The sequence below is a fragment of the Streptomyces sp. NPDC090741 genome (genome assembly GCF_044769045.1).
In the GTDB taxonomy this organism is placed as follows: domain Bacteria; phylum Actinomycetota; class Actinomycetes; order Streptomycetales; family Streptomycetaceae; genus Streptomyces.
The window spans coordinates 1-228097 of sequence record NZ_JBIVXF010000008.1; the positions used below are offsets into that span (position 1 = coordinate 1).

Annotated in this window: 204 protein-coding genes, 2 tRNA genes and 2 pseudogenes (1 of these 208 cut by a window edge); 82 read left to right on the forward strand and 126 right to left on the reverse strand. The window is 72.1% G+C overall.

The annotated features are described in order from the left end of the window. Positions 1–671: 671 nt before the first annotated feature. A complete protein-coding gene (gene trpS, locus ACIQU4_RS21775; protein ID WP_403733166.1) occupies positions 672–1670 on the forward strand; it encodes a tryptophan--tRNA ligase in 999 nt (332 codons plus the stop codon). A 72-nt stretch (positions 1671–1742) separates the two neighbouring features. On the opposite strand, the gene proC is transcribed toward trpS, so the two are convergent. The 5 genes from proC to ACIQU4_RS21800 form a co-directional block, all read right to left on the reverse strand. Continuing rightward, complete coding sequence (proC, locus tag ACIQU4_RS21780; RefSeq protein ID WP_134072388.1) at positions 1743–2552, reverse strand: pyrroline-5-carboxylate reductase; 810 nt, start codon at positions 2550–2552, stop codon at positions 1743–1745. A gap of 122 nt (positions 2553–2674) precedes the next feature. After that, complete coding sequence (locus ACIQU4_RS21785) at positions 2675–3412, reverse strand: ABC transporter permease (protein WP_403733169.1); 738 nt, start codon at positions 3410–3412, stop codon at positions 2675–2677. Beyond that, positions 3409–4227, reverse strand: coding sequence for an ABC transporter ATP-binding protein (locus ACIQU4_RS21790; protein ID WP_403733172.1), 819 nt, complete (start codon positions 4225–4227; stop codon positions 3409–3411). Before ACIQU4_RS21790 ends, ACIQU4_RS21785 begins: the two co-directional genes overlap by 4 nt. Positions 4228–4285: 58 nt before the next feature. Further along, positions 4286–4822 carry a hypothetical protein gene (locus tag ACIQU4_RS21795; RefSeq protein ID WP_403733173.1) on the reverse strand — a complete coding sequence of 179 codons (537 nt, stop codon included), beginning with the start codon at positions 4820–4822 and terminating at the stop codon, positions 4286–4288. Between the two features lie 93 nt (positions 4823–4915). After that, positions 4916–5218 (reverse strand): SH3 domain-containing protein, encoded by a 303-nt coding sequence (locus tag ACIQU4_RS21800; RefSeq protein WP_403733176.1) that lies wholly within the window; start codon positions 5216–5218, stop codon positions 4916–4918. 108 nt (positions 5219–5326) lie between these two features. On the opposite strand from ACIQU4_RS21800, the gene ACIQU4_RS21805 reads away from it, so the two are divergent. After that, a complete protein-coding gene (locus tag ACIQU4_RS21805) occupies positions 5327–7486 on the forward strand; it encodes a serine/threonine-protein kinase (RefSeq protein ID WP_403733178.1) in 2160 nt (719 codons plus the stop codon). Between the two features lie 97 nt (positions 7487–7583). Here the strand turns inward: ACIQU4_RS21805 and ilvD are convergent, their stop codons facing one another. The 5 genes from ilvD to ACIQU4_RS21830 all read right to left on the reverse strand — a co-directional run bounded on the left by ilvD (position 7584) and on the right by ACIQU4_RS21830 (position 12708). After that, positions 7584–9437 (reverse strand): dihydroxy-acid dehydratase, encoded by a 1854-nt coding sequence (gene ilvD / locus ACIQU4_RS21810; protein WP_403733181.1) that lies wholly within the window; start codon positions 9435–9437, stop codon positions 7584–7586. 169 nt (positions 9438–9606) lie between these two features. Beyond that, entirely contained in the window at positions 9607–10224 is a 618-nt protein-coding gene (locus ACIQU4_RS21815; protein WP_403733184.1) for a TetR family transcriptional regulator, read from the reverse strand. Next, positions 10221–11051, reverse strand: a complete 831-nt coding sequence (locus tag ACIQU4_RS21820; protein WP_403733186.1) for a sugar phosphate isomerase/epimerase family protein — start codon at positions 11049–11051, stop codon at positions 10221–10223. The genes ACIQU4_RS21815 and ACIQU4_RS21820 overlap by 4 nt, the downstream gene beginning before the upstream one ends. A gap of 148 nt (positions 11052–11199) precedes the next feature. Continuing rightward, positions 11200–11514: a 4a-hydroxytetrahydrobiopterin dehydratase gene (locus ACIQU4_RS21825; protein WP_403733189.1), complete on the reverse strand. Its 315-nt coding sequence runs from the start codon at positions 11512–11514 to the stop codon at positions 11200–11202. A 15-nt stretch (positions 11515–11529) separates the two neighbouring features. Continuing rightward, on the reverse strand, positions 11530–12708 hold the full coding sequence (locus ACIQU4_RS21830) for a Twin-arginine translocation pathway signal (protein ID WP_403733191.1): 1179 nt from the start codon (positions 12706–12708) through the stop codon (positions 11530–11532). A 317-nt stretch (positions 12709–13025) separates the two neighbouring features. Here ACIQU4_RS21830 and ACIQU4_RS21835 point away from each other — a divergent pair, with 317 nt between their 5' ends. Then, complete coding sequence (locus tag ACIQU4_RS21835) at positions 13026–13346, forward strand: hypothetical protein (RefSeq protein ID WP_403733193.1); 321 nt, start codon at positions 13026–13028, stop codon at positions 13344–13346. A 623-nt stretch (positions 13347–13969) separates the two neighbouring features. On the opposite strand, the gene ACIQU4_RS21840 is transcribed toward ACIQU4_RS21835, so the two are convergent. Further along, on the reverse strand, positions 13970–14899 hold the full coding sequence (locus ACIQU4_RS21840; protein WP_385591194.1) for a Ppx/GppA family phosphatase: 930 nt from the start codon (positions 14897–14899) through the stop codon (positions 13970–13972). Between the two features lie 63 nt (positions 14900–14962). On the opposite strand from ACIQU4_RS21840, the gene ACIQU4_RS21845 reads away from it, so the two are divergent. After that, on the forward strand, positions 14963–15796 hold the full coding sequence (locus ACIQU4_RS21845; protein ID WP_403733196.1) for a hypothetical protein: 834 nt from the start codon (positions 14963–14965) through the stop codon (positions 15794–15796). A gap of 4 nt (positions 15797–15800) precedes the next feature. Here the strand turns inward: ACIQU4_RS21845 and ACIQU4_RS21850 are convergent, their stop codons facing one another. Further along, positions 15801–17684: a hypothetical protein gene (locus ACIQU4_RS21850; protein WP_403733199.1), complete on the reverse strand. Its 1884-nt coding sequence runs from the start codon at positions 17682–17684 to the stop codon at positions 15801–15803. A gap of 196 nt (positions 17685–17880) precedes the next feature. On the opposite strand from ACIQU4_RS21850, the gene radA reads away from it, so the two are divergent. Next, entirely contained in the window at positions 17881–19284 is a 1404-nt protein-coding gene (gene radA / locus ACIQU4_RS21855; protein WP_403733202.1) for a DNA repair protein RadA, read from the forward strand. A 205-nt stretch (positions 19285–19489) separates the two neighbouring features. After that, entirely contained in the window at positions 19490–20614 is a 1125-nt protein-coding gene (gene disA, locus ACIQU4_RS21860) for a DNA integrity scanning diadenylate cyclase DisA (protein ID WP_403733206.1), read from the forward strand. 82 nt (positions 20615–20696) lie between these two features. Here the strand turns inward: disA and ACIQU4_RS21865 are convergent, their stop codons facing one another. Beyond that, positions 20697–21476, reverse strand: a complete 780-nt coding sequence (locus ACIQU4_RS21865; RefSeq protein WP_403734019.1) for a hypothetical protein — start codon at positions 21474–21476, stop codon at positions 20697–20699. A 169-nt stretch (positions 21477–21645) separates the two neighbouring features. On the opposite strand from ACIQU4_RS21865, the gene ACIQU4_RS21870 reads away from it, so the two are divergent. From ACIQU4_RS21870 to ACIQU4_RS21900, 7 genes and pseudogenes are all read left to right on the forward strand, one after another. Next, positions 21646–22281, forward strand: a complete 636-nt coding sequence (locus ACIQU4_RS21870; RefSeq protein ID WP_403733208.1) for a phosphatase PAP2 family protein — start codon at positions 21646–21648, stop codon at positions 22279–22281. Positions 22282–22303: 22 nt separating this feature from the next. Continuing rightward, positions 22304–23212 (forward strand): annotated as a pseudogene (locus ACIQU4_RS21875) (A/G-specific adenine glycosylase); the annotation flags it as partial. Positions 23213–23497: 285 nt separating this feature from the next. Then, the gene (locus tag ACIQU4_RS21880; RefSeq protein ID WP_403733211.1) at positions 23498–24070 is read left to right on the forward strand and encodes a SigE family RNA polymerase sigma factor; all 573 of its coding nucleotides are present in this window, start codon (positions 23498–23500) and stop codon (positions 24068–24070) included. A 38-nt stretch (positions 24071–24108) separates the two neighbouring features. Continuing rightward, positions 24109–24747, forward strand: a complete 639-nt coding sequence (locus ACIQU4_RS21885) for a hypothetical protein (protein WP_403734022.1) — start codon at positions 24109–24111, stop codon at positions 24745–24747. Positions 24748–24777: 30 nt separating this feature from the next. Next, the gene (gene cseB, locus ACIQU4_RS21890) at positions 24778–25491 is read left to right on the forward strand and encodes a two-component system response regulator CseB (RefSeq protein WP_403733214.1); all 714 of its coding nucleotides are present in this window, start codon (positions 24778–24780) and stop codon (positions 25489–25491) included. Then, on the forward strand, positions 25488–26801 hold the full coding sequence (cseC, locus tag ACIQU4_RS21895) for a two-component system sensor histidine kinase CseC (RefSeq protein ID WP_403733216.1): 1314 nt from the start codon (positions 25488–25490) through the stop codon (positions 26799–26801). Before cseB ends, cseC begins: the two co-directional genes overlap by 4 nt. A 134-nt stretch (positions 26802–26935) precedes the next feature. Further along, positions 26936–28114: a LamG-like jellyroll fold domain-containing protein gene (locus tag ACIQU4_RS21900; RefSeq protein WP_403733218.1), complete on the forward strand. Its 1179-nt coding sequence runs from the start codon at positions 26936–26938 to the stop codon at positions 28112–28114. A gap of 15 nt (positions 28115–28129) precedes the next feature. Here the strand turns inward: ACIQU4_RS21900 and ACIQU4_RS21905 are convergent, their stop codons facing one another. After that, complete coding sequence (locus ACIQU4_RS21905) at positions 28130–28780, reverse strand: M23 family metallopeptidase (RefSeq protein WP_403733221.1); 651 nt, start codon at positions 28778–28780, stop codon at positions 28130–28132. A 389-nt stretch (positions 28781–29169) separates the two neighbouring features. Next, entirely contained in the window at positions 29170–31695 is a 2526-nt protein-coding gene (locus ACIQU4_RS21910) for an ATP-dependent Clp protease ATP-binding subunit (RefSeq protein WP_365951337.1), read from the reverse strand. Between the two features lie 450 nt (positions 31696–32145). On the opposite strand from ACIQU4_RS21910, the gene ACIQU4_RS21915 reads away from it, so the two are divergent. Then, positions 32146–32793 (forward strand): SCO3374 family protein, encoded by a 648-nt coding sequence (locus ACIQU4_RS21915; RefSeq protein ID WP_403733224.1) that lies wholly within the window; start codon positions 32146–32148, stop codon positions 32791–32793. On the opposite strand, the gene ACIQU4_RS21920 is transcribed toward ACIQU4_RS21915, so the two are convergent. From ACIQU4_RS21920 to ACIQU4_RS21950, 7 genes are all read right to left on the reverse strand, one after another. Further along, a complete protein-coding gene (locus tag ACIQU4_RS21920) occupies positions 32772–33110 on the reverse strand; it encodes an Lsr2 family protein (protein WP_030867899.1) in 339 nt (112 codons plus the stop codon). The genes ACIQU4_RS21915 and ACIQU4_RS21920 overlap by 22 nt on opposite strands. Positions 33111–33275: 165 nt before the next feature. Further along, complete coding sequence (locus ACIQU4_RS21925; protein WP_403733229.1) at positions 33276–33806, reverse strand: amino-acid N-acetyltransferase; 531 nt, start codon at positions 33804–33806, stop codon at positions 33276–33278. A 9-nt stretch (positions 33807–33815) separates the two neighbouring features. Continuing rightward, positions 33816–34337, reverse strand: coding sequence for a BlaI/MecI/CopY family transcriptional regulator (locus ACIQU4_RS21930; RefSeq protein ID WP_403733232.1), 522 nt, complete (start codon positions 34335–34337; stop codon positions 33816–33818). A gap of 76 nt (positions 34338–34413) precedes the next feature. Next, a complete protein-coding gene (locus tag ACIQU4_RS21935; protein WP_403733235.1) occupies positions 34414–34587 on the reverse strand; it encodes a hypothetical protein in 174 nt (57 codons plus the stop codon). A gap of 13 nt (positions 34588–34600) precedes the next feature. Continuing rightward, the gene (locus tag ACIQU4_RS21940; protein WP_403734025.1) at positions 34601–35239 is read right to left on the reverse strand and encodes a hypothetical protein; all 639 of its coding nucleotides are present in this window, start codon (positions 35237–35239) and stop codon (positions 34601–34603) included. Positions 35240–35334: 95 nt separating this feature from the next. Further along, the gene (locus ACIQU4_RS21945) at positions 35335–35520 is read right to left on the reverse strand and encodes a DUF397 domain-containing protein (protein WP_030158488.1); all 186 of its coding nucleotides are present in this window, start codon (positions 35518–35520) and stop codon (positions 35335–35337) included. A 142-nt stretch (positions 35521–35662) separates the two neighbouring features. After that, complete coding sequence (locus ACIQU4_RS21950; protein ID WP_403733238.1) at positions 35663–36778, reverse strand: threonine aldolase family protein; 1116 nt, start codon at positions 36776–36778, stop codon at positions 35663–35665. Between the two features lie 98 nt (positions 36779–36876). Between ACIQU4_RS21950 and ACIQU4_RS21955 the strand changes: the two genes are divergently transcribed. The 6 genes from ACIQU4_RS21955 to ACIQU4_RS21980 all read left to right on the forward strand — a co-directional run bounded on the left by ACIQU4_RS21955 (position 36877) and on the right by ACIQU4_RS21980 (position 43208). Then, the gene (locus tag ACIQU4_RS21955) at positions 36877–37782 is read left to right on the forward strand and encodes a Rossmann-like and DUF2520 domain-containing protein (RefSeq protein ID WP_385573498.1); all 906 of its coding nucleotides are present in this window, start codon (positions 36877–36879) and stop codon (positions 37780–37782) included. Next, positions 37779–38780 (forward strand): pantoate--beta-alanine ligase, encoded by a 1002-nt coding sequence (gene panC, locus ACIQU4_RS21960; protein WP_403733241.1) that lies wholly within the window; start codon positions 37779–37781, stop codon positions 38778–38780. The genes ACIQU4_RS21955 and panC overlap by 4 nt, the downstream gene beginning before the upstream one ends. Beyond that, positions 38777–40510 carry an L-aspartate oxidase gene (locus ACIQU4_RS21965; protein WP_403733243.1) on the forward strand — a complete coding sequence of 578 codons (1734 nt, stop codon included), beginning with the start codon at positions 38777–38779 and terminating at the stop codon, positions 40508–40510. The genes panC and ACIQU4_RS21965 overlap by 4 nt, the downstream gene beginning before the upstream one ends. Before the next feature lie 41 nt (positions 40511–40551). Then, the gene (gene nadC / locus ACIQU4_RS21970; RefSeq protein ID WP_403734027.1) at positions 40552–41508 is read left to right on the forward strand and encodes a carboxylating nicotinate-nucleotide diphosphorylase; all 957 of its coding nucleotides are present in this window, start codon (positions 40552–40554) and stop codon (positions 41506–41508) included. After that, positions 41508–42317: a type III pantothenate kinase gene (locus tag ACIQU4_RS21975; RefSeq protein WP_403733246.1), complete on the forward strand. Its 810-nt coding sequence runs from the start codon at positions 41508–41510 to the stop codon at positions 42315–42317. Before nadC ends, ACIQU4_RS21975 begins: the two co-directional genes overlap by 1 nt. Before the next feature lie 153 nt (positions 42318–42470). Then, positions 42471–43208 carry a GntR family transcriptional regulator gene (locus tag ACIQU4_RS21980; protein ID WP_403733249.1) on the forward strand — a complete coding sequence of 246 codons (738 nt, stop codon included), beginning with the start codon at positions 42471–42473 and terminating at the stop codon, positions 43206–43208. Between the two features lie 46 nt (positions 43209–43254). Here ACIQU4_RS21980 and ACIQU4_RS21985 read toward each other — a convergent pair whose 3' ends face one another. Next, positions 43255–43464 (reverse strand): hypothetical protein, encoded by a 210-nt coding sequence (locus ACIQU4_RS21985; RefSeq protein ID WP_403733252.1) that lies wholly within the window; start codon positions 43462–43464, stop codon positions 43255–43257. 108 nt (positions 43465–43572) lie between these two features. Between ACIQU4_RS21985 and ACIQU4_RS21990 the strand changes: the two genes are divergently transcribed. Both ACIQU4_RS21990 and ACIQU4_RS21995 read left to right on the forward strand, forming a co-directional pair. Then, positions 43573–44694 (forward strand): DUF5937 family protein, encoded by a 1122-nt coding sequence (locus tag ACIQU4_RS21990; RefSeq protein WP_403733254.1) that lies wholly within the window; start codon positions 43573–43575, stop codon positions 44692–44694. Positions 44695–44863: 169 nt separating this feature from the next. After that, positions 44864–46420, forward strand: coding sequence for a M28 family metallopeptidase (locus ACIQU4_RS21995; protein ID WP_403733257.1), 1557 nt, complete (start codon positions 44864–44866; stop codon positions 46418–46420). A 47-nt stretch (positions 46421–46467) separates the two neighbouring features. Here the strand turns inward: ACIQU4_RS21995 and ACIQU4_RS22000 are convergent, their stop codons facing one another. Next, a complete protein-coding gene (locus ACIQU4_RS22000) occupies positions 46468–47451 on the reverse strand; it encodes an SAM-dependent methyltransferase (RefSeq protein WP_403733260.1) in 984 nt (327 codons plus the stop codon). A 107-nt stretch (positions 47452–47558) separates the two neighbouring features. Here ACIQU4_RS22000 and ACIQU4_RS22005 point away from each other — a divergent pair, with 107 nt between their 5' ends. Then, a complete protein-coding gene (locus tag ACIQU4_RS22005) occupies positions 47559–48761 on the forward strand; it encodes a sensor histidine kinase (protein WP_403733262.1) in 1203 nt (400 codons plus the stop codon). Positions 48762–48778: 17 nt separating this feature from the next. Next, positions 48779–49447 (forward strand): response regulator, encoded by a 669-nt coding sequence (locus ACIQU4_RS22010; protein WP_403733265.1) that lies wholly within the window; start codon positions 48779–48781, stop codon positions 49445–49447. 13 nt (positions 49448–49460) lie between these two features. Here ACIQU4_RS22010 and ACIQU4_RS22015 read toward each other — a convergent pair whose 3' ends face one another. Further along, entirely contained in the window at positions 49461–50801 is a 1341-nt protein-coding gene (locus ACIQU4_RS22015; protein ID WP_403733269.1) for a PH domain-containing protein, read from the reverse strand. Then, entirely contained in the window at positions 50798–51289 is a 492-nt protein-coding gene (locus ACIQU4_RS22020) for a PH domain-containing protein (RefSeq protein ID WP_403733271.1), read from the reverse strand. The genes ACIQU4_RS22015 and ACIQU4_RS22020 overlap by 4 nt, the downstream gene beginning before the upstream one ends. A gap of 54 nt (positions 51290–51343) precedes the next feature. Between ACIQU4_RS22020 and ACIQU4_RS22025 the strand changes: the two genes are divergently transcribed. From ACIQU4_RS22025 to ACIQU4_RS22035, 3 genes are read left to right on the forward strand one after another with little or no spacing between them, the layout of a single operon-like run. After that, positions 51344–52486 (forward strand): NADH-quinone oxidoreductase subunit D, encoded by a 1143-nt coding sequence (locus ACIQU4_RS22025; protein WP_030158514.1) that lies wholly within the window; start codon positions 51344–51346, stop codon positions 52484–52486. 53 nt (positions 52487–52539) lie between these two features. Further along, positions 52540–53385, forward strand: coding sequence for an arylamine N-acetyltransferase (locus ACIQU4_RS22030; protein ID WP_403733273.1), 846 nt, complete (start codon positions 52540–52542; stop codon positions 53383–53385). Between the two features lie 28 nt (positions 53386–53413). After that, entirely contained in the window at positions 53414–53629 is a 216-nt protein-coding gene (locus tag ACIQU4_RS22035; RefSeq protein ID WP_403733276.1) for a hypothetical protein, read from the forward strand. Between the two features lie 32 nt (positions 53630–53661). Here ACIQU4_RS22035 and ACIQU4_RS22040 read toward each other — a convergent pair whose 3' ends face one another. The 4 genes from ACIQU4_RS22040 to ACIQU4_RS22055 form a co-directional block, all read right to left on the reverse strand. Next, complete coding sequence (locus tag ACIQU4_RS22040; RefSeq protein WP_403733279.1) at positions 53662–54693, reverse strand: hypothetical protein; 1032 nt, start codon at positions 54691–54693, stop codon at positions 53662–53664. A gap of 101 nt (positions 54694–54794) precedes the next feature. Beyond that, positions 54795–55787 carry an ABC transporter substrate-binding protein gene (locus ACIQU4_RS22045; RefSeq protein WP_403733281.1) on the reverse strand — a complete coding sequence of 331 codons (993 nt, stop codon included), beginning with the start codon at positions 55785–55787 and terminating at the stop codon, positions 54795–54797. A gap of 80 nt (positions 55788–55867) precedes the next feature. Next, positions 55868–56533 carry an ABC transporter permease gene (locus ACIQU4_RS22050; protein WP_403733284.1) on the reverse strand — a complete coding sequence of 222 codons (666 nt, stop codon included), beginning with the start codon at positions 56531–56533 and terminating at the stop codon, positions 55868–55870. Between the two features lie 4 nt (positions 56534–56537). Further along, positions 56538–57305 (reverse strand): ABC transporter permease, encoded by a 768-nt coding sequence (locus ACIQU4_RS22055; protein ID WP_403733287.1) that lies wholly within the window; start codon positions 57303–57305, stop codon positions 56538–56540. A gap of 153 nt (positions 57306–57458) precedes the next feature. Here ACIQU4_RS22055 and ACIQU4_RS22060 point away from each other — a divergent pair, with 153 nt between their 5' ends. After that, positions 57459–58421, forward strand: a complete 963-nt coding sequence (locus ACIQU4_RS22060) for an ABC transporter ATP-binding protein (protein ID WP_403733290.1) — start codon at positions 57459–57461, stop codon at positions 58419–58421. A gap of 70 nt (positions 58422–58491) precedes the next feature. Here ACIQU4_RS22060 and ACIQU4_RS22065 read toward each other — a convergent pair whose 3' ends face one another. Further along, the gene (locus tag ACIQU4_RS22065; RefSeq protein WP_403733293.1) at positions 58492–59601 is read right to left on the reverse strand and encodes an alpha/beta hydrolase; all 1110 of its coding nucleotides are present in this window, start codon (positions 59599–59601) and stop codon (positions 58492–58494) included. Between the two features lie 153 nt (positions 59602–59754). On the opposite strand from ACIQU4_RS22065, the gene ACIQU4_RS22070 reads away from it, so the two are divergent. The 6 genes from ACIQU4_RS22070 to ACIQU4_RS22095 all read left to right on the forward strand — a co-directional run bounded on the left by ACIQU4_RS22070 (position 59755) and on the right by ACIQU4_RS22095 (position 64891). Beyond that, positions 59755–61614 carry a phosphatidylglycerol lysyltransferase domain-containing protein gene (locus tag ACIQU4_RS22070; RefSeq protein ID WP_403733295.1) on the forward strand — a complete coding sequence of 620 codons (1860 nt, stop codon included), beginning with the start codon at positions 59755–59757 and terminating at the stop codon, positions 61612–61614. Between the two features lie 257 nt (positions 61615–61871). Continuing rightward, the gene (gene folP, locus ACIQU4_RS22075) at positions 61872–62744 is read left to right on the forward strand and encodes a dihydropteroate synthase (protein WP_385573541.1); all 873 of its coding nucleotides are present in this window, start codon (positions 61872–61874) and stop codon (positions 62742–62744) included. A gap of 52 nt (positions 62745–62796) precedes the next feature. Continuing rightward, a complete protein-coding gene (locus ACIQU4_RS22080; protein ID WP_403733298.1) occupies positions 62797–63240 on the forward strand; it encodes a nuclear transport factor 2 family protein in 444 nt (147 codons plus the stop codon). Positions 63241–63369: 129 nt separating this feature from the next. Beyond that, entirely contained in the window at positions 63370–63729 is a 360-nt protein-coding gene (gene folB, locus ACIQU4_RS22085) for a dihydroneopterin aldolase (RefSeq protein WP_030158540.1), read from the forward strand. Then, entirely contained in the window at positions 63726–64334 is a 609-nt protein-coding gene (folK, locus tag ACIQU4_RS22090; RefSeq protein ID WP_403733301.1) for a 2-amino-4-hydroxy-6-hydroxymethyldihydropteridine diphosphokinase, read from the forward strand. Before folB ends, folK begins: the two co-directional genes overlap by 4 nt. Before the next feature lie 68 nt (positions 64335–64402). After that, positions 64403–64891, forward strand: coding sequence for a DUF3180 domain-containing protein (locus ACIQU4_RS22095; protein ID WP_403733303.1), 489 nt, complete (start codon positions 64403–64405; stop codon positions 64889–64891). Between the two features lie 50 nt (positions 64892–64941). On the opposite strand, the gene folE is transcribed toward ACIQU4_RS22095, so the two are convergent. From folE to dacB, 6 genes are all read right to left on the reverse strand, one after another. After that, positions 64942–65550, reverse strand: coding sequence for a GTP cyclohydrolase I FolE (folE, locus tag ACIQU4_RS22100; protein WP_403733306.1), 609 nt, complete (start codon positions 65548–65550; stop codon positions 64942–64944). Positions 65551–65663: 113 nt separating this feature from the next. Further along, on the reverse strand, positions 65664–67685 hold the full coding sequence (gene ftsH / locus ACIQU4_RS22105; RefSeq protein WP_403733309.1) for an ATP-dependent zinc metalloprotease FtsH: 2022 nt from the start codon (positions 67683–67685) through the stop codon (positions 65664–65666). 207 nt (positions 67686–67892) lie between these two features. Beyond that, positions 67893–68453, reverse strand: coding sequence for a hypoxanthine phosphoribosyltransferase (gene hpt / locus ACIQU4_RS22110; protein ID WP_030158549.1), 561 nt, complete (start codon positions 68451–68453; stop codon positions 67893–67895). 65 nt (positions 68454–68518) lie between these two features. Then, positions 68519–69589 (reverse strand): tRNA lysidine(34) synthetase TilS, encoded by a 1071-nt coding sequence (gene tilS / locus ACIQU4_RS22115; RefSeq protein ID WP_403733313.1) that lies wholly within the window; start codon positions 69587–69589, stop codon positions 68519–68521. 292 nt (positions 69590–69881) lie between these two features. Then, positions 69882–71009, reverse strand: coding sequence for a zinc-dependent metalloprotease (locus ACIQU4_RS22120; protein WP_403733316.1), 1128 nt, complete (start codon positions 71007–71009; stop codon positions 69882–69884). Between the two features lie 48 nt (positions 71010–71057). Beyond that, positions 71058–72506, reverse strand: a complete 1449-nt coding sequence (dacB, locus tag ACIQU4_RS22125; RefSeq protein WP_403733320.1) for a D-alanyl-D-alanine carboxypeptidase/D-alanyl-D-alanine-endopeptidase — start codon at positions 72504–72506, stop codon at positions 71058–71060. 193 nt (positions 72507–72699) lie between these two features. Between dacB and ACIQU4_RS22130 the strand changes: the two genes are divergently transcribed. After that, the gene (locus tag ACIQU4_RS22130; RefSeq protein WP_266672831.1) at positions 72700–73194 is read left to right on the forward strand and encodes an inorganic diphosphatase; all 495 of its coding nucleotides are present in this window, start codon (positions 72700–72702) and stop codon (positions 73192–73194) included. A gap of 161 nt (positions 73195–73355) precedes the next feature. Then, on the forward strand, positions 73356–75011 hold the full coding sequence (locus tag ACIQU4_RS22135) for a threonine/serine exporter ThrE family protein (protein WP_403733323.1): 1656 nt from the start codon (positions 73356–73358) through the stop codon (positions 75009–75011). Positions 75012–75133: 122 nt separating this feature from the next. On the opposite strand, the pseudogene ACIQU4_RS22140 reads toward ACIQU4_RS22135, so the two are convergent. From ACIQU4_RS22140 to ACIQU4_RS22165, 6 genes and pseudogenes are all read right to left on the reverse strand, one after another. Beyond that, positions 75134–75802: pseudogene (locus tag ACIQU4_RS22140) on the reverse strand (DedA family protein); the annotation flags it as partial. Between the two features lie 158 nt (positions 75803–75960). Next, positions 75961–76719: a MerR family transcriptional regulator gene (locus tag ACIQU4_RS22145; protein ID WP_403733325.1), complete on the reverse strand. Its 759-nt coding sequence runs from the start codon at positions 76717–76719 to the stop codon at positions 75961–75963. A 92-nt stretch (positions 76720–76811) separates the two neighbouring features. Beyond that, complete coding sequence (locus tag ACIQU4_RS22150) at positions 76812–77324, reverse strand: DinB family protein (protein WP_403733327.1); 513 nt, start codon at positions 77322–77324, stop codon at positions 76812–76814. A gap of 95 nt (positions 77325–77419) precedes the next feature. Next, positions 77420–79501 carry a penicillin-binding protein 2 gene (gene mrdA, locus ACIQU4_RS22155; protein ID WP_403733330.1) on the reverse strand — a complete coding sequence of 694 codons (2082 nt, stop codon included), beginning with the start codon at positions 79499–79501 and terminating at the stop codon, positions 77420–77422. A gap of 151 nt (positions 79502–79652) precedes the next feature. Continuing rightward, a complete protein-coding gene (locus ACIQU4_RS22160; RefSeq protein WP_403733333.1) occupies positions 79653–81110 on the reverse strand; it encodes an aldehyde dehydrogenase family protein in 1458 nt (485 codons plus the stop codon). Positions 81111–81199: 89 nt separating this feature from the next. Next, the gene (locus ACIQU4_RS22165) at positions 81200–82078 is read right to left on the reverse strand and encodes a helix-turn-helix domain-containing protein (RefSeq protein ID WP_403734030.1); all 879 of its coding nucleotides are present in this window, start codon (positions 82076–82078) and stop codon (positions 81200–81202) included. 367 nt (positions 82079–82445) lie between these two features. Here ACIQU4_RS22165 and ACIQU4_RS22170 point away from each other — a divergent pair, with 367 nt between their 5' ends. Then, positions 82446–82964 carry an ATP-binding protein gene (locus tag ACIQU4_RS22170; RefSeq protein ID WP_403733335.1) on the forward strand — a complete coding sequence of 173 codons (519 nt, stop codon included), beginning with the start codon at positions 82446–82448 and terminating at the stop codon, positions 82962–82964. Between the two features lie 140 nt (positions 82965–83104). Here the strand turns inward: ACIQU4_RS22170 and ACIQU4_RS22175 are convergent, their stop codons facing one another. Next, positions 83105–83341, reverse strand: a complete 237-nt coding sequence (locus ACIQU4_RS22175; protein WP_030158576.1) for a DUF397 domain-containing protein — start codon at positions 83339–83341, stop codon at positions 83105–83107. Between the two features lie 290 nt (positions 83342–83631). Between ACIQU4_RS22175 and tatA the strand changes: the two genes are divergently transcribed. Beyond that, on the forward strand, positions 83632–83799 hold the full coding sequence (tatA, locus tag ACIQU4_RS22180; RefSeq protein ID WP_403733338.1) for a Sec-independent protein translocase subunit TatA: 168 nt from the start codon (positions 83632–83634) through the stop codon (positions 83797–83799). Here the strand turns inward: tatA and ACIQU4_RS22185 are convergent. After that, the gene (locus tag ACIQU4_RS22185; protein WP_403733341.1) at positions 83796–84965 is read right to left on the reverse strand and encodes a DUF2786 domain-containing protein; all 1170 of its coding nucleotides are present in this window, start codon (positions 84963–84965) and stop codon (positions 83796–83798) included. The genes tatA and ACIQU4_RS22185 overlap by 4 nt on opposite strands. A gap of 350 nt (positions 84966–85315) precedes the next feature. Between ACIQU4_RS22185 and ACIQU4_RS22190 the strand changes: the two genes are divergently transcribed. Beyond that, on the forward strand, positions 85316–86956 hold the full coding sequence (locus ACIQU4_RS22190; protein ID WP_403734033.1) for a bifunctional 3'-5' exonuclease/DNA polymerase: 1641 nt from the start codon (positions 85316–85318) through the stop codon (positions 86954–86956). Positions 86957–86971: 15 nt separating this feature from the next. Here the strand turns inward: ACIQU4_RS22190 and ACIQU4_RS22195 are convergent, their stop codons facing one another. The 14 genes from ACIQU4_RS22195 to bldG form a co-directional block, all read right to left on the reverse strand. After that, a complete protein-coding gene (locus ACIQU4_RS22195) occupies positions 86972–87448 on the reverse strand; it encodes a GNAT family N-acetyltransferase (protein WP_403733344.1) in 477 nt (158 codons plus the stop codon). A 4-nt stretch (positions 87449–87452) separates the two neighbouring features. Then, complete coding sequence (locus tag ACIQU4_RS22200; protein ID WP_403733347.1) at positions 87453–88670, reverse strand: serine hydrolase domain-containing protein; 1218 nt, start codon at positions 88668–88670, stop codon at positions 87453–87455. Positions 88671–88995: 325 nt separating this feature from the next. Then, complete coding sequence (locus ACIQU4_RS22205; protein WP_403733349.1) at positions 88996–89667, reverse strand: histone deacetylase; 672 nt, start codon at positions 89665–89667, stop codon at positions 88996–88998. Positions 89668–90037: 370 nt separating this feature from the next. Beyond that, positions 90038–90111, reverse strand: a tRNA-Thr gene (locus ACIQU4_RS22210). 137 nt (positions 90112–90248) lie between these two features. Continuing rightward, positions 90249–91817, reverse strand: a complete 1569-nt coding sequence (locus tag ACIQU4_RS22215; RefSeq protein ID WP_403733352.1) for an alpha/beta hydrolase — start codon at positions 91815–91817, stop codon at positions 90249–90251. A 171-nt stretch (positions 91818–91988) separates the two neighbouring features. Next, positions 91989–93200: a DNA polymerase III subunit delta' gene (locus tag ACIQU4_RS22220; RefSeq protein ID WP_403733355.1), complete on the reverse strand. Its 1212-nt coding sequence runs from the start codon at positions 93198–93200 to the stop codon at positions 91989–91991. Between the two features lie 111 nt (positions 93201–93311). After that, positions 93312–96584, reverse strand: a complete 3273-nt coding sequence (gene tmk, locus ACIQU4_RS22225; RefSeq protein ID WP_403733358.1) for a dTMP kinase — start codon at positions 96582–96584, stop codon at positions 93312–93314. 146 nt (positions 96585–96730) lie between these two features. After that, positions 96731–99553: a type I DNA topoisomerase gene (gene topA, locus ACIQU4_RS22230; protein WP_403733361.1), complete on the reverse strand. Its 2823-nt coding sequence runs from the start codon at positions 99551–99553 to the stop codon at positions 96731–96733. A gap of 337 nt (positions 99554–99890) precedes the next feature. Beyond that, positions 99891–100088 carry a hypothetical protein gene (locus ACIQU4_RS22235; RefSeq protein WP_403733364.1) on the reverse strand — a complete coding sequence of 66 codons (198 nt, stop codon included), beginning with the start codon at positions 100086–100088 and terminating at the stop codon, positions 99891–99893. A 257-nt stretch (positions 100089–100345) separates the two neighbouring features. After that, positions 100346–101851, reverse strand: coding sequence for a methyltransferase (locus ACIQU4_RS22240; protein ID WP_403733367.1), 1506 nt, complete (start codon positions 101849–101851; stop codon positions 100346–100348). 155 nt (positions 101852–102006) lie between these two features. Next, the gene (locus tag ACIQU4_RS22245) at positions 102007–102573 is read right to left on the reverse strand and encodes a small secreted protein (RefSeq protein ID WP_403733370.1); all 567 of its coding nucleotides are present in this window, start codon (positions 102571–102573) and stop codon (positions 102007–102009) included. Positions 102574–102745: 172 nt separating this feature from the next. Further along, positions 102746–105160: a sodium-translocating pyrophosphatase gene (locus ACIQU4_RS22250; RefSeq protein WP_403733373.1), complete on the reverse strand. Its 2415-nt coding sequence runs from the start codon at positions 105158–105160 to the stop codon at positions 102746–102748. 262 nt (positions 105161–105422) lie between these two features. Further along, positions 105423–105863 (reverse strand): ATP-binding protein, encoded by a 441-nt coding sequence (locus ACIQU4_RS22255; RefSeq protein ID WP_403733376.1) that lies wholly within the window; start codon positions 105861–105863, stop codon positions 105423–105425. 119 nt (positions 105864–105982) lie between these two features. Next, positions 105983–106324 carry an anti-sigma factor antagonist BldG gene (gene bldG, locus ACIQU4_RS22260; RefSeq protein ID WP_030152678.1) on the reverse strand — a complete coding sequence of 114 codons (342 nt, stop codon included), beginning with the start codon at positions 106322–106324 and terminating at the stop codon, positions 105983–105985. A gap of 81 nt (positions 106325–106405) precedes the next feature. On the opposite strand from bldG, the gene ACIQU4_RS22265 reads away from it, so the two are divergent. Then, complete coding sequence (locus ACIQU4_RS22265; RefSeq protein ID WP_403733379.1) at positions 106406–108859, forward strand: DEAD/DEAH box helicase; 2454 nt, start codon at positions 106406–106408, stop codon at positions 108857–108859. Here ACIQU4_RS22265 and ACIQU4_RS22270 read toward each other — a convergent pair. The 7 genes from ACIQU4_RS22270 to ssd all read right to left on the reverse strand — a co-directional run bounded on the left by ACIQU4_RS22270 (position 108825) and on the right by ssd (position 113905). Beyond that, positions 108825–109253: an Rv3654c family TadE-like protein gene (locus ACIQU4_RS22270; RefSeq protein WP_403733382.1), complete on the reverse strand. Its 429-nt coding sequence runs from the start codon at positions 109251–109253 to the stop codon at positions 108825–108827. The genes ACIQU4_RS22265 and ACIQU4_RS22270 overlap by 35 nt on opposite strands. Then, positions 109250–109627 (reverse strand): TadE family type IV pilus minor pilin, encoded by a 378-nt coding sequence (locus ACIQU4_RS22275; RefSeq protein ID WP_403733385.1) that lies wholly within the window; start codon positions 109625–109627, stop codon positions 109250–109252. Before ACIQU4_RS22275 ends, ACIQU4_RS22270 begins: the two co-directional genes overlap by 4 nt. Then, positions 109614–109811 carry a DUF4244 domain-containing protein gene (locus ACIQU4_RS22280; protein ID WP_403733388.1) on the reverse strand — a complete coding sequence of 66 codons (198 nt, stop codon included), beginning with the start codon at positions 109809–109811 and terminating at the stop codon, positions 109614–109616. The genes ACIQU4_RS22275 and ACIQU4_RS22280 overlap by 14 nt, the downstream gene beginning before the upstream one ends. 119 nt (positions 109812–109930) lie before the next feature. Further along, complete coding sequence (locus ACIQU4_RS22285) at positions 109931–110707, reverse strand: type II secretion system F family protein (protein ID WP_403733390.1); 777 nt, start codon at positions 110705–110707, stop codon at positions 109931–109933. Further along, a complete protein-coding gene (locus ACIQU4_RS22290) occupies positions 110707–111582 on the reverse strand; it encodes a type II secretion system F family protein (protein ID WP_403734035.1) in 876 nt (291 codons plus the stop codon). The genes ACIQU4_RS22285 and ACIQU4_RS22290 overlap by 1 nt, the downstream gene beginning before the upstream one ends. A gap of 5 nt (positions 111583–111587) precedes the next feature. Then, positions 111588–112736, reverse strand: a complete 1149-nt coding sequence (locus tag ACIQU4_RS22295; RefSeq protein WP_403733393.1) for a TadA family conjugal transfer-associated ATPase — start codon at positions 112734–112736, stop codon at positions 111588–111590. Then, a complete protein-coding gene (gene ssd / locus ACIQU4_RS22300) occupies positions 112733–113905 on the reverse strand; it encodes a septum site-determining protein Ssd (RefSeq protein WP_403734039.1) in 1173 nt (390 codons plus the stop codon). Before ssd ends, ACIQU4_RS22295 begins: the two co-directional genes overlap by 4 nt. Before the next feature lie 542 nt (positions 113906–114447). On the opposite strand from ssd, the gene ACIQU4_RS22305 reads away from it, so the two are divergent. Continuing rightward, positions 114448–115284: an HAD family hydrolase gene (locus ACIQU4_RS22305; protein ID WP_403734041.1), complete on the forward strand. Its 837-nt coding sequence runs from the start codon at positions 114448–114450 to the stop codon at positions 115282–115284. Positions 115285–115736: 452 nt separating this feature from the next. Here the strand turns inward: ACIQU4_RS22305 and ACIQU4_RS22310 are convergent, their stop codons facing one another. Next, complete coding sequence (locus tag ACIQU4_RS22310; RefSeq protein WP_403733396.1) at positions 115737–116558, reverse strand: oxidoreductase; 822 nt, start codon at positions 116556–116558, stop codon at positions 115737–115739. A gap of 109 nt (positions 116559–116667) precedes the next feature. Between ACIQU4_RS22310 and ACIQU4_RS22315 the strand changes: the two genes are divergently transcribed. Then, positions 116668–117732 (forward strand): ATP-binding protein, encoded by a 1065-nt coding sequence (locus tag ACIQU4_RS22315; protein WP_403733399.1) that lies wholly within the window; start codon positions 116668–116670, stop codon positions 117730–117732. On the opposite strand, the gene ACIQU4_RS22320 is transcribed toward ACIQU4_RS22315, so the two are convergent. Then, positions 117686–118993: a hypothetical protein gene (locus ACIQU4_RS22320; RefSeq protein WP_403733402.1), complete on the reverse strand. Its 1308-nt coding sequence runs from the start codon at positions 118991–118993 to the stop codon at positions 117686–117688. The genes ACIQU4_RS22315 and ACIQU4_RS22320 overlap by 47 nt on opposite strands. A gap of 232 nt (positions 118994–119225) precedes the next feature. Between ACIQU4_RS22320 and ACIQU4_RS22325 the strand changes: the two genes are divergently transcribed. The 5 genes from ACIQU4_RS22325 to ACIQU4_RS22345 all read left to right on the forward strand — a co-directional run bounded on the left by ACIQU4_RS22325 (position 119226) and on the right by ACIQU4_RS22345 (position 127079). Further along, positions 119226–121715 carry a SulP family inorganic anion transporter gene (locus tag ACIQU4_RS22325; protein ID WP_403733404.1) on the forward strand — a complete coding sequence of 830 codons (2490 nt, stop codon included), beginning with the start codon at positions 119226–119228 and terminating at the stop codon, positions 121713–121715. A gap of 212 nt (positions 121716–121927) precedes the next feature. Continuing rightward, positions 121928–123925, forward strand: a complete 1998-nt coding sequence (gene acs / locus ACIQU4_RS22330; RefSeq protein ID WP_403733406.1) for an acetate--CoA ligase — start codon at positions 121928–121930, stop codon at positions 123923–123925. 219 nt (positions 123926–124144) lie between these two features. Continuing rightward, on the forward strand, positions 124145–125578 hold the full coding sequence (nhaA, locus tag ACIQU4_RS22335; RefSeq protein WP_403733409.1) for a Na+/H+ antiporter NhaA: 1434 nt from the start codon (positions 124145–124147) through the stop codon (positions 125576–125578). A gap of 86 nt (positions 125579–125664) precedes the next feature. Continuing rightward, entirely contained in the window at positions 125665–126123 is a 459-nt protein-coding gene (locus tag ACIQU4_RS22340) for a phage holin family protein (RefSeq protein ID WP_030152702.1), read from the forward strand. Then, the gene (locus tag ACIQU4_RS22345) at positions 126120–127079 is read left to right on the forward strand and encodes an alpha/beta fold hydrolase (protein ID WP_403733411.1); all 960 of its coding nucleotides are present in this window, start codon (positions 126120–126122) and stop codon (positions 127077–127079) included. The genes ACIQU4_RS22340 and ACIQU4_RS22345 overlap by 4 nt, the downstream gene beginning before the upstream one ends. Positions 127080–127462: 383 nt before the next feature. Here the strand turns inward: ACIQU4_RS22345 and ACIQU4_RS22350 are convergent, their stop codons facing one another. The 3 genes from ACIQU4_RS22350 to nth form a co-directional block, all read right to left on the reverse strand. Further along, a complete protein-coding gene (locus tag ACIQU4_RS22350) occupies positions 127463–128665 on the reverse strand; it encodes a MarP family serine protease (RefSeq protein WP_403733414.1) in 1203 nt (400 codons plus the stop codon). A 13-nt stretch (positions 128666–128678) separates the two neighbouring features. Then, complete coding sequence (locus ACIQU4_RS22355; protein ID WP_403733417.1) at positions 128679–129443, reverse strand: NUDIX hydrolase; 765 nt, start codon at positions 129441–129443, stop codon at positions 128679–128681. Between the two features lie 150 nt (positions 129444–129593). Beyond that, positions 129594–130508: an endonuclease III gene (gene nth / locus ACIQU4_RS22360; protein ID WP_403734043.1), complete on the reverse strand. Its 915-nt coding sequence runs from the start codon at positions 130506–130508 to the stop codon at positions 129594–129596. Between the two features lie 256 nt (positions 130509–130764). Here nth and ACIQU4_RS22365 point away from each other — a divergent pair, with 256 nt between their 5' ends. Continuing rightward, positions 130765–131439: a Crp/Fnr family transcriptional regulator gene (locus ACIQU4_RS22365; protein WP_403733420.1), complete on the forward strand. Its 675-nt coding sequence runs from the start codon at positions 130765–130767 to the stop codon at positions 131437–131439. Between the two features lie 171 nt (positions 131440–131610). Here ACIQU4_RS22365 and ACIQU4_RS22370 read toward each other — a convergent pair whose 3' ends face one another. From ACIQU4_RS22370 to ACIQU4_RS22390, 5 genes are all read right to left on the reverse strand, one after another. Beyond that, positions 131611–131901, reverse strand: coding sequence for a hypothetical protein (locus ACIQU4_RS22370; RefSeq protein WP_385573674.1), 291 nt, complete (start codon positions 131899–131901; stop codon positions 131611–131613). Next, the gene (locus ACIQU4_RS22375; protein ID WP_403733423.1) at positions 131898–132743 is read right to left on the reverse strand and encodes an MBL fold metallo-hydrolase; all 846 of its coding nucleotides are present in this window, start codon (positions 132741–132743) and stop codon (positions 131898–131900) included. The genes ACIQU4_RS22370 and ACIQU4_RS22375 overlap by 4 nt, the downstream gene beginning before the upstream one ends. Beyond that, on the reverse strand, positions 132740–133639 hold the full coding sequence (locus ACIQU4_RS22380; RefSeq protein WP_403733426.1) for an NUDIX hydrolase: 900 nt from the start codon (positions 133637–133639) through the stop codon (positions 132740–132742). The genes ACIQU4_RS22375 and ACIQU4_RS22380 overlap by 4 nt, the downstream gene beginning before the upstream one ends. A gap of 326 nt (positions 133640–133965) precedes the next feature. Next, the gene (locus ACIQU4_RS22385) at positions 133966–134436 is read right to left on the reverse strand and encodes a RidA family protein (RefSeq protein WP_053690985.1); all 471 of its coding nucleotides are present in this window, start codon (positions 134434–134436) and stop codon (positions 133966–133968) included. Beyond that, positions 134433–134594, reverse strand: a complete 162-nt coding sequence (locus ACIQU4_RS22390) for a DUF4177 domain-containing protein (protein WP_007264966.1) — start codon at positions 134592–134594, stop codon at positions 134433–134435. The genes ACIQU4_RS22385 and ACIQU4_RS22390 overlap by 4 nt, the downstream gene beginning before the upstream one ends. Positions 134595–134666: 72 nt before the next feature. On the opposite strand from ACIQU4_RS22390, the gene ACIQU4_RS22395 reads away from it, so the two are divergent. Beyond that, on the forward strand, positions 134667–135647 hold the full coding sequence (locus ACIQU4_RS22395; protein WP_403733429.1) for an ArsA family ATPase: 981 nt from the start codon (positions 134667–134669) through the stop codon (positions 135645–135647). After that, complete coding sequence (locus ACIQU4_RS22400) at positions 135644–136942, forward strand: ArsA family ATPase (protein ID WP_403733432.1); 1299 nt, start codon at positions 135644–135646, stop codon at positions 136940–136942. The genes ACIQU4_RS22395 and ACIQU4_RS22400 overlap by 4 nt, the downstream gene beginning before the upstream one ends. 126 nt (positions 136943–137068) lie before the next feature. On the opposite strand, the gene ACIQU4_RS22405 is transcribed toward ACIQU4_RS22400, so the two are convergent. Further along, complete coding sequence (locus ACIQU4_RS22405) at positions 137069–137437, reverse strand: WhiB family transcriptional regulator (RefSeq protein WP_385573688.1); 369 nt, start codon at positions 137435–137437, stop codon at positions 137069–137071. A gap of 397 nt (positions 137438–137834) precedes the next feature. Between ACIQU4_RS22405 and ACIQU4_RS22410 the strand changes: the two genes are divergently transcribed. Continuing rightward, a complete protein-coding gene (locus tag ACIQU4_RS22410) occupies positions 137835–140123 on the forward strand; it encodes a transglycosylase domain-containing protein (protein WP_403733435.1) in 2289 nt (762 codons plus the stop codon). 84 nt (positions 140124–140207) lie between these two features. On the opposite strand, the gene ACIQU4_RS22415 is transcribed toward ACIQU4_RS22410, so the two are convergent. Beyond that, positions 140208–140669, reverse strand: coding sequence for a GatB/YqeY domain-containing protein (locus ACIQU4_RS22415; RefSeq protein ID WP_403733437.1), 462 nt, complete (start codon positions 140667–140669; stop codon positions 140208–140210). A 67-nt stretch (positions 140670–140736) separates the two neighbouring features. Here ACIQU4_RS22415 and ACIQU4_RS22420 point away from each other — a divergent pair, with 67 nt between their 5' ends. The 11 genes from ACIQU4_RS22420 (at position 140737) to ACIQU4_RS22470 (ending at position 152557) form a co-directional block, all read left to right on the forward strand. Further along, the gene (locus tag ACIQU4_RS22420) at positions 140737–141675 is read left to right on the forward strand and encodes a metallophosphoesterase (RefSeq protein WP_403733439.1); all 939 of its coding nucleotides are present in this window, start codon (positions 140737–140739) and stop codon (positions 141673–141675) included. A gap of 102 nt (positions 141676–141777) precedes the next feature. Next, positions 141778–141851: transfer RNA gene (locus tag ACIQU4_RS22425), tRNA-Pro, on the forward strand. A gap of 355 nt (positions 141852–142206) precedes the next feature. Further along, complete coding sequence (gene asnB, locus ACIQU4_RS22430; RefSeq protein WP_403733441.1) at positions 142207–144390, forward strand: asparagine synthase (glutamine-hydrolyzing); 2184 nt, start codon at positions 142207–142209, stop codon at positions 144388–144390. A 26-nt stretch (positions 144391–144416) separates the two neighbouring features. Continuing rightward, on the forward strand, positions 144417–145118 hold the full coding sequence (locus ACIQU4_RS22435; protein WP_403733443.1) for a class I SAM-dependent methyltransferase: 702 nt from the start codon (positions 144417–144419) through the stop codon (positions 145116–145118). Then, complete coding sequence (locus tag ACIQU4_RS22440; RefSeq protein ID WP_385573704.1) at positions 145118–145972, forward strand: isocitrate lyase/phosphoenolpyruvate mutase family protein; 855 nt, start codon at positions 145118–145120, stop codon at positions 145970–145972. Before ACIQU4_RS22435 ends, ACIQU4_RS22440 begins: the two co-directional genes overlap by 1 nt. Continuing rightward, on the forward strand, positions 145969–147081 hold the full coding sequence (gene aepY, locus ACIQU4_RS22445; RefSeq protein WP_403733447.1) for a phosphonopyruvate decarboxylase: 1113 nt from the start codon (positions 145969–145971) through the stop codon (positions 147079–147081). Before ACIQU4_RS22440 ends, aepY begins: the two co-directional genes overlap by 4 nt. Continuing rightward, complete coding sequence (locus tag ACIQU4_RS22450) at positions 147078–147839, forward strand: metallophosphoesterase (RefSeq protein WP_403733450.1); 762 nt, start codon at positions 147078–147080, stop codon at positions 147837–147839. The genes aepY and ACIQU4_RS22450 overlap by 4 nt, the downstream gene beginning before the upstream one ends. Before the next feature lie 53 nt (positions 147840–147892). Continuing rightward, positions 147893–149263, forward strand: a complete 1371-nt coding sequence (locus tag ACIQU4_RS22455; protein ID WP_403733452.1) for a biotin carboxylase N-terminal domain-containing protein — start codon at positions 147893–147895, stop codon at positions 149261–149263. Positions 149264–149269: 6 nt separating this feature from the next. After that, positions 149270–150229, forward strand: coding sequence for a TauD/TfdA family dioxygenase (locus ACIQU4_RS22460; RefSeq protein ID WP_403733455.1), 960 nt, complete (start codon positions 149270–149272; stop codon positions 150227–150229). Next, positions 150226–151275, forward strand: a complete 1050-nt coding sequence (locus ACIQU4_RS22465; RefSeq protein WP_403733458.1) for a methyltransferase domain-containing protein — start codon at positions 150226–150228, stop codon at positions 151273–151275. Before ACIQU4_RS22460 ends, ACIQU4_RS22465 begins: the two co-directional genes overlap by 4 nt. Before the next feature lie 52 nt (positions 151276–151327). Continuing rightward, positions 151328–152557: a GNAT family N-acetyltransferase gene (locus ACIQU4_RS22470; protein WP_403733461.1), complete on the forward strand. Its 1230-nt coding sequence runs from the start codon at positions 151328–151330 to the stop codon at positions 152555–152557. 34 nt (positions 152558–152591) lie between these two features. On the opposite strand, the gene ACIQU4_RS22475 is transcribed toward ACIQU4_RS22470, so the two are convergent. The 15 genes from ACIQU4_RS22475 to ACIQU4_RS22545 all read right to left on the reverse strand — a co-directional run bounded on the left by ACIQU4_RS22475 (position 152592) and on the right by ACIQU4_RS22545 (position 170553). Continuing rightward, positions 152592–153827, reverse strand: a complete 1236-nt coding sequence (locus ACIQU4_RS22475) for an MFS transporter (protein ID WP_403733464.1) — start codon at positions 153825–153827, stop codon at positions 152592–152594. Further along, positions 153827–154510, reverse strand: coding sequence for a thymidylate kinase (locus ACIQU4_RS22480; protein WP_403733467.1), 684 nt, complete (start codon positions 154508–154510; stop codon positions 153827–153829). Before ACIQU4_RS22480 ends, ACIQU4_RS22475 begins: the two co-directional genes overlap by 1 nt. A 61-nt stretch (positions 154511–154571) precedes the next feature. Continuing rightward, on the reverse strand, positions 154572–156011 hold the full coding sequence (locus tag ACIQU4_RS22485; RefSeq protein ID WP_403733470.1) for a lyase family protein: 1440 nt from the start codon (positions 156009–156011) through the stop codon (positions 154572–154574). Further along, positions 156011–157978, reverse strand: coding sequence for an FAD/NAD(P)-binding protein (locus ACIQU4_RS22490; RefSeq protein WP_403733473.1), 1968 nt, complete (start codon positions 157976–157978; stop codon positions 156011–156013). The genes ACIQU4_RS22485 and ACIQU4_RS22490 overlap by 1 nt, the downstream gene beginning before the upstream one ends. Then, on the reverse strand, positions 157956–159518 hold the full coding sequence (locus tag ACIQU4_RS22495) for a glutamine synthetase family protein (RefSeq protein ID WP_403733476.1): 1563 nt from the start codon (positions 159516–159518) through the stop codon (positions 157956–157958). Before ACIQU4_RS22495 ends, ACIQU4_RS22490 begins: the two co-directional genes overlap by 23 nt. Further along, the gene (locus ACIQU4_RS22500; protein ID WP_403733478.1) at positions 159515–161071 is read right to left on the reverse strand and encodes an amidase family protein; all 1557 of its coding nucleotides are present in this window, start codon (positions 161069–161071) and stop codon (positions 159515–159517) included. The genes ACIQU4_RS22495 and ACIQU4_RS22500 overlap by 4 nt, the downstream gene beginning before the upstream one ends. Beyond that, positions 161061–162797, reverse strand: a complete 1737-nt coding sequence (locus ACIQU4_RS22505) for a hypothetical protein (protein WP_403733480.1) — start codon at positions 162795–162797, stop codon at positions 161061–161063. The genes ACIQU4_RS22500 and ACIQU4_RS22505 overlap by 11 nt, the downstream gene beginning before the upstream one ends. 66 nt (positions 162798–162863) lie before the next feature. Further along, positions 162864–163268 carry a GNAT family N-acetyltransferase gene (locus ACIQU4_RS22510; protein ID WP_403733484.1) on the reverse strand — a complete coding sequence of 135 codons (405 nt, stop codon included), beginning with the start codon at positions 163266–163268 and terminating at the stop codon, positions 162864–162866. Next, entirely contained in the window at positions 163255–164562 is a 1308-nt protein-coding gene (gene purB, locus ACIQU4_RS22515; RefSeq protein WP_403733487.1) for an adenylosuccinate lyase, read from the reverse strand. Before purB ends, ACIQU4_RS22510 begins: the two co-directional genes overlap by 14 nt. A 73-nt stretch (positions 164563–164635) precedes the next feature. Continuing rightward, on the reverse strand, positions 164636–166636 hold the full coding sequence (locus ACIQU4_RS22520) for a BTAD domain-containing putative transcriptional regulator (RefSeq protein WP_403733490.1): 2001 nt from the start codon (positions 166634–166636) through the stop codon (positions 164636–164638). Between the two features lie 64 nt (positions 166637–166700). After that, a complete protein-coding gene (locus tag ACIQU4_RS22525) occupies positions 166701–167024 on the reverse strand; it encodes a PqqD family protein (protein WP_403733493.1) in 324 nt (107 codons plus the stop codon). Beyond that, positions 167024–167806, reverse strand: a complete 783-nt coding sequence (locus tag ACIQU4_RS22530) for a hypothetical protein (protein WP_403733495.1) — start codon at positions 167804–167806, stop codon at positions 167024–167026. Before ACIQU4_RS22530 ends, ACIQU4_RS22525 begins: the two co-directional genes overlap by 1 nt. Before the next feature lie 581 nt (positions 167807–168387). Continuing rightward, complete coding sequence (locus tag ACIQU4_RS22535) at positions 168388–168945, reverse strand: DUF5956 family protein (protein WP_403733498.1); 558 nt, start codon at positions 168943–168945, stop codon at positions 168388–168390. A 32-nt stretch (positions 168946–168977) separates the two neighbouring features. After that, positions 168978–170273 (reverse strand): cytosine deaminase, encoded by a 1296-nt coding sequence (gene codA / locus ACIQU4_RS22540; protein ID WP_403733501.1) that lies wholly within the window; start codon positions 170271–170273, stop codon positions 168978–168980. A 112-nt stretch (positions 170274–170385) separates the two neighbouring features. After that, positions 170386–170553, reverse strand: coding sequence for a hypothetical protein (locus ACIQU4_RS22545; RefSeq protein ID WP_403733503.1), 168 nt, complete (start codon positions 170551–170553; stop codon positions 170386–170388). Between the two features lie 99 nt (positions 170554–170652). Between ACIQU4_RS22545 and ACIQU4_RS22550 the strand changes: the two genes are divergently transcribed. Further along, a complete protein-coding gene (locus ACIQU4_RS22550) occupies positions 170653–172458 on the forward strand; it encodes a prolyl oligopeptidase family serine peptidase (RefSeq protein ID WP_403733506.1) in 1806 nt (601 codons plus the stop codon). Positions 172459–172514: 56 nt separating this feature from the next. Further along, on the forward strand, positions 172515–173345 hold the full coding sequence (locus ACIQU4_RS22555) for an SURF1 family protein (RefSeq protein ID WP_403733509.1): 831 nt from the start codon (positions 172515–172517) through the stop codon (positions 173343–173345). On the opposite strand, the gene ACIQU4_RS22560 is transcribed toward ACIQU4_RS22555, so the two are convergent. From ACIQU4_RS22560 to ACIQU4_RS22590, 7 genes are all read right to left on the reverse strand, one after another. Next, positions 173317–174414, reverse strand: coding sequence for a hypothetical protein (locus ACIQU4_RS22560; protein WP_403733511.1), 1098 nt, complete (start codon positions 174412–174414; stop codon positions 173317–173319). The two genes, ACIQU4_RS22555 and ACIQU4_RS22560, sit on opposite strands and share 29 nt — an antisense overlap. Further along, positions 174411–175145 carry a SigE family RNA polymerase sigma factor gene (locus tag ACIQU4_RS22565; RefSeq protein ID WP_403734046.1) on the reverse strand — a complete coding sequence of 245 codons (735 nt, stop codon included), beginning with the start codon at positions 175143–175145 and terminating at the stop codon, positions 174411–174413. The genes ACIQU4_RS22560 and ACIQU4_RS22565 overlap by 4 nt, the downstream gene beginning before the upstream one ends. Positions 175146–175389: 244 nt before the next feature. Continuing rightward, positions 175390–176466, reverse strand: a complete 1077-nt coding sequence (locus ACIQU4_RS22570; RefSeq protein WP_403733513.1) for an aspartate-semialdehyde dehydrogenase — start codon at positions 176464–176466, stop codon at positions 175390–175392. Further along, positions 176463–177737: an aspartate kinase gene (locus tag ACIQU4_RS22575; RefSeq protein ID WP_030152812.1), complete on the reverse strand. Its 1275-nt coding sequence runs from the start codon at positions 177735–177737 to the stop codon at positions 176463–176465. Before ACIQU4_RS22575 ends, ACIQU4_RS22570 begins: the two co-directional genes overlap by 4 nt. Positions 177738–177876: 139 nt before the next feature. After that, a complete protein-coding gene (locus ACIQU4_RS22580; RefSeq protein ID WP_385573774.1) occupies positions 177877–178533 on the reverse strand; it encodes a DUF5063 domain-containing protein in 657 nt (218 codons plus the stop codon). Next, positions 178526–179125 (reverse strand): recombination mediator RecR, encoded by a 600-nt coding sequence (recR, locus tag ACIQU4_RS22585; protein WP_365951215.1) that lies wholly within the window; start codon positions 179123–179125, stop codon positions 178526–178528. Before recR ends, ACIQU4_RS22580 begins: the two co-directional genes overlap by 8 nt. A 39-nt stretch (positions 179126–179164) precedes the next feature. Then, positions 179165–179530, reverse strand: coding sequence for a YbaB/EbfC family nucleoid-associated protein (locus tag ACIQU4_RS22590; protein ID WP_403733519.1), 366 nt, complete (start codon positions 179528–179530; stop codon positions 179165–179167). A gap of 267 nt (positions 179531–179797) precedes the next feature. Here ACIQU4_RS22590 and ACIQU4_RS22595 point away from each other — a divergent pair, with 267 nt between their 5' ends. Continuing rightward, complete coding sequence (locus ACIQU4_RS22595) at positions 179798–180562, forward strand: SLATT domain-containing protein (RefSeq protein WP_403733522.1); 765 nt, start codon at positions 179798–179800, stop codon at positions 180560–180562. Between the two features lie 52 nt (positions 180563–180614). Here ACIQU4_RS22595 and ACIQU4_RS22600 read toward each other — a convergent pair whose 3' ends face one another. The 4 genes from ACIQU4_RS22600 to ACIQU4_RS22615 all read right to left on the reverse strand — a co-directional run bounded on the left by ACIQU4_RS22600 (position 180615) and on the right by ACIQU4_RS22615 (position 186057). After that, a complete protein-coding gene (locus ACIQU4_RS22600; protein WP_030152821.1) occupies positions 180615–181265 on the reverse strand; it encodes a hypothetical protein in 651 nt (216 codons plus the stop codon). 176 nt (positions 181266–181441) lie between these two features. Further along, positions 181442–183898, reverse strand: a complete 2457-nt coding sequence (locus tag ACIQU4_RS22605; protein ID WP_403733526.1) for a glycosyltransferase — start codon at positions 183896–183898, stop codon at positions 181442–181444. After that, a complete protein-coding gene (locus ACIQU4_RS22610) occupies positions 183895–184575 on the reverse strand; it encodes a GntR family transcriptional regulator (RefSeq protein WP_403733529.1) in 681 nt (226 codons plus the stop codon). The genes ACIQU4_RS22605 and ACIQU4_RS22610 overlap by 4 nt, the downstream gene beginning before the upstream one ends. A gap of 99 nt (positions 184576–184674) precedes the next feature. Then, positions 184675–186057 (reverse strand): aspartate aminotransferase family protein, encoded by a 1383-nt coding sequence (locus ACIQU4_RS22615; RefSeq protein WP_053692712.1) that lies wholly within the window; start codon positions 186055–186057, stop codon positions 184675–184677. Positions 186058–186245: 188 nt separating this feature from the next. On the opposite strand from ACIQU4_RS22615, the gene ACIQU4_RS22620 reads away from it, so the two are divergent. Continuing rightward, entirely contained in the window at positions 186246–186881 is a 636-nt protein-coding gene (locus tag ACIQU4_RS22620; RefSeq protein WP_403734048.1) for a DJ-1/PfpI family protein, read from the forward strand. Further along, positions 186874–187365, forward strand: coding sequence for a MarR family winged helix-turn-helix transcriptional regulator (locus ACIQU4_RS22625; RefSeq protein WP_403733532.1), 492 nt, complete (start codon positions 186874–186876; stop codon positions 187363–187365). The genes ACIQU4_RS22620 and ACIQU4_RS22625 overlap by 8 nt, the downstream gene beginning before the upstream one ends. Before the next feature lie 10 nt (positions 187366–187375). Here the strand turns inward: ACIQU4_RS22625 and ACIQU4_RS22630 are convergent, their stop codons facing one another. Next, positions 187376–187864: an HIT family protein gene (locus ACIQU4_RS22630; RefSeq protein ID WP_403733535.1), complete on the reverse strand. Its 489-nt coding sequence runs from the start codon at positions 187862–187864 to the stop codon at positions 187376–187378. 214 nt (positions 187865–188078) lie between these two features. Between ACIQU4_RS22630 and ACIQU4_RS22635 the strand changes: the two genes are divergently transcribed. From ACIQU4_RS22635 to ACIQU4_RS22660, 6 genes are all read left to right on the forward strand, one after another. Next, complete coding sequence (locus tag ACIQU4_RS22635; RefSeq protein WP_403733538.1) at positions 188079–189119, forward strand: alpha/beta hydrolase; 1041 nt, start codon at positions 188079–188081, stop codon at positions 189117–189119. Beyond that, entirely contained in the window at positions 189112–190335 is a 1224-nt protein-coding gene (locus tag ACIQU4_RS22640; protein ID WP_403733541.1) for an acyltransferase, read from the forward strand. The genes ACIQU4_RS22635 and ACIQU4_RS22640 overlap by 8 nt, the downstream gene beginning before the upstream one ends. Positions 190336–190345: 10 nt before the next feature. After that, positions 190346–191671: a sensor histidine kinase gene (locus ACIQU4_RS22645; RefSeq protein WP_403733544.1), complete on the forward strand. Its 1326-nt coding sequence runs from the start codon at positions 190346–190348 to the stop codon at positions 191669–191671. Positions 191672–191680: 9 nt separating this feature from the next. Then, entirely contained in the window at positions 191681–192361 is a 681-nt protein-coding gene (locus ACIQU4_RS22650) for a response regulator (protein ID WP_403733547.1), read from the forward strand. A gap of 88 nt (positions 192362–192449) precedes the next feature. Then, a complete protein-coding gene (locus ACIQU4_RS22655) occupies positions 192450–193802 on the forward strand; it encodes a sensor histidine kinase (RefSeq protein ID WP_403733550.1) in 1353 nt (450 codons plus the stop codon). Further along, a complete protein-coding gene (locus ACIQU4_RS22660) occupies positions 193799–194458 on the forward strand; it encodes a response regulator transcription factor (RefSeq protein ID WP_030152841.1) in 660 nt (219 codons plus the stop codon). The genes ACIQU4_RS22655 and ACIQU4_RS22660 overlap by 4 nt, the downstream gene beginning before the upstream one ends. Positions 194459–194483: 25 nt before the next feature. On the opposite strand, the gene ACIQU4_RS22665 is transcribed toward ACIQU4_RS22660, so the two are convergent. After that, positions 194484–195941: a hypothetical protein gene (locus ACIQU4_RS22665; RefSeq protein ID WP_403733556.1), complete on the reverse strand. Its 1458-nt coding sequence runs from the start codon at positions 195939–195941 to the stop codon at positions 194484–194486. Between the two features lie 137 nt (positions 195942–196078). On the opposite strand from ACIQU4_RS22665, the gene ACIQU4_RS22670 reads away from it, so the two are divergent. Further along, entirely contained in the window at positions 196079–197275 is a 1197-nt protein-coding gene (locus ACIQU4_RS22670) for a cytochrome P450 (RefSeq protein ID WP_403733558.1), read from the forward strand. Positions 197276–197291: 16 nt separating this feature from the next. On the opposite strand, the gene ACIQU4_RS22675 is transcribed toward ACIQU4_RS22670, so the two are convergent. Next, positions 197292–198875: an ABC transporter permease gene (locus ACIQU4_RS22675; RefSeq protein ID WP_403733560.1), complete on the reverse strand. Its 1584-nt coding sequence runs from the start codon at positions 198873–198875 to the stop codon at positions 197292–197294. Then, complete coding sequence (locus ACIQU4_RS22680) at positions 198872–199858, reverse strand: ATP-binding cassette domain-containing protein (RefSeq protein WP_403733562.1); 987 nt, start codon at positions 199856–199858, stop codon at positions 198872–198874. Before ACIQU4_RS22680 ends, ACIQU4_RS22675 begins: the two co-directional genes overlap by 4 nt. Before the next feature lie 75 nt (positions 199859–199933). Between ACIQU4_RS22680 and ACIQU4_RS22685 the strand changes: the two genes are divergently transcribed. After that, complete coding sequence (locus ACIQU4_RS22685) at positions 199934–200437, forward strand: GbsR/MarR family transcriptional regulator (protein ID WP_403734051.1); 504 nt, start codon at positions 199934–199936, stop codon at positions 200435–200437. 30 nt (positions 200438–200467) lie between these two features. On the opposite strand, the gene ACIQU4_RS22690 is transcribed toward ACIQU4_RS22685, so the two are convergent. Continuing rightward, positions 200468–201283 carry a diacylglycerol kinase gene (locus ACIQU4_RS22690; protein WP_403734054.1) on the reverse strand — a complete coding sequence of 272 codons (816 nt, stop codon included), beginning with the start codon at positions 201281–201283 and terminating at the stop codon, positions 200468–200470. Between the two features lie 184 nt (positions 201284–201467). On the opposite strand from ACIQU4_RS22690, the gene ACIQU4_RS22695 reads away from it, so the two are divergent. Together ACIQU4_RS22695 and ACIQU4_RS22700 are read left to right on the forward strand one after the other, a co-directional pair. Then, entirely contained in the window at positions 201468–202751 is a 1284-nt protein-coding gene (locus tag ACIQU4_RS22695) for an adenylosuccinate synthase (protein ID WP_403733564.1), read from the forward strand. Between the two features lie 303 nt (positions 202752–203054). Continuing rightward, complete coding sequence (locus ACIQU4_RS22700) at positions 203055–203552, forward strand: DUF4232 domain-containing protein (RefSeq protein ID WP_403733566.1); 498 nt, start codon at positions 203055–203057, stop codon at positions 203550–203552. Between the two features lie 19 nt (positions 203553–203571). Here ACIQU4_RS22700 and ACIQU4_RS22705 read toward each other — a convergent pair whose 3' ends face one another. From ACIQU4_RS22705 to ACIQU4_RS22720, 4 genes are all read right to left on the reverse strand, one after another. After that, positions 203572–205266: a hypothetical protein gene (locus tag ACIQU4_RS22705; protein ID WP_403733568.1), complete on the reverse strand. Its 1695-nt coding sequence runs from the start codon at positions 205264–205266 to the stop codon at positions 203572–203574. 244 nt (positions 205267–205510) lie between these two features. Beyond that, positions 205511–208282: a PKD domain-containing protein gene (locus ACIQU4_RS22710; RefSeq protein WP_403733571.1), complete on the reverse strand. Its 2772-nt coding sequence runs from the start codon at positions 208280–208282 to the stop codon at positions 205511–205513. Between the two features lie 80 nt (positions 208283–208362). After that, entirely contained in the window at positions 208363–208608 is a 246-nt protein-coding gene (locus ACIQU4_RS22715; RefSeq protein ID WP_403733577.1) for a DUF397 domain-containing protein, read from the reverse strand. Further along, entirely contained in the window at positions 208605–209456 is an 852-nt protein-coding gene (locus ACIQU4_RS22720; RefSeq protein WP_403733579.1) for a Scr1 family TA system antitoxin-like transcriptional regulator, read from the reverse strand. The genes ACIQU4_RS22715 and ACIQU4_RS22720 overlap by 4 nt, the downstream gene beginning before the upstream one ends. A 125-nt stretch (positions 209457–209581) precedes the next feature. Here ACIQU4_RS22720 and ACIQU4_RS22725 point away from each other — a divergent pair, with 125 nt between their 5' ends. Beyond that, complete coding sequence (locus ACIQU4_RS22725; RefSeq protein ID WP_385573844.1) at positions 209582–210058, forward strand: hypothetical protein; 477 nt, start codon at positions 209582–209584, stop codon at positions 210056–210058. Here ACIQU4_RS22725 and ACIQU4_RS22730 read toward each other — a convergent pair. The 10 genes from ACIQU4_RS22730 to ACIQU4_RS22775 all read right to left on the reverse strand — a co-directional run bounded on the left by ACIQU4_RS22730 (position 209983) and on the right by ACIQU4_RS22775 (position 219839). Next, positions 209983–210867, reverse strand: coding sequence for an alpha/beta hydrolase family protein (locus tag ACIQU4_RS22730; RefSeq protein ID WP_403733583.1), 885 nt, complete (start codon positions 210865–210867; stop codon positions 209983–209985). The genes ACIQU4_RS22725 and ACIQU4_RS22730 overlap by 76 nt on opposite strands. Positions 210868–211032: 165 nt before the next feature. Further along, complete coding sequence (kynU, locus tag ACIQU4_RS22735; protein WP_403733586.1) at positions 211033–212244, reverse strand: kynureninase; 1212 nt, start codon at positions 212242–212244, stop codon at positions 211033–211035. Further along, complete coding sequence (locus tag ACIQU4_RS22740) at positions 212237–213082, reverse strand: tryptophan 2,3-dioxygenase family protein (RefSeq protein ID WP_053692731.1); 846 nt, start codon at positions 213080–213082, stop codon at positions 212237–212239. The genes kynU and ACIQU4_RS22740 overlap by 8 nt, the downstream gene beginning before the upstream one ends. A gap of 195 nt (positions 213083–213277) precedes the next feature. After that, positions 213278–213691, reverse strand: coding sequence for a DUF3151 domain-containing protein (locus ACIQU4_RS22745; RefSeq protein WP_403733589.1), 414 nt, complete (start codon positions 213689–213691; stop codon positions 213278–213280). A gap of 113 nt (positions 213692–213804) precedes the next feature. Further along, positions 213805–214827 carry a class II fructose-bisphosphate aldolase gene (gene fbaA, locus ACIQU4_RS22750; protein ID WP_351775021.1) on the reverse strand — a complete coding sequence of 341 codons (1023 nt, stop codon included), beginning with the start codon at positions 214825–214827 and terminating at the stop codon, positions 213805–213807. A 271-nt stretch (positions 214828–215098) separates the two neighbouring features. Then, entirely contained in the window at positions 215099–215638 is a 540-nt protein-coding gene (gene pyrE / locus ACIQU4_RS22755; protein ID WP_030152877.1) for an orotate phosphoribosyltransferase, read from the reverse strand. Between the two features lie 29 nt (positions 215639–215667). Beyond that, positions 215668–216453, reverse strand: coding sequence for an aldose 1-epimerase (locus ACIQU4_RS22760; RefSeq protein ID WP_403733593.1), 786 nt, complete (start codon positions 216451–216453; stop codon positions 215668–215670). Positions 216454–216482: 29 nt separating this feature from the next. Further along, positions 216483–217367, reverse strand: coding sequence for an SRPBCC domain-containing protein (locus ACIQU4_RS22765; protein WP_403733596.1), 885 nt, complete (start codon positions 217365–217367; stop codon positions 216483–216485). Positions 217368–217516: 149 nt separating this feature from the next. Continuing rightward, the gene (locus tag ACIQU4_RS22770) at positions 217517–219157 is read right to left on the reverse strand and encodes a polyamine aminopropyltransferase (protein WP_403733598.1); all 1641 of its coding nucleotides are present in this window, start codon (positions 219155–219157) and stop codon (positions 217517–217519) included. 139 nt (positions 219158–219296) lie between these two features. After that, on the reverse strand, positions 219297–219839 hold the full coding sequence (locus tag ACIQU4_RS22775) for a DUF2617 family protein (RefSeq protein WP_403733601.1): 543 nt from the start codon (positions 219837–219839) through the stop codon (positions 219297–219299). Positions 219840–220464: 625 nt separating this feature from the next. Here ACIQU4_RS22775 and ACIQU4_RS22780 point away from each other — a divergent pair. Together ACIQU4_RS22780 and ACIQU4_RS22785 are read left to right on the forward strand one after the other, a co-directional pair. Beyond that, on the forward strand, positions 220465–221655 hold the full coding sequence (locus ACIQU4_RS22780; RefSeq protein WP_403733603.1) for a pyridoxal phosphate-dependent aminotransferase: 1191 nt from the start codon (positions 220465–220467) through the stop codon (positions 221653–221655). Positions 221656–221933: 278 nt separating this feature from the next. Continuing rightward, complete coding sequence (locus ACIQU4_RS22785; RefSeq protein WP_403733605.1) at positions 221934–223064, forward strand: hypothetical protein; 1131 nt, start codon at positions 221934–221936, stop codon at positions 223062–223064. Positions 223065–223074: 10 nt separating this feature from the next. Here the strand turns inward: ACIQU4_RS22785 and ACIQU4_RS22790 are convergent, their stop codons facing one another. Together ACIQU4_RS22790 and clpB are read right to left on the reverse strand one after the other, a co-directional pair. Further along, complete coding sequence (locus ACIQU4_RS22790) at positions 223075–223620, reverse strand: YbjN domain-containing protein (RefSeq protein ID WP_030152889.1); 546 nt, start codon at positions 223618–223620, stop codon at positions 223075–223077. Between the two features lie 134 nt (positions 223621–223754). Beyond that, positions 223755–226355, reverse strand: a complete 2601-nt coding sequence (gene clpB / locus ACIQU4_RS22795) for an ATP-dependent chaperone ClpB (RefSeq protein ID WP_403733608.1) — start codon at positions 226353–226355, stop codon at positions 223755–223757. A 132-nt stretch (positions 226356–226487) separates the two neighbouring features. Between clpB and ACIQU4_RS22800 the strand changes: the two genes are divergently transcribed. Further along, positions 226488–226901 carry a pyridoxamine 5'-phosphate oxidase family protein gene (locus ACIQU4_RS22800; protein WP_099890365.1) on the forward strand — a complete coding sequence of 138 codons (414 nt, stop codon included), beginning with the start codon at positions 226488–226490 and terminating at the stop codon, positions 226899–226901. A 177-nt stretch (positions 226902–227078) separates the two neighbouring features. Here the strand turns inward: ACIQU4_RS22800 and ACIQU4_RS22805 are convergent, their stop codons facing one another. Next, on the reverse strand, positions 227079–227393 hold the full coding sequence (locus ACIQU4_RS22805; protein ID WP_266996063.1) for a (2Fe-2S)-binding protein: 315 nt from the start codon (positions 227391–227393) through the stop codon (positions 227079–227081). A 326-nt stretch (positions 227394–227719) separates the two neighbouring features. Here ACIQU4_RS22805 and ACIQU4_RS22810 point away from each other — a divergent pair, with 326 nt between their 5' ends. Beyond that, positions 227720–228097 carry the 5' end (the start) of a helix-turn-helix transcriptional regulator gene (locus ACIQU4_RS22810; protein WP_385573883.1) on the forward strand. The gene runs 636 nt beyond the window's last position, so the window shows 378 of its 1014 coding nt (coding positions 1–378); it begins with the start codon at positions 227720–227722; its stop codon lies beyond the right edge, outside the window.

The window sequence follows — 228097 nt, forward strand, 5'->3', positions numbered from 1 at the left end:
ACGGACGCTTCCTTTGTACTCACCCTCTCGGGCTTTCCTCCGGGCTTTCGTTCTTCGTTCTTGCGTTTCCGACTCTATCAGAGTCAGTTCCGCTTGCTTTCCGGGGTCTTCGCTTTCGCGTTTTCCCTTTCCGGCGATTCCGACTCTATCAGATCCTTTCGGGCCTGACTCCCAGTCAGCGGGTTCCGCCGCTTGGGCTGTTGGGCCCTTGCGGCGAGTGAGACAGTAGCGGATTCCTTGCCCCCGAACCTAATCGGCGGCCGCGTCCTTGGCTGTGTCCTTGGACGTGGATTCCTCATTCGCAAATACGCATGAAAACGAGACGACACAGTGCATCGTTCGTTCGAATGTGTAGTGCGGGATGGCTGTCCGGGGACCGACCGGGGTCGGCGCTCACGTCGGACAACTCGAAGAACCTTACGGACCTCGGACAGGTGTGTCAACCCCGGGACAGGGGCCACCTGAAGGGCTAGCCTGATCCCCATGACTACGCATGCGCTCACGTCCAGCCTTCGCTGGTGGGCCGCCTGACGGCGGCCGACCTTCCACGCGAGCACGCATGCGCTCACGGCCGCCGCTTACGGCGGCCGTTTCTGTTTCTCCCCTCCCGGGAGTGGCTCGGTCGCCCGACGCGGCGGTCCCGACACCAGCCACGAACAGGGAGACAGGACATGACGAGGATCTTCAGCGGGATCAAACCGACCGGGCACCTGACGCTGGGGAACTACCTGGGGGCCGTCCGGCAGTGGGTCGCCGCCGACCAGGAGCCGGACGAGGCGCTGTTCTGCGTCGTGGACCTGCACGCACTGACCGTCGAGCACGATCCCGCGCGGGTGCGCCGGCTCAGCAGGCAGGCGGCGACCCTGTTCCTCGCCTCCGGGCTGGACCCGGAGAAGTGCACCCTGTTCATGCAGAGCCACGTGGACGAGCACACCCGGCTCTCGTACGTGCTGGAGTGCACCGCCACCGACGGAGAGATGCGCCGGATGATCCAGTACAAGGAGAAGTCCGCGCAGGCGCAGGCGTCCGGGGAGGGCGTACGGCTGTCGCTGCTGACGTATCCCGTGCTGATGGCCGCCGACATCCTGGCGTACGCGACCGAGGAGGTCCCGGTCGGTGAGGACCAGCGGCAGCACGTGGAGCTGGCCCGGGATCTGGCGGTGCGGTTCAACCAGCGGTACGGGCAGACCTTCGCGGTGCCGAAGGCGACGCTGCCGCAGGTGGCCGCGCGGGTGATGGACCTCCAGGAGCCGACGTCGAAGATGGGGAAGTCCGGCGGGGCGGGGCCCGGGGTCGTGTTCATGCTGGACGAGCCCGGGGTGATCCGGAAGAAGTTCATGCGGGCCGTGACCGACAGCGGGGACGGCGGGATGGTCTACGACCGGGAGGCGCGGCCGGGGGTCGCAAACCTGCTGGACGTGCTGGCCGCCTGCACCGGCGGGGATCCGGCCGCCCTCGCGGAGGAGTACAGCGGGTACGGGGCGCTGAAGCGGGATGTCGCCGACGCGGTGGTGGAGCTGCTGCGGCCGGTGCAGGAGCGGCACGCCGAGCTGGCGGCCGATCCGGCGGCGGTGGAGAAGGTGCTGCGGGACGGGGCCGGGCGGGCGCGGGCGCTGGCGCGGCCGATCGTGGACCGGGCGTACCGGGCCATCGGGCTGCTGGAGCCCTGAAGGGCACCGGGTCGTACGGGCCCCCCCGCGAGTACGGGCCCCCGCGCGTGCGGGGGCCCGTACCGCCGTCCTCTAGCTGTTGCCGGAGGCGAGTTCGCGGCTGCGGTCGCGGGCCGCTTCCAGGGCTGCGATCAGGGCGGCCCGTACGCCGTGCCGTTCGAGCTCGACGATCGCGTTGATGGTGGTGCCGGCCGGGGAGGTGACGGCCTCGCGGAGCTTGACCGGGTGCTCGCCGCTGTCGCGGAGCATCACGGCGGCGCCGATGGCGGCCTGGACGATGAGGTCGTGCGCCTGGGCGCGGGGCAGGCCGAGGAGGATGCCGGCGTCGGTCATCGCCTCGACGAGGAAGTAGAAGTACGCCGGTCCGGAGCCGGAGAGGGCGGTGGCGGCGTCCTGCTGGGACTCGGGGACGCGCAGGGTCTTGCCGACGCCGCCGAAGATCTCCTCGGTGTGGGCGAGGTGTTCGGCGGTGGCGTGGCTGCCGGCCGAGATGACGGACATGGCCTCGTCGACGAGGGCGGGGGTGTTCGTCATGACGCGGACGACGGGGGTGCCGGGGGCGAGCCGCTCCTCGAAGAAGGAGGTGGGGATGCCGGCGGCGCCGCTGATGACCAGGCGGTCGGCCGGGATGTGCGGGGCGAGCTCTTCGAGGAGCTTGCCCATGTCCTGCGGCTTGACGGTGAGGATGAGGGTGTCGGCGCGCTTGGCGGCTTCGGCGTTGCTGACCGCCTCGACGCCGTAGCGGGCGCGGAGCTCCTCGGCGCGTTCGGGGCGGCGGGCGGTGACGAGGAGCTTGGAGGCGGGCCGGCCGCCACGGATCATTCCGCTGAGCAGGGCCTCGCCGATCTTGCCGGTACCGAGGACTGCGACTGTCTGGGTCATGCCCGATTCACCTCGCCGAACGTTTCTCTCACGCGTGATGCGTTTGCCTCCTCATCCTTTCACCCGTGAGACACGCGACGAGGGGCTGTCCGCAGTGCGGTCAGGGCCCGGTCAGGGCCCGGTCAGGGCGTACGGCGACGGAGGGTGGCCGCGCCGAGGGCGAGGACGAGCAGCCCGCAGGCGGCGACGATCACGGCGTCGCGGACGAAGTCGGCGGTCATGTCGGTGTGGGCGAGGACCTGGGTCATGCCGTCCACGGCGTACGACATGGGCAGCACGTCCGAGAGGCCTTCGAGGACGGGGTGCATGGTGTCGCGCGCGGCGAACAGGCCGCACAGCAGGAGCTGCGGGAAGATCACGGCCGGCATGAACTGGACGGCCTGGAACTCGCTGGCGGCGAAGGCGGAGACGAACAGGCCGAGGGCGGTGCCGAGGAGCGCGTCGAGCAGGGCGACGAGCAGGAGCAGCCAGGGCGAGCCGACGACGTCGAGGCCGAGGATCCAGAGGGCGAGGCCGGTGGCGAGGAGGGACTGGACGACGGCGACGGCGCCGAAGGCGAGGGCGTAGCCGGCGATGAGGTCGCCCTTGCCCAGCGGCATGGCGAGGAGGCGTTCGAGGGTGCCGGAGGTGCGCTCGCGCAGGGTGGCGATCGAGGTCACCAGGAACATGGTGATGAGCGGGAAGATCCCGAGGAGGGACGCCCCGATGCCGTCGAAGGTGCGGGCGTCGCCGTCGAAGACGAAGCGCAGCAGCGTCAGCATCAGTACGGGGACCAGCAGCATCAGCGCGATGGAGCGCGGGTCGTGGCGCAGCTGGCGCAGGACGCGGGCGGCGGTGGCGGCGGTGCGGGCGGCGCTCATCGGATGACCTCGGGCTTCGCTTCGGCGTCGGCCTCGTCGACGAGGCGCAGGAAGCCCTCCTCGACGGTGGTGGAGTGCGTACGGGTGCGCAGTGCGTCGGGGGTGTCCCGGGCGAGGATGCGGCCCTCGCGCATGAGGAGCAGTTCGTGGCAGCGCTCGGCCTCGTCCATGACGTGGGAGGAGACGAGGATCGTGGCGCCGCGGGTGGCGGCGATGTCGTGGAAGAGGTTCCACAGGTCGCGGCGCAGGACGGGGTCGAGGCCGACGGTGGGCTCGTCGAGTACGAGGAGCTCGGGGGTGCCGAGGAGCGCGACGGCGAGGGAGACGCGGCTGCGCTGGCCGCCGGAGAGGTTGCCGGCGAGGGCGTCGGCGTGGGTGGTGAGGTCGACGTCGGCGATGGCGCGGGTGACGGTGGAGCGGCGGCGGTCGGCGGCGGCGCGGCCCGGGTCGAGGACGGCGGCGAAGTAGTCGAGGTTCTGGCGGACGGTGAGGTCGTCGTAGACGGAGGGGGCCTGGGTGACGTAGCCGATGCGGGAGCGGAGCTCGGGGGAGCCGGCGGGGCGGCCGAGGACGTCGAGGGTGCCGGTGACGTGGGCCTGGGTGCCGACGATGGAGCGCATGAGGGTGGATTTGCCGCAGCCGGAGGGGCCGAGGAGGCCGGTGATGCGGCCGCGGGGGACGTCGAAGGCGATGGAGTCGATGACCGTGCGCGGGGTGCGGCCGGTGCCGCGGCGGACGGTGAGCCCGCGGGCGTGGACGGCGGGCGGGGCAGGCGGGGCGGGCTCGCTGGGCGGCGCCTGCGGGTTATTCATCATGCGATGAATAATGCTCCCGGCTGTGCCGGGGCGTCAACAGGCCGGGGCCGGGGCGGGGCTACTTCTTCCGCTTGGGGCGGCGCGCGGCCGGGTTGCCCGTACGGGTGCTGCGGCGGCGGGCGAACTCGGCGGTGGCGCGCTCGTACTCGGCGCGGCGCAGCTTCTCGCCGGGGGCCTCGAAGAAGCAGCGCAGGAAGTACGCGATGAGGGAGCCGATGAAACCGATCGTCTTCAGGCCCTTGAGGGCGGCCTCGTCGGAGGACGGGGCGGGACGGCGGCTGAAGGAGTCCCAGGTCTTGACGAAGGCGATGGAGCTGGCGATCGCGAAGAGGACGACGACGGAGATGCTGAGGAACGGGCCGACGTTGCCGATCTCCAGGCCCTCGTAGGAGAGGCGGAGCAGCACGGCCGCGGCGACGGCGGTGACGAGCGAACCCACGGCGATGGCGACGCGGCGCAGGGCGTAGCCGCCGTCGTGGTTCACCCAGGTGGTGCCGAAGAACCGGATCGGCTCGGGCTCGGGCCCGGCGGAGGCCGCGGGGGCCTGCGCGGCCGGCTCGGCGGGGGTCTGGTCTCGCTGGTCGTCGTCGCTCACACCGGCGATTATCCCTCGCCGCGCCGGCCCTGCCGGGGTCGTCTCACGTGGCAGACGGGCGGCAGGCGGCAGGCGGCCCGGGGCCTCAGAGCCTCAGCCGCAGCGGTTCGCGACGTAGCCGTCGGCGCCGGTCTTGACGTACGCGTCGGAGACGAAGCGGCCGTTGCCGATGCAGTCCCAGATGTCCGACGTGCCGTACGGGCCCGAGACGGTCGTGCCGTCGCACTGGCAGCGGATCGCGACGCTCGCGCCGTACGGCAGGGTGTCGATGACCGAGTAGTTCGTCCCCGGACCGCTGCGGACGTTCACGCGGTACCCCGGAGCGACCGGAAACGTCTGGAATCCCGAGTCTGCGGCGAGGCTCTGGACTTGGCTGGAATCATTCTCCACGGACATGTGAAATCTCCCCCCACGGGTGTTGCCGTGCGCAACTCGCGCAGGGTAGCAGGACCCTTGGAGATTCGTACGGCCCATCGACTAGGCTCCGGCGGGGGTGGTTGAGCGGTGCATTCTCTGCGCGCGGACTACGTGGGCTTTCCTGAGTACGCCGGCCAGTACCGGCTGGAATCGGTGCTCGGTTCCGGCGGGATGGGCGTCGTCCATCTGGCCACCTCCGGTTCGGGGCTGAAACTCGCCGTCAAGATCGTGCACGCCGAGCACGCGGTCGATCCGGAGTTCCGGGCCCGCTTCCGGCAGGAGGTCGCCGCCGCGCGGCGGGTGAGCGGGGCCTTCACCGCGCCCGTCGTGGACGCCGATCCGGATGCCGAACGGCCGTGGATGGCCACCCTGTTCATCGACGCCCCGACGCTGGCCGAGCGCGTACGGGAGCGGGTGCTGGACCCCGTCGAGCTGGCCCGGCTCGCCGCGGGGCTGGCGGAGGCGCTGCGGGACATCCACCGGGCGGGGGTCGTCCACCGGGACCTCAAGCCCAGCAACGTACTGATGGCCCCGGACGGGGTGCGGGTCATCGACTTCGGCATCTCGCGGCCGGCGGACAGCGATCTGCGGACCGAGACGGGGAAGCTGATCGGGACGCCGCCGTACATGGCGCCGGAGCAGTTCCAGCGCCCGCGGGAGGTGGGCTCGGCCGCGGACGTCTTCGCGCTGGGCGCCGTACTCGTCCACGCGGCGACGGGGCACGGGCCGTTCGACTCCGACAGCCACTACCTGGTGGCGTACCAGGTCGTGCATGCCGAGCCCGACCTGACCGGGCTGCCGGAGCAGCTCGTACCGCTCGTGGCGCGGTGCCTGGCGAAGGAGCCGGCGGACCGGCCCACCGCGGAGGAGCTGATCGCGGAGATGCGGGCGGTGGCGTACCCGACCTCCGAGGACACGCAGGTGTTCGTTCCGCAGCCGCGGCGGCCGGTCGAGGCGGGGTCGGCAGCCGAAGCCACCCACCGGCGGGAGCGGATCGCCGTCGAGGCCGGTCGGACCGGTCAGGCCGATCACGCGGGTCACGCCGGTCGGGGGCGGCGCAGGGCGCGGGCGGTGGTCGCGGCGGCGGTCGGGCTGCTGCTGACGGGCGGGGCCGTGGGCGGGTACCTGCACTTCGGGGCGGGGGCCGGACCGCTGGGGCAGATCGCCTCGAAGACCGGTCCGGCGCCGGCGAAGCCGTTCGTACCGTGGGCGGTCGCGCTGGGCGAGCCGAGGGCGGGCAATCGGACCGGGGCCTGTTCCTGGGGGGAGGGGGAGGCGGCGGCCCTGTACTGCGCCGGGCCGGGGGTGGCGGCGGCCCGGCTCAATCCCGCCGACGGGTCGGTGGTGTGGTCGGTGAAGGCGGCTGCCCCGGCGACCCGGACGGCGGCGGACGGTGCACCGATGCACGGGGGCGGGCTGGTGCTCGTGGCCGCGCCGGGCGGCGGGACGCTGCAGGCGCTGGATCCGGGTACGGGCGCCGAGCGCTGGCAGCGCAAGCTGCCGGACGGCGCGCGGGCGGTGGCGGCGGGCGGGCAGGTGCTGCTCGTAGCGCCGAGCGGGAGCGTGACGGCCCTCGACGCGGCGAGCGGGTCCGTGCGATGGACGAAGCAGCTCGGCGGGGTGGGTTCCGTGTGGTGGGGCGACGGCGCGGCGGTGTACGTGTCGACGCCGGACAGCGGTGGCGGGAGTTCGCAGCTGCTGGCGGTGGATCCGGCGAACGGAGCGGTGCGCCGGCAGCTGCGGACGGCGGGGCGGCTGCGGCCGGTCGGGGCCGCGCGGGGCGGGCTGTACCTGCTGGAGGTCGATACGGAGGGCAAGACCGGCGCGGTGGTCCGGGTGGATGCGGCGACACAGGCGGTACGGCGGGTCCGGCTGTCGGTGCCGCTGTTCGACGCGGAGGCGGCGGTGGGCGCGGACGGCGTCGTGTACGCGGTCGGGGTCTCGGGTGCGCTGATCGCGGTGGGCGCCGAGCGGGAGCAGTGGCGGCTGGAGACGGGCCTGGCCGTGGCGTCCCGTCCGGTGGCGGCCGACGGCCGGATCCACCTGACGGCGCCGGACGGCCGGCTGCTGGCGGTCGATGCCGGGACCGGGCGGCTGGTGGGCCAGACGCGGCCGCGCCCGGGCGACGGCCGCGACGGCTTCACGGCCACCCTGCCGGCCCCGGTCTCCGCTGCCGGCCGGGTCTACGGAACGGCCCCGGACGGCACGGTCTTCGCGGTCGACGCCGCCGGCCCCACGGGGTGGTGACCCGGCCCCGGCGCAGCCCCCGGAAGCGGCGAACCCCGCCGGGGGTTCCCGACGGGGTTCGCAGTGGCTCCGGTGCGCAGTGGGGGCGCGGGGGGCGTCAGACGCCCAGCTTGCTCACGTCGCGGACCGCGCCCTTGTCGGCGCTCGTCGCCATCGCCGCGTACGCGCGCAGCGCCGCCGAGACCTTGCGTTCGCGGTTCTTCGGGGCGTAGACGCCGCCGAGGGCCGCGTGGCGGGCGGCCAGCGTGGCCTCGTCCACCAGCAGCTCGATCGAGCGGTTCGGGATGTCGATCCGGATGCGGTCGCCGTCCTCGACGACGGCGATGTCGCCGCCCGAGGCCGCCTCCGGGGAGGCGTGGCCGATGGACAGGCCCGAGGTGCCTCCGGAGAAGCGGCCGTCCGTCACCAGCGCGCAGACCTTGCCGAGCCCGCGCCCCTTCAGGAACGACGTCGGGTAGAGCATCTCCTGCATGCCGGGGCCGCCGCGCGGGCCCTCGTACCGGATGACGACGACGTCGCCCGCCTTGATCTCCTTGCGGAGGATCTTGTCGACCGCCTCGTCCTGCGATTCGCAGACGACCGCCGGGCCCTCGAAGGTCCAGATCGACTCGTCGACGCCCGCCGTCTTCACGACGCACCCGTCGACCGCGATGTTGCCGCGCAGGACCGCCAGCCCGCCGTCCTTGGAGTACGCGTGCTGCACCGACCGGATGCAGCCGCCCTCGGCGTCCAGGTCGAGGTTGTCCCAGCGCTCGGACTGCGAGAAGGCGGTGGCGGAGCGCACGCAGCCGGGGGCCGCGTGCCACAGCTCCATGGCCTCCTCCGAGGCCGTGCCGCTGCGCGCGTCCCACTTCGCCAGCCAGTCCTCCAGGTTCTCCGAGTGGACCGTCGTGACGTCCTTGTTCAGGAGCCCGCCGCGGTGCAGCTCGCCGAGGATGGCGGGGATGCCGCCGGCGCGGTGGATGTCCTCCATGTAGTACGTACCGCCGGGCGCCACGTTCGGCGCGACCTTCGCCAGGCACGGGACCCGCCTCGACACCTCGTCGATGTCGGTGAGGTCGTACTCCAGGCCCGCCTCCTGCGCGGCGGCCAGCAGGTGCAGGATCGTGTTGGTCGAGCCGCCCATGGCGATGTCGAGGGCCATGGCGTTCTCGAAGGCCTGGCGGGTCGCGATGGAGCGCGGCAGGACCGAGTGGTCGTCCTGCTCGTAGTACCGCTTGGTGATCTCGACGACCGTCCAGCCGGCGTCCTCGTACAGGGCGCGGCGGGCGGTGTGCGTGGCGAGGACGGAGCCGTTGCCGGGGAGCGCGAGACCCATGGCCTCGGCGAGGCAGTTCATGGAGTTGGCGGTGAACATGCCGCTGCACGACCCGCAGGTCGGACAGGCGTTCTCCTCGATGCGCAGTACGTCCTCGTCGGAGACGTTCTCGTTGGAGGCGTCGACCATGGCGTCGATCAGGTCGAGCTTGCGGACGGTGCCGTCGACGAGGACGGCCTGGCCGGCCTCCATCGGGCCGCCCGACACGAACACGACCGGGATGTTGAGGCGCATGGCGGCCATCAGCATGCCGGGGGTGATCTTGTCGCAGTTGGAGATGCAGATGAGCGCGTCGGCGCAGTGCGCCTCGACCATGTACTCCACGCTGTCCGCGATCAGGTCGCGGGAGGGCAGGGAGTAGAGCATGCCGCCGTGCCCCATGGCGATGCCGTCGTCGACCGCGATGGTGTTGAACTCGCGCGGGATCGCACCGGCGGCGCGGATGGCGTCGGAGACGATCCGGCCGACCGGGGCCAGGTGGGTGTGGCCGGGGACGAACTCGGTGAAGGAGTTGGCGACCGCGATGATCGGCTTCCCGATGTCCGCACTCGCTACGCCCGACGCACGCATAAGGGCGCGTGCGCCCGCCATGTTGCGGCCGTGGGTGACGGTACGGGACCTCAGCTCGGGCATCGGGTTCACTCCCCATGAGTGCGGTGGCGTTCGCACGCCCGCCGCGACTGTGCATGACTGTGGATATGGCTCGGTTACGAGGCTACGCTCCCGGCCCGCGATGCGGACAGGCGGTCCGCATGTCGATACGGGCGGCTCATTCCTCGGTCATTCCTCGGTCATTCCTCGGTCATTCCTCGGTCAGGTAACGCTGAAGGGTGGGCGCAACCAGGGTGACGATGTCCTCCGGGTCGGCGGACGCGAGCGGCTCGACCTGGACCACGTACCGCAGGAGCGCGATGCCGATCATGTGGGAGGCGGCGAGCTCGGCGCGGAAGGTGGGGTCGGGGACGTCGAGGTCGGCCGCGACCCGTTCCAGGACCCGGCGCAGGATCAGCCGGCGCAGCACCGCCGCCGCGGCCTCGTGGGTGAGGGCGGAGCGGATGACGGCGAGCAGGGGCGCCCGGGTGACCGGGTTCTCCCAGATGCCCAGGAAATAGCGGGCCAGCCGCTCCCCGATGCCCTCGGGGCCCTCCCCCACGATGGCGGGGACGACGAGGGCGGGTTCCATCGTGACCTCGATGGCGGCGGCGAAGAGGTCGTCCTTGCTGCCGAAGTAGTGGTGGACCAGCGCCGGGTCCACGCCGGCGACCTTCGCGATGCCGCGTACGGAGGTCTTGTCGTACCCGCGCTCCGCGAACACCTCGCGGGCGGCGAGCCGGATCCGCTCCTGGGTGCCGGGGCCCTCGTCGGCCTCGTCCTGGCGGGGCCGGCCGGGCCCGCGGCGCGGCTTGACGGGTTCCGTCATGGCCGGCGGGTACTGGTCGGGGCGGCGCTGGAGGCCAGGTGCAGCCGGGTGAAGGCCAGCGCCTCGGCGAGGTCGGCCTCGCGCTCGGCGGAGGACATCGCGCGGCGGGTGTTGACCTCGATGACGACGTGCCCGTCGAAGGAGACCCGGGCGAGCCGCTCCAGCAACTCGGCACACGGCTGCGTCCCCCTACCCGGAACCAGGTGCTCGTCCTTCGCCGAACCGTTTCCGTCGGCGAGGTGCACGTGCGCGAGCCGGTCCCCCATCCGGTCGATCATCTCGGTGGCGTCGGTCCGGGCGGTCGCGGTGTGTGACAGATCAACGGTGAAATGCCGGTAGTCGTCCTTGGTGACGTCCCACTCGGGGGCATAGGCCAGCATCTCGCGGTCCCGATACCGCCACGGGTACATGTTCTCGACGGCGAACCGCACATCGGTCTCGTCGGCCATCCGCCAGATCCCGCCGACGAAGTCCCGCGCGTACTGCCGCTGCCAGCGGAACGGCGGGTGCACGACGACGGTGGACGCCCCCAGCCGCTCGGCCGCGGCCCGCGCCCGCTGGAGCTTGGTCCACGGATCGGTGGACCACACCCTCTGCGTAATGAGCAGACAGGGCGCGTGCACGGCGAGGATCGGCATCTGGTACTGGTCCGACAGCCGCCGCAGGGCACCGACGTCCTGGCTGACCGGATCCGTCCAGACCATCACCTCGACGCCGTCGTACCCGAGGCGCGCGGCGATCTCGAAGGCGGTAGCCGTCGACTCCGGATAAACGGAGGCAGTGGAAAGCGCGACTTTCGCACTCGGGATCCGAACAGGTTCTGCCACGGAGACAGAGTACGGTCCCACCCCCGTCCCCCGCCGTGACGATCACCACCCACACACCGCCACCGGACCGGTCAACGCCTCAGCAACCACGGGAACCGCGAGCACCCCTCCCCCTTACCGACGGGAAGGGACAGACCCGAAGCGGGGGTCAATCCAGCGGGAGGGCCTGGTGCGCGGCGACGATCATGTCGATCCGGTGCGCAAGGTCGAAGTCTGCGGCGGTGAGCCGGTACCCAGCGTCGTGTGTCGTGATGGACGCCCGAAGGTGGTCGATGCGCAGATCGAGGTCGGCATGATGGTGGATCCGCCGGGACCGGTCCGCGATGGTCACGATCGCCGCCACCGCAGCGTGGTAGCGGATCTCGTACACACGGGTGATCTCGTCACCCTTCCGCTCCCAGCCTGGCAGGCCTGCCAGGCGCTCCGCAATCTCCTCGTCGGACAGCGGCTTCGGTACGGCCATGTCAGCCCCCCTCGTTCACAGGCGCGCCAGGACCTCGGCCAGGTCCCGGCCTACCGGGGCATCGTGCCACGGACGCATCACCCGCTCCAGAGTGGCGAGTTCACGGCACATACGCGCGGACCGGGTCTCGACGGCGATCTCCACTGCCTGGCGAGCGATCTCGACGGCATGGTCAGGATCCCTCGCCGCGGCCGCCGCCGTGGCCTGTCGGGCGAGGTACACGCCACGGTCCCGGCGAGCGGTGGCGGGTACTCCGTCCAGAACCTGCGCCCAGAGCGAGCCTGCTTCCCGACCAAGACCGAGTCGTCCGTAACACGTGGCGCGCTGCACTTCCAGGTACCCCGGAGTCCTGCGACAGGCATTGCCCCAGGGCAAGTCATCGTCGACACGGGAGAGAAGTCCCCCGGCCGCATCGATGAGCCGATCGACGGCGGTCCGGTCACCCATGAGGCTGGCGCCGTGTGCTTGCTGCTGCATGGCCATGATCCTCACCTTGGGAAAGAGTCCGTCCGGTTCGTCGAGGACGGCCTCGCACAGGTCGATGGCCCCGCAGCCATCGCCCAGATCCGTACGGACCTGAGCCTGGTTCACCAGGCTGTACCCGATGAGGTGCGGGTCGCGGGACCTGACCGCGATCTCCTGGGTGACACCCCTCCAGAACGCGGCAGCGCCGAGATCGCCCGCGTCCTGGTAAAGCCAGCCGACGAGCGCGGCATAGGCGGCCCCGGCGCGCAGGAGACCACGCCGTACCTCGCCCTTCGCTGAACGGATGAGCTTGTCGATCAGTTGGTACTGCGCGCTGACGGTACCGATCAGATCGTGAGGGCCGAGGTACATGTCGGCCCGGTAGTGCCCTTCGAGCTGCTGCTGGAAGTAGTCGACGAGGGCGGGGTCGACGTGCTGGGGCGCGGTCGGCCCGGCTAGGAGAGCCGCGGCGGTAACGGACACGAACTGCCGTCGGTTCACGTCGTCCTCTTGGTGTGTCTCGGGACGGATCCAGCCGTCGGGCGTCGTGAATCCCAGATCCTCGGGCCACTGGCCGAACACGTCGTGCAACACGACAGCGGTCTCCGCAGGCGGCCAGCCCGGGCGCTCGCCCTCCCACCGCCGCCACGTGCGCGGCGACACGTCGAAGTGCCGATCGTCGAGGAGCTGCCGCCCATGTACCGATAAACCCTTCGCGGCCTGGTCCATGGTGCGCCAGCCGACGCGGAGTCGCGCTGCCCGGAGAGCGTCATTGCGGTGGCCCATGGCCCCAGCTTGAGGTGTCATCGCATCTGTCCCCGGCCATGGCCGCCACGTGGCCACCGATGGCCGCACGATGGCCTATCTGCCCCTCTTCGTGCCAGCCCATCATCGGCCCATGAACACGAACATCGCAGACGAACGCCCCAAGCCAAGGCACACCGCTACCACTTGGCCCGCCCCGCCAGCAGGCCCCAGCCCCCAGCTGGTGGCCCGTGCCAATGCCGGCTGGCAGCGGTTCCTGCGCAGCGCAGGTGAGCGGTCCGATGTCTGAGGCCTACGAGTACCAACCGCACCCCTTGCTGCGCCGTCGGGTGCGCGATGTTGCTTCCGGTGCGGAGGGCGAGCTGATGGCAGTGATCAACGAGAACGTCTCGACCGTGGCCGCCCGGGAGTACTGGATGGATCTGGCCTACATCCGGGCCGCATCGGGCCGTGAATTCTCCACGTCGGTCGACAACGTCGAACCTGCCACAGGACCGAGCGCCAGCCAGACGGAGCCCAACACTCTCAATCCGGGGCCCGCCCCCAACCCTCATGAGCGCGCCCAGACGGCCGCCGGACGCCATGCCGACCGAAGCGCGTAGCGATCTGTCGCGTGGTGCCCGCCTGCCCGACGCCGATGGGGGGTGGTCGCTGTCCGGCTACGGCTGGGCCGCCCCGCCCCGGAACGGGCCTGCTCACAGGGCCCGGCCGGGCAGCCGGCACCCCCCGGACCGGGCCTTGGCGGCGCTGATGCCGCCCTGCTCAAGGCCTGTGCCCAGGTGACCGTCCTTTTGGGGGCTTCCCGGCAGTCCTTGTCTTTCCGGGGCGGGGCGGGCGGTCAAGGGCGGCCGAAGGCCGTCGCGGAGCGACGCGACCGCAGGGAGCGCCCTTGAGGGCCCGGCCCGGCACGGAGAGACGATGGGACTGGCGGGAAACCCCAAACCCTCCCCTGATGCCGATCAGTGGGCTACCGGCCCCGAAGCCCTGGTCTTGCAGGCGGCGCTTGCCTGAGCGAAATGCTGCCTGTGCCGACCCGACGGGGGCTACCGGCCGTCGGCCTCACCCCGGAGGCGGGTGGGCAGCCACCGCCGCGCGGTGGTGGAGCCAGGGGGGTGAAGGCCCCGCCCCAGCGAAGCCCCCGAAGCCCCGGCCGCGCCGACAGCACCCGCCCGCGCAGGCGCCGTACCCGCCCCGCCCCGCCCCCGCACGCCCCGTACCGCGGCCGTCAGGACGGGAGGTGGTCCAGGCGGCGGAGGATTACGCCTTCGCGGAGGGCCCAGGGGCAGATTTCCAGTTCGTCCACGCCGAAGAGGTCCATCGCGCCCTCCGCGACCAGGGCTCCCGCCAGAAGCTGGGACGCGCGGCCCTCCGAGACGCCCGGGAGGGCGGAGCGCTGGGCGGTGGTCATCGCCGCGAGCCGCGGGACCCACTCCTCCAGGGACTTGCGGGTCAGGTCCCGCTGGACGTACAGGCCGTCCGCCGAGCGGGCCGCGCCCGCGATGCGGGCCAGCTGACGGAAGGTCTTCGACGTCGCCACCACGTGGTCCGGCGCCCCGAAGCGGCTGAATTCCCCGACCGTACGGGCGATCTGGGCCCGCGCGTGCCGCCGCAGGGCCCGTACGTCCGCCGGGTCCGGCGGGTCGCCCGGCAGCCAGCCCGTGGTGAGGCGGCCCGCGCCCAGCGGCAGCGAGACCGCCGCGTCGGGGTCCTCGTCGATGCCGTACGCGATCTCCAGCGAGCCGCCGCCGATGTCGAGGACCAGCAGCTTGCCCGCGGACCAGCCGAACCAGCGCCGGGCGGCCAGGAACGTGAGGCGCGCCTCGTCCTCACCGCTCAGGATGGGCAGGTCGACGCCGGTCTCGGCCAGCACCCTGGCCAGGACCTCGTCCGCGTTCGTGGCCTCGCGCACGGCGCTGGTCGCGAAGGGGACGACGTCCTCGCAGCCCTTGTCCTCGGCGGCCTGCGCCGCCTCGCCGATCACCGAGACGAGGCGCTCGACGCCCTCCGGGGTGACCGCTCCGCGCTCGTCGAGCAGCTCCGCCAGCCGCAATTCCACCTTGTGCGAGTGCGCCGGCTGCGGGCGCGCGCCGGGGTGCGCGTCCACCACCAGCAGATGGATCGTGTTCGAACCCACATCAAGGACACCGAGTCTCATACGAGGAAACGCTACTGTGCGGCTGGAGTATGGGTGACGTAAGGGGCCCTTAGGCTTGGGTTTGTGCCAAATACGAAGAAGGCCAACAAGTCCAAAGCAGGCAAGAAGGCCAAGGCCTCCGCCACCACCGCCGCCGCCGCCGCTCGTGACGATGAGAAGGGGCTCGACTTCCCCCGCGCCTGGGTGGAGTTCCCCGACCCCGCCGACACCGAGCAGGTCTTCCGCTGCGACCTGACCTGGCTCACCTCCCGCTGGACGTGCATCTTCGGCAGCGGCTGCCAGGGCATCCAGGCCGGCCGGGCCGACGACGGCTGCTGCACCCTCGGTGCGCACTTCTCGGACGAGGACGACGAGAAACGGGTCGCCGAGCACGTGGCGCGGCTGACCCCCGAGCTGTGGCAGTTCCACGACGTCGGCAGCGAGACCGGGTGGACGCAGCACGACGACGACGGGGAGAAGCAGACCCGCCGCTGGGACGGCGCGTGCATCTTCCTCAACCGGCCGGGCTTCCCCGCCGGGGCGGGCTGCTCGCTGCACATCCTGGCGCTCAGGAGCGGCCAGGAGCCGCTGGAGACCAAGCCGGACGTGTGCTGGCAGCTGCCGATCCGCCGGACGTACGAGTGGATCGACCGGCCCGACGACACCCGCGTGCTCCAGGTGTCGATCGGCGAGTACGACCGGCGCGGCTGGGGTCCGGGCGGGCACGACCTGCACTGGTGGTGCACGTCGGCGACGTCGGCGCACGGCGCCGGCGATCCGGTGTACGTGTCGTACCGCGCCGAGCTGACCGAGCTGATGGGCAAGGAGGGGTACGAGGCCCTCGTGAAGCTGTGCGAGGCACGGCTGTCCTCGCTGCTGCCGATGGCACCGCACCCCGCCGACCCCGCCGTCTCCTAGCCCTTCAGGACGGCCCCGGCCCGCTCGGGTCCGCCGGCGGGCCAACCGTTCCTCCTGCCGAGGCGCTCGCCGTCGGAGTCGGGGTCGGCGTCGGAGTCGGCGTGGGGGTCGGCGTGGGGGTCGGCGTCGGCGTCGGGGTTTCCGTCGGCTTCGGCGTGGGCGGCGGCGTCGGGCTCGGTGTCGGCGCCGGCGTCGGGTCCGCGGGCTCCGGCGGGGGCGTGGGCGCCGGGCGGCCGCGGCCCTGGATGGAGATCACGACGCCGCCCGGCTCCACCCCGATCCGGGCGGACCAGGCGCCCACCGGCTGGGCCGCGGTGTCGACGGTGATCCACACCGTGAACGATTCACCGGGATCCAGCGTGCCCGCGGAGCGGCTCGCCCGCAGCCAGGGCGCGTCGGACCAGAGCTGCCAGTCCACCGGGGCCCCGCCGGACGCGGTCAGCGTGAGCATGGTGGTGCCCCCGTGCGAGGAGGCGGCGACGGAGAGCCGCCCGGGGGGCCCCGCCCGGTCGTCGGGGGCGGCGCTCGCCCCGGTGCTGATCACCTCGACGGAGACGTCCGAGCCGTCCGGGTCCGCGCCGCCCGGGGCGAAGCCGGGCTCGCCGGTGGTGTGGGCGGTGTTGCCGGCGTTCTCGTACGCGCGCAGCGGACGGCCGTCCTGCCGCAGGGCCGGAAAACCGGACTCGCTCGCGGAGATCCGGGTGGAGTCCGTACCGACGGGCTCGCCGGTCTTTGGGGCGCCGCGGTACGCCGCCCACAGCGCGAGGACCGGGGCGGCGACGACGGTGGCCACGACGGTGGCGGTCACGGCCCGCGCGCGCAGCCGGTCGCGGCGGGCCGCGCGGTCCCGGGGGTCCATCGGGAAGCCGGTGCGGTCGAAGCGCGGGCCGGGCCGGCGCCCGCGGCGGCGGCCGCCGGAGCGGACCATGGCCGCGCGGACGGCGGTGCGCGGGGCGGGGACCAGCGGGAGGGCGGCGTCGATGCCGCCGGTGCCGGGCCAGGGGGACGCGGCGTCGGCGCGTTCGGCGACGCGGCGGCAGCGCGGGCAGTCGTCGACGTGGCGGACCAGCTCGGCGCGCAGGGTGGTGGACAGCAGCACCTGCCCGTCGCCGTCGCCGGTGAGCCGGGATACGGAGGGGCAGCCGCCGGTCTCGACGACGGCGAGGGCGGCGCGGGTCCGCTCCACCTCGCAGGCGGCGCCGGCCAGCAGCTCCCGGGCGAGGGCGGGGGGCGTGCCGAGGACGGCGGCGAGTTCGGGGACGCCGAGGCGGTGGCGGACGGCGAGTTCGAGGGCCTCGCGCTGCGCGGGCGTGGTCCCGGCTGCCTCGGGCCAGGCGAGCCGGGCCAGCTCGGTGCGCCGGTACGCGCTCACGTCGAGGGAGCCGGAACGGTACGCCTCCGGCGCGTGCTCGGAGTGCTCGGCATGCTCGGAGTTCCTGCGCTCCGGCGTGCGCCGGGCGGAATGCGCTCCCTGCCGGGTCCGCCGGTACTCGGCCAGCCGCCGCAGGCAGGCCCAGCGGGCGAGGGCGTACAGCCAGGCCCGCCGGTCGCCCTCGTCGGGACAGCGGCCGGGGTACCGCTCGGCGACGGCGAGGACCTCGGCGAGGACCTCCGTGGCGGCGTCGTGGTCGCAGAGGACCGACAGGCAGTAGGTGAACAGGCCGTCCAGGTACGGCTCGTGCCGGAGCGGGGACGGCGCCTGAGGTACCTGGGACGGCTGGGACGACTGGGACGGCTGGTGTGCCCGGGACGGCTGTTCTCGATCGAGGCCCTCGCGGTTTTCTTCGAGGCCCTCGAGGCGTTCAGGGGGGCCCGCGGGGGGCGTGCGCCCGTGCGCCCGGTGTGCGCCGGTGCGCTGGGCGGGGCTTTCCTGATTGCTGCTGTTCACCCTGGCGAAGGTAGGCCGCACGCCGGTGACGGCCGTGAAGCCTTCAGCTGTTTTAGCCCTTACGGGTGAACAGATCGAACGTGTGCTGACTGCGGCCCTGACGCCGTACCGTCCGCCGTGCCGTCCGCCGTACCGTCCGCCGCGCTGCCCGGCCGAGCGGTCGGCGCTGTCACAGGCTCCGGATACCGTGGGCCGCATGGCTGCCCGTACATCTCGTTCATCCGCCAAGGACCGGCCGTCCTACCGCTGCTCCGAGTGCGGCTGGACGACCGCGAAATGGCTCGGGCGGTGCCCCGAATGCCAGGCGTGGGGCACCGTCGAGGAGATGGGCGGCGCGCCCGCCGTACGGACCACCGCCGCCGGCCGGGTCTCGGCGCCCGCCCTCCCGATCGCGCAGGTCGACGGCCGGACGGCGACCGCCCGCAGCACGGGCGTGGACGAGCTGGACCGGGTCCTCGGCGGCGGGCTCGTGCCCGGCGCCGTGGTACTGCTGGCCGGGGAGCCGGGCGTCGGGAAGTCGACGCTGCTGCTCGACGTCGCGGCGAAGGCGGCCGGCGAAGCGCACCGCACCCTCTACGTCACGGGCGAGGAGTCGGCGAGCCAGGTGCGGCTGCGGGCCGACCGGATCAACGCGCTCAACGACCACCTCTTCCTCGCCGCCGAGACCGATCTCTCCGCCGTACTGGGCCACCTCGACGCCGTACAGCCCTCGTTGCTGGTCCTGGACTCCGTACAGACCGTCGCCTCGCCCGAGATCGACGGCGCGCCCGGCGGCATGGCCCAGGTCCGCGAGGTGGCCGGGGCCCTGATCCGCGCCTCCAAGGAGCGCGGGATGGCCACCCTGCTGGTCGGGCACGTCACCAAGGACGGGGCGATCGCCGGCCCCCGGCTGCTGGAGCACCTCGTCGATGTGGTCCTCAGCTTCGAGGGCGACCGGCACGCGCGGCTGCGCCTCGTACGCGGCGTGAAGAACCGGTACGGCGCCACCGACGAGGTCGGCTGCTTCGAACTGCACGACGAGGGGATCACCGGGCTCGCCGACCCGAGCGGGCTGTTCCTGACCCGGCGCGCGGAGGCCGTCCCCGGGACCTGCCTGACGGTGACCCTGGAGGGCAAGCGTCCGCTCGTCGCCGAGGTGCAGGCGCTGACCGTGGACTCGCAGATCCCCTCGCCCCGGCGGACCACCTCGGGTCTGGAGACCTCGCGCGTCTCGATGATGCTGGCGGTGCTGGAGCAGCGCGGCCGGATCACCGCGCTCGGCAAGCGCGACATCTACTCCGCCACCGTGGGCGGGGTGAAGCTGACCGAGCCGGCCGCCGACCTGGCGATCGCCCTCGCACTGGCCTCGGCGGCGAGCGACGTACCGCTGCCGAAGAACCTCGTGGCGATCGGCGAGGTCGGGCTCGCGGGCGAGGTGCGGCGGGTGACGGGCGTACAGCGGCGGCTCGCCGAGGCGCACCGGCTCGGCTTCACGCACGCGCTGGTGCCCGGTGATCCGGGGAAGGTGCCGGCCGGGATGAAGGTGATCGAGGTCGCGGACATCGGCGACGCCCTGCGCGTCCTGCCGCGCGGGCGTTCGCGGGCGGCGGCCAAGGAGTAGCCGCCAAGGAGTAGCCGCCAAGGAGCAAAGGAGTAGCTGCCGAGGAGTAGCGGCCGACGAGTAGCCGCTGGTGAGGGGGCCCGTACGGGGTCCCGCGGGAGCGCACCTCGCCAAGCCACGGCGGGCGCGCAGCGCGCGCCGGTAGACTTTGTGCTGGTCCGCCCGGCCGTACGCAGGCGGCGCAACCCGCAACCGGAGGAGTGCAGTGGCAGCCAAGGACGGGGCAGCAGCATCCGGGAAGTCGGGCGCGAGCTCCAAGCAGGAGGCCATGATGCGCGCCTCGCTGAGCGCGGTCGCACCTGGTCAGCCCCTGCGTGACGGTCTGGAACGGATCGTCCGCGGCAACACCGGCGGCCTGATCGTCCTCGGGATGGACAAGTCCGTCGAGGCGATGTGCACGGGCGGTTTCGTCCTGGACGTGGAGTTCACCGCGACCCGGCTGCGCGAGCTGTGCAAGCTCGACGGCGCGCTGATCCTGGACAAGGACCTCACCAAGATCCTGCGGGCGGGCGTCCAGCTGGTGCCGGACGCTTCGATCCCGACGGAGGAAACGGGGACGCGGCACCGGACCGCGGACCGGGTCTCCAAGCAGTGCGGCTTCCCGGTGGTGTCGGTGTCGCAGTCGATGCGGCTGATCGCGCTGTACGTGGACGGGGAGCGGCGGGTCCTGGAGGAGTCCGGGGCGATCCTGTCGCGGGCGAACCAGGCGCTGGCCACGCTGGAGCGGTACAAGCTCCGCCTGGACGAGGTCGCCGGGACGCTGTCCGCGCTGGAGATCGAGGACCTGGTCACGGTGCGCGACGTGACGGCGGTCGCGCAGCGGCTGGAAATGGTTCGCCGCATTGCCACGGAAATCGCTGAATACGTGGTCGAGCTGGGCACGGACGGACGACTGCTGTCGCTCCAGCTGGACGAGCTGACGGTCGGCATCGAGCAGGAGCGGGAGCTGGTGATCCGGGACTACGTGCCGGAGCCGACGGCGAAGCGCTCCCGCACGGTGGAGGAGGCGCTGCCGGCGCTCGACGCGCTGACGCATCCGGAACTGCTGGAGCTGGCGATCGTGGCGCGGGCGCTGGGGTACACCGGCTCGCCCGAGACCCTGGACTCGGCGGTGTCCCCGCGGGGGTACCGACTGCTGGCGAAGATTCCGCGGCTGCCGGGGGCCATCATCGAGCGGCTGGTCGAGCACTTCGGGGGCCTGCAGAAGTTGCTGGCCGCGTCGGTGGACGACCTCCAGGCCGTGGACGGAGTGGGCGAGGCCCGTGCGCGCAGCGTGCGCGAGGGGCTGTCCCGGCTGGCGGAGTCCTCGATCCTCGAACGGTACGTCTGACCGCCGTTTCCCGGGGGCTCAGCCCCCGGGCTCCCCTCAGTCTCAGTCCCGCTCGGTCCTGCTCGGTCCTGCTCAGTCCTGCTCAGTCCTGCTTCAGGACGAACGAAGTCCGGGCCACCGGCATGCCCGGGGACTTGACCTCCACCACGTACGTGTCCGGGGCCGCGGCGCCCGCCGGAGGCGTCTGGCACTGGTCGGGGGCGCTGAACTTCCTGTCCCACTCCAGCGACTGCTTCGTCTCGCCCTGCGCCGGTACCCGGAAGAACGCGTTGCCCGCGCCCGACGGGCAGTCCGCCGAGGACCAGACCGCCTTGCTCGTGCTCGCCTGAAGGATGGTCAGGACCGCCTGCCTCGGGCCGAGATCGACCTTGCAGGTCGTGCCGGAGACATTGCGCGCGACCAGTTCGAGGCGGGGCTTCTCGCTCGTCTCGTACTCGTTCTTCACGCTCTTGACCTCCCACTGGAGCCCGCCCGGGGCGCATGTGGGGAGGGGTGAGTCCGCAGGGACCTGGGGCGGGGTGCCACCCGTACCGCCGCTGCCGCCGGAACCGGTGCCACCGTCCGACGCGGAACCCGTGCCCGGAGTGCCGCCCGGTTCACCGTTCTTGCCCGCGCCGCCGCCCGACTCCACACGCCCGCCCGGTGCCTGACTGATCGCCGGCCCCGTCCCCGCCGGCCCGGGGGTGATCGACGTGACGGGCTTCGGCCCCTTGTCACCGCCCTTGCCGTTCGTACTCGACCTGCCCCCACCGGAACTGACGGTCCATACGGCAAGGAGCGCGAGCAGGGCGACGACGGACGCCAGCACAGCCCTCCGTCGCCAGTAGATGGAGGAGGGGAGCGGCCCGACCGGATTGCGCATAGATCCCACGGACGGAACTTTACGAGAGTCCACGGCCCGATCCGCGCCCCACATGCCGCGCAACCGGCTTGTTTTGCCGATGATCATCCTGCGTGCCGACCTCTGACCGTCGAGAATCGGCCAAGAGTCCGATGCCGGACTTGATCGGCTTTCGGTACGGTCGGTGAGCATGGACTCCTCCGGCCTCTACCGCGACATCACCGACTCCGCCCGCTCCGCACCCGGCTGGGTGCAGTCGGCGTTCGAGGTCTGGACGGAGTACGGGCTGCTGCTCCTCGGCCTCCTCTTCATAGCCGTGTGGTGGCGTGCGCGTGCCAAAGCGGGCCCGCGGGCCGTCGCCCTCGCCGTCGCCGCGCCGCTCGCCACCGCCGTCGCGTACGTCGCCTCCGAGCTCGTGAAGTCCGCCGTGGACGAGGAACGGCCCTGCCGGGCGGTCGCCGGGGCGGCCGCCCCGCTCGTCGCCTGCCCGGCGCCCGGCGACTGGTCGTTCCCCAGCAACCACTCGGCCATCCCCAGCAACCACTCGGCCATCGCCGGCGCCGCCGCCGTCGCGCTGGCCCTCGCCGTGCGCCGCCTCGCGCTGCTGACCGTTCCGCTCGCGGTGCTGATGGCCTTCTCCCGCGTCTTCGTCGGCGTCCACTACCCCCACGACGTACTGGCCGGCCTGCTGCTCGGCGGGGCGCTGGCCGCGCTCGCCGTCCCCGCCCTGACCGGTCCGATCAGTACGATCACCACCGCCATGCGGGCGAGCGGAGGCCGCGCCGCTTTCTGGTTCACCGGCCCGGGCCCCGCGCGACAGCCGTGAAACGTGCCAGGATGCCGTTGCCATGACTGCATCCACCAGCCCTTCCCCCGAGACGTCCTCCGACGCGTCCCACGCGCTGCACTCCCCGGTCATCGCCTGGTTCGAGGAGCACGCCCGCGACCTGCCCTGGCGCCGCCCCGAGGCCGGCCCCTGGGGGGTCATGGTCAGCGAGTTCATGCTCCAGCAGACCCCCGTCAGCCGGGTCCTGCCCGTATACGAGCAGTGGCTCGCCCGGTGGCCCCGCCCCGCCGACCTTGCCGCCGAGGCCCCCGGCGAGGCCGTACGGGCCTGGGGGCGGCTCGGCTACCCGCGGCGGGCCCTGCGCCTGCACGGCGCGGCCGTCGCGATAACGGAGCGGCACGGGGGCGACGTACCGCGGGAGCACGCGCAGCTGCTCGCGCTGCCCGGGATCGGCGAGTACACGGCGGCGGCCGTGGCCTCCTTCGCGTACGGGCAGCGGCACGCCGTGCTCGACACCAACGTGCGCCGGGTCTTCGCCCGCACCACGACCGGAGTCGAGTACCCGCCGAACGCCACCACCGCGGCCGAGCGGCGCCTGGCCCGGACCCTGCTGCCCGAGGACGAGGACACCGCGGCCCGCTGGGCGGCGGCATCGATGGAGCTCGGCGCCCTGGTGTGCACCGCCAAGTCCCCGGACTGCGCCCGCTGCCCGGTGGCCGGGCTGTGCGCGTGGCGGCTGGCCGGGAAGCCGGCCCACGACGGGCCGCCGCGGCGCGGGCAGACGTACGCGGGGACCGACCGGCAGGTGCGCGGGAAGCTCCTCGCGGTGCTGCGGGACGCGGTCGGGCCGATTCCGCAGGCCGTCCTCGACACCGTCTGGGACGAGCCCGTGCAGCGGGCCCGGGCGCTGGACGGGCTGGTGTCGGACGGGCTGGTCGAACCGCTCGCGGCGGGGATGTACCGGCTGCCGCAAGGCACCCCCGCGACGACCACCTCAAGCGCCCCTGTGACGACCACCGCGACCACCCCCACGAGCCCCGCCGCGAGCACCCCCGCGAGTCCCGCCACAAGCTGAGCCAGAGGTTCCGTTTATCTCGGCGAAACCCCAGCTCACGGCACTGTTACACAACCTATGGGTGTCCGTGCGCCCACCGAAGGCTGGCCCGCACAGGCCCGTGACAACCCGTCCGTACCTTCAAATCCGTAGGGCGAGAGGCAACGGACGAGCGGTTGCACGGGACGGAGGCGGTCTGAGATGGCGCACGGCGAGGTACTCGGATTCGAAGAGTACGTACGCACTCGGCAGGACGCGCTCCTGCGCAGTGCCCGGCGCCTGGTTCCGGACCCCACGGACGCGCAGGACCTCCTGCAGACCGCCCTGGTGCGCACGTACGGCCGCTGGGACGGCATCGCCGACAAGTCCCTGGCCGACGCCTACATGCGCCGCGTCATGATCAACACCCGTACCGAGTGGTGGCGCGCCCGCAAGCTCGAAGAGGTCCCCACCGAGCAGCTCCCGGACGCCTCCGTCGAGGACGGCTCCGACCAGCGCGCCGACCGCGCCCTGCTGATGGACATCCTCAAGGTGCTCGCGCCCAAGCAGCGCAGCGTCGTCGTGCTGCGACACTGGGAGCAGATGAGCACCGAGGAGACCGCCACCGCGCTCGGAATGTCTGCGGGTACTGTGAAGAGCACCCTGCACCGCGCACTGGCCCGTCTCCGGCAGGAACTGGAGAGCCGGGATCTGGACATGCGCGCGCTGGAGCGCGGTGACCACCGCGGTGACCACACCATCAGGTACGAGGGGCGTGAGCGGTGCGCGGCCTGAACGGCCAATGCCCGAGGGGCAGGAGTTCGCTGGTGCTGATGTCGGCGGGGACGGTCGTCCTCGCCGGCACTGTACTGTTCGCGGCCGGATGCAGCGCGGGCGGGACCGGCCTGCGCGACGGCGGGCCCGCCCACACCGACCCGGTGTCCAAGAGCGGCTCGCCGACGGCCACCCCGCCCGACCACGTCCCGGCCACGACCGGCGCGTCGGGCAGGCCCGCCAAGAAGGTCGATCCCGTCGCGCTGCTCCAGGCGGACCCCAAGGTCAGCGCCGAGGTCAAGCGGGACCTCAAGCCCTGCACGGGCAAGGAGTACCCGATCGACGTGAGCTACGGGAAAGTCACCGGGAACTCGGTCGTCGACATCGTCGTCAACGTGCTGTCCTGCGCCGACGCGCTGGGGCGGGGCTCCTACGTGTACAGGTCGCAGGGCGGGACGTACGAGAATGTGTTCTCGGACGAGCAGTCGCCCGTCTACGCGGAGATCGACCGGGGCGACCTGGTGGTCACCAGGCCGGTGTACGGCAAGAGCGACCCGCTCGCGTACCCGTCCGGCGAGGACGTGATCACGTACCGCTGGGACGGGGACAAGTTCGGCGAGCAGGACCGGGTGCACAGCGACTACAGCAACATCGACGGCGGGGCCCAGCCCGCTCCCGCCGTCACCCAGAAGAACTGACGTACCGAAGAACCGAGGCGAGGCTTCCGCATGGCCGAGACCCATGTCCTGTTCGTGGAGGACGACGACGTCATCCGTGAGGCCACGACCCTGGCGCTGGAACGCGACGGGTTCGTGGTCACGGCCATGCCCGACGGCCTGTCCGGTCTGGAGTCCTTCCGGGCCAACCGACCGGACATCGCCCTCCTCGACGTGATGGTGCCCGGTATGGACGGCGTGAGCCTGTGCCGCCGGATCCGCGACGAGTCCACCGTCCCGGTGATCATGCTGTCGGCGCGCGCCGACTCCATCGACGTCGTCCTGGGCCTGGAGGCCGGCGCCGACGACTACGTCACCAAGCCCTTCGACGGCTCGGTCCTCGTCGCCCGCATCCGCGCGGTGCTGCGCCGCTTCGGCCACGCCGGCGGCCCGCAGAACGGCCGGCCGGGCACGAACGGCGAGGACGACTCCGAGGAGCGCGGGGTCCTGGCCTTCGGCGACCTGGAGGTCGACACCGAGGGCATGGAGGTCCGCAAGGCCGGGGCCCCGGTGGCGCTGACGCCGACCGAGATGCGGCTGCTGCTGGAATTCTCCTCCGCGCCCGGCACCGTTCTCTCGCGCGACCGCCTGCTGGAGCGGGTCTGGGACTACGACTGGGGCGGTGACACCCGCGTCGTGGACGTCCACGTCCAGCGACTGCGCACCAAGATCGGGCAGGACCGCATCGAAACGGTCCGAGGATTCGGATACAAGCTGAAAGCATGAGGCGCTTCACCCTCCGTACGGGGATCCGCTGGAAGATCACGCTCGCCATCGCCGCCGTCGGAGCGCTCGTCGCCGTGGCGCTGAGCCTGGTCGTGCACAGTGCTGCCCGCGTGTCGATGCTGGAGAGCGCCCGCGAGGCCCAGCTGGCCAACGTGAACGTCATCGCCCGCTTCGTCGAAGCCGGGCGCAAGCCTGTCCTGGGCGCCAAGATCAACGACCCCGAACTGCCCGTCGCGCTGCGCGAGAAGGCGCGGTCGGGGCGGCGCGGGACGTACATCCAGGAGTCCCGCAAGGGCGTGCCGGAGGTGTGGGCCGCGGTGCCGCTCGGGAACGGGCAGGTGCTGTCGCTGCACAACCAGTTCAAGGAGAGCGCCAACATGGTGCGCGACCTGGACCGGGCCCTGGTCGTCGGGTCGATCTCCGTCGTGGTCGCGGGAGCGGCGCTCGGCGTGCTCATCGGCGGGCAGATCTCGCGCCGGCTGCGCAAGGCCGCCGCCGCCGCGCAGCGGGTGGCGCACGGGGATCCCGACGTACGGGTGCGGGACGCGGTCGGGGGCGTCGTACGGGACGAGACCGACGACCTCGCACGGGCCGTGGACGCCATGGCCGACGCGCTCCAGCAGCGTCTGGAGGCCGAGCGGCGGGTGACCGCGGACATCGCGCACGAGCTGCGGACCCCGGTGACGGGCCTGCTCACGGCGGCGGAACTGCTGCCTCCGGGGCGGCCGACCGAGCTGGTGCGGGACCGGGCGCAGGCGATGCGGGCGCTGGTCGAGGACGTACTGGAGGTGGCCCGGCTGGACAGCGCGTCCGAGCGGGCGGAGCTGCAGGACGTGGCGCTGGGCGAGTTCGTGAGCCGGCGGGTGACCGCGCTGATGCCGGAGGCGTCGGTACGGGTGGTCGCGGACGAGATCGTCAGCACCGACCCGCGGCGGCTGGAGCGGATCCTGGGCAACCTGCTGGCCAATGCCGCGCGGTACGGGCAGCCCCCGGTCCAGGTCGACATCGAGGGCCGGGTCGTACGGGTCCGGGACTACGGGCCGGGCTTCCCGGAGGCGCTGCTGCGCGAGGGGCCGAGCCGGTTCCGGACCGGGTCGACGGACCGGGCGGGCGTCGGGCACGGGCTGGGGCTGACCATCGCGGAGGGACAGGCGCGGGTGCTGGGCGCCCGGCTGACGTTCCGCAACGTGGCGGCCCCGGGCGGCGTGGACCGCGAAGGGGCGGCGGCGGGCGCGGTCGCGGTGCTGTGGCTGCCGGAGCACGCGCCGACGGCGACGGGGAGCTTCCCGATCATCAAGCTGTCGGGGTAGGGGAGTTGGGGCGGTCCGGGCCCGGAGGGCCGGGCCGGGCCGAGCGTGGTCCGCGATGAGACCGGTTCCCGGAGCCGGACCGGACCGGGACCGGGTCGTACGGACGTGCGGGCCGGTGTTTTAGCATCCCCTGCATGACCGACGGTACGAATCCCCCCAGCAACCCGCAGCCCCAGCCCGCCCCCGGGGACGGGGGCTACGGGTTCCCGCCGGTCCCGCCGGCCCCCGCGAACGGCTACGGCTACCCGCCCGGTCCGCCGGCACAGGGCGGCGGTGGTGGTTTCGGCCCGGCCCCGCAGCAGTGGGCCCAGGGGCTCCCGGACATGGGCGCGCCGGTGCCGCCCGGTGCCCCGGGCGGTCCCGGAATCCCCGGGCCCCCCGGCCCGTTCGCTCCGCAGTCGGACCAGCCCGACTGGGAGGCCATGGCGGACCGCTCGGCGGCCGAGAGGCGCAAGAAGCGGCTGTGGATGATCGGCGGCACGGTGACCGTACTGGCGCTGCTCGCCGGCGGAGGAGCGTTCCTGCTGCTGGGCGGCGACAAGGGAGGGAACGAGCCGCAGGACGACAAGCAGTCCCCGCCCGCGTCCGAGTCGGCCTCCCCCTCCCCCAGCGGGTCGAAGAGCAAGGCGCCGGTCGACAACACCCCGACCGTCAAGGACGACCCGACGCAGATCCGGGACCGCAGCGGAAAGGCCCCGCTGAAGATGGGCCCCGACGCCGGGATCTTCCCGATCGAGAAGCGCTTCGAGATCCGTACGAAGGGCAACGAGAACTCGTACGCCGAGTCCGAGAAGCGCGTGGTGGACACGGCCAAGAGCTTCACCGTCTCGGCCCACGTCTGGAACCGGGCCCCGAAGGGGCGCCAGATCGCCGTCAGCCAGGGCAACGAGAAGTCCTTCTCGTTCGAGCTGGGCCTGGACCAGGTGAACGGCAAGCCGACCTGGGTCTTCCGTGTCCAGACGGGCGACCAGGGCGCGGAGGCGACCGCGGTGACCGTCACCGGCGAAAGCCCGAAGATGGAGAAGAGCTTCTCCACCCTGACCGGGACCTACGACGCCGAACGCAAGCAGATCGCGCTCTACGTCAACGGGAAGAAGACCGGCGAGGCCCCCGTCCCCGGGATCTTCCAGGCGCAGGGGCCGCTGGAGCTGGCGCGCTCCCGCCACGAGGACAAGTGGACCGCGCCGTGGAGCGGGGCCATGGAGACCGTGCAGACCTACGCCTCGGTGCTCTCACCCGCCCAGATCGACACGCTCAAGCCGGGCCGGGTCGACGCGAAGACGAAGCCGACGGGTTCCTGGCTCCTCTACTGACTCGGTTCGCCCCGGTCAGACGGTGACGCCGGCGTTGCGCAGGAACGAGACCGGGTTCACGGCCGAGCCGTAGTTCGGGGTGGTCCGGATCTCGAAGTGGAGGTGCGGGCCGCTGGAGTTTCCGGTGTTGCCGGACAGCGCGATCTGCGAGCCCTTGGTGATCTTCTGGCCGATCCGGACCTGGATCTTCGAGAGGTGCGCGTACTGCGAGTACGTGTTGTTCGCGTGCTTGATCACGATGGCGTTGCCGTACGCCGGACCGTCGCCGCCGCCGTTCGGGCCGGCCTTGACGATGGTGCCGGCGGACGCGGCCTTGACCGGGGTGCCGACGGGGCAGGCGAAGTCCTGGCCCGAGTGCTTGTGGGACCACATGGTGCCGCCCTTGCCGAAGGTGGCGGAGAGCGTGTAGCTCGACACCGGCTTCTGCCAGGCGACGACGGCCTTGGCGGCGGCGGCCTTGGCGGCCTGGGCCTTGGCGGCCTGCGCCTTGGCGGCCTGCGCCTTGGCCTGGGCCGCCACCAGGGCTGCGGTGCCGGTCAGGGTGGTCTCCGGAGCCGTGTCGGCGAAGGCGGCGGTCGTCCCGGCCCCGAGTGCCAGGGCCGCACCGAGAGCGGTGGCGCCGATGGCGATACGGGTACGACGGATGCTGCTGCGCTTCGCGGACATAAGGAGACCTCCGGGCCGGGGACAAGGACGGTTCGGGCAAGAAGCCACCCGGCACGCTGGAGAGCGGATGCCGGGCTTGCCCATCCTTGGTAACCCGCGTCCCGCCGTATCCCCAAACCTCCCGATTACTACCGGGGCTCGTAGGGCCGGGAGGTGTGACGCAGCCGGTTGACCGCGCCCCAACTGGCCCGAGGCCCCGGCCCGACAGGGGCAAAACGGACATCGAGCCTACGAGACGCCCTAGTAGGTCCGTTTTGCCCTGTGCGGCTTGTCACCGACGCAGGACCTCTGCCGCCCCCTGCGGGACCAAAGCCCTGCAACCCGAAAAGGGGCGGCCCCGGAACCTTTCGGTTCCGGGGCCGCCCCTCGGTACGGCTACCGCTGACGCGTTACGCGCCCTTCGACAGGTCCGGGCCCGAGCCCGTGGCCTCGATCGGGGGAAGGTCCGGCAGAGCCGACTTCTCCTCGCCGCGGAAGGTGAACTTGGCCTCTTCGCCGTCGCCCTCCTTGCCGACGACCACGATGTGGCCGGGGCGCAGCTCGCCGAAGAGGATCTTCTCCGACAGGATGTCCTCGATCTCGCGCTGGATGGTGCGACGCAGCGGGCGGGCGCCCAGGATCGGGTCGTAGCCCCGCTTGGCGAGCAGGAGCTTCGCGTCGCCGCTCAGCTCGATGCCCATGTCGCGGTCCTTCAGGCGCTCGTCCACCTTGGCGATCATCAGGTCGACGATCTGGATGATGTCTTCCTCGGTGAGCTGGTGGAAGACGACCGTGTCGTCGACACGGTTCAGGAACTCGGGCCGGAAGTGCTGCTTGAGCTCTTCGTTGACCTTCGCCTTCATCCGGTCGTAGCCGGTCTTGGTGTCGCCGACAGCGGCGAAACCGAGGTTGAAGCCCTTCGAGATGTCCCGCGTACCCAGGTTGGTCGTCATGATGATGACCGTGTTCTTGAAGTCCACGACCCGGCCCTGGGAGTCGGTCAGGCGACCGTCCTCCAGGATCTGGAGAAGGGAATTGAAGATATCCGGGTGAGCCTTCTCGACCTCGTCGAAGAGGACGACGGAGAACGGCTTGCGGCGCACCTTCTCGGTGAGCTGGCCGCCCTCTTCGTAGCCCACGTAGCCGGGGGGCGAACCGAAGAGGCGCGAAACCGTGTGCTTCTCGCTGAACTCCGACATGTCGAGGGAGATCAGCGCGTCCTCGTCGCCGAAGAGGAATTCGGCGAGCGTCTTGGAGAGCTCGGTCTTACCGACACCGGACGGGCCGGCGAAGATGAACGAGCCACCCGGGCGCTTCGGGTCCTTCAGACCCGCACGGGTCCGGCGGATCGCCTGGGAGAGCGCCTTGATGGCGTCCTTCTGGCCGATGACCCGACGGTGGAGCTCGTCTTCCATGCGGAGCAGTCGCGAGGACTCCTCCTCGGTGAGCTTGAAGACGGGAATGCCGGTCGCGGTCGCGAGGACCTCGGCGATGAGCTCGCCGTCGACCTCGGCGACGACGTCCATGTCGCCGGCCTTCCATTCCTTCTCGCGCTTGGCCTTCGCCGCCAGCAGCTGCTTCTCCTTGTCGCGGAGAGAAGCCGCCTTCTCGAAGTCCTGGGAGTCGATGGCCGACTCCTTGTCGCGGCGCACGCCCGCGATCTTCTCGTCGAACTCGCGGAGGTCCGGCGGCGCGGTCATCCGGCGGATGCGCATCCGGGAGCCGGCCTCGTCGATCAGGTCGATCGCCTTGTCCGGCAGGAAGCGGTCCGAGATGTACCGGTCGGCCAGCGTCGCCGCCTGGACCAGGGCCTCGTCCGTGATGGAGACGCGGTGGTGGGCCTCGTAGCGGTCGCGCAGGCCCTTGAGGATCTCGATCGTGTGGGGGAGGGAAGGCTCCGCCACCTGGATCGGCTGGAAGCGGCGCTCAAGGGCCGCGTCCTTCTCGAGGTGCTTGCGGTACTCGTCCAGCGTCGTGGCACCGATGGTCTGGAGCTCACCACGGGCCAGCATGGGCTTGAGGATGCTGGCGGCGTCGATCGCGCCCTCGGCGGCACCCGCACCCACGAGGGTGTGGAGCTCGTCGATGAACAGGATGATGTCGCCGCGGGTGCGGATCTCCTTGAGCACCTTCTTCAGGCGCTCCTCGAAGTCACCGCGGTAGCGGGAGCCCGCGACCAGGGCGCCGAGGTCCAGGGTGTAGAGGTGCTTGTCCTTGAGGGTCTCGGGCACCTCGCCCTTGACGATCGCCTGGGCCAGGCCCTCGACGACGGCGGTCTTGCCGACGCCGGGCTCGCCGATGAGGACCGGGTTGTTCTTGGTACGGCGGGACAGGACCTGCATGACCCGCTCGATCTCCTTCTCGCGCCCGATGACCGGGTCGAGCTTGGATTCGCGGGCGGCCTGCGTGAGATTGCGGCCGAACTGGTCCAGGACGAGGGAGGTCGAGGGGGTGCCCTCGGCCGGGCCGCCGGCCGTGGCCGACTCCTTGCCTCCGCCGGAGTAGCCGGAGAGCAGCTGGATGACCTGCTGCCGGACTCGGTTGAGATCGGCGCCCAGCTTCACCAGGACCTGGGCGGCGACGCCCTCGCCCTCGCGAATGAGGCCGAGCAGGATGTGCTCGGTGCCGATGTAGTTGTGGCCGAGCTGGAGGGCCTCTCGGAGCGAAAGCTCCAGGACCTTCTTCGCCCGCGGGGTGAAGGGGATGTGGCCGGACGGGGCCTGCTGCCCCTGACCGATGATCTCCTCAACCTGCTGGCGAACAGCCTCGAGCGAAATCCCGAGGCTCTCCAGGGCCTTAGCGGCGACACCCTCACCCTCGTGGATCAGACCCAGGAGGATGTGCTCGGTGCCGATGTAGTTGTGGTTGAGCATCCGGGCTTCTTCCTGAGCCAGGACGACAACCCGCCGCGCGCGGTCGGTGAACCTCTCGAACATCGTTTATCGCTCCTCAGAGCGGTCGGGCAGTTCGGGGTCGGTCCCCGCCCTGTCCTTCCGCATGCTAGTCCCGCGGGGCGGGACAGCTCATTCCAACTGCCGACATCCGTCCGCGATCACCCCCACGTCAGTGGGGAAAACCGGCTTCATCAGCCGACAACTGCTCCAACCCGATGGTGCGAGACGATGTTCCCGCAGGCCAGGCAGATACCCGTCACACGTGTACGCCGATGGCGAACGGAAGCCGCCCAAATCAGCGTGTCGCCCCGATCCACTAGGAATGTCTTACCCGTAAGGACTGGCACTCCATGCCGGTGGCACCGGTTCCCTCCGCTACGGGCGAACACGATTGCGTCCCGAATGTGGGACTCCGCCTCGACGGATGTTTACGTTCCGCATTGAGCCCGGCGCGCTGCGTAACTCCCGGGCACCTGCGGAGTTGCTCCGGGCATGGCCGTCACCGTTCCACCGCCCCGCGTCGCGCCCGAGGATTCACCCGCGGATTCGCCCCGGGACGCGTACGCGTCCTGGTACGGGGAGGCGCTCGGCTGGCCCGTCGCGGACGGACCGCCCGCCCGGCTGGTCACCGGGGTGCGGTTCGACGTGCTGGAGCTGCCGGCCGATGCCGGGGAGCGGTTGCTGCGCAGACCGGTCGCCACGGGTCCGGTGGCCCTCGCGGGGCGCAGGATGCGGTTCCTGGTGGCCGCGGGGAGCGCGGACGAGCTGGACGGGCTGCTCGACTGGCTGGAGTGGGGCGGGGTCGCCCTGGACCTCACCGCGCTGGGCGCCGGCGGCCGGATCTCGGCCCCGGTCCCGCCGGGACACCCCCAGGGAAGTCCCCGGGGGGCCGCCGTGTGGCTGCGACCCCCCGAGCAGGGGTGTGAGGCACTGCTGCCGTCCCTGCCCGGTCCGGGGCAGGGCGCCGGTCCCCGGCACGGTGGTGCCGGGCCCGACCTCGTACGCCTGGTCGCGGCGGCGGCGACGGAATGCCACCGGGCGCGCCTGTGGCGGCGTACGCCCCTGAGGGCCCCTTCCCTCGCAGGACCGCAGGCCCTGTGGGAACGAGAGGCCGAGGGTCAGCCCTTGGCGTTCTCGTAGGCCTCGCGGATCTCCTGCGGGACGCGCCCGCGGTCGTTGACGCTCATCCCCTGGGCCTTGGCCCACGCGCGGATCTCGGCGGTGTCCGGGTTGCCGGACGTCGCGGCCGTACGCGTCTTGGCACGACCGCCGGAGGCACGGCCACCGGTGCGGCGGGCGCCCTTGACGTAGTCGGCGAGCGCGGAGCGAAGCTTCTCCGCGTTGGCGGTGGTGAGGTCGATCTCGTAGGTCTTGCCATCCAGAGCGAACGTCACGGTCTCGTCCGCCTCGCCACCGTCGAGGTCGTCGACAAGAAGGACCTGAACCTTCTGTGCCACCGGGATTTCCTTTCATCGAAAAGCAGTACGCGGAAAGGAAACCGCTTTTCCCTGGAAAACACAAACCCCCGGGGAGAGGTTCGAGACCGCAACGCGGCGGGAAACGTGCGCGATTCGGACATAGGCCACAGGTGCGCGGAGCACCGGAAAAGCCGCCGTGATCGTTCAGAGGTGCAGAAGCATCCGACTGTTGCCCAAGGTGTTCGGCTTCACTCGTTCGAGACCGAGGAACTCGGCGACGCCCTCGTCATAGGAACGCAGGAGCTCCATGTAGACATCCGTCTCGACCGGGGTCTCGCCGATCTCGACGAAGCCGTGCTTCGCGAAGAAGTCCACTTCGAAGGTCAGGCAGAAAACCTTGGCGACACCGAGGGCCCGCGCGGTGTCCAACAACTGTCGCAGCAGCTGATGGCCGACTCCGGCGCCCTTCAACTCGCGGTCGACCGCGAGTGTGCGTACTTCGGCCAGGTCTTCCCACATGACGTGGAGAGCGCCACAGCCGACCACCCGGCCGTCGGAGTCGCGTTCCCCGACCCAGAACTCCTGGATGTCCTCGTAAAGGACGACGGGGGCTTTGTCGAGGAGGATCCGCTGCTGCACGTACTGGTCGAGGAGGCGGCGCAGCGCGGGAACATCGCCGGTGCGGGCACGGCGGATCGTCACTGTTTTTGCGTGTTCAGCGGAAAACTCACCCATGCCCGGACGCTATCGCCCGGGCTCGGCCCCGCGCCCGGCGGAGTCCCCTTCGGCGGGAGGGGTTTCGGAGGGCGTCGCGGCGGGGGGCTGCGCGGCGGACTCTGCGGACTCTGCGGACCCGGCGGGCGGCTCGGCGCGCGGCTCTACCGCCGGCTCCGCGGCCGACCCGTCGTCGTACCCCACGATGCGGAAGGCGTCCCGCAGGGCGTCGCGCTGTTCCGCGGACATCATGCCGAAGAAGGCCACGAGGGCGGCCGCGGGGTTGTCGCTCGTCGACCAGGCTTCGTTCATCAGTGCGGCCGAGTAGGCGGCGCGGGTGGAGACCGCGGTATATCGATAGGCGCGGCCTTCGGCTTCCCGGCGGACCCAGCCCTTCTGATGGAGATTGTCCATAACCGTCATGACCGTGGTGTACGCGATGGACCGTTCCTGCTGGAGGTCTTCCAGTACTTCACGAACAGTGACCGGGCGGTTCCACTGCCACACCCGCGTCATGACCGCGTCTTCGAGTTCTCCCAAGGGGCGAGGCACAACAGCACGATAGTGCGGAATGTGCGGAATTGCCCGGCTATTCGGAAGGCAACGCGCCGCAAAAATGCCGGGCGGGCTACTTGCCGGGCTGGGTCTGCTTCGCGGCCTCGGCGCGGGCGATCACGGCGTCGACGGCCGCGTCTTCCTTGGCTTTGTTGGCGCCGCCCTGGCTCTTCACGATCGTCACGACGAGCGCGATGAAGAAGCCGGCCATCACTACGGGGGGCACGAGCGCGGAAACGTAGTCCATGCCCCCAGCGTAGCTACCCGGCCGCGAGCCCGGCCGCCGGGGGCGGGGTGGGCTTGCGGCGCGGCGGGAACACCTCGCCGGGGGTCGGGATGGGCCGCTCGGACGGGCGCTCGGACGGGCGTTCGGGGTGCGGAGGCTCCTTGGGGGCCGGCGCGGGCCGGGCCGGCTCCTCCTTGCCGTCCTTCGCGCCCCAGGCCTCCCTGGCCTCCCCGGCACCCCTGATGCCCTTGCCCCCGGACAGCGCCAGCAGGCGGGTGCGGGGCTGCGGAGTCATGGAGAGCCGCCGGCGTACGGAGCGCTCGGCGATGCCCTGGCAGCGCTCCAGCAGCGCCGCCGCGACCGGGTTGGCCCGCAGGGCGCGCAGGGCGGCCAGGTCGTCGGGCGCGGGCTCGTACCCCGCGGCCAGGGCGTCCTGGAGCAGCTCCAGGTAGCCGGAGAGGCTGCCGGGCAGGGCGTCGCGGTAGCGGGCCAGGTCGGCGAGGAGGAACTCTCTGAGCCGCCCCGCCTCCTGGACCGCGTCGTCCACCGACTGCGCGAGGCGCAGACAGTCCTGGACCTCGGTGGTCGTCAGGGGTGCGGGGGCCGTGGAGGACTGGAGGGCGTGGGCGAGCGTTCGCCTGAGCACGTGCAGCTCGGCGGCGCTGAACGCCATGCCGCCGCGGGATCCGTAGGGCGTGGGCATGGGCCGAAGATACGCGCTAATCGGACAAAATCCCCTGAGCGGCATGATTCCGGGCGCGCCGACGGCTACCCGTCCGCCTTGACGGCGTCAAGGAAGTCGGCCCAGGCGGACTGGGTCGTGGCCAGAACCAGATGCGCCGGGTCGGCCCGGTCGGCCACGCGGACGAGGTGGCCGGGGGCCGCGGAGACGTAGACGCAGTTGTCTCCTTCGCCGCAGTACGTGGACTTCTGCCAGGCGGGGTGAGCGGTCATTGTGTCTCCTCCGGGGGACGGCTCCGTTGCTTTCCCGTGGAGGGAAGGTAACCGGGAGGCGGCGCCGGACCGATGACTTCGGCGGAAATCGGTGCGTCGCTGTTGCACTGGCGGGACCGTTCGCACATCTGCGGCGCCCCCGTCAGAGGCGGGCCGTGAAGGCCTGGGCCGCCTCGTGGACCTCCTCGGGGGTCCAGCCGAGTCCCGGAGCAGTGACCGTCACTTCCGTCACCGAGACGCCCGGGACCGGCGTCGCGGACCACCTGCGGAAGAGGACCGTGCCCGTCTCCTCCGCCAGGCGGACCCCCGCCTCGGTCAGGCGGTCCGCCTCGTACGGCAGCCAGACCTGGAACTGGTGCGTGTGCGGGGTCTCCGGGTTGATCCGGAACCACGGGACCGGGCCGCCGGCCAGCGCCTCGGCCAGTGCCGAGGCCACCATGCGGGCCTGGACCACGTACGACGGCAGGCGCGGGAGCTCCCCGTCCAGGCCGGCCAGCGCCGACAGGGCCTGCGGGAACTGGCGGAAGATCTGGCCCCCGTACCGGTGGCGCCAGATGCGCGCCTCCTCGATCAGGGCGGAGGAGCCCGCCAGGGCCGCGCCGCTGAGGCCGCCGAGCGACTTGTAGAACGAGACGTACACCGAGTCCGCGAGAGCGGCGATCTCCTGGAGCGGCCGCCCGAAGTGCACGGTCGACTCCCACAGCCGGGCCCCGTCGAAATGGACCACCGCATCCCGTTCGCGGGCCGCGTCGACCAGCGCCCGAAGCTCCTCCCAGGTGGGGAGGAGGAAGCCCGAGTCGCGCAGCGGGAGCTCCAGCATCAGCGTGCCGAAGGGCTCCGCCAGCTCCTCGACCTCCTCCGCCGTCGGCTGGCGCGGGTCCGTCGTCGGGTGCACCGTCCGCAGGCCCGAGACCAGCGACAGCGCACCGCCCTCCCACAGCTCCGGATGGCTCATCGGGTGCAGTGCGACCACCGGGTTCCCGGTCCGCCCCGCCCAGCAGCGCAGCGCGATCTGCTGGGCCATCGTCCCCGACGGGAAGAAGGCCGCGTCCTCGGTGCCCAGGAGCTCCGCCACCCGCCGCTCCAGCCGGGTCACCACCCCGTCCCCGTACACGTCGGCCGGCTCGTCGGGATCCGGCGCCGCCAGCCCCGCCAGCAGCTCCCCGACGGTCGCCTCCCGCGCGCCGGGCGAGAGCATGCGGTCCGCCGCACGCCCCGCCGCCAGCAGCCGCTTCGTCAGATCATCGTCATCCGTCATGCCCCCGATCATCGCCGACCGGCCAACACGCCCAGGGGCTAGCATGGCGGCGTATCGTCCGGTACCCCCCGCGGACTGGAACGGAAGGCCTTCCCCGCGTGAATTCATCCCAGCAACCGCGCCCCGCCCGGCTCACCGTCGGCGTCGTCGGCGCAGGCCGGGTCGGCCCCGCGCTGGCCCGCGCGCTCCAGCAGGCCGGGCACCGGCCGGTCGCCGTCTCCGGCGTCTCCGACGCCTCCCGCCGGCGCGCCGCGCGGATGCTGCCCGACGTGCCGCTCGTACCGCCCGCGCAGGTGCTGGAGCTGGCCGACCTGGTGCTGCTGACCGTGCCCGACGACGCGCTGCCGGCCCTCGTCGAGGGGCTCGCGGAGACCGGCGCGGTCCGGCCCGGCCAGCTCCTCGTCCACACCTCCGGGCGGTACGGGACCGCCGTGCTGGACCCGGCCCGGCGCGCGGGCGCGCTCCCGCTGGCCCTGCACCCCGCGATGACCTTCACCGGCACCGAGGTGGACGTGCAGCGGCTCGCCGGCTGCTCGTTCGGCGTCACGGCCCCCGAGGAGCTGCGGCTCGCGGCCGAGGCCCTCGTGATCGAGATGGGCGGGGAGCCCGAGTGGATCGCGGAGGAGAACCGTCCGCTCTACCACGCGGCCCTCGCCCTCGGCGCGAACCACCTGGTCACCCTGGTCGCCCAGGCCATGGAGCTGTTGCGCAAGGCCGGGGTCGAGCACCCCGACCGGATGCTCGGCCCGCTGCTCGGCGCGGCCCTCGACAACGCCCTGCGCTCGGGTGACGCCGCGCTGACCGGCCCGGTGGCCCGCGGCGACGCCGGTACGGTCGCCGCGCACATCACGGAGCTGCGCAAGCACGCCCCGGCGTCGGTCGCCGGATACCTGGCGATGGCCCGCACCACCGCCGACCGGGCCCTCGCCCACGGCCTCCTCAAGCCCGAACTCGCCGAGGACCTCCTGGGCGTACTCGCCGATCCCGAGGGTGGGGACCAGTGACCGACCTGCTGCTGATCGACACCGCCGAGGAGCTGCACAAGCTCCCGCGGACCGCCGAGGGCCCCCGCGCCGTCGTCATGACCATGGGCGCCCTCCACGAAGGCCACGCCACCTTGATCCGTACGGCCCGCGAGCGGGCCGGGGAGAGCGGCCAGGTCGTGGTCACCGTCTTCGTGAACCCCCTCCAGTTCGGCGCGAACGAGGACCTCGACCGCTATCCCCGCACCCTCGACGCCGACCTGGAGATCGCCCGGGCGGCCGGAGCCGACGCCGTGTTCGCCCCGGCCGCGGACGAGGTCTACCCCGGCGGCGCCCCCCAGGTGCGGGTCAGCGCCGGCCCGATGGGCGAGCGCCTCGAAGGGGCCACCCGGCCCGGCCACTTCGACGGCATGCTGACCGTGGTCGCCAAGCTGCTCCACCTCACCCGTCCCGACCTGGCCCTGTACGGCCAGAAGGACGCGCAGCAACTGGCCCTGATCCGGCGGATGGTGACCGACCTGAACTTCCCCGTCGAGGTGCTCGGCGTACCGACCGTCCGCGAGGAGGACGGGCTCGCCCTGTCGTCCCGCAACCGGTACCTCTCCGCCCAGGAGCGCCGCACCGCCCTGGCCCTCTCGCGCGCCCTGTTCGCCGGGCAGGACCGGCTCGCCGCGCAGGCCGCGCTGCGCGCCCGCGCCGAGGCATCCCCGGCCAGCGACGAGCGGGCCACCGCCCTGGCCCGGCTCGGCGAGATCCGCTCCGCCGCCGACGCGCACGCCGTGTCCGCCGCGGGCACCGGGCTGCCGGACGCCGTACGGGCCGCCGCCCGGCACCTCCTGGAGGAGGCGGGCCGGCACGATCCGCCGCTGGTGCTGGACTACCTGGCGCTGGTGGATCCGCAGGACTTCACCGACGTCCGCCCCGACTTCACCGGGCAGGCCGTCCTGGCCGTCGCCGCCAAGGTGGGGACGACCCGGCTGATCGACAACATCCCATTGGAGTTCGGAGCACACACGTGAGCACCCCAGGCACAGGCACCGCCGGCACCGGCATACGGCTGCACGCCAACGCCCCCGGCTGGGCCGTCGACGCCGACGTCGTGGTCGTCGGCTCCGGCGTCGCCGGCCTGACCGCCGCACTGCGCTGCGCCGCCGCGGGCCGCCGCACGGTCGTGGTCACCAAGGCCCGGCTCGACGACGGTTCCACCCGCTGGGCGCAGGGCGGGATCGCCGCGGCCCTCGGGGAGGGCGACACCCCCGAGCAGCACCTGGACGACACGCTGGTAGCGGGCGCCGGGCTGTGCGACGAGGCCGCCGTACGGCTCCTGGTGACCGAGGGGCCGGACGCCGTGCGCCGGCTCATGGCCACCGGCGCCGTCTTCGACACCTCCGCCGAGACCGGCGAGATAGAGCTGACCCGTGAGGGCGGACACCACCGCCGCCGGATCGCGCACGCGGGCGGCGACGCCACCGGCGCGGAGATCTCCCGCGCGCTGGTCGAAGCCGTCCATCGGGCGGGCATCCGTACGGTCGAGAACGCGCTCGTACTGGACCTCCTGCAGGACGCCCGGGGCCGTACGGCCGGGGTCACCCTGCACGTCATGGGCGAGGGCCAGCACGACGGCGTCGGCGCCGTCCACGCGCCCGCCGTGATCCTGGCGACCGGCGGCATGGGCCAGGTCTTCTCGGCCACCACCAACCCGTCGGTCTCCACCGGCGACGGGGTCGCGCTCGCCCTGCGGGCCGGGGCCGAGGTCTCCGACCTGGAGTTCGTGCAGTTCCACCCGACCGTGCTCTTCCTCGGTCCGGACGCCGAGGGCCAGCAGCCGCTGGTGTCGGAGGCGGTCCGCGGCGAGGGCGCGTACCTGGTCGACGCCGACGGCGTCCGCTTCATGCAGGGGCAGCACGAGCTGGCCGAGCTGGCGCCGCGCGACATCGTCGCCAAGGGCATCATGCGCCGCATGCAGGAGCAGGGCGCGCAGCACATGTACCTGGACGCCCGGCACTTCGGCGCGCGGATGTGGGAGCAGCGCTTCCCGACCATCCTGGCCGCCTGCCGCACCCACGGCATCGACCCGGTCACCGAGCCCATCCCGGTCGCGCCCGCCGCGCACTACGCCTCCGGCGGCGTACGGACCGACCTGCACGGCCGGACCACCGTCCCCGGCCTGTACGCGTGCGGCGAGGTGGCCTGCACGGGCGTGCACGGCGCGAACCGGCTCGCCTCCAACTCCCTGCTGGAGGGGCTCGTCTTCGCCGAGCGGATCGCCGCCGACATCGCCGGCGGCGCGCCCGCCGGCAGCGGCCCCGGCATCCCGGTCCCCGCGACCGGCCCGCTCCAGCCCGCCGAGGCGCGGTACGAGGTGCAGCGCATCATGACGGACGGCGCGGGCGTGCTCCGCTCCGCCGAGTCCCTGAGCAGGGCGGCCGCCGCCCTGGAGAACCTCTACACGACGGCCCTCACGGCGCTGGAGACGGACGGCAAGACCGCCGTGCCCGGCACCGAGACCTGGGAGGCCACGAACCTGCTGTGCGTGGCCCGCGTGCTGGTCGCCGCCGCCCTGCGCCGCGAGGAGACCCGCGGCTGCCACTGGCGCGAGGACCACCCCGACCGGGACGACGCCGCCTGGCGCCGCCACCTCGTCGTCCGGCTGTCCGCCACCGAGAGGCGGGCCCTGGTCGTCACCCCCACCGACTCCGCGGGCTTTCCGTCCGTACAGCACCCCCTGAGCCAGGAGCAGTCATCGTGAGCACCCCCGAACAGCACGAGCACGACCACGAGCACGCGGAGCTGCCGCTCCTCGACCAGTCCGCGGGCGGCGGCTGCGGCGACGACTGCGCGTGCGGCGACGGCGAGGAGAGCGGCCTGGACCCGGCGCTCGCCCAGCTGCTCGCCGACGCGGGCCTGGACCCGATCGAGGTCGAGGACATCGCCCACATGGCGATCTCCGAGGACCTGGACGGCGGGGTCGACGTGACGACCGTGGCCACCGTCCCCGAGGACGCCGTCGCGCACGCCGACTTCACGGCGCGCGAGGCGGGCACGGTCGCCGGCCTGCGCGTCGCCGAGGCCGTCCTCTCGGTCGTCTGCGAGGACGAGTTCGAGGTCGAGCGGCACGTCGAGGACGGCGACCGCGTGCAGCCCGGCCAGGTGCTGCTGACGGTCAAGGCCCGCACCCGGGACCTGCTGACCGGCGAGCGCAGCGCGCTGAACCTGCTCTGCCTGATGTCGGGCATCGCGACGGCGACCCGCGCGTGGGCCGACGAGCTGGAGGGCACCAAGGCGAAGGTCCGTGACACCCGCAAGACCACGCCGGGCCTGCGCTCCCTGGAGAAGTACGCGGTGCGCTGCGGCGGCGGCGTCAACCACCGCATGTCGCTGTCGGACGCGGCGCTGGTCAAGGACAACCACGTGATCGCGGCGGGCGGTGTCGCGGAGGCGTTCAAGGCCGTCCGCGAGCAGTTCCCCGACCTGCCGATCGAGGTCGAGGTGGACACCCTCCAGCAGGTGCGCGAGGCCCTGGACGCGGGCGCGGACCTGATCCTGCTCGACAACTTCACGCCGATCGAGACCGAGGAGGCCGTCGCGCTCGTCCACGGCCGCGCGGTACTGGAGTCCTCGGGCCGCCTGACCATGGCCAACGCCCGCGCGTACGCGGAGACGGGCGTGGACTACCTCGCGGTCGGCGGGCTCACGCACTCCTCCCCGATCCTGGACATCGGCCTGGACCTGCGCGAGGAGCGGTAATGCTGCTGACCATCGACGTCGGCAACACCCATACCGTGCTCGGCCTGTTCGACGGTGAGGAGATCGTCGAGCACTGGCGCATCTCCACCGACCCGCGCCGGACGGCCGACGAGATGGCCGTCCTGATGCAGGGCCTGATGGGCATGCACCCGATGCTCGGCAGCGAGCTCGGCGACGGCATCCACGGCATCGCGATCTGCTCGACCGTCCCGTCGGTCCTGCACGAGCTGCGCGAGGTGACCCGCCGCTACTACGGCGACGTCCCCGCGGTGCTGGTCGAGCCCGGGATCAAGACGGGCGTGCCGATCCTGATGGACAACCCGAAGGAGGTCGGGGCGGACCGCATCATCAACGCGGTCGCCGCCGTCGAGCTCTACGGCGGCCCGGCGATCGTGGTCGACTTCGGTACGGCGACCACCTTCGACGCGGTGTCCGCGAAGGGCGAGTACGTGGGTGGGGTGATCTCCCCGGGCATCGAGATCTCGATGGAGGCCCTCGGCGTACGGGGCGCCCAGCTGCGCAAGATCGAGCTGGCGCGGCCGCGCAACGTCATCGGCAAGTCCACGGTCGAGGCGATGCAGTCGGGCGTGGTCTACGGCTTCGCCGGGCAGGTCGACGGGGTCGTCGCGCGGATGGCCAAGGAGCTGGCCGGCCCGCAGGGCGACCCGGGCGACGTCCGGGTGATCGCCACCGGCGGCCTGGCGCCCATGGTCCTCGGCGAGTCCTCGGTCATCGACGACCACGAGCCGTGGCTGACGCTGATCGGACTGCGCCTGGTCTACGAGCGCAACGCGCCGAACTTCGACTGAGGCCGCACGCGCGCCGCACGCGCGCCGCTTGTCCGCGACCGGCGGGCAGGCGGCGGTGTGGCGCTCGTCTCACTCCTCGCCGTTCTGAAGACTCGGGTTCGACCTGATGAATTAGCTTGAGCCCAACTCGTCGACAGGTACAGGACGGCTCATATGGCCCGTGATACGGCGTACTTGAAGGTGGCCGACTCGCTGCGGGCGCGGATCAGGGCCGAGGAGTGGCCCGTCGGCGCCAAGTTACCGTCGCGGTCCCGGTTCGCCCGGGAGTACGGGGTCGGGCAGAGCGTCACGCAGCGCGCGCTGGAGCTGCTGATCATCGAGGGGCTCCTGGAGGGCCGCGCGGGCTCGGGCACCTACCTGTGCGCGCCGCGCGAGCGGCTGCGGATAGTCCGCTCCCGGCGGCGCCGCCGGGCCGGGCTCGGCGGTGGCGGCCTGACGTGGGAATCGCATTCCGCGGCCCGTACGCCGGCGCCCGAGCGGATCGCGCAGCGGCTGGCCGTCGCGCCGGGAGACCCGTGCGTGCACACCACGTACGAGTTCCTGGCCGAGGGCAGGCCGGTGGAGATCTGCGAGTCCTGGGAGCCGATGGCGGTCACGGACGGCACTCCGGTCGTCCTGCCGGAGGCGGGCCCGTTCAAGGGCGCCGGGGTCATCGTGCGGATGCGCTCGATCGGCGTTCTGGTCGCCTCGGCGCTGGAGGTCCCGCGCCCCGCGCGCGCGAACCAGACGCAGGCCAATCTGCTCGGCATCAGCGTCGGCGAGCTGATCACCGAGATCGAGCGGACGTACTACGCGGTGGACGGCCGGGCCGTGGAGACCGCCGACATCGTGGTCGCGGACCGGCGCTCGGAGATCGCGTACGAGATCGACTTCCACCCCGGGGACCGCTGACCGGGCCGCGCCACCGGCGGCACCACCGGCCGCGTTGCCGGCCGCGTCACCGGGCTCCGTGCGCGTGGGTCAGCCGGCGCAGGGCGGCCCACCAGGGGTGCCGGGCCTCCCGGCCGTCGAGGACGGCCCGGAACTGGGCGTACGTACGGGCCGAGCGCAGGACGGCGACGTCGCCCCGGCCCGGCGGCGGGGGCATCGGCTCGCCCAGCTGGGACGCCCGGTAGGTGTCGATGAGGTACTGCTCGATCGCTGTCATGCCTCCACCCTGAACCTGGTCGGGCCACCCCGCACGACGATTGACGCTCCCCGTCAATCGATCCGTGTCCGTCCAGGTCACGGGCCCGGGACAGGTCAGAATGGCCCGATGAGCGTCACCATCGACATCGCCGGGCTCCCCGCGGAGCGGATCCGTTTCACGCCTTCTGCGCTCTCCGAGCTCTGCATGACGCTGCACGCCCTCTCGCAGCCCGCCCACCACCCCGGCCTGGCCTCCTGGACCACCGCCACCGCCGCCGCGCTGGACCCCTGCCTCGCGGACCGGCTGCTGGAGGGCGATTTCATGTGGCGCAGCTCCTTCTCCGACATCTTCATGGCCTTCGCGGGGATCCCCGGCGGCAGCGGCCTGCCCGCCGCGACCCTGGCCGAGGAGCTCGACGTACTCGACCGGATGGACGACGAGCGGTTCGTGATGGCCGCCCTGGAGCACTGCTGGCTGGCGCTGTACAACGAGGGCGGCGGGCCCTCCCCGCTGAAGAACCCGCAGGCCAGGGCCAAGGCGCTGGAGACGGCCGCCGCGCGCGGCCCGCGCCAGCTGGACTTCTCGCTGCGGCTGCTGGACGACACGGCCTCGGTACGGGTGTGGCTGCGGCGGCTCCTGGAGGACTGCGACGAGGCGTTCTTCGCGGAGACCTGGCGGCGGATCGAGCCGCAGCAGAGCGCCGACGCCCGGCACAAGACCGAGGTCCTGCGCCGCAAGGGGCTGGCGGCGACGCTGCACGAGGTGTCGAGCGCGCTGAGCGTCGACGAGGCCGCGACCACCATCACCGCCGACAAGATGGTCCACGGCTCGGCCACCGCGACGGACCCGGAGATAGGCCCCGGGCTGGTCTTCGTGCCGACGAACTTCGGGTGGCCGCACCTGCTGGTGCTGCACGCGCCCGGCTGGGTGCCGGTGGTCCACTATCCGATCCGCTCCCCCGAACTGCCCGAGCCGGGCTCGGTGGAGCTGCTCCAGCGGCGGATGGAGGCGCTGGCGCATCCGATGCGGATGATGCTGTGCCGGAGCCTGGCACGCGCCCCGTACACGACGAGCGAGCTGGCGACGGTCCACGGGATCACGGCGCCGGAGGTGTCGCGGCACCTGTCGGCCCTGAAGAAGGCGGGCCTGCTGCACACCTGGCGCCAAGGTCGGTACGTCCAGCACCAGTTGGACCTGGGTGTCGTCGCCCGGATCGGCTCGGAGTTCATCGAGGGCATCCTGCGCTGACGGGTGGCCGGATATCGACGGCAGCTTTCACCGGTATGCGGAGGTCAGCACCCGGAATCAGCGAAACCTCTGGCGAGATCGGCCCCATGGTCTATACCGTGCGTCCACCGCGCACCACTGACGCCCGACCGTCCGCCTGTCTGCCCGTACTTGTCGTGGAAGGACCTTCATGCCCTCACGCCGTATAGCCGCAGCAACCGCCGCCCTGGCCGCCGCGGCCCTCGTCTCCCCGCTGATGCTCGCCGGGCCGGCCGGTGCCACCGGCAGCCCGCAGAGCGATGCCGCGCGGGGTGAGGCACTGGCCCGGAAACTGGTCAAGGACGCGACCGGCAAAGGCGCCGACAACCACCTGAAGGTCTTTCAGGCCATCGCCGACTACAACAAGGGCACGCGCGTGGCCGGTTCGAAGGGGCACGTGCAGTCCGCGCAGTACGTCGAGGCCGTGATGCGGGCGGCCGGCTACAAGGTCTCGAAGAACGAGTTCGACTTCGTGTACGTCGAGACGATCGCCGAGAAGCTGAAGGTCAACGGCGCGGGGCACGAGCGCGACATCCCGATCAAGCTGATGACGTACACGGCGAGCGGCCCCGAGGACGGGGTGACCGCGCAGATCGCCGTCGCGCCGGTGGACGCGGACGGTACGAACGGCTGCGAGCCCGGCGACTTCGCCGCGGGCGCCTTCACCGGCAGGATCGCACTGGTCAAGCGCGGCGGCTGCACCTTCGCGGTCAAGCAGGCCAACGCGGCGGCGGCCGGGGCGGTCGGCGCGATCATCTACAACAACACCGAGGGCGCCCTCAACGGCACCCTGGGCGACGCGAACGCGGGCAAGGTCCCGACCGGCGGCCTCTCCCGGGCAGAGGGCGAGCGGCTGGCCGCCGAGGCGACGGCCGGGCCGGTGGAGGTGACCCTCGACATCCGCGAGTTCCGGGAGAACCGCAAGACGTACAACGTGATCGCGGAGACCCGGGGCGGCGACGAGAACAACACCGTCTTCCTCGGCGCGCACCTCGACTCGGTCGCGGCGGGCCCGGGCATCAACGACAACGGATCGGGCTCGGCCGGCATCCTCCAGGTCGCGCAGCGCCTCGCGAGCAGCCAGAACAAGATCAAGAACAAGGTCAAGTTCGCGTGGTGGTCGGCGGAGGAGTTCGGCCTGCTGGGCTCCGAGGCGTATGTCGGCGGGCTGAGCGACGCGCAGAAGAAGCAGATCAGGCTGTACCTGAACTTCGACATGATCGCCTCGCCGAACGCCGCGTACTTCGTCTACGACGGCGACGACTCGGACAAGGTCGGCTCGGGCCCGGGGCCGGAGGGCTCGGCGCAGCTGGAGAAGGGCATCACCGACTTCCTCGACGCGCAGAAGATCCCGCACGAGGGGTCCGACTTCACGGGCCGCTCGGACTACGGTCCGTTCATCGAGGCGGGCATCCCGTCCGGCGGTACGGACACGGGCGCCGAGGGCATCAAGACGGCGGCGCAGGCGGCGAAGTTCGGGGGCCGGGCGGGGATCGCGTACGACGTGAACTACCACGGCAAGGGCGACGACATCACGAACATCGACCAGAAGGCGCTGGACATCAACGTGGACGTGATCGCGAACGCGGTCGGCCACTACGCGTTCGACCTGGCCCCGCTGTCGAAGCCGGTCCCCTCGACCCCGACCACGGGCGGCGCCGCGGGCGGCGGCCTGCGCCCGGGCCACGACCACGAAGCCACGCAGTAGTCCGCGGGTCGGGTCCGCTGCGCGGGGCCCCCGCGCGGCGGGACCGGTCAGACCGGCCAGGAACGCACGCCGACCGGCTGGACCAGCCAGGCGAAGTCGCCCAGGCCGCCGCGGGCGGTGAGTTCCGCCGCCTCGCCGGCGCGGGCGAGGGCGCGGACGTACCCGGCGGGGTCCGTGGACGCCAGGGCCAGCGGGGGGCGGGCCCCCGAGACCCCGAGAAGGCCCAGCGCCTCGCGCTGCGAAACCAGCACGGCGCCCGGCCCCGCGCACGCGTCCAGCGCCACGTGAGCCGTCACGTCGCAGGTGCCGTCCGGCACGGGCTCGACCTCCCGCCCCCCGCGGAAACCCGTCAGGGTGCCGTAGGGGGGGCGGGCGTCCCGGGTGTGGGCGTAGTCCACCGCCACCGCCAGGCCGCGCGACACCGAGCGCACGGCCCCCGCCCACGCCTCGTCCCGCCCCCGCCCGATCTCGGCCCGGCCGGGCCCCGGCCACCACCGCTCCAGCCACGCCCGGTCCGCGCCGTCCACCACCGGCCCGCGGGTCTGCGCACCCTCCGCGTCGACCAGTACGTAGTGCCCGTCCTCCGCCACGTCCAGCGGTACGTTGTCCAGCCACTCGTTCGCGAACAGCAGCCCCCGCGCACCCTGCGGCGGCTCCGGCACCCACCGGATCCGCGGATCGAGCGCGGCCGGCCGCTGCGCCCGCTCCACCGCCCACGCCCGTACCCGCCCCGCGACCTCCGCCGGCAGCGCGCCCAGCACCCCGGTCAGCAGCTCCCCGCGCCCGGCCCCGACGTCGACCAGGTCCAGCTCCCGCGGATGCCCGAGCTCCGAATCCACCCACCGCAGCAGCCGTGCCACGGCCCCCGCGTACAACGGCGAGGCGTGCACGGACGTACGGAAGTGCCCGGCCGGCCCCGGCCCGCCCGGCCGTACGTAGAACCCGCCCGGCCCGTACAGCGCGGCCTCCATCGCGGTCCGCCACCGGACCGGAACCGGAACCGCGTCCTTGACTTCTCCCTCGGTCCTCATCCCCGAAAGGTTAAGCTCGGCCTCCACCTTGGGGAGTACACCTCCGTCACACGGATCGCACCTGTGGTTGACTCCAGCACCTATCTCCTTTGCCTACTCTGGGTTACGTGCAGCGCCTCTACGACTTCCTCCGCAGACACCCGACGGGCGTCGACAGCTTCTGGGCTGTCCTCCTGTGCGGGATCGCGATGCTGGAGGTCGCCGACAACGGCGTCAACAGCGCCACCACGAAGCTGATCGCCGTCCCTTCCGTGATCGCGATGGGCCTCGTCGTGGCCCTGCGCCGCAAATGGACCCGGCCGATGTTCTGGCTTGCCGTCGGCGTCGGGGTCTACAAGCTCCTCACCCACACCGACACGAACATGGCCGACTTCGGGATGCTGATCATCCTGTACACGGTCGCCGCCTCGGCCGAGATCTCGCGCCGGATGTCCCGTGCCGCGCTCGCCATCGGGTTCACCGCCGCCCCGCTCTACGCCCTGCGCTTCCACGTGGACAAGGGCGACACCTCGTCCAACGTCTTCTTCACCCTGTTCGCCATCGTCCCGTTCGTCCTCGCCTGGGTGCTCGGCGACTCCCTGCGCACCCGCCGGGCCTACTACGCCCAGCTCGTCGAGCGGAACCAGCGCCTGGAGAAGGAGCGCGAGGCCCAGGCCAAGGTGGCCGTCGCCGCCGAGCGCGCCCGGATCGCCCGCGAACTGCACGACGTCGTCGCGCACAACGTCTCGGTGATGGTGGTCCAGGCCGACGGCGCCGCGTACGTCATGGACGTGGCCCCGGAGCAGGCCAAGGAGGCCCTCCAGACCATCTCCGGCACGGGCCGCCAGGCCCTGGCCGAGATGCGCCGGCTGCTCGGCGTCCTGCGCACCGGGGAGCCCCAGGAGTCCGAGGACTACGTGCCCCAGCCCGACGTGGAGCAGATCGAGGTCCTCGTCGAGCAGGTACGGGCGGCCGGGCTCACGGTGGACTTCGAGGTCGAGGGCGCACCGCGCCGGCTGCCCACGGGCGTCGAGCTCACCGCGTACCGGATCGTGCAGGAGGCGCTGACGAACACCCGCAAGCACGGCGGCCCCGACGCCAGGGCGAGCGTCCGGCTGGTCTACTTCGACGACGGGCTCGGTCTGCTGGTCGAGGACGACGGCCGGGGGGCGGCCCACGAGCTGTACGAGGACGGCGGCGCCGACGGCGCCGGGCACGGGCTGATCGGCATGCGCGAGCGGATCGGCATGGTCGGAGGAACCCTGGACGCGGGCCCGCGTCCCGGCGGCGGCTTCCGGATCAGCGCGCTTCTCCCGCTCAAGAAGAAATGACGAGGTCGAGGTAACTGATGTCCATCCGAGTGATGCTGGTCGACGACCAGGTACTGCTGCGCACGGGCTTCCGCATGGTGCTCGCCGCCCAGCCGGACATGGAGGTCGTCGCCGAGGCCGGCGACGGCCTGGAGGCGCTGGAGGTGCTGCGGTCCACGAAGGTGGACGTGGTGCTGATGGACGTCCGGATGCCGAAGCTCGACGGGGTCGAGGCCACGCGCCGGATCTGCGAGCGGGACGAGCACCCCGATGTGATCATCCTGACCACCTTCGACCTGGACGAGTACGCCTTCTCGGGGCTGAAGGCGGGCGCGAGCGGGTTCATGCTGAAGGACGTGCCGCCGGCGGAGCTGCTGGCCGCGATCCGCTCGGTGCACAGCGGTGACGCGGTGGTGGCCCCGTCCACGACCCGGCGCCTGCTGGACCGCTTCGCGCCGATGCTGCCGACGAACACGCAGGAGCCGCAGAACAAGGAGATCGAGCGGCTGACGGAGCGCGAGCGCGAGGTCATGCTGCTGGTGGCCCAGGGCATGTCGAACGGCGAGATCGCCGCCCGCCTGGTCCTCTCCGAGGCCACCGTCAAGACGCACGTGGGCCGCATCCTGACCAAGCTGAACCTGCGCGACCGCGTGCAGGTGGTCGTCCTCGCCTACGAAACGGGGCTGGTCCGCGCCGGCGGCGCCTAGGGGTCACCGCCGGTCAGGTCATCCAGCGGTCCGGGCGGGCGTCCGCGCGGGAGGTGCGGGAGCGGGCCGCCTGGGCGTCCAGCAGCTCGGCGGCCCCGGCCGCCGGGCGCAGACGGGCCGTGACCGTGCCGTTGGCGCCGGTGTCCACATGGACGTCGGCGAGCCCCTGCACCCGTTCCCACGGGCCCTGGGTGAGCCGGACGCTCTGCACCTTGGCGTGCGGGACGATCTCCGTACGGCGGCACAGCAGCCCCTTGCGGGCGGCGAACACGTCCGCGGAGACGGCCAGGGCGTACCCCCTCCACCACACCGGGACCACCCACCGCGACCCGGTCTTCGGGGACCGGCCGAAGGCGAGGGCGGCCAGGTCCACGCCCGGCAGCACCCGGGCGACGACCGCCTGGGCGGCGGCCCGCGAGGCCACCGGGACCAGGACCCCGTTCTTCGAGCCGGCCACCGCCAGCTCCACCCGTACCCAGTCCAGGCGCCGCCACAGCAGCGGCTCCACGATCCGTACGGTCTGCACCCGCCCCGGCGGCACGGTCTCGTGGGCCCGGTCCAGCAGCCCGTGGTCGAGGCGCAGCCCGTCGGGGGACTCGGCGACCCGCCAGTCGAACTCGGTGAGGAAACGGCCCGCCGTGCCCGACCAGAGCCCGCCCAGCATGGGCAGCATGGTCCCGATCGTCGCCCAGGGGTTCCCGCTGAACCACCACACGGCGACGGGCACGCCCAGCCCTGCGATCAGCGCACCCCACGCCGAGAGCGTGAGCAGCAGCGACACCACCAGGTCCCGGGGGCGGACGCGCAGCAGCTCCTGCTGCGGGGCCTCGCCGAGCAGGGCCGCCTCCGCGGGCGCGAAGCCGGCCGCCCGGGCCAGCAGCTCGGCGCGCAGCGCGACGGCCTCGCGCTCGTCGAGGAAGGCGAGCTCGTCCTTGTCCTCGGTGCCGATCACGTCGAGGCGCAGCTTGGCGACGCCGGCGACCCGGGCCAGCAGCGGCCGGGTCACGTCGATCGCCTGGATGCGGTCGAGGCGGATGTGCGCGGTGCGCCGGAAGAGCAGTCCGCTGCGGATGCGCAGCTCGGTGTCGGTGACCGCGTAGTGGGTGAACCACCAGCTCAGGAACCCGTACACGCCGAACACCACGACCAGGGCGGCCAGGGCGAGGGCGCGCAGGGTCACGGAGAGCCCGCTCGCCCACCGCTCGACCTGGTCGGCCTGCTGGACGACGACGCCGACGGTCGCGGCGATCGGCACCCACGCCCGGCGCAGCGGCGTGAGCAGGTGCAGCCGGCGCTCGACGGCGGACGCGGCTTCGGGCACGGTGGCCGCTTCAGCGGCCGATTCGGCGGTCACAGGCCCGCCGACCTTGCCTCGCCGAGCTCCGTCAGCCGGTCGCGCAGCCGCTGCGCCTCGGCCGGGACCAGCCCCGGAATCTTGGCGTCAGTGGCCGCGGCCGCCGTGTGCAGCTGTACGGAGGCCAGCCCGAAGCGCCGCTCCAGCGGCCCCGAGGTCACCTCGACCAGCTGCATGCGCCCGTACGGGACCACGGTCTGCGCCCGCCACAGCACCCCGCGGCTGATCAGCAGGTCGTCGGCGCGCTCGGCGTACCGCCAGGACCGCCAGTTGCGGCCGAGCAGCACCCAGCCCCAGACCAGGGCGACCAGCCACACCGCCCCCGCGGCCGCCCACCCCGGACCGGCCGTCAACCCCAGCAGCACCGCGGTCCCCGCGGCGAGCGGCACCGCCCAGATCACCAGCAGCAGCCGCCGCAGCCTGAGCAGCCCGCCCGGGAGCCCCACCCACTCGGGCCGGCTCGTCTCACCCGAAGTCCCCGTTTCCATGGCCCCAGCGTAGGGGGGCGGCGCGTCGGCCCCTGCGGCTGCGAGAATGCGGCCATGACGGAGACCACGGTCGGCATCGGCGGAGCGGCGGAGAGCACCGACATGGTGCTCAACATCGGACCCCAGCACCCTTCCACGCACGGCGTGCTGCGCCTGCGCCTCGTCCTGGACGGCGAGCGGATCGTCAGCGCCGAGCCGGTCGTCGGCTATATGCACCGCGGCGCCGAGAAACTCTTCGAGGCGCGCGACTACCGGCAGATCGTGATGCTCGCGAACCGCCACGACTGGCTGTCCGCGTTCTCCAACGAGCTCGGCGTCGTGATGGCCGTCGAGCGGATGCTCGGCATGGAGGTCCCCGAGCGGGCCGTGTGGATGCGGACCCTGCTCGCCGAGCTGAACCGGGTGCTGAACCACCTGATGTTCCTCGGGTCGTACCCCCTCGAACTGGGCGGAATCACCCCGATCTTCCACGCGTTCCGCGAGCGCGAGGAGCTCCAGGCCGTCATGGAGGAGATCTCCGGCGGCCGCATGCACTACATGTTCAACCGGGTCGGCGGCCTCAAGGAGGACCTCCCGGCCGGCTGGCTCGGGCGGGCCCGCGCCGCGATCGCCGACGTCCGCACCCGCATGGACGTGTACGACAAGCTGGTGCACGGCAACGAGATCTTCCGCGGCCGCACGCGCGGGGTGGGCGTGCTGTCCGCCGAGGCCGTGCACGCGTACGGGGTCTCCGGCCCGATCGCCCGCGCCTCCGGCGTCGACTTCGACCTGCGCCGCGACGAGCCGTACCTGGCGTACGGGGAGCTCCAGGACGTCCTGAAGGTGGTCACCCGCACCGAGGGCGACTGCCTGGCCCGCTTCGAGTGCCTGCTGGACCAGACGCACAACGCGCTCGACCTCGCCGTGGCCTGCCTGGACCGGATGGCCGAGCTGCCCCCCGGGCCGATCAACCAGCGCCTCCCGAAGGTGCTGAAGGCGCCCGAGGGGGCCACGTACGCCTGGACCGAGAACCCCCTCGGCATCAACGGCTACTACCTCGTCTCCAAGGGCGAGAAGACCCCGTACCGGCTGAAGCTGCGCTCCGCCTCGTACAACAACATCCAGGCGCTCGCGGTGCTGCTGCCGGGGCAGCTGGTCGCGGACATGGTGGCGATCCTGGGCTCGCTGTTCTTCGTCGTGGGAGACATCGACAAGTGATGAGTCGCGGGAACTCCCGCGACCGCACGGGAGTTCCCGCTTAGGGTGCCCGCATGACCCCTGGCGTGTACGACGGCTACCTGCGGCGGCTCGGCTTCGCGCGGCCGCCCCGGCCCACGGCGCAGGCGCTGTTCGCGCTCCAGCGCGCCCACGTCGAGCGCATCCCGTACGAGAACCTCGACATCCAGCTCGGCCGGCCGCCCGGCATCGACCCCGAGCTGTCCGTACGCCGCTTCGCGGCCGGTCGCGGCGGGTACTGCTTCCACCTCAACGGCGCCTTCGCGCTGCTCCTGGAGGGCCTCGGCTTCGCCGTGACCCGGCACCTGGCGGGCGTACTCGGCCCGGCGGACCGCGAGCGCCTCGACGTCAACGGCGATCATCTGGCGCTGACGGTCCGGGCCGACGGCGAGGAGTACTTCGTCGACGCCGGGCTCGGCGACGGCCCGTACGAGCCGCTGCCGCTGCGCGCCGGAACGCACCGGCAGGGGGAGTTCACGTACGGGCTGGGCCGGCTGGACGGGGACCGGCCCGGCTGGAGGTACGTCAACGACGCGGGCCCCTTCCCGGTGGTCAACGTGCTCTCGGCTCCGGCGGTGACCGCCGACTTCGAGGCCACGCACGTGCGGCTGTCGACCGCGCCGGACTCGGGCTTCGTACGGACCCTCGCGCTGCTGCGGCGCGACGCCCACGGCATCGACGCGCTGCGGGGCCGGGTGCTGAGCCGGACCGAACCGGCGAAGGGGACGACCGAGCGGATCCTGGACACCCCGGGTGAGTTCTGGGCGGTGGTGGGCGGCCTCTTCGAGCGGAAGCTCGACGACCTGACTCCGGCGGACCGGAAGGCGCTGTGGGACCGCGTCTGCGCGGCCCACGAGACGTGGCTGGCCGCCCGGCGCTGATGTCGGTACGGGGGTGCAGACTTGGGGCATGTCCCACTCCCCCCGACGGGCCTGCCCCGCATGCGGGCGCGACTGCGCCGTGACCGCCGGCCGGATCGCCCGCCACGACCCTCCCGCCGGCCGCGCCCGCGCCGACCTGATCTCCTGCCCGGGCTCCCGGGCCCGCGTGGTGCTCGGCGCCTGCGCCCCCACCCTGGACGGCTTCGCCCTCGCGCCCCTTCCGGGTCAACTCCCGCTGTTCTGACCGCGGGACCGGCCCGGGTCGTGCCGGACCGGCTACGAGATCGCGGTGCGCAGGCGGACCACGTCGATCGGCTCCGTCTCGTCGTGGGCCGTCAGGTCGATGACCTGGCCCACCGCCCGCTGTTCGGGGGTGGGCTGCTTGAAGCCCTGCTCCTTGACCGGCTGCTCGGCGGCGGCCAGGTCCGCCTGGGCCGACTCCGCCTTGTGGACCGCGAGGGCCTCCGCGCCCACCACGTCGGCCAGGTCCTCGTTCTGGACCGATTCGATCACCGCACGGGCCTGGGCCGCGGTCTTGGTGCCGAAGAAGTCGAAGCCGCCCTCGACCCGGGACGCCGAGCGGCGCGCGGCCGAGTACGGGGCCACCGCCGCGGACGGCCGGCGCGCCGGGAGCGCGCCCGTACGGGTATGCCCCGTTTCCAGCGCCATCGGCTCGGCGCCCTTGGCCTGCAGCATCTTCGGCCGGGCCGGCTTCGCCTCCGCCTTGCGCACGAGGGCCGCCATGGCGGCATTGGCCCGGGCGTAGCCGACGCTGGTGGGCGCGCCGCTCGACGTCCGCTCCTCGGTCACCGGCGGGAGCTCCTTCGGCGCCGCCGGGGACTCAGGGGCGGCCGAGGCCTCGATGGCGAGCAGCCGGCGGCCCTCCAGGGCGCTGGCCCGCTCGGTCTCGGCGGTCGCGTACCGCCGCAGCAGCGCCGCGTGCTCGCCGCGCAGCCCCGCGAGTTCGACCCGCTTGGCCCGCAGCTTCGCGTCCAGCTTGGCGCGCAGCACCCGGGCCTCTTCGAGGTCGGACTCGAGCTCGGCTATCCGCTCCTCGGTCTTCCACTCGTCCTTGACCCGCTCGCGCGAGAGTTCGGCCACGCGGCGCCCGGCCGCACGGTCCCAGGCGCGCATGACGACGGCGCCGGACACTCCGGCCGCCGCCGAGAGGGCCACGAGCAGGCGTAGGGGCAGAGGTTCCGCGAGCAGCCAGGCCGCGGCCGCACTGGCGACGGAGACTCCGGCCACGGTCGTCGGCGTGAGCAGCCGGTGCAGGGGTTCGGGATTGCGGTGGCGTCCACGGGGCATGGCCTGAAATTTACAGGGCGTGGAGGTCGAGTGGGGTAACTGCCCGGCAATCTGTGGCCGGGCAGTTACCCGTCATTTCTCCACCAAACCCGCAACTACTCCTACTTCGTGAGGCCCTTTGCCTTCAGATAGGCCTTCGCGGCATCCGCCGGCTTCTCGCGCTGGGCGTCCACCTGCCTGTTCAACTCGACGAGGTCGGTGGTCGTGAGGACCTTGGTCAGCTTGTCGAGGGCGGCCGCGATCTCCGGGGATCCCGCGTCCTTGGCGTTGACCACCGGCAGGACGTTGTCGGCGTTCTGGAGCTTCTTGTCGTCCTCCAGCAGGACCAGGCCGAAGGTGTCGAGGGTGGCGTCCGTGGTCGTGGTGAGCGCCAGCTGGTCCACACCGTCCTTGACCGCCTGCTTGGCCTGCGGGGTGCCGACGCCCTTCGGGTCAATACCGGAGACGTCGATTCCGTACGCCTTCTTCAACCCCGGCGCGCAGAAGGGCCGTACGGCGCATTCGTCGCCCGCCGCGATCTTCACCTTCAGCCCCGACTTACCAAGATCGGAAAGGGTCTTCAGGTTGTTCTTCTGGGCGAATTCCTTCGACACCGCGAACGCGTTCTGGTCGACCGCCGAGCCCGCCGGCAGCACCTTCAGGCCGAGCGGGGCCGCGAGCTTCTCCAGCCCCGCGACCGTCGCCGCGACGTCGCTGGACGCGACCGGCTTCTCCTCCGGCGCCTTCGGCCCGTTCACCTTGGCGTTGAGGAACTCCGCGAGGGTGGCCGCGTACTCCGGGACGACGTCGATCTCGCCCTTCTCCAGGGAGGGCTCGTACAGCTCGCGGTTGTTGACCGTGGTGATCGACGTGCTGTAGCTCGCGTCCTTGAGCACCTGCGCGTACAGCTCCGCCAGCACGTTGGACTCGGTGAACCCGGCCGCGCCGATCACGACCTTGCCCTTGGCGGAACCGGAGCCGGAGTCCGAGGGGGCGGAGGCGCCCGACCCGGTGTCCTTGCTCTTCTCCAGGCTGTCGCCGCCGCACGCGGCGAGGGAGGCGGTCAGGGCCGCCGCCCCCAGTACGGCGCCGAGGACGCGCGTGGACTTGCTCATCTTGTGCTCCTCCAAGGGAGTGGGAACGACCAACGAAAGAGGGGTGGGGGGGGGTGGGGCGGACGGGTGCGGGCGACCGGTCAGCGCGCCGCCGGGCGCGGGAAGAGCCGGTCCGCCGCCACCAGGACGCCCTCGACCAGCAGGGCCAGCGCCGCCACCAGCAGCGCCCCCGCGAAGACCTGCGGCGTGTTGTACGTGTTGAAGCCGGCGGTGATGATCCGGCCGAGGCCACCCTGGCCGACCATGGCCGCGATCGTGGCCGTAGCGATCACCTGGACGGCTCCCGAGCGCAGCCCGGTCATCACCAGCTCGCGCGCGAGCGGCAGTTCCACCCGCCAGAACAGCTGGCCCGCGGACATGCCCATGCCCCGGGCGGCCTCCACCACCGAGCGGTCCACCTCGCGCATGCCGACGTACGCATTGGTCAGCAGCGGCGGTACGGCGAAGAGCACGAGCGCGGCGATGGTGGGCACATAGCCCGCGCTGCGCAGCGGCGAGACCATGAACAGGGCCAGCACCGCGAAGACGGGGACGGCCCGCCCGATGTTGGAGACGTTGACGGCGAGCGCCCCGCCCTTGCCGATGTGGCCGAGCCACAGGCCGATCGGGAGGGCCACCGCGCAGGCGATGGCGAGGGAGATCCCGCTGACGTAGACGTGCTCGCCGAGCCGGTGCCACACCCCGTTCTCCCCGGACCAGTTGGCTCCGTTCGCCAGCCAGTCCCAGGCCTCTCCGAGCACGCCCATCGCCTCAGGCCCCCTTCGTCGCAGTCGTCGGAGCCGTTGCCGGAGCCGTTGCCGGAGCCGGCGTCTCGGGAGTCGTCGCCACCGGCCTCGTCCGGCGCGGCCCGCGCGGCGCCCGCGTCCACGGCGTGAGCAGCCGCTGCACGCCGAGCAGCAGCAGGTCCGCCACCAGGGCGAGCAGGACGCACAGCACGGAGGCCGTGAGCACCTGGGCCTTGAAGGAGCTGTTGACCGCCGGGGCGATGAGGTTGCCGAGGCCGCCCTTGCCGACGATGGAGCCGACGGTGGTCAGCGCCACCGTGGACACCGTGGCGATCCGCACCCCGGCGAGCAGCGCGGGCAGCGCCAGCGGCAGTTCGACCTGCCACAGCAGCCGCGCCGGCCCGTACCCCATCCCGCGCGCGGCCTCCCGTACCTCCTCGGGGACGGCTTCCAGACCGGCCATCGCGTTGCGGACCAGGATGGTCAGTGAGTACAGCACCAGCCCGGTCACCACGAGTGACGCCGACAGCCCGAACAGCGGCAGCAGCAGGGAGAACATGGCGAGCGAGGGGACCGTGTAGAGCAGGGTGGTCAGGCCCAGCACGGGCGCGGCCCAGCGCCTGCCGCGGCGGGCCAGCAGGGCCAGCGGGAGGGACAGGGCGAGGCCGATAAGGACCGACACCCCCGTGATCCACACATGTTGGACCGTGGCGTCGGTGAGCTCCTGGGAGCGGGACGTGACGTAGTCCCAGCAGATCCAGTCGTTCGCCACCAGGCAGTTCTGCCCGGCCATGCCCTCACCCCCTGCCGCCATTCCGTACACCCGTCCGAATGGGCCCGGTCAACAGCGACCATAACCCCCGTCGCCGACAATGGCCGGAAACCTTCGCACCGGGGTAATACTCCCGTCACAAATAACCCGCAGTGTGTGGGGGAGGATGGGCATGTGATCCGATTCGAGCATGTGACCAAGCGCTACCCCGACGGGACCACGGCCGTCGAGGACCTGTCCTTCGAGGTGGCGGAGGGTGAGCTGGTCACGCTCGTGGGCCCGTCCGGCTGCGGCAAGACGACCACGATGAAGATGGTCAACCGGCTCATCGAGCCGACCTCCGGACGGATCCTGCTCGGCGGCGAGGACATCGCGAGCGCCGATCCCGTGGAGCTGCGCCGGCACATCGGGTACGTCATCCAGCAGGTCGGGCTGTTCCCGCACAAGACGGTGCTGGAGAACACCGCGACCGTCCCGCAGCTGATCGGCACCCCCAAGGCCAAGGCCCGCGCCCGGGCGGCCGAGCTCCTCGAACTGGTGGGGCTGGACCCGGCCGTGTACGGGGGCCGGTACCCGCAGCAGCTGTCCGGCGGGCAGCGCCAGCGCGTCGGCGTCGCCCGGGCGCTGGCCGCCGATCCGCCGGTGCTGCTGATGGACGAGCCGTTCGGTGCGGTGGACCCGGTGGTCCGCGAACGCCTCCAGAACGAGTTCCTGGCGCTCCAGCGGACGGTGCGCAAGACGATCCTGCTGGTCACGCACGACCTGGAGGAGGCGGTCCGGCTCGGCGACCGCATCGCCGTCTACGGCTCGGGCACCATCGAGCAGTTCGCCCGCCCGGCCGCGGTGCTGGGGGCGCCGGCCACCGAGTACGTGGCCTCCTTCGTCGGCGCGGACCGGGGCCTGAAGCGGCTCGCGGTCACCCCGGTGGAGCAGGCCGACCTGGCGCGGGCGGACGGGAAAGCCCCCACCGCCGATGTGGCGCTGGGGGCGAGTCTGCGCGAGGCGCTCGCGCTGCTGCTGCAGGAGGACTCCGGCCGGATCGGGGTCACGGATCCGCACTCCGGTGCGCTGGTCGGCGTACTGACCCCGGAGGGGGTCCACCGGGCGCTGCGCCGGGCCCAACTGCAAGAGGCCTAGCAGGCCCGGAGGCCTGGGCCCGGGAGGCCTGGGCCTGGGCCTGCGCCCGGCCTCGGACCGAGGCCGGGGCTCAGGCCTGGATGCGGTTGCTCATCCACACCAGCATCGGCGGGATCTCGCGGCGCCAGGTGTTGAAGTTGTGGCCGCCGCTGTCGAGGATGATCGAGGAGACCCGGTCCGGGCCCTTGACCAGCTTGATGAACTTCTTGGTGTCGCCGAGGTTGGGCTCGCCCGTCTCGCTGCTCGTGACCAGGAACGACGTACCGGTCGGCTTCTTGTGCTCGATGCTGTGCAGGACGTCCGCGCGCTTCTTCAGCTTGTCGTCGCCCTGGAACAGGTTGCCGGTCGTCGCGTCGTTCGCCGCTTCGTAGTACGCGGACAGACCCGCGGCGGCGCCGAAGGTCTGCGGGTAGTGAGCGGCGATCTTCAGGGCGCAGTAGCCGCCGGTCGAGTTCCCGATGAAGCCCATGTTCTGCGGCTTCTTGCCGACCCGGAAGGTGTCCTGGATGGCCTGCGGCAGGTCCTCGGCGAAGAAGGTCTCGGTCTGCGGTCCGCCGGGTATGTCCACGCACTCGGTGTCACGCGGCGGTGCGATGGTCGGGCGCAGCATCACCAGGATCATCGGCTTCATCTTGCCCGCCTTGGCCTGCTTGAAGGCCGTCATCGGGTAGTTCAGCCCTTTGATCAGGTTCTCGGCGGTGCCCGGGTAGCCCGTCAGCACGATGGAGGCCGGAAAGTTCTGCTCCTTGTGCTGCGGCTGGAAGTACTCCGGCGGCAGCCACACGTACCCGGGGCTCGTTATTTTCGACTTCTGCCCGGTTATGGCAACCTTCAGGATCTGTCCGCCGACCTGGGGCTGGGCGCCGCCCGGCACGTCGAGCTTCTGCTTGTCGACGACCTTGATGTCCTTGCTGCTCATGGAGTGGTCCACGACCTTGCCGACAGATGTCTGCTGGCCGAACAGGTCCGCCCACGAGCCGTAGAAGGAGAAGGACTTGTTCGCCGCCAGGCCCACGGCCGAGAACAGCGCCAGCTGGGTCGCGAGCAGGAGCCCGATCCGGCCGAGCAGCGCACGCCAGGTGCGGCCCGAGAGCCGGGGCCAGAACCACACCGTTGCTGCGAAGAGCAGCACACCGGCGATGATGGCCAGCGCCAGAACCGTATTACTGGTGAGACCCATGAGCAGTCAGTCGACTTTCTGATGGCAGGACTAGTTTTTTCTCGGTGGAAGAGTGAACCCGCTCGACCCCGATGTCGTCCTAGTGGACGCACCACACTCCGGAGGCTGTCGCGGCCTTCGGCCACATGATCTCTCGCGGAGCAACGGGAAGCGATGTCTAGCAGGATAGATGGCGATAAGTCGGGACAGGTTCCGAAGCGGGTCCGCCGAATCTTCCGCGGCCCACGACCGGAGTCGGTGCCCGGGCTGGTAGGTACGGCCGTCATGATCGTCGGCCTCCTGGACATCGCGGCGGGAGTGTTCCCGCGGTTCCGGCACAGCCGGATCCACGCGGTCACCGAGGTGCTGCCCGGTTCGCTGGGCCCCTTCGCAGCCGCCCTCGCCATCAGCGCGGGCGTCCTGCTTCTCCTCCTCGCCCACGGCCTCAAGCGCCGCAAGCGCCGCGCCTGGCGGGCCGCCGTCATCCTGCTCCCGGCCGGGGCCGCGGCGCAGTTCATGTACCGGCACTCCGTCATCAGCGTCGTCATCGCGGCGGTGCTCCTGGGGCTCATCGTGCGCCACCAGGGTGAATTCAAGGCGCTGCCGGACCCGCGCAGCCGCTGGAAGGCGCTGGCCAACTTCGTGCTGATGAGCGCCGGCTCCATCGGCCTGGGTCTGGTCATCGTCAACTCCCACCCGGGCCGCGTCGTCGGCCATCCGGGTATTTACGAGCAGATCAGCCACGTCGTGTACGGGCTCTTCGGCTTCGAGGGACCCGTCGACTACGCCGGCCGCGTCTCCTGGACCGTGGGCTACTCGCTCGGCGCCCTCGGCATGCTGACCGCGCTCACGACCATCTACCTGGCCTTCCGCCCCGAGCACCCGGCCGCCCGGCTCACCGCCGACGACGAGACCAAGCTGCGCGAGCTGCTCGCCAAGCACGGCGGCCGCGACTCCCTCGGCCACTTCGCGCTCCGCCGCGACAAGGCCGTCGTCTTCTCCCCCAGCGGCAAGGCCGCCGTCACCTACCGCGTCGTCTCCGGTGTCATGCTCGCCTCCGGCGACCCCATCGGCGACGTCGAGGCCTGGCCCGGCGCCATCGAGCGGTTCATGGAGGAGGCCAAGGCCCACTCCTGGACCCCGGCCGTCGTGGGCTGCAGCGAGACCGGCGGCGAGGTCTGGACCCGCGAGACCGGGCTGGACGCCCTGGAGCTCGGCGACGAGGCGATCGTCGACGTCAAAGACTTCTCCCTCTCCGGCCGTCCCATGCGCAACGTCCGCCAGATGGTGAAGCGCATCGAGCGCAACGGCTACACCACCAAGGTCCGCCGCGTCAGCGAGCTGACCGAGGAGGAGCTGGAGCGGGTACGGGGCGCCGCCGAGGCCTGGCGCGGCACCGACACCGAGCGCGGCTTCTCCATGGCACTGGGCCGGGTCGGCGAGGAGGGCGACGGCGACTGCTTCATCGCCACCGCCCACCGGGTCGAGGAGGGCGACACCAGCCCGTTCCGCGACCTCAAGGCCGTCCTGCACTTCGTCCCGTGGGGCAAGGACGGCATGTCGCTGGAGCTGATGCGCCGCGACCGCGCGGCCGACCCCGGCATGAACGAGCTGCTGATCGTGGCCTCCCTGGTGGAGGCGCCTTCCCTGGGCATCGAGAAGGTCTCGCTGAACTTCGCGATGTTCCGCGCGGCCCTCGCCCGCGGCGAGAAGATCGGCGCCGGGCCGGTGCTGCGGATGTGGCGCGGCCTGCTGGTCTTCCTGTCGCGCTGGTTCCAGATCGAGTCGCTGTACAAGTTCAACGAGAAGTTCCGCCCCCGCTGGGAGCCGCGCTTCATGGTCTACCGCGCCAGCAGCGACCTGCCCCGCATCGGCTTCGCCGTGATGCAGGCCGAGGGCTTCGTGACGGTGGCCCTGCCCCGGCTGTTCGCCAGCCGGCGCCGTCCCAAGCCGGTCCGCGCCTGCGCCCACACGCACCACACCGCCCAGGTCCCGGCCCAGGCCAAGCAGGAGCGCGAGGTCCAGGTCGCCTGATCCCAGGCCCCCGGCCCCGGAGCCCGGCCCCGCCGCACGTGTGGCGGGGCCGGGCTTCGCCGTCACCGGACCGGAACCCGGGGCGGGAACGGAGACCGGGGCCGGGCCGGAACGGGCACCGGGGCCGGAACGGGGACCGGGCCGTCGGTCCGCTCTCCGGCCCCCGCCCGGCCGGGGCAGCGCTCCGTTCCCCGCCTCCCGCCCGGCCAGGGCAGCCGCATACGGCCCGGCCAGGACGGCGGCCCTACCCTGGAGCCATGAACATCGAGCGCGGGGCCACCGGCAGGGGCCGGGTCGCAGGCCTGCCGGAATGGGACCGCTGCGGGGTCATGGGCGTCGTCAACGTCACCCCCGACTCCTTCTCCGACGGCGGGCGCTGGTTCGACACCACCGCCGCCGTCAAGCGCGGCCTCGACCTCGTCGCCCAGGGCGCCGACCTCGTCGACGTCGGCGGCGAGTCCACCCGCCCCGGCGCCTCGCGCGTCGACGAGGAGGAGGAGCTGCGCCGCGTCGTCCCCGTGGTGCGCGGCCTGGCCTCCGAGGGGGTCACCGTCTCCGTCGACACCATGCGCGCCTCCGTCGCGGCCCGGGCCGTCGCCGCCGGCGCGACGCTGGTCAACGACGTCAGCGGCGGCCTCGCCGACCCCGGGATGATCCCGGCCGTCGCCGCCGCCGAGGTGCCGTTCGTGGTGATGCACTGGCGCGGCTTCAGCGACGGCATGAACCGCCTCGCCGTCTACGAGGACGTCGTCGCCGAGGTCACCGCCGAGCTCCGGATCCGCATCGACGCCGTCGTGGCCGGCGGGATCGCCCCCGAGCGGCTCCTCGTCGACCCCGGCCTCGGCTTCGCGAAGATGGCCGAGCACGACCTGGCCCTGGTCGCCCACCTCCCCGAGCTGCGCGCCCTCGGCTTCCCTCTGCTGGTCGCCGCGTCGCGCAAACGATTCCTCGGCCGGATCCTGGCCGGCGCCGCCGACGCCGCCCCGCCGCCCGCCCGCGAGCGCGACGCCGCCACCGCCGCCGTCTCCGCCATCGCCGCCCACCAGGGCGCCTGGGCCGTACGGGTCCACGAGGTACGGGCCACCGCCGACGCGGTTCGGGTGGCCCGTGCGGTGGAAGGGGCTCTGTGATCCGCCCCGCCGGTGGTGGGATCCGTACCGCAGCAGCCAGGAGAGGGGAACGGTGAGCCGTACCGACATCGAAGCCGTCGACGAGGTCAACACGGCCTTCTACGAGGCCATGGAGCGGGGGGACTTCGACGCACTGTCGGCACTCTGGCTGGAGGACGAGATCTCCTGCGTGCACCCGGGCTGGCCGGTGCTCTCCGGCCGCGGCGAGGTGCTGCGCTCGTACGCGCTGATCATGTCCCACACCGACTACATCCAGTTCTTCCTCACCGACACGAAGGTCGCCGTCATAGGTGACACCGCGCTGGTGACGTGCACGGAGAACATCCTCAGCGGCGGGCCCGCCGAGGACGGCGGAGAACTCGGCCCGCTCGTCGGCCAGCTGGTCGTCGCCACGAATGTGTTCCGACGCACATCGGAGGGCTGGCGGCTCTGGTCCCACCACGGTTCTCCCGTGCTGACGGACTCCGACGAGGACGAGGAAGAGGACTCCGCCTGACCCCTCCGGCGGGGCCCGAGGTCTTTCGCAGGTAAATTCGAAGACGGACGACGCCGACCGCACTCGGCGTAGGCCCATGGATCCGGGAGTCCCGGACCGGAAGCACCTACGAAAGCAGGAGTGATTCGCGTGGATCGTGTCGCGCTGCGCGGCCTCAAGGCTCGCGGGCACCACGGCGTCTTCCCCCGGGAACGCGAGGAAGGCCAGACCTTCATCGTCGACCTCGTGCTGCACATCGACACCCGCCCCGCGGCGGCCGACGACGACCTGGCGAAGACCGTGCACTACGGGGTCGTCGCCGAAGAGGTCGTCGATGTGGTCCAGGGAGAGCCCGTCGACCTGATCGAGACCCTCGCCGAGCGGATCGCCCAGCAGTGCCTCAAGCACGAAGCGGTGGCACAGGTGGAGGTCGTCGTCCACAAACCGGACGCCCCCATCACCGTCCCCTTCGACGACGTGACCATCACGATCACCCGGAGCCGCGTGTGAACAACGGACTGAACGCCCAGAGCGACCCCACCGTCCAGCCGGTGCCCGCATCCGTCGTCGAGACCGTGGACGCGGCCGACACCACCCTGTCCAACCCCAAGTGGGCCGTCATCGCGCTCGGCTCGAACCTCGGCAACCGCCTGGAGACCCTCCAGGGCGCCATCGACGCCCTGGAGGACACCCCCGGCCTGCGGGTCAAGGCCGTCTCCCCCGTCTACGAGACCGAGCCGTGGGGCGTCGCGCCCGGCTCGCAGCCCTCGTACCTCAACGCGGTCGTCGCGCTGAAGACGACCCTGCCGCCGTCCTCCCTGCTGGAGCGCGGTCAGGCCATCGAGGAGGCCTTCGACCGCGTTCGCGAGGAGCGCTGGGGCCCGCGCACGATCGACGTCGACATCGTCGCGTACGCCGACGTGGTCTCGGACGACCCGGTGCTCACCCTCCCGCACCCGCGGGCCCACCAGCGGGCCTTCGTGCTGGCCCCGTGGAACGACATCGACCCCGAGGCGCAGATCCCGGGGCACGGCCCGGTCGCGTCGCTGCTGGCCGGAATCGGCCTGGCGGGCGTCACGCCGCGACCGGACCTGGAACTCCGCCTGCCCGAGTAGTCGTTAACCTGTGGCGGAGGCCGAGGAACGTCGACGAGTCTGCGGCGCGGAAAGCGGGGAACGGGCACGTGAAGCAACTGAGGCCGGCGGTCCTGGCGGGGATCTTCGCCGTCGCCGGTGTGCTGTCCTGGGCGGGCGCCCGGCTGTGGAACGCGTACGGGACCCTGCCGGGCGTCCCGCTGGCCGCGCCCATCGTGCTGGGCGCCATCGCGGTCGTCCTGCTGGCCACGGCCCTCTCGCTCCGCTCCCGCCTCAAGGCGCAGCGCGAGCGCCGGCCGGGCGCCAAGGGCGTGGAGCCGCTGATGGCGGCCCGCGCGGTCGTTTTCGGACAGGCCAGCGCCCTCGTCGCGGCCCTCGTGGCGGGCATGTACGGCGGCGTGGGCGTCTTCCTGCTGATGGACTCCCTCGACGTCCCAGCCCGCCGCGACCAGACCTGGTACGCCGGCTTCTCGGTCCTGGCGGGCGCGGCCGTCATCGCCGCCGCCCTCTTCCTGGAGCACGTCCTCAAACTCCCGGAAGACGACGACACCACCCCCCACGCCCCCTCCCGCGCCTGACCGGCCGGCCCGCCGCCTGAGCCGGCCCGGCCGGGGCCCGGGCGGCCCGGTCAGCGCGCCATGATCAGGCTCATGGCCTCGTTGCGGGTGGCGGGGTCGCGGAGCTGGCCGCGGACCGCCGAGGTGATCGTCTTCGCGCCGGGCTTACGGACCCCGCGCATGGTCATGCACATGTGCTCGCACTCGATGACCACGATGACCCCGCGCGGCTCCAGGATCTCCATCAGGGAGTCCGCTATCTGCGTGGTCAGCCGCTCCTGCACCTGCGGGCGGCGGGCGAACACGTCCACGAGGCGGGCCAGCTTCGACAGCCCGGTGATCTTGCCGTCGGTGGACGGGATGTAGCCGACGTGCGCGACACCGTGGAACGGCACCAGGTGGTGCTCACAGTTGCTCATGACCTCGATGTCCTTGACCAGGACCATCTCGTCGTGGCCGAGGTCGAAGGTGGTCGTCAGGACCTCTTCGGGCTTCTGGTAGAGGCCGGCGAATATCTCCTTGTACGCGCGGGCCACGCGGGCCGGGGTTTCCAGGAGGCCTTCGCGGTCCGGGTCCTCGCCGACCGCGATCAGGAGTTCACGGACCGCCGCCTGGGCGCGCTTCTCGTCGAACTCGCCGATCGTGCCCTCGTCACCGGTCAGGGTCACTGGGTCGGTCATGTCTTCCTCGTTCCTGTGTGCACTGGCGCCTCCACGGGCACGCAAAAGTGCCGCGCCCCCCAGGCTAGAACCTGGGGGGCGCGGCATCCATTCCGGGACGGTCCGGCCGAGGGCTACTCGGCGCGGTCCTCCGGCGCGGGGTCCTTCTCCACGGACACGGCCGGCGTGCCCGCCGAGGTGCCGTTCGCCGAGTTCGTCAGCTGGAGCTCCTTGGGAGAGAGCACCGGCGGGCGGGTCGACGGGGTGCGGTGCGAGGAGCCGGTCCACGCCGGGCGGGCCGGGCGCTTCACGATCGTCGAGAAGACCTCGGCGATCTCCTCCTTGCCCAGCGTCTCCTTCTCGAGGAGCGCGAGGACCAGGTTGTCGAGGACGTCGCGGTTCTCGACCAGGATCTCCCAGGCCTCGTTGTGCGCCGTCTCGATGAGCTTCTTGACCTCTTCGTCGACGAGCGCCGCGACCTCTTCCGAGTAGTCCCGCGGGTGCGACATCTCGCGGCCCAGGAACGGCTCGGTGTTGTCCCCGCCGAACTTGATCGCGCCGAGGCGCTCGGTCATGCCGTACTGGGTCACCATCGCGCGGGCCGTCGCCGTGGCCTTCTCGATGTCGTTCGCAGCGCCGGTCGTCGGGTCGTGGAAGACCAGCTCCTCGGCCGCGCGCCCGCCCAGCATGTACGCCAGCTGGTCGAGCATCTCGTTGCGCGTGGTCGAGTACCTGTCCTCGTCGGGCAGGACCATGGTGTAACCCAGGGCCCGGCCGCGGGACAGGATCGTGATCTTGTGGACCGGGTCGGAGTTCGGGGAAGCCGCCGCGACCAGGGCGTGGCCGCCCTCGTGGTACGCGGTGATCTTCTTTTCCCGGTCCGACATGATCCGGGTCCGCTTCTGCGGGCCCGCCACGACGCGGTCGATGGCCTCGTCCAGCATGTGGTTGTCGATCAGCTTGCGGTTCGAGCGGGCGGTGAGCAGCGCCGCCTCGTTCAGGACGTTGGACAGATCGGCACCGGTGAAGCCGGGGGTGCGGCGGGCGACGGCCGAGAGGTCGACGTCCGGAGCGATCGGCTTGCCCTTCTGGTGGACCTTGAGGATCTCCAGACGGCCCTGCATGTCCGGACGGTCGACCGCGATCTGCCGGTCGAAGCGGCCCGGGCGCAGCAGCGCCGGGTCGAGGATGTCCGGGCGGTTCGTGGCGGCGATCAGGATGACGCCGCCCTTCACGTCGAAGCCGTCCATCTCGACGAGCAGCTGGTTCAGGGTCTGCTCGCGCTCGTCGTGGCCGCCGCCGAGGCCCGCACCGCGGTGCCGGCCGACGGCGTCGATCTCGTCGACGAAGACGATCGCCGGGGCGTTGGCCTTGGCCTGCTCGAACAGGTCGCGGACACGCGAGGCACCGACACCGACGAACATCTCGACGAAGTCGGAACCGGAGATCGAGTAGAACGGGACGCCGGCCTCGCCCGCGACGGCGCGCGCCAGCAGGGTCTTGCCGGTGCCGGGCGGCCCGTACAGCAGCACACCCTTGGGAATCTTGGCCCCGACGGCCTGGAACTTGGCCGGCTCCTGCAGGAACTCCTTGATCTCGTGGAGTTCCTCGACGGCCTCGTCCGAGCCCGCGACGTCGGCGAACGTCGTCTTCGGGGTGTCCTTGGTGATGAGCTTGGCCTTGGACTTCCCGAAGTTCATCACCCGGGAGCCGCCGCCCTGCATCTGATTCATCAGGAACAGGAAGACGACGACGATGAGGACGAAGGGCAGCAGGGAGAGCAGCACGCTGAGGAACGGGCTGGTCTTGTCCGGAGAGACGGTGTACCCGTCCGGAATCTGACCGGCTTCGAACTTGGTCTGGAGGTTCTGGGCGAGCTGGACGCCCTGGTCCCCGATGTAGTTGGCCTGGAACTTGGTGCCGTCGTTGTCGCCGAGCTTCTGGTCCTTCTTCAGCTCGATCTTGATCATCTGGCTGTCACCGGTGGTGAGCTTGGCGCTCTCCACCTGGCCACTGTTGATCGCCTTGATGACCTCGCTGGTCTCCACCGACTTGTAGCCGCCGCCGGAGCCGACGACGTTCATCAACACGACCACGGCGAGGACGGCCAGCACGATCCACATGACCGGCCCACGGAAGTATCGCTTCACGTCCATCCATACGGGGCGCCAGGCGCCCCGTCCCTCCTGCCCGTAGGTAAATGCTGCTGTGAGTAAAGACTGTTCTTCGGAATGTACCCCTGTATTGTCACCCGCGGCCTCGTGGGACGGCTGACAGAACTGCTTTCCCCTGCTCCAACGGCAGGAATCGTTCCAGGGTTCCCCTGAGCGGGCCCCGTCCGGGGCCCGGTCCCGTCCGGGGCGTCAGCCGCCGTAGACGTGCGGGGCGAGGGTGCCGACGAACGGCAGGTTGCGGTACTTCTCCGCGTAGTCGAGGCCGTAGCCGACGACGAACTCGTTCGGGATGTCGAACCCGACCCACTTCACGTCGATCGCGACCTTCGCGGCGTCGGGCTTGCGCAGGAGCGTGACGACCTCCAGCGAGGCCGGCTGGCGCGAGCCCAGGTTCGACAGCAGCCAGGACAGGGTCAGGCCCGAGTCGATGATGTCCTCGACGATCAGGACGTGCTTGTCCTTGATGTCGGTGTCCAGGTCCTTGAGGATCCGGACCACACCGGAGGACTGGGTCCCGGCGCCGTACGAGGACACCGCCATCCAGTCCATGGTGAGCGGGGTGGACAAGGCACGCGCCAGGTCCGCCATCACCATCACCGCGCCCTTGAGGACGCCGACGATGAGCAGGTCCTTGCCCGCGTACTCCGCGTCGATCTTCGCGGCCAGCTCGGCCAGCTTCGCGTCGATCTCTTCCTTGGTGATGAGCACCGACTGGAGGTCGCTGCCCATGTCCTTCTCGTCCACCCGCATCACTTTCGTTTGCGGCCGGGGCTCCGGGGGTGCCCCCGGAGGACTCAGCCGTGTTTCAGCACCAATCAGCCCTGCCGGATGACAAGTCTGCCACCCTGCCGCTGGGCCTCGACCCGGCCGGGCAGGTTGATGGCGCCCTGGCCCCGCCATCCGGTGATGAGCCGGTCCACTTCCTCGATGTGGCGGGCGAAGAGTGAGCCTGCGGGGGAACCGGCCGCGACCACGGCCCTGCGCAGCACGCGGCGGCGGACGGCCGGGGGCAGGGCGTACAGCTTGGCGCACTCCAGCCGGCCGTCCTCGTCCCGTACGCCGGCCTCGGCATCGGCGGCCCAGGAGTCGAGGGCGTCGGCGTCGTCGCGGGACAGCTGGGCGGTGCGGGCCAGCGCCTCGACCACTCCCTTGCCCAGCGCCTTCTCGAGGGCGGGCAGTCCCTCGTGGCGGAGCCGGGAGCGGGTGTAGGCGGGGTCGATGTTGTGCGGGTCGTCCCAGACCGGCAGCGACTGGACCATGCAGGCCTTGCGGGCGGTCTGCCGGTCGATCTGGAGGAAGGGGCGGCGGTAGCGGTGGCTGCGGCCCGGGCCGCCGGGACCCCGCGAGACCTCCGGCATGCCGGACAGCGAGCGGATGCCGGAGCCGCGGGCGAGGCCCAGCAGGACGGTTTCGGCTTGATCGTCCCGGGTGTGGCCGAGCAGCACGGCGGCGGCGCCCAGGCGGTCCGCGGCCTCGTCCAGGGCGGCGTAGCGGGCGTCCCGGGCGGCTGCCTCGGGTCCGCCGTCACGGCCGACGCGCACGGAGACGGACTCCACCGGGTCGAGGCGGAGCACGGTCATGCGGGTGACGACCTCGGCGGCGCGCAGGTCGGAGCCGGCCTGGAGGCCGTGGTCGACGGTGATGCCGCCGGCCCGGATGCCCAGCTTGGGCGCCTCGAAGGCCAGGGCGGAGGCGAGGGCCATGGAGTCGGCGCCGCCGGAGCAGGCGACGAGTACGAGTGGCAGGGTGCCGGCCGCCTCGGCGGGCGTCCCCCCGGACGGGGTCGGGGAGTGGCCGGCGGAACGGTCGGTGAGGTCGGTGAGGACGTCGTGGAGTACGCGGCGGACCGCCAGGCGTATCGCCGCGACCGCAGGATGGGGACCCATGTCCGGTGCCCTTCGGTGGAGTTCGGATGCCTCGAAGGCTGGGGGTGTGGTGCTGGAACGGCTTCTGTTCGGTGCTGTTCGACGCTGCCCGGTGCCCCGGCCCCCGTGAGGAGCCCCTCGCTGGGAGCCCCCCGCGAGATGAGGGTTGTCACTCAGAGTGCGTCGATGGTGACAGAGCCGAGCCGTTCCCTGAGCATCGCACGCCCTTCCACGCCTCACGGTCCCTCGGACGGGTGACGCTTCTTCCCCCAGTGAGACATGTTTACGCCCCCTGAGTCACTCCCCTTCGCCTCTATTCGCCCTTGCGGTGCACCCGCGCGACCCAGTCCGCGGGCTTGGCGATCTCCGCCTTCGTCGGCAGCGTGTTCGGCGAGGTCCAGACCCGGTTGAAGCCGTCCATGCCGACCTGGCCGACGACGGCGCGTACGAAGCGCTCGCCGTCGCGGTACTGGCGCAGCTTGGCGTCGAGCCCCAGCAGCTTGCGCAGCGCGGCGTCGAGGCGCCCCGCGCCGCTGGCCCGGCGCTGCTGGAACTTCTCGCGGATCTCGGCGACCGAGGGCACCACGGCGGGGCCGACGCCGTCCATGACGTAGTCGGCGTGGCCCTCCAGCAGGGACATGACGGCGGTCAGGCGGGCGAGCACCTCGCGCTGTTCGGGGGTCTGGACGAGCTCGACCAGGGAGCGGCCCTCGTCGCCCTGCTCGGAGTCGGGGCGGGCGCCGGCGAAGGACTGGGCGGCCTCGCGCAGCCGCTCCAGGACGGTCGCCGGGTCCACCTCGGTGGCGCCGAGGAACGTCTGGATCTCGCCCTCCAGGTGGTCGCGGAGCCAGGGGACGGCCGTGAACTGCGTACGGTGCGTCTCCTCGTGCAGGCAGACCCACAGCCGGAAGTCGTGCGGGCGCACGTCCAGCTCGCGCTCGACGTGGACGATGTTCGGGGCGACGAGCAGCAGCCGGCCGCCGCCCGCGGAAGAGCCCGGCAGGTCGCGCCCGGCCGGGGCGAAGGTCTCGTACTGGCCGAGCACGCGGGAGGCCAGGAAGCTGAGCAGCATGCCCAGCTCGACGCCGGTGACCTTGCCGCCGACCGCGCCGAGGACGGCGCCGCCGGGGGCGCCGGCGCGGCGGTCCTGCATCTTGCCGAGCAGCGGGGCGAGGAGCTCGCGGAAGCCGGCCACGTTGGCCTTGACCCAGCCGGCCCGGTCGACGACGAGGACGGGGGTGTCGGGGACGACGGCCCCCTCGGGGATCATCCGGGTGAACTCGCGGACGTGGCGTTCGGAGGTCTTCGCATGCCTGCGCAGCTCCGCCACCACGGCGCGGGCCTCGTCGCGGCTGACCTCGGGACCCGGCCGCACCAGCCGGGTCGCGGTCGCCACCGCGAGATTCCAGTCGACCATCTCGGCACCACCGATGCTCGTCATGCGTCAACGGTACGTGGACCGGCGCCGCGGCGGAGCCCCTCGGATCGGCTACGAAGTGCGGGCGACGGCCGCGGCGAGCTTGTCGAGGCCCTTCTCCGCGGCCCCGGGGTCGGGGGTGTTCGCGGTCAGGAACGCGAAGGCCAGCAGTCGCCCGGAGGAGTCGACGACGGTCCCGGCGAGGGAGTTCACGCCGCTCAGGGTGCCCGTCTTGGCCCGGACCAGGCCGGCCGCCGGGGAATTGCCGGCGTTGCGGCTGCGCAGGGTCCCGGTGAATCCGGCGACGGGCAGTCCGGTGAGCACGGGCCGCAGCTCCGGCCGCTGCGGGTCGGCGGCCTTGGCCAGGAGTCCGGTGAGCAGGCCGGTGCTGATCTTGTCGGCGCGGCCCAGGCCGCTGCCGTCGGCGAAGCGGGAGCCGGCCGTGTCGACGCCGAGGGCGGCGAGCCGGCCGGTGACGGCCTTCTCGGCGCCCTCGAAGCTGGCGGGCTGCCCGGAGGCGAGGGCGGTCTGGCGGGCGAGGACCTCGGCGATGTCGTTGTCGCTGTTGGTCAGCATCCGCTCGACGAGCCCGGCGAGCGGGGTGGAGAGGGTGGTGGCGAGCGGCTGGGCCCCGGCGGGCGCCTTGGCTTTGGCGGGGTCTGCGGTGACCTTGATGCCTCGGTCTCCCAGCAGGGCCGCGAAGGAGCGGGCGGTCTCCATGGCGGGGTCCTCGACCCGGTCGACGGGACCGGAGGTGGAGTCGTCGACGCGGCCCTCGTCGGCCGCCAGGGCGGTGACCGGCGCGATGTTGGGGTTCTCGCCGATCGGGTGGCGGGCGGGGCCGGTGAAGAGGGTGTCGTCGTAGCCGAGGCGCACGGAGTCGGTGCCGGCGGCCTTGAGAGCCTGGGCGGTGTCGGCGGCGAGGGCCACGAGGCTGCCGCCGGACCCGGCGGGGCTCTTCTTCCTCGCGGTGAGGGAGGGGTCTCCGCCGCCGACCAGGACGATCTCCCCGGGGCCGGCTCCGGGGGCCACCGTGGTCCGGATCCGGTGTTCGGGGCCGAGCGCGGCGAGCGCCGCCACCGCGGTGGCGATCTTGGTGGTGGAGGCGGGGGTCATGGCCTCGCGCGCCCCGGACTCGAAGAGCACCTGGCCGGTGGCGGTGTCGATGACCGAGGCCGTACGCAGGCTGCCGAGCGCGGGGTCGGCCAGCAGCGGCCGCAGCACCTCGGCGAGCCGCCCGGAATCCGCGGCCGCGACCCCGCTGCCCGCCGTGCGCGCGGCGCCCGGGCCGATCCCGGAGAGCACCCCGGGAGCGCTGGGCGCGGCCTGCGGCAGCAGCCCCGCGCCGCGGCCGCCGCCGTGATCTGCGCCACCCGCAAGGCCCCGGGAGGCGGCCCTGTCCCGCTCGGCCTTACGCTGGCCGGAGTCCCAAGGACCGGCGGCGGCCACCGCAGCCACCGACAGGGCGAGGCCGGCGACGGCCGACACCGCGATGAGCTGCCACGTCTTGACCAATGGCACCTCGGACCAGCCCCTTTCGCGATCACACATGTGCGTGAGGGACACTTAACCACTGCGTCTTGCCGCGAGCATGGCACCCCACCCGGTTGGGGGGCACCTCCCAGCGGGAGCTGGGGGAGGCTGGGCCGGACCCGCGCGCAGATGAATCAATGCAGTCCCGAAGCAAATGAAGCTGATCATGGAGGAGCAGGACGTGGAGTTCGACGTCACCATCGAGATCCCCAAGGGTTCGCGGAACAAGTACGAGGTGGACCACGAGACCGGCCGGATCCGCCTGGACCGTCGCCTCTTCACCTCCACCAGCTACCCGGCGGACTACGGCTTCGTCGAGAACACCCTCGGCGAGGACGGCGACCCGCTGGACGCGCTGGTCATCCTGGACGAGCCGACCTTCCCGGGCTGCCTGATCAAGTGCCGCGCGATCGGCATGTTCAACATGACGGACGAGGCGGGCGGCGACGCCAAGCTGCTGTGCGTGCCGGCCTCGGACCCGCGCGTGGAGCACCTGCGCGACATCCACCACGTGTCGGAGTTCGACCGCCTGGAGATCCAGCACTTCTTCGAGGTCTACAAGGACCTGGAGCCGGGCAAGTCGGTCGAGGGCGCCAACTGGGTCGGCCGCGCCGAGGCCGAGGCCGAGATCGAGGCCTCGTACAAGCGCCTTGAGGCCCAGGGCGGCCACCACTGAGTCCGCCGATTCCGCTGGGTCCGCCCAGCCGGTAACAGGCTCGAAGACGAACGGGCGGTACCCCTTCACCGAGGGGGTGCCGCCCGTTCGTCGTCCGGTTTCGCCGAGGACGAAACGGTTCCGCATACTGATACCCGAGCTGGTCGGGGACTGGAGGACGTGTGGCGGAGGGCGAGGGATCCGGGGGCACGCAGGACCGGAAGCCGAAATCCGACGAGGCGCGCAGCGCCTTCACTCCCCCCGCCGGAATCGAGCCGGAACCGGTCGACGAGGACCAGCCCACCTCGGAGTTCGCCGTGCCGGAGGGGGTTCCCGAGCCGGCCGCCGAGCCCGAGCCCGAAGGCTCCGCTTTCGCGCCCCCGGCCACGTACAGCGCCCAGCACTCCCCGCCCGCCTACACCCCCGGCGCCGGGTTCCCCGTCTCCCTGATGAAGGAATCCCCCTGGCAGGACCGTATGCGCACCATGCTGCGCATGCCGGTCGACGTACGCCCCGTCCCGGAGGCCGTGCAGAAGCACGCCGAGGCCGGGCCCGCCGTGGGCCGCGTACTCGACCTCACCCTGCGCATCGGCGAGCTGCTGCTGGCGGGCGGCGAGGGGGCCGAGGACGTGGAGGCCGCGATGTTCGCGGTGGCCCGCTCGTACGGGCTGGACCGCTGCGAGCCCACGGTCACCTTCACCCTGCTGTCGATCACCCACCAGCCCTCGCTCGTCGACGACCCCGTCTCGGCGAGCCGGACCGTACGCCGCCGCGGCACCGACTACACCCGGCTGGCCGCCGTCTACCAGCTGGTGGACGACATCAGCGCGCACGAGTTCGAGCTCACGCTGGAGGAGGCGTACCGGCGCCTCGCCGAGATCCGCCGCAACCGGCACCCGTACCCCTCCTGGGTCCTGACGGCCGCCGCCGGGCTGCTCGCCGGGGCCGCCTCCACCCTGGTCGGCGGCGGCGTGCTCGTCTTCTTCGCCGCCGCGATCGGGGCGATGCTCGGCGACCGGCTGGCCTGGCTGTGCGCCGGGCGCGGACTGCCGGAGTTCTACCAGTTCGTGGTCGCCGCGATGCCGCCCGCCGCCATAGGCGTGGCCCTGAAGCTGGCCGAGATCGACGTACGCGCTTCCGCGGTGATCACCGGCGGGCTGTTCGCGCTGCTGCCCGGGCGAGCCCTGGTCGCGGCCGTGCAGGACGGCCTGACCGGCTTCTACATCACCGCCTCCGCCCGGCTGCTGGAGGTCATGTACCTCTTCATCGGCATCATCATGGGCGTGCTGGTCGTGCTGTACTTCGGGCTCCAGCTGGGTCCCTCGCCGAAGCCGGAGGAGGTCCTCCAGATCACGCAGCGGCCGCTGATCCAGATCGCGGCCTCGATGGTGCTGGTGTTCACGTTCGCGATCCTGCTCCAGCAGGAACGTTCCACCGTGTGGATCGTGACGCTGAACGGCGGGGTCGCCTGGGTGACGTTCGGGGCCCTGCACTACGCGGGCGGCATCCCGCCCGTGCCCTCCACGGCCATCGCCGCCGGGCTGGTCGGCCTCTTCGGCCAGCTCTTCTCGCGCTACCGCTTCGCCTCGGCCCTGCCGTACACGACGGCGGCCATCGGCCCGCTGCTACCGGGCTCGGCGACGTACTACGGGCTGCTGCTGATCGCCGAGAACCGGCTGAACGAAGGCCTCGCCTCGCTGGTGAACGCCGCCGCCATCGCGCTGGCCATCGCGATCGGGGTCAACCTCGGGTCGGAGACCTCGCGGCTGTTCATGCGGATCCCGGGGGCCGCGAGCGCCGCCAAGCGGCGCGCGGCGAAGCGGACCCGCGGCTTCTAGGGACGACACGACCTGGCACCGCGCACGCGAAAGCCCCGGCCCGACCCTCTCCGGGTCGGCCGGGGCTTTCGGACGGGCCGGTACGGGACTCAGCGCTTGGCGTGGCGGCCGCTGCGCCGGCCCGGGGCCTGCGGGTCCTCGCCGGTCTCGGGCTGCCCGCCGGAGGCGGCCGCCGCCTTCTTCTCCTTGCGGGACTTCAGCACCTCGAAGATCACCGGGATGACGGAGATCAGGACGATGCCGATGAAGATCGGTTCGACGTTCTTCTTGATGATCTCGAACTGGCCGAGCTGGTAGCCCAGGACCGTGACGCCCGCGCCCCACAGGACACCGCCGATGACGTTGAACGTCAGGAAGGTGCGGTACTTCATCGCCGTCGCGCCCGCGACCATCGGCGCGAAGGTGCGGATGATCGGAACGAAGCGCGCGAGCACGATGGCCTTGGGGCCGTGCTTCTCCATGAAGTCGTGCGCCGAGTCGAGGTTCTCCCGCTTGAAGAGCTTGGAGTTCGGCCGGTTGAAGATCTTCGGGCCGAAGACCTTGCCGATCATGTAGCCGACCTGGTCACCGAGGATGGCAGCGGCCGCAATCAGGGTGCAGACGAGCCACAGCGGCTCCGTGATCGCGCCGCTGGCGACGAACAGGCCCGCCGTGAAGAGCAGCGAGTCGCCCGGCAGGAACGCGAAGAGGCCCGACTCCGCGAAAACGATGATCAGGATGCCGATCAGACCGAATTGCCCGATCAGATACTCCGGGGACAGCCACTCAGGGCCGAGCGCAAGCGTGTACACGAGTTCCGGGCTCTCCTGGATCGGGGGGTGTCGCGGCGGGCGTCCGCGGGTGCGCCGGACAAGACGGCGGTTTCAATTATCAACGCACAAGACCCCCTCCCGGTTCCAGGTACCGGGAGGGGGCCGTGTGGGGAACATCCGACTGTCCGGAGGGCTGCCTAGACGCTGCGGACGGCGTTCGCGAGGATCGCGTCCCGTACGAACACCGCCAGGCCGGTCCGGACCTTGTCGTAGTAGGCCGTGAAGCGCTCGTCCGCGACGTACATCTCACCCAGGCACGTGTGCATCTCGTGCGAGCAGGTGTAGCAGTTGCGGTCGATCCAGCCGCGGTGCTCCTCGGCCACGTCCATGGCCCCCTCGGAGTCCGCGGCCGCACCGGAGTCCAGCAGCGCGGCGAACCGCCGGTTGATCTCGTCCGCCTCGTCCTGGAAGCGCTTCCAGTCCTCCTTCGTGTACGAGGCCGTCCGGCGGGCGGATTCCTTGTACGCGTCCGTGTCGCCCCAGCGCTGGTGCGCCTCGTCCGCGTACTGGTCGGGGTCGAAGTCCCCGAAGACCTCGAACTTCTCCTCGGGCGTGAGGTTGATGCCCATTCTCTCTGCCTCCATGGCGTGCTCAACGGCCTCGGCCATCTGCTGGAGCCGGGCGATCCGGTCGGACAGGAGGGCGTGCTGCCGGCGCAGGTGCTCCCTCGGGTTCGAGTCCGGATCGTCCAGCAGGACCGCGACCTCTTCGAGCGGGAAGCCGAGCTCCCGGTAGAACAGGATCCGCTGCAGCCGGTCGAGGTCGGCGTCGTCGTAACGCCGGTGCCCCGCGGTGCTGCGGGTGCTCGGGGAGAGCAGGCCGATCTCGTCGTAGTGGTGCAGGGTGCGCACCGTCACTCCGGCGAATCCGGCGACCTGTCCCACGGAGTAGCCCATGGTTTCCGCTCCTCTGGTCGGTACGCCGTTCACTCTGGGTCCTCACGCCACGTGAGGTGCAAGTCCCTGAGCGGGTCACCCCATGGCCCGGGCTACCCCATCGCCTTGGTGCCGTCCAGGGACTCCCGGACGACGTCCGCGTGGCCCGCGTGCCGGGCGAATTCCTCCACCAGGTGCAGCAGCATCCAGCGCATCGACACCTTGGTGTTCTCGGGGAACCAGGGCGCCGCAGGCAGCGGGAAGGTTTCGTCCAGGCTGGGCAGGTCCCGGACGAAGGCCGTCAGCTCCGCCGTCACCGCGTCCCAGAGTGCCTGGACGGACGCGACGGTCTCGTCCCCTATAAGGCGGAAGGCCTCGTTCCAGCTCTCGGGGCTGCGCTGACTCTCGTTGGGTCGCTGCTGGGCCATCCGCAGCCACGCCAGCTCGACCTCGGCCACGTGCTTGACCAGCCCGGACAGCGACAGCTCGCTGGCGCTGGGCCGGCTCGCCGCCTGCTCCTCGCTCAGTCCGGCCAGCGACTCGCGGATCGCAGTGCGCTGGGATTCGACGAAGAGGAGGAGCGTGCCGCGCTCGTCGCCCAGGATCTCTTCGGAGAGGTGAGCCATGACCAACCGCCTTTTCCGTGGTTCTTGCCTGCTTCTTCCTGCTGACAAGAACCACGCTACTGATGCATGCGGTCAGATCCTGTCCGCAATGGCGCTCACTGTGCCGCGCCCTCCGGGCGGATCGCCGGGAGCTGCGTCTGCGGCTTCGGCAGCAGGGCCTTGGACAGGTCCTGGTTGCCCTTCTCGTCGAGCCCGTACATCGATTCGTAGATCTTGCGGACCGCCGGGCCGGACGCCCCGGAGCCCGTACCGCCCTGGGAGATCGTCATGACGATCGTGTAGTCCTCGGTGTACGAGGCGAACCAGGAGGTGGTCTGCTTGCCCTGGACCTCCGCCGTGCCGGTCTTCGCGTGCATCGGGATCTGCTTCTGCGGCCAGCCGCCGAAGCGCCAGGCCGCGCTGCCCGTGGTGGCGACCGAAGCGAGCGCGCCGTCGATGTCGTCGCGCAGCTCCTCGTCCATCGGCAGCCGGCCCTGCTCCTTCGGCGCGATCTCCTTGACCGAGGTGCCGTCGGCGCTGACGACCGCCTTGCCGATGCTCGGCTGGTGCATCGTGCCGCCGTTGGCGATGCCCGCGTAGATCGACGCCATCTGGATCGGGGTGACCAGGGTGTCGCCCTGGCCGATCGAGTAGTTGATCGCGTCGCCCTCGCGCAGCTGGTTGCCCTGGCGGCAGTTCTCGTACGCGATCTTCTCGGCGTACGAGCCGTCCTTCCTGCCGTCCCGACACCAGGCGGCCTTGTTCGCCTCGAAGAAGTCCTTCTTCCACTGGCGGTCGGGGACCCGGCCGTTCACCTCGTTCGGCAGGTCGACGCCGGTCGCCTTGCCCAGCCCGAACTCGTGGGCCGTCTTGTAGAACCAGTCGCTCGGGTCCTTCTTGGGGTTGATCCCGCCGTCCTTCTTCCACTCCTTGTCCGCGATGCCGTAGTAGACGGTGTCGCAGGAGACTTCGAGGGCCCGGCCGATGCTGATGTCGCCGTAGCCCTGCGACTCGAAGTTGGTGAAGGTCTGGCTGCCGACCGAGTACGAGCTGGGGCAGCCGTACCGCCCGTTGAAGGGGTAGCCGGCGTTCACCGCGGCGGTCGAGGAGACGACCTTGAAGATCGAGCCGGGGGCCGCCTGGCCCTGGATCGCCCGGTTGAGCAGCGGGTAGTTGGAGTCCTTGTCGGTGAGGGCCGCGTAGTCCTTGGCGGAGATGCCGCCGACCCACGCGTTCGGGTCGTACGTCGGGTTGGAGGCCATCGCGACGATCCGGCCGGTCTTGGCCTCCATGACGACGACCGCGCCCGAGTCGGCCTCGTAGTTCTTGTGCGTGATCTTGTCGTACGTCTTGCGGGCTTCGAGCATCGCGTTGTTCAGCTCGCGCTCGGCGACCGCCTGCACGCGCGAGTCGATCGAGGTGACGATGTTGGAGCCGGGCGTCGGCTTGTCGGCCTGCGCCTGCCCTATGACCCGGCCGAGGTTGTCCACCTCGTAGCGGGTGATGCCCGCCTTGCCGCGCAGCTCCTTGTCGTACGTGCGCTCCAGGCCGGAGCGGCCCACCTGGTCGGAGCGCAGGTACGGGGAGTCGGTCTTCCTGGCCTTGGTGATCTCCGCGTCGGTGACGGGCGAGAGGTAGCCGAGCACCTGCGAGGTGTTGGCCCCGTCCGGGCCGGCGTAGCGGCGCAGGGCGGTCGGCTCGGCGGTGATGCCGGGGAACTGCTCGGCGTGCTCCCTTATCTCCAGCACCTGGTCCGTCGTCGCCTCGTCGGTGACGGGGATGGGCTGGTACGGGGAGCCGTTCCAGCACGGCTTGGGCGTCTTGGCGTCGCACAGCCGGACGCTGTTGACCACGTCGTCCGGGTTGAGGCCCAGGACGCCGGCGAGCCGGGTCAGGACGTCCTTGCCCTTGTCCCTCATCTTGGTGAGGTCGGTACGGCTGGCGGAGACGACCATGCGCGTCTCGTTGTCGGCGAGGGGCACCCCGCGGGAATCCAGGATCGAGCCGCGCACGGCGGGCTGGACGACCTGCTGGGTGTGGTTGTTCTTCGCCTCGTCCGTGTACTCCTGGCCGTTGCGCACCTGGAGGTACCAGAGCCGCCCGCCCAGCGTGAGAAGCAGGGAGAAGACGACCACCTGGATGACGACCAGGCGGTTCTGGACCCGGGGCGTACGCCCCGTCTCCGGAATGTTGCTCAACTCAGGTCTCCCCCGGAACGCTGCCTGCCGCTGACTCGCCCGAGTCTAGAGCGAGCCCGGAAGGGGAGACGAGGCCGGAAGGGGATCAGGGCGAGATGAGGGCGGGCTCAGGGCGGGGGCAGAGCGCGATCAGAGTGCGATCAGAGCCTGATCAGAAGGGGAAAATGGTGCGGCCGTGCTGCACCGAGATCCACTTCTGGGTGGTGAAGGCCTCGATCGTGGCCTCGCCGTTCAGCCGGCCCAGCCCCGAGGCCTTCTCCCCGCCGAACGCGGCGAGCGGCTCGTCCCCGATCGTCGAGTCGTTGACGTGGATCATCCCGGTCTCGATCCGCTGCGCGAAGCGCACGCCGCGCTCCACGTCCCGGGTGTGGACCGCGCCGCTCAGCCCGTACGGGGTCGCGTTGGTCAGCCGTACGGCCTCGTCCTCGCCGTCGAAGACCACCAGCAGCGCCACCGGGCCGAAGATCTCCTGGCCGAGCAGCGGGGAGTCCTCGGGGAGACCGGCCAGCACGGTCGGTTCGACCAGGTTGCCGCGCGTAGACCCGCGCACGAGCGCTTGCGCCCCGGATTCGACGGCCTGGTCCACGAGCGCGGTCAGCGCGTCGGCCTGGAAGGAGTTGATCAGCGGGCCGATGTGGGTGTCGGCCTCGTGGGGGTCGCCGGTCTTCAGGCCCCGCACGCGGGTGGTGAACTTCTCGGTGAACTCCTCGGCGACCGAGGCGTCCACGAGGATCCGGTTGGCGGCCATGCAGACCTGGCCCTGGTAGACGAAGCGGCTGAAGACGGCCGCGTCCACCGCGTAGTCGAGGTCGGCGTCGTCGAGGACGACGAGGGCGCTGTTGCCGCTGAGCTCCAGGACCGTCCGCTTGAAGTGGCGGGCGGCGACGGAGCCCACGTGCCGGCCGACCCGGTCGGAGCCGGCGAAGGAGATGACCTTCGGGACGGGGTGGGTCAGGAGCGCGTCGCCTATCTCGGCGATGTCCGTGACCAGCACGTTGAGGAGTCCGGCCGGCAGGCCCGCGTCCTCGAAGACCTTGGCGATGACCCCGCCGCCGACCACGGGTGCGTTCTGGTTCGGCTTGATCACCACCGCGTTGCCCAGCGCCAGGGCCGGGGCGACCGACTTCAGGGTGACCAGGAACGGGAAGTTGAAGGGGCTGATCACGGTGACGACGCCGACCGGGAGGCGCTGGACCCGGTTCTCCTTGCCGTCGACCGGCGAGGCGAGGATCCGGCCCTCGGGGCGGATGGCCAGCTGGATCGACTCGCGGATGAACTCCTTGGCGAGGTGGACCTCGTACTCGGCCTTGGGACGGGTCCCGCCGAGCTCGTCGATCATCGCCTCGATGATCTCCTTCTCGCGCTCCTCGGTGATGCGCAGGGCGCGTTCCAGGACGGCGCGTCTGACGTACGGGCTGGTGGCGGCCCACTCTCTCTGGGCGCGCTCGGCGCCGCGGTAGGCCCGGTCCACCTGCTCGACGGTGGCCACGGTGATGGCCGCGAGCTTCTCCCCGTTGTACGGGTTGACGTCGATGATGTCCCACGAACCGGTGCCGGCCAGCCATTCGCCGTCGATGTACTGGTGAGCCAGGTCGTCGAATATGGACATGCCATCCCTTACTGCGAGCGCGCACCCGTGCGCTGCACCGGAGACCGATCGGTCATCATGCACTGATCAGACGTCATACTACGTGCCAATCAAGACAGTTGGAGCAGGCCACGGAGAAGATCCCGCGTCCGGTCGGGGTCGGGGCAGTCGGCCTGCAGCCGCTCCATCGCCCTTTCGTATTGCCCCACTTCCTCGTCTTTGTCCAGGTAGAGGGCACTGGTGAGCTGTTCCAGATAGACGATGTCCTGGAGGTCGGACTCCGGGAAGCGCAGCAGGGTGAAGGCTCCGCTCTCGCCCGCGTGGCCGCCGAAGGAGAACGGCATGACCTGGAGCTGCACGTTGGGCCGCTGGGAGACCTCGATGAGGTGTTCCAGCTGGCCGCGCATGACGTCGCGGTCGCCGTACGGGCGGCGCAGCGCGGCCTCGTCGAGGACGGCGTGGAAGACGGGGGCGGTCTCGGAGACGAGCACCTTCTGGCGCTCCAGGCGCAGCGCGACGCGGCGGTCGATCTCGGCCTTCGTGGCGCCGGGCATGCCGCGGCTGACGACGGCCTGGGCATAGGCCTCGGTCTGCAACAGGCCGTGGACGAACTGGACTTCGTAGATCCGGATGAGCGAGGCCGCGCCCTCCAGGCCGACGTACGTCTGGAACCACCCGGGCAGCACGTCGCCGTAACTGTGCCACCAGCCGGCCGCGTTGGCCTCGCGGACGAGCCCCAGCAGGGACTCCCGCTCCGCGCCGTCCGTGACTCCGTAGAGCGTGAGGAGGTCCTCCACGTCCCTTGCCTTGAAGCTCACCCTTCCCAACTCCAAGCGGCTGATCTTCGATTCGGATGCGCGGATCGAGTAGCCGGCCGCCTCACGGGTGATGCCGCGGGATTCTCGGAGTCGCCTGAGCTGAGAGCCCAGGAGGATGCGGCGCACCACAGAACCGCTTGCTTCTGCGGTCACTAGTCCTGCCCTCCCCATCGCCATGTGTACGCGTGGTCTGCGCGTGATGTGCGTCGCCGGGGCCCCCGAACCCCAGGCCCCGCAGTCTGCCACCAAAACGCATCGGTCCGTACTCGTTCTGTAACGGAATCCCGCCTGCCGGAAAAGAAGTCCGTAAGTATGCGTAGGAAGAAATGAGCAAGAACCATCACGGGAGTGGACAGGTCCGGCGCGTGCACGTGCATCTGCCCTTGCATCCAGCTTCTGCATTCGGAACGATGGTGCCGCGCACCTGCGTGCTCTTTCGCGCCGGCGCCGGACCCACCCCGCAGTTCTTTCTGGACGGAGCGCGCCGCTCCGCCCGCGAATCCCGGGAGTGCCTCGCATGGGGACGAATGGATCGACCATGCTCGAGCCGTTACGGCAGGGGCTGCCCCCGGTCGACCCCACGGCTGTCTCCGGGTCCGCCTCCTGCGCTCTGCCCGCCCGCTTCGAGGCGGTGCGGGGCGCCCGCTCGTTCACCCGGTCGACCTTGTCGCAGTGGGGTCTCGACGAGCGCTTCGACGACGTGGCCCTGGTGGTCTCCGAACTCGTCACGAACGCGCTGCGCCATGCCCTGCCGGAGGACGCCGGGGCCGGCGGCGGCTCGGGTTCGGGCTCCGGCTCGGGCTCGGGCGATCCGGAGCCGACGGTACGGCTGCACCTGATGCGGTGGAGCACCCGGCTGGTGTGCGCGGTGCGGGACCCCAGCGAGGACCGGCCGGGCGGATCGTTCGCACCGGAGCGCACGCAGGAGAACTGCGACCTGGAGTCGGGGCGCGGGCTGTTCCTCGTGGACGCCTACAGCGACAGCTGGGGCTGGCACCCGCTCGCGGGCCGGCTGACCGGCAAGGTGGTCTGGGCGCTGTTCATGCTGCACGAGTAGGTAGGCGACGGGGCGCGGGACATTCGGCAATGGTCCGCTTTGACGAAAACTGGCCGGGGTTGATCATTGCGATCAGTCCCGGCCAGTGCACGTGCATGGCTTGATCAGCGCGCCGTTCCTCCGGCCGTCCCTCCGGCCGATCAGGCGATCAGGTGGTCGAACTCGCCGTCCTTGACGCCCAGCAGCAGCGCCTCTATCTCGGCCGGCGTATAGACGAGCGCCGGCCCGTCCGGGAAGCGCGAGTTGCGCACGGCGACAGCGCCACCCGGCAGCTTGGCGAACTCAACACAGGAACCTTGCGAGTTGCTGTGTCTGCTCTTCTGCCAGGTCACTCCGTCGAGTTCTGCAGCTGCCATCCCGTTGTACGCGTGGTCCACAGGAAGCCCCCGATAGTGCAGATGTCAACTGCACCGGATCATAGCTGTGTTCATAAGCGCATGCATGGGCAGATGCACGTGCACGCGGAGGGTGCTCCCCTGATCACTGTCAGGGAAGAACTCGGGTGGATCAGGGGCGAATCAGACCCTTATAAAGCCTGGATCAAGCTCCGGCCAGGGCGGGACGCCGATCACCCTTCAGGTCTTCTTCAGATTTGTCCGTGCGCGTGCAGCCCTGTTCGATGGTCGGGACCGCACCGGAATTCCCGTCACCCGTAGGGGGAACGCGCATGCTCCGCAATGCCCTTGAGCCCTGGCACCTGATCCTGCTCCTCGTGGTCTGCGTGCTGGTCTTCGGCTCGAAGAAGCTGCCCGACATGGCCCGCTCCGTGGGCCGGTCGATGCGCATCCTGAAGTCGGAAGCCCAGGCACTGCGCGGCGAAGGCAACGACCGCTAACGCGGCAGTGGCGGCCGCCTGCCCCCCATGTGCGCCCGGTCGGCGGCGGCGGTGCCGTCCTCCCAGCCCGCATGATCGGTGGCCCCGCGCAGCCGGGTGGTGGTGGTCCGGGGGAACATCTCGTCGGCCCGTGAGGTGACGGCGACATCGCGGGCCACCAGGGCGGGCAGGTTGTCGGGAGCCTCGGCCGCGGTGTGCTCGGCGGTCTCGGCGAGGCGCTGGCCGAGCCTGCTGGCGTACGCGAGCAGGAAGGACTGCCGGAACGTCTTGGTCCGCTTGCGCCCGCCGGAGCGCTGCGCGGCCTCGGCACGGGTCATGGCGGCCGTGCCCTGCACGAGCAGGGACGTATAGAGCAGCTCGACGGCCTCCAGATCGCTCTCGAACCCCACGACGGTGGAGAACTCGAAGGCGCTGTTCCACACGGCCCGACACCGGTTGGCGGTGGCGACGGCATCCAGCAATACCGCCTTTGCCTCCTCATAGGGGGCCTCGACGCCGATCCGGCAGGCCGCAGGCACCTGAGCGGGCCCCTTGCCGCTCGCCGCGAGCACGGCCTCGTCGACGGTGTGCCGGGCCATCAGCTCCTGCGCCTTGGCGCTGAGCGCCTCCGCCTCCTCCGGGAACGTGGTCGCCTCGGCCTTGGCGAGCAGAGCCCGGATGCGCCCGAGCATGCGGGGCTCGATGTGCGCGTGCTCCAGGGCATCGGCGGCCGGATCCCCCGGCAGGGCCCCGACCGGCTCGATGGAGGGCAACCGGATCAGCAGCCGAAACACCTCGAGGAAGGCGGTGGCAAGGCTGAACCGATCGGTCTTCTCCCGCCCGACGAGCCGTTCCCCGTACTTCCCGTCCTCGGCCCACCACACCTCGGCGTCGGTCCACCGCTCGGGCAGCCGGGCGTACCGCCGCGCCTCGGCGGCGATCAGGTCGCCGGTGATCCGCAGATGCCGGTCGCCGAGATCCCGCCCCACGAGCCGGAGCACATCGGCGGGCTGCCACCCCCGCTCCCAGGCCTGCCGTACGTACGCCTCCCCGCGCCCCAGCAACTCCCGCCCGACCCCACCCCACTGCCCGCCGTCCCCGACGAGCACGGATGCCCCGGCATCCAACCCGGCATCGTCCTGGCTGTAGAGCGCGGCCTGACAAGCCCGATCGACAATCTCTCTCACCACCCCAGCTTGTCACGCCCCCCGCCGCGGGCCGGCACCGCCGGAACCCGGCACATCCAGCCCCGCCGGGGGCCGGCACATCCAGCCCCGCCGGCGTTTGAGGCGCGGGGGTCCGGGGCGGAGCCCCCGGGAAACGGAGAAAGGGCGGGGCGGGGAGAAAGCCCCGCGCAGCGGAACCGGCACCGACCCCGGCATCGGCATCGGCATCGGCATCGGCATCGGCCCCCAACCCACCGCCACACCAGCTCAGCCGAGCCAGACTGTCAGCCCCCGGTGGGACACTCGCACCCATGAGCGACCGCACCCCCCACTGGGCCCTGGCCGAAGCCCCCAACGGCCTCTGGCACGCAATGCCGCTCATCCCCCCCACCCCCACCCCCACCGACGGACCCCACCTCACCCTCAAAGACCCCGCGGAGGCGATCCGCTCCGCCCCCGCCCCCACCCGCTGGATCTGGCGCAGCACCGCCGCCGTCTACCCCCGTCTGCTCGCCGCAGGCGCCCGCGTGGACCGCTGCCACGACATCGAAGACACCGAGCTCCTCCTCCTCGCCCACGAAGGCCGCTCCGGCGAGCCCCGCTCCGCGGCAGCCGCCTGGGCCCGCCTCACCGGCGCCCCCGTACCCCCCGATCCCCCACAGCCACAGCGCACCGCCACCCCCACCACCCAGGACTCCCTCTTCGACCCCCGGCCCACCTCCACCCCCCTCCCCCTCGACGCCCTCGTCGCGATCTACCGCGACCAGGCGAGCCGCACCGCCGCCACCGCCCACCCCGACCGCATGCGCCTGCTCACCACCTCCGAGTCGGCCGCCTTCCTCATCGCCGCCGAAATGCAGCGCGTCGGCCTCCCCTGGCGCGCCGACGTCCACCGCGCCCTGCTCACCGAGCTCCTCGGCGAGCGCTACGCCGGCGGCGGCGAACCCCGCCGCCTCGCCGAGCTGGCCGACGAGATCTCCGCCGCGTTCGGCCGCCGCGTACGCCCCGACCTCCCGGCCGACGTCATCAAGGCCTTCGCCGAGGCCGGGATCCGGCTCAAGTCCACCCGCCGCTGGGAGATCCAGGAGCTCGACCACCCCGCCGTCGAGCCCCTCCTCACGTACAAGAAGCTGTACCGGATCTACACCGCCCACGGCTGGAGCTGGCTCCAGGACTGGGTGCGCGACGGCCGCTTCCGCCCCGAGTTCGTCCCCGGCGGCACCCTCACCGGCCGCTGGGTCACCAACGGCGGCGGCGCCCTGCAGATCCCGAAGGTGATCCGAAGAGCCGTCGTCGCCGACCCCGGCTGGCGGCTCGTCGTCGCCGACGCCGACCAGATGGAGCCCCGCGTGCTGGCCGCGATCTCCCGCGACCCGGCCTTCATGGAGGTGGCCGGGCGCCCCGAGGACCTCTACACGGCCATCTCCCGCCAGGGCTTCTCCGGCGACCGGGACATGGCCAAGATCGCCGTCCTCGGCGCCGTGTACGGGCAGACCTCAGGCGACGGCCTGAAGAACCTGGCCGCGCTGCGCCGCCGCTTCCCGCAGGCCGTGGCGTACGTGGACGACGCCGCCAAGGCCGGCGAAGAGGGCCGCCTCGTACGGACCTGGCTGGGCCGGACCTGCCCGCCACCGGTCGGCGCCGACGAGGACGGCGAAGCCGGCGTACCGCAGGACCGGGCGGAGGGCTGGACGCCGAGCTACGCCTCCGCCAACACCCGGGCCCGCGGCCGGTTCACCCGTAACTTCGTCGTCCAGGGCAGCGCCGCCGACTGGGCCCTGCTGCTCCTCGCGGCCCTGCGCCAGGCCATCGCCGCCGCCGGCATGCGGGCCGAGCTGGTGTTCTTCCAGCACGACGAGGTGATCGTGCACTGCCCGGCCGAGGAGGCCGAGGCGGTGGCCGAGGCGATCCGCACCGCCGGCGACCGCGCCGGCCGCATCGCCTTCGGCGACACCCCGGTCCGCTTCCCGTTCACGACGGCGATCGTCCACTGCTACGCGGACGCGAAGTAGAACGGGCCAACACCCTCACCCCACTCCGCGAACATCCAGTCCGTGGAAGTAGACGTGGAACTCCTCGCGCTCGAAGCCCTCCGCCTCGTACAGCGCCTGCGCGACGTGGTTGTCGTACGCCGTCTCCAGCTGCACCCCGGACACCCCCGCCTCCCGCGCCCGGCGCAGCACCTCGCGCAGCAGCGCCCGCCCGGCGCCGGTGCGGCGGCCGGCGGGGTCGACGTACAGGTCGCTCAGGATCCACATCGGCCGCAGGGCGAGCGACGAGAACGTCCGGTAGACCTGCGCGAACCCGACCGTGCCGGCCCCCGGCACATCCGCGAGCAGCACCAGCGACTCGCCGCCGCGGATCCGCTCCGCGAGGTACGCCCGGGGCGCGTCCGGGTCCTCGACCTTCACCTCGTAGAAGTCGAGGTAGCCCCGGAACAGCCCGCCCGCGACATCGAGATCGCCGTGACCGGCAACGCGCAGCACCACACCCTGATCGCTCATTCCCTCAGTGTGCGGTAACGGACTGGGCGGGCAGGGTGAAGACGTGGTCCGGAGTGACGACCTTGGTGATCGCCTCACCGAAGAGGGTGCTGGGCTCGGCACCCTCGTACGAGATGTCCGTGTTCAGCATCACCGCCAGCGTGGCCTTCGCCTCCGGCAGGTAGACGGCCAGCGCCTGGTAGCCGGGCAGCGAACCGTTGTGGCCGATCCAGCCCTGGACGTTGAAGATGCCCAGGCCGTAGCCGGTGCCGGGCAGCGCCTCGACGACCTTCAGGCGTTCGGCCTGGGTGGCGGGCTTCAGCAGCGTGCCCGTGGCCATGACCTTCGTCCAGGTCTTCAGGTCCTCGAGATCGGAGATCATCGCTCCGGCGGCCCAGCCCCAGGAGGGGTTCCAGTCGGCCGCGTCCTCGGTCTTCCCGGTCGCGGTCTGGTCGGTGTAGCCCTGGGAGTGCGGATTCGGGAACTCCGCGCCGACGGGGAAGAGCGTGTGGTGCAGCCCGGCCGGGCGGACGACCTTCTGGTTGATGTAGTCGTTGAGCTTCTGCCCGCTCTGCTTCTCGACCACCAGCCCCAGCAGGATCAAGTTGGTGTTGCAGTAGTAGAACTTGGCGCCGGGCTCGAACAGCACCGGGTGCTTGAAGGAGTACGCGAGCAGCTCCTGCGGGGTGAAGGGCCGTCGGGGATCGCTCGTGAGGGCCTTGAAGAAGCCTTCGTCCTCGGAGTAGTTGAACAGCCCGCTCCGCATACCGGCGAGCTCGCGCAGCGTGATCCGGTCCCCGTTGGGCACCCCGGCCACGTACTTGCCGATGGGGTCGTCCAGCCGGGCCTTGCCCTGGTCGACCAGCTGGAGCAGGGCGGTCACGGTGAAGGTCTTGGTCACGCTGCCGATGCGCATGTTCATGCCCGTACGGATCGACTGGCCAGTGGCCTTGTCGGCGACGCCGAAGGCCCGTACGTACGAGCCCTTGCCGGGGGCCGAGAGCGACACCATCACCCCGGGCACCTTGGCCTCGCTCATCACCTTCCGCACGGCATCGTCCAACTGCCGCGCCACGGCGGGCGTGAGCTGCGGAAACTCCGCATCGCCGGCAACGGGGGCCGAAGCCGACACGATGGTCCCGGCCGAGGTATCGAGCGCGTACCCGGCGCCCACCCCGAGCGGCACCACCACGAGCCCCACCGCGGCCACCCCCACCGCCGCTTTGCGCAACCGTGTAGACATGCCGGCCTCCTGCCACGCGTCGCCCAGGTCCAGCCATCCCAAAGTAGCCCCACCCCCACCCCCCAGCGACCGCACCCCCAGCCACCCCACCCAGCCGCTCACCCCTCGTGATGAATGCCCCCAACCCCCAGGTCGGCAGCGCACCGTCGATCACTCTTGGTAACGGACCGAGCTTCCGTCCGGCAACACGGTGCGCAAGGCCGGCAGTCGCGGCCGCCCTGGACGAAAGCGACCCGGATGGCTGGCCGGACAGGCGCCGCATCATCGACCGCGCCCTGAATCACGCACCACGAGTTGTCCCCGGCCCGCGCCGACCGATCCCGGATCACTGTCTGATGTCGGCGGTCAGCAGCTCCAACACCTGACGGGCCGTCCAACTGCCCGCCGCACCCGGGCAGGCGGCCAGGTAGTTCGCGATGTCCTGCTTCTCCCATGGCCCTGATTCCAGGAGTCCGCCGGCCAGGTACCGCAGGTACGCCGCAGAGGGCATGAGCGCGTCCACGTCCTGGAGCCTCCACGGTGCCGTGAACGTCACTACGGGGATGCCTTCGATCGTCCCGGGACAGATCAGGGTCTCGTAGCGTCCGGGGCCCACCTCGTAACGGCCCTCGCGAAGAACCGTCGTCAGATCGAGGTCACGTCCGGGCTCCCCGTACATCTCCTGCGCAGCGATATCGGAGATCTGGCCAACGGTGACCAGATGCGCGCGTCCACGCATACGGCCCGGAGCGGTCGGATCGTAGAACCCGCGCCCACCCGTCCACACGGCAGACTCAGTTGCGAAGTAGAGGCGGCCGGCCAACTCCACCGCGATGGACCGCTCCGGCGCCCGCCGATCCCGGCATCCCGGGTACGTGCGCGTGGCGCCCGGGGGCCTGCCTCCCGCGATGTACGCGGCAAGCCGGTCCATGTGCATGTTGGAGCCGTAGGAGGCGTACCAGACCCGCTCGGGCACAGGGAGTGCTCCGTCGAGTGGCGTCACAGTGTGCACGGTCATGCGCGTTTCCTCGGGGGAATTCGTGAGGGGTTACGGGCGGTCAGCATCTCAATCTGTTGATCACTCGTCGTGGTGGACTGCCACTCGGGTCGGCGGGCTCGCCCACCGGGCATGGCTCAAGCGACTTGCGCGGAGGCATCCGAGCCTCAAGTAGCTCGGGAGGGACGGCTTCTGGAACGCGAGGGGAGGCCTGGGGGGAGTCGTCCAACGAGCAGGGCCCGCGGCCAGGGCTGACACGCAGGAGACAGCGGCGGCGGGCTGCGGCGGCTCAGGAACTCGAAGGTTCCGAACCGGACGACGCATGCGCCGAACGACCCCGGAAATAGCAAAACCCCCAGGTCACGGCGAGTGAGTCCTGAGGGTTCTACAGAGCCGCCTTCGGGATTCGAACCCGAGACCTACGCATTACGAGTGCGTTGCTCTGGCCAGCTGAGCTAAGGCGGCACCGCTGGGTAGACAAGTGTTCCCTTGGAGAGGAGCTCTCATCAGCAGCGGCGCCAAGTCTACAGGCTCGAACGGGGTGCCCCGAACCGCATTGCGTGGGGGTCGGGCATGTCTCGTATATGGGGTGGATCAGGGCGTCAGCTGCACTTCTTGCCGTCCTGTGGTGCGGTGCCCTGCAGGAGGTACGTGTTGATCGCCGTGTCGATGCAGGAGCTGCCGCGGCCGTACGCCGTGTGGCCGTCGCCGTCGTACGTGAGCAGGACTCCCGAGTCGAGTTGCTGCGCCAGTGCCTGGGCCCACTTGTACGGGGTCGCCGGGTCGCGGACCGTGCCGACCACCACGATCGGCGGGGCCCCCTTCGCGGTCAGGGCGCGGGCCTCGCCGGTGGCCTTGACCGGCCAGTACGCGCAGTTCAGCGAGGCCCAGGCGAGGCCCGCGCCGAACACCGGGGAGGCCTTCTCGAAGGAGGGCAGGGCCGCATCCACCGCCTCAGGGCCGGCGAAGGCGGGCGGCTGGTCGAGGCAGTTCACCGCGGCGTTCGCGAACATCAGGTTCGCGTACTTCCCGTCCGGCTCGCGCTCGTAGTAGCTGTCGGCGAGGCCGAGCAGGCCGGACCCGTCGCCGCTCATCGCCGCCGTCAGCGCCTCCCGCAGCTGCGGCCACGCGCTCTCGTCGTACAGCGCCGCGATCACCCCGGTCGTGGCGAGGGACTCGCCCAGGGGGCGGGCCGGATCGCCGCTGGGCACGGGCTGGGCGTCGACCTTGCGGAAGAACTCCTGGAGACGGTCGGCCACCGCCTCCGGGCTGCCCTTGCCGAGCGGGCAGTCGGACTGCTTCGCGCAGTCCTTGGCGAAGGAGCGCAGGGCGGTCTCGAAGCCCCCGGTCTGGTCCCGGTTCATTTCGAGCGCCGGACGGGAAGGGTCCATCGCGCCGTCCAGGACGAGGCGGCCGACCCGGCCGGGGAAGAGCTCCGCGTACGTCGCACCGAGCAGGGTGCCGTACGAGGCGCCGACGTACGTCAGCTTCTCGTCGCCCAGCACCGCGCGCAGCATGTCCATGTCGCGGGCCGCCTCGACGGTGGAGACGTGCGGCAGGACCCGCTGCGAGCGGGCCTTGCAGCCGTCGGCGAACTCCTTGAACGCGGTCACCAGCTCGGCCCGCTCCGCCGCGTTGTCCGGCGTCTGGTCCACCTGCGTGAACTTGTCCATCTCCGGTCCCGTCAGGCACTGAACCGGACTACTGCGGTCCACCCCGCGCGGGTCGAAGGACACCATGTCGTACTGGGCGCGGACGGGTGCCGGGTAGCCGATGCCCGCGTACGCCTGGAGGTACCCGATGCCGGAACCGCCCGGTCCGCCCGGGTTGACCACCAGCGAGCCCAGCCGCTTGCCGGGGCCGGTGGCCTGGCGGCGGGCCACGGCGATGTCCACGTCCTGCCCGGACTCGGGGTGCGCGTAGTCCAGCGGGGCCTTCATCGTGGCGCACTGGAACCCGGGGACACCGCAGTCGCGCCAGTTCAGCTTCTGCTCGTAGTACGGGCGCAGCGCAGCCGGGACCGCGGTCGGAGCCGCCGACAGCGCGGCACCCCCGGACGAGGAGGCAGCCGCCCGCGGGCCCCCCGAACCGTCCGAGGTGCATCCGGAGAGCAGCAGCCCGGCGGCCGCGATCACGGTTCCGGTGGTACGCAGCAGGCGACTGGTGTCCATTCTCGGAGCCTACGGCCTGCCGGGCGGCCCGGCCGGGCGGGCGCACGCCGACCGGCCGCCCGCCGCCCGGTGGCGCACCGCAGGCCCGCGCGGAGCCCGCGCTCCGCAGCCCGACCTCGCCGGATCGCTCATACGGGTGAAGCGGTCAACGCGGGCGGGGCGCCGGCTCGCTCAGCCCGCGCGCAGGGACATCGTCATCGCCTCGACCGCGAGGAGCGGGGCCACGTTGCGGTCCAGCGCATCACGGCAGGCGATGATCGCCTCGATCCGGCGCAGGGTGCGCTCCGGTCCGGACGCGCGGGCGATCCGGTCGAGGTCGGCCCGTATCTCCTCGTTCGCGATCGCCAGCGAAGTGCCGAGCTGGAGCGCCAGCACGTCCCGGTAGAAGCCGGTGAGGTCGGTCAGCGCCAGGTCGAGGGTGTCGCGCTGGGTACGGGTACGGCGGCGCTTCTGCCGGTCTTCGAGCTCCTTCATCACGCCCGCCGTACCGCGCGGCATCCGCCCGCCGGTTCCGGCTCCGGCACCGAGCGCGGCCCGCAGGTCCTCGGTCTCCTTCGTGTCGACCTCCTCCGCGACCTGCTTGGCATCCTCGGCGGCGGCGTCGACCAGCTCCTGGGCTGCCTTGAGGCAGCCGCCCACGTCGTCGATGCGGAGCGGGAGCTTCAGCACGGCGGCCCGGCGGGCCCGGGCGGTCTCGTCGGTGGCGAGCCGGCGGGCCCGGTCGATGTGCCCCTGCGTCGCACGCGCGACGGCCGCGGCGACGGCGGGCTCGATGCCGTCGCGCCGGACCAGGACATCGGCGACGGCGGCGACCGGCGGGGTGCGCAGGGTCAGGTGCCGGCAGCGGGAGCGGATGGTGGGCAGCACATCCTCCAACGAGGGTGCGCACAGCAGCCACACGGTCCGCGGAGCGGGCTCCTCCACGGCCTTGAGGAGCACGTTGCCCGCGCCCTCGGTCAGCCGGTCGGCATCCTCCATGACGATGACCTGCCAGCGGCCCACGGCCGGGGAGAGCTGCGCCCGGCGGACCAGGTCGCGCGTCTCCTTCACGCCGATGGACAGCAGATCGGTACGGACGATCTCCACATCGGCGTGCGTTCCGACCAGGGTGGTGTGGCAGCCGTCGCAGAACCCGCACCCCGGCTCGCCCCCGAGGGCGCGGTCCGGGCTGGTGCACTGGAGCGCGGCCGCGAAGGCCCGGGCGGCGGTGGCCCGCCCGGAGCCGGGCGGGCCGGTCAACAGCCAGGCGTGGGTCATCTTGGACGCGGCGGGCGGCGCCGCCCCGGTCTCGACGGCGGTGACCAGGGCGTCGGCGTCACGAGCGGCTGCGGCCAGCTGCGCCTGCACCCGCTCCTGTCCCACCAGGTCGTCCCATACGGGCATCCCGCCCACCGCCTTTCACCGGCCGTCGTTGCCTTGGCCGTCCGTACCGCTCGTCCTGCTCCTGCCGCTCCTGCCCGCCCCCAGTGTGGCGTGCGCCACTGACAATCCCCGTCAGCGGCGGCGCGGACCGCCCTCTTCGTCCTCGTCGTCCCGGCGCGGGCCGAGCAGCTCGTCCGCCAGGGTCGGCAGGTCGTCCAGCGGGGTCTCCTCGGCCCAGGCGGGCCGCGGCCGGCTCGGCCGGCCCTGCCCGTCCTCCTGCCCCTGCCCGCCCTGACGGCCGTCGGCGCCGAAGACCGGCAGCTCGCGGGTCGCGTCCTCGCCGGCATCCCGGAAGATGCCCGGCGGCACCCGGTCGGCCGGGCTCTCCTGCGGACGCCGGGCCGTCGGCCGCGTGGCGGACCGGGCCGGGCCGGACGGGGCCTGACCGGCCCGGCCGCTCGTACGGGACGGCCGTACGGGCGGCAGGACCGCCGTCTCGTCGGTCGGACCGGATGCCGGTACGGGCGGCAGGACCGCCGTCTCGTCCGCCGGGCCGGCCGGCGCGACGGCGGGCAGGACCGAGGTCTCCGCCGCCGGGTCGATCTTCGGCACCGGGACCGTCTGCGTCACGTCGTCCGGCTGGACGACCCGCTTGACCAGCGGGGTCTCCACCGTCACGGCGTCGTCCGGCAGCGGCTCCTTGGTCATCGGCACCTTGGGGGCGGGAGCCGCGGGGGCCGGAGCAGGGGCCGGAGCGGGCGCCGCAGCCGGAGCCACGGCAGGAGCCGAAGCCGCCGCCGCGGCCTGCGCGGCCGCCGCTGCCACCGAGGCTTCCACCAGCCGGCGCGCCTCCTCGGCCCTCAGCAGGGCCTCCTCGGCACGCCGCTGCTTCTCCAGCCGCCGCTCCTCGGCCTCGGCGCGCAGCCGGGCCTCCTCCTCGGCCTGCTTGCGCAGCCGCTCCTGCTCGGCCGCGCGGGCCTTCTCCTCGGCCTCCGCGCGCAGCCGCTCGGCCTCGGCCCGGGCGCGGGCCTCCTCCTCGGCGCGCAGCCGCTCCTCCTCCGCCTTGCGGGCGGCCTCGGCCTCGGCCTTGATCCGGGCGGCTTCCGCCTCGGCCTTCAGCCGGGCTTCCTCCTCCGCGCGCAGCCGCTCCTCCTCCGCCTTGCGCGCCGCCTCTTCGTCGGCCCTGCGCCGGGCGTCCTCCTCGGCCTTGCGCCGGGCCTCGGCCTGGGCGGCCACCTCGGCCTCCGAGAGCGGAAGCATTCGGTCCAGGCGGTGGCGCACGACCGTGGTCACGGACTCCGGGTCCTGCCCGGCGTCGACCACCAGGTAGCGCCCGGGGTCGGCCGCGGCCAGCGTCAGGAACCCGGCCCGCACCCGCTGGTGGAACTCGGCCGGCTCCGACTCCAGCCGGTCCGGCGCCTCGGTGAACCGCTCGCGGGCCGCCTCCGGCGATACGTCGAGCAGCACGGTCAGGTTCGGGACGAGCCCGTCGGTGGCCCAGCGCGAGATCCTGGCGATCTCGGTCGGGGACAGGTCGCGGCCGGCGCCCTGGTAGGCCACCGAGGAGTCGATGTAGCGGTCGGAGATGACGACCGCGCCGCGCTCCAGGGCGGGCCGGACGACGGTGTCCACGTGCTCCGCGCGGTCGGCGGCGTACAGCAGGGCCTCGGCGCGGTTCGACAGCCCGGCCGACGAGACGTCGAGCAGGATCGAGCGGAGCCGCTTGCCGACCGGGGTGGCCCCCGGCTCGCGGGTCACGACGACCTCGTGGCCCTTGCTCCGTATCCAGTCGGCGAGGGCCTCGACCTGGGTGGACTTGCCGGCTCCGTCCCCGCCCTCCAGGGCGATGAAGAACCCGGCGTCGGACGCCGCCTGCACCGGCTCCCCGCCGCGCAGCGCCTCGCGCAGATCGCGGCGCAGCGGTACGCCGCTGCGGTCGTCGGCCTTGGTGAGGACCACGACCGCGACGGGCAGCAGCAGGGCGCCGACCAGCATCAGGGTGAACGCTGCCCCGCCGTGCGCGAAGACCACGCCCCCGCCGGCCAGCCGGTGCGGGCCGATCGCCGCGGCCAGGAGCGGGGCGAGGACGGCTCCGACGCCCACGGCCACCCGTACGACGGCCTGCAGGTGCTCGGTGACCCGGGCCCGGCGGAACTCCTCGGTCTCCTGGTCGAGCAGGGTGTGCCCCGTGTTGGCGGCCACGCCCGCGGCGGCGCCGGCGAGCAGCGACAGGAACAGCACGGTCGCCGTGTCCGGGACCAGCCCGGTCAGCAGCAGCGCGAGCCCGGCCACCGCGATGGCCAGGGCGAGCAGCCTCCGCCGGGACAGCGCGGGCAGCACCTTGCCGGCCTGGGTGGCGCGGATGCCGAGCGCGGTGCCGCCGAGCAGGGCCAGGACGAGCAGGGAGAAGGTGGCGGGGCCGCCGCCCAGGTCGAAGGCGTGCAGGACGGCGACGGCGACGGCACTGGCCACGGCTCCGGCGACGGCGGCGCAGGCCAGGACGAGCAGCGGAATGGCCCCCGTACGGCCCTTCTCCGGGCGGTCCCCCGCCTTGGGGGCCCGCAGGCCCTCCAGCGGCGAACGCGGGCGCGGGGTCTTCGCCCCGGGCAGCACCAGCGGGAGCAGCAGCGAGACGGACGCCGCGAAGAGGCCGGAGGCCACGTACGAGCCGAGGGCGGCCTGGTTCTCGGCGAACCAGTCCACGCCGAGGCCGAGGGCCTTGCCGACCAGGGTCGCGGCGAGCAGCACGGCGGCGGCGACGGGCAGCGCGGCGAAGGACGTACGCAGGTTCAGCCGGCGCAGCGCGTCGAGGTGGTCCGGCAGCGGCCGTACGGTCGCCCCCTCGGGCGGCGGCGAGGGCAGCAGGGCGGGAGCCGCGCTGTCCTTGGCCAGGGTCCAGAGGCGCTCGGCGACGCCGGAGACGAAGACGGTGGCCAGCAGCGCGGTCAGTGCGTGGGCCGGGATCCAGTCGAGCCAGAGCGGGGCGACGACGAACAGGCCGAGCCGGATCCCGTCGGCGCCGATCATCGTCCAGCGGCGGTCCAGCTTGCCGCCGGCCTCCTTCGGAGCGAGGAGCCCCGCCAGCGGACCGAGCAGGACGGCGCCGAAGAGCAGGGTGGCGAGGATCCGGACACCGAAGACGGCCGCGACGGTGAGGGCCCAGCCCTGGTAGCCGCCGCCGAAGGTCTCTTCGGAGACGGCCGTCTGGAAGGCCAGCAACACCAGCACCAGCAGGGCGAGGGCATCGCCGATGCCGCTCACCAGCTGGGCGCTCCACAGCCGGCGCAGCCTGGGGGTGCGCAGCAGGGCGCGCACCGCTCGCTCGCGGGAATCCGCGGCGAGGGCTTCGTCGTAGGTGGGGTTCGCGGGGGCGGTCACGACCGTTGGCTGCTCGGCTCGCGTCATCCGCCCAGCCTATCCGCTGCGCTCGGCCGCTGAGGAGCCTGTGGATAACCGTCCGGTGTGACCCCGGCCCCACTCCGGCCCCCTGCCGGCCGGACGGCGCCGGGCCCGTGCGATCCGCACGGGCCCGGACACCTGCCAGTCGTCTGCTAGTCGTCCGACGACGGGGCGGACGCGGCCGCCTTCTTCGCGACCGTCTTCTTCGCCGTCGACGTCTTCTTCGCGGCGGTCTTCTTCGCCGTCGTCGTCTTCTTCGCCGCGGCGGTCTTCGTCGCCGTGGCCTTCTTCGCGGGCGCCTTCTTGGCCGGGGCCTTCTTGGCCGTCTTCTTGGCCGGGCTCTTCGCGCGCTTCTCCGCCAGCAGCTCGTAGCCGCGCTCCGGCGTGATCGTCTCGACGTCGTCGTCCCGCCGCAGCGTCGCGTTCGTCTCGCCGTCCGTCACGTACGGACCGAAGCGGCCGTCCTTGACCACCACCGGCTTCTCGCTGACCGGGTCCGTGCCCAGCTCCTTCAGCGGCGGCTTCGCCGCGGCGCGCCCCCGCTGCTTCGGCTGGGCGTAGATCGCGAGCGCCTCGTCCAGGGTGATCGAGAACAGCTGGTCCTCGGTCTCCAGCGACCGCGAGTCCGTGCCCTTCTTCAGGTACGGGCCGTAGCGGCCGTTCTGGGCCGTGATCTCCACGCCCTCCGCGTCCGCGCCCACGACCCGGGGAAGGGACATCAGGCGCAGCGCGTCGTCCAGCGTGACCGTGTCCAGGCTCATCGACTTGAACAGCGAGGCCGTCCGCGGCTTCACCGCGTTCTTGCCCGTCTTCGGCGTGCCCTCGGGCAGGATCTCCGTCACGTACGGCCCGTAACGACCGTCCTTCGCGACGATTTCGTTCCCGCTCACCGGGTCCTTGCCCAGCTCGAACTCGCCGCTCGGCTTCGCGAACAGCTCCTCCGCGTACTCGACCGTCAGCTCGTCCGGCGCCAGGTCGTCCGGCACGTCGGCCCGCTGGTGGCCCTCCGCGTCCTTCTCCCCGCGCTCGACGTACGGCCCGTAGCGGCCGACGCGCAGCACGATGCTCTCGCCGACCGGGAAGGAGGAGATCTCCCGGGCGTCGATCGCGCCGAGGTCCGTGACCAGCTCCTTCAGGCCGCCGAGGTGGTCGCCGTCGGCCGGTACGACCTCCGACGCGTCCTCGGAGCCGAAGTAGAACCGCTTCAGCCACGGCACGGACTGGGCCTCGCCCCGCGCGATGCGGTCGAGGTCGTCCTCCATCTTGGCGGTGAAGTCGTAGTCGACGAGCCGCCCGAAGTGCGTCTCCAGCAGGTTGACCACGGCGAACGACAGGAAGGACGGAACGAGCGCCGTGCCCTTCTTGAAGACATATCCGCGGTCCAGGATCGTGCCGATGATCGACGCGTACGTCGACGGGCGGCCGATCTCCCGCTCCTCCAGCTCCTTGACCAGCGAGGCCTCGGTGTAGCGGGCCGGCGGCTTGGTCGAGTGGCCGTCCGCCGTGATCTCCTCGGCCGACAGCGCGTCGCCCTCGGCGACCTGCGGCAGCCGCTTCTCGCGGTCGTCGAGCTCGGCGTTCGGGTCGTCCGCGCCCTCGACGTACGCCTTCATGAACCCGTGGAAGGTGATCGTCTTGCCGGAGGCGCTGAACTCGGCATCGCGGCCGTCCGACGCGCGGCCGCCGATCTTGACGGTGACCGAGTTGCCGACCGCGTCCTTCATCTGGGAGGCGACGGTCCGCTTCCAGATGAGCTCGTACAGGCGGAACTGGTCGCCGGTCAGACCCGTCTCGGCCGGGGTGCGGAAACGCTCACCCGACGGGCGGATCGCCTCGTGCGCCTCCTGCGCGTTCTTGACCTTGCCCGCGTAGACACGCGGCTTCTCCGGCAGGTAGTCGGCGCCGTAGAGCTGCGTGACCTGCGCCCGCGCCGCCGACACCGCGGTGTCGGAGAGCGTGGTGGAGTCCGTACGCATGTAGGTGATGAAGCCGTTCTCGTACAGCTTCTGCGCCACCTGCATCGTCGCCTTCGCGCCGAAGCCCAGCTTGCGCGAGGCCTCCTGCTGGAGCGTCGTCGTGCGGAACGGGGCGTACGGGGAGCGGCGGTACGGCTTGGACTCGACCGAGCGGACGGCGAACGAGGTGTCCGCCAGAGCCGCGGCCAGCGCCCGCGCGTTCGCCTCGTCGAGGTGCAGCACCTCGCTCTTGAGCTGCCCGTTCGAGCCGAAGTCGCGGCCCTGCGCGACGCGCTTGCCGTCCACCGTGTTCAGGCGGGCGACGAGCGTCGAGGGGTCGGAGGCGTCACCGGCGCGGCCGGTGGAGAAGGTTCCGGTCAGGTCCCAGTACTCGGCGGAGCGGAAGGCGATGCGCTCGCGCTCCCGCTCGACGACGAGGCGGGTGGCCACGGACTGGACGCGGCCGGCCGACAGCCGCGGCATGACCTTCTTCCACAGGACCGGCGAGACCTCGTAGCCGTAGAGGCGGTCGAGGATGCGGCGGGTCTCCTGGGCGTCGACCATGCGCTGGTTCAGCTCGCGCGGGTTGGCGACGGCGTCGCGGATCGCGTCCTTGGTGATCTCGTGGAAGACCATCCGGTGGACGGGGACCTTGGGCTTGAGGACTTCCTGCAGGTGCCACGCGATGGCTTCGCCCTCGCGGTCCTCATCGGTGGCGAGGAAGAGTTCGTCGGACTCGGCCAGCAGCTCCTTGAGCTTCCTGACCTGGGCCTTCTTGTCGGCATTGACGACGTAGATCGGCTGGAAGTCGTGTTCGACGTCCACGCCGAGGCGGCGGACCTCGCCCGTGTACTTGTCGGGGACCTCGGCGGCGCCGTTCGGGAGGTCGCGAATGTGCCCGACGCTCGCCTCGACGACATATCCCGGGCCGAGGTAGCCCTTGATCGTCTTCGCCTTGGCAGGGGACTCGACGATGACGAGTCGGCGGCCGCCCTTTGCGGTCTCGCTAGTCGGGGACAACTTGGCTCTTCTCTCCGGTCGGCACTCGGTCGCGGTACGGCGACGCTGCGGAGTGTGACGGTACAACCCGCCCCCGTGTCAAACGGCAGAAGCCCGCAACGGCCACTCGAACGGTAACCCGACAAGTGCCATTTCTGCCGCCCGGATACCGCGCCGGACCCGTAGCGATCACCGGGCCGAGTGGCCAGGGGGCCGTCTGGCCCCGCCTCCGCACCCCCTCTGACGTCCCCTTTACGACGCGCATCCGCGCGGGTCGGCGCACCGGTGACCGGTCGGCGATCGGGCCGCTGATCAGGCTCTGATCAGGCTCTGATCAGGTCTGCGACCGGGCCCGCGGTCACCGTCGTACGAGGCACCAGACTCCGAGCACCAGGGAGGTCCCGGACGCCAGGAGCGCCAGCGGAACGGCCACCGCGGGGCGCACACCATCAGCCACCGGCGCCCGGCGCGCCGCGCACGCCCCCGTCCAGCCCAGCAGAGCCGTTCCGAACAACAGGAACACGGTCGCCGCGAAGATCGCCGGACCGCTCTCCATGCCGTTCCCCCCTTACTCCCGCTTGCTCACGGGCCGCGTACGGATCCCTCCGGATCCCCGTGGCCGGCCCTCGGCCGTACCCCTGAGCGAGAGCCTCCCACGCGCTGCGTAACGGCCTGCGAACCCCGGGTTACATGACGGTTTCGGCCACGGCCGGACGCCTCGGACGAGGCCGCCGACCGGGCCGCCGCGGCGCCGGCGGAGTGGCCGCCGGAGGGGCCGGCCGGGAGCCGGCCCGGAGCCGACCGGGGGACCGGTCAGCCTTCGGCCGGCTCCAGGAATCCCTGCTCGACCAGCACCCGGATCGCCTCCGGAGTCCGGTCCCGCAGCACGATGGGATCCTCCTGCACCAGATGCGCGATCGCGTCCAGGATCCGGCCCGCCGTGAGTGAGCCGTCGCACACTCCGGCGAAGCCCGCCCCGACCGTGTCGACCTTGGTCGCCCGCCGCATCCCGCGGTTCTGCCGGAGCACCACGTGCTCCGGGTCCTCCGCGCCGGGCGCGCCGACCTGCTCCTGGACGACCTCCGCCGCCAGCACGAAGCGGGCCTCCAGCAGGGCCGCGTCGTCGTGGTCGCGCAGGTAGTCCTGCCGGGCGAAGTGGGCCACGACGGCGTCGCCGAGCGGCTGCTCCACCGAGTGCGGCCACTCCTCGACCACGATGGAGGGCTCCGCCGCGTCGCTGCGGCGCAGCGTGATCCACCCGAAGCCGACGGCCTTGGTCTTGCGGGCCTCGAACTCGTCCAGCCAGTCCTCGTACCGCCGCGCGTACTCGGCGGGGTCGGTGCGGTGGTCGCCCGCGTCGCGCAGCCACAGCTCCGCGTACTGCGTGACGTCCTGCACGTCACGCTGCACGATCCAGGCGTCGCAGCCGCGCGGCACCCAGGCGCGGACCCGGTCGTGCCAGTCCTCGCCCTCCACGTGCTGCCAGTTGCCGAGGAACTGCGCGTACCCGCCCGGGTTGAGGTGCGCGCCGGCCTCCTGGACGAGGGTCCGGCACAGGTCGTCGCCGCCCATCCCGCCGTCGCGGTACGTCAGCCGGGCGCCGGGAGAGATCACGAACGGCGGATTCGACACGATCAGGTCGTACGTGGCCTCGCCGACCGGCTCGAACAGTGACCCCAGGAGCAGCTCGGCCTCCTGGGCGCCGGACAGTGCCAGGGTCAGCCGGGTGAAGTCCAGGGCCCGGGGGTTGACGTCGGTGGCCGTGACCCGGGTGGCGTGCTGGGCGGCGTGCAGGGCCTGGATGCCGGATCCGGTGCCGAGGTCGAGGGCGCTGCCGACCGGGGTGCGGACGGTGATCCCGGCCAGGGTGGTGGACGCCCCGCCGACGCCGAGGACGACCCCCTCCTCGCGGCTGCCGATCCCGCCGGCCCCGCCGACGGCGCAGCCGAGGTCGGAGACGATGAACCAGTCCTCGCCGTCGGGTCCGCCGTACGGGCGCACGTCGACGGTGGCGTGCAGCACATCGCCCTCCCGGCGCAGCCATCCGCCGGCCAGCGCCGCTTCGACGGGCAGCGCCCGGGCGGCGTTCTCGTACGGCTCCGGCTGCTGGAGCAGGAACAGCCGGACCAGGCTCGCGAGCGGGCCGTCGCCGGAGCCGCGCGTGGCGCGCAGGGCGGGGACCGTCTCGCTGCGGGCCAGCGCGGCGTAGGCGGGGGCGCCGAGCAGGTCGAGCAGGCCGTCGGCGGTGAAGCCGGCGGCGAGCAGGGCCGTGCGGAGTTCGGCGGCGCGGTCGGGCGAGGGAAGGCTGGTGGTACTCACCGGTCCATTGTGTCGGCTGCCGCCGCCGATGCGTATGCCGCGCGGCCGCTGACGGCGACGATGCATACGCCAGGGCGGCCGGGTTCCTCGGAATCCGGCCGCCCTGGTCCGCGTACCGCTGCCGCGTCCACCGGCAACGGCGCCCGCGGGCTACCTCACTTCGCCGACGGCGACGGCGCCGCGACCTGGCAGCCCTTCTGGCTGTTCATCGCCTTGTCCAGGCCGCCGGCCTTGAGCGTGCTGAGGGCGTTCTTGCCGCCCTGAGTGGCCGCTTCGAGTCCGCCGGCCACCTCCTTGAGGCCCTCGGCGAACTTCGTCTGGTCCTTCGCGTCCAGGCCTTCCATCTTCGTCTTCAGGTCGGCGTAGCCCTTGGACGATTCCTCGAAGCCCTTGATCGCCGTGCCCTGCGTCGTCTGGCCGTCCTTGACCGGCGGAACTCCCCCCTCCTGCAGGGCGGTCCCCATCGCCTTGTACGACGCGGACATGGTGCCGAACGCCGCCGAGTCGGTCGTCTGCACTTCTTCGGGCTTGCTGCTCTCGGTGGCCACCCGCTTGATGTCCGCGTTGGCGGTCTCGATCTTCTTCAGCTCCGGCTGCCACTTGTCGCAGACCTTCTTGGCCCAGGCGTTGGCCTTGTCGTCCGTCTCATCGCCGCCACAGCCGGACAGCACGAGCATCAGTACCGCACCGCCGGACACTGCGGCCGCAAACTTCTTGTTCACCGGATTGGTCCCTTCGAAGGCTCTCGGCCCGGAAGATACACGCCCGCCATCCGGGCACGCAGAAAGGCGGACAGACGGCGCGTCAGTCCGCGCCGCCTGTCCGCCGTTCGGGCGTATCTTCGAGTCCTCGGGCCGGTCGGCCCACAGGTCCCTGCGAGGGTCACCCCTCGGGTCAGGAAACCACCGCGGGGTCGGCCTGCTGGGCCACCCGCTCGGCGGGCGCGCCCTCGCCCTCGCCCTCGCTGTCGTCCCCGACCGTGATGCCGCGGCGCTTGGAGATGTACACCGCGCCGGTGATGACGGCGATGGCCAGGACCGCGACGATCGCGCGCACGGTCGCGCTCGTGTCGGGGCCGTAGCTGAACTGCACGACCGCCGGGGCGATCAGCAGCGCCACCAGGTTCATGACCTTGAGCAGCGGGTTGATCGCGGGACCGGCGGTGTCCTTGAACGGGTCGCCGATCGTGTCGCCGATGACGACGGCCGCGTGCGCCTCGCTGCCCTTGCCGCCGTGGTGGCCGTCCTCGACGAGCTTCTTCGCGTTGTCCCACGCGCCGCCGGAGTTGGCGAGGAAGACCGCCATCAGGGTGCCGGTGCCGATGGCGCCCGCGAGGAACGAGCCGAGCGCGCCGACGCCGAGCGAGAACCCGACGGCGATCGGGGTGAGGACCGCGAGCAGGCCGGGCGTGGCGAGCTCGCGCAGCGCGTCCTTGGTGCAGATGTCGACGACGCGCCCGTACTCCGGCTTCTCGGAGTAGTCCATGATCCCGGGGTGCTCGCGGAACTGGCGGCGCACCTCGTAGACGACGGCGCCCGCGGAGCGGGAGACGGCGTTGATGGCGAGGCCGGAGAACAGGAACACGACCGCCGCGCCCAGGATCAGCCCGACGAGGTTGTTGGGCTGTGCGATGTCCAGGCTGAGGTTCATCTCCCCGGCCTTGGCGCCGACCTCCTTGACCGCGGTGGCGATCGCGTCGTTGTACGAGCCGAAGAGCGCCGCCGCGGCGAGCACGGCCGTGGCGATGGCGATGCCCTTGGTGATGGCCTTGGTGGTGTTGCCCACGGCGTCGAGGTCGGTCAGGACCTGCGCACCGGCGCCCTCGACGTCGCCGGACATCTCGGCGATGCCCTGGGCGTTGTCGGAGACGGGCCCGAAGGTGTCCATGGCGACGATGACGCCGACGGTGGTGAGCAGGCCGGTGCCGGCCAGGGCCACGGCGAAGAGCGCGAGCAGGATCGACGTGCCGCCGAGCAGGAACGCCCCGTACACGCCGAGGCCGATGAGCAGCGCCGTGTAGACGGCGGACTCCAGGCCGACGGAGATGCCGGCGAGGACGACGGTGGCCGCGCCGGTCAGGGAGGACTTGCCGATGTCCCGGACGGGACGGCGGCTGGTCTCGGTGAAGTAGCCGGTCAGCTGCTGGATCAGGGCCGCGAGCAGGATGCCGATCGCCACGGCGACGAGCGCCAGGATGCGCGGGTCGCCGGAGTGGTTGGCGATCGCGGCGTTCTCGACGCCGATGAGGTCCTTGTAGCTGGACGGCAGGTAGACGAAGACGGCGATCGCGACCAGGACCAGCGAGATCACGGCGGAGATGAAGAAGCCGCGGTTGATGGCGGTCATTCCGCTCCGGTCGGAGCGGCGCGGGGAGACCGCGAAGATGCCGATCATGGCGGTGATGACGCCGATCGCGGGGACGATCAGCGGGAAGGCGAGGCCGAGGTCGCCGAAGGCCGCCTTGCCGAGGATCAGCGCGGCCACGAGGGTGACGGCGTACGACTCGAACAGGTCGGCCGCCATACCGGCGCAGTCGCCGACGTTGTCGCCCACGTTGTCGGCGATGGTCGCGGCATTGCGCGGGTCGTCCTCCGGAATGCCCTGCTCGACCTTGCCGACGAGGTCGGCGCCGACGTCGGCGGCCTTGGTGAAGATGCCGCCGCCGACGCGCATGAACATCGCGATCAGGGCGGCGCCGAGGCCGAAGCCCTCCAGGACCTTGGGGGCGTCGGCGGCGTAGACCAGGACGACGCAGGAGGCGCCGAACAGGCCGAGGCCGACGGTGAACATGCCGACGACGCCGCCGGTGCGGAAGGCGATCCGCATGGCCTTGTGCGCGACGTCGGTGAGGTCCTTGGCGGGCTCGCCCTCGGCGGGGGTGGCCTCGCGCGCCGCGGCCGCGACGCGCACGTTGGCGCGGACCGCGAGGCGCATGCCGATGTAGCCGGTGGCCGCCGAGAAGATGGCGCCCACGAGGAAGAAGGCGGAACGTCCCGCCCGCTGGGTCCAGTCGTCGGCGGGGAGCAGGAAGAGCAGGAAGAACACGACGACGGCGAAGATCCCGAGGGTGCGCAGCTGCCGGCCGAGGTAGGCGTTGGCGCCTTCCTGGACCGCGGCGGCGATTTTCTTCATGCTGTCGGTTCCCTCGTCCGCGGCGAGAACCTGGCGGACCAGGATCTGCGCGACGACGAGTGCGGCAAGTGCCACGGCCGCGATCACCATGACGATGAGCCGATTGTCATCGGTGAGTACGGCTGCTGCCAGATCGGAGTTTCCGATCGGCGCGTTGGGGGTGAAGAGCCCCGTCATTCGTCCTCCTTGACGTGATGAGCTCAAGATGTGGACGGATTGTAGGGAGCTCTTCGCGATCAAAACAGTGCACAGGAAACGGAATTGGCCTGCTCTCGCTCCTCAGCAATAGATCGCGTCACTCCATTACCCCCCGAAAGAAGTAATGGGGCAAAGGCATTGACGCCTGATCATTGATCTAGGAAATGCCGTGGGGGTATGAAAAAAGGCCCTGCTCAGCAGGGCCTTGATGAAGATCGGAAGAATCTCCGAACCGGCGGGACTACGGGAGATCGGACCCGCCGGACACGGGCCAGCTCATCCGGATGGTCCCGCCCGCCTCCCCGCTCGTCACCTCGACGTCGTCGACGAGCCCGCTGATCACCGCGAGGCCCATCTCGTCCTCGGTGTCGGTGTCCGGGTCCAGGGCGGCGTCGATGCCGGGCACGGCGCCCTCCGGGCCGCCGGCCGGTCCGGGCACCTCGTCGCCGACCTCGATGGAGAACAGCTTCTCCTCCTCGGTCAGGACCACCCGGACGGGCGCGGTCAGCCCGTTGCTGAGATGCAGACCGACGGCGCGCGAGCACGCCTCGCCCACGGCGAGGCGGACCTCGTCGAGCACGGCTTCGTCCACGCCGACACGCCGCGCCACGGCGGCCGCGACGAGGCGGGCCGTCCGAACGTGTTCGGGCTGGGCGCTGAAGCGCAGTTCAACGGTGGCCATGCGCGTCCCCCTCGGACTACGGGCGTGCCTTACAGGGGCCCGGACCGCTGTCGGCCCGCGCCCCCGCTCCTCTTCGGGTCCCCCTGCGGCGCCTCGCGGCGCCGCAGGGGGTGAAACCGTCAGTCGGTGGCCGCGACGGCGTCTTCCACGGTCGTGTGGATCGGGAAGACCTTCGTCAGGCCTGTGATGCGGAAAATCTTCAGGATGCGCTCCTGGTTGCACACCAGACGCAGCGAGCCCTCGTGTGCACGGACGCGCTTGAGACCTCCCACGAGCACACCAAGCCCGGTGGAGTCGAGGAAGTCCACTCGCTCCATGTCGACAACCAGGTGGTAGCTGCCGTCGTTCACCAACTCGACCAACTGCTCGCGCAGCTTGGGCGCGGTATACACATCAATCTCGCCACCGACCTCCACGACCGTGCGGTCGCCGACAGTGCGAGTCGACAGGGACAGGTCCACGGATCCTCCAGCACCTTGCTATCGAGCGGCGCCCCCCAGGGGCCTCCCCACCCGTAGGCAGGGGAGGGATTGGCTGCCGCGATGGCATTCAATCACTTACCGGCAGGCGCGCACGACGCCTTCCGACCATTGTCCCGCACGCCGGTGACACACTCGGTTCCAATGGCCAATACTCACCGTCCCGGTCGGCCCACGGCACCCGAGGACCCTCGACCCACCCCCGGCACGGTTCTGGACCGGCTCTCAAGGGGGCCTTCTCGAGCTGCGCGCATCACCCATACGGAGCACTTGCCCCCTCGGGAGGGCCGTCATGCAGTCTGGCCCGACCGCATCCGAACGGATGTCGTAGCCGCGATCCGGGCAGCGGGCATCGAACATCCGTGGGAACACCAGGCCGCGGCCGCCGAGCACGCCCTGGACGGCGAGTCGGTGGTCGTCGCGACCGGCACCGCCTCGGGCAAGTCGCTGGCCTACCTCGCGCCCGTGCTCTCCGCCCTCGCGGACGGTGCGCAGGCCCCCAACGGCAGGGGTGCGACCGCCCTCTACCTGGCCCCGACCAAGGCCCTGGCGGCCGACCAGCGGCGCGCCGTACGAGAGCTGGCCGGGCCCCTGGGCAACGCGATCCGGCCCGCGGTCTACGACGGCGACACGCCGGTAGAGGAACGCGAATGGGTGCGTCAGTACGCGAACTACGTGCTCACCAACCCCGACATGCTGCACCGGGGGATCCTGCCCGCCCATCCCCGCTGGTCCTCCTTCCTGCGCGCGCTGCGCTACGTGGTCATCGACGAGTGCCACACCTACCGGGGCGTATTCGGCTCCCACGTGGCCCAGGTACTGCGCCGCCTGCGGCGGCTGTGCGCCCGCTACGGCGCCGATCCGGTCTTCCTGCTGGCCTCGGCCACAGCGAGCGACCCGGCGGCCGCCGCGTCCCGGCTGACGGGCGTGCCGGTCGTGGAGGTCGCCGACGACGCCTCCCCCCGCGGCGAGGTCGTCTTCGCCCTGTGGGAGCCGCCGCTGACCGAGCTGCGAGGTGAGAGGGGCGCCCCGGTGCGCCGTACCGCCACGGCCGAGACCGCCGACCTGCTGACCGACCTGGTCGTCCAGGGGGTCCGTACGGTCGCCTTCGTCCGCTCCCGGCGCGGCGCGGAGCTGATCTCGGTGATCGCCCAGGAGCGGCTGGCCCAGGTGGACCGGTCCCTGCCCCGGCGGGTCGCGGCCTACCGGGGCGGCTACCTGCCCGAGGAGCGCCGGGCCCTGGAGCGGGCCCTGCACTCCGGCGAGCTGCTCGGCCTGGCCGCCACCACCGCCCTGGAGCTGGGCGTGGACGTCTCAGGGCTGGACGCCGTCCTGATCACCGGGTACCCGGGCACCCGGGCCTCCCTGTGGCAGCAGGCGGGCCGGGCCGGGCGCTCGGGGCAGGGCGCCCTGGCCGTGCTGATCGCCCGGGACGACCCGCTCGACACGTACCTGGTCCACCATCCGGATGCCCTGTTCCGCCGGCCGGTGGAGGCCACGGTGCTGGATCCGGACAACCCGTACGTCCTGGCCCCGCACCTGTGCGCGGCCGCCGCCGAGCTCCCGCTGACGGAGCCGGACCTCGCCCTCTTCGGCCCGGCGGCCGCCGAGCTGATCCCGCAGCTGGAGGCCGCCAAGCTGCTGCGCCGCCGGGCCACGGCCTGGCACTGGACCCGCCGGGAGCGGGCCTCGGACCTGACCGACATCCGCGGCGGGGGCGGCCGCCCGGTGCAGATCGTCGAGGCGGCCACCGGGCGCCTGCTGGGCACCGTCGACGAGGCGGCGGCCCACACCGCCGTCCACGAAGGGGCGGTCCACCTCCACCAGGGCCGCACCTATCTGGTGAAGCAGCTGGACCTGGAGGACTCGGTGGCGCTGGTCGAGGAGTCCAATCCGCCGTTCTCGACCACCGCACGCGACACCACCTCCATCTCCGTCCTGGAGACCGAGACCGAGATCCCGTGGGGCCCGGCCCGGCTCTGCTTCGGCTCGGTCGAGGTGACCAACCAGGTCGTCTCGTACCTGCGCCGCAAACTGATCACCGGCGAGGTGCTCGGCGAGGCCAAGCTGGACCTGCCGCCGCGCACCCTGCGCACCAGGGCCGTGTGGTGGACGGTGACCGAGGACCAGCTCGACGAGGCCCGGATCAACCCGGAGATCCTCGGCGGCGCCCTGCACGCCGCCGAGCACGCCTCCATCGGCCTGCTCCCGCTGTTCGCCACCTGCGACCGCTGGGACATCGGCGGGGTCTCCGTCCCACTGCATCCCGACACCCTCCTCCCGACCGTGTTCGTCTACGACGGCCACCCCGGCGGCGCCGGCTTCGCGGAGCGGGCCTTCCACACGGCCCGCGCCTGGCTGACGGCGACCCGCGACGCGATCGCCGCCTGCGAATGCGAGGCCGGCTGCCCGTCCTGCATCCAGTCCCCCAAGTGCGGCAACGGCAACGACCCCCTCCACAAACGTGGCGCGATCCGCCTCCTCACCCGCCTGCTGTCCGAGGCCCCGCCTGCCTGAGCGCCTCGTCCGAGAACCCCGGTTCGATCAGGGTCCGGTCAGGGGTAGCCGCGGGCGGGCCCGCTCGGGCGCTGATCATCGGGGCGAAGGGGCCCGTAGCGGGACGGGCCGCCACCTCGGCCACCTCGCCCTGGACGGTGCAGGCGGTCACCGCCGCGCTCTGGGCCCCGGCGACGCGGCGGGCCGCGGCGCAGGCGGCCTCGGGGCCGTGGGTCCAGGTCGCAGCCGCCGCCAGGGCCGCCAGGTCGGCAGCCGCCGCCGCGCGGTGGCGGGCCACGACGGCCTGGCCGAGCAGCAGCACCCCGCCGAACACCGCCCCCAGCACCGTCGCCACCAGCGCGGCCCACACCGTCGCCGACCCCCGGTCCCGGTCCCGGTCCCGATCCCGGCTCATGGCGGCGGCCCCACGCTGTCCTCGGCCAGGGCCACCGCCTGGGCCCCGAGCCGCACCGGCAGCCCGCCCGGGCCCGGCGCCGGCGCCGACACCCGGACCCGCCACAGGTCCCCCTCCCGCTCCAGCCCCACCTCCGCCCCCGCCGGGGCGGCCGCCCGGGCCGCCGCCTCCGCCACGCCCGGCGGCTCCGAGCGGGCCGCCGCCCGGGCCCCGGCCCGGGCCGCGTCCACACACCGGATCTGCGCGGCCGCCGCCATCAGCGCCCACACCAGCAGCGCCGCGAAGAGCACCAGCGCGGGAATCACCAGTGCGGCCTCCGCCGTCACATATCCCCGGTCACCCGGTCCCCCGTGCTTTTTCTCAGAACGGCACATCGAGTGCCTTCCCGATGGTCGACTGAAGTGCAGTGGAGACCGCGTCACTCGTCACCACCTTGTACAGAACGGCCGCGAATGCACATGCCGCGATCGTGCCCATGGCGTATTCCGAAGTGGACATGCCCGCGTCGTTCGCACGACCGCTCATCGCCGACCACAGTCGAAACCAGATGATCCTCATGACAACCTCCTGTTGATTCGGGTTCTTGACGTGATCTCAGTGGTGATCCGAGTGGTGTTACCAGGCGCCGAGTTGAGGGCCGACCTGAGAGCCGAGTAACCGGAGTTCCTGCTGTGACTTCAGCTGGCAGAGAGAAGGCCGGAGGCCATTCCGATCACCACCGGGGCCACTCCGACCGCGAGAAACGCGGGGAGGAAACACAGCCCCACCGGAGCGGTGACGAGCACCGCCGCCCGCTGCGCCCGGGCTCCTGCCTGCCGGGCGCGGTCCTCGCGCAGGGCCGTCGCCAGGCGGGAGACCGGCTCGGCGGCCGGGGCTCCCGTCCGGGCGGCCCGCTCCAGACATTCCGCGAGCACCCGGGCGCCCGGTATCTCCGCCAACCTCCCCCACGCGGAGCCCGGTTCGCCGCCGAGCCGCAGCTCCGCCCCGGCCAGCGCCAGCCGCTCGCCGACCGGACCGCCCAGTGATTCGCCCACCACCTCGGCGGCCTCCACCGGCGCCGCACCGGCCGCGAGGCACGCAGCCAACAGATCGGCCGCGAAAGGGAGCTGGCGCTCCGCGTCCCGCGGATCCACCCCGGCCGGCGGCCGCGCCCGCCGCTGCCAGCGCCACACCCCGATCGCCGCCCCACAGCCGGCCAGCACTCCCAGCACCCCGCCGACCAGCACCCAGGCCGCCAGCAGCGCCCCCGCCGGACCCGCCCACACCGTCACCGCCGCCCGTATTGCGGGCCCGAACACCGGCCCCCGACGCTCCGGTTGCGCCGACATCAGCACGGTGATCCTGCGCCGGGCCGCCCGCGCCCGGACCCGGGCCGCCACTGCCGAAGCCGTGCACGGCACCGCCACCGCGAGGCACAACGCCATCCCCAGCCTGTGGACCACGAAACCGCCCATCACCGCTCCCCCGCCCGTACGATCCGGCGGCACCACAACAGCCCCAGCGCCTCCAGCACCCCGCCCGCCAGCAGGCAGCCCCACCCGACCGGGGTGTGCAGCAGCACGCGCAGCGGGTCCGCTCCGAGCCCGGTGCCGATCAACAGGCCGGCCAGCGGCAGCAGGGCCAGCACCACCGTGGTCGACCTGGCACCCGCCAACTGGGCCCGCAGGGACTCCTGCCGGTCCCGCTCGGCACGCAACGCCCCCTCCAGCCGGTCCAGGCCGGCCGCGAGCCCCGCGCCCCCGTCCACCGAGATCGACCAACAGGCGGCCATCCCGGCCAGTCCTTCCGCACCGGGCTCCCGCGACGCCTGCCGCAACGCCGCGGGGACGTCCCCGCCGAACGCCGCGGCGGCCAGCACCGCCGCCTCCGCCGGGCCCGGACCGCCCGGACCCGCGGCCGTCCGCCGCAGCGCCGCCGTCAGCGCCCGTCCGGGCTGGGCCCCCGACCGCAGCTCGCCCACCGCCGCTGCGCACAGCGCGATCACCCCGGCGGCCCGGGCACCCCGCTCCCGCTCCCGCTGCCGCACCCGCAGCCAGCGCCGCACCAGCGGCACCGCCGCCGCGCCCGCCACCAGCGGGATCACCGACGCGCCCAGCAGCGCGACCACGAGCCCGATCCCGAGGCAGGACCACTCCCGCCACCGCGCGGCCCGTACCCGCACCGCGATCAGCAGCCGCTCCCGGCGCACCGGACCGCGGGGCACCACGGGCCCGCCCCCGGCCAGCACCACCCGCGCCCGCCGGGACACCCGGTCTCCCCCGGCCAGCGCCCAGGCGGCCGTCCCCGCGCAGAGCACCCCGGCGAACAGCGGCACCGGCACCGCGGCCACCCCGCTCACCGCGCACCCCGCAGCAGCGGACGCAGCCGCTCCCAGCCCTGCTCCCGAGCGAAGCCCCGGGCGGACCAGCGCAGCGCCGGTACGGTGACCACCAGCCCGGCGGCGTCCCGCTCCAGCACGTGCACCTCGGCCACCCGGCGCCGCCCGGCCCGGTCCCGGACCAGATGGACCACCAGGGTCAGCGCGGCCGCCAACTGGCTGTGCAGGGCGGCCCGGTCGAGCCCGGCGGAGGTCCCGAGCGCCTCCAGCCGGGCCGGCACGTGCGCAGCGGCATTCGCATGGACCGTGCCGCATCCGCCTTCGTGACCCGTGTTCAAAGCCGCCAGGAGATCGGCCACTTCCGCGCCCCGGACCTCGCCGACGACCAGCCGGTCCGGGCGCATCCGCAGCGCCTGCCGGACCAGATCCGCCAGGGTGACCAGGCCCGCACCCTCCTGGTTGGCCGGCCGGGTCTCCAGCCGCACCACGTGCGGATGGTCGGGGCGCAGCTCGGCCGAATCCTCGGCCAGGACGATCCGCTCGCCGGGGCCGACCAGTCCGAGCAGGGCGCTGAGCAGCGTGGTCTTGCCGGTGCCGGTTCCGCCGGAGACGAGGAACGACAGCCGGGCCTCGACCATGTCCCGCAGCAGCCGCTGCCCGCCGGGCGGCAGCGTGCCCGCCTCGACCAGTTCGTCCAGCGTGAACGCCCTCGGCCGCACCACCCGCAGCGACAGGCAGGCCGAGCCGACCGCCACCGGCGGCAGCACGGCATGCAGCCGGGTGCCGTCGGGCATCCGGGCGTCCACCCAGGGCCGGGCGTCGTCCAGGCGCCGGCCCGCGACGGCGGCCAGCCGCTGGGCGAGCCTGCGCACGGCATCGGCGTCGGCGAAGGTCACCCCGGTCAGCTCCAGCCCGCCGCCGCGGTCCACCCACACCCGGTCCGGGGCGGCCACCAGGACATCGGTGACCTCCGGATCGGCGAGCAGCGCTTCCAGCGGGCCGGCGCCGACCAGCTCGGACCGCAACTCGGCAGCCACGCCCAGCACTTCCGCGTCCCCGAGCAGTCGGCCCTGCGCCCGCAGGGCCGCCGCCACCCGGGCCGGGGTCGGCTCCGCCCCGCTCTCGGCGAGCCGCTGCCGCACCGCGTCCAGGAGTACGGCGCTCATGCCGCCACCCCCTGGGCGGGGCCGAGCGCCCGCCGCCAGAAGCCGTCGCAGAAGCGGGCCAGCGCGCCCCGCCCCTGCCCGCCCGGCGGTTCTCCCTCGGCGACCCGCCCCGGGAGCCCCACCTCGACCGGCACCTCCCCGGCGAGCGGCACCCCCAGCAGCCCGGCCACCGCCTCGGCGTCGAGCCCGCCCGGACAGCGGCCCCGTACGACCACGCGGACGTCCCGAGCAACCATCCGCACGCCGGCCGCGACCCGGCCCGCGGCGGCCACCGCCCGCAACTCGCCCGGCACCACCATCAGCACCAGGTCCAGCTGGGCCAGCGCCTCGGCCACGGCTTCGTCCACCCGCCGGGGCAGGTCGACGACCACCACCCCGCCCCGGCGGCGCGCGGCGGCCAGCACCGAGCGCATCGCCGCGGGCGGCACCACCACCCGGTCCCCGCGGTCCCAGCTGAGCACCCGTAACGCGTGCAGCTCCGGCAGGGACTCCTCCAGCGCGCCGGCGCCCACCCGGCCCCGCGAGCCCGCGAAGTCCGGCCAGCGGAGCCCCTCGGCGCTCTCGCCGCCGAGCAGTACGTCCATACCGCCACCGAGCGGGTCCCCGTCGATGAGGATGGTCCGCTCCCCGGCACGGGCGGCGCGGAGGGCCAGTGCGCACGCGAGGGTGGAGGCTCCGGCCCCGCCGCTGCCGCCGATCACCCCGACGGCGAGGGCGGGTTTCCCGGCCCCTTCCACCACATCGGCGATGCGGTCGACGAGCCGGCTCTCGGCGTCGGGGAGCCGGAGCACCTCCTCGGCGCCGATCTCCACCGCCCGCTGCCAGACGAGGGGGTCGTCCAGGTCCCGGCCGATGAGCAGCACCCCACCCCGGCGCGGGGCGCCGCGCACCCGGCGGGCGGCGTCATCCCCGACGAGTACGAGCGGCGCGGACTCCCATCCGACGCCCCCGCCCGCATCCAGGGCGGCTCCGGAACCGCTTTCGCCCCTCCCGCCGCCTCCGACGCCACCGCCTCCGCTTTGCTCGGGCACCGCATGGTGCACATGCGGCTCGGCGCCCGCGGCCGCGCACAGCCGCAGCAGATCGTCGAGCAGCAGCGGGTCCTCGGTGATGATCAGCGGCCGCCCGCCACCGGGGACAGCCCCACCCAGAGCGCCCAATGGCCTGATTCCGCCTGCTTCCACGCGCTCCGGCACTTCACACGACTTCGATCCAGCCACGATCTCCGCCCCCTTCTCACTGCGAATCCCAGCACCGCGGACTTCGCGGCTGGAATCACCGTGGGGCCATCCGGAAATAGACGTGGATCTTGCTCGAAAACTGTGGACAACAGGAGCCCTGTGAATAACTCCATCACCCCAACAGGTGAGTTCAGAGCGCGGCGGAACCACTACGCAGCGTCACGAGTCTGAAGAAGTGAGGGCCTTCGGCACGCAGGGCCCACCGAGGAAGGGGGGCTGCAGGAATGGTCACTTGGGGCCGAAGGCAGGGACGCAAACCGCGTCCGGACATGCGACGACCCCCGCCGGGGGGGAGAGCGGGGGTCGTCCCCACGGTCCGACTCGGGGGGGGAGGAGCCAGACCGGGTTAGCACGGTCGCGAACGATCCGTGACTTCCATGGTGTACCCGAGAGCCTTCTCAGGCAAACCCACGCGCCACACCTTACGCCGAATGGTGGGCGCATATGCTCGGGGCGTGGAAATCCAGCCCTTGCCGCACTCGTCGCCCCGCACCGCAGCCTTCTTCGACCTGGACAAGACGGTCATTGCGAAGTCAAGCACTCTGACGTTCAGCAAGTCCTTCTACCAGGGCGGCCTCATCAACCGCCGAGCCGTGCTGCGCACCGCCTACACCCAGTTCATCTACCTGGTCGGCGGCGCCGACCACGATCAGATGGAGCGGATGCGTGAGTACCTGTCCTCCCTCTGCAAGGGGTGGAACGTCCAGCAGGTGCGGGAGATCGTCGCCGAGACCCTTCACGACCTGATCGACCCGCTGATCTACGACGAGGCCGCCTCCCTCATCGAGGCCCACCACACGGCCGGCCGCGACGTGGTGATCGTGTCGACGTCCGGCGCCGAAGTCGTCGAGCCGATCGGCGAGATGCTCGGCGCGGACCGGGTCGTCGCGACGCGCATGGTCATCGGCGAGGACGGCTGCTTCACGGGCGAGATCGGGTACTACGCGTACGGGCCGACCAAGGCCGAGGCGGTGCGGGAGCTCGCGGAGTCCGAGGGGTACGACCTCACGCGGTGCTACGCGTACAGCGACTCGGTGACGGACATCCCGATGCTGGAGGCGGTCGGGCACCCGCACGCCGTCAACCCCGACCGGGCGTTGCGGCGGGAGGCGGTGGCGCGGGAGTGGCCGGTGCTGGTGTTCAACCGGCCGGTGCGGTTGAAGCAGCGGCTGCCCGGGCTGTCCATGCCGGCGCGGCCGGCTTTGGTGGCCGCGGCGGCGGTGGGGGCGGCTGCCGCCACCGCGGGGCTGGTCTGGTACGCCAGCCGGCGGCGGGCCAGCGCGCTGGCCGCTGCCGCGTCCGCCTGACCCGGCATACGGCGCCCGCGCGCCCGCGCCTCGAACTCCGGCGGCGGGATACCCCAGCGGGGCTCGGGAGGTCGGCGTCCCGCCCGGGCGGGAATGCGCCCTGAGCTGCGGCGACGACCAATGTCCGGTTCGCCCTACGGTGTCCCGGAAAGTAAAAAAAGTGGGTAGGGGTTCCGCTTGTCAGCGAAGCGGAGTACAAAGGAGTCAACGGCCCGCGAGACCAAAGAACATCCGAGAGGATCATCTTTAACCGCAGTAAGGCCCACGGACCGAAGCATGAACGCCGAGCACCCACGCGACGTCGACCCGTCGATTACGGGCCAGCCGCACCAGGTAACGGGCAAAGCTCCCGGCCTGATGGGCAACCATCGAGGACGCTTGGTAACTGGGCGTAAATGCCAGCGGCGACACCAGAGCTAGACGGTGTCGCCGCAACCCTGTGCGGGGTCCGATTACGCCGCGCCCCGCTGCAGCGCCTCGCAGACCGCCGTCGACTCGCGGACGCCCAGCTCGATCGCGCGGCCGCAGTGCGCGATCCACGCCGCCATCCCCTCCGCCGTCCCCGAGACGTAGCCCTCGAAGGCCGCCAGGTACGCGTCCCGCCCCTGCTCCGCGTGGCCGACCTCCGCCGGGCAGATCGCCTTCGGGTCCAGGCCGCTGTTGATCAGCACGATCCGCTCCGCCGCCCGCGCGACCAGCCCGTTGTACGAGCCGAACGGACGCAGCGCCAGCAGCTCGCCGTGCACCACCGCCGACGTGATCAGCGCCGGGGCCGAGCCGCCCGCGATGATCAGTCGGGACAGGCCGTCCAGCCGGCCCGCCACCTCGTCCGCGCTCGGCAGCGGCAGGGTGATGAAGGGTTCGTCCACCGGCTCGCCCGCCAGCCGCGGCCGGCCCACCACGTCACCGTCGGCCGTCGACCCCGACGCCACCAGGTGCAGGCGCGCCAGCACCCGCAGCGGCGACTGGCGCCAGATACTCAACAGTTGCCCGGCCTCCGCCGTCAGGCGCAGCGCCGCGCCCACCGTGCGCGCCTGCGCCTCCGCCCCGAAGTCGGTGCGGCGGCGCACCTCCTCCAGCGCCCAGTCCGCCCCGGACAGCGCCGCACTGCCGCGCGCCCCGCGCAGCGCCGCCTCCGAGGTGATCTCCCCGCCGCGCCGGCGCATGACCCGGTGCCCGTAGACCCGGTCCACGGCCTTGCGTACGGAATCCACGGATTCGGCGACGCCCGGGAGCGAACCCAGGGCGGCCAGCGGGTCAGAAGCGCTACTCATAAGTAGGGAGCCTACGCACTCGACGCCCATGGCACCGACCCCTCCTTGGAGTGGTCTTCTTCACTTACCGGCACCACGCAAAGCGACCGAACCGCTACCCTTGGTGAACATGAAGATCGCTTTCGTGGGAAAGGGCGGCAGCGGCAAGACGACCCTGTCCGCCCTCTTCATCCGCCACCTCGCAGCCAATGAAGCCCCTGTCGTCGCGGTGGACGCCGACATCAACCAGCACCTGGGCGCCGCGCTCGGACTCGACGAGGACGAGGCCGCCGCGCTGCCCGCCCTGGGCGCGCACCTGCCCCTGATCAAGGAGTACCTGCGGGGCTCCAATCCGCGCATCGCCTCCGCCGCCACGATGATCAAGACCACCCCGCCCGGCGCCGGATCGCGCCTGCTGCGGGTCACCGAGGACAACCCGGTGTACGAGGCCTGCGCGCGCACGCTGATGTTCGACGGGGAGCCCGTGCGGCTGATGGCCACCGGTCCGTTCACCGAGTCGGACCTCGGGGTCGCCTGCTACCACTCCAAGGTCGGTGCGGTGGAGCTCTGCCTCAACCACCTGGTCGACGGCCCGGACGAGTACGTCGTCGTCGACATGACCGCGGGCTCCGACTCCTTCGCCTCGGGCATGTTCACCCGCTTCGACATGACCTTCCTGGTCGCGGAGCCGACCCGCAAGGGCATCTCCGTGTACCGCCAGTACAAGGACTACGCGCGGGACTTCGGGGTCGCGCTCAAGGTCATCGGCAACAAGGTGCAAGGGACGGACGACATCGAGTTCCTCCAGGACGAGGTCGGGGAGGACCTGCTCGTCACCGTCGGGCACTCCGACTGGGTACGGGCGATGGAGAAGGGCCGCCCGGCGGCGTTCGAGCTGCTCGAAGCGAGCAACCGGCTCGCCCTCCAAGCCCTCCAGGACGCGGCCGACGACTCGTACGCCGACCGCGACTGGGAGCGGTACACCGCGCAGATGGTCCACTTCCACCTGCGGAACGCGGAGAGCTGGGGGAACGCCAAGACCGGGGCCGACCTGGCTGCCCAGGTCGACCCCGACTTCGTCCTGCGGGAGGGCGTCGGCGGCGGGCCGGCGGTCCAGGACCTCGACGAGCCGGCCGCCCCCGACCTCGTCAGTCCTCGCTCGAACCCTCTTCGGCCGGCTCCGCAGCCGGCTTGACCGCGGGGGCGGCCGGCTCGGCCGGCGGCCCCGCCGTCAGGAACTTCGGCCAGCCCTCCTTGGGCGCCTCGCCGACGTCGAGACCGCGCATCCACTCCAGGACCTTCGGGTCCTGGGCGTCCAGCCAGTCGACCAGCTCGCGGAACGGCACGCAGCGGACGTCCTTCTGCGTGCACATCGACTCGATGGAGTCCTCGACGGCCTTCATGTACGTGCCGCCGTTCCAGGACTCGAAGTGGTTGCCGATGATCAGCGGCGCGCGGTTGCCCGAGTGGACCCGGTCGAAGGCCTGCTGGAGGCCCTCGCGCATCTGCTCGCCCCAGTACGCGTGCTGCGAGGGGTCGCCCTGCGTGGTCGTACCGGACTGGTTGACCAGGTAGTTGTAGTCCATGCTCAGCGTGTCGAAGGCACGGCCCGGCATGGGTACCAGCTGGAGCGGGACGTCCCAGAGCCCGTCCGTCTTCTTCGGCCAGATCTGCTTGCTGATGCCGCTGGAGTCGTAGCGGAAGCCCATGTCCTTGGCCGCCAGCATGAAGTTCTTCTGGCCTTCGAGGCAGGGGGTGCGGGCGCCGATGAGCTCCTTGTCGTAGTCGAACGGGAGCGGCTCCATGCCCTTGAGGTCCGGCGTGTTCGTCTTCCAGCTCTTGACGAACGACTTGGCCTGGTTGATCTCGCTCTTCCACTCCGGGACGGACCAGGTGCCGACGCCGCCGTCGGGGCCGCAGAAGTGGCCGTTGAAGTGGGTGCCGATCTCGTTGCCCTCCAGCCAGGCCCCGCGGACCTGCGCGGCCGTGTCCTTGACGCCCTGGAGATCGCCGAAGCCGATGTCGGAGCGGCCGGACTCGTGCTGCGGGGCCGTATAGAGGGAACGTTTCTCCTCGGGGAGCATGTACACGCCGCTGAGGAAGTACGTCATCCGGGCGTTGTACTTCTTTCCGACCTCACGGAAGTGCGAGAAGAGCTTCTGGCTGTCCTCGCCGGCCCCGTCCCACGAGAACACCACGAACTGCGGCGGCTTCTCGCCGGGCTTCAGCTTCTGCGGCTTCCGCACGTTCGGCTGCGCACCCGTGTACGCCGTCGAGCCGTCGCCGATGAGCCGGTTGACGCTCCCGGGCGCGGCTTCGGGGGCCGCCGCGCCCTTCTTGCCGTTCGGGCTCCCGGCGGACGGCTTGGCGGGTCCCGAGGTGCTGCACCCGGCGACGCCCAGCACCAGCGCCGTGGCGACCAGGCCGCCGGCGATCTTCTTCGTGGCGGCGATCATCCGTCCACCTCTCCTCGCAGTTCCATCGCGGGTCTTCCGCGCCGCAACGTCCCATGCGGTCCGCCGTGAAGATGATGTGACAAGCCGTACAAAATGCTTAATCACCCCTGAGCGCTAATTTCTAGACCATTTGCCCCCATTCCCTATCGCGATCCTTTACTCTCCATTACCTTTCATTTACTGAGTGTTGAGACTCCCGCCGCTTCATCCCTCCGCAGAGGAGACGGGACCTATGACAGCCACCTCCCCCACGGCCCACGGCGCCCCACGCAAGGGGCACCGCGCCGATCTCCATGCCGACCTCTCCGCCTCCCTGACCGTCTTCCTGATCGCCCTGCCGCTCTCCCTCGGCATCGCCCTCGCCACCGGCGCCCCGCTCCAGGCGGGCCTGGTGGCCGCGGCCGTCGGCGGGATCGTGGCCGGGCGGCTGGGCGGCACCCCCCTCCTGGTGAGCGGACCCGCGACCGGACTCACGGTCGTCACCGCCGAGTTGATCCAGCACTACGGATGGCGCACGACCTGCGCCATCACCGTGCTCGCCGGCTGCTGCCAGCTCGGGCTCGCCGCGCTGCGCACCGCCCGATCGGCACTCATGGTCAGCCCGGCCATCGTCCACGGCATGCTCGCGGGCGTCGGCGTCACGATCGCGCTGGCCCAGCTGCACATCGTCCTCGGCGGCACCCCGCAGAGCTCCGCCCTCGCCAACGTCCTGGGCCTTCCGGACCAGTTGGCGCAGCTGCATCCGGCCGCGCTCGGCGTCAGCGCCCTGACCCTGGTCGTGCTGCTCGGCTGGCCGCGGCTGCCCGGGCGGATCGGGCTCGCGCTGCGCAAGGTGCCGGCCGCGCTGGCAGCCGTGGCCACGGCCACGGCGTTCGCCGCGCTGACCGGGCTGACCCTGCCCCGGGTGGACCTGCCGTCCTGGCGCAGCCACGCCCTGCCCGAGCTGCCCGAGGGTCCCGTCCTCGGCATCATCGCGGCCGTCCTGACGGTCACCCTGGTCGGCAGTGTGGAATCCCTGCTGTCCGCGGTCGCCACCGACAAGCTGATCGCCTCGCAGCGGCGTACGGGCAACCGCCCGCCGCGCGCCGACCTCGACCGGGAACTGCGCGGACAGGGCGCGGCGAACGTCGTCTCCGGACTGCTGGGCGGACTGCCCGTCGCGGGCGGGGCCGTCCGGAGCGTGGCCAACGTCAAGTCCGGTGCCGTCAGCCGCCGGTCGGTCATGCTGCACGGACTCTGGATCCTGCTCGCGGCCGCCCTTCTCGTCCCGGTCCTCGACCTGATCCCGCTCGCCGCGCTGGCCGCCCTGGTGATGGCGCTGGGCGTGCAAATGGTCAGCGCCACGCATCTGCGTACGGTCACCCGGCACCGCGAGATCGCGGTGTACGTGACGACGATCGCGGCAGTGGTGCTGGGCGGGGTGCTGGAGGGGGTCGCCATCGGCATCGCGGTGGCGGTCGCGATCGCCCTGCACCGGCTGGCCCGGACCCGGATCACGGTGGAGGTGCTGGACGGGGTCCACCGGGTGTGGGCACGCGGGCAGTTGACCTTCCTCGCGGTGCCGCGGCTGAGCCGGGTGCTGAACCAGATCCCGCCCGGCGGGCGGGTGGTGGTGGAGCTGGACGGCTCGTTCATGGACCACGCGGCGTACGAGACGCTCCAGGACTGGCAGCACGCCCACCTGGTGCACGGGGGCTCGCTGGAGGTCACCGGTCGCTCCACCACCCGGATGACCGGGGCGGACCGCGTCGCCAACCGGACCCACCTGGCGCACCAGGGATCCCGGGCCGACCGCGTAGAGCAGCGCTCCCACCGCGGGGGCCATCGCGGCGGGCACCAGTGCTGCCGCCCCTGGACCCCGTGGATGAACCACTGCGACCACCGGCCGGCAGCAGAGCCAACGATCCCCGGCGCGGCCGCGGCTCCCGACGCGCTGGAGGCCCTGGAGGCGGCGGCCCCGACCCCGGCCCCGCGCCGCCGCGGCGCCGGCCAACTGGCCAGCGGCATCAGCGCCTTCCAGCGGGACACCGCGCCGCACGTCCGCGAGGAGCTGGCCCGGCTGGCCCGGGAGGGGCAGCGGCCCTCGCAGCTCTTCCTGACCTGCGCGGACTCCCGCCTGGTCACCAGCATGATCACGGCCAGCGGCCCCGGCGACCTGTTCACGGTCCGCAACGTCGGCAACCTGATCCCCCTGCCGGGCGCCGAGGCCACGGACGACTCGGTCGCGGCGGCCATCGAGTACGCGGTGGACGTGCTCAAGGTGGACAGCATCACGGTGTGCGGGCACTCGGGCTGCGGGGCCATGCAGGCGCTGCTGAACTCCACGCCCGGGGCCCCGATGACCCCGCTTCGCCGGTGGCTGCGGCACGGGCTGCCCAGCCTGGAGCGGATGGCCAGCCGCCACCACGCCTGGGCCCGGATCGCGGGCCGGCTCCCGGCGGATGCCGTGGAGCAGCTGTGCCTGACCAATGTGGTGCAGCAGCTGGAGCACCTGAGGGCGCACGAGTCGGTGGCCCGGCGGCTCGCGGAGGGCACGCTGGAGCTGCACGGGATGTACTTCCACGTGGGCGAGGCCCAGGCGTACCTGCTGTCGGAAGGCGAGGACTTCTTCGACTGCCGGGTCTTCGACAGCGTGGGGCACCAGGCCGGACAGCACGCCGAACAGCATGTCGGACACCCCGCCGTACACCCCGCCGGCCAGCACGTCGGGCAGCACGCCTGAAAGATGACCGGATGATGACCGAATCGCCGTGCCCGGCAGATCCGGATCATGGATACAAACGAACCGGTACCCTCCGGTATCCGTGTCACACAGTGGCCCTTTCCCGCACCCTGCAGCGGGAAGGGGCCACTCTGCACGTCCGCCCGGCCGTGATATAGGTCTAAACCAATTTTCGGCTACCCCTTGTCACCAGGGCCGCTGACTGATGAGCTATGCCCGGGGACACAACGGACACCCTGGGAAAGGGAGATGTCGTGAGCAACGAAAGCCTGGCCAACCTGTTGAAGGAGGAGCGCCGATTCGCTCCTCCCGCCGACCTGGCCGCCGCCGCCAACGTGACCGGGGCTGCGTACGCACAGGCCGACGCGGACCGGCTGGGTTTCTGGGCCGAGCAGGCACGGCGGCTGACCTGGGACACCGAGCCGACCGAGACGCTCGACTGGACCAACCCGCCCTTCGCCAAGTGGTTCGCGGACGGCAAGCTGAACGTCGCGTACAACTGCGTGGACCGCCACGTCGAGGCCGGCAACGGCGACCGCGTCGCCATCCACTTCGAGGGCGAGCCCGGCGACAGCCGCGCGATCACCTACGCCGAGCTCAAGGACGAGGTCTCCAAGGCCGCCAACGCCCTGACCGAGCTCGGCGTCCAGGCCGGCGACCGGGTCGCGGTCTACCTGCCGATGATCCCCGAGGCCGTCGTCGCGATGCTCGCGTGCGCCCGCGTCGGCGCCGCGCACTCGGTGGTCTTCGGCGGCTTCTCCGCCGACGCCGTGGCCTCCCGCATCCAGGACGCCGACGCCAAGCTGGTCATCACCGCCGACGGCGGCTACCGCCGCGGCAAGCCCAGCGCCCTCAAGCCCGCCATCGACGAGGCCGTCGCCAAGTGCCCGCAGGTCGAGCACGTGCTCGTCGTACGGCGCACCGGCCAGGACACCGCGTTCACCGAGGGCCGCGACGTCTGGTGGGACGAGATCGTCGGACGCCAGTCCGCCGAGCACACCCCGCAGGCCTTCGACGCCGAGCACCCTCTGTTCATCCTGTACACCTCGGGGACCACGGGTAAGCCCAAGGGCATCCTGCACACCTCCGGCGGCTACCTCACGCAGGCCGCGTACACCCACAACGCCGTCTTCGACCTCAAGCCGGAGAGCGACGTCTACTGGTGCACCGCCGACATCGGCTGGGTGACCGGGCACTCGTACATCGTCTACGGTCCGCTCGCCAACGGCGCCACCCAGGTGATGTACGAGGGCACGCCGGACACCCCGCACCAGGGCCGGTTCTGGGAGGTCGTGCAGAAGTACGGCGTCACCATCCTCTACACCGCGCCCACGGCGATCCGTACGTTCATGAAGTGGGGCGACGACATCCCCGCGAAGTTCGACCTGTCGAGCCTGCGCGTGCTGGGCTCGGTCGGCGAGCCGATCAACCCCGAGGCCTGGATCTGGTACCGCAAGCACATCGGCGGCGACCGCTGCCCGATCGTGGACACCTGGTGGCAGACCGAGACCGGCGCCATGATGATCTCCCCGCTGCCCGGCGTGACCGAGGCCAAGCCGGGCTCGGCGATGCGCGCGCTGCCCGGCATCGGCGCCACGGTCGTGGACGACGAGGGCCACGAGGTGCCGAACGGCGGTGGCGGCTACCTGGTCCTCACCGAGCCGTGGCCATCGATGCTGCGCACCATCTGGGGCGACGACCAGCGGTTCGTCGACACGTACTGGTCCCGCTTCGAGGGCAAGTACTTCGCGGGCGACGGCGCCAAGAAGGACGAGGACGGCGACATCTGGCTGCTCGGCCGGGTGGACGACGTGATGCTGGTTTCCGGCCACAACATCTCGACCACCGAGGTGGAGTCGGCGCTCGTCTCGCACCCGTCGGTCGCCGAGGCGGCCGTGGTCGGCGCCAAGGACGAGACCACCGGCCAGGCGATCGTGGCCTTCGTGATCCTGCGCGGCAGCGCCTCGGAGACCGACACCCTGGTCGGCGAGCTGCGCAACCACGTGGGCGCCACGCTGGGCCCGATCGCCAAGCCGAAGCGGATCGTTCCCGTCCAGGAGCTGCCGAAGACCCGCTCGGGCAAGATCATGCGGCGGCTGCTGCGCGATGTCGCCGAGGACCGCGCGGTCGGCGACGTCACGACGCTGGCCGACTCCTCGGTCATGGACCTGATCCAGAGCAAGCTGCCGTCCGCCTCCAGCGAGGACTGAGCACGAAGCGCTCCGATGGGCACAGAGTGAGTGGCGAGGGGCATCCGGCGCGTCGCGCCGGATGCCCCTTTCGCACATAAAGTGAAGATCGCCGGATGCGTCCTCGCGCAACCCTGTAAAGTATTAGAAGCGTAAAGAATGTAAGTCCACAGGGTGCGCCGGGAAGTCTGGTCGGCAACGAGTTCGTCATGCCGTCCAACCACCCCGGAGGTGCCCCCCGTGGCCGCGCCCAGCCCCGCCGACCGCCACAGCCGCAAGTTCCTCGGCAGGCTCTCCCTGCCCGAACGGCGCTTCGTGGCCGACGCCCTGCGCGCCGAGACCGTCGGCGGCGTGCTCCTGCTCGTGGCCGCCATCGCCGCCCTGCTCTGGGCGAACATCCCCGCCCTCTCCGACAGCTACGCCGAGGTCAGCGACTTCCACGTCGGCCCCGCCTCCCTCGGACTGGACCTCTCGCTCCAGCACTGGGCGGCCGACGGGCTGCTGGCCGTCTTCTTCTTCGTCGCCGGCATCGAGCTCAAGCGCGAGCTCGTCGCGGGCGATCTGCGCGACCCCAAGGCGGCCGCCCTCCCGGTGATCGCCGCCGTCTGCGGCATGGCCGTGCCCGCGCTGGTCTACGTACTGGTCAACGCAGCCGGCGGCGGCTCGATGAACGGCTGGGCGGTCCCCACCGCCACCGACATCGCCTTCGCCCTGGCCGTCCTGGCCGTCATCGGCACCTCGCTGCCGTCCGCCCTGCGCGCCTTCCTGCTGACCCTCGCCGTCGTCGACGACCTCTTCGCCATCATGATCATCGCGGTGTTCTTCACCAGCGAGATCGACTTCCTGGCCCTCGGCGGCGCGGTCCTCGGCCTGGTCGTCTTCTGGTTCCTGCTCCACAAGGGCGTCCGCGGCTGGTACGTGTACGTTCCGCTCGCCCTGGTCATCTGGGGCCTGATGTACAACAGCGGCGTCCACGCCACCATCGCCGGCGTGGCCATGGGCCTGATGCTCCGCTGCTCCCGCAAGGAGGGCGAGGACACCTCCCCCGGCGAGCACATCGAGCACCTCGTCCGGCCCATTTCCGCCGGCCTGGCCGTTCCGCTCTTCGCGCTGTTCTCCGCCGGCGTCTCGCTCTCCGACGACTCCATCGCCCAGGTCTTCACCCGGCCCGAGACCCTCGGCGTCGTCCTCGGCCTGGTCGTCGGCAAGGCCGTGGGCATCTTCGGCGGCACCTGGCTGGCCGCCCGCTTCACTCGTGCCTCGCTCAACGAGGACTTGGCCTGGCCCGACGTACTCGCCGTGGCCTCGCTCGCCGGCATCGGCTTCACCGTCTCGCTCCTCATCGGCGAACTCGCCTTCACCGGCGACCAGACCCTCACCGACGAGGTGAAGGCCGCCGTCCTGTTCGGCTCCCTCATCGCCGCCGTCGTCGCGAGCGTCATGCTCAAGCTCCGCAACCGCAAGTACCAGGCCCTCACCGAGGACGAGGAGCGCGACGAGGACCTCGACGGCATCCCGGACATCTACGAGCAGGACAAGCCGGAGTACCACCTGCGGATGGCGAAGATCTACGAGGCGAAGGCCGCGGAGCACCGCCGCAAGGCCGAGACGGCCACGACCGCCGCGCTCGAAGCCGCCACCGGGTCCAGCGCCGAGCGCGACCGTCCGGCATGATCTGAACTGACGCCGTGACGGGCGAAGGACAGCCGCCGCGCAGGGCGTCGACAGCAGACGACGGCAGAAGACAGAGGGAGAGAGCGATGAGCGCAGTGGACCAAGGGGCGCAAGGAGCCGAGCGCACACTCGGCCAGCTGGTCGCCTCGGCCACCGCCGAGATGTCCGCCCTGGTGCACGACGAGATCGCCCTCGCCAAGGCGGAGATCCGCCAGGACGTCAAGCGCGTGGGCGTCGGCGGCAGCGCCATCGGGATCGCAGGGGTGTTCGCCCTGTTCTCGCTGCCCGTGCTGAGCTTCGCCGCGGCGTACGGGATCCACAACCTCGGGCTCGGGCTGGCCTGGTCGTTCCTCATCGTCGGCGTGGCGTTCCTGCTGCTCGCGGGCCTGCTGGCGCTGATCGCCGTATCGAAGTTCAAGAAGGTCAAGCCGCCGGAGAAGACCATCGCCTCGGTCAAGCAGACCGCGGCGGTCGTCGCGACCGTCAAGCCGCATCCGCGGTCGGTGAGTGACCAGGCTGTGGGTGTGGCACGCTCGTCCTCATGACAGCGCCCTCAGCGGACTCCAGCACTCCGCCCACCGCCGCGACGGCGGTCAGGATCGACGTGCCCGGCGGGCGAGCGGTGACCCACCGGGACGTCGCGGCCAACGGGGCCCGGTTCCACGTCGCCGAGATGGGCGACGGGCCGATGGTGCTGCTGCTGCACGGCTTCCCGCAGTTCTGGTGGACGTGGCGGCACCAGCTGACCGCGCTCGCCGACGCCGGGTACCGGGCGGTCGCGATGGACCTGCGCGGGGTGGGCGGCAGCGACCGCACCCCGCGCGGCTACGACCCGGCGAACCTGGCGCTCGACATCACCGGGGTCGTACGGTCCCTCGGCGAGCCGGACGCCGCCCTCGTGGGACACGACCTCGGCGGCTACCTCGCCTGGACCGCCGCCGTGATGCGGCCCAAGCTGGTGCGCCGGCTCGTGGTCTCCTCGATGCCGCACCCGCGGCGCTGGCGCTCGGCGATGCTGTCCGACTTCGGCCAGACCCGGGCCAGTTCGCACATCTGGGGCTTCCAGCGGCCGTTCATCCCGGAGCGGCAGCTCGTCGCCGACGACGGGGCGCTCGTGGCCGAGCTGATCCGGGACTGGTCCGGGCCGCTGCCGCCCGCGGTCGAGGACCTCGACGTGTACCGGCGCGCCATGTGCATCCCGTCCACCGCTCACTGCTCGATCGAGCCGTACCGCTGGATGATGCGGTCGATGGCCCGGCCGGACGGGCTCCAGTTCAACCGCCGGATGAAGCGTCCGGTGCGCGTGCCGACGCTGCACCTGCACGGATCGCTCGACCCGGTGATGCGCACCCGGAGCGCGGCCGGCTCCGGGGAGTACGTCGAAGCCCCGTACCGGTGGCGGCTGTTCGACGGCCTCGGGCACTTCCCGCACGAGGAGGATCCGGTGGCCTTCTCGACCGAGCTGGTGAACTGGCTGAAGGACCCCGAGCCGGACCGCTGACCCGACGGGGCCTCAGTCGGCCGGCTGACCAGCTGACCAACCGTCAGTACGACTGTCCTACGAACATTCAATTGCCCGGCGCATAGGCCAATTGGCCGCCCCGGACGGGATTACCGACCTTGGGGCCCGGGCACAGCTCGTTGTATGGGCTGGACGCACGACTACGGTGACACCGCACGCGAACGCCGCCCGGCAGCGACGCCGGGCACGCACGGGAGGACGGGCCGGGACGGCCACGACCCCCGACTCGGGATTCCACGCATCCTGCGCCGCCGGGCCCGCTGGGTCTCGGCGCGCCTGCGGCATCCACGGACGTAGCCGGAGCCGCGCCCCGTCCCGTACGGGCCCACCCGGATCCGTACGGATCAGCGGGCCCGTACGGATCAGAGGGCGCAGCCCTGGCTGTCGACCCGCCGGTCGGAGGCCTTCCCGATCCGGATGTCGTCGCGGACCTCGTCCGCCGTCAGCGCGTACCCGGTGTTCGGGTCGTCGAGCGACTTCGCGAAGACGACCCCGTACACCTTGCCGTCGGGCGTCAGCAGCGGGCCGCCGGAGTTGCCCTGGCGGACGGTCGCGTACAGCGAGTAGACATCGCGCCGGACGGTGCCGCGGTGGTAGATGTCGGGCCCGTTGGCGTTGATCCGGCCGCGGACGCGCGCCGCGCGGACGTCGTACGCGCCGTTCTCCGGGAAGCCGGCGACGATCGCGTCGCTGCCGCTCGCCGCGTCCTTGTCGGTGAACTCCAGCGCGGGCGCCTTCAGCTTGGGCACGTCCAGGACGGCGATGTCGCGCTCCCAGTCGTAGAGCACGACCTTGCCGTCGTAGAGCTTGCCCTCGCCGCCGATCTGCACGGTCGGCTCGCCGACCCCGCCGACGACATGCGCGTTGGTCATGACCTTGCCGGGCGCGAAGACGAATCCGGTGCCCTCCAGGACCTTGCTGCAGCTCGGCGCGGTACCGACGACCTTCACGATCGAACGCTTGGCCGCCTCGGCGACGGGGCTGCGGGCGAGCGCCGGGTCGGGCGCCTTCACCTCGGTGATCGGCTCGTTCGAGAACGGGCTGAAGACCTGTGGGAAGCCGCTGCGCGCGAGGGTGGAGCTGAAGTCCGAGAACCAGGTGTTGGCCTGCGCGGGCAGCACCCGCGAGACGCCGAGCAGCACCTTGGAATTGCGGACTTCCTTGCCCAGGGTGGGAAGTGACGTCCCGGCGAGGGCCGAGCCGATCAGCCACGCCACCAGCAGCATCGCGACGACGTTGACCAGCGCCCCGCCGGTCGCGTCGAGCGCGCGCGCCGGCGACCACGTGATGTGGCGGCGCAGACGGTTGCCCAGATGGGTGGTGAAGGCCTGCCCGATCGAGGCGCAGACGATGATCACGACGACGGCGATCACCACGACCGTGGTGGACACCTGGGTGCCGTTGTCGGTCACCCGGTCCCAGACCAGCGGGAGCAGGGACACGGCGGTGAGACCACCGCCGAGGAAGCCGATCACCGACAGGATGCCGACGACGAACCCCTGGCGGTAGCCGACGATCGCGAACCACACGGCGGCGACCAGCAACAGGATGTCCAGCACGTTCACGAGGGTCACCGTCTCATGCGCGCCAGTCGAGCGGGACCTGCCTCGAACGGTCCCAGGGGCGCTCCCACCCCGCGAAATGCAGCAGCCGGTCGATCACTCCGGCGGTAAAACCCCAGACCAGAGCCGATTCGACGGTGAAAGCGGGGCCCAGGTGGCCCCTCGGGTGGACGGCCATGACCCGATGATCGGGATCCGTGAGATCGGCCACGGGAACCGTGAAGACGCGGGCGGTCTCGGCCGGATCCACGGCGCCGACGGGGCTGGGATCGCGCCACCAGCCGAGCACCGGGGTCACGACGAACTCGCTGACCGGGATGTACAGGCGCGGCAGCACGCCGAAGAGCTGGACGCCGGAGGGGTCGAGCCCGGTCTCCTCCTCGGCCTCGCGCAGGGCGGCGCGCAGCGGGCCGGTGGTGTGCGGATCGCCGTCCTCCGGGTCGAGTGCGCCGCCGGGGAAGGAGGGCTGGCCGGCGTGCGAGCGCAGCGTTCCGGCGCGCTCCATGAGCAGCAGCTCGGGGCCGCGGGGACCCTCGCCGAAGAGGATCAGCACGGCGGACTGGCGGCCGCCGCCGTCCTCGGGCGGCAGGAACCGGCTGAGCTGGGTCGGCCGGACCGTCGCCGCGGCCTCGACGACGGGATCGAGCCACCCGGGCAGGCCCTGGGTACTCACATGCGGAGCGTCGGCGCCCTGGTCCTCGTACGGCGCCTGCGGCTTGCCCTGCTGCGGCGGCGCGGCCGCCTGGGCCACACCGCTCTCGTCCCGCGCTCCGCGCGTCATAGGCACCCCTGCTCCCTGCCGTCGCCGACACCGTTGCCGTCCCGATACGGGGACAACGCAGCCCCGGGCCGGATTCGTTCCTCCACGGGCCGCCGTGCGGCGGCCCGCGGCCGTGCTCCGTTCAGTTCCGCTCCGCTCCGTGTTGCGTGCTCAGGAGGCGGTCGAGGTCGTCGAGGCGGTCGAGGCGGTAGAGGCAGTCGCATCCGCCGAGGCCGCCCCGCCGGCGCCCAGCGGCGGCGCCGGGAGGCCCGGGTAGTCGGGCGGCGGGCTCAGCCGCTGGCCGGGCTGGCCGCCCTTCTCGTACTTGAGCAGCTTCTTCGCCTTCTCCGGGTCCGTCTCGCCCTCCCCGTACGCCGGGCACAGCGGGGCGATCGGGCAGGCGCCGCAGGCGGGCTTGCGGGAGTGGCAGATCCGGCGGCCGTGGAAGACCACGCGGTGCGAGAGCGTCGTCCACTCGCTCTTCGGGAAGATCGCGCAGATCTCCGCCTCGACCTTCTCCGGGTCCTCCTGCTCGGTCCACTTCCAGCGGCGCACCAGCCGGCCGAAGTGGGTGTCCACGGTGATCCCCGGGACGCCGAACGCATTGCCGAGCACCACGTTGGCCGTCTTCCGGCCGACTCCCGGCAGCTTCACCAGGTCCTCGATCCGGCCCGGCACGTTCCCGCCGAAGTCGTCCCGCAGGGCCTGGGAGAGGCCGAGGAGGGACCGCGCCTTCGCCCGGAAGAACCCGGTCGGCCGGATGATCTCCTCCAGATCCTCGGGCACGGCCGCGGCCATGTCCTCGGGGGTCGGGTAGGCGGCGAACAGGGCCGGGGTCGTCTGGTTCACGCGCAGGTCGGTGGTCTGCGCGGAGAGGACCGTGGCGACCAGCAGCTCGAAGGGATTCCGGAAATCGAGCTCGGGGTGGGCGTACGGATAGATCTCGGCCAGCTCGCGGTTGATGCGGCGGGCCCGGCGCACCATCGCCAGATGCGATTCCGGTTTCTTGGCCGAACCTTTGCCCTGGGGGCTCGGCAGGGCCGTCCGGGGCTTCCCGGGCGTCTTCTCGGGGGCTTGTTCGCCCACAGCTGAATTGGGCCCGCCCGTCACTCCTGCGGACCCCTTGGCCTGTGCTCTCACCGGCTTGTTGGACACCCGGCCAGCCTAAGGCCGGGCGCTGACACCCGCCTGGACCTCAGGTAACACCACTCTGATTGGCCTCTCACCGCACAGCACACGCGTACGTCCGGCATCCTTGGTAGTGATTGATCGCACTGTTTGAGCCGTCCGGCAAAATGGGGGGCCAGGCCCCCCTGAGCTGGTCGACATAGGAGAGAGACTCGTGGACGACGTTCTGCGGCGCGCCCCGCTCTTCGCGGCGCTCGATGATGAGCAGGCCGCGGAGCTCCGCGCCTCCATGGGCGAGGTGACCCTCGCACGCGGTGACGCCCTGTTCCACGAGGGCGATCCCGGTGACCGGCTGTATGTCGTGACCGAGGGCAAGGTGAAGCTGCACCGCACCTCCCCCGACGGCCGCGAGAACATGCTGGCCGTCCTCGGCCCCGGCGAGCTGATCGGCGAGCTGTCGCTGTTCGACCCCGGCCCGCGTACCGCCACCGCCACCGCCCTGACCGAGGTCAAGCTGCTCGGCCTCGGCCACGGCGACCTCCAGCCCTGGCTCAACGTCCGGCCCGAGGTCGCGACCGCGCTGCTGCGCGCGGTGGCACGGCGCCTGCGCAAGACCAACGACCAGATGTCCGACCTGGTCTTCTCCGACGTCCCGGGCCGCGTCGCCCGCGCCCTCCTGGACCTGTCGCGCCGCTTCGGCGTGCAGTCCGAGGAAGGCATCCACGTCGTGCACGACCTGACGCAGGAAGAGCTGGCCCAGCTGGTCGGCGCCTCCCGCGAGACGGTCAACAAGGCCCTCGCGGACTTCGCGGGCCGCGGCTGGCTCCGCCTGGAGGCCCGCGCCGTGATCCTGCTGGACGTGGAGCGGCTGGCGAAGCGGTCCCGCTGACCGCGGTCCGGATGTGCGTGGAGGGGTCCTGCCCGGTCGGGCGGGGCCCCTCTGCCGTCACCGGGCGGTCGTCCCCGGGCGGTCGTCCCCGGGTGGTCGTCCCCGGGTGGTCGTCCCCGGGTGGTCGTCCCTGGGTGAACGTTTCCGCGTGGCCGTCTCCTGGTGCAGCGCTCAGACGTCCGTCAGGGCCTCGACCGCCTGCTTCGCCTCAAGCAGGCCGGCCCCGGTGATCCGCCGGTAGACCCGGATGGCCTCGACCGCGCGCCCGTCGCGCACGAGCGCCCGTACCTCGTCCAGCCCGGCCGGCTCCGGCTCCTCGATGCCGAAGTGGTCCAGGACCAGGCCGAGGCGCCGCTCCAGCCTCTCCGAGCGCCGCTCCAGGGCCTTCATGCGCAGGGTCACCGTCGAGGTGATCCACGACGCCGTGGCGATCAGCGCGAGCAGCAGGAACAGCGTGGTCATTCGGGGCCCCCTGGGATCAGTCCGTGATCTTGAAGGTACTCCAGCTGCGCCCGTACGGACCATTCCGCGGCCGGCCACAGCGAGCGGTCCACGTCCGCGTAGACGTGGGCGACGACCGCCTCGGGGGTCGTGTACCCGTCCTCCACGGCGGTCTCGATCTGGGCGAGCCGGTGCGCGCGGTGGGCCAGGTAGAACTCCACCGCGCCCTGGGCGTCGTCCAGGACCGGCCCGTGGCCCGGGAGCACCGTGTGCACGCCGTCGTCGACCGTCAGCGAACGCAGCCGGCGCAGCGAGTCCAGGTAGTCGCCGAGGCGCCCGTCGGGGTGGGCCACGACGGTCGTGCCGCGGCCGAGGATCGTGTCGCCGGTCAGGACGGCGCGGTCGGCGGGCAGGTGGAAGCAGAGCGAGTCGGCGGTGTGCCCGGGGGTCGGGACCACGCGCAGCTCCAGGCCGCCGGTCCGGATGACGTCCCCGGCGCCGAGCCCCTCGTCGCCGAGGCGCAGGGCGGGGTCCAGCGCGCGGACCTTGGTACCGGTGAGCTCGGCGAACCGGCCCGCGCCCTCGGCGTGGTCGGGGTGGCCGTGGGTGAGGAGGGTCAGCGCGATCCGCTTGCCGGCCTGTTCGGCCCTCTCCACGACGGCGCGCAGGTGGGCCTCGTCCAGGGGGCCGGGATCGATGACGACGGCTTCCGCGGAATCGGGCTCCGAGACGAGCCAGGTGTTGGTGCCGTCCAGGGTCATCGCGGAGGCGTTGGGGGCCAGGATGTTGACCGCGCGGGCGGTGGCGGGCCCTGAGGTAACGATTCCTCTGGGCTGTCCGGGCAGAGCGGCCGCATTCGTCACGGGGTGCCTCCGGGGCGGACGTGCTTGGTGAACTCGTCGTGGCCGGGCCAGCTGAGCACCAGCTCGCCGTTCTCCAGCGTGGCCTGGGCCAGTACGGGGGTCAGGTCCTGGTCGGCGGCCGCGGCGAGGGCGCGGGCGGCGCTCCCGTACGGCTCCAGCGAGCGCAGCGTGGAGATGGTGGGCGGCATCATCAGCAGCTCGCCCTTGTCGTAGCCGGCCGCGGCGTCCGCGGGGCGGATCCAGACGGTCCGGTCGGCCTCGGTGGAGGCGTTGCGGGTGCGCTGGCCCTCCGGGAGGGCGGCCACGAAGAACCAGGTGTCGTAGCGGCGGGGCTCGAACTCCGGGGTGATCCAGCGGGCCCACGCGCCGAGCAGGTCGGAGCGGAGCAACAGGCCGCGGCGGTCGAGGAACTCGGCGAAGCTGAGCTCCCGGGCGACGAGGGCCACGCGGTCGGCCTCCCAGTCGTCGCCGGTGGTGTCGCCGACGACGGTGTCGGGGGACTCGCCGGCGAGCAGGACGCCGGCCTCCTCGAAGGTCTCGCGGACGGCGCCGCAGACGATCGCCTGGGCGGTGCGGGGGTCGGTGTCGAGGCGTACGGCCCAGTCGTCCTGGCTCGGGCCGGCCCAGCCGACGAGGTGGTCCTCGTCGCGGGGGTCGACCCCGCCGCCGGGGTAGGCGTACGCGCCGCCCGCGAAGGCCATGGAGGCCTTGCGGCGCAGCATGTGCACGGCGGGTCCGGCGGGGGTGTCGCGGAGCAGCATGACGGTGGCGGCGCGGCGGGGTTCCACCGGGACGAGGGAACCGTCCATGAGCGCGCGGATGCGGTCGGGCCATTCCGGCGGGTACCACTGGCCTCCGGCGGGGGGCTGCTGCTGACCGTTCTGACCATTCGGCATGACGGGATGCTACGGGTATCCGGCCCGATGTTCGAGAGTCCCCGGGGCGGCGGGCCGGGTCGCCCGGACCCGGCCCCGAACGCCGGACGGGCGGGAAGAGGCGGAACGGGAACGGCCCCGGAGCGGAACGGGAACGGCCCCGGCGGGCCGCCGGACGGAGTCCGGCGCAGCGGCGCGAAGCCGGTGAGGCCCGCCAGGGCCGAGCCGCGCGCGAGTGGCGCGTCGAAAAGGGTGGCCCGCCAGGGCCGAGCCGCGCGAGTGGCGCGTGAAGAAATGGTGCGGCGCGTCAAGAAAGGGCGCGGCGCGTCAGGAAATGGCGCGGCGCGTCAGGAAGCGGAAACCTCTACCTGGAGCTCGACCTCGACCGGGGCGTCCAGCGGGAGGACCGCCACGCCGACCGCGCTGCGGGCGTGGACGCCCTTCTCTCCGAGCACCTCGCCCAGCAGCTCGCTCGCACCGTTCAGCACGCCCGGCTGGCCCGTGAAGTCCGGGGCCGAGGCCACGAAGCCCACGACCTTCACGACGCGCTCGATCTTGTCGAGGTCGCCGATCACGGACTTCACCGCCGCCAGGGCGTTCAGCGCGCAGACCGCGGCCAGCTGCTTGGCCTCCTCCGCGGAGACCTCCGCCCCGACCTTGCCGGTCGTCGGCAGGCTGCCGCGAACCATCGGGAGCTGCCCCGCGGTGAACACGTACGCGCCCGACCGCACGGCCGGCTGGTACGCGGCCAGCGGCGGGACGACGTCCGGCAGGGTCAGGCCGAGCTCGGCCAGCTTCGCCTCGACGACGCCGCTCATGCCTTCTCCCGCTTGAGGTAGGCCACGAGCTGCTCGGGGTTGTTCGGCCCGGGCACGACCTGGACGAGCTCCCAGCCGTCCTCGCCCCAGGTGTCCAGGATCTGCTTGGTGGCGTGGACCAGCAGCGGGACCGTCGCGTATTCGAACTTCTTGGTCATGGGGGCGAGCGTAACGCGTGACACCGAGGGCTCATGCGCAGCCCGAGGGGCGAGTGGTTAGGCTCAGACGCTGTGAGCAGGCTCCAGGTGGTCAGCGGCAAGGGCGGAACCGGAAAGACCACGGTCGCCGCGGCACTCGCGCTCGCCCTCGCGCGCGAGGGCAGGCGGACGCTGCTGGTCGAGGTCGAGGGCAGGCAGGGGATCGCACAGCTCTTCGGGGCCGAGGCGCTCCCGTACGAGGAGCGGAAGATCGCTGTCGCTTCGGGCGGCGGGGAGGTCTTCGCACTGGCCATCGACGCCGAGCGGGCGCTGCTCGACTACCTCCAGATGTTCTACAAGCTCGGCTCCGCCGGCCGCGCCCTCAAGAAGCTCGGCGCCATCGACTTCGCGACGACCATCGCGCCCGGTCTGCGGGACGTCCTGCTCACCGGCAAGGCGTGCGAGGCGGTCCGGCGCAAGGACAAGGCCGGGCGCTACGTCTACGACCACGTGATCATGGACGCGCCGCCGACCGGGCGGATCACCCGGTTCCTGAACGTCAACGACGAGGTGGCGGGGCTGGCCCGGTTCGGGCCGATCCACAACCAGGCGCAGGCCGTCATGAAGGTGCTCAAGTCCCCGGAGACGGCCGTCCACCTGGTCACGCTGCTGGAGGAGATGCCCGTCCAGGAGACCGCCGACGGGATCGCCGAGCTGGAGGCGGCCGGACTGCCCGTCGGGCGGGTCGTCGTCAACATGGTGCGGCCGCACCACCTGGACGAGGGCACCCTGCGCGCCGCCGCCGGCGAGCGCCGGGCGGACGTGGCCAAGGCGCTGGCCCGAGCGGGCCTGGGCGGCGCACGCCGCGGCGGGCTCGCCGAGCGGCTGGTGGACCCGCTGCTCGCGCAGGCCGCCGAGCACGCGAGCCGGGTGGAGCTGGAGCGCGCGCAGCGCACCGTACTGGAGCAGCTGGACGTGGCGACGTACGAACTCCCCCTGCTCGGCGCGGGGATGGATCTGGCCGGGCTCTACGAGCTGGCCTCGGAGCTGCGGAAGCAGGCGGGCGACGAATGACCGAGGCCACAACGGGAACGAAGACCGGCGCCGGCCTGGACGCTCCCCCGCGGCTGCCCGTGGACCGGCTGCTGGACGACCCCGGGACGCGGATCATCGTCTGCTGCGGCGCGGGCGGGGTCGGCAAGACCACGACCGCCGCGGCCCTCGGCGTACGGGCGGCGGAGCGCGGGCGGAAGGTGGTCGTGCTGACCATCGACCCGGCGCGGCGGCTCGCGCAGTCGATGGGGATCGACTCGCTGGACAACACCCCGCGCAGGGTCAAGGGGGTCAAGGGGGTCGACGGCGCGGACGGCGGCGAACTGCACGCCATGATGCTCGACATGAAGCGGACCTTCGACGAGATCGTCGAGGGGCACACGGACGCCGAGCGGGCGGAGGCCATCCTCGCCAACCCCTTCTACCAGTCGCTGTCGGCCGGCTTCGCGGGCACGCAGGAGTACATGGCGATGGAGAAGCTGGGCCAGCTGCGGGCCCGCGACGACTGGGACCTGATCGTCGTGGACACCCCGCCGAGCCGGTCCGCGCTGGACTTCCTCGACGCGCCGAAGCGGCTGGGGTCCTTCCTGGACGGGAAGTTCATCCGGGTGCTGATGGCTCCGGCGAAGGTGGGCGGCCGGGCGGGGATGAAGTTCCTCAACGTCGGCATGTCCCTGATGACCGGCACGCTCAGCAAGCTGATGGGGGCCTCGCTGCTGAAGGACGTGCAGACGTTCGTGGCGGCGATGGACACGATGTTCGGCGGGTTCCGCACCCGCGCGGACGCGACGTTCCGGCTGCTCCAGGCTCCGGGTACGGCCTTCCTGGTGGTCGCGGCGCCCGAGCCGGACGCGCTGCGGGAGGCGGCGTACTTCGTGGAGCGGCTGGCCGCGGAGAAGATGCCGCTGGCCGGGCTCGTACTGAACCGGGTGCACGGCAGTGGTGCCGATCAGCTGTCCGCGGAGCGGGCGTTGGCCGCCGCAGAGAATCTTGAAGAGGGCGGCATTGTCGATCAGGAGTCCGGGAATGCTGGACTTCGTGACTCGGCCGCTGAGGCTGAAACGGCGGACGCCGGCGCGGCGGGGGCCGACGCGGCGGGGGCCGATGTGGACGAGATCACCGCAGGACTGCTGCGTCTGCATGCCGAGCGGATGCAGGTGATCGCGCGTGAACAGCGCACCCGCGATCGGTTCACCTCGCTGCACCCCGAGGTGGCGGTGGCCGAAGTGGCCGCCCTGCCCGGCGATGTGCACGACCTCGCCGGGCTGCGGGCCATCGGAGAGCGACTCGCGGCCGGGGTGCCGGCCGGAGCGTAGGCGTTCGTACGGCGGATGCCTACGACGGATGCCTACGACGGATGCCTACGACGGATGCCTGCGTACGAGCGGTGCCTCCGGGTGCGGAGACAGTCGTACGCGGGACCGCGCGAGGGGACCTGCGGCCTACCCCGCTGCCGCGTACGTCTCATACGTCTCGTACGGGACGTCGATCTCCGCCATGTCCGCATCGACATCCACGGTGAGGATGCCCGTACTGCGCTCGTACTCCGTACGGGCGGTTTCGAGCAGCCGTCGCCACGAGGTGACGGTGGGACGCCGGCGCAGCAGTGCGCGACGCTCCCGCTCGGTCATTCCGCCCCAAACTCCGAACTCGACACGATTGTCGAGCGCGTCGGCCAGGCACTCGGTCCGCACCGGACATCCGGTGCACACCGCCTTGGCCCTGTTCTGTGCCGCTCCTTGAACGAACAGTTCATCCGGATCGGTAGTGCGGCAGGCTGCCTGCGCACTCCAGTCGGTAACCCAGCCCATCCCGGCGCCGTCCTCTCCCGAATCGAGGCTCCCCCACGGCGGTAGCGGCATATTCACCGCTGCCAGTTGAGGACGTTACGGAAGGCGGGCACAGTGCAACACCCCCGACGGGCCCAATCTTGAATGGTCCGAACGGACTATGGGTAAGCGGCAGATCACCCGACGGAGTGATCCGGCGACATGCCCGACCATTCCGGCAATTCGGATGGAATCGGCGGACCACGGGCGAGCGACCGTCAGGGTGAGGGGCGAGATTCGGACATAAGTCCACCCCATTCGGGAAGGGTGAAAATCAAGCCGCGGGGTTGATGTCGCACCGTACTGCTGTGACAGTTGAGGACAGCTTAGGCCAAGGCATTCGCGCGTGTCCGGCGAATGAGAACGTAGGCTGCCCTCCATGGGAAAGAAGCGCTCGGGCGCCGGGCTCACGGGGCCACAGCAGGCCGCCAAGTTCCTCGGGGTGTCCGTTCTCTCCGGAGTTGTGCTGGCCGGCATCGCGATCCCGGGCGCAGGCGCCCTGGGGCTCGCCGCCAAGGGAACGGTCGAGGGATTCGACGAGATCCCGGCCAATCTCAAGACACCGCCGCTGAGTCAGCGCACGACGATTCTGGACGCCGAGGGTGGCTTGATCGCCACGGTCTATTCACGGGACCGGCAGGTGGTGCCGCTGACGGCCATCTCCCCGTACATGCAGAAGGCGATCGTCGCGATCGAGGACTCGCGTTTCTACGAGCACGGCGCGATCGACGCGAAGGGCATCCTGCGCGCGGTCAACCGCAACGCGCAGGAGGGCGGGGCCGCGCAGGGCGCCTCCACACTCACGCAGCAGTACGTGAAGAACGTGTTCGTCGAAGAGGCCGGCGATGACGAGACCAAGGTGCGCGAGGCCCAGGAGAAGAGCCTGGGCCGCAAGATCCGCGAGCTGAAGTACTCGATCCAGGTCGAGGAGGAACTCGGGAAGAAGAAGATCCTCGAGAACTACCTCAACATCACGTACTTCGGCCAGCAGGCGTACGGAATCGAATCCGCCGCCCAGCGCTACTTCAGCAAGCCGGCCAAGGACCTGACCCTGGACGAGTCTGCGCTGCTGGCGGGCGTGGTGCAGTCGCCGAGCCGCTTCGACCCGGTGAACGACGCGCAGGAGGCGACGAAGCGCCGGAACGTCGTCCTCCAGCGGATGGCCGACATGAAGGACGTCTCGCAGACCGAGGCGGACGAGGCGAAGAAGAAGCCGGTGACGCTGAAGGTGACGCGGCCGAAGAACGGCTGCATCACCGCGGTCAAGGGCGCGGGCTTCTTCTGCGACTACGTGCGCAACACGTTCCTGACCGACCCGGTGTTCGGCAAGACCCGCGAGGAGCGGGCCAAGCTCTGGAACCAGGGCGGCCTGACCGTGCGGACGACGCTGGACCCGCAGTCGCAGGAGTCCGTCAACGAGTCGATCAAGGACCACGTCAACCAGGACGACAAGGTCGCCACGGCCGTCACCCTGGTGCAGCCGGGCACGGGCCGGGTCCTCGCCATGGGCCAGTCGAAGCCGTACGGCTTCGGGAAGAACGAGACGCAGATCAACTTCTCGGTCGACAAGCGGATGGGCGGATCGAACTTCGGCTTCCCGACCGGTTCGACCTTCAAGCCGTTCGTCGCGGCCGCGGCCCTGGAGAAGGGCGTGCCGGCGGGCAAGACGTACCCGTCCCCGCACGACATGGAGTACCCGAGTCCGGTGGAGACCTGCGGCGACAAGCCCTGGGTCAACACCATGCACGACCGGGTCGAGAACGAGTCGGAGTCCGAGCGCGGCCCGTACGCCATGCAGGACGCGATGGCCAAGTCGGTCAACACGTACTTCGTGGAGATGATCTCCGAGAACGGGCTCTGCCCCGTGACCGAGATGACCACCAAGCTCGGCGTGATCCCGGCCGACGGGACGAAGCTGCCGGAGGTCCCGGCGATCGCGCTCGGCACCGAGGGCATGTCCCCGCTGACCATGGCGAACGCGTACGCGACCTTCGCCAACCGCGGCGTGTACTGCACCCCCGTCGCCCTGGAGTCCATCACCGACGCGCACGGCAAGGCGCTGGCCGTGCCGAAGTCGCAGTGCGACCGGGTGATGAACGAGAAGACCGCCGACACCGTCAACACGCTGCTGCTCGGCGTGATCGACTCCGGTACGGGTACCGCGGCGGGTCTGACCGACCGGCAGAACGCGGGCAAGACCGGTACCACCGACAGCCGCTACAACGCCTGGTTCGTCGGGTACACGCCGAACATGGCCGGCGCGACGTGGGTCGGCTCGGGCGGCGCGAAGCAGGTGTCGATGGAGAACATCACCATCGGCGGCCAGTACTACGACAAGGTCTACGGCGGCGGGCTGCCCGGCCCGATCTGGAAGCAGGCGGTCTCGGGCGCGCTGGAGGGCCGGGAGGCGCCGAGCTTCGTCACGGTCGGCCTCGGGCCGGAGACCGGCGCGCCGACGGGCGGCGGCCGGCCCAGCACCCCGAACCCGAACCCGAACCCGAACAAGCCGGGGAAGCCCGGCAAGCCGGGCGGCGACGGCAAGCCCGGCGGCCGCCCCGGCGGCCAGACGGCGGCGGGGGCCACGGGCGGCCCGACGGGCGGCGCGACGGGCGGCGGCACTCCGACCGACCCGTTCCCGGGCGGCGTGATCGGCGGCCTTGAGGACTAGCGGCCACGAATGAATGGCAGAGGGCCCCGCCCGCGCAGCGCGCAGACGGGGCCCTCAGTCATTCATGCATTCACGCATTCACGTCTATGCGAGGTGCTTCTTGACGGCGGCGGCGACACGGCCGCCCTCCGCCAGACCGGCCACCTTCGGGTTCACGATCTTCATGACGGCACCCATGGCCCGCGGCCCCTCGGCGCCCGAGGCCTTGGCCTCCTCGACGGCCTGCGCCACGATCGCGCCGAGCTCGTCGTCGCTGAGCTGCTTGGGCAGGTAGGTGTCGAGGAACTCGCCCTCCGCCACCTCGCGCGCGGCCTGCTCGGGACGGCCGCCCTGCGCGAAGGCCTCCGCGGCCTCGCGGCGCTTCTTCGCCTCCTTGGCGATCACCTTGAGGACCTCGTCGTCGGAGAGCACCCGCGCCTCCTTGCCCGCGACCTCCTCCTTGGTGATGGCGGAGAGGGTCAGGCGCAGCGTGGACGAGTGCAGCTCGTCGCGCGCCCTGATGGCGGTGGTGAGGTCTTCCTGGAGCTTGGCCTTGAGCGTGGTCATGACCTGAGTCTGCCAGGTGGAGGGCCGGTGGCGCCCGCAGGTTTTCCGCGTCTGCGACGATGGGGCCATGCGTGCGCGTTACGGAGTACCCCTGAAGGTCACGGCGTCGATCGCGGCAGTGGGGGCCGCCGGTGTGGCCTATGCCGCCGGTTTCGAGGCTCGGTCGTTCCGGCTGCGCCGGATCACCGTGCCGGTGCTCCCCGCCGGGATGCGCCCGCTGCGCGTGCTCCAGGTCTCCGACATCCACATGGTCGGCGGGCAGCACAAGAAGCGCGCGTGGCTGCAGTCGCTGGCCGGCCTGCGGCCGGACTTCGTGGTGAACACGGGGGACAACCTCTCCGACACGGAGGGCGTTCCGGAGGTACTGGACGCCCTGGGCCCCCTGATGTCCTTCCCCGGGGTGTACGTCTTCGGGTCGAACGACTACTACGGGCCGAGGCTGCGCAATCCCGGGCGCTACCTGATCGAGAAGGTCCAGGGGCGGCACGGGCTGAACGGCAATAAGCCGGTCGTCGGCGCCGTGCACAACCCGTGGCAGGAGCTGCGGGACTCCTTCGACGCGGCGGGCTGGGTCAACCTCACCAACACCCGCGGCCGCCTGAAACTGCCCGGTCTGGAGCTCGCCTTCACCGGGCTCGACGACCCGCACATCAAGCGCGACCGCTACGAGCGGGTCGCGGGCGGACCGGAGGCGGACGCCGACTTCTCGATGGCGGTCGTGCACGCCCCGTACCTGCGGGTCCTGGAGGCCTTCACGGCCGACCGGTACCCGCTGATCCTGGCCGGGCACACGCACGGCGGACAGCTGTGCATCCCCTTCTACGGGGCGCTCGTCACCAACTGCGACCTGGACACGAAGCGGGTGAAGGGGCTCTCCACGCACGAGGCGAACGGGCACCGCGCCTACCTCCACGTCTCGGCGGGCTGCGGCACGAACCGCTACACCCCGGTCCGCTTCGCCTGCCCCCCGGAAGCCACCCTCCTGACGCTGACCCCGAAGGCGTAGCGGCCCCGCCGACCCCCTCGCGAAAACCGGATTTCGTCTCCGGCCGAGGGTCCGCTAAAGTAATCGATGTCGCCAGGACAGCCAAGGCTTCAGGGCGACGATCGGGGTGTAGCGCAGCTTGGCAGCGCGCTTCGTTCGGGACGAAGAGGTCGTGGGTTCAAATCCCGCCACCCCGACGCTGTAGTACGAGGTCAGGGCCGGTTTCCTTTGGGAAGCCGGCCCTGCTTCGTTTTGGCGTGTCGTACTGCGTGTCATCCGCCGCGTACGGGGCGTGCCGGTTCGGGTGCCGGGGGGCCACTGGGGGGCCACCGGGGGGACACCGGGGGTGGGGATGCTGTTCAGCAGTAGGTGACCACTGACGCTGAGCGGAGGTGAATGAGATGAAGGTTTACGTCAAGCCGGAGGCCAAGAAGGTCGACCAGGGCACCATCGTCGCCGCTGTCCGCTAGTAGCGACCCCATGCCACGCCTCCCGTTCGGGGGGCGTGGCATGTCCGCTCCACACATCAGTGACAGGGGAATCGGAAGCCTTATGTGCGGAATTGCAGGATTCGCCCACACGGACGGAAGCACCCTCGCGGGGTCGGCCGACGCGATTCTCCGCGACATGGCCCATGCGCTGCGGCCGCGCGGGCCGGATGACATGCAGTTCCACCACACCGGGCCGGCGTGCATGTCGTTCACGCGGCTCGCGCTGATCGACCCCGAGGGCGGGCGGCAGCCGTTCATCAGCGAGGACGGGAACGTCATCCTCGCGGCGAACGGGGAGATCTACAACTACCGGGAGTTGCGGAAGGGGTTCGAGGGGCGGGTTCGCTTTCGGAGTGAGAGCGATTGTGAAGTGCTTCTCCATCTTTATCTGGAGAGGGGGCTCTCGTTCCTTGACGATGTGCGGGGGATGTTCGGGATCGCCGTCATCGACCTGCGTGAGCAGCGGCTGCTGCTCGCACGCGACCGGCTCGGCATCAAGCCGCTGTTCATCCACCGCAACCGCGACGCCGTGCTCTTCGGCTCCGAGGTCAAGGCGCTCTTCGCGCACCCCGACTGCCCGCGCGAGCTCGACTGGGCGCGCGCCCTCGCCGACCAGGGACTCAGCTCCGCGCCGGTGATGAGCCATGACGAGCCTGTCAGTTGGTTCAAGGGGATCGATCACGTTCCGGTCGGGGCCATCGTCGACATCAGCCTGCGCGGCGGGGCCACCCGCGTGCACCGGTATTGGGAGCTGCCCACGCCGGCCGAGGCCGGCGGGCTTCCCGAGAGCTTCTTCGTGCGGAGCATGGGCGACCTGCTCGCCTCCTCCGTCCGCGAGTGCCTGATCGCCGACGCCGAGATCGGCGTCTTCCTCAGCGGCGGCCTCGACTCCGCGGCCATCACCTCCCTGGCCGCGCACTCCGGACTGCACACCTTCTCCGCGCTGACCGGCGCCACCGTCGTCAACAAGGACGCGCAGTACGCCCGCGAGACCGCCGACCTGCTCGGACTCCCCAACCACCAGGTCGCCTTCGGGGCCGACCGGATCCCCTCGCCCGACGAGTGGCGGCGCCTGCTCTGGCTGATGGAGACGCCGCTGTGCGGCCCCGAGCAGTTCTACAAGAGCGAGATGTACCGCTTCGCCCGCGCCGAACGCCCGGAGCTCAAGGCGATCCTGCTCGGCTCGGGCGCCGACGAGTTCAGCGGCGGCTACAGCGTCGCCCTCTCCGGCGGCGGCGACTGGGAGGACTTCGAGGGCAACCTGCGGGCGATGGCCCGCCGCAAGGCCCTCGGCTCGCAGTCCGCCCTCTCCGTCTGGTGGGAGGGCACCGACCTGCCGCTGCTCAGCGACGACGCCGTCGGCGCGTACGCCCCCGGCGCGGTGGACGACCCGTACGGCTCCTACCTGGCCTGGAAGTTCCGGGACATGCAGCAGTACAACTTCTGGGTCGAGGACCGCACCGCCTCCGGCAACGGCGTGGAGGCGCGCGTCCCCTTCCTCGACCACCGCATCATCGAGCTGCTCGCGACCGTGCCGCGCGCCTACCGCAAGCGGCTGTTCTGGGACAAGCAGGTCATCCGCGAGGCCGTACGGGACATCCTGCCCGCCGAGGTGATCGGCCGGCCCAAGCTCGCCTTCTACGAGGGCGAAGGCGTGCGCCACACGCACCGCACCTTCACCCGCATGCTCGCGCAAAACGGCGACGAGCTCGTCGAGCAGGCCCTCTCCTCGCCGCGCGCCGCCCAGTACCTCGACGGCGCGAACATCCACCGCGCCCTGCGCCGGCTGGAGCGGGACCAGGGCTCCGGCCACGTCGAACTGCTCCTGCGCGTGGTCAACCTGGGCATCCTCGACCTGATGGCCGTGGACGTCCCGGGCAGCCGGGCCCCGAACGGCCCGGCCCCGTACGAACTGCGCGTCACGGACTTCGAGGGCCCCGAGGTCCAGGAGCTGTTCCCGCAGGCACGGATCGAGGAGACCTCGGTGTTCCGCCTCGCCGAGGGCGTCCTCGTACTCGACGACGTACAGGGCGCGAACACCTCGTACGTCGTGGTCGACGGCGGCATCCGCTTCGTCATCGACCACCTCACCCACGCGGACTGGCTGCGGCTGCTGCGTGGACTCGACGGGCGCCGGCCGCTGTCGGAGGCGCTCGCCGCCACCGGCTGCGCACTCGACGCGATGCGGCCGCTGCTGGACGGATCGCTCGAAGCCGGCCTGCTGGAGTCCGTCGACGCCCCCTGAAAAGTAATCACGAGTGAGGTCATCCGATGACAGCCCATCTCTACTGGGACGAGGTCTGGCGCACCGACAGCGGGCGCACAGGCGACTGGTCGCGGCCGCACCCGTGGGTCGTGGACGAGGCCGCGCGACTGCAGAAGCTCGGCGCGCAGGACGTACTGGACCTCGGCTGCGGCGTGGGCCGGCACGCCCTCTGGTTCGCGGAGGCCGGATTCACCAGCTCCGGCACCGACGCCAGCGAGGCGGCGGTAGGTGCCGCCCGCGAGGAGAGCGAGAAGCGCGGGTTACGGGTCGCCCTCGACATCGGCGACTTCGGCGAACTCGCCTACGCGGACGACAGCTTCGACTACGTCCTCGCCTTCAACGTGGTCTACCACAACGACGAGGCCGGCCTCGGCCGCGTGCTCGACGAGGTCCGGCGCGTCCTGCGCCCGGGCGGCATCTACCAGTCCACGATGCTCTCCAAGCGCAACGGCGAGTACGGCCGCGGCATCGAGGTGAGCCCCAACACCTTCCGCCGGCCGGGGGCCACAGACGACAAGGTGCACCCGCACCTGTACGTGGACGCCGCCGACCTGCTGCGCCTGCACCCCGGGTTCCGCCTGCTCAGTGCCACCGACGCCGAGCACGCCGTGCCCGGCTCCTTCCACTGGCACTGCGTGTTCGAGTCGGCGGGGGAGGACGTGGCGGGCACGCACCACGGCCGTTTCGCGCAGAGGGCCGGGGAATAGTGTCGAAGGCGACGCGACTGCGCGAATTGCTGGAACGCAAGGCGCTGGCCCGGATCGTCGGATCCCGGGACGCGCTGACCGCCCTGCTCGTCGAGGAGGCCGGGTTCGACGGCCTGTGGGCGTCGAGCTTCGAGATCTCCGCCTCCCGGGCCCTGCCCGACCTGGGCCTGCTGACCATGTCCGAGCTGCTCGAAGCCTGCTCGCACGTGAACCAGGCGACCAGGCTGCCGCTGCTCGCGGACTGCGACACCGGCTTCGGCGGCAACATCAACGTCGTCCGTACGGTCCGCCAGTTCGAGGCGGCCGACATCGGCGGCATCTGCATGGAGGACAAGGTGTTCCCCAAGCGGAACAGCTTCCTCGGCGGCGGCCAGAACCTGGAGGACGCGGGCGAGTTCGCCGGCCGGATCCAGGCGGCCGTACGGGCCCGGACCACCGCCGACTTCACCGTCATCGCCCGTGTCGAGGCGCTCATCGCCGGGGCCGGGCTCGCCGAGGCGCTGCGCCGCGCGCACCTGTACGCGGACGCCGGCGCCGACGCCATACTGATGCACTCCAAGAAGTCCACTCCGATCGAGATCCTGGAGTTCCTCCAGGCCTGGCAGGCCCGCACGCCCGTGGTCGTCGTACCGACCACCTATCCGCACTGGGACCTCGCCGAGGCCGAGGCGGCGGGCGTCTCGATGGTGATCTACGCGAACCACGCGCTGCGCGCATCGGTCTCCGCCATGCGCGACGTCCTCGGCGAGATCCGGCTCCAGGGCGGGACCGGCGGGGTCGAGGACACCATCGCCCCGATGAAGGAGCTGTTCGGCCTCACCCAGGTGAACCGGTGGGAGGAGTGGAGCGCATGATCAGCGCCGAGTTCTTCTGCGCGGAGCTGGACCGCCGCGGGTACGGGTTCTTCAGCGGGGTGCCGTGTTCCTTCCTCAAGGGCCCGTTCGCGCTGCTGGAACAGCGCGACAGCTACGTCCCGGCGCCCAACGAGGGCATCGCGCTCTCCATGGCCGCCGGCGCCGAGCTGGGCGGAACCCGGGCCGTGGTGCTGGCCCAGAACTCGGGGCTCGGCAACCTCCTCGACCCGCTGACCTCGCTGACCATGGCGTACGAGATCCCGCTGCTGCTGTTCGTCAGCCTGCGCGGCTGGCCGCACGCCGAGGACGACGAGCCGCACCACGCGGCCATGGGCGCCGGGACCATCGGCGTGCTGGAGGCCCTCGGGGTCGCCCACGGCATCCTGGACCCCGCCGAGGAGAGCCTGGGCGGGCTCCTCGACCGCGCGGAGCGGGCCCGGCGCGAGAGGCGGTCCTTCGTCGTCCTCGTACCGGCGAAGACCGTCGACGCCCACCCGGTGCCGGCGCCCGCCCCGGACGCGCGGATGGACCGCCGGGGCGCCGTGTCCGTGATCGCCGGGCACCTGGGCGACGCGCTGGTCTACAGCACCACGGGCATGATCAGCCGGGAGCTGTTCGGGATCGTCGACGCCCCGCGCAACTTCTACATGCAGGGCTCCATGGGGCACGCCATCGGCCTCGGCCTGGGCACCGCGCTGAACCGCCCCGACCAGGACGTCGTGGTCATCGACGGCGACGGCGCGGCGGTCATGCACCTCGGCGGGCTCGCGCTCGTCGGCGAGCGGCGGCCCCCGAACCTGACCCACTTCGTGCTCGACAACGGCGCCTACGACTCCACGGGCGGCCAGCGCACCCGCGCCACGGCCATGCGCTGGGACGAGTTGGCGCTGGCGGCCGGATACCGCACGGGCAGGGTCTGCCGTACGGCCGGGGAAGTCACCGCCCATCTGGGGGAGATCAAGGGGCGGCCGGGCCCGCATCTGGTGGCGCTGCACATCGGCAGGGGTGGGGCCACGCCCCCGCGGGTAACTTCGGCGCACACCAACGCCGAGGTCAGGGCCCGCTTCCAGGCCGCGGCGACCGAAGCCCGGAAGGACGACCTGCCGTGACCACCGTCATCGCCCATGTCAGCGATCTGCACCTGGACCTCTCGGAGCGCGCCACGCAGCGCGCGCTGACGGTCATGAACTACCTGCGTGACATGCCCGGACCCGTGGACGCCGTCCTGGTCTCCGGTGACATCGCCGACCACGCGACGGCGGACGAGTACGCGCAGGCCCGCAAGCTGTTCGACCTGCCGTACCCGGTGCTGGTACTGCCCGGCAACCACGACCGGCGGGGCCCGTTCCGTACGGGCCTGCTCGACGCGGCGCCCGGGGACGAGGAGCTGAACCAGGTCGTCCGCACGCCCGGAGCCGTCTTCGTGCTGTGCGATTCGACGGTCCCAGGCAGCGACGAGGGCCTGCTCAGCGACCTGACCCTGAGCTGGCTGGACCGGACGCTGACCGCCGGGGGCGGGGAGCTGCCCGTCTTCGTCTGCTTCCACCACCCGCCGGTCGACCTGCACACCCCGTACGTGGACCGGGTCCGGCAGTTCGGCGAGGAGCGCCTCGCCGCGGTGCTGGAGCGGCACCCGCAGGTCGTGGCCCTGCTGTGCGGTCACGCGCACGTGGCCGCGGCCACGACGTTCGCGGGGCGCCCGCTGCTCGTGGCGCCCGGGGTCGCCTCGACCGTACCGCTGCCCTTCGAGGGGCGGCCCGCCGTGGACTACGAGCTGGCCCCGGCGCTGGCCTTCCACGTACTGGACGACCGGCGGCGGCTGGTCACGCACTACAGGGCGCTCGGCCGGCCGCATCCCGACCACTGAACCGAAGCCACTGCGAGCCACTGCGAGCCACCGAGAAGCGCTGGGAGAAGGCCATGAGAAGAGTCCTGATCGCCAACCGCGGGGCGATCGCGGCCCGGGCCGTCGACACCTTCCGCAGGCTGGGCTGGTCGCCGATCGCCGTCGTCGCCGCATCGGACCCCCAGCGCCTCCACGCGCTCGCCGCGGACGGGTGCGAGTACCTCCAAGGCACCGGGCTCGCGCAGACGTACGACCACGTGGGCCGGATCGTCGAGGCGGCCCGGCGCTGCGGCGCCGACGCGGTCTACCCGGGCTACGGGGCGCTGGCGGAGGACCCGGAGCTGCCCGAGCGGCTGGCGGCGGCGGGCATCGCCTTCGTCGGGCCGACGGCGGAGGTGCTCGCGGCGGCCCGCGACAAGGACCACGCGGTCGCCACCGCCGACCGGCTGGGCCTGCCCGTACTGCCGCACGCGACCGGGCACGAGCGCATCGCCAAGCTGGTGGCGGACATCGGACTGCCGGTCATCCTCAAGCCGGTCACCGGGTGCGGCGGCCTCGGCGTGCGCATCGTGCACACCGAGGCGGAGGCGGAGCAGGCGCTCGCGCTCATGGCGGACGACGAGGGTGCCGATTGGTACGCCGAGCGGTACGTGGAGCGCGGAGCGGTGGTCGGGGTCACGGTCGCCGTGGACGACGCCGGAACCGTGCACGCGCTCGGTGAGCGGGAGAGCCTGCTGGTCGACGGCAGCATGAAGCTGCTGGAGGCCTCGCCCGTCCAGGGCGTGGCCCCGGAGCTGGTGGAGCGGATGCGGACGGACACGGCCCGGCTCGTCACCGGGATGGGGTTACGGGGCGTGGCGACGGTCGAGTTCATCGTCGGCTCGGGCGTCGGCTCGGGCATCGGCTCGGGCATCGGCTCGGGCGTCGCCTCGGGCATCGGCTCGGGCATCGGCTCGGGCATCGGCGGTGCCCGCAGTCACTACTTCCTGGAGGTCAACGGGCGGCTGCCGCTGGCCTACCGGATGTGCGAGGCACAGACCGGCCTGGACGTGGTGGCCCTCCAGATGGAGCTGGCGCAGGGCGCGCTGCCCGCCCCCGGCCGCATCCGCGTCGACCGGGACACGCACTGCCTGGAGGCGCGCCTGTTCATCGAGCCCTCGCCGGGCGGGGCGCCCGGCGAGATCACCGCCCTGGAGCTGGCCCCCGAGCCGGGGGTGACGTACAACTGCGCGCTGGACGTGCGCAGGCCGGTCGTCCTCGACAACATCGTCACGCAGGTCCTGGCCCTGGGCGAGCGCCGCGGCGCGGCGGCCGGGGCGGTGCTGCGGGCCGTCGCGGGCAGCGGGGTGTCGGGGGTCGGAACGTGCGCGGAAGAGATAGCCGTGTGGCTGCGGGGTTCGGGGCTGGTCCCGGAACGCCTCGGCAGCCAGGCATTGGGAGTCTGATCTGAGATGAACAGCAACGATCCGTTCGCGACCGTCCGCCACCCCGTCGACCGCGCGCTCGCGACGGCCGTCGCCGACAGCGGGGAGGAGGACGTACGCGCGCCCTGGTACCGGGAGTTCGGGCGGACGGTCGGCGGTTACGTACGGCGCCACCTCGACGCCCGGCCCGGCTACTTCGTGCTGAGCGGCCTGGACCACCTGGGCGAGGAGCAGGCGCGCCGGTTCACGGTCGCGGTCTCCCGGCTGGCCGGGGACCTGCTGCCGCAGGACGGCGCGGGAGCCCTGCTGCGGGACGTACGGGACCGGGGGATGCGGCTCGGCGAGGGCGCGACCGGCCGCTACTCGGACAGCCGGCAGGGCGGCAGCCTGCACACCGACGCGGCGCACCGGCCGGGGCGGCTTCCGGACATTTTCGCGCTGTTCTGCGTCCGGCAGGCCTCCAGCGGCGGGGCCCTGGTCACGGTGCACGTGAGCGATCTGCTGGAGATCCTCCGGGGCCACCCCGAGGAGCTCGCGGCGCTGCGGCTGCCGGTCCACTTCGACACCCGGGACGACACGCCGGGGGTGCCGCCCACGACCGAGCGGCCGGTACTGGAGTTCAAGGACGGTCGGGAGCGGATGTACTACCTGCGGGACTACATCGAGATCGGACACCGGCACCCGCACGTACCGCAGTTGACGCCCGAGCAGGTCAAGGCTCTGGACCTGCTGGACTCGCTGCTGGAGCAGCGCGATCTGCAGACGCACGGGCGGCTGGCACCGGGCGAGATGATCTTCATCGACAACCGGTCGATCGTGCACGGCCGGACGGCGTTCGACGAGGACCGGCCGGTGGACGGAGGGCGGCTGATGCTCCGCACCTGGATCGGACTCCCGGCGCAGCACGAGGCCGGGGCCGGGGCCGACACCGATACCGATACCGATACCGACACCGACACCGACTTCGACGCCGGGGCCGTCCGGTGACACGGGTCGTCACCGAGCTCGAACGGCTCGGCCTCGCCGAGTTCCTGGCCGACTTCCCCGGGGACTCGGTGGACCGCCGCCAGTGGGCCGCCGGCGCCCGCGGCCTCGACGGCGAGCTGCGCGCCCTCGCCGGGTTCCTGCTGCTCGGGGAGGTCGCGGCGGCCGACCGGCTGCCGCCCGCCCTCGCCGGTGCGCTGCCGGCCCTGGTCAAGAGTGGGGTCGCGCACCAGCGCGGGGCCGAGGTCCAGCTGGTCGACGTCAGCCTGTTCCGCTGCGCCGGGGTGTGGCTGTTCGCGGAGCCGCCGAGCCCCTTCCCCGTACGCCACTACTTCGGCCGGGACTCGATCGCGCTGGCCCGGCGCACCGGCTTCCGGGCGGGGGCGCGGGTCCTCGACCTGTGCTCCGGGCCGGGGTTCCAGGGGCTGGTCGCCGCCCACGGCGGCGCCCGGGCCACGCTGGTGGAGCTGCTGCCCGAGACCGCCGAAGTGGCCCGGCTCAACGCGGAGATCAACGGGGTGGCCGACCGGATCGAGGTCCTCGTCGGCGACCTGTACGAGCCGCTGCCGGCCGGGGCGGAACCGTACGACCACGTCATCGCGAACATCCCCTTCCTGCCGACCCTCGCGGCCCCGGGCGAGGAGGCCGCCCACGAGGGCGGCGAGGACGGGTTCGGCGTGGGCCGGCGGGTCCTCGCCGGACTCCCCCGGCACCTGGGCGCGGGCGGCACGGCCCATCTGACCGCGCTCCTCCTCCAGGCGGGCGAGCAGCTCGTCACCGACGGTGAACTGCGGGCCTGGGCCGCGGCGAACGGGTACGGCCTGACGGTCACGCTGACCGAGCGGATGGCGGTGGACGCCGACTCCGATCTCGTCCAGACGACGGTGTCGGACCACCTGGAGACCGACCCGCAGGCCGACCCCGAGGAGCTCACCACCGCCGCCGTCGCCATGTACGCGAGCCGCGGGGCGACGGCCGCCCGGCTGGCCTATCTGCGGATCGACGCCGGGATGGCCGACTTTCGTGTCCTCGACCGCGCGGGCGGCTGAAGGTGGCTACCGTGACCGGCGCACTCGATCGCGATCGGGAAGGACGCACAGCGTGACGACGGCAGGGACGGACGGCGCGGGCAACGGCGGGACGAAGCACGGCGCGGGCGACGGCGGGAACGGCCCGAAGAGCCCCGAGCTCGTCGAGCTCACCTCGATACGGGACGCGGAAGTCGACCGGTGGAACGCCCTCGCGGGCGACGCCGCCCTCTATTCGACCCACCGCTGGCTGCTCTACGGCGAGGAGCTGGCCGACGCCGGCTCCCGCCACCTGGTCGCCGCCTCCGGCGGCTCGTACACCGTCGGGCTCCCCACCCACCGCTTCACCGGGAAGGTCCCGCACTTCTACGATCCCGCCGTGCTGTTTCCCGGCGCCGCCGAGCCGGCCACTCCCGAGCGCCCGCTGCACCTCGGCGGCACCCGCCTCGGCTACACCAGCGAGGTGATCGTCGCCCCGGGCACCGCCGAGCCGCTCGCCGCGGCGGGCGTGCGGACCGTACTGGAACGGTTCCGTGCGATGGGCGCCGACGACGGCGGCCTCGCGGCCCTGCTCTACCTCACCGACGAGTCGGTGGAGCGGCTGCTGCCGCACCTGGGCCCCCGGGACCAGGTGGTGATGATGGACGCGACCGCCGTCCTGCCCGTCGACCCCGACGGCCTGGAGGGCTACCGCAGACGCTTCACCTCGCACCAGTTCACCTCCATCCGCCGCGAGATGCGCCGCTACACCGACGCCGGCTGCCGCACCGAGGTCAAGCGCCTCTCCGAGTGCCACCAGCTGCTCGGCCCGCTCTCCGCGCAGGTCCTCATCCGGTACGGGCACCCCGTCACCGACGAGAGCGAGTCGGAGCGCTTCGCCCAGCAGGCCTCGCTGTTCGACGACAACTGCCGGATCCTGGGCGCCTACCAGGGCGACCGCATGGTGGGCTTCACCCAGTACTTCTTCTGGGGGAACACCATGTACGCCCGCTCGCACGGGCTGGACGACTCCATCGCCCGCGAGGCCAAGCTCTACTTCAACCTCACCTACTACGAGGCCGTGAAGTACGCGGCGGCCCACGGCTACCACTGCGTGGACCTGAGCTGCGACGCCTTCCAGGCCAAGGTGTCCCGGGCCGCCCGGCTCCAGCCCCTGTGGGGCGTCGTCCTCGACGCCCCGTGGACCGGTCCGGTCCTGGAGCGCGTACGCGCCGAGGAGCGGGCCCGGCGCGAGGAGTTCGCCTCCCACGACCCGGGGATCGAGTCGCGGGTGGCGCAGCTGGTGGACGCGCACGGCAGGTAGGCCCCCGAAGACGGGCCCAGGCCGGCCGCGACGCTCACCCGGCCGGTCTGGGCTCCCGCTCCTTCTCCCGCTCCCTCTCCCGCTGGTCGCGCCCGCGCTCCGCGATCGCCGCCACCGGTGGCACCGCCGCCCCGGCCGCGACCATGAGGGTGACGAGCACGGCCCACCCCAGCGGGCCCGCGCTCAGGCACAGCGCGTTCAGCACGGTCGGCGCCACCGCACCGCCGATGCCGACCCCGACGGAGAACACGCCCTGGTACTCGCCCTGCGCGTGCTCGGGGGCCAGCCCGAACGACAGCGCGTACTCCCCCGCCGTGAACAGCATCTCCCCGAAAGTCAGCGCCGCCGTGCCGATCAGGATCAGCCCCATCGCCCCGTACATCGGGACGTGCGCGGCGGCGAAGACGAGGGCCATGGCCACGGCGATGACGGGCCCGCTGCGCCGCATGGCCAGCGCCCCGTCGCGCGGGGTCTCGACCCCCTTGGCAACCTTGGTCTGGAGCAGGACCACCAGCGCGCAGCTCAGCGCGAAGACCAGCGACACCGTCCAGCGCGGCGCCTTCGTGTACTCGACGATCCACACCGGCATCAGCACCGTCATGAAGACGTCGAACATGACGAGGGTGCCCGCGAGCACGCTGACGGCGAGGAACGGGCGGTCGGCGAGCGCGTAGTGCCGGCCGCCCCCCGGCTCCTTGGGGATCGGCGGCAGATGCGGCAGCCGGGCCACCAGTACCGCGGCGACGAGGTACGAGACGACGTCGGCGCAGATCGCGATCACGTACGCGGTCCGGGTGTCGGCCTGCAGCGCCAGCCCGCCGAGCAGCGAACCGGAGACCATCGCGAGGTTCTGGAGGGAGTAGATCCGCGCCCGGTAGGCGACCCGGTCCTCACCGCCGACGTACGCGATCAGCGCACCGCTGATCGCGGGGAAGGCGCCGCGCCCCAGGGAGATCAGGGTGATCACCACGAGGAACCCGGCCATACCCTCCACCAGCAGCAGGGCGCCCGCGGCGGCCGCCTGGGCGACCAGTCCGGCGATGCCCACCTCGCGCGGCCCGAACCGGTCGGCGAGCCGGCCGACGAGCGGCCCGGCGACCAGGCCCGCGAGCCCGGCCGCCGTCAGCCCCATGACCACGTTGCCCGTGGACAGGCCCACGGACCGGACGAAGAACAGGACTTGGAGTGGGGCCCAGCTGCCCGCCCCGAGGTAGCGGACGAACAGTGCGGCCGCCAGGCCGCGTCTCAGGCTCCGTCCGTCGCTCGGCATCAGTGGCCCGCCGGGGCTTCGACGACGGCGGGGCGGTGGGCGGCGTCCGCGGGGCGGGGGTTGACCTCGACCCCCAGCTTGGGCGCCAGCAGTTTGCGCAGCTGCTGCGCCGCCGCCTCGGCGGTGTTCGCCCGTACGACGTCCCAGCCGCGCCGGGCCGCCCAGTCGAGCATGACGTCCCGGACGGCCGCCTGGTGGGACAGGAAGCTCTCCGGCCGGCACTCCGGATCGCGGCCGCACTCGTACGGGGTGATGTCGCCCTTCTTGCGGCGCAGCGCCTCCTCGGGGGTGACGTCGAAGAAGACGACGCTGTCCACCGGGGCCATGGCGTGCACGATCGCGTCCACGAGCTCCTGGGGGCAGCCCGCCAGCAGTTCGGTGGCGGCGTGCTTGACCCAGTAGCCGTCGAGGACGACCAGGTCCGCCTCGGCGGCGCGGGCGCGCTCCGCGGCCAGGGTGTTGAGCCAGCCGAGGAAGAGCATCCGGGCCGGGTTCGGCATCTCGGCGATGCAGACCCGCAGTTCGTCGAGGGTGGTGCCGCGCAGGAAGCGGGCCTGCGGTACCTCCGACTCCGCGAACACCTGCCACTTGCCGACGACGCGGAACGACAGGCCCTGGCTCTCGGCCCAGCTCTGCAGCCGCTTGACCTGCGTGCTCTTGCCCGCGCCGTCGGGTCCGTCCATCGCAACGATCACTGTTCAAATCCCTTCGGAAGATCCGCCACGGGCCATCGCCGTACGGAAGTCATGCGGTGCTGCCGCGGTGGTACGCGAGAGCCCGCTCGATCAGCGCCTCGGCGGCGCCGGTGTAGTCGGCCGGGTCGAGCAGCCGCTCCAGCTGCGCGGCGGTGAACTCCTCGGCCAGTTCGGGTGCCTGCGCGAGAAGCCTCTCGACGAGCGGGTCCGCGCTCTCCACGCTGTCCGCGCTCTCCACGGCCACCCGGCCGACCAGGCGCTTCGCGCCCGCCTTGCCGAGTACGGGGGCCAGTGCGGCGGCCAGCCGCTCGGTGACCACGGCCCCGCCGGTGAGCCGCAGGTTGGCCGCCATCCGCGCGGGGCGCACCTCCAGCCCCTCGGCCAGCTCCGCCGCGGTGCACGCGGCCCCGCCCACCAGCCGCAGCGCCTCGCGCAGCGGCTGCCATTCGCCGTGCCAGGCCCCGGCGGGCCGCTCGTCCTCGGCGGCGGCCGCGCAGTGCGTCAGCGTGAGGACCAGCGAGGGCACCTGGAGGGCGGCGGAGCGGATCATCGCGGCGAGCACCGGGTTGCGCTTCTGCGGCATGGCGGAGGAGACGCCGCGGCCGGCCCCGGCGGGTTCGGCCACCTCGGCGAGCTCGGTGCGGGCCAGGGTCTGCACATCGGTGGCGAACTTACCGAGGGCCGCCGCGGCATGCCCGAGGACGGCGCCCGTGTCGCAGATCGGGGTGCGCAGGGTGTGCCAGGGCAGGACGGGCTCCGCGAGTCCCGTCTCGGCGGCGAAGAGGGCGATCAGCTCCCCGGCGTACATACCCACGTCCGCGCCGGCGCCCGCTCGGGCCGGCGTGAGCCGCGCGTACTCCAGATAGCCCGCGAGGGTGCCCGCGGCCCCGCCGAGCTGGACCGGCAGCCCTCCGTCGAGCAGGGCCCCGACCCGGCGCCGTACGTCGACCACCGCGACGAGCCAGCCCGCCGCCTTGAGGCCGAACGTGGTGGGGACGGCGTGCTGGCCGAGGGTGCGGGCCACCGCCGGCGTCCCGCGGTGCGCGTCGGCCAGCCGGGCCAGCGCCCCGGCCGTCCGGTCGAGCTCGGTGCGTACGAGGCGCAGCGCGCGGGCGGTGACCAGCATCGCGCCGGTGTCGAGGATGTCCTGGCTGGTGGAGCCGCGGTGCACGTACTGCGCCGCCGCGGGGTCCTCGGCCGCGACCAGCGCCGTCAGCTCCTCGACCAGGGCGACCACCGGGTTGCCGGCGCCGCGCGCCCGTACGGCCAGCGCGGGCAGGTCGATCGCCCCGGCCCGGGCGCACGCCGTGATCGTCTCGGCCGCCTTCGCGGGCACGGTGCCCAGCCGGGACTGGGCCCGGGCCAGGGCGGCCTCGGCGTCGAGCATCGCCTGGGCCCAGGCGGTGTCGGTGAGGGCCGCCTCGGTGGCGGCGGCGGCCCGGACCGGCGAAAGGAGGCCCGTGTCCAGAGGTGTCGCAGGGCGGTCCATCAGGTGGTGCTCCTCGTCAGCGAGTCGAAGCGGCGGTCCGCCCCGCGGGCGAGGCCGAGGATGCTGCGGGCCATCGCGTCGGAGTCGCCGAGGATCACCGAGTCGACGCCCGGCCGGGCCCCGGCGGCGGTCACCCAGTGCACTCCCTCGGTCGGTACGCCGTACGCGAAGCGCCGCTCGTGCGCCGCGCCGGCCGCGTCGATGACGTGGTACGGACGCTCGGTGACCGCGATCCCTCCGGTCCGGTACGGGCCGCGCTCGTCGTCGATCACGTACGGGACGCACTGACCGGTGGCGTACAGGTACCCCAGCAGCGGGTCCTCGGTGCGCACCACATCGGGCTCGGGCAGCCGTGCGTCGATGAACGCCCGCGCCCGCACCGCGTCCCCGCCGACCCGGGGCGAACGGGCGGTGAAACGGCCCGCGGCCTCGTCCGCGCCGAACTCCGCCCCCGGGCCGAGGACGGTCAGCACACCGGCCTCGATCAGCGCGATCGCCTCCCGGATCCGGCGCGGCGGCGGGCCGATCGACAGGTAGGCGTTCAACGGCCCGTAGCGGGCGGTCAGTTCGTCGCGGTAGTCGGCGCCGGATATCCCGCCGTGGTCGACCAGCAGCCGCACCTCGTTGCGCAGGTCGCGCAGCACGTCGAGGGCCGCCTTGTACGGGCCGTCGACGTTCCCGGCGTGCGCCTCGGCCACGTCCCGGCGCAGGTGCTCCAGCAGCCACCCGGTGAACGCGGCGCGGTCGGCGAAGACGCGGTCCGCGCAGGGGCGGGCGACGCGGTCCCAGTCCCAGCGCCGCCCGGCCGGCACGCCCAGCGCGTCGAGCAGCCGGTCGCGGTCGTACGGGGTCCAGGGACCGCGGGCGCTCCGTTCGAGCAGGTGCGCCGCGGCCTCGGGGCGGCCGCCCGCCCGCAGCAGGGCGGCGTAGTGGACGGTCTCGACCTCCTGGGAGACCAGCGGCCAGATGTCGCGCCGGAAGCGGGGCCGCCGCGGCCCCCGGCGCAGCCGGGCCACCGCCGCCGGGGTGAGGACGAGCGGGAGGTGGCGGCCGTGCGCGCCCTTCTGGTTCTCCCCGCGCGCCTGGTACGGAACCCCCCGGCGCGATCCGGCGTACAGCACGGGCTCGCGCCCGGAGCGGTGGTAGACGAGCCCGGCGTCCTTGGCTTCGTAGACCCCGCCGCGGCCCTCCGTCAGCAGGGCCATGTGGTCGAAGAAGTTGAGCCCGAGGCCGCGCAGCAGGACCGGCTCCCCGGGTGCGATCGCGTCGAGCCGGGCCTCGGCCGGGTTGCCCGGGGGCAGGTAGCAGAGCCCGCGGCGGGCCGCGAACCGCGCGAAGGCCGCCTCGGCGGGGGCCGGGGAGACCGGCAGGTGCCCCTGGGCCAGGACCACCGCGTCGAGCCCGGACAGCACCGTGCCGTCGTCCAGGGTCACCCGGTCGCGGCCCGGCGCGCCGGCGCCCGGGCCGCCCGGATCCGCGTCGAGCCGGACGGCCCGCGCGGGGTGGGTACGGATGTCCGCCGGGCTCCGCCGGACCACGCCGCGCAGCACCCACTCCAGGTAGCGCCCGTACAGGGCCCGGGTGGGATAGCCGTCGGGACCCGGGACCTCGTCCCCGGCCGGGGCGGCGCCGCCGTGCAGGGCGGGGTCGGCGGCCCACGCGGCCAGGCTGGGACCGGGCCGCACCGGGCCGTCCATCGTCACGCTGTCATCGGTGAACAGGGTCACCTGGGAGGCGACCGTGTTCATGAGCAGGTGGCGCGACTGGTCGGAGCGCCACACCTGCCCGCTGCCCGGCCTCGGGTCGACGAGGTGGACCCGCAGCCGCACCCCGGCCGGCAGCAGCTCGTCCGCGTTGGCCGCCAGCCGCTCCAGGACGGACAGCCCCCGCGGGCCCGACCCGATGACGCAGACCGTCAACCAGCGCTCCCCGTCGCGGTGTTCATCAGTACGTGCCGAAGTACTCACGGTGCTCCCATGCGGTGATCTCGCCCGGGCCGGCGGGCCCCGCGACGGCCAGCCACTCCCCGAACCGGGCCACCTCGCTGCGCTTGAGCTGCGCCAGGCAGTCCTGGAGGGGCTTGCCCAGCAGGTCCCGGGCCAGAGCGCTGCCCTCCATCGCCGCCACCGCCTCCGCCAGATCGCGCGGCAGCGCCGCCGCCGTGGGGGCGTGCGGGTCCTCGGCGAGGGCGCCCGGCCGCAGCCCGCGCTCGATGCCGTCCAGCCCGGCGGCGAGCTGCGCGGCGAGATAGAGGTACGGGTTGGCGCAGGGCTCGCCGATCCGGTTCTCCACGTGCGTGGACTCCTCGCCGGGGCCGCCGAGTACCCGGACCAGGGCACCCCGGTTCTCGGCGCTCCACACGACCCGGTCCGGGGAGAGCGAGAACTGCTCGTCGAGCCGCCGGTACCCGTTGACGGTCGGGATGCAGAACAGGGCGGTGTCCGCGGCGTGTTCGAGCAGTCCGGCGACGTAGCCGAGGCCCTCGTCCGACAGCAGCGCGCCGCCGCCCTCACGCGGCGGCGGAACGAAGGCGTTGCGGTCGGCCGCCGTGTCGAACAGCGACTGGTGCAGGTGCCAGCCGCTCGGGTCGAAGCGCTCCAGCCGGGGCAGGGCCATGAAGGAGGCGTGGTGTCCGAGGCGGGCGCAGATCTGCTTGGCGACCGTTCGGAAGAGCAGCATGGCGTCGGCGGCGTCCATGCCGTTCATCGGACTGAACGTGAACTCCAGCTGGCCCGGGCCGGATTCGTGCTCGACGGTGCGCAGCGGCAGCCCGAGTTCGCGCAGGGCCCGCGCGAGCGGGGTGATCAGGTGCATCAGGCCGTCGGCGAAGGTGTCCAGGTTGAACTGGTAGCCGCTGTTGACCGGTTCCACGGCGGGCGGTTCGCCCTGGACGCCGAATCCGCCGACCGCCGCGGCGGCCCCCGGGCCGTGTTCCGCGCCGGCCAGCCGGGTCACGTACCACTCCACTTCCAGGCCGACCACGTAACTCAGGCCGCGCCCGGCGGCCCGGGCGCACTGGCGGCGCAGCACGGCACGGCTGGAGAGCGGGTGGGGGGTGCCGTCGCGCAGGTGTTCGTCGGCGATGACCCAGCCGGTGGCCGCCTCCGTGTACGGCAGCACCTTGAAGGTGAGCGGATCGGGGACGATCAGGAAATCGCCTGCTCCGGTCAGCTCGGGTATGCCGATGCCGCCACCGGGCGCGAAGAAGTCGACGCCCACGGCGTGCCCGGTGTCGAAGACGAAGGGGCCCGGGCTCATGTCGATGCCGTTGCGCAGCGCCGTGCGGAAGGCCTCGACCGTCAGGGTCTTGGAGCGCATCAGCCCGTGCGGATCGCCGAAGCCGACCCGGACGAACTCCAGGCCCGCCAGGGTCTCCTCCAAGTCCTCCGCGGCGGCTCGCTGGTCCGCGCTCCACAGGCCGTGGCGCTCGACGAAGCCGACGCTGCCGGTGGCGAAGCGGGCGTAGCGCCGCTCGTCGGCCTCGCGGGCGGTGGTGGCCTTGGTCATGTCGATTCCTTTGCTGGTTCCGGCGATCGCGCCGAGAGAGCCGCGTAGTGGTGGTGCCAGGGCCGCGCCTGCTCCAGCTGGTACGCGGCGGCCAGCACCCGCAGGTCTTCGCGCCGCCCGCCGACCAGTTGCAGGCCGACGGGCAGCCCCTCGGGCGACAGCCCGGCCGGGACGGACACGGCGGGCTGGCCGGTCAGGTTGAAGGTGTAGGCCTCGGGAGCCCACGCCAGCCAGGACAGGGCGCCCTTGCGGACCGGGTCCGGCGGCTCGTGCCGGTCGGCGGCGAACGGCGCGATGGCCACGGTCGGCATGGCCAGCAGGTCGTACCGCTCCATCAGGGCCTGGCTGCGGGCCCGCAGCACGGCGCGCGCCTCGTACGCCCGGGCCAGCCGGGCGGCGCTGAGCGTGCGCCCGTACCGGATGACGCGGAGCCGGCCGGGGTCGAGGCGGTCCGCGACCTCGTCGAGGTCCAGGGGGTGGGCGGCCGCCTCCCAGCCCGCGAAGATCGTCTCCAGGGCCGGGTACGGGTCCTCGAAGGGCGGCGCGATCTCCTCGACGGCGTGCCCCCGGGCCGCCAGCGCCTCCACGGCCCGCCGGGCGAGAGCCGCGATGCCGGGCGGCGGTGCGGGATCGCCGAGCGAGGGGATCCAGCCGATGCGCAGGCGGGGCAGGAGCCCGGCCGCCTCCTCCAGGTCCCCGGCCGGCCCGCCGGGTACCCCGAAGGACAGCGGGTCGGCCGTGTCGTAGCCGGACATCACCTGGGTGAGCAGGGCCGCGTCGGCCACCGTCCGGGTCAGCGGCCCCAGATGGGACAGCTCGTCCGGGCTCTGGGGCACGTACGGGATCCGGCCCAGCGAGGGTTTGAACCCGACGACCCCGCAGAAGGCGGCCGGGATGCGGATCGACCCGGCGCCGTCGGTGCCGGTGGCGCCGACCCCGATGCCCACGGCCACCGAGGCGGCCGCACCGGCGCTGGAGCCGCCGGGGGTGCGGGCGGGGTTCCACGGATTGCGGGTCGGGCCCTGGAGCCGGTTGACGCCGGCCGCGCTCCACCCGCCCTCGGAGGTGTTGGTCTTGCCGATGACGATCGCGCCCGCCGCCCGCAGCCGGGCCACGGCCGGGGCGTCCCGGCCGGGCACGGCGTCGGCGTGCAGGAGGGAGCCGCGGGTGGTCCGGATCCCCTCCGTCGGGGTCAGGTCCTTCACGGAGACGGGCATGCCGAGCAGCGGCCGGTCCCGCCAGACGGCGTTCCCGTAGCGGTGGAGCAGACGGTCCGCGGCCTCGGCCTCGGCGGTGGCGCGCTCGCGGGCGAGCGTGAGGAAGGCGCCGATCCGGGGCTCCCACCGGTCCAGCAGCGCGAAGGTGGCGGCGAGGTGCTCCGAGGGCAGCAGGCTGCCGTCCCCGTAGGCCGCGCGGAGCGTGCGGATGCCGGCGAACGGCGATGCGGGCAGGCCGGGCGCGGCGGGGAGTTCAAGTGCGGCAGGCAGGCCGGGCGCGGCGGGGAGTTCAAGTGCGGCAGGCAGGCCGGGCGCGGCGGGCAGGTCAGGCGCCATGGAAATCCCGGTACCAGCCGTTGTCGAAATCGCGGACCTCCAGGCCCCGGTCGGCGGCCGCCTGGTGCAGCAGTGCCTGGATCCGGCCGGCCGCCATGGCCGCCCGCAGGTCGCCCTGCCCGAACTCGGCGCCGGAGGTGCGCAGCAGCCGCAGGTCGTAGAGGCCGGGGCGGTACGCGCCTTCCAGCACGATGCCGAGCGGGACGCGCAGGGCGTGCCGGACGCCGAAGGTGACGTGCCCGGTGTGGTGCTGGTCGGACCAGTTGGTGATGTCGGCCGTCATCGGCGCGAAGAACCAGTCGTCGCGGCCCGGGGACTCCTCGGTCCACGACATGCTGTGCGGCAGGTAGTGCCAGGTGTTGTAGCGCATCCGCGCGCTGTACGCGGAGAGGGTCCGGGCGAGGGCGGCCCGGTCCTCGGCGAACCTCCGGGCGAACGCGGCGCCGGGCGCGACGCAGCAGTAGAAATCGCGGGTGGCCAGGGCGATCCGGTCCTCGGCCGGGTGGCCGCTGTGCAGGACGGCGACGCTCTTGGGCCCCCGGCCCATCACGACGTCGCAGTCCAGTGCCCCGGCCAGCGTCTCGAAGAAGCGGTGGAGGAACCCCTCGTACGCGCTGGTGAACCCGGCCGGCGCGGCGAGCCGTACGACGCGCTCCACGACCTCCTCGGCGTACGCCGATGCCGTCGCGGGCGCGGCCGCCACGGGGAAGGGCCGGCCCGCGGCGCCGGAGAGCAGCTCCGCCACCGGCGCCGGGAGCTCGTCCCAGCCGAGCGGTTCGGCCATGATCCGCTCGCGTTTGTGCAGGGAGGCACCGTTGATCTCGCGGTAGAACACGGCGCCCGCGCGTAACCGCTCCGTCCGCGCGGCGGCGCAGGCGGCGGCCAGGGCGTCGAGCGCGGCGCCCGTCGGCCGGCCGGCGAGGTCCGGTACCGGGGCCCCGTACGTCTCGATGCGTTCCCGGAGGAAGCCCGCGAGCAGGTCCGGGGTGAGCTGTACGCCGTTGAACTCCTCGGCCCGCACCGGGGATCCGGAGCTGATGAGCGCGTTCAGGCAGACGACGAAGGTGGCGTCCTCGGGGGCCCACCGCGCGGCCGGGGCCGCCCTGAGCGCGGTGAGCACGGAGCCCTCGGCCCCGGCGGCCAGCGAACGGCCGGGCAGATTGCTGAACTTGCCGAGGTTGCTGTAGAAGCGGTCGCCCACGTACAGCAGCACGGGGGCCATGTGGAGCAGGGCGTGGCCCACGGCGTCGATCCGCTCCCGGACGGAGTCGGCGTCCTGCTGCGCGAGCCAGCGGTGCACCTCCTCGAACTGGATCCGCTGGACGTCCTGGGCCAGCGTCCACAGCCGGCCCAGGGATTCCGGCCGGTTCTGCCACTTGAGGGTGCCGAGCGGTTCGGCCTCCTCGGGGCCGGCGGGCCGGGTGCCGGCCGGGACGACGCGCAGCCGCCCGGTCCCGGTCAGGACCAGCAGGTCCCCGCCGTCGTCGTCCGCCGTGGTGTCCGGGCCGCCGGTCGGGGCGAAGCCCGCGACCTGGGACTCGGCGATCTCCGTGTACACGCGCTCGCCGAGCCCCATGGCCGCTCGGCCGATCTGCTCGGGCACCATCCCGTCGAGGGTGGCCGCTATCCGTATCGCGTCGGCGGCCAGGCCGCAGGCACGGGCCCGTTCGGCGGCCGCTTTGATCTGGGCATCGAATCCGGGCGTCTTCAGCTGCATTGTCGTCACCTACGGAACGTCATTCGACGGCGGTTCGGGACCGGGGCGGGACGGCCCGCCCCGCGGGACCCGGGTTCAGCCGAGCGCATCGAGGGTCCATGCGGACTCGTGGCGGCTGAACCCGAGGTGCGGGTAGTACGCGACAGCGGCCGGGGCCGAGAGGAGCATGAGCTTGGCCTGCGGCGCGGCCTCCCGGGTGGCGCGGATCAGGTCCCGGCCCACGCCGCGGCGCTGGAACTCGGCGTCCACGGCGATGTCGCTCAGGTACGTGACGTACGAGCCGTCGGTGATCGAGCGCGCGATGCCGATGAGCCGCCCGTCGAGGCGGGCCGTGATCACGAGGTTGGCTCCGGCCAGCATCCGGGTGAACCGCTCGACGTCCTCGACGGGACGGCGCTCGCCGAGGGTGGACGCGCGGTACAGGGCGGTGACTTCGGCGACGTCGAGGCTGGCACCGACGACGTGCTCACACTTCCACATGCTGCTGCAGCTCCTTGCTCAGTTCGTTCAGTCGGGATTTGAGGTGGTCGCGGTTTCCGAGGAAGCGCCGCGGGTCCATGTGATCGGCGGTGACGTCCACACCGCGGGAGCCGAGGCCCTCGGCCAGGCTCGTGCCGCGCTCCCACGCCTCGGTGGCGGCTGCCTGGACCAGCCGGTAGGCCTCCTCGCGGTCCCGGCCCCCGTCGACGAGGTCCAGGAACACCTCGGAGCTGTAGACCAGGCCCCGGGTGGCGTCGATGTTGCGCGCCATGCGCTCGGGGAACACCCGCAGCCCGCGCAGCAGTCCGGCGGCCGAGACGAGCTGGTAGTGGGAGACGGTCAGGCTGTCGGGCAGGATGACCCGCTCCACGGAGGAGTGCGCGAGGTCCCGCTCGTGCCACAGGGCCACGTTCTCGTAGGCCGCGCCGGCGTTGGAGCGCAGGAGCCGGGCGAGACCGCACAGCCGCTCGCTGGTCGTCGGGTTCCGCTTGTGCGGCATCGCGCTCGACCCCTGGTAGGCGCTGGTGCGCGGCTCGTCGACCTCCCCGACCTCGGTGCGCTGGAGCATCCGCATCTCCAGGGCGAACTGCTCGACGACGGCCCCCGTCACGGCGAGCGCGGAGAGCAGCTCGGCGTGCCGGTCCCGCGCCACGACCTGGGTGGGCATCGGCTCGACGCCGAGCCCGAGTTGCCCGCAGACCCGCTCCTCCACGTACGGGGAGATGTGCGCGTACGTGCCGACCGGCCCGGAGACGGTGCCGACGGCCACGGCGGCGCGGGCGGCTGTCAGCCGGGCGATGCAGCGGTGGAGGCCGAAGGCGTGCACGGCGAGCTTCTGCCCGAAGGTGGTGGGCTCGGCGTGGATGCCGTGGGTGCGGGCGATGCACACCGTGTCCCAGTGCTCCAGGGCGCGCTCCACGAGCAGTTCGGCGAACGTACGGGCGGCATTCAGCACGTGGTCGCACGAGCGCGCCAGGATGTGTCCGAGGGCGGTGTCGACGAGGTCGTAGCTCGTCATCCCGTGGTGCACCCAGCGCGCGGAGGCGGTCGGCATCGTCTCCGTGTAGGCCGCGAGGAACGCGAGGATCTCGTGGTCGCGGGTGAGCTCCAGCTCGCGGACCCGGGCGACGGCGGGGACGGGGGCGCGGCGGATGTCGTCCAGGCTGCCCTGGTCCACGACGCCGAGTTCGGCCTGGGCGGTCGTCGCCAGTACCTCGACGCGCGTCCAGGTGGCGTATTTGTGCTCCTCGGTCCAGAGCTCGGCCAGCTCCGGAGTGGAATAGCGTTCGATCAAGGTCGGCTCTCCTCGGATCTCCCCGTCGGACGGCACGGCGGGGGACGGGACGTGGGGGTGGAGTTCGCGGGGCTCAGGCGGTGAAGCCGAGCTCCGGTGGCAACAGGCTCGCCGCGGCGGCGACGACTTCGGCGCGGGCTGCCGGGCCGCTCGCGGACGGGGTGGCCCGCAGCGGCACCAGCGCTCCAGCCGGTCTCGCGTACCAGGCGGCCAGCGCGTTCTGCACCGCGCCGTGCCGGCTCCGCATCGGGTCCACGTCGAACGTGAGCTCCCGCGCGTACAGCCGGACCAGCGGGTGGTACGAGAAGCGCACCCCGCTGCCCTTGACGAAGTCGGCCTCCAGCAGGTGCTGCGCGGTCAGCCGCTCCAGGGTCTCCTCCGTGCGGTCGTCCGGCAGCCCCAGCGCGGCCGCGGCCACCCGTACCGGGAACGAGGCCGTCTCCAGCAGGCTGAGCAGCCGGAACGCCCTGCGCTCCGGGGCCTCCAGCGCGGCGTAGCCGACCGCCAGGCTGTCGCGGACGCCGAGGTCGCCGACCTCCAGCTCGTCGAGCCTCCTGCGCTCCGACTCCAGCCGCCGGGCGAGCGTCTCCAGCCGCCAGTGCGGGCGCTCCAGCAGGCGTGCCCCGACGATCCGGATCGCCAGCGGCAGCCGGCCGCAGTACCGCACCAGGTCCTGCGCGGCCCCCTCCTCGGCCGCCACCCGCTCGCGGCCGAGGATCCGGGCCAGGATCTCGCGGGACTCCTCCGCGGTCAGCAGCCCGAGGCGCACGTGCCGGGTGCCGCCCAGGGTGGACAGCATCTCCAGGCTGGTCACCACGGCCGCGCAGGTCGGCGAGGCCGGAAGGAGCGGCCGTACCTGCGCCTCGTCGCGCGCCCCGTCCAGCACGATCAGCACGCGACGGTGGGAGAGCAGCCCCCGGTACAGGGCCACCCGTTCGCCGAACTCGGCGGGCACGGCGCCGGGGGCGGCCCCGAGCGCGCGGAGCAGCTCGCCGAGCACGTCCGCCGGCTCGCGGAAGGCGTCGCCGCGCTGGAGTTCGACGTACAGCTGGCCGTCGGGGAAGGCGGGGCTGACGGCGTGGGCGACGCGGACCGCCATGGTGGTCTTGCCGACTCCGGCGGCCCCGTACAGGTTGAGCGTCTGCGGGACCGTGCGCTCCGCGCCCTCCCGGGAGACGTCGCGCAGCCGCCGGATCAGGTCCGACTCGATGCCGGGCCGGGCGAACTCGGCGAGGCGCGGCGGGAGGGTGTACGGACATCCCCGGCGCGCGGGGGCTTCGGCGGCGCCCGGACGGGGGCCGGCGGAGGCCGGCCGGGGTGGCACCGGCTCCGCCGTGGACCGGGTGGGCCCGGCGAGTATCCGCCCGTGGGCGGCGCGGAGTTCCTCGCCGGGTTCCACGCCGAGCTCGTCCGCCAGCAGGCGCCGGGCCTCCTGGTAGGCGGCGAGGGCCTCGCCCTGGCGGCCCGCCCGGTACAGGGCCGTCATGAGTCGGCCCCACGCGCTTTCCCTGAACGGGTGTTCCGATACGAGCGCCCTGAGCCGGGGCAGTACGTCGGCGTAACGACCCACTGCCATTTCCGCGTCGGCCCAGCTTTCCATGGCATTCAGCCAGCGTTCAAGCAGGGCCGCCCCGTCGCCGTGTTGGAGGTATTCGGAGGGGATGTCGACGAGCGGGGTGCCGTTGGTCTGCTCCATCGCCGACCGGAACAGCCGGGCGCGCTCGGCGGGTTCGGTGGTGAGTTCCGCCTTCTGCAGGAAGGTATTGAACCGGTCGAGGTCGAGCCGCTCGGCACCGATTGCGATCGCGTAGCCGGAGGCCCGGCTGACGACCGCATCGGCGCCCAGCAGTTTGCGCAGGCGGGCGATGTAGCCCTGGAGGGTCTTGCGCGCGGTCAGCGGGGGTTCCCCGCCCCACAGCTGCTGGATGAGCTCCTCCGCGGTGAGCGTGCGGGGGGCGTGCAGCAGCAGGGCCGCCAGAACGACGCGGTGTTTGGCCCGCGGAATTTCCAATAATTCTCCGTTCCGCCGTACGGTCAGCGGACCGAATACATCGAACTGGAGATCGTCCAGCATGTGATGGCCCCCGTAATGTCTCACCCACGGGAAAATAAGCAGGGGTGGTGACCCCTGAGGGAATTCAGCCCCTGGAATCACCCTGGGCGATGTTCACGACATCGTGCCGCGCGAGTTCCGTGAAGAGCTCGACGATGTCCTGCACCACGGATTCCTGATCGATGTCGTATTCCTGGGCGATCAGCGCCGCGATATCGCTCACGGTGCGCTTCCCGTCGATCTGGCGCCAGATGTGGGCGGCGGACGCGGTCAGCTCGAAGAAGTGCTCGTACCCGCCGACCACCGTCGTACCGCGGTGGTTGCGGATCTTCACGTTCAGCGGGAGCGAGGCCACCGAACCGGGGCCCACCCGCAGCTCCTTGCCCAGCGGTGCTTCGTCGAACGGCATCAGACCGACACCTCCATGGAGATCCGCTGGCAGACGGCGATGGTCTCCTCGACCCACTTGCGCGGGTGGTCCGGGTCGAAGGAGCGCATCGTCTCGATGGCCCAGTACGCGTCGAACGGCAGCACGCCGGGATCGAGGATCTCCATCCGCCGCGCCCGCCACTTCGGCCACAGGCTGCCGAACTGGCCCAGGCTGGCCTGGAGCGCGTCCACCGAGTGGTTGAAGGCGTTCTTCGTCGCGATGACCGCGCTGTACAGATCGCCCCGGGCGATCTGGCCGGCCGCGTCCTCCGTGTAGCTGTCGGCCTGCTTGAGCGAGTTCACGATCAGCACCGAGCGGTGGGCCGAGGCGGCGAGCCGCTCGCGGGTGCCCTCCAGCCACGCCCCGTCGTCGGCGGCCGCGGCGTACGGGAGCCGCTCCAGCATGGCGATCTCGTGGTAGCTCAGGGTGCGCCAGGTGCCCTGGCCGTCGGCGAACTGCTCCTGGGAGACCTTCGAGAGGACCTGCTCGATCTGGGACGCGGTCCAGTACTCGACGTCCCACCGGCGGCCGTCGACGAACGTGCCCTCGTACTGGAGCGTGTTGGGTTCGAGCGCGACGTGGTTGGTCTCGTCGATCGTGCTGGTCCAGACGTCCCGGGTGACGACGTGGACGTCGAGGTCGCTGGTGGGGTTGCCCCAGCCTCTGATCAGGGAACCGCTCGCGAACACCGTCTCGTACGCGTCCGGGAGCAGATTGCGGCTCTTGAGCTCGGCGACAACCCCGGAGGTGTCATACGTCATGAGGCACGGCCCTTCCCCGTCTCGGCCCGCCGCGACCGAGATCATCGGATGACGGCGTGCCCTGGTTCTCCTTGGATCGCCGCCACGGCGTCGGAACGGGCGGCACGCCCCGGAAAGGTGATCTCCGACCCCGGGGCCAATTCCGGCTCACCCGAAGAATCGGCTGGCCATGCAGAAGTCCTGAACTTCGGCACGGACCAGCATATTGACAAACCTTCAGTTGAGTCCAGAACAATCTGGTGGCGCGAATTGGACTTTACATTCAGGGGCTTACTGTCTGTAAAGGGCACATCAGTAAACGTGTACGGCCCAGTTGAGCCGCGGGAATCAACCGCGCGCGGAGGAGCCGACCGCGCCCGCGTGACGGCGCTCCCGCGCGCGGGAGCGCCCGGAAGGCATGCCCGACGCGGGTACAAACCACCGATTCTCGCCATACGCGACCTCCCCGCGGGCTGTCGGCGGGGAAGAAATATTCGCCTTCCCGGGGTCGCGGCTGCAATCTCGCCCACCGCGAGACCGAGGTGGAGCCGGTTCTTCACCGGCGCAAGGGCGCGAACCGGCGTGCCGCCCTTATGTGTTGCTTACGTATCGGTCTCGGACTCGGCGGCCAGCGAGGCGAGTTCGGCGCGGACCAGTGCGAGGAAGGCGGCCGAGGGCGCCGCCTCCACCCCGCGCTCCTGCGCGACCGCCCGGAGGCGGTCGAGGACCGCGCCGAGCGTGGGCAGGGAGCCGGGCGGACGCAGCAGCCACAGGCGCCCCGGCGGCCGGCGCGGGAGCCCGAGGGCCGCGAGGACCTCTTCGGCCTCCCGGTCGAGGTCGTGCAGATCGGGGTCCGCGAGCGGGGCGGCCTCCACGTCGGTGATGTGCCCGTGGCCGTCCAGCCGGGTCTCCACCGCCCAGTGGGTGGACCGGTCCGGGATCCAGGTCCGGGCCGCCGGGGGCCACACGTACGGGAGGAACACCCACAGCGTTTCCTCGGGCGCGGGCTCCCAGCCGAGCACCTCCAGCTCCCGGACCTCGGGCAGCCGGTCCGGCTCCTGCTCGCTGCGGCCGGTCCGGCGCAGCGCGAGCGGGTGCGGTGTTCCGTCCTCGTCCCACGAGGCCCACGAGTCCGACGAGTCCGACGCGTCCCACGACATGCGCGCAGGCTACCGCCGGAGCGGGCGCCGGCCTACGACCGGCGGAAGTCCACCTCGGCCGGTGGCTCCCCCGGCCAGTTCAGCCGGGTCGGCGCCGGCGGGGTCTCGGCGAGTACGGTCCCCCGCGCGACCACGTACCGCGGCCGGACCTGGCGGCGGACCGCCTCGGCGGGGGTCTCGGCCGGCAGCAGCACGAAGGAGGCGGGGGCGCCCTCCGCGATGCCGTACTCCGCGTCCGTCAGCCCCAGCACCCGCGCCGCGCGCTCCGTCACCATCTCGAACGCCACCGGGATCTCGTCCGCTCCCGTGAGCTGGGCGGCGTACAGCCCGACGAGGGCGGTCTGGAGGGGGTTCGCGGTGCCGAGCGCGTTCCACGGGTCCATCACGTCGTCATGGCCGAAGGCCACGTTGACCCCCGCCGCCAGCATCTCCTTGACCTGCGTGAGGCCGCGCCGCTTGGGGTAGCCGTCGAAGCGGCCCTGGAGGTTGAGGTTGGCGAAGGGGTTGGAGACCAGGTTGATCCCGGAGCGGGACAGCAGCCGCTGGAGTTTGAAGCTGTACGCACCGCCGTAGGAGCCCATCGCCGTCGTGTGCGAGGCCGTCGCCCGCTCGCGCAGCCCCGTCCGCAGCGCGAGCGCGGCCAGCACCTCCACGAACCGGGACTGCTCGTCGTCGATCTCGTCGCAGTGGGCGTCCACGCGCAGGCCGTGCTCCTCGGCCACCGCGAAGGCGATGCCCAGCGACGCGACCCCGTCCTCGCGGGTGTCCTCGAAGTGCGGGATCGCCCCGACGACGTCGGCGCCGCGGGCGACCGCCTCGCGCAGCAGCGCCTCGCCGTCCGGGAAGGAGACGATGCCCTCCTGCGGGAACGCGACGATCTGCAGGGTCATGAAGTCCCGGACCCGGTCGCGGACCTCCAGCAGCGCGTCCAGCGCGGTGAGCCCGGGGTCGGTGACATCGCAGTGCGTCCGTACGTGCAGCACGCCCTGGGCCGCCTGCCAGCGCAGCACCTGCGTGGCCCGCGCGACGACGTCCTCGCGGGTCAGGGTCCGCTTGCGCTCGCTCCAGCAGGCGATCCCCTCCCACAGCGTCCCGGAGGCGTTCGGGCGCGGCTCCCCGGCGGTCAGGGCCGTGTCCAGGTGGATGTGCGGCTCGACGAAGGGGGCGCTGAGCAGCCCGCCGTGCGCCTCGATCAGCACGCCGGTGGCCGGCGGCTCCTTCTGGTCGTCGTACGGGACCACCCGCGCGATCCGCCCGTCCTCGGCGACCTCGACGTCGTACAGGTCCTCGGTGTGTGGCAGCCGGGCGCCCCGGACGATCATCCGCATGCGGCCACCCTACGACCGTGGCCCGCGGTTTCCGGGGAAACCGCGGGCCACGACCGGTGCATCGGATCAGCGCGCCTTCGCGGAGACGGACCGCGCGTCCGGAGCGAGAGGGTCAGCCGCGCCCGCCCTTGCGGCGCTGCTCCTCGCGCATCCGGTCCTCCTTCATGGCCATCGTCTGTGCCTCGCGCACGTCCTCGACCAGCATCGCCGGCTTGCTCGGCATCCCGGAGTCGGACGACCGACGGTCCTCGTGAGTCTGTTCCTTGCGCTTGTTCGCCATGATCACTCCTCACTGGAACTGGAAAACGGCTGGGTGGGACCCCGCCCACGCTGCCCCCTCCCGTCCGCCACGACCATTCGGCAGCGCCAATCGGGTTACATGGGGGGTATGACTGACAACACGACGGCCGTGCCCGACTGGGAGAAGCGCTTCCGGGCCCCGCGCGTCGGGCTGCCCGACTGGGCCGAGGACGCCCCGGACCGCTCGCTCTTCGTCTCGAACGCCACCGGGACGTACGAGCTGTACGCCTGGGACCGGGCCACCGGCAGCCGGCGGCAGGCCACCGACCGGCCCAACGGGACCACCGACGGGACCCTCTCGCCCGACGGCGAGTGGATCTGGTGGTTCTCCGACACCGACGGCGACGAGTTCGGCACCTGGGTGCGCCAGCCCTTCGGGGGCGGCCCCGACGAGCCGGCCACCCCCGGGCTGGAGCCCTCGTACCCCGCCGGGCTCGCGATCGGCCGGGACGGGACCTCGGTCGTCGGCCGCTCCACCGACGAGGACGGCTCGACCATCCACGTGGTGCGGCCGGACGCCGCCGAGCCCGTGGTGATCTACCGGCACCGGGAGTCGGCCGGCGTCGGCGACCTCTCCCACGACGGGACCCTGATCGCGATCGAGCACACCGAGCACGGGGACGCCATGCACTCGGCGCTGCGCGTGGTCACCCTCGACGGGGCCACCGTCGCCGAGCTCGACGACTCCCGGGGCGGCACGGTGGAGCTGGGCCTGGAGGTACTCGGCTTCGCTCCGGTCGCCGGGGACACCCGGCTGCTGGTCGGCCACCAGCGGCGCGGCCGCTGGGAGCCGATGGTGTGGGACGTCGCCACCGGGGCCGAGCAGGACCTCGCGATCGAGCTGCCGGGCGACGTCAGCGCCGAGTGGTACCCGGACGGCTCGGCGCTGCTGATCGCGCACAGCTTCGAGGCGCGCAGCGAGCTCTGGCGCTACGAACTGGCCGCGCGGGAGCTCGTCAGGGTGCAGACCCCGCCCGGCACGGTCTCCGGTGCGACAGCCCGGCCCGACGGCACGGTGGAGTACCAGTGGTCCTCGGCGGCCGAGCCCTCGGCCGTACGGTCCACCGCGGGCGGGGTCGTCCTGGACCCGCCCGGGTTCCGGGCGCCTGGCTCGGTGCCGGTGGAGGACGTGTGGGTGGAGGGCCCCGGCGGGCGGATCCACGCGCTGGCGCAGCGGCCCGCGGGCCACGGGGACGGCCCCTTCCCCACGGTCTTCGAGGTGCACGGCGGGCCGACCTGGCACGACAGCGACGCCTTCGCGGCGACCCCGGCGGCCTGGCTGGACCACGGGTTCGCGGTGGTCCGGGTCAACTACCGGGGCTCGACCGGGTACGGCCGCGAGTGGACCGACGCCCTCAAGCACCGCGTCGGCCTGATCGAGCTGGAGGACATCGCGGCCGTCCGGGAGTGGGCGGTGGCCTCCGGCCTCGCCGACCCGGCGCGCCTGGTGCTCTCCGGCGGCTCCTGGGGCGGCTACCTGGCCCTGCTGGGGCTCGGCACGCAACCCGAGGCCTGGGCCGTGGGCCTGGCCGCCGTACCCGTCGCCGACTACGTCACGGCGTACCACGACGAGATGGAGGCGCTGAAGTCCCTGGACCGCACCCTCTTCGGCGGCACGCCGGAGGAGGTCCCGGACCGCTTCGAGGCGTCCTCCCCGCTCACCTACGCCGACGCGGTGAAGGCCCCCGTCCACATCGCGGCGGGCGTCAACGACCCGCGCTGCCCGATCCGGCAGATCGACAACTACGTCGAGCGGCTGGCGGCGCGCGGGGCGGTGCACGAGGTGTACCGGTACGACGCCGGGCACGGCTCGCTCGTCGTGGAGGAGCGGATCAAGCAGGTCCGGATGGAGCTGGAGTTCGTACAGAAGCACCTGCCGCAGTAGGTCCCTGCGGCGGCCCCGGCCCCGGTGATCCGGTGCACCCCCCGTACGGTGGTGGGGTGCACCGGTTTCTCCTGACCCCGCGCTGGTGGGGGATCAACGTCTTCGTCGCGCTCGCCGTTCCCGTCTGCCTGTTCATGGGGACCTGGCAGCTCGGCCGGTTCGAGGACCGCGTCGACAGCCACAAGGAGGCGACCACCGGACGGCCCGCCGCCGAGGCCGCCGCGCCGCTGGAGTCGCTGCTTCCGGTGGACAAGAAGACCTCCGGACGCCTCGCCTCCGCCTCCGGCGAGTACGCCGAGCAGCTGCTCGTCCCCGAGCGGCGGCTCGACGGCAGGAGCGGCTTCTACGTCCTGACCCTGCTCAGGACCGACTCCGGCAAGGCCGTCCCGGTGGTCCGGGGCTGGCTGCCGGGCGCGGCCGACGCGGCGAAGGCCCCGGCCGCGCCGACCGGGCGGGTCGAGGTGACGGGCGCGCTCCAGGCCTCGGAGAGCTCCACCAGCAAGGGCGTGTACGCCGACGGCGGGCTGCCGGCCGGACAGCTCGGGGTGATCGGGGCGGCCTCGCTGGTCAACCTCGTGCCGTACGAGCTGTACGACGCCTGGCTGACGGTGCAGACCCCGGCCGACGGGCTGGCCCCGGTGCCCGCGCAGGCGCCGGTCAACACCGGGCTGGACCTGAAGGCCTTCCAGAACCTCGGCTACACCGGCGAGTGGTTCGTCTTCGCCGCGTTCGTGCTGTTCATGTGGTTCCGGCTCTACCGCCGCGAGGTGGAGACCCTGCGCGATGCCGAGGCGGGGCTGCTGCCGCAGACCGCCGACCGGCCGGCGGAGCCCGCGGCGGCTTCGGCCACCGCTTCGTCTACGGCTTCGGCGCGTCCAGCGGAATGACGCCCGTCCGGTAGACCGTCCCCCCGCAGGCCGCGGGGATCGTCGTCTGCGTGGCCGGCGCACCCGGCGGCGCCGTGTGCGGCGTGTGCGTCACCTCCACCCCGGTCGGCTCCGGGGCCTTGGCCCCGGTCCCCGGCTCCGGGCCATCGGCACGGGCCGCCGTGCCCTGCCCGCTGTCCGGGGCGCCCACAGGGGGCTTGGGTCCCGGGTCGGGCGTGGCCGCCGGGCAGGACTGCGCCGAGGGCACCCACGCGAAGCGGACCTCGTACGCCGTGTACGGCTGGAGCAGCAGCAGCGGCGCCTCCGCCGAGGGGTCGGGCAGCCCGGCCGCCGGATCCCCCGCCGTGTGGCCGACCACGGTGACCCCCGAGGACTGGCCGGGCGCGGTGGCCGACACCGAGGCCGCCGTCACGGTGTCCGGGCCGATGACCGTGCAGCCCCGCGCCGAGACGTTGGTGACCTTGAAACTGCCGTACACCTTGCCGTCGGCCTCCGGCGCCTTGGCGCTGCCCTGCACCCCGAGCTGCTCCGCGCTGCACCCGGGCACTCCGGGCGCCGCCGGCACCGGGGGCTGCGGGCCGGTGCCCGCCCCGGCCCCCGCCGTCGCTCCCGTGGCGTCCGGGCCGGCCGTACCGCCGCCGGTCGGGGCTCCGCCCTCCTGCGGGTCGGGCCGCGCGCCGGCGCCGCCGCTCTCCGCGCCCTTGCCGGCGGCCTTGCCGGGCTGGGGCTGCGCGCCCGCACCGTCCTGGTGCGGATCGGAGGCGCCGCCGCCAGCCGTGGTCCCGGGCTGCTCACCGTGCCCGGCCATGGCGGAGTGGTCGGCGGCGGAACCCTCGCTGCCGGTGATGTGCAGGTGCAGGGCCGCCGGGATGGCCGTACCGGCCAGCAGCGCGGCCGCCGCCGCCCCGACGAGGGCCTGCCGCTTGCGGGTCCTGCGTACGGGGACGGCGTGCCGCAGCCGCTCCAGCGCGCCCTCGGAGGGCTCCAGCCCCTCGACGGCCCCGTGCAGCAGGCTCCGCAGCGCCTGTTCCTCGCCCGCCCCGCCCGGCGGGGTGTGGTCGTCCATCATGACTGCGCAGCCTCCATCGCCACCCGCAGCGCGGCAATGCCCCGCGATCCGTACGCCTTGACCGAGCCGAGCGAGACACCGAGCGTCTCGGCGACCTGGGCCTCCGTCATGTCCGCGAAGTACCGCAGCACCAGCACCTCGCGCTGACGCCGCTGGAGCCGGCGCATCGCCTTGATGAGATCGTCCCGTTCCAGCTGGTCGTACGCGCCCTCTTCGGCACTGGCCATGTCCGGCATCGGCTTCGAGAGCAGCTTGAGGCCGAGGATGCGGCGGCGCAGCGCGGAGCGCGAGAGGTTGACCACGGTCTGGCGCAGATACGCCAGTGTCTTGTCCCGATCGCGAACCCGGTTGCGCGCCGAGTGGACCCGGATGAACGCCTCTTGGACGACGTCCTCGCAGGAGGCGGTGTCGTCGAGGAGCAGCGCGGCCAGGCCGAGCAGCGAGCGGTAGTGGGCCTGGTAGGTCTCGGTGAGGTGGTCGACCGTGGTACCCGCGACGACCACCGGCTCGGCGGCCGTGGACGCGGCGCCGGCAGCGGACGCGGCAACGGCGGACTGGGCGGCCGCCTCCTCCCCGCTCCCCGCGGCCTCCGCGCTATCGCGGGGCGCGGGCACGCGGCCGCCCCGGGTCGGTACGGCGGAGGGGACGGCGATCGGCACTGAGGGGACGGCGATCGGCACTGCGGCCGGCGGAACGGGAAGGATCACGGGGATCCCGCCGGGCGCGGGCATGCGAGAAGCCCGGAGCGGCGCACCGAGTGCGCTGCGCGCCGGTACGACGGCGAAGTCGAGAAGTGCCTCTGCCACGCCAGTTGGACACGCGTCCCCCCACCAGGGTTGTACGCGTGAGGCCGCCTCACCAGCAAAATCCCCATAGCCCTCATGCGTACCCGCTCTTCCTGATTGCCCCGCCCGTCCAGGCGGCAGTCAGGCCATCACCTTGATCAAGGGATCAGCACTGATCCTACAAAGTGAATTACGCGAATTCACCAGCGATCAGTTCCGCGATCTGAGTGGCGTTCAGGGCGGCCCCGTTGCGGAGATTGTCCGCGCACACGAAGAACTCCAGGGAGCGCGGATCGTCGAGCGAGGCCCGCAGCCGCCCCACCCACGCCGGATCCGTCCCCGCGGCGTCCACCGGAGTCGGGAACTCCCCGGCCGCCGGATCGTCCACCACGACCACGCCGGGCGCGGCCTCCAGGGTCTCCCGGGCCTGCGAGGCGTCCACCTCGGCCTCGAACCGCGCCCGTACGCTCAGCGAATGCCCGGTCAGCACGGGCACCTGTACGCAGGTCACCGCCACCGGGAGCGCGTCCAGGTGCAGGACCCGGCGGGTCTGCGCCCGTACGGCCAGCTCGTGCGAGGACCAGCCGCCCGCGCGCAGCTCCCCGGACCACGGCACCACGTTGAGCGCGAGCGGGGCCGCGAAGGGACCCGCGTCCTCGCCGACGGCGCGGCGCACGTCCCCGGTCTGCTCGCCCAGGGAGGTCCCGGCGACCAGCGACAGCTGGCGGCGCAGCGCCTCCGAGCCGGCCCGGCCGGCCGCGCTCGCGGCCTGGTACGAGGACACGGTCAGGTCGGCCAGCCCGTACTCGGCGTGCAGCGCGCCCAGGGCCGCGATCATCGCGGCGGTGACGCAGTCCGGGCTCGCGACGATGCCGCGCGGGCGCATCCGTACGGCCTGCGCGTTGACCTCGGGCACCACCAGCGGCACCTCGGGGTCCTCGCGGAAGGCCGCGGACTGGTCGACGGCGACGGCTCCGCGCGTGACGACGACCGGGGCCCAGCGGGCCGAGACCTCGGCCGGAGTCAGGAACAGCACCACATCGCCCCGGCCGATGCCCTCGAAGGCGTCCTCGGTGAGGGCGAGCACCTCGCACTCCTGCCCGCGCACGGCCAGCATGCGGCCGGCCGAGCGCCCGGAGGCGATCAGGCGTATGTCGCCCCAGACGTCCGCCCGCTGGGACAGGATCTGGAGCACCACGGAGCCGACTGCTCCGGTCGCCCCGACCACGGCGAGCGCCGGAGCCGGGGTCGACCGGGTCGCGGTCATCGTCCGGTGCCTCCGTAGACGACGGCCTCGTCGCTGTCGGAGTCGAGGCCGAAGGCCGTGTGCACGGCGCGGACGGCCTCGTTGACGTCGTCCTGGCGGGTCACGACCGAGATGCGGATCTCGGAGGTCGAGATCAGCTCGATGTTGACGCCCGCGTCGGACAGCGCCTGGAAGAAGGAGGCGGTGACGCCCGGGTTCGTCTTCATGCCCGCGCCGACCAGGGAGATCTTGCCGATCTGGTCGTCGTAGCGCAGCGAGTCGAAGCCGATGGCGCCCTTGGCCTTCTCCAGCGCGTCGATGGCCTTGTGGCCCTCGGTCTTGGGGAGGGTGAAGGAGATGTCCGTCAGGCCCGTGGACGCGGCGGACACGTTCTGCACGATCATGTCGATGTTGATCTCGGCGTCCGCGATGGCGCGGAAGATCGCCGCGGCCTCGCCCGGCTTGTCCGGTACGCCGACGACCGTGATCTTGGCTTCGGAGACGTCGTGAGCGACTCCGGAGATGATGGCGTGCTCCACCTGCTCGTCCCCTTGCGGATTCTCGTTGCTGACCCAGGTGCCCGGCAGTCCCGAGAAGGACGAGCGGACGTGGATCGGGATGTTGTATCGGCGTGCGTACTCGACACAGCGGTGCAGCAGCACCTTGGAACCGGAGGCGGCGAGCTCCAGCATGTCCTCGGACGAGATCCAGTCGATCTTCCGGGCCTTCTTCACGACGCGGGGGTCCGCGGTGAAGACGCCGTCGACATCGGTGTAGATCTCGCAGACCTCGGCGTCCAGCGCCGCGGCGAGCGCGACGGCGGTCGTGTCCGAGCCGCCCCGGCCGAGGGTGGTGATGTCCTTGCTGTCCGCCGACACGCCCTGGAAGCCGGCGACGATGGCGATGTTGCCCTCGTCCAGCGCGGTACGGATACGGCCCGGCGTGACATCGATGATGCGCGCTTTGTTGTGGACCGAGTCGGTGATGACGCCTGCCTGGCTGCCGGTGAACGACTGGGCCTCGTGGCCCAGGTTTTTGATCGCCATGGCCAGCAGGGCCATGGAGATACGCTCTCCGGCGGTCAGCAGCATGTCGAATTCGCGCCCGGCAGGCATCGGGGATACCTGTTCGGCGAGATCGATCAGCTCGTCCGTCGTGTCGCCCATCGCGGAAACCACGACGACCACCTGGTGGCCGTTCTTCTTGGCGTCCACGATCCGCTTGGCGACGCGCTTGATGCCCTCGGCATCGGCTACGGAGGAGCCTCCGTACTTCTGCACGACAAGGCCCACGTGCGCTCCTCGCTCAGTCCGTCTCATTGCTGGTGCAGTGTAACGAGCGGTCGGGATCCGACCGCTTCGTACCACATCATGAGACGAACAGACCGGAGTTCGAGTTCCCCGCCCGAGGGGTTCCCCGCTTACCGGGTCCCTACTTCCCCGGCAGGCCCAGCCGGGCACCGATTTCCTCGGCCATCACCCGTCCGGCCTGCTCGGCGAGGTCGTCCTCGGCCAGGTCCTCGTCGGTGTCCAGGCCGTCCAGGGCCTCCAGCGGCTGATCCAGCCGTACGTGCGCGATCAGCGACTGGAGGGCGCGCAGGGTGGCCGAGGCCGTCGGGCCCCAGTTGGTGAAGTACGAGAACTGCCACCACCACAGCGCCTCCGTGACGCGGCCCGACTGGTGGTGGATCAGCCCGTGCCGCAGGTCGGCGACCACGTCGGCCAGATCGTCGGAGATCCGGTGCGCCACCGGGGCCTTGCGCGGCTCGTACGGGTCGAAGACCTCGGAGTAGACGTCGACCGGCTCCAGCATGATCGCGAACCGCTCGCGCAGGTCGTCCACGTCCGGCTCCGGACCGAGGTCGGGCTCGTAGCGCTCGTCGGGCAGGACGTCCTGGTACGCGCCCAGCCGGCCGCCCGCCAGCAGCAGCTGGGACACCTCCAGGAGGAGGAAGGGCACCGCGCTGTCCGGGTCCTCGCCCTTGGCCACCTCGGTGACCGCGACGATGAAGGACTCGATCTGGTCCGCGATCTGGACGGCGAAGTCGTCCGGATCCTGGGCCAGGGCGTGCAGCGTTGCGTCAGACATCGAGAAGTCGCCTTCCTTCAAAGGCCCGCCCGAGCGTGACCTCGTCCGCGTACTCCAGATCTCCCCCGACGGGGAGCCCGCTGGCCAGGCGGGTGACCTTCAGGCCCATGGGCTTGATCATGCGGGCGAGGTACGTGGCGGTCGCCTCGCCCTCCAGGTTCGGGTCGGTGGCGAGGATCAGCTCGGTCACCTCGCCGTCCGCGAGGCGCGCCAGCAGCTCGCGGATGCGCAGGTCGTCGGGGCCGACGCCCTCGATCGGGCTGATCGCGCCGCCGAGGACGTGGTACCGGCCCCGGAACTCGCGGGTCCGCTCGACCGCGACGACGTCCTTCGGCTCCTCCACCACACAGATGACCGTGGTGTCGCGGCGCGGATCGCGGCAGATGTTGCACCGCTCCTCCTGCGCCACGTTCCCGCACACCGCGCAGAACCGGACCTTGTCCTTGACCTCCAGCAGCGCGTGCGCGAGGCGGCGGACGTCGGTGGGCTCGGCCTGCAGGATGTGGAAGGCGATCCGCTGCGCGCTCTTGGGCCCGACGCCGGGCAGCCTGCCCAGTTCGTCGATCAGGTCCTGGACCACGCCTTCGTACACGGACTGCCTTCTTTCGCTATGGGGGGTTGGGGTGGAGGGCTAGAACGGGAGACCGGGGATGCCGCTGCCGCCGCCCAGGCCCTGGGCCAGCGGGCCGAGCTTCTCCTGCTGGAGCGCCTGGGCGTTCTCGTTGGCGGCCTGGACCGCCGCGACGACCAGGTCGGCGAGGGTTTCGCCAAGCTCCTGGAGGGAATCGGCGGTCGTCGGATCCACGGCCTTGGGGTCGATCACCAGCGCGCGCAGTTCACCGGAGCCGGTGACGGTCGCCTTCACCAGGCCGCCGCCGGCCTGGCCCTCGACCTCGGCCTGCGCAAGCGCCTCCTGGGCCGCGGCAAGGTCCTGCTGCATCTTCTGGGCCTGCTGCAGCAGCTGCTGCATGTTGGGCTGGCCACCACCGGGAATCACAGGTCACTCACTCCGTCACGTCTGTCCAAGCCTGGGACAGCTTGGTCAATCCGAGCCTACGTGCTCCCCGCTCGGCGCGCCCTACGCCGTGAGGACCAACTCTTTCGAGTGAGAGACGGGGCGTGCGCGCACCTGATGGAGACCTCCTTGCGGGCGGAAAACCGGGGATTCGTCGCCCATCGGCCGCCATTCGAAGGTAGGAAGGGCATGCGCATCATTGCGCACACGCGCACCACCACACGTCAGCGCAGGCAGAGGGAGTGCCGGGTGAGCCAGCCGGAGATGCAGCCCGAGGGGCCACCCCGGGATCCCCGGGAACCCCGGGACTCCCGGGAGGAGGGCAGCGGACCGATGGCGGCGGGCGATCTGACCGGCGGACCGTTCCCCCTCGGGGACTGGGGCGAGCCGGCCGAGCGGCTGGACGAGCTCTACCGGCGGGTCGAGGCCGATGCGCTGCGCACCGCGGAGTGGTATCTGTCCGACCGGGCGTGGAAGCGCCGGGGCGCCCGGGTGCTGCGGATCGGCGCGGCGGCCGGGGCGGTGGCCGGAGCCGCGATTCCACTGCTGGAGCTGACGGGGTCCGCGCCGGGCGCGGCCCCGTACGGGTACCTCTCGCTGCTGCTGGCCGCGGCGTGCCTGGCCTGCGACCGGTTCTTCGGCCTGACCTCGGGCTGGATGCGGGACGTGGCGACCGCGCAGGCGGTGCAGCGCCGTCTGCAGACGCTGCAGTTCGACTGGGCCTCGGAGAACGTACGGGAGGTCCTGGGCCCCACGGAGGGCACGGCGAGCGAGGCGGCGGAGCGGTGCCTGACCGTGCTGCGCCGCTTCTCGGAGGACGTGACGGAGCTGGTGCGGTCCGAGACCGCGGAGTGGATGGTGGAGTTCTCGTCGGGGCCGGCTCCGCTGGTGATGCAGTCGCTCGGCGCCCCCTCCTCCCGGGCCGAAGCGGGACTCCCCCCGACCCGCTTCCCCCTCCCCCCGGGCACCCGCCCCAACATGCCCCGCCAGCGCCCCCCGGAACAGCCCCGCTGACCAGGCCCGCCGACGTGTGAGGGGTCGGGGGCGAGCCCCCGACCCGGCGACATCAGCTGAAGATGATCATCGAGCCCTGTCCGAGGCTGCGCGTCGCCGCCGCATGCAGCCCCAGCCACACGTGCCGCTCCCGCGCGAAGGGGCTCTCGTCGTACGGAATCGGCCCCGCCGGCTCCTCCAAGGACGTGGGCCGCCCCGGCGCCGCCGGCGCCACCGGCGGATTCCCGGGGTCGATCCCGATCGCCGGCGCCACCACCATCAGCTCGCGCAGCAGCCCCTGCGCCGACCCCAGCGGCCCGCCCCCGGCCAGCAGCTCCTCATTGGCCAGCGGAGCCGCGAAATCCACCGGCACGTACGCCCCGGCATGGTCGTAGTGCCACACCAGGTGCGACTGCTGCGCCGTCGACTCGAACATCTCCAGCAGCTGCTCGTAGTCCCCGCCCAGCTCGTCCACCGGAGTCACCGGTAGCCCGCAGATCTGCAGCAGGTACGCCCGCCGCAGGAAGTGCAGGGCGTCGTAGTCGAAGCCGGCCACGGGGGCCACGTCCCCGCTCAGGCCCGGCATGTACGCGAACACGGGCACCGACGGCAGCCCCGCCTCGCCCAGTGCCTTGTCGTACGCGGCGATCTCTTCCGCGAACGGGTTGTCGGGGCTGTGGCACAGCACGTCGACAAGGGGGACCAGCCACAGGTCACAGGCCACGCGGGCTCCGATCAGTCGATGTCGCCGATCGGGCCAGCGTAGTGCGCCGAACACCCTCCGCGAAGGGCTGCGCAGAACCTGTGGCGGATCCCTTGGCGAACCCGCGGCGGTACCCGGCCCCCATCAGGCACGACCGGCGCCGGAGCCGCCCGCCGCACCCGCGCCGGAGCCGCCCGCTACACCTGTCCCGGACCCACCCTCCAGACCCATACGTCCTCCACCTTCTGCGGCTGCCGGCCCAGCAGCTCGCTGATCATGTCCCGCAGCTCCACCCCCCGGTCCTGGAACGGCAGCACGACCGCGCCCGCCTTCCAGAACTCCAGGTCCTGCCGGGCCCGCTCCCGCCACTGCGGGGTGATCTCCGGCGGCTGCGCCCCGTACCGGACGTCCCGCAGGAGGTTCGAGAGGTGCCGCGGAGTGGCCCCGTAGATGCCGATCCGGTCGGGCCCCCACGGGCCGTTGAAGTAGCCGCCGGCCAGCCGGAAGCCGAAGTCCGCCTCGACCTGCCAGTGCAGCGCGTCCGCCTGCCCCGGGTCCGGCAGCGGGACGGGAACGAGTGCTTCGCCGTCCTTGACGTACCCCTTCCAGGCCCCCGAGGTGATGAACGCCGGCACCGGCGCCCGCTCCCGTACGGCCAGCGGCAGCGGCAGCACCGGGATCAGCGCCGCCGCCACCCCGAGCAGGCCGAGCATCCGCAGCTCGCGCGTGCGCATCCGTACGATCCGGTCCAGCGCGAGCGCGAGCAGCACGCCCAGTACGGGGGCGCACACCATCGCCACGCGCCCCTCGATCACCGACTCGAACAGCGGCAGCTTCACCATCAGCCGCCACGGCCCCGGCAGCACGACGTCCGTACGCGGGACGGGCACCCAGGGCCCGAGGGACAGCGCCAGGACCACGGCGCCGGTGATCGCGAGCGCCCGGACGACCCTGTTGCGCCACATCCACACGCACACGGCCACGCCGAGCGCCAGCAGCGGCCAGCCGTAGAAGGCGTTCTGCTCGGTGGTGTTCAGGGAGAGCCGTCCGGCCGTCTCGGCGTCGCCGAAGAGCGAGCGGGCGGCGTACTCGACCAGGGCGCGCGGGCTGTTCCCGGCGTTGTCCCCGTGCAGCACCGAGTGGTAGCTCTGCGGGCCGAAGAACTGCCAGTACAGCGGGAAGATCAGCAGCGGTACGCAGACGCCGGCGGCGATGACCAGGCCCAGGCCCAGCGGCCGTGTGGCGGCCAGGGCGCGCCGCCGGTCGACCAGCAGGTACGCCAGCGAGAAGACCAGCATGCCGAGCGCGGCGATGAGCAGCGGCTCCTCGCCGAGGAATATCTGGTACGTCGCGAACAGGCCGAGCAGGACCCCGTCGCGGACGATGTCGCGCCCCTCGCACAGGCGCAGGGCCCGGTCGATGATCAGCGGGAGCATGAAGAGGACGACGAAGTTCGGGTGGCCGTTGGCGTGCGAGACCATCGGCGGCGCGAACGCGGCGAGCGCGCCACCGGCGGCGGCGGCCCAGCGGCTCTGCACGAGGCGGCGGCGGATCAGCCAGTACCAGGTCCAGGCGCTGGCGGCCATGCCGAGCGTGAGGACGAGCGCGAAGGTGACCGTCTCCCCGAACAGGATGGTGACCGGGATCAGCGGGACGGTCAGGCCGAGCATCGTGGCGTTGGCCATCAGGTTCACGCCGTCGGGCATGCCCTGGGCCGTGGTGAAGAGCGGGTTGCGCAGGTGGGTGATGTTGTCGGTGGCGACGCCGACGAACCACTCCCACTGGTTCTGGTCCTGGAGCGCGTCCTTGAGGTAGCGGCCGTCGAGGTCCGCCCACAGGCCGTGGAAGACGTACGCGGAGAGGGCGATGAAGACGGCGGCGACGGCGAGGCCGCCGGCGTTCAGCCGGAAGAGTTCCGCCAGCGCGCGGCGGCGGTCGCCGGCGGCGCGGCGGGGGCGCGGCGCCGGGTCCGGGGTGCGGCGCACCGGTACCTCGGCCACGTGCCAGCCCTGGCGGCGCACCCAGCGCAGTACCTCGGCGTCGATGGCCGGGCCGTCGAGGACGGAGGCGCCGAAGGCGGCCCGCGCCCGGTCCCCGTCGAAGAGGGCGAAGCCGCAGGTGTCGGCGCGGAAGCCCGGTATCCCGGGGATGCCCAGGGCGCGGACCAGGCGGTTTCCCGACCGGCCGAGGGCGGCGGTCGCGCCCGGGCCCTCTTCGCCGAGGGCCTGCTCCAGTCTGTCCAGCTCGGCCGGCGGCGTCCTGAGCCCGGCGTCCGCGAGCAGTACCCGCTCCCCGGCGGAGGCGAGCACTCCGGCGCGCAGCGCGGCGCCCCTGCCGCGGTGGTGCTCGGAGCGGATCAGCCGGATCCGGGGCTCGTCGGCCGCCGCGGCTTCGACGAGGGCGGCGGTGGCGTCGGCGGAGGCGTCGTCGACGACGACGAGCTCCCAGTCGCCGGGGCCGCTGCCGAGGCGGGCGTCGAGGTGGGCGCGGAAGGCGTCGAGCGTCGGGCCGATCCGGTGCGCGTCGTCGTGGGCGGGGATGACGACGGAGAGCCCGACGGCGCCGAGCCAGGCGGGGGCTTCGGCGGCTTCGGGGCGGGTGTCGGTGTCGGTGTCGGTTTCGCCGGCCGTTCCGGTTGCGGTCGTGTCGGTCATGCGCCGACCGTCTTCAGGCCCGCGGCCCAGTCCAGCCCGTGCTGGTTGTACGCGTACACGAGGCTGCGCACCTCGTCGGCGTCGGCCCGCGTCACCGCGTCCACCAGCTCGTTGTGGCCGGACCACAGTCCGGTGTGCAGATCCGGCGCCGCCTTCAGGTGCGGTACGGCGAAGACCCAGCACTGCACCCGGATGCGGTGCAGGAACTCCGAGATGTACGTGTTGCCGACCAGCCCGCTCAGCTCCCTCCAGAAGCGCAGGTCGTAGCCGATCAGCACTTCGAGGGAACCGCTCTGCGCGGCCCTGCAAGCCTCCTCGGCACGACGGCGCACCGACACCAGCATTTCGCCGGAGCCGGGCGCCGTGCCGCGCTCGACGAGCCGCCGGAAGATCCCGTCCACTATGAGCGTACGGGCCTCGATCATGCCCCGGTAGTCGTCCACGGAGAAGACGCGCACGCGAAAGCCCCGGTGCTGGACCGATTCCAGCAGCCCTTGGGCCGCGAGGTCGACCAGTGCCTCGCGTACGGGGGTCGCGGAGACCTCGTACTGCTCGGCGATGTGCTTGACCGTGAACTCGGTGCCCGGTGGCAGGCGTCCCGCCAGCACCTCGTCGCGCAGCGCGTCCGCGATCTGCTGGCGAAGTGTGTTGCGGGTGACAGCGCCGCTGCCTGACATAGGGGTCCGTCTCCTTCAGTGAACTTTCGGACACCTTAGGCCAGGCAGCGAGGCTGAAACCGGTCGAACGTCGGCCGTTACCTGATCGGCCGCCGCCGGTCAGGCCGCCGTGGTGTGCCGGTCCGCGACCGTCAGCGCCTCGTCCAGCAGGGCCAGGCCCTCCTTGGCCTCCGCCTCCGTGATGGTGCACGGCGGCACGACGTGCGTCCGGTTCATGTTGACGAAGGGCCACAGGCCGGAGGCCTTGCAGGCCGCGGCGAACTCGGCCATCGGCGCGTTGTCGGCCCCGGCCGCGTTGTACGGGACGAGCGGCTCGCGCGTCTCCTTGTCGCGTACGAGCTCCAGCGCCCAGAACGCGCCCAGGCCGCGGACCTCGCCGACCGACGGGTGCCGCTCGGCGATCTCGGCGAGCGCCGGGCCGATCACGTTCGCACCGAGGTGGGCGGCGTGCTCGACGACGCCCTCCTCCTCCATGGCGTTGATCGTCGCCACGGCGGCGGCGCAGGCCAGGGGGTGGCCGGAGTACGTCAGGCCGCCGGGGTAGGGGCGGGTGGCGAAGGTCTCGGCGATGGCGCCGGAGATGGCGACGCCGCCGAGCGGCACGTACCCGCTGTTCACGCCCTTGGCGAAGGTGATCAGGTCGGGGGTGACGTCCCAGTGCTGGGCGGCGAACCACTTGCCGGTCCGGCCGAAACCGGACATGACCTCGTCGAGGATGAAGACGATGCCGTGGCGGTCGCAGAGCTCGCGTACGCCCGCGAGGTAGCCGGCCGGCGGGGTCATGATCCCGGCGGTGCCGGGCACGCTCTCCAGGATGATCGCGGCGATGGTCGCCGGACCCTCGAAGGCGATGGTGTCGGCGAGGTGCGCGAGGGCGCGCTCGCACTCCTCGGCCTCGGTGGCGGCGTGGAACGGCGAGCGGTAGAGGAACGGGCCCCAGAAGTGCACGACCCCTGCGGCGGCCGTGTCGGAGGGCCAGCGGCGCGGGTCACCGGTCAGGTTGATCGCGGCGGCGGTGGCCCCGTGGTACGAGCGGTACGTCGACAGCACCTTCTGCCGGCCCGTGTGCAGACGGGCCATGCGGACGGCGTTCTCGACGGCCTCGGCGCCGCCGTTGGTGAAGAAGACCTTGTCCAGGTCGCCCGGGGTCCGCTCGGCGATGAGGCGTGCGGCCTCGGAGCGGACGTCGACGGCGAAGCCGGGCGCGAGGGTGCAGAGCCGGGCGGCCTGCTCCTGGATCGCGGCGACGACCTTGGGGTGCTGGTGGCCGATGTTGGTGTTCACCAGCTGGGAGGAGAAGTCGAGGTAGCGGTTGCCGTCGTAGTCCCAGAAGTACGACCCCTCGGCCCCGGCCACGGCGAGCGGGTCGATCAGGGCCTGGGCGGACCAGGAGTGGAAGACGTGGGCACGGTCGGCGGCCTTGACGGCCGCGCCGGCGGCCGCGATGTCTGCGGGGTTGCCCGTGGTGACGTGAGGGGTCATGCGGCCACGCTAAGAGTGCCCAGGTGGGAGGGGATATCGGCGGACTGTCTGCGGGTGGGGGCCGGGCCTCGGCAGTCTGTCGGCACGGAATGCGGCACGGAGTGCAGACAGGAGTGCAGAACGGGGTTATTGACAGCATGCTGTCCAAGTGACAGCCTACTGTCATACCGATGGAAGAGGCGATGAAGATGACGACGTCCACTCCGTCCACCCGGCCGGTCCACCTCGCGGTGTACGACACGTACGCGGACTGGGAGACCGGCCACACCACCGCGCACCTGACCCAGCGCGGCCGCAGGGTCCGTACGGTCGGCTTCGCCGCCGGAGCGCCGGTCACCACCATGGGCGGCGTCCGCATCCAGCCCGACCTCGCCCTCGCGGACCTCTCGCCCGAGGACTCCTCGCTGCTCATCCTGACCGGCGCCTCGCTCTGGGACTCCGGCGACGACCTGGCCCCCTTCGCGGCGAAGGCGCGGGAGTTCCTGGCGGCCGGGGTCCCGGTCGCGGCGATCTGCGGAGCCACGGCCGGCCTGGCCCGGGAAGGCCTGCTGGACGCGTACGCCCACACCAGCGCGGCCGCCGGCTACCTCGCGGGGCAGCCGGGCTACGCGGGCGCCGGGCGGTACGTCGAGGCCGACGCGGTGACGGACGGCGACCTGATCACGGCGGGTCCGACGGAACCGGTGGCCTTCGCCCGGGAGGTCTTCGCCCGGCTGGACGTCTACGGGCCGGAGGTCCTGGACGCCTGGTACCGCCTGTTCCACGACTCGGACGCGAGCGCGTTCCCGGTGCTGATGGCGGCGGGGGAGCGCGGCGATGCCTGACGCTTCGCCGGTACGGGCCCGGCAGGACCTGCTGAGCCGCACCGCGCTCGGGGTGTTCGGCCTGAACGGCCGGTTCCTCGCGATCTCCGAGGAACTCGCCGGACCGGCCGGGCTGACCGCTGCCTGGTGGCAGGTGCTGGGCGCGGTGCTCCAGGAGCCGCTGCCGGTGGCGGGGATCGCCCGGGTCATGGGCATCACCCGGCAGAGCGTCCAGCGCATCGCGGACCTGCTGGCGGCCAAGGGCCTCGCGGAGTACGTCCCGAACCCGGCCCACCGGCGCGCGAAGCTGCTCCGCCCGACGGAGGAGGGGCGTGCCGCCGTGGCCCGCATCACCCCGGCCCACGCCGTCCTGGCCACCCGCCTCGCGGAGGAACTGGGCGAGGCGGCCTTCACGGAAACGGTCGAGGTCCTGGACCGCCTCACGAAGGCCCTGGACACACTGCTGGCCGATACGGCCGGGGGCCGCGAAGCGACGACGCCGTAGCCGCGCACGGCTACCTCTCCGTCTCCGCCAGCCGGTCCAGCTCCTCCCCGATGGCGACGCGCAGCCCGTCGTGCCGGGGGCCGAGCTCGTGGCGACTGCCCCGCCAGTACTCCTCCTGCTCGTACCGCCACACCGGCATGCGGACCTGGCCGGCGGGCTCCCAGTCGTAGCGGGGCCAGATGTGGGCGTGGAGGTACGGGTCGGTGTTGCCCAGGATCTCGATGTTCACCCGCCGAAAGGCCGGGTCGAGCCGCCGGCAGGCCCGTTCCACGGCCTCGGCGAGCCGCTCCATGTCACCGAGGTACGCCATCCGGCGCGCCCGCGGAAGATCCGAAAGCCGGGTCACTGACGGATCGTCGGTCAGCAGCACCGCGTACCCGGGGAGGAACTGCCGGTCCCCGATCACGGCGAAGCCTTGGTCGAGGCGGCGCAGAACGGTCGGATTCTCGCCCCGATGCGCGCTGCCTATGCGGTCGTTGCGCCAGTTGCCGTTGGTCATCCCGGGATCCTGGTCCACGGTCCCTGGGATGCATCCCCATGGATGGTCGGCCCCTTCGGGTGTGGCTCTCAGGTCTTCCCTGTCATACCTGAGAGCTATGCGGAAAGGGGGCTCTGCAGCGGGACGCCGATGATGCCCCTCAATTCCTAACTTCGTAACCAGAGATGACCCGAGCACAGCCCCTCTGGATCGAGCGAAGGAAAAGGGACCCGCCATGACCCGCGCCGCAGGACGCCCCGTTGGACGCCTCGACGGACACCGCGAGGGACTCCGCGACGGACGCCCCCACGGACGCACCGCCGCCGGTCGCCGCGCGGGGCGCCCCCGCGGCCGGCTGCGGCGCACCCTGCTGGCCGGTCTCGTCGCCGCGGCCGTCGTGCTCCCCGTGTCCGCCGCCGCCTCTCCCGACGTCCCCGCTCCGGCGCCCGCCGTGCTCGCCGAACACGCCACGCTCCCCGACCGGTACGCCGCCCACCGCGCCAACCTCGCCGAGGCGGCCCGCATGGCGCAGGACGCCGGCCGCACCGACCGCGCAGCGAAACTGCACGCCATGGAGGCGGACGGCACCGCCCGGTTCCTCGCCTTCGACGGCCGCGGAGGGGGCCGGGCCGTCGAGGTGCTCGGCGACCTGGAGACCGCCGACCGGGTCGCCGTCCTGGTGCCCGGCTCCGACACCACGCTGGACACCTACCAGCGGCTGCGCGCCGGGGCCGTCGCCCTGCAGCAGCGCCTCCAGGCCGAGCATCCCCGCTCCGCCGTGGTCGCCTGGCTCGGGTACGACACCCCCGGAACGGTCAGCGCGACCGTCCTGACCGCCGACCGGGCGGATGCGGCGGCCGCCGAACTGGGCCCCTTCCTCGACCGCTTGGGGCGGGCCGCCGCGCCCGACGCCCGGCTCTCCCTGCTCTGCCACTCGTACGGGTCCGTGGTCTGCGCCCGGACCCGCACCGGCCCCGAAGTCGCCGACATGGCCCTGTTCGGCAGCCCCGGCACCGGCGCCGGCTCCGCCGCCGAACTGCCGACCGGCGCCCGGGTCTGGGCCGGGCGCGGCGGGGCCGACTGGATCGGCCATGTCCCCCATGTCCGCCTCGGCGGGGTCGGCTTCGGCACCGACCCCGTCGACCCGGCCTTCGGGGCCCGGCCCTTCGCCGTCGGCCCCGGCGGCCACAGCGACTACCTCAAGCCCGGCACCGCCTCCCTCGACAGCCTGACCCGCATCGTCCTCGGCACCGCCCCGGAGGTTCCCCATGCCTGAGCTCCGCGCCCGCTGGTCCGTCCTCGCGGACCGCATCGACGCCGGGACACCCGCCGACCGGGACCGGACCGTGGACGCCTTGCGGGCCTTCGCCATCCTCGGCGTGGTCCTGGGCCACTGGCTCGTGACCGCGCTGACCACCGCCAACGGCGGCCTGAGCACCACCAGTCCGCTGGCCCACCTGCCGTGGCTGGCGCCGGTGTCCTGGGTGTTCCAGACGCTGGCCGTGTTCTTCCTGGTCGGCGGCCATGTCGCCGCCCGCGGCCACGCCTCGGCGCGCGAGCGCGGGGTCCCGTACGGGGTGTGGGTCGGGCAGCGGCTGTCGCGGCTGTTCCGGCCGGTCGCCGCGGTGCTCGCCCTATGGGCCGTGACGGCGGCCGGGATGGTGCTCGGGGGCGCCGAGCCGAGCACGGTCCAGACGCTGGTCAAGCTCGTCCTCTCCCCGCTCTGGTTCCTCCTCGTCTTCGCCGTGTTGACCGCCGCCACGCCGCTCGTGGCCCGGCTCAGCCCGCTGTGGCCGCTGGCCGTGGTGGCCGGTGTGGACGTGTGGCGGTTCGGCCTCGGCGGGCCCGAGTGGATCGGCTGGGTCAATGTGGCCGCCGGCTGGCTCGTCCCCTACACCCTGGGCGCCGCCTGGTCCCGCGGGGCGTTCGCCCGGCGCACCCCGGCAGCCCTGCTGCTCGGCGCCGGCGCCGCGGCCACCGTCGGGCTTGTCCTCTGGGGCGGGTATCCGGCGTCCATGGTCGGGGTTCCGGGGGCCCCGATATCGAACCTGAACCCGCCGACGCTGGCCGCCGTCGCCTTCGGCCTGGCCCAGTGCGGGCTGGCCCTGCTGCTCCGCGGGCCGCTGGAGCGGGCCATGCGTCGGCCGCGGGCCTGGGCGAAGGTGGCGCTGATGAACCTGTCCGCGATGACGATCTTCCTGTGGCACCAGACCGCGATGATGGCCGTCACCGCCCTGGGGCTGCTGGCCCCCGCCGATCTGCCCGGGCTGCACACCGTGCCCGACTCCCCGCAGTGGATAGCCGCCCGGCTGCTGTGGCTGCCGGTGTTCGCCGCCGCGCTGGGCGTCTGCTGGGCCGCGTTCCGTACGTACGAGCAGACCAGCCGGCCGAAGCGGAGCACGTCCTCCCGGACGGTCGCCGGTACGGTCACGGGCTCCCGGACCGCGGCCCGCACCCTGCGGGCGCCCGAAGAGGTGATCCACCATGCCTAGGCTGGACGACGTGAACAAGCAGACCGAGCCGCCCACCGTGGGAGTTGAAGCGCGAGCGGACTCCGGCAGGACCACCGCGCCACGGGCCCGGCTCCTGCGGACCCTCGTCCACGACCTGCTCACCGTCGAGCGGGACCCGCTGCCCCGGATGTCCCGACCCCGCTGGCTGGCCCGGCTGCCGCACGCGGTGGTCATCTACGCCGCGGTCTTCTTCGGGTTCCTGACCACGGAGCAGATGGGCGAGCACTACGACGACCACGGCGGCATCCCGCTGCTGGCGGCGATCCTGACCGGCGCGGCCATCGTCCTCGCGATGTTCCGCCCGATCGGCGGATGGTGGCTCGGCCAGCTGGCCGCGGGCGTGACCGCCTGGTCGATCCAGGACGACGTCGGCCCCGGCCAGACCTGGCCGTGGATGCCCTCCGGGCTCCTCGCGTTCGCACTCGTCCTGTTGCTGGTGGCCCTGCGGGTGCCGCCCCGGGTGACCGTCGCCGCGATCGCCGTCCCCATCGCGCTGACCGGTCTGGCCGAGCTGCTGTACAAACCGGAGCACAGCCGGAGCAGCGTCCTGGCCGCACTTCTCCTCTTCGGCTTCGTCGGCCTGCTCGGGTACGCCCTGCGGGCCACCCGCCTGGCCCGGGGCAAGCTCGTCGAACAGGAGACGATCACCGAGGAGGAGCGGGCCCGGCGCACCCTGCTGGAGGAGCGCAGCCGGATCGCCCGCGAGCTGCACGACGTCGTCGCCCACCACATGTCGGTGATCTCCATCCAGGCGCAGGTCGCCCCGCACCTGGTGGAGAACCCCTCCGAGGAGCTCAAGGAGAACCTGGCGGGCATCCGGGAGAACGCGCTGGAGGCCCTGACGGAACTGCGCCGGGTGCTGGGCGTGCTGCGCTCCGAGCAGCCGGACGATCCGGCGAACCCGCACCATCCGCAGCCCACCCTCGCCGAACTGGACGGCCTCGTGGACAACGTGCGCAGCGCCGGTCTGGCCGTCACCACCGAGATCGCGGGCATCCGGCGGCCCCTCACCCCGGGCGTCGAGCTCACGGCGTACCGGATCGTGCAGGAGGCGCTGAGCAACTGCCTGCGCCACGCGCCCGGATCGCGGGTGGAGGTCGGCGTCGCGTACGGGCCGCGCGAGCTGCACCTGTGCATCGCCAACAGCGCCCCGACCCGGCCGGCCCCGCCCTCGCACGGCGCCGGGCACGGTCTGCTCGGGATGCGGGAGCGGGCGGGCATGCTGGGGGGCGAGCTCTCCGCCGGCCCACGCCCCGGCGGAGGGTACGAGGTGAGCGCCGTGCTCCCGATGGATCCCGAGACGAAGAAGGACTGAAGAAGACGCATGAGCACTCCGGCCGACCCGATCAAGGTGATGATCGCCGACGACCAGATGATGGTCCGGCAGGGCTTCACCGTCCTCCTCAACGCCCAGGCCGACATCGAGGTCGTCGGCCAGGCAGTGGACGGGGCCGACGCGGTGGCCAAGGTCGCCGAACTCAGGCCGGACGTGGTCCTGATGGACATCCGCATGCCCGGGATGGGCGGCATCGAGGCCACCTCGATCATCACCGCCGCCCCGGACTCCGCCGTCAAGGTGCTGGTGCTGACCACCTTCGACCTCGACGAGTACGTGTACGAGGCGCTGCGCGCCGGGGCCTCGGGGTTCCTGCTGAAGGACGCGTCGGCCGACCAGCTCGCGGAGGCGGTCCGGGTGGTGGCGGCCGGCGCGGCGCTGCTCTCGCCGAACATCACCAAGCGGCTGATCACGGAGTTCTCCCGGATGGGGGCGCCTCGGGCGCCTTCCAAGGCGCGGATCGACGAGCTGACCGAGCGGGAGACGGAGGTGCTGTCGCTGATCGCGCAGGGGCTGTCCAACGCGGAGATCGCCGCGCACCTGACGGTGGCCGAGCAGACCGTGAAGACCCATGTGGGGCGGATCCTGGTGAAGCTGGGCCTGCGGGACCGCACCCAGGCCGCGGTGTTCGCGTACGAGACGGGTCTGGTCCGTCCGACGGGCTACTGAGTGCCCCGGGTAGTACTTGAGGGGGAGGCCGGGATATCCCCTTCAGCGGCGACGCGGACGAGGGGGCGGCCGACCTACGGTGGGGGGTATGACCGAGACGACCTCCCGGGCGAACCCCCGGACACCCGAGTTCCGGATGGCCTCCGGCCTGCTCCAGAGCGTGCGCCGGGATCTGATCACGGACGCCTTCGCGTACCGGCCGCTGGCCCCGATGCGCACGGACGGTCCGGTGACGCGGCGGCTGCCCGGGCGGATACGGCCGTACATGGCGTATCTGCCGCATGCGGTCGTCGGGTTCGTCGCGTTCTTCGTGGTGATGCTGACGTCCACGACCAGCGGAGAGTACGTCGTACCCAGCAGCTCCCTCGTGATGGGGCTGGTCGCGGCCACGCCGGTGCTGATGACCCTGGTGCGGCCCGTGGGCGCGTTCTGGGCGGCCATCGCCGCCACCGGGGCGCTCGCGGTGGTCGGCTCCGGCATGAACGACGTGTGGCCCTGGTCGCCGGGTGCCTTCGTCTCCTACCTCGCCACGGTGACCTTCGCCGCGATGCGGACCAGGCCCCGGGCGGCGGGCTGGATGTGGCTGATCACCCTGGGGGTCGGGATCGGGATACCGGTCGTGCTCGGCCGGGGGGAGCCGGTCGAGATCATGCCGATGGCGTTCCTCCTGGCGGTGTCCCTGCTGGTGGTGACGGTCCGCAACATACGCAGGGAAGCGGAGGAGGAGGTCAGCGCGCAGCAGGAGGTCACGGCCGTCGAGCGGGACCGGCGGACGCTGCTGGAGGAGCGGACGACGATCGCGCGGGAGCTGCACGACGTGGTGGCCCACCACATGTCGGTGGTGGCGATCCAGGCGGAGGCCGCGCCGTACCGGGTGAAGAACCCGCCGCCGGAGCTGGAGGCGGCGTTCGCCACCATCCGGGAGAACGCGGTGGCGGCGCTGACGGAGCTGCGCCGGGTGCTGGGTGTGGTGCGCTCCGCGGACTACGAGGCGCCGGACGCCCCGCAGCCGACACTGGCCTCGTTGGACGGGCTGCTGGCCAATGTGCGGGAGGCCGGGCTGAGCCTGGAGAAGACGGTGACGGGTGCGGTGCGGGAGCTGCCGCCGGGCGTGGAGCTGTCGGCGTACCGGATCATCCAGGAGGCGCTGAGCAACACCCTGCGCCATGCGCCGGGGGCTGCGGCCTCGGTCGAGGTCTCGTACGTACTGGGCGGGTTGGGCATACGGGTGGTCAATGCGGCGGCGACCGGGGATGTGCGGCCCTCGCCGGGCGCGGGGCACGGGATCACCGGGATGCGGGAGCGGGTGGCCATGCTGGAGGGCGAGATGACGGCCGGGGGGACCGAGGCGGGCGGGTACGAGGTGGCGGTGTTCATACCGGTGCGCGGACGACAGGGCGAGGCGCAGGACGCGGCGCAGGCGTCGGGGCAGTCGGCATGACGATCAGGGTGCTGATCGTCGACGACCAGATGATGGTCCGGGAAGGCTTCTCCGTCCTGCTGAACGCGATGGACGGCATCGAGGTGGTCGGCGAGGCGGTGGACGGCCGCGAGGCCATCGCCAAGGTGGCGGCGCTGCGGCCGGACGTGGTGCTGATGGACATCCGGATGCCGGTGATGAACGGGCTGGAGGCGACGCGGGAGATCGTGGCCTCCGACACGGACGCGAAGGTGCTGGTCCTGACGACCTTCGACCTCGACGAGTACGTGTACCAGGCCTTGCGGGCCGGGGCCTCCGGGTTCCTGCTCAAGGACGCCTCGGCCCGGCAACTGGCCGACGGGGTGCGGGTGGTGGCCTCCGGTGAGGCGCTGCTGGCACCGACGGTCACCAAGCGGCTGATCCTGGAGTTCTCGAAGCTGTCGACCCCGCCGAAGCTGGCGGACCCGGCGGGGATCGGGGAGTTGACGGAGCGGGAGACGGAGGTGCTGGTGCTGATCGCGCAGGGGCTGTCCAACGCGGAGATAGCGGACCGGCTCATCGTCGCGGAGTCCACGATCAAGACGCACGTCAGCCGCATCCTGGTGAAACTGGGCCTGCGCGACCGCACCCAGGCCGCGGTGTTCGCCTACGAGACCCGCCTGGTGACCCCGGCATAGCCGCGGCCGCGCCGGCCCACCCGGGTCAGTGCGGGGAGCCGACCTCGTACCGGACCAGGCAGACGTCGCGGCCCGTCGTCGGCTGGTCGCACTCTCCGGCGGCGATGAGCTTTCCGGCACCGGCGAGGGCGATGTCGAAGATCTCGTCGTCGGCCTTGCCCGGGGCGGTGGAGGTTCTGACGAATCCTTCGTGGCCGAAGGACCGGTCGAGGTTCCCGTTCGGTTCGTAGCGGGCGAGCAGGAAGTCCCCGTCGACCAGGAACTCGGTCGTGGCGACGCTCCCGCCGACGATGATCTTCCCGTTGGGCTGGAGGACGAGACCTTCGAGGTCGTCATCGGTGAGCCCCGGGCCCACGTTGGTCAGTACCTTCCCGCCCGTGCCGAACGTCCCGTCGAGTTCGCCCTCGGGGGTGTAGCGGGCGAGCGCGAGGTCGAAGAGGTGTCCGGTGTCCGCCGAACCGCCGACGGTGATCCTTTCCTTGCGGTCGATCGCGACGCCTTCCGCCAGGTCGAGGTTGTCGCCGGGGGCCATGGCGGTGACGGCCACACCCGGGTGTGGGCCGGTCCGGCTGAAGGACCGGTCGAGCACGCCGTCGGGCAGGTACCGGGCGACCGCGAAGTCCGTACCTCCCCGGCCCGCGCCGAGAGTTGCCGATCCCACGGCCACGGCCCGGCCCCGGGAGTCGATCACCATGTTCTTGAGCTGGTCGCGCTGCCCGGCGATGTCGGTCACGACGATTCCGGGACGGCTGCCGTGGCGGTTGTAGGAGCGGTCGAGCCGGCCGTCCGGGAGGTAGCGGGCGAGGGCGAAGTCACGGCCTTCGGTGCCCGCGCCCGTTCCGGCGAAACCGGCGACCAGGATCTTGCCGTCCGCCAGGATCCCGACGGCTTGGGCTTCGTCGTCGAACAGGCCGGAGCCGATCGCGGTGAAAACCCTGCCCCCGTCGCCGAAGCTCCGGTCGAGGCGTCCGTCGGGCAGGTAGCGGGCCAGCGCGAAGTCCTCGCCGCCCGTCGGTGTGATGGCGTGGCCCACGGCCACGATCTTCCCGTCGTGCTGCACCGCGAGCCGCCAGACGTGCTCGTCCTCCCCGCCCGCGGCCGACATGCCGGTCAGCACGGCGCCCCCCGAGCCGAACGAGCGGTCCAGCTGCCCCTGGGGCGTATAGCGGGCGATCCGCCACTGGCTTCCGCCCCCGGAGCCGACGTCGGAGGAACCCGATACGAGATAGCGGCCGCGGTCGTCGACCGCGAGCCCGTTCTCGAAGTCGGGACCGCCGTTCGGTGCGATGGCCGTCGACACGATGCCGCCGTTGCCGAACCGGGGATCGAGCCGCCCGTCGCCCCGGTCCGCACCGGCTCCGGCACCGGCTCCGGCCGCCACCCCCGCCTGAAGAGCGACCCCGGCCAGCACCGCGGCCAGCGCCCCGGCCAGCAGCCGGCAGGAGCGGGCCAGAACGCTCCCTTTCGAGTCCGTTCGGCCCATCCGCGTCTCCCTCAGTGGAGCGAAATATGATGATTCTTCACTTTCGTCGGGATCTTGACATCACCGGGCGCCGCATACAAGGAAGCGACATGACGGCGCGTCACACCCCCTGCGGGGAGACGTCTTAGGCTTCGGAGATGGGCTTTGATCCGTGGGACGCCGCGTTTGTTGCCGATCCTTACCCTGCCTACCGGGAGCTGCGGGAGCAGGGGCGGGCGCTGTGGTGGGAGGCCACCGGGCAGTGGCTCGTGCCGCACTACGCCGATGTGAGCGCGCTGCTGCGCGACCGCCGGCTGGGCCGGACCTACCTGCACCGCTTCTCGCACGAGGACTTCGGCCGCGAGGCCCCGCCCCCGGGGCACGAACCGTTCCATGTCCTCAACGACAACGGCCTGTTGGACCTGGAGGATCCCGCCCACGCACGCGTACGGCGCCTGGTGTCCAAGGCGTTCACCCCGCGCACCGTGGAGCAGCTCGCGCCCGCCGTGGACCGGCTCGCCCGGGAGCTGGTCGGGCAGCTCCTCGCCGACGGGGGCGGGGACCTGCTCACCGTCGTCGCCGAGCCGCTGCCCGTGGCGGTGATCGCCGAGCTGCTCGGCGTCCCGGAGGCGGACCGGGCCCCGCTGCGGCCCTGGTCGGCGGACATCTGCGGGATGTACGAGCTCCGCCCCGACGAGGAGACCGCGCGGCGGGCGGTCCGCGCGAGCGTGGAGTTCAGCGCCTACCTGCGCGAGCTGATCGCCGAGCGGCGCAAGGAGCCCGGCGAGGATCTGATCTCCGGTCTGATCGCCGCCCACGATGACGAGGGCCGGCTCAGCGAGCAGGAGATGATCTCCACCTGCGTCCTCCTGCTGAACGCCGGCCACGAGGCCACCGTGAACACCACCGTCAACGGCTGGTGGACCCTCTTCCGCCACCCCGAGCAGCTCGCCTCGCTCGATTCCGAAAAGTTGTCCACAGCTGTGGATGAACTCATGCGCTACGACACTCCCCTCCAGATGTTCGAACGCTGGGTGCTCGACGACATCCGGATCGGTGACACCGTCATCCCGCGCGGAGCCGAGGTCGCGCTGCTCTTCGGGTCCGCGAACCGGGATCCCGCCCGGTTCGAGCGGCCCGACGCCCTGGACCTCGTACGGGCCGACAATCCGCATGTCAGCTTCGGCGCCGGAATCCACTACTGCCTCGGCGCTCCGCTCGCGCGGCGGGAGCTGACCGCCTCGTTCGGGGCCCTGCTGGCAGACGGCGTCCCGCCCCTGAAGCTCGTACGGGAGCCTCGGTGGCGGGACGGGTACGTCATCCGCGGTCTGGACGAACTCCTCGTGGAGTTCTGACAGTTCGGGGCGAGGACTACACCGCCAGGTCGCGGCGGCGCAGTGCCGTCAGGCCGGCCGCCAGCAGGGCCGCCGCCAGCGCGGTCAGCGCGAGCAGCGGGGCCCAGGCCAGAGCCTCGGCACCCGGCAGCTTGGGCAGGTGGGCGAAGGGCGAGAGGTCCAGGACGGCCTGCGGGAGGTTCAGCGCCGGGCCGATCCAGCCCAGCGTCAGCGCACCCCCGGCCACCGCCCAGGCGGCCACCGCGTACCTCGGGGCGGCGCCGTGCAGGAGGGCCGCGAGGGCGCCGATCACCCAGACCGCCGGGAGCTGGGCGAGCGTCGCGCCCACCTCCGCGGCCATGCCCTGGGGGCCCTGGCCGTGCCCGACCCCCAGGCCCAGCCCCGCCAGCAGCAGGATCAGTGCCGAGCCGCCGAACGCCACCGCCAGGTGGCCGCCGGCCCAGCGCAGCCGGCCGACCGCGTTCGCGAGCAGCGGTTCGGCGCGCTGCCCCGACTCCTCACCGCTCAGCCGCAGCACCGCCGAGACGATGTACAGGGCGGCGATCATGCCGAGCATCCCGGCCATCGTCGCGAGGAAGGCGTCCGCGATCCCGCTCCGCCCGCCCATCCGCTCGATGATCTCGCGGGTCCGTTCGTTGTCGCCGACCAGCTGCGTGGCCCCGTCCGTCATCCCGCCGAAGACGACCCCGGCCGCCAGGAACGCCAGGCTCCACCCGATCAGGCTCCCCCGCTGGAGCCGCCAGGCCAGCGCCCCCGCACTGGCGAGCCGGCCCTCCGCCGGGCCCGGCCGGGCCGGCAGGAAGCTCATGCCGACGTCGCGGCGCCCGGCCAGCGCGTACGCCGCCGCCACCTGCACCGCCACGGCCGCCGCGAACAGGGCGAACACCCACCAGCGTTCGGCCGCGAAGGCCCGTACGTGCTCCAGCCAGCCCAGCGGCGACACCCAGGCCAGCGCGCTCGAACCCCCGGCGCTCCCGGCGTCCCCGGCAGCGCGCAGTACGAACGCCGCGCCGATCAGTGCGCCCGTGAGCCCCTTCGCGAGCCGCGCGCTCTCGGTGAGCTGCGCCGCGATGGCGGCCAGGGCCGCGAACAGCATCCCGGTGGCGCCGATGCCCAGGCCGAGGGCGAGCGCACCGCCCGCCCCGCGCCCGGCGAGCCCGGCCGTCACCAGCAGCGCGGCCAGCCCGTTGGCCGTCAAGGCCGCCAGCAGCGCGGACGTCAGCGGTGCCCGGCGGCCCACCATCGCGGCGGAGAGCATCTCCTGACGGCCCGACTCCTCCTCCTCGCGGGTGTGCCGGACCACGACGACCAGGCTCATGATCCCGGCCAGCACCCCGGCGAAGACCCCGCCGCGCCATGCGGTCAGGGCACCGATGGAGTCGCCGAAGGCCGGCCCGTACAGGGCGCGCAGCGAGCCGTTGGTGTTCATCGTGGTGAGCAGCCGAGCCCGTTCGGCGGCCGTCCCGTACACCGACTCCAGCGAGGCGGGCAGGCTGAGCACCAGCAGCGCCACGGCCATGATCCAGACCGGCATCATCACGCGGTCGCGGCGCAGGGCGAGGCGCAGCAGCGTGCCGGTGCCGGCCAGTTGGTTCTTCATCGCGACACGCCCGCCTTCACGTTCGCGCCACCGCCGTTGCCGTGCACGTCGTCGGCGCCGCCCGCGCCGCCCGCGCCGCCCGCGCCGCCCGCGCCGTCCGCGCCGTCCGCGTAGTGCCGCAGGAAGAGCTCCTCCAGCGTGGGCGGGGTCGAGGTCAGCGACCGCACCCCGGAGTCGGCGAGCGAGCGCAGTACGGCGTCCAGCTTGTCCGTATCGGCCTGGAGCCGGATCTTCAGCCCCTGCACCTCCACGTCGTGCACGCCCGGCAGGTGCGCGATGCCGTTCGGCGGGCCGGCGAGCTCGGCGCTGATCGACGTACGGGTCAGGTGCCGCAGATCGGCCAGCGTGCCCGTCTCCACCGTGCGGCCCTTGCGGATGATGCTGACCCGGTCGCAGAGGGTCTCGACCTCGCTCAGGATGTGCGAGCTGAGCAGCACGGTCCGCCCGGCGGCGCGCGCCTCGGCGACGCAGCCCTGGAAAACCCCCTCCATCAGCGGGTCCAGCCCGGAGGTGGGCTCGTCGAGGATGAGCAGTTCGGCGTCGCAGGAGAAGGCGGCGACGAGCGCGACCTTCTGCCGGTTGCCCTTGGAGTACGTGCGCCCCTTCTTCGTGGGGTCCAGCTCGAACCGCTCGATCAGCTCGGCGCGCCGGTCCCGGTCCAGGCCTCCGCGCAGCCGCCCGTAGAGGTCGATGACCTCGCCGCCGGAGAGGTTGCGCCACAGGGTGACGTCGCCGGGGACGTAGGCGACGCGGCGGTGCAGTTCCACGGCGTCGGCCCAGGGATCGCCGCCGAGCAGCTCGGCGGTTCCGGAGTCGGCGCGCAGCAGGCCCAGCAGCACCCGGATGGTGGTGGATTTGCCGGAGCCGTTGGGGCCGAGGAAGCCGTGGACCTCGCCGGTGGCGACCGAAAGGTCGAGGCCGTCCAGTGCGCGGGTGCGGCCGAACGCCTTGTGGAGTCCGGCGACGCTGATTGCCTTCGTCATGATTTTGAACGTACGCTACTTTCACAAACTTGTGAAGCTAGCGAAACGTATAAAGTCAGGAGGGTGGCGGACGACATGGGTGTACAGGCGCAGGACGTACGGAGCGACGAAGCGGCGGTCTCCCGCTTCGTCGAACGGTTCGCCGCGCAGCTGACCGAGGCGGGAATGCAGCGGATGGCCTCGCGGGTCTTCGCGCAGCTGCTCGCGAGCGACAGCGGATCGATGACCTCGGCGGAGCTGAGCGAGGCGCTCCGGATCAGCCCGGCGGCGGTGTCGGGGGCCGTGGCGTACCTGACGCAGGTGACCATGGTCAGCCGGGAGCGGGAGCCGGGCTCCCGGCGGGACCGGTACGTCCTGCACAACGAGCTCTGGTACGAGACGTTCACCCGGCGGGACCAGGTGCTGAACCTGTTCGAGAGGACCCTGCGCGACGGCGCGGCCGGAGTCGGCACGGACACCCCGGCCGGCGCGCGCATGGCGGAGACGGCGGCGTTCTTCGAGTTCCTGCAGGGCGAGATGCACGCGATGATGGACCGCTGGCGGACCCACCGGGCCACCCTGGACCTCCCGAACCCGTAACGCCGCAGCGCCGTAGCACCCCGCCCTCCGCTACCCCCGCGGCAGCGTCAGCGACCAGGCCCCCGGCCGCAGGGTCCACGTACGCCGCCGGACCGGACCCGCCACCAGCGCGTCCGCCCGGTATCGGAAGTCCGAGCCCGACACCGTCACCGAGGCCGCCTTCGCCCGCAGCGAGGTGCCGCCGGCCAGCCGGACCGTCACCTCCATCACCCCGCCGGACGACACCGGCACCACCCGCAGGTCCTCCACCGCCCGGTCCACGTCCACCAGCACCTGCCCGTCCGCCTCCACCCGCAGCCGGTGCCCCACCCGGGCCCCCGGCGGGACCAGCGTCCGCACCAGCGAGCGGTACGCGCTCCACACCGACGGCCCCGACGGTCTCGACGGTCTCGATGCCGCCCGGACGGGTGGAATCCGCAGATCCCCGAGCACCACCCCGTCGCTGTCGTCCACCAGCAGGTCCCGAGTCCGCACGGCCCCGTCCAGCACCGCCCGCGCCGCCGCCACCGCCGACAGCGGAACACCCAGCGACCGCGCCAGCCCCAGCGACCCCAGCTGCCCCACCGGAATCAGCGAAACGGCCCCGTCCCCGAGCCCGCGCTCGCGGTGCAGCAGCCCCACGGCCCGTACCAGCGCCCGGTCGTCGCCGACGATCACCGGCTGCCGATGGCCCCGGCGGGCAAGGGCCCGCGCAAACTCCTCCTGCGAGTCCGGGAGGCAGATTTTCGCCGCAGCTCCTGCCGACAGAACATCCTTCGCGATCCGCACGGACTCGCCGTCAAGACGGCGGGCGACCGGGTCGACGAGCACCAGCAGGCCGCCTACCGGCGCGCCCGCATGGCTCATGGTGGGCTCTGGAGCCGACACCTCGGTCCTTCCTCGGGTAGCATCTTTGTGCAAGAGGCCCTTGCGCTATTGCGCCAGGGCCTTCGTCTATTCCGGGGCACCGGTCCGACGGCTCAGCCTGCGGTGTACATCGTCGTACGCCCCCTGACCTTGGACATGCCCCATCCGGAAGAGGTGTACGCCTGTGCCCGCTCTTGTGCTGCTCGGAGCTCAGTGGGGTGACGAGGGCAAGGGAAAGGCCACCGACCTGCTCGGTGGATCCGTTGACTATGTGGTGCGCTACCAGGGCGGCAACAACGCCGGCCACACGGTCGTCGTAGGCGACCAGAAGTACGCACTGCACCTTCTCCCTTCCGGCATCCTCTCCCCCGGATGCACCCCGGTCATCGGCAACGGCGTCGTCGTCGACCCGGCCGTCCTGCTCTCCGAGCTGCGCGGCCTGAACGAGCGCGGCATCGACACCTCCAAGCTGCTCGTCAGCGGCAACGCGCACCTGATCACGCCGTACAACGTCACCCTCGACAAGGTCGGCGAGCGCTTCCTCGGCAAGCGCAAGATCGGTACGACCGGCCGCGGCATCGGTCCGACGTACGCGGACAAGATCAACCGCGTCGGCATCCGCGTCCAGGACCTGTACGACGAGTCGATCCTCACCCAGAAGGTCGAAGCGGCGCTGGAGGGCAAGAACCAGCTTCTCGCCAAGCTCTACAACCGCCGCGCCATCGAGGCCGCCGCGATCGTGGAGGAGATGCTCCAGTACGCGGAGCAGATCAAGTCGTACGTCGCCGACACCACCCTGATCCTCAACAACGCGCTCGACGAGGACAAGGTCGTGCTGTTCGAGGGCGGCCAGGGCACCCTGCTCGACGTCGACCACGGCACGTACCCCTTCGTCACCTCCTCGAACCCGACCGCCGGCGGCGCCTGCACCGGCACCGGCGTGGGCCCGACGAAGATCAGCCGCGTCATCGGCATCCTGAAGGCGTACACGACCCGCGTCGGCGCCGGCCCGTTCCCGACCGAGCTGTTCGACCAGGACGGCGAGGACCTGCGCCGCATCGGCGGTGAGCGCGGCGTGACCACCGGCCGCGACCGCCGCTGCGGCTGGTTCGACGCGCCGATCGCCCGTTACGCCACCCGCGTGAACGGTCTGACGGACTTCTTCCTCACCAAGCTGGACGTGCTGACCGGCTGGGAGCAGATCCCGGTCTGCGTCGCGTACGAGATCGACGGCAAGCGCGTCGAGGAGCTCCCGTACTCGCAGACGGACTTCCACCACGCGAAGCCGATCTACGAAAACCTCCCCGGCTGGTCCGAGGACATCACCAAGGCCAAGACGTTCTCGGACCTCCCGAAGAACGCCCAGGCGTACGTGAAGGCCCTTGAGGAGATGTCGGGCGCCCCGATCTCCGCGATCGGCGTCGGCCCCGGCCGCACCGAGACGATCGAGATCAACTCGTTCCTGTAGCAGGACCGCGGAGGGGCGGTGGGCCGTGTGGCGCACCGCCCCTCCGGCGTGTCCGCCGCCGAAAGGCCGCGGGAGCCCCCGGCCGGTAAACTGGTGCCATCAAGCCCGCGCCGTTCAGCCGCGGGAGCGCACCACTCGGTCAGGTTTCCGCGAGGGTGCGAGCACTTCTCCCGTGGACGGCACGTCGAAAGACCGGACACCGACTTCGACTCCGGACACCGACGCCCCTGGATCTCGTCGTGTGGATTCCGTCGTGCCCGGATGCGGACAGATTGATTCCTTCACTGGCACAGGAGTTGGCCCATGAGCAACGTCCTGACCCGGGCGGCGACCATCGCGTGCGCAGCCCTCCTCGCAACCACCGGCGCCTCGGTCGGCGCCACCCAGGCATCCGCCGTGCCGAAGACCCCGACCTGCCGTGTGGCCGACCTGGATCTGGCTGTCGGCGAGCCGGACGGCGCAGCGGGGTCGCTCTACTACCCCATCCTGTTCACCAACACCACAACCCATACCTGCGCGTTGCGCGGATACCCGGGCGTCAGTGTCGTGGATGCCCGGCATCGCCAGATCGGTACCTCCGCGATTCGCACCGGCGAGTCGTACGGGACCGTGTCCGTCGTCCCCAGCGAGACCGTGAGCGCCGTCCTGCGCACCAACAGCCGGGGCGTCGCGCCGAGCTGTCGGCCGACGTCGACCTACGTCAAGGTCTACCCGCCGAACAGCGGTGTGGCCGAGCAGATCCCGTACCACTTGCGGGTGTGCGGACAGTTCGAGATCAGCCCGGTGCAAGCCGGGGAATGAACCCCGACCGACGACGGAGCTAGACGGTTTGGTACCAGGCGATCAGGTCGACGATCAGGTCGATGTCCTGCCAGCCCTGGTTCCAGAAGTCGATGATGCCGCCCTTGCCGCCGGAGGTCTGGACGAGGTTCGGCACGGTCGCACCCGCCGTCCAGTTCACGGACGAGGAGACGGGCCGCTGCGGCGTGACCGCGGTGCCCTTCAGGTAGTCGGGCCACGTGTTCGGGTCGGCGGTGACCGAGAGGAAGCCCGCCCCGGTGGTGTTGGTGACCGTGGTGTTCAACACCCAGCCGTCTTTGTCGGAGTTCGTCGTATCGCTGTCGAACCGCACGGGGAGGTACGTACGGGCGGGCACCGGGCCGGCCTTGCGGCCCCAGCTGTCCTTGCGGCTGTCCAGGATCCGGTACGGCCCCGCGATGGCGACGAGGGCGGACCTGCTGTCGGTGCTGTAGTACCCGACGACGTCGACCACCACGTCGGCCCGGTCCCAGCTGCCGTTGCGGACGGTGATCTTCCCGTCCGGGCCGACCGGCACGATCACCGAGTTGGCGACCGTCTGACCGGCGGAGAAGTTCAGGCTCGACGTGGTCGGAGCGGCCTGCCCGCCCGGGTACGCGGTGAGGTGGCCGGCCGCCCGCGGGTTGGTGACCGTCAGGTTGAGCGCCACGGCGGTGGCGCCCTGCGGGACGCCCCCGCGCCCGGCGACGTCGATCCCGAAGCTGCCGTAGCCGGGGACCTGACCCTTCGCCGTACCGATCCCCTCGCGGGTGTCGGCGGCGCGGACCGGGCTCAGCGTGGTGTAGCCGCTGGCGACCGACGCCGTGAAGTAGCCGGTGACGTCCGCGATCAGGTCGACCGAATCCCAGCCGCCGTTGACCAGGTGCACGAAGCCGTCCTCGCCGACCGGCACGATGACCTGGTTCGCCACGGTCTGCCCCGCGGTGTAGTTCAGGTTCGACCCCTCGTCGAAGCCGTACGAGTGGGGCTGGACCACGACGTGGCCCGCTCCCGCCGCGTTCGTGGCGGTGACGTTGAGGACCACCGCGCTGGCCCCGGCGGGGACCTGGGCGGCGCCGCCGACCTTCAGGGCCACCGAGCTCCGCCCCGCGACCTTGGCCTGCGCGGCGCCGAGGCCGGAGCGGGTGTCCAGCAGCCGGGTCGGCGCGTGCGCCGTGTACTCGCTGCCCGTGGTGACGAAGTCGAGCCGGTTCACGGCCTGGACGCCGTTCGTGGTGTCCTTCACCGTGACCGTGACGGCGTACTTGCCGACCTTGGCGTACTGGTGCTTGGTGTACCGGAGGTCGGAGCCGGAACTGGAGACGGCGACCTGGTCCGTGGCGCCGTCACCCCAGTCGATGCTGATGTCGAGCGCGGCGGCCTCGCCGGTGACGATGGTCCGCAGTTCGATCGAGTGCGCGGTGGCGCCGCGGCCCTCCAGATCGATCGCGAGGTACGCGTCCCCCACCGCGCCCTGCGCCTGCGCGGCCGCCCCGGTCCGGGCGGCGGATCCCGCCCCGGATCCCGCCCCGGACGCGGATCCGGCCAGCGGTGTGCGGACCGTACGGTCTGCCGGGCTGGAGAAGGTCTTGCCCCCCGGCAGCGACCCGCCCTTGCCCGGGTTCCCCCCGGTCGTCGCGGCCACACCGTGGCCGGCCGGAGCGACGGGACCGGCTGCCACGGCCGGACCGGAGACGAGGCCTACGCTCGCTGCCACGAGGGCGGCGGAAAACATGAGACGGCGACGGAGCACCGTACCCCCCTTGGTCTGGTGCAGAACCCTGAACGGGTTCGAAATCCAGTTCAGCGTACAGACCGGTCAGTGGCTTGATCCACAGGGTTCTCGTCCGGAGCCGAGCAGGGCGTCGATGGCCGCTGGGCCGCCACCGCCAACTAAGCCGGAGCCGGCCATTCCAGGAATGGCCGGCTCCGGCTGCGCGAGAAGGTCAGGTCAGGACAGGTCAGCGGCTCTCGGTGAAGTAGCCGAGCAGGTCCGTGATCACGTGGTTGCTGCCGCCCCAGCTGTTGAAGACGCTCACCTTGCCGTCCCCGACCGGAGTCGTGACGTGGTTCGGGACGGTGAGGCCGGGCAGCGTGTTCAGGCTGCTGGCGTCCGTACGTGCGCTCCCGTACCCGTGGACGGTCAGGAAGCCGGCGGCGGAGGTCTCGGTCGCGGTCACGTTCAGCACCGCGCCCACCGCACCGGCCGGCAGCCCGGCCACGGTCGTGGTCGCACCCGGGGCCAGCTTGCCGGTGGTCCGGGTGTCGCCGAGGCGCTTGGGCACGACCGGCGTGAAGAGGGCCTTGCCGTCCTTGCCGTAGTAGCCCACCGCGTCCACGACCAGGTGCGTGGAACCGGCGTTGTTGTAGAGCGTGATCGTCCCGTTCGGGCCCACCGGCACGATGGCCTGGTTGGACTTGTCCTTGCCCGGCTCCGGGTTGAGGTTCGACGTCACGGGCCGCTTCGCCGGGTCCGGGTAGGCGATCACGTGCGTGTCCGACGTCGCCCCGGTGCCGGTCAGGTTCAGCGCGACCGCCGTGGCGTCGGCGGGGATCCCGCCCACACCGGCGACCTTGACGGTGCGCGTCTGGCCGCCGGCCAGCGCGCCGGCCGTCCCCGTACGGGTGTCGGCGAGACGGGTCGGGGTGACCGGGCTGAAGCGCTGCCCGATGTTCGGCTGGTAGTAGCCGACGAAGTCGACGATCAGCTTCGCCTCGCCGGAGTTGAGCCGGAACCACACGGAACCGTCGGAACCGACGGGGACGGTCACCGTGTTGGACGACGTACCGCCCGCGCGGACGTTGACGTTCGAGGTCGCCGGACGGTCCTGGCGGTTCGGGGACACGCTGAGGTGGGTGTCCTCGCTGGCGCCGGTGACGGTCACGTTGAGGACCGCGGCCGTCATTCCGCCCGAGAGCGATCCGCCGGCCGGCAGGCGCGTGGACCAGGGCTCTCCGCCGCGCAGCGACCAGAGGTCGGTCCGGGTGTCGACGATGCGGAAGGGCTCGGTGGCCACGTACCCGGACGCCGGGTACTCCACGCGCACCGTCTTGCTCACCGTGGACGTGGCGCCCTTGATGTCCTGGAGCTTGACCGTCACCTTGTACTCGCCCGGCGTGCTGTACGTGTGCTGCCCGGGGGAGTTGTAGTCACGCGACTCGAAGCCGCTGCCCTCGCCGTCGCCGAAGTCGACCAGCATGCTCTGCACCGGCCACGGCGCCACCGTGGACTTCAGGTCGAGCCCCATGGTCAGCGGGGGGACGTGCTCGTCCGGACTGTCCGAGGTCGGCAGGACCGGCGGGGCGGTGAAGTCGGCGGCCAGCGGCTTGTCGGCCGCGGCCTTGGTCGGCTTCTCCGTGGTGGCCGTCCGGCCCACGCCGCTCACCGCCGTCACCTTGACCACGTAGTCGCCCGGCTTGCCGTAGACGTGGGAGGCGAGGGCCTGGGGCTCGTTGCCCTGCTGGGTGACGACCGGCTGCGTCCCGTCGCCGAAGTCGACGCGGTAGCTCATCGTGGAGGGCCACTTGCTGTCCGACGAGGCCTTCACCTCCACCTTGGTCCCGACCGGCGCCCAGCTCTGGTCGATCGACATCGTGGCGCTGCTGAGGCCGTCCTGGGTCTCGTAAGCGCCGCGGTCGAGGTACCCGCCGTTGCGCCCGGTGTTGGGGACCCGCGGGTCGTCCGCGGCCGGGTAGCCGCTGAAATCGGTGGGCAGTACGCCCGGCGCCGTCGGGTCGGCGGAGTCGATGGTCGGAGAGCCGTCCATCGTGCCGCCGCCCTCGGACGACGGGGTCAGGATGTCGTGCGCGCCCTGCCCGGTGCCGGCCTGGAGGGCGGCCGGGTCCTTGTACGGGGTACCGGACCAGCTGTACACCGGCTCGGGGCCGGCGTTGCCGGCGACCAGGTTGTAGTCGGCGCGGGTCCCCGCCGTCGCGCTCTGCGCGACCAGGAACGGGTTGCGCGCACCGTCCGACGTGCAGTAACTGCTGCGGGCGGAGGTGACGAGCACGTTGTTGAACGCGGCCGAGCCGGTCGAGTTCCCACCGAGCGCCAGGGTGGCCGAGCAGAGACCCCGGAGCGTGTTGTTGGTGACGACGCTGCCGGGCGCGTCCGTGATGCTGAGCGCCGACGCGGAGATGCCCGAGATCAGGTTGCGGGCGAGCACGGTGTTGCGCGCGCCGCCGTCGATCCGGACGCCTTGCAGTGCGCTCCGGGTGATGCGTACGTCGGCACTCCCCTCGCCGACCACGACCCCGTTACCCCCGGCGGCGTCCCGGCCCGCGCCGGCAATGATCCGGTCCAGCTCGACATCGCTGGACCGGCCGACCTGGAGGGGCGCGGCGACCGTGATGCCGCGGACCACCACGTGGGACGCACCGCTGATGGTCATCCCCCTGCCGGAGCGGAGGCTCACACGGAGCGGGAGACCCTCTGCGTCGACCACGAAACCGATGGGCTTGCCGGGCTCGCCGGAGCGGTCGATCGTGACGGCTTCGTCGTACGCATTGCCCGGCTTGATCCGCACGGTCTGGCCCGGCGCCACGACCTTGGCGGCCGCCGAGATCGTGCAGAACGGCACGGCCTGTGAGCCGGATCCGCTGTCGGTGCAGTGGGAATCGAAGTGATTGTTCACGTAGAGGGAGTCGGGGGCGTCGGCGGCCGTGGCCGCCGGTATGCCGAGGAGTGTGACCAGACCTGCGGTCAGCAGGACGGCCGTACGAGTGGGGCGCACCAGCAGGGGTTCCTTTGCGGAAAGATGACCAAGGAGGCCATCCTCCGCTGTCCGAAAGCCGATGTCACCTCGGTTCGGCGCTACACCCCCGCAGCCCAACCGGCGAAGTCGACCCAGGCCGCAGGGGCCACGGCCAGCGACGGGCCGTCAAGGACCTTGGAGTCCCGCACGTGCACGGCGTGCGGGCAGGTCGCCACCTCGACACAGTCCCCGCCACCGCCGTCGCTGTAGCTCGACTTGCGCCACTCGTAGGCGACCTCGACGCAGTTGCCGCCGCTGCTGTCGCTATAGCTCGACTTGCGCCACCGCAGAGCGTCGGTTCTCATTCCCACTCTCCCGCCAACTGCTTGATGAGCCCCAGGGATTCATCGGGACTCAGGGCCTGCGCGCGGATCTTCGCATACCGCTGAGCAAGTCGGGAGACCTTGACCCGGTCGCTGACCAGCATGCCCTCGTCCTCCACCTCCAGGTAGACCACGTGGTCGTGGTCCTCGGTCTCCACCAGTTTCATCGGGCCGCAAGCTCCCGCATAGGCTCCGGTCAGCCCTCTGTCCAGGGGCAGAATCTGGACGGTGACGTTGATGCGTTCGGCGTCCTCCACGAGCGAGTTCAGCTGGCCGCGCATGATCTCCCGGCTGCCGAAGGGGCGCCTCAGTACGGACTCCTCCAGGATCAGCTCGATCATCGCCGTCGGGTCGCGATCGAACAGGGCCCGGCGCGCCAGTCGCGCCTCGACCAGTTCCTCCAGCTTGGCCTTCGGCTCCGGCGGATATCCCGCGCTCATGAGCGCGCGGGCATACGCCTCCGTCTGGAAGAGGCCGTCCACCACCAGGGTCTCGTAGGACGAGATCGTGTACGCCGTTGCCTCCATCCGGGAGAACTCCCTGAAACGAACCGGGTACTTCTCCATCAGAACGTATTTCCGGCTCGCCGCGAAGATGCCGAGCCCCTTGCCGATGACCTGTTCCAAGCCTTCCAGCATCCGGTCGCTCACCGGTTGCGCACAGGTCTCCATGGCGCTGATCGCCGAGCCCGTGTAGCCGATCTGATCACCCAAGGCCTCTTGGGTCAGGTTCTCCCGCACCCGCAGGAGGCGGGCGATCTCGGCGATGAACTGCGTCATCGGCCGACCCTCGTACTTTTCCTTGCTCTTCTTGCCGTTTTCCTTGGGCATAGCGAACACCCCCGAGCTGAAACGAACTCAAATGGTCTCCAGCGCATGGGCGCCATATCCCAGACTTCTCACCAATCAAGTCCGAGACCTAGAAAACCGTAGACCTGAGCCGTCACGCTTGTTCCATGAACACTGGAAGTCACTCGCCCAACTCCCCCATGCCCAGTTGGATTCCGGCCACCGGTATCGGAATTCGCAAGGCAGGAGTGCTGTTTGACGCCGTACGTGTGGACGGTGACATGGGACGGGATCTCGCCGATCTCCTCGTCACGCTCACCGGCGGTGATCCCGGGCCCATCGTCGCGCAGGCCAACGGGCGGCGGCCCGTGTACTTCCTGATCCCGGTCGGGAGCGCCGCGTACCGGGTCTGGCCGCCCGGATTCACGCGGCTCGCGTCGGGGCCGCGCAGGACCACGTACGTCCCCGTCCCCGCCCTCGAAGGCGCCTGGCCGCTGGCCTGGCGGTGTCCGCCGACGCGCGAGGACCGGTTCGTGCACGCGCTGCTGCTGTACCGCGCCGCCGGCCTCTACCAGGCGAGCTGCGAGATCTCCTCCGCCACCACCGCGCAGGCGTCGGCCGCGGGGTCGATGAGCGGGAAGTGACCGACCCCGTCCAGCAGGGTCAGGCCCACGGTCTCCCCGGCCTTGGCCGCCGCGGCCACGTACGACTCGGCCACCGACGACGGGACCACGATGTCCTCCCGCCCGTGCACGACGGCCGTAGCGATCCCGGTCGGCAGCAGGACCGCCGGGTCCGCGAACGGCAGGCGCTCCGCCCACTGGTCGGCGCCGCCCAGCAGCTGCGCGGACGCGCCACCGCACACACCCAACTCCTCCGCGGCCACGAAGTCCGCGATGGGGGCCAGCGCCACCACGCCGCGCAGCAGCGGCGGGGAAGGCAGCCTCCAGGCGGCCGGGGACTCGGGCGGCAGGACGTGCCGGGCCGAAGCCCACAGCGCGAGGTGGCCGCCCGCGGAATGGCCGGTGATGACGGTGCGGCGCGGGTCGGCCTGCGGGAGGTGGGCCGGGGCGAGCTCCGGGAGGGCGTCCATCGCGGCGGCGACGTCGTCGAACGTCTCGGGCCAGCGGCCGGCCACGTGCCCCTCGGCGTGCTGGCGCGGCAGGGAACTTCCGCGCCGGTACTCGACGTTGGCGACGGCGAAACCCCGGCGGGCCAGGAAGTCCGCGAGCGGGGTGATGTGGTGCCGGTCGTACGGGGCGCGCCAGGCGCCGCCGTGGAGGAGCACGACCAGCGGGGACGCGCCCGTGGCGGTCTCGCCGCGCGGGGCGTAGAAGTCGATCACCTGGTCGGGGTGGTGCCCGTACGCCCCGGTCGCGTCCGGGGCGACCGGCGGGTGGGAGAAGGCCGAGGCGGCCTCGGCGGCGTCCCGTTCGACTGCGGGGTCCGTCATCGGCTCAACCTCTCGGTAACGCGTGGGACTGGTGTTCCGGCAGAGCGGGACCGTATCAGGCCGGAACGCGAGCGTCGGTGGTGGGCGGGGCCTTGGCCGGGATGTGCGGGGGCGGACGGAGCCGAAGCCCCGCCCGCCCGGTTGCCGTGACGTTTCGCCCCTACATCACCCGAAAATGTGACCCAGTGTCCGGGCCGCACGCTCCGCGTCGGCGAAACCGACGTACAGCGGCGTGAAGCCGAAGCGCAGGACGTCGGGGGCGCGGAAGTCCCCGATCACGCCGCGGGAGATCAGGTCGTCCATGACCGCGCGGGCGTTCTCGGTGCGCAGCGAGACCTGGCTGCCGCGCCGGTCGTGCTCGGCCGGGGTGACCGATTCGACCTTCCCGGCCGGGACGTACGCCGCCACGCACTCCAGGAAGAAGTCGGTCAGGGCGAGGGACTTGGCCCGTACGGCTTCCACCGAGACCCCGTCCCAGGCGTCGAGCGCCGCTTCCAGGGCCAGCATGGACAGGATGTCCGGGGTGCCGACCCGGCCGCGCACCGCGCCGGCCGCCGGGGTGTAGTCCGGGGTCATCGCGAACGGGTCCGCGTGGCCGTTCCAGCCGGGGAGCGGGGAGTCGAAGGCTCCCTGGTGGCGTGCGGCGATGTAGAGGTACGCCGGGGAACCGGGGCCGCCGTTCAGGTACTTGTACGTACAGCCGACCGCGAGGTCGACGCCGTGCTCGTCGAGGCCGACGGGGAGGGCGCCGGCCGAGTGGCAGAGGTCCCAGACGGTGACGGCCCCGGCGGCGCGGGCCGCCGCGGTGAGGACCGGGAGGTCGTGGAGGCGGCCGGTGCGGTAGTCGACGTGGTTGAGGAGGACGACGGCGGTGTCCTCCCCCATCGCCTCGGCCGCGTGCGAGGGGTCGACCGGTATGACCGTGAGGCCGGTCATCCGGGCGGCCGACTCGGCGATGTAGCCGTCGGTGGGGAAGGTGGAGGCGTCGACCAGCATCTGCGTGCGCCCGGGGCGGGCCAGGCGGGCGGCGCCGACCAGGGCCTTGAACAGGTTGACGCTGGTGGAGTCGCCGACGACCGTCTGCCCGGGGGCCGCGCCGATGAGCGGGGAGATCTTGTCGCCGATCCGCTCGGGGGCGGTCCACCAGGTTCCGGTGCTCCAGGACTGGATGAGCTCCGTGCCCCACTCGTGGGTGATGACCTGGGCGATGCGGGCCGCGACCCCGGTCGTCAGCGCTCCCAGGGAGTTGCCGTCCAGGTAGACGACGCCGTCGGGGAGGGTGAAGCGGTCACGGAGCTTGCTGAGCTCGTCGGCGGTGTCGAGGGCGGCGGCGCGGGCCGCGAGGTCCGCCGGGAATTTCGCGTTCGCGTCAGACATGGCTGCGGGCCGTCCAGAGTTCCGGGAACACGTTCTTCGTGGCGCGCTTTTCGAGCCAGGTCACGCCGGCCGAGCCGCCCGTGCCGGTCTTGGCGCCCATGGCCCGGCGGGTGGCGACCAGGTGGTCGTTGCGCCAGCGCCAGACGAGCTCCGCGACGTCCGTGAGGACCTCGCCGAGGCGGTGGAGGTCGAGCTGCGCGTCGGGGTCCGCGTAGAGGGAGGTCCAGACGGCCTCGACCTCGGGCGAGGGCTCGTACCGGCGCGAGAGGTCGCGTTCCAGGACCGCCTGCGGGACGGGCAGGCCGCGGCGGGCCAGCAGGCGCAGGACCTCGTCGTACAGGCTGGGCTCCTGGAGCGCCTTCTCCAGCTCCGCGTGGACGCGCGGGGCGCCGCGGTGCGGGACGAGCATCGAGGCCGACTTCTCGCCGAGCAGGAACTCCATGCGGCGGTACATCGCCGACTGGAAGCCGGAGCCCTCGCCGAGGGCGGCGCGGTAGGCGTTGAACTGGCCCGGGGTGAGCTGGGCGAGCGGGCGCCAGGAGGCGTTGAGGGCCTCCAGTTCGCGGAGGGATCGTTTCAGCGCATCCATCGCGACGGGGATGCTGTCCTCGCGGAGGGCCTTCGCGGCCGTCTCCCATTCGTGGACGATGACCGTGAACCACAGCTCCATGACCTGGGTCGTCACCAGGAAGACCATCTCGCCCGGGTCGTCCGAGCGGAGGTGCTGGAGGTGGGTGAGGACGTCCGCCTGGACGTAGTCCTCGTACGGGGTCGTGCCGGCGAAGTCGAGGTTCGGGGTGTCCGAACCGGCTCCGGAGGCATCAAGGGTGTTCGACATCGCTGTCTCCTCGACACGTGCTTCCGGGTAGCGGTCCGCCCCTTCCGATGGGTGAGTGGAGCCCCGGTCCCCTGCTCGCATCATAGGACCGGTTGCCGGACTCCCTCTATTGGGGTGTGACTGGGGTCACAGGTGTTTTTCGGACACTACGGCATGCCGGGGCCCCGCGCGCGGGGCCCCGGCCGTCCGGATGCGTCAGGCGCCGAGGACGTCCGCGGCCGTCTCGGAGGAGTCGCGCAGGAAGGTCGAGCAGCGCTCGTACTCCTCCTTCTCGCCGATCGCCCCGGCCGCGCGGGACAGGGCGTACAGGGCGCGCAGGAAACCGCGGTTCGGCTCGTGCTCCCACGGCACCGGGCCGTGGCCCTTCCAGCCGGCGCGGCGCAGGGCGTCGAGGCCGCGGTGGTAGCCCGTACGGGCGTACGCGTACGACTCGACGGTGCGGCCGGCGGCGAACGCCTCGTCGGCGAGGACCGCCCAGGCGAGGGAGGAGGTGGGGTGCGCGGCGGCCGCCTCGACGGCGGGCGTGCCCGCGGCGATGGCCTCGCGGCCCGGCTCGTCGGGGAGGTGGGTGGGGGCGGGGCCCCCGAGCAGGTTCTGGTGAATGGACATGCCCCAAGTCTGGGGCATCGGGCCCGGGGTATCGGGCTCCTCCCACGGCGAAGGGCCCGGTCCGCCGTCGTGAGACGGTGGACCGGGCCCTTCGGCGCTGGATGCGGCGGGTGCTACTTCAGCTTCGTGCCCGTGGAGCGCAGGTTCGCGCACGCCTCGGTGACGCGCTTGGCCATGCCCGCCTCGGCGAGCTTGCCCCAGGTGCGCGGGTCGTAGGTGGACTTCTTGCCGACCTCGCCGTCGACCTTCAGGACACCGTCGTAGTTGCGGAACATGTGGTCCGCGACCGGGCGGGTGAACGCGTACTGGGTGTCGGTGTCGAGGTTCATCTTCACGACGCCGTTCTCCAGCGCGGTGGCGATCTCCTGCTCGGAGGAGCCGGAGCCGCCGTGGAAGACGAAGTCGAACGGGCTGGTCTTGCCGTACTTCTCGCCGACGCCCTGCTGGAGGTCCTTGAGCAGCTCGGGACGCAGGACGACGTTGCCAGGCTTGTAGACGCCGTGCACGTTGCCGAAGGAGGCGGCCAGCAGGTAGCGGCCCTTCTCGCCCAGGCCCAGGGCCTCGGCGGTGCGGATCGCGTCGTCGACGGTGGTGTACAGCTCGTCGTTGATCTCGTGGGTGACGCCGTCCTCCTCGCCACCGGTCGGGGTGATCTCGACCTCAAGGATGATCTTCGCGGCGGCGGCCTTGGCGAGCAGCTCCTGGCCGATGGCCAGGTTGTCGGCCAGGGTCTCGGCGGAGCCGTCCCACATGTGCGACTGGAAGAGCGGGTTCAGACCACGGGCCACGCGCTCGGCGGAGACCTCAAGGAGCGGGCGGACGTAGCCGTCCAGCTTGTCCTTGGGGCAGTGGTCCGTGTGCAGCGCGACGGTGACGTCGTACTTCGCGGCAACGATGTGCGCGAACTCGGCCAGGGCGACCGCGCCCGTGACCATGTCCTTCTTGTACTGGCCACCCAGGAACTCCGCACCACCGGTGGAGATCTGGATGATGCCGTCGCTCTCGGCCTCCGCGAAGCCGCGCAGTGCAGCGTGCAGGGTCTGGGTCGAGGTCACGTTGATCGCCGGGTAGGCAAACTTGCCTGCCTTCGCCCGGTCGAGCATCTCGTTGTAGACCTCGGGGGTTGCGATGGGCATCTGTCCGCTCCTTGGATGTGCGGGGAGTGTGCGATTGCTGGCCCTGACCTGGGGGCGACGTAACCGTCGCGCTCATCTTTCCAGACTCCGCGCAGCACTCCACCCGTGCCGGGTGGACCGTTTCACGTGAAACACTCCGCCCGGCCGGGAAAGAGCAGGTCAGGACCTGTGCCCGGAGCCCCGGGGACCTAAGTCACCAGTTCTGCGGGGGTCAGCATGCGAGATCGAACAAGATCAAATGCGATCAGGCGGGATCAGCACGGGTGTGGGGTCAGCCCAGGTCGAGATCGGCGAGCCGGTAGCCGGTGAGGTACGGCAGACCCGCCTCGGCGATGGCGTCCGCGGCACCGCGGTCCACGATCGTGGCGACGGCGACGACCTCGCCGCCGGCCTCGCGGACGGCCTCGACGGCGGTCAGCGGGGAACCGCCGGTGGTGGAGGTGTCCTCGACGACCAGGCAGCGCTTGCCCTTCACGTCGGTGCCCTCGATACGGCGCTGCATGCCGTGGGCCTTCTGCGCCTTGCGGACGACGAACGCGTCGAGGCGTCCGCCGCGCGCGGCGGAGGCGTGCAGCATCGAGGTCGCGACCGGGTCGGCACCCAGGGTCAGACCGCCGACGCAGTCGAAGTCCAGGTCGGCGGTGAGGTCGAGCATGACCTGTCCGACCATCGGGGCGGCCTCGCCGTCCAGGGTGATCCGGCGGAGGTCGATGTAGTAGTCGGCCTCCTTGCCGGAGGAGAGGATCACCTTGCCGTGCACGACGGCCTTGTCCTTGATCTGCTGCAGAAGCGCATCGCGTACGTCAGTCATGACCCCGAGCTTAAAGGCGTGCGGGGGTGCTAACCGAGCCGCCGCCAGGTCCACGTCGTGGAGATCTCCAGCGGGTCGACCGGCGTGACCAGGCGCGGGAGGCTGTTCAGGCCGTTCGGCGGACCGGACTGGGGCTCCACGCAGACGGCCTCGGGCTCCTCGTCGTAGATGACCACCCACTCCTCGCGGCTGCGGACCCTGAGCTCCAGCACGCCCGGCCAGGTGAGGGTGACGTCCACGCCGTTCGGCATGCCGAAACAGTCGTCCCAGGGGCCGGGCTTGGGGGCGACACGGTGCCCGGTGGGGATGTGGTCGGCGTCCCGCTCCTCCTGCCACTCGGGCTCGAAGTCGAGCCGCGCGTCCTCGCCGGTGCCGAGGTTGCGGCGGAACCAGGGGTGCCAGCCGGCCTGGGCCGGGAAGGAGTCTCCGTACGTCTCGACGCCCATGGAGAGCGTCAGGGCCTCGGCGGTCAGCTCGACGGTCTGGGTGACGCGGCCGGGCCAGGGCCACGGGTCGGCGAGGTCGTAGACGAAGGCGGCCCCGCTGTCGCTGTGGAGGACCTTGCGCCAGGGGTGCTCCCGGCCGAAGCCGTGGATGGCGTGCGGGGGGTGGTTGAGCGGCAGCTCGTGGAGGACTCCGCCGTCCCGGAACCGCCCGTTCGCGGTCCGCCCGCACCACGGCACCATGGGGAACGCGCCGAAGTGCGCCCCCTGGCGCAGCAGCTCCGTGCCGTCGATGCGCAGGCTGCTGATCCGGCAGCCGTTCTCCTGGTCGACGGTCACCTCGGCGCCGCCCGCGCTCAGTTGCGTACTCATGCGGCCGACTCTAGGGGGTGTCCGACGGGTCAGCGGCGGCGGCGCAGGGCTCGGCCGACGACGACCGCCGAGGCCAGCGCCAGGGCGGCGGCCGGGGCGATCCAGCGCAGGCTGGCGCCGGCTCCCGAGGCCGCGGGGGCCGGGACCGGGGCGTAGCGGCCGCGCGGCGGCGCGTGGTCCACTTCCTCGGCGCTGCGGCCGATCATGGTGCGGCGGGCGTGGGCGGCCTCGGCGGGGGGCTGCGCGGCGGCGGCGAACTCGTCGACGTCTCCGATGTCGCCGATCTCCCCGATCCGGTCGAGCTCCGGGAGGCCCTCGAAGTCGCCGTCCATGAAGGGGTCCAGGGACGGGGGCGGCACCTCGGTGTCGAAGACGGACGCCGTGACCTCGTCGGTGACACCGCCGTCTTCGCTGTCCGCACCGTCCGTGCCGGCCTCGGCCTCCTCCGCCTCGGCGATGACGTCGGTCACCGGCTCCCCCGCTCCGGCCGTCAGCGCCGCGAGCTGCTCGGCGGCCCGGTCCAGGAGCCGGCGTACGGCGGTGGCGGTGGCCTCCGGCGGGAAGGCGGCGGCCCGCCCGTCGGCGGTGCCCTCGGCGGTGAACTCCAGCCGGGTCCCGTCGTCGGACGGGGTCAGCAGCAGCGCGAGCGCCAGCTTGACGGTGCCGCTGCCGCGGATCTCGGTGCCCTCGCCGGCCACGGTGAAGCGGTCCGGATCCCGTTCGGTGACGGTCAGGGCGCCGCGGTAGGTGACGGTGTTCCCGCCGACCCGCAGCTTGAGGCGGCCCGACACGGGCCCGGACGCCGCGTCGGCGTCCTGCTGGAGCCCGGGAACGCAGCGGGCCACCCGGGCGGGGTCGCGCAGCACGGCGCGGAGGTCGTCTGCCGGTACCGGAACGAACACCTGATGCTCCATGTGGTCGAGCCTACCGAGGCGAGACCCTCCCGTACCCGGTCCGGCACTCACGAATGGCCGGTACTTCCGAATGGCCGGTGCTCACGAAGGGCCCGTGCTCACGAAGGGCCGGTGCTCACGAAGGGCCGGTGCTCACGAAGGGCCGGTGCTCACGAATACCTCGGGTGCGGCAGCGTCGACGGCGGCAGGCCCGCCACCCGCGTCCTCTCGGCGTCGCGCGCGGCGTCCCGCAGGGACTGCGTGGACAGCGAGCGCGGCCACGGCGTGTGCCGGTCCACCCGCAGCTCGGGGACCCGCTCCCGGCCCGCCAGTACGAAGCCCCAGTCCTGCGGCGGCGCATCCGACGTGCCGGGGCTGCGGTCGGGGCCGGCCGCGAAGCCGGAGAGCCGGCCGCCGGCGCTGTAGGGCGCGGTGCGCAGGCCGGCCGCGCGCAGGGTGGCCTCGACCGTCCAGTACGTACGCGGGCGGGTGGCCAGCGGTCCCGCGTGCACGGCGAGCCGCCCGCCGGGGCGCAGGGCCCGCGCGGCGAGCCCGTAGAACTCCTGCGAGTACAGCTTGGTGCTCGGGGTGATGCCCGGGTCGGGGAGGTCGGAGACGATGACGTCGAACCGGTCCCGGGCGGCGGGCCCGCGCAGCCAGCGGAACGCGTCCTGCGTGACGACCCCGAGGCGCGGGTCCTCGTACGCCCGCCCGTTGAGCGCGGACAGCATCGGGTCGGTGCGGGCGAGGCGGACCACGCCGGGGTCGAGCTCGACGACGGTGACGGAGGCGACGTCCCGGTAGCGCAGCACCTCGCGGGCGGCGAGCCCGTCGCCGCCGCCGAGCACCAGGACCCGGGTGTGCGTGCCGGTCATCGCGGGGTGCACGAGGGCCTCGTGGTAGCGGTACTCGTCGTAGCCGCTGACCCGCAGCCGGCCGTCGAGGAACAGGTCGAGGGAGCGCGGGGAGCCGGTGGCGGGGCCGGTCAGGACGAGCTCCTGGACGCCGGTCTGCCGCGCGACCCGGACCTCGGCGCCGTAGACGGCGCGGCGGGCGACCCGCTCGAAGTCGTCGGCGAGGACGGTCGCGCAGGCGAGGACGGCGAGCACGGTGAGGTGTGCCGCGATCAGCAGCCAGCGGGAGCGGCGGCTCAGGTCGCGGCGGAACAGCCACAGGACGAGGCCCGCGCCGACGACCGCGTTGACGGTGCCGGTCAGCATGGCGCCGGTCAGCTGACCGAGCAGCGGCAGCAGCAGGAAGGGAAAGGCCAGCCCGCCGACGAGGGCGCCCACGTAGTCGGCGGCGAACAGGTCGGCGACGGCGCCGCCCGCGTCCTGTCTGCGGATGCGTTGGATGAGGACCATCAGCAGCGGGATCTCGGCGCCGATGAGCACGCCGATCGCGAAGGAGAAGGCCACGAGCGCGGGCCGCGATTCGCCGAGCCAGGCGAAGCTCGCGTACAGCGACATCGCGGAGAGCCCGCCGAGCAGCGCGAGGCCCGCCTCGATGGCGGCGAATCCGAATGCGGGCCGTCTGCGCAGCCGTTTGGCCAGCAGGGAGCCGACGCCCATCGCGAAGACCATGACGGACAGCACGACGGACGCCTGGGTGACGGAGTCGCCGATGAGGTAGGAGCCGAGGGCGAGCAGCTCCAGCTCGTACACGAGGCCGCAGGCGGCGCAGACGAACACGGTGGCCAGGACGAGGAGTCGGCCGGTCCGGGGCCGTACGGGCAGGGCGGCCGGGAGGGTCGCCACGCCCCGCGGCTCCGGAGCCGGGAGCACCCGGCGCGGGACGGAACGGTCGATCATGAAGCGAACGGTACGTCACCGCCCACTCGCATCCCGTCACCCACATGGGTGCAAGTGGCGTACCGTTCCAGCCGGTTGGCGTAACCGTGTGGGGACGCTCGCGGCGCCCGCGCCCCGGAAGGCCCAGCCCAGTCCCGCACTACCGTGCGGCGGACTCCAGGTCTTCGGTCGGTGCGCCCGTGCGCTCGCCGACCCTCGTACGAGTGGCCACCAACTGGCCTTCCTGCGGGTACGCGTGCCAGGTCCGCCAGCGCACCTGGCCGTCGTGGCGCTGCGCGAGCATGGCGGTGAAGGCGTAAGGACTGCCGGGAAAGGTTCCGGCCAATCCGTTCGGGTGATCCGCGACCAGAGCGAGCAGCTCCTGCGCCCGCCCCGCGAACGAGCCCTGCGACAGGGTCTCGACCCGCGCGGCGAACTCGTAGTCCCAGTCGCCCATCCGCTTGGCCACGCCGAGCGGCAGCGGCGTACGACTGCCGGGCATACAGGCGACCGTCTCCGAACAGAGCACCCCACCCTCCTCCAGGAGCACCTGGTGCGAGGCGCCGAGGAGGCGCAACTCCAGCTTCGCACCCGCCAGTTCGAGGTTAAGTACGGCCAGGGCGGGCAGCCGGTCCCGACCCAGGGCCCAGGCGAGATCGGCGGCACGCGTGTCGGTGTAGGTGGTCTGGAGGGTCGTGAGCATGAGTCGGCTCCGCAAACGCGCGAGGGAGATGGGCCGGGGCCCGCCAGCGGTAGTCAACGGGTGGGGGGACACCGGCACGGGTCCACAGGAAGTCCAGGGAGGTCCGAGGACTGGTCTACTCAACCGAGGGAATCATGAAAGGCACGGCACTCACAGCGTTTTTACCCAACTTGGTTGGGTTTACATCCCCCCGGGGGCTACACAGTTCACGTGTTCAACCGCACGCGTCCCACGCGCGTCCCACACGCGTGGCGGCAGCCGCCCCCGGGTCAGCTGGAACCGCAGCCTCCGCCGCCGCAGGAGGACGACGATCCGCCGCAGGACGAGGAGGAACCGCAGGAGGAACCGCTCGAACACCCGCCGGAGGAACTGTCCCCGCCCGCCCACCACGAGGAGCCCGAGCCGGACCCGGACCCGGACCCGGAATCGGTACCGGCCCAGGCACGGGCCACCTTCCTGACCAGAGCCACGAAGCACACGACGACCAGCGCGGCAAGCACCCAACCGAAAACAGACATGAGCTCAAACCCCCGTTCATCGCCCGGTCCCCCGGGTGTGAAAGGGAGATGCCCGCAGGCCACCCGGGCCAAAGCACACTTGAGCAACTCCAGAGGTTCCCCGCAGGATGACGCCCATGAGCGCACCCGTGGGCGGCAGCCGCCCCCTCCTGAACCGCCGCCTCGCGTCCTTCGGCACGACGATCTTCGCGGAGATGTCCGCCCTGGCCGCCCGCACCGGGTCGATCAACCTCGGCCAGGGCTTCCCCGACACGGACGGCCCCGCCGAGATCGCCGAGGCCGCCGCCCGCGCCGTCCTGACCGGCCTGGGCAACCAGTACCCGCCCGGTCCAGGCATCCCGGAGCTGCGCACCGCGGTCGCACAGCACCAGCAGCGCTTCTACGGCCTCTCGTACGACCCGGACACGGAGGTCCTGGTCACCGCGGGCGCGACGGAGGCCATCGCAGCCTCCCTGCTCGCCCTGCTCGAACCGGGCGACGAGGTCATCGCCCTGGAGCCGTACTACGACTCGTACGCGGCCTGCATCGCGATGGCCGGCGCCACCCGCGTCCCGGTCACCCTGCGCCCGCACGCCGGCGCGTTCACCCTCGACCTCGACGAACTGCGCGCCGCGGTCACCCCGCGCACGCGCCTGCTCCTGCTGAACACGCCGCACAACCCGACGGGCACGGTCCTGACCCCGGCCGAGCTCGCGGCGATCGCGGAACTGGCGGTGGAGCGCGACCTGCTCGTCGTCACGGACGAGGTCTACGAGCACCTGGTCTTCGAGGGCGCCCATCTCCCGCTGGCCTCGCTGCCCGGCATGCGCGAGCGCACGGTCACCATTTCCAGCAGCGGGAAGACCTTCTCGTTCACGGGCTGGAAGGTCGGCTGGATCACCGCCCCGCCGGAGCTCGTCTCCGCGGTCCGCTCGGCGAAGCAGTTCCTGACCTACGTCTCCTCCGGCCCCTTCCAGTACGCCATCGCGGAGGCCCTGCAGCTGCCCGACGCCTATTACGAGGACTTCCGCGCCGCCCTCTCCGCCAAGCGCGACATCCTCTCCGACGGGCTCACGGCCGCGGGCTTCGAGGTCTTCCGCCCCCAGGGCACGTACTTCATCACCACGGACATCACCCCGCTCGGCGAAAAGGACGGCCTCGCCTTCTGCCGCGCCCTCCCCGAGCGCTGCGGCGTGGTCGCCATCCCGAACCAGGTCTTCTACGACGACCGCGCGGCGGGCGCCACCCAGGTCCGCTGGGCCTTCTGCAAGAAGACCGAGGTCCTCGAAGAGGCCGCCGCCCGGCTGCGCAGGCTCTGAGGCCGGGCGGCATCCGGGTTCGGGCGGCTCCGAGCTCGGGCGGCTCCGAGCTCGGGCGGCTCCGGGTTCGGGCGGCTCCGGGTTCGGGCGGCTCCGAGCTCGGGCGGCTCCGGGTTCGGGCGGCTCCGAGCTCGGGCGGCTCCGAGTTCACCGGAGATTCCCAGGGCATTCACGCCCCCCGGAAGGCCGTGAGCTTTAGGGTGCCCGAGGCCCTCCTCGTCCGGACGGGCTCCACACGCAGCGCGGGAAAGACGGGGTTCATGACGGCGACGGGCAGTGTGTCGGTTTCCGTGCGGCCGCAGGAACTCGGGACCGGCAGGGTGCCCGCGGCCCTCGTCGCGCTCGGGGTCTTCGCCGCCGTCCGGGTCGGCGGGGCGGTGGTGCTCGCCGTCGGGGCGTGGTGGGCCGGGCGGAGCCCCGTCCGCGTGCTCGGGTACTCCTGGGACTCCGTCTGGTACCTCGGCATCGCCGTGCACGGCTACGGCCGCACCCAGATGTGGGCCCGGTCCGGGCTGGTCCAGAGCGACTACGCCTTCTTCCCGCTGTACCCGCTGCTCGTACGGCTGGCCGGAGCCACCCCCTGGGCCGGGCTGCTGGTGGCCTGGACCGCCGCCGCGGTGGCCGCCGCCGGGGTGTACCGGGTCGGGGAACTGGTGCTCGGCCGGCGCGTCGGGGTGCTGCTGGTGGCCCTGTGGGCGGCGACCCCGCACTCCGTGGTGCTGACCCTCGCCTACACCGAGCCGCTGCTGGCCGCGCTGGGGGCCTGGGCCCTGTACGCCGTACTGCGCGGGCGCTGGCTGTGGGCCGCGGGCCTGGCGATACTCGCCGGGCTGACCCGCCCGACCGGGATCGCCGTCGCCGCCGCCGTGACCGCCGTCGCGCTGCACGCGCTGCTCGTACGCAGGTCCCGCGCACCCGAGGTGTGGGCGGCCGCGCTGCTGGCCCCGGCGGGCTGGGCCGCGTACGTCCTCGCCGTCGGGATACGCACGGGGGATCCGGCCGGGTACTTCACCGTGCAGCGGCGCTGGGGCTCCCGCTTCGACTTCGGCTCGTACACGACGGACAGCATCTGGCGGGTGCTGACCGGCGGGCACGTACCGCTCGCCACCGTCGTGACCGTGGTGATCCTGGCCGCCGCCGGGTTGCTGGCGGCGCTCCTGCTGCTGGACCGGATACCGCCGGCGCTGCTCGTCTACACCGCCGTCCTGCTGCTGATCACCTACGGCGGGGCCGGCTACTTCGAGTCGAAGCCCCGCTTCCTGCTGCCCGCGTTCCCGCTGCTCCTGCCGGTCGCGGCCGCAATGGCGCGAGCCCGGCCGCGCTCCGCGGTCGCTGTGACCGCGGGGCTGGCCGGGCTCTCGTACGGCTACGGGCTGTACCTGCTACTGGTCGCCCGCGTACCGCTGTGACCGGGGGCGACTAGTTGTCGTCGCCGTCCTTGTCGTCACCGTCGCCGTCGGTGGAGTCGATCTCCTTCTCCAGTCCGAGCTGCTCCACGAGCCACTTGTCGAACTCGATGGAGGCGCGGACCCAGCTGACCGTGGACGAGACGAAGTGCTCCAGGCTGACGCCGGTGCCGATCAGCATCTGCGCCTCGCCGATCAGGCGGACGGAGCCGTCGTCGTGCGTGTGGCTGTAGACCTTCGGCCACAGGGTGCGGCGGTTCCAGTCGTCGATCGACTCGAGGAGCTGGGGCTTGTCCTCGATCGCGTGCGGACGGTCGTAGAAGGTCCGCACCGAGAAGACCTGCTGCTCCTCCTCGCCGCGGAACATGAAGTACGTCCGGAACTCCTCCCACGGCGCCGCGAGGTCACCCTCGTCGTCGACGACGTACTTGAGCTCCATCTGCTCCAGCAGCTGCTTGACCAGATCCTGGTCGGGGACGACGGGGCCCGCCGGTCCTGTGGCCTGCGGATCGGGCTGCTGCCCTCCGAAGTTCGGAATCGAGGCCGGGTCGATGCTCACCGTGTTTTCCCTTCGTGCGGATGTTGTCATCCTCCCCCATGGCTCCCACCCCCTGTCCACCCCCGCACGTACGATCCGCGCAGGGCGGACAGGAGTAAGCCGCCGATAAGGGGGCCGGGTGTCCGGCCGTCCGGCTACATCGCCTTGCCGACGATCAGGTCCTCGCCCGCCACGTCGACGCGGACGGTGTCTCCGTCGCGGACCTCGCCCGCCAGGATCTCCTTGGCGAGGCGGTCGCCGATGGCGGTCTGGATCAGGCGGCGCAGCGGTCGGGCGCCGTAGGCGGGGTCGTTGCCCTTGTCGGCGAGCCAGGCCAGGGCCTCGGGGGTGACGTCCAGGGTCAGGCGGCGCTGCGCCAGGCGCTTGGCCAGTCCGGCGATCTGGAGCTCGGCGATCCTCGCCAGCTCCTGTTCGTTCAGCGCGGAGAAGACCACGAGGTCGTCCAGGCGGTTGAGGAACTCCGGCTTGAACGAGGCGCGGACCACGTCCAGGACCCGGTCGCGCTTCTCCTCCGGGGAGGTCGCCGGGTCCATGAGGAACTGGCTGCCGAGGTTGGAGGTCAGGATCAGGATGGTGTTGCGGAAGTCCACGGTGCGGCCCTGGCCGTCCGTGAGGCGGCCGTCGTCCAGGACCTGGAGCAGGATGTCGAAGACCTCCGGATGCGCCTTCTCCACCTCGTCCAGCAGCACCACGGAGTACGGACGGCGGCGGACCGCCTCGGTGAGCTGGCCGCCCTCCTCGTAGCCGACGTACCCGGGCGGGGCACCGACCAGGCGGGCCACGGAGTGCTTCTCGCCGTACTCCGACATGTCGATGCGGACCATGGCCCGCTCGTCGTCGAACAGGAAGTCCGCGAGGGCCTTGGCCAGCTCCGTCTTGCCCACGCCCGTCGGGCCCAGGAAGAGGAACGAGCCGGTCGGCCGGTCCGGGTCCGCGATACCGGCCCGGGTGCGGCGTACGGCGTCCGAGACGGCCCGTACGGCCTCGCCCTGGCCGATCAGACGCCGGCCCAGCTCGTCCTCCATGCGCAGCAGCTTCTGCGTCTCCCCTTCGAGGAGGCGGCCCGCCGGGATGCCGGTCCAGGCACCCACCACGTCCGCGATGTCGTCGGGGCCGACCTCGTCCTTGACCATCGCGGACTTGGAGGTTCCGGTCTTGGAGGCCTCTTCCTCCTCCTCGGTGGCCTCCGCCAGCTCGCGCTCCAGCGTCGGGATCTCCCCGTAGAGCAGCTTGGAGGCGGTGTCGAAGTCGCCGTCGCGCTGCGCGCGCTCGGCCTGGCCGCGCAGGTCGTCCAGGCGCTCCTTGAGCTCGCCGACGCGGTTGAGGGACTGCTTCTCCTTCTCCCAGCGGGCGGTCAGGCCCCGCAGGTCCTCCTCCTTGTCGGCGAGGTCCTTGCGGATCTTCTCCAGGCGCTCGATCGAGGCCGGGTCGGACTCGTTCTTCAGCGCCAGCTCCTCCATCCGGAGGCGGTCGACCGAGCGCTGCAGCTCGTCGATCTCCAGCGGCGAGGAGTCGATCTCCATGCGCAGGCGGGACGCGGCCTCGTCGACCAGGTCGATGGCCTTGTCCGGCAGGAAGCGGGAGGTGATGTAGCGGTCGGAGAGGGTCGCCGCTGCCACCAGCGCGCTGTCGTTGATGACCACCTTGTGGTGGGCCTCGTAGCGGCCCTTGAGCCCGCGCAGGATCGCGATCGTGTCCTCGACGGACGGCTCCGCCACCAGCACCTGCTGGAAGCGGCGCTCCAGCGCCGGGTCCTTCTCGATGCGCTCGCGGTACTCGTCCAGCGTGGTCGCGCCGACCATGCGCAGCTCGCCGCGGGCCAGCATGGGCTTGAGCATGTTGCCCGCGTCCATGGCCGAGTCCCCGCCGGCGCCCGCGCCGACGACGGTGTGCAGCTCGTCGATGAAGGTGATGATCTGGCCGTCGCTCGACTTGATCTCCGCGAGGACCGTCTTCAGCCGCTCCTCGAACTCGCCGCGGTACTTCGCCCCCGCGACCATCGCACCCAGGTCCAGGGAGACCAGCCGCTTGTTCTTCAGGGACTCGGGGACGTCGCCCTTGACGATGCGCTGCGCGAGGCCCTCGACGACGGCCGTCTTGCCGACGCCCGGCTCGCCGATCAGCACCGGGTTGTTCTTCGTACGGCGCGACAGGACCTGGACGACGCGCCGGATCTCCTGGTCGCGGCCGATGACCGGGTCGAGCTTGCCCTCGCGGGCGGCTGCCGTGAAGTCCGTGCCGAACTTTTCGAGGGCCTTGTACTGACCCTCGGGGTCGGGGGTGGTCACCCGCCGTCCTCCTCGTGCGTTCTCGAAGGCGTCCAGCAGCTTCTTCGCCGTCGCGCCCTGCCTGGAAAGGACCTCACCGGCCGCGCCGGCCTTGGCGGCGATCGCGATGAGGAGGTGTTCGGTGGAGAGGTACTCGTCGCCGAGCTTTCCGGCCTGCTGGTCGGCCTCGGCGAGTACGGCGAGCAGCTCGCGGGTGGCCTGCGGGGGCGCGACCGTGGAGCCCGTGACGCTGGGCAGGGCGGCCAGCAGCCGCTCGGCGCCGTTCCTGACCGCCGCCTGGTCGGCCTCGGTGGCCGCGAGGAGGTCGGTGATGTTCTCGTTCTCCTCGCCGGCCAGCAGGGCCAGCAGCAGGTGCGCCGGGGTCAGGTCCGCGTGGCCGTCCTTCACGGCGCGGCTGGTGGCGGCGTTCAGGGCGTCCCGGCTCTTGTTGGTCAGCTCGGCATCCACGTGCGACTTCTCCTCTCAGACAGGTCGGACACAGGGTTTCGGTCCCGCTCGCTCTTTGAGTATGGCAGCGTCCGCAAAGTTGAGTCTATTCCACTCAAGGGCAGAATCGGTGCCCTCCCGTACCCTCGGGCCATGGCTCTTGACGTACTCAACCCGACGCCCGAGTACCTCGCCTTCTGGCGGGAGCGGCACGTCTGCACGCTGACCACCCCGCGCCCCGACGGGACCCCGCACGTGGTGCCCGTGGGCGTCACGTACGACCCGGAGGCCGGCCTGGCCCGGGTGATCAGCAGCAAGAACAGCAAGAAGATCCGCAACGTGCTGGCGGCGCAGGGGACGCAGGCGGGCCCGGCGCGGGTCGCGGTGTGCCAGATGGCGGGGCGCCGCTGGGCGACCCTGGAGGGGCACGCGGTGGTCCGTACGGACGAGGCCTCGGTCGCCGAGGCGGTGGCGCGCTACGCGGAGCGCTACGGGCGGACGCCGTCGCCCAATCCGGACCGGGTCGTCCTGGAGATCACCCTCGACCGGGCGATGGGGCGGGCCTGAACCGACGCCGGCGACCGGACCCGGACGCATCGGAACCGGCGGAACAGTTCGGTTTTCACCTTGTCCGGTTCAAGCACTGGACGCGGACATCACAACGGCGCCATCGTGGTCAGGTCCACGATGGCGCCGTTGTGTGGGGGAGCACCTGGAGCGATCTGGAACGACGGGGGAATCGCTTCAGGCACTGCGGGGGGTGGCGGTGGTGATATCGGGTTCGAAGAGCTGGTGGTCGCGCTGATCAAGGTTGACGAAGACCATTCCGTAGCGCACCTCGCAGCGAACGGGCTGCGGCGCGCCGCGGGGGCGGCGCAGGCACCGGTACGCCCGGACGTCCTCGTCCTCCTCGCGCGTGATGACGATGGGCTGTCCGAACAGGGTGACCATCAGCGAATCGCCGGTGTGGGGGATGGCGGTGGCGAGGTCGATGAACTGCCAGCCGGAGCGGTAGGCAGAGGCCATTTCGCGACGGAAACCGCGGTCGTCGGGGGTCATGCCGCGCTCTCCACTCCAACGGCGCCTGCTCCGGCGTCTGCGGGGTTCGAGCGCCATCCGCTGTCCAACGGTGCCGCGCGCCATCCGCTGTCCTCCAGCGGCGCCGCATGGAGGTCTGCGGCACCCCCTTCAGCTCCCCCCAGGGTGACCCCGGCAAGTCCCAGACCGGCCACAGCCGAGAAGATGACGGTGGCAAGCGCCGAGCGAAGCATTCTCTTGTTCATGGTCGGCTTCGTCCTCACTTGATGAAATCCTCTCCCCCGCCTGTCAGACGATGGCTCATTCAGGCACGTCGCTGCCACAGGGACGATGCATCATGTTCTTGCATGTTCAGGACCCTGGGGGGTGGAGATTTGACCACAAACAGAATAAAAGCGACACATCCCCACTCGGTCACCGAGCTGTGCAGCGAGGGGGCACGGCTCTACACGAGCGCGCTGCGCACGGGACGTATCGCACGTGGGGATGTCAAAACGGCACCCTGCCTGCTCGATCTGGCGTTGTTGCAGCCAGATCCTGATGACGTTAATTCCCTCCGTCCGGTTCCACCGGCGGTGGCACTCGCACAGCGGCTGCATCCGATCGAACGCGAGATCCGCGACAGACGCCGCGACTCACTCGAACTGTCCGAGGCCTTCGAGCCGTTTCTCGCCATCAGCGCGCAGAATCCGGCGAGCACCCACGCCATCACCGTCCTGGAGGGC

Coding starts and splice junctions, on each gene's coding strand:
- ACIQU4_RS22620 (WP_403734048.1), top strand. CDS start 186,246: ATGACGACGTCCACTCCGTCCACCCGGCCGGTCCACCTCGCGGTGTAC.
- tatA (WP_403733338.1), top strand. CDS start 83,632: ATGCTCCGCAATGCCCTTGAGCCCTGGCACCTGATCCTGCTCCTCGTG.
- ACIQU4_RS21925 (WP_403733229.1), bottom strand. CDS start 33,806: ATGGGTGAGTTTTCCGCTGAACACGCAAAAACAGTGACGATCCGCCGT.
- tilS (WP_403733313.1), bottom strand. CDS start 69,589: ATGGGTCCCCATCCTGCGGTCGCGGCGATACGCCTGGCGGTCCGCCGC.
- ACIQU4_RS21830 (WP_403733191.1), bottom strand. CDS start 12,708: ATGGACCAGGCCGCGAAGGGTTTATCGGTACATGGGCGGCAGCTCCTC.
- codA (WP_403733501.1), bottom strand. CDS start 170,273: ATGCGGATGATCGTCCGGGGCGCCCGGCTGCCACACACCGAGGACCTG.
- ACIQU4_RS22055 (WP_403733287.1), bottom strand. CDS start 57,305: ATGGCCGGGCAGAACTGCCTGGTGGCGAACGACTGGATCTGCTGGGAC.
- ACIQU4_RS22560 (WP_403733511.1), bottom strand. CDS start 174,414: ATGATGGACGACCACACCCCGCCGGGCGGGGCGGGCGAGGAACAGGCG.
- ACIQU4_RS22065 (WP_403733293.1), bottom strand. CDS start 59,601: ATGGGTCTCACCAGTAATACGGTTCTGGCGCTGGCCATCATCGCCGGT.
- proC (WP_134072388.1), bottom strand. CDS start 2,552: ATGACCCAGACAGTCGCAGTCCTCGGTACCGGCAAGATCGGCGAGGCC.
- ACIQU4_RS22565 (WP_403734046.1), bottom strand. CDS start 175,145: ATGCCCGCGCCCGGCGGGATCCCCGTGATCCTTCCCGTTCCGCCGGCC.
- ACIQU4_RS22070 (WP_403733295.1), top strand. CDS start 59,755: ATGTCTAGCAGGATAGATGGCGATAAGTCGGGACAGGTTCCGAAGCGG.
- ACIQU4_RS22680 (WP_403733562.1), bottom strand. CDS start 199,858: ATGACGAAGGCAATCAGCGTCGCCGGACTCCACAAGGCGTTCGGCCGC.
- ACIQU4_RS21800 (WP_403733176.1), bottom strand. CDS start 5,218: ATGTCCGTGGAGAATGATTCCAGCCAAGTCCAGAGCCTCGCCGCAGAC.
- ACIQU4_RS22340 (WP_030152702.1), top strand. CDS start 125,665: ATGAGCGCAGTGGACCAAGGGGCGCAAGGAGCCGAGCGCACACTCGGC.
- ACIQU4_RS21840 (WP_385591194.1), bottom strand. CDS start 14,899: ATGAGACTCGGTGTCCTTGATGTGGGTTCGAACACGATCCATCTGCTG.
- ACIQU4_RS22545 (WP_403733503.1), bottom strand. CDS start 170,553: ATGGCGAACAAGCGCAAGGAACAGACTCACGAGGACCGTCGGTCGTCC.
- aepY (WP_403733447.1), top strand. CDS start 145,969: ATGATCAGCGCCGAGTTCTTCTGCGCGGAGCTGGACCGCCGCGGGTAC.
- ACIQU4_RS22655 (WP_403733550.1), top strand. CDS start 192,450: ATGACCGAGACGACCTCCCGGGCGAACCCCCGGACACCCGAGTTCCGG.
- ACIQU4_RS22700 (WP_403733566.1), top strand. CDS start 203,055: ATGAGCAACGTCCTGACCCGGGCGGCGACCATCGCGTGCGCAGCCCTC.
- ACIQU4_RS22520 (WP_403733490.1), bottom strand. CDS start 166,636: ATGCTGGACGATCTCCAGTTCGATGTATTCGGTCCGCTGACCGTACGG.
- ACIQU4_RS22195 (WP_403733344.1), bottom strand. CDS start 87,448: ATGAGCGATCAGGGTGTGGTGCTGCGCGTTGCCGGTCACGGCGATCTC.
- ACIQU4_RS22455 (WP_403733452.1), top strand. CDS start 147,893: ATGAGAAGAGTCCTGATCGCCAACCGCGGGGCGATCGCGGCCCGGGCC.
- folE (WP_403733306.1), bottom strand. CDS start 65,550: ATGACCGACCCAGTGACCCTGACCGGTGACGAGGGCACGATCGGCGAG.
- ACIQU4_RS22715 (WP_403733577.1), bottom strand. CDS start 208,608: ATGAGAACCGACGCTCTGCGGTGGCGCAAGTCGAGCTATAGCGACAGC.
- ACIQU4_RS22765 (WP_403733596.1), bottom strand. CDS start 217,367: ATGGAGCATCAGGTGTTCGTTCCGGTACCGGCAGACGACCTCCGCGCC.
- ACIQU4_RS21815 (WP_403733184.1), bottom strand. CDS start 10,224: ATGACGGAACCCGTCAAGCCGCGCCGCGGGCCCGGCCGGCCCCGCCAG.
- ACIQU4_RS22775 (WP_403733601.1), bottom strand. CDS start 219,839: ATGCTCACGACCCTCCAGACCACCTACACCGACACGCGTGCCGCCGAT.
- acs (WP_403733406.1), top strand. CDS start 121,928: ATGCCCGGGGACACAACGGACACCCTGGGAAAGGGAGATGTCGTGAGC.
- ACIQU4_RS22480 (WP_403733467.1), bottom strand. CDS start 154,510: ATGGACGGACCCGACGGCGCGGGCAAGAGCACGCAGGTCAAGCGGCTG.
- ACIQU4_RS22285 (WP_403733390.1), bottom strand. CDS start 110,707: ATGGGCGGTTTCGTGGTCCACAGGCTGGGGATGGCGTTGTGCCTCGCG.
- ACIQU4_RS22035 (WP_403733276.1), top strand. CDS start 53,414: ATGTCCCACTCCCCCCGACGGGCCTGCCCCGCATGCGGGCGCGACTGC.
- fbaA (WP_351775021.1), bottom strand. CDS start 214,827: ATGCCCATCGCAACCCCCGAGGTCTACAACGAGATGCTCGACCGGGCG.
- ACIQU4_RS22190 (WP_403734033.1), top strand. CDS start 85,316: ATGCCGCTCATCCCCCCCACCCCCACCCCCACCGACGGACCCCACCTC.
- cseB (WP_403733214.1), top strand. CDS start 24,778: ATGGCCGAGACCCATGTCCTGTTCGTGGAGGACGACGACGTCATCCGT.
- ACIQU4_RS22665 (WP_403733556.1), bottom strand. CDS start 195,941: ATGGGCCGAACGGACTCGAAAGGGAGCGTTCTGGCCCGCTCCTGCCGG.
- ACIQU4_RS22010 (WP_403733265.1), top strand. CDS start 48,779: ATGTCCATCCGAGTGATGCTGGTCGACGACCAGGTACTGCTGCGCACG.
- ACIQU4_RS22250 (WP_403733373.1), bottom strand. CDS start 105,160: ATGACGGGGCTCTTCACCCCCAACGCGCCGATCGGAAACTCCGATCTG.
- ACIQU4_RS22215 (WP_403733352.1), bottom strand. CDS start 91,817: ATGGACACCAGTCGCCTGCTGCGTACCACCGGAACCGTGATCGCGGCC.
- ACIQU4_RS22670 (WP_403733558.1), top strand. CDS start 196,079: ATGGGCTTTGATCCGTGGGACGCCGCGTTTGTTGCCGATCCTTACCCT.
- ACIQU4_RS22650 (WP_403733547.1), top strand. CDS start 191,681: ATGAGCACTCCGGCCGACCCGATCAAGGTGATGATCGCCGACGACCAG.
- ACIQU4_RS22720 (WP_403733579.1), bottom strand. CDS start 209,456: ATGCCCAAGGAAAACGGCAAGAAGAGCAAGGAAAAGTACGAGGGTCGG.
- ACIQU4_RS22435 (WP_403733443.1), top strand. CDS start 144,417: ATGACAGCCCATCTCTACTGGGACGAGGTCTGGCGCACCGACAGCGGG.
- ACIQU4_RS21915 (WP_403733224.1), top strand. CDS start 32,146: ATGGCCGTCACCGTTCCACCGCCCCGCGTCGCGCCCGAGGATTCACCC.
- ACIQU4_RS22265 (WP_403733379.1), top strand. CDS start 106,406: ATGGCATTCAATCACTTACCGGCAGGCGCGCACGACGCCTTCCGACCA.
- ACIQU4_RS22640 (WP_403733541.1), top strand. CDS start 189,112: ATGCCTGAGCTCCGCGCCCGCTGGTCCGTCCTCGCGGACCGCATCGAC.
- ACIQU4_RS22000 (WP_403733260.1), bottom strand. CDS start 47,451: ATGAGGACCGAGGGAGAAGTCAAGGACGCGGTTCCGGTTCCGGTCCGG.
- ACIQU4_RS22400 (WP_403733432.1), top strand. CDS start 135,644: ATGACCGAGGCCACAACGGGAACGAAGACCGGCGCCGGCCTGGACGCT.
- kynU (WP_403733586.1), bottom strand. CDS start 212,244: ATGTCTGACGCGAACGCGAAATTCCCGGCGGACCTCGCGGCCCGCGCC.
- ACIQU4_RS21905 (WP_403733221.1), bottom strand. CDS start 28,780: ATGTCCGCGAAGCGCAGCAGCATCCGTCGTACCCGTATCGCCATCGGC.
- ACIQU4_RS22760 (WP_403733593.1), bottom strand. CDS start 216,453: ATGAGTACGCAACTGAGCGCGGGCGGCGCCGAGGTGACCGTCGACCAG.
- ACIQU4_RS22525 (WP_403733493.1), bottom strand. CDS start 167,024: ATGCCGTTCGACGAAGCACCGCTGGGCAAGGAGCTGCGGGTGGGCCCC.
- ACIQU4_RS22310 (WP_403733396.1), bottom strand. CDS start 116,558: ATGAGTAGCGCTTCTGACCCGCTGGCCGCCCTGGGTTCGCTCCCGGGC.
- ACIQU4_RS22165 (WP_403734030.1), bottom strand. CDS start 82,078: ATGGGGAGGGCAGGACTAGTGACCGCAGAAGCAAGCGGTTCTGTGGTG.
- tmk (WP_403733358.1), bottom strand. CDS start 96,584: ATGACGCGAGCCGAGCAGCCAACGGTCGTGACCGCCCCCGCGAACCCC.
- ACIQU4_RS22025 (WP_030158514.1), top strand. CDS start 51,344: ATGACGGAGACCACGGTCGGCATCGGCGGAGCGGCGGAGAGCACCGAC.
- ACIQU4_RS22170 (WP_403733335.1), top strand. CDS start 82,446: ATGCTCGAGCCGTTACGGCAGGGGCTGCCCCCGGTCGACCCCACGGCT.
- ACIQU4_RS22220 (WP_403733355.1), bottom strand. CDS start 93,200: ATGCCCGTATGGGACGACCTGGTGGGACAGGAGCGGGTGCAGGCGCAG.
- ACIQU4_RS22800 (WP_099890365.1), top strand. CDS start 226,488: ATGGCTCTTGACGTACTCAACCCGACGCCCGAGTACCTCGCCTTCTGG.
- ACIQU4_RS22280 (WP_403733388.1), bottom strand. CDS start 109,811: ATGAGGATCATCTGGTTTCGACTGTGGTCGGCGATGAGCGGTCGTGCG.
- ACIQU4_RS22535 (WP_403733498.1), bottom strand. CDS start 168,945: ATGTCGTGGGACGCGTCGGACTCGTCGGACTCGTGGGCCTCGTGGGAC.
- ACIQU4_RS22120 (WP_403733316.1), bottom strand. CDS start 71,009: ATGACGAGCATCGGTGGTGCCGAGATGGTCGACTGGAATCTCGCGGTG.
- ACIQU4_RS21945 (WP_030158488.1), bottom strand. CDS start 35,520: ATGACCGCTCACCCCGCCTGGCAGAAGTCCACGTACTGCGGCGAAGGA.
- ACIQU4_RS22050 (WP_403733284.1), bottom strand. CDS start 56,533: ATGGGCGTGCTCGGAGAGGCCTGGGACTGGCTGGCGAACGGAGCCAAC.
- ACIQU4_RS21825 (WP_403733189.1), bottom strand. CDS start 11,514: ATGGCCGTACCGAAGCCGCTGTCCGACGAGGAGATTGCGGAGCGCCTG.
- ACIQU4_RS22630 (WP_403733535.1), bottom strand. CDS start 187,864: ATGACCAACGGCAACTGGCGCAACGACCGCATAGGCAGCGCGCATCGG.
- ACIQU4_RS22780 (WP_403733603.1), top strand. CDS start 220,465: ATGACGCCCATGAGCGCACCCGTGGGCGGCAGCCGCCCCCTCCTGAAC.
- pyrE (WP_030152877.1), bottom strand. CDS start 215,638: ATGACTGACGTACGCGATGCGCTTCTGCAGCAGATCAAGGACAAGGCC.
- ACIQU4_RS22020 (WP_403733271.1), bottom strand. CDS start 51,289: ATGGAAACGGGGACTTCGGGTGAGACGAGCCGGCCCGAGTGGGTGGGG.
- cseC (WP_403733216.1), top strand. CDS start 25,488: ATGAGGCGCTTCACCCTCCGTACGGGGATCCGCTGGAAGATCACGCTC.
- ACIQU4_RS21950 (WP_403733238.1), bottom strand. CDS start 36,778: ATGACGGATGACGATGATCTGACGAAGCGGCTGCTGGCGGCGGGGCGT.
- ACIQU4_RS22345 (WP_403733411.1), top strand. CDS start 126,120: ATGACAGCGCCCTCAGCGGACTCCAGCACTCCGCCCACCGCCGCGACG.
- ACIQU4_RS22550 (WP_403733506.1), top strand. CDS start 170,653: ATGGGGGGTATGACTGACAACACGACGGCCGTGCCCGACTGGGAGAAG.
- ACIQU4_RS21910 (WP_365951337.1), bottom strand. CDS start 31,695: ATGTTCGAGAGGTTCACCGACCGCGCGCGGCGGGTTGTCGTCCTGGCT.
- ACIQU4_RS22255 (WP_403733376.1), bottom strand. CDS start 105,863: ATGGCCACCGTTGAACTGCGCTTCAGCGCCCAGCCCGAACACGTTCGG.
- ACIQU4_RS22205 (WP_403733349.1), bottom strand. CDS start 89,667: ATGACCGTGCACACTGTGACGCCACTCGACGGAGCACTCCCTGTGCCC.
- ACIQU4_RS22625 (WP_403733532.1), top strand. CDS start 186,874: ATGCCTGACGCTTCGCCGGTACGGGCCCGGCAGGACCTGCTGAGCCGC.
- ACIQU4_RS22420 (WP_403733439.1), top strand. CDS start 140,737: ATGCGTGCGCGTTACGGAGTACCCCTGAAGGTCACGGCGTCGATCGCG.
- ACIQU4_RS21885 (WP_403734022.1), top strand. CDS start 24,109: ATGTCGGCGGGGACGGTCGTCCTCGCCGGCACTGTACTGTTCGCGGCC.
- ACIQU4_RS22660 (WP_030152841.1), top strand. CDS start 193,799: ATGACGATCAGGGTGCTGATCGTCGACGACCAGATGATGGTCCGGGAA.
- ACIQU4_RS22745 (WP_403733589.1), bottom strand. CDS start 213,691: ATGTCCATTCACCAGAACCTGCTCGGGGGCCCCGCCCCCACCCACCTC.
- ACIQU4_RS22030 (WP_403733273.1), top strand. CDS start 52,540: ATGACCCCTGGCGTGTACGACGGCTACCTGCGGCGGCTCGGCTTCGCG.
- ACIQU4_RS22495 (WP_403733476.1), bottom strand. CDS start 159,518: ATGACCAAGGCCACCACCGCCCGCGAGGCCGACGAGCGGCGCTACGCC.
- ACIQU4_RS22270 (WP_403733382.1), bottom strand. CDS start 109,253: ATGAGCCGGGATCGGGACCGGGACCGGGACCGGGGGTCGGCGACGGTG.
- ACIQU4_RS21790 (WP_403733172.1), bottom strand. CDS start 4,227: ATGATGAATAACCCGCAGGCGCCGCCCAGCGAGCCCGCCCCGCCTGCC.
- ACIQU4_RS21880 (WP_403733211.1), top strand. CDS start 23,498: ATGGCGCACGGCGAGGTACTCGGATTCGAAGAGTACGTACGCACTCGG.
- ACIQU4_RS21980 (WP_403733249.1), top strand. CDS start 42,471: ATGGCCCGTGATACGGCGTACTTGAAGGTGGCCGACTCGCTGCGGGCG.
- ACIQU4_RS22045 (WP_403733281.1), bottom strand. CDS start 55,787: ATGAGCAAGTCCACGCGCGTCCTCGGCGCCGTACTGGGGGCGGCGGCC.
- ACIQU4_RS21865 (WP_403734019.1), bottom strand. CDS start 21,476: ATGCGCAATCCGGTCGGGCCGCTCCCCTCCTCCATCTACTGGCGACGG.
- ACIQU4_RS22145 (WP_403733325.1), bottom strand. CDS start 76,719: ATGGGCTACTCCGTGGGACAGGTCGCCGGATTCGCCGGAGTGACGGTG.
- ACIQU4_RS21900 (WP_403733218.1), top strand. CDS start 26,936: ATGACCGACGGTACGAATCCCCCCAGCAACCCGCAGCCCCAGCCCGCC.
- ACIQU4_RS22380 (WP_403733426.1), bottom strand. CDS start 133,639: ATGCCGAATGGTCAGAACGGTCAGCAGCAGCCCCCCGCCGGAGGCCAG.
- hpt (WP_030158549.1), bottom strand. CDS start 68,453: ATGCGGGTGGACGAGAAGGACATGGGCAGCGACCTCCAGTCGGTGCTC.
- ACIQU4_RS22320 (WP_403733402.1), bottom strand. CDS start 118,993: ATGATCGCCGCCACGAAGAAGATCGCCGGCGGCCTGGTCGCCACGGCG.
- ACIQU4_RS22275 (WP_403733385.1), bottom strand. CDS start 109,627: ATGTGCCGTTCTGAGAAAAAGCACGGGGGACCGGGTGACCGGGGATAT.
- ACIQU4_RS21935 (WP_403733235.1), bottom strand. CDS start 34,587: ATGGACTACGTTTCCGCGCTCGTGCCCCCCGTAGTGATGGCCGGCTTC.
- ACIQU4_RS22370 (WP_385573674.1), bottom strand. CDS start 131,901: ATGACCACGCTGTTCCTGCTGCTCGCGCTGATCGCCACGGCGTCGTGG.
- ilvD (WP_403733181.1), bottom strand. CDS start 9,437: ATGCCCGAGCTGAGGTCCCGTACCGTCACCCACGGCCGCAACATGGCG.
- ACIQU4_RS22460 (WP_403733455.1), top strand. CDS start 149,270: ATGAACAGCAACGATCCGTTCGCGACCGTCCGCCACCCCGTCGACCGC.
- ACIQU4_RS22410 (WP_403733435.1), top strand. CDS start 137,835: ATGGGAAAGAAGCGCTCGGGCGCCGGGCTCACGGGGCCACAGCAGGCC.
- ACIQU4_RS22405 (WP_385573688.1), bottom strand. CDS start 137,437: ATGGGCTGGGTTACCGACTGGAGTGCGCAGGCAGCCTGCCGCACTACC.
- ACIQU4_RS22530 (WP_403733495.1), bottom strand. CDS start 167,806: ATGACGTATGACACCTCCGGGGTTGTCGCCGAGCTCAAGAGCCGCAAT.
- ACIQU4_RS21985 (WP_403733252.1), bottom strand. CDS start 43,464: ATGACAGCGATCGAGCAGTACCTCATCGACACCTACCGGGCGTCCCAG.
- ACIQU4_RS22475 (WP_403733464.1), bottom strand. CDS start 153,827: ATGCCGAGCGACGGACGGAGCCTGAGACGCGGCCTGGCGGCCGCACTG.
- ACIQU4_RS22355 (WP_403733417.1), bottom strand. CDS start 129,443: ATGACGCGCGGAGCGCGGGACGAGAGCGGTGTGGCCCAGGCGGCCGCG.
- ACIQU4_RS22725 (WP_385573844.1), top strand. CDS start 209,582: ATGAACACTGGAAGTCACTCGCCCAACTCCCCCATGCCCAGTTGGATT.
- ACIQU4_RS22730 (WP_403733583.1), bottom strand. CDS start 210,867: ATGACGGACCCCGCAGTCGAACGGGACGCCGCCGAGGCCGCCTCGGCC.
- ACIQU4_RS22150 (WP_403733327.1), bottom strand. CDS start 77,324: ATGGCTCACCTCTCCGAAGAGATCCTGGGCGACGAGCGCGGCACGCTC.
- ACIQU4_RS22235 (WP_403733364.1), bottom strand. CDS start 100,088: ATGGAGAGCGGTCCGGCGATCTTCGCGGCGACCGTGTTCCTGTTGTTC.
- folP (WP_385573541.1), top strand. CDS start 61,872: ATGAACATCGAGCGCGGGGCCACCGGCAGGGGCCGGGTCGCAGGCCTG.
- trpS (WP_403733166.1), top strand. CDS start 672: ATGACGAGGATCTTCAGCGGGATCAAACCGACCGGGCACCTGACGCTG.
- ACIQU4_RS21870 (WP_403733208.1), top strand. CDS start 21,646: ATGGACTCCTCCGGCCTCTACCGCGACATCACCGACTCCGCCCGCTCC.
- ACIQU4_RS22200 (WP_403733347.1), bottom strand. CDS start 88,670: ATGTCTACACGGTTGCGCAAAGCGGCGGTGGGGGTGGCCGCGGTGGGG.
- ACIQU4_RS21940 (WP_403734025.1), bottom strand. CDS start 35,239: ATGGCGTTCAGCGCCGCCGAGCTGCACGTGCTCAGGCGAACGCTCGCC.
- ACIQU4_RS22315 (WP_403733399.1), top strand. CDS start 116,668: ATGAAGATCGCTTTCGTGGGAAAGGGCGGCAGCGGCAAGACGACCCTG.
- ftsH (WP_403733309.1), bottom strand. CDS start 67,685: ATGGACGTGAAGCGATACTTCCGTGGGCCGGTCATGTGGATCGTGCTG.
- ACIQU4_RS22610 (WP_403733529.1), bottom strand. CDS start 184,575: ATGTCAGGCAGCGGCGCTGTCACCCGCAACACACTTCGCCAGCAGATC.
- ACIQU4_RS21990 (WP_403733254.1), top strand. CDS start 43,573: ATGAGCGTCACCATCGACATCGCCGGGCTCCCCGCGGAGCGGATCCGT.
- ACIQU4_RS22160 (WP_403733333.1), bottom strand. CDS start 81,110: ATGTCCATATTCGACGACCTGGCTCACCAGTACATCGACGGCGAATGG.
- ACIQU4_RS21975 (WP_403733246.1), top strand. CDS start 41,508: ATGCTGCTGACCATCGACGTCGGCAACACCCATACCGTGCTCGGCCTG.
- ACIQU4_RS22040 (WP_403733279.1), bottom strand. CDS start 54,693: ATGCCCCGTGGACGCCACCGCAATCCCGAACCCCTGCACCGGCTGCTC.
- ACIQU4_RS22690 (WP_403734054.1), bottom strand. CDS start 201,283: ATGAGCCATGCGGGCGCGCCGGTAGGCGGCCTGCTGGTGCTCGTCGAC.
- ACIQU4_RS22415 (WP_403733437.1), bottom strand. CDS start 140,669: ATGACCACGCTCAAGGCCAAGCTCCAGGAAGACCTCACCACCGCCATC.
- ACIQU4_RS22740 (WP_053692731.1), bottom strand. CDS start 213,082: ATGTCGAACACCCTTGATGCCTCCGGAGCCGGTTCGGACACCCCGAAC.
- asnB (WP_403733441.1), top strand. CDS start 142,207: ATGTGCGGAATTGCAGGATTCGCCCACACGGACGGAAGCACCCTCGCG.
- ACIQU4_RS22805 (WP_266996063.1), bottom strand. CDS start 227,393: ATGACCCCCGACGACCGCGGTTTCCGTCGCGAAATGGCCTCTGCCTAC.
- ACIQU4_RS22295 (WP_403733393.1), bottom strand. CDS start 112,736: ATGAGCGCCGTACTCCTGGACGCGGTGCGGCAGCGGCTCGCCGAGAGC.
- ACIQU4_RS22635 (WP_403733538.1), top strand. CDS start 188,079: ATGACCCGCGCCGCAGGACGCCCCGTTGGACGCCTCGACGGACACCGC.
- ACIQU4_RS22390 (WP_007264966.1), bottom strand. CDS start 134,594: ATGACCAAGAAGTTCGAATACGCGACGGTCCCGCTGCTGGTCCACGCC.
- ACIQU4_RS21835 (WP_403733193.1), top strand. CDS start 13,026: ATGTCTGAGGCCTACGAGTACCAACCGCACCCCTTGCTGCGCCGTCGG.
- ACIQU4_RS22500 (WP_403733478.1), bottom strand. CDS start 161,071: ATGGCGCCTGACCTGCCCGCCGCGCCCGGCCTGCCTGCCGCACTTGAA.
- ACIQU4_RS22570 (WP_403733513.1), bottom strand. CDS start 176,466: ATGACCGCGACCCGGTCGACCCCGGCTCCGGCGCTCGCCGTGGTCGGG.
- ACIQU4_RS22605 (WP_403733526.1), bottom strand. CDS start 183,898: ATGACCGACACGACCGCAACCGGAACGGCCGGCGAAACCGACACCGAC.
- ACIQU4_RS22385 (WP_053690985.1), bottom strand. CDS start 134,436: ATGAGCGGCGTCGTCGAGGCGAAGCTGGCCGAGCTCGGCCTGACCCTG.
- ACIQU4_RS22510 (WP_403733484.1), bottom strand. CDS start 163,268: ATGTGGAAGTGTGAGCACGTCGTCGGTGCCAGCCTCGACGTCGCCGAA.
- ACIQU4_RS22770 (WP_403733598.1), bottom strand. CDS start 219,157: ATGATCGACCGTTCCGTCCCGCGCCGGGTGCTCCCGGCTCCGGAGCCG.
- ACIQU4_RS22685 (WP_403734051.1), top strand. CDS start 199,934: ATGGGTGTACAGGCGCAGGACGTACGGAGCGACGAAGCGGCGGTCTCC.
- ACIQU4_RS22615 (WP_053692712.1), bottom strand. CDS start 186,057: ATGACCCCTCACGTCACCACGGGCAACCCCGCAGACATCGCGGCCGCC.
- ACIQU4_RS22485 (WP_403733470.1), bottom strand. CDS start 156,011: ATGGACCGCCCTGCGACACCTCTGGACACGGGCCTCCTTTCGCCGGTC.
- ACIQU4_RS22675 (WP_403733560.1), bottom strand. CDS start 198,875: ATGAAGAACCAACTGGCCGGCACCGGCACGCTGCTGCGCCTCGCCCTG.
- ACIQU4_RS22580 (WP_385573774.1), bottom strand. CDS start 178,533: ATGTCTGACGCAACGCTGCACGCCCTGGCCCAGGATCCGGACGACTTC.
- ACIQU4_RS21995 (WP_403733257.1), top strand. CDS start 44,864: ATGCCCTCACGCCGTATAGCCGCAGCAACCGCCGCCCTGGCCGCCGCG.
- radA (WP_403733202.1), top strand. CDS start 17,881: ATGGCTGCCCGTACATCTCGTTCATCCGCCAAGGACCGGCCGTCCTAC.
- ACIQU4_RS21785 (WP_403733169.1), bottom strand. CDS start 3,412: ATGAGCGCCGCCCGCACCGCCGCCACCGCCGCCCGCGTCCTGCGCCAG.
- ACIQU4_RS22325 (WP_403733404.1), top strand. CDS start 119,226: ATGACAGCCACCTCCCCCACGGCCCACGGCGCCCCACGCAAGGGGCAC.